This is a genomic window from Pseudomonas wadenswilerensis, from assembly GCF_900497695.1.
GTDB classification, from domain to species: Bacteria; Pseudomonadota; Gammaproteobacteria; order Pseudomonadales; family Pseudomonadaceae; genus Aquipseudomonas; species Aquipseudomonas wadenswilerensis.
Window position 1 is genome coordinate 285282 of sequence record NZ_UIDD01000010.1, and the last position, 229380, is coordinate 514661.

The window sequence follows — 229380 nt, forward strand, 5'->3', positions numbered from 1 at the left end:
GACCGTGGCGGCTCGGCAAACGGCAGTGGCGCAGGCGTCACGACCGCCTGGGCTGCGACCTGGGCATCACGGGCCTGCTCTTCACGTACCGCCGCCTGGAACTCGTCCGGCTCGACCGATACCGGCACTGCCTCATCGAGTTCTTCGGTGGCCTCCTGCAGCAAGCCATCGAGGTAGCTCTGCAGGGCCATTTGTGGCCGGCTGGCAAGCTGTTGAGGGCGATTCATCAGGCCACCTGCAAGGCAAGGTTCTGCGTCAGCAGGTGCTTGAGCAAGGCCCGGTAAGCCACCACGCCGCGGCTCTTGCCGTCGAATTGCGAGGGCGTCTGCCCGGCCCGGCTGGCATCACGCAGGCGCGTGTCGACCGGGATATAGCCTTGCCAGATATGTTCGGGGTAAGCGTCGCGCAGCACCCGCAAGGTGCCCATGGAGGCCTGGGTGCGGCGGTCGAACAGGGTCGGCACGATGTGATAGGGCAAGGCCTGCTTGCGCGAGCGGTTGACCATCGCCAGGGTGCTGACCATGCGCTCCAGGCCCTTGACCGCCAGGTACTCGGTCTGCACCGGGATCACCAGCTGCTGGCTGGCCGCCAGGGCATTGACCATCAGCACGCCGAGCAACGGCGGGCTGTCGATGATGGCGTAGTCGAAATCCTGCCACAGCTGCGCCAGAGACTTGGCGATCACCAGGCCCAGGCCACTCTGGCCCGGCGACTGGCGCTCGAGCACGGCCAGGGCGGTACTCGAGGGCAACAGCGAGATCTTCTCGTCGCTGGTCGGCAGCAGCAACTGCCCGGGCAAGCCTTCGGGCACCGTGCCCTTGTGCAGGAACAGGTCGTAGCAGCTGTGCTCCAGCGCATCGGGGTTATGCCCGAAATAGCTGGTCATCGACCCGTGCGGGTCGAGGTCGACGACAACCACGCGCTTGCCCGCCTCGGCCAGCAGGCCGGCCAGGGCGATGGACGTGGTGGTCTTGCCGACTCCACCTTTTTGATTGGCTACTGCCCAGACTCTCATTGCGTTGCTTCCTCCCGGTACGGCAGCCTGCCCTGCCGGGATCGGTTATAGGGTCGGTGACGGGGAATTGACGCGTTTGTCGCCCACCGTCGGTGCTACCGCAGCCGGTGCAGTTTGTGTGCCAGCCCGCTTCATGGCCGCATCCGGAGTGGCATTGGCGCTGCCAGTACCGGTCAGGCTGCGGCGTACTTCCAGGTTGCGCGAGATCACCAGCACCACCCGTCGGTTGCGCGCGCGACCTTCAGCGGTGTCATTGCCGGCGATCGGCTGAAACTCGCCATAGCCGACCGAGGCCATGCGCGCCGGATTCACCCCTTCCATCGCCAACAGGCGGACGATGCTCGCCGCCCGCGCCGACGACAGCTCCCAGTTGGTCGGGTACTGCGCCGTGCGGATCGGCAGGTCATCGGTAAAGCCTTCGACATGCACCGGGTTGGCGAACGGCCTGAGGATATTGGCCACCTTCTCGATGATGTTGAACGCCACATCGCTAGGCATGGCGTCGCCGCTGCCGAACAACAGCGAGGAATTGAGTTCGATCTCAACCCACAGCTCGTTGCCGCGCACAGTCATCTGGTCGGACTTGATCAGGTCGCCGAAGGCGTCGCGTACGTCATCGGTGATGGTCTTCAACGGGTCGCTGCTGGTTTGTGCCAGGCCTGCGTCGACCTGTTCACTGTCCTTGATCAACGGCTCGGCCGGCTTGACGCTGAGCGGGCGCTCGTCGCCGATGGGGATCGGCTTCATGCTCCGCTCGGGGTCGTTGAACACGCCGATCAGGGCCTGGGAAATGACCTTGTACTTGCCCTCGTTGATCGAGGAGATCGAATACATGACCACGAAGAAGGCGAACAGCAAGGTGATGAAGTCGGCGTAGGACACCAGCCAGCGTTCGTGGTTTTCATGCTCTTCGGGTTGTCGACGGCGCGCCATGTGTTACTCCATGAAGCCCTGAAGCTTCAACTCGATCGAGCGCGGGTTTTCGCCCTCGGCGATCGACAGCAAACCTTCCAGGAGCATTTCCCGGTAGCGCGATTGACGCAGGGCCAGGGCTTTGAGCTTGTTGGCGATCGGCAGCAGGATCAGGTTGGCACTGGCCACGCCATAGATCGTGGCGACGAACGCCACGGCAATGCCGCTACCCAATTGCGACGGATCGGCCAGGTTGCCCATCACGTGGATCAAGCCCATCACCGCACCGATGATACCGATGGTCGGCGCATAGCCGCCCATGCTCTCGAACACCTTGGCGGCCTGCACATCACGGCTTTCCTGGGTGTAGAAATCCACCTCGAGGATGCTGCGGATGGCTTCGGGTTCGGCGCCGTCGACCAGCAACTGCAGACCTTTGCGCGCATACGGGTCCGGCTCGGCATCGGCGACCCCTTCAAGGCCCAGCAGACCTTCCTTGCGCGCGGTCAGCGACCAGTTGACTACCCGGTCGATACCGCCGGCCAGGTCGATCCGTGGCGGGAAGAGGATCCAGCGCACGATCTGCAGCGCGCGCTTGAAGGCGCTCATGGGCGACTGCAGCAAAGCTGCCGCCAGGGTACCGCCAATTACGATCAGCGCCGCCGGGCCATTGAGCAGCGCCGACAGGTGACCGCCCTCGAGGTAGTTGCCGCCGACGATGGCGACAAACGCCAGGATGATCCCGATAAGGCTCAAGACATCCATCAGACGCAGGCCTCGACCAGGTGCTTGCCGATCTCGTCCAGGCCGTAGACGGCGTCGGCCAGGTTGGCTTTGACGATGGCCATGGGCATGCCGTAGATCACGCAGCTGGCTTCATCCTGGGCCCACACCGTGCTGCCACCCTGCTTGAGCAGGCGTGCGCCTTCCCGACCGTCGGCGCCCATGCCGGTGAGCACCACCGAGAGCACCTTGTCGCCATAGGACTTGGCCGCCGAGCCGAAAGTGATGTCCACGCACGGCTTGTAGTTCAGGCGCTCATCGCCCGGCAGGATCTTCACCGTGCCGCGGCCGTCGACCATCATCTGCTTGCCGCCAGGGGCCAGCAGGGCCAGGCCCGGGCGCAGCATGTCGCCGTCTTCGGCTTCCTTGACGCTGATCTTGCACAGTTTGTCGAGGCGCTCGGCAAAAGCCTTGGTGAACGCCGCCGGCATGTGCTGGATCAGCACGATCGGCGCCGGAAAGTTGGCCGGCAACTGGGTCAGGACCCGCTGCAGGGCAACCGGGCCGCCGGTGGAAGTGCCGATGGCGACCAGCTTGTACGGCTTGCGCTTGGGCGCAGGCGACGTGCTGGCTGCCGCTGCGCTGGTACGTACCGGGGCTGCGGCGCGCGGCGCGGGCGTGCTGCCCAGGCTGCTGACGCTTGGCTGCGCGGCCGGCGCCGGAGCCGGGGTTGGCGCCGGGCTTGCGTAGGCACTGAAACGACGGTTGCTACGGGAAATGGTATGGACCTTTTCGCACAGCAACTGCTTGACCTTCTCCGGGTTGCGCGAGATGTCTTCGAAGTTCTTCGGCAGGTAATCGACCGCACCGGCATCCAGGGCATCGAGGGTGACGCGCGCGCCTTCGTGAGTCAGCGAGGAGAACATCAGCACCGGGGTCGGGCAACGCTGCATGATGTGACGCACGGCGGTGATGCCATCCATCATGGGCATTTCGTAGTCCATGGTGATGACATCGGGCTTGAGCGACAGCGCTTGGTCGATCGCTTCCTTGCCGTTGGTCGCGGTACCGACGACCTGGATAGTCGGGTCCGCTGAAAGAATTTCCGAGACACGGCGGCGGAAGAAACCGGAATCATCCACCACCAGGACCTTGACTGCCATAAACACTCCATTAGGGGGCGCGGCGTAACGCCGCGCCACCAGAATCAAATACGCCGGGCGGCGTAACGCTTGAGCATGCTCGGTACGTCGAGGATCAGCGCAATGCGCCCGTCACCGGTGATGGTGGCGCCCGACATGCCCGGGGTGCCCTGGAGCATCTTGCCCAGCGGCTTGATGACCACTTCTTCCTGGCCTACCAGTTGATCGACGACGAAGCCGATCCGCTGGGTACCGACCGAAAGGATCACCACATGGCCTTCGCGCTGCTCTTCATGAGCGGCGGAGCTGACCAGCCAGCGCTTGAGGTAGAACAGCGGCAAGGCCTTGTCACGCACGATCACCACTTCCTGGCCGTCGACCACGTTGGTGCGCGACAGGTCGAGGTGGAAAATCTCGTTGACGTTGACCAGCGGGAAGGCGAACGCCTGGTTGCCAAGCATGACCATCAGGGTCGGCATGATCGCCAGGGTCAGTGGCACCTTGATGACGATCTTCGAGCCCAGGCCCTTGGTCGAGTAGATGTTGATCGAGCCGTTGAGCTGGGAAATCTTGGTTTTCACCACATCCATGCCCACGCCACGCCCGGACACATCGGAAATCTCGGTCTTGGTCGAGAAGCCCGGGGCGAAGATCAGGTTGTAGCACTCGGTCTCGCTCAGGCGATCGGCCGCGTCCTTGTCCATCACTCCGCGCTTGACCGCGATGGCGCGCAACACGTCGGCGTCCATGCCCTTGCCGTCATCGGAGATCGACAGCAGGATATGGTCGCCTTCCTGTTCGGCCGAGAGCACCACCTTGCCGCCACGGGACTTGCCCGAGGCCTCGCGCTCTTCCGGGGTCTCGACACCATGGTCGACGGCGTTGCGCACCAAGTGCACCAGCGGGTCGGCCAGGGCTTCGACCAGGTTCTTGTCGAGGTCGGTCTCTTCACCGACCAGCTCCAGGTTGATTTCTTTCTTCAGCTGCCGGGCCAGGTCGCGAACCAGGCGCGGGAAGCGCCCGAAGACCTTCTTGATCGGCTGCATGCGGGTTTTCATCACCGCGGTCTGCAGGTCGGCCGTCACCACGTCGAGGTTCGACACAGCCTTGGACATGGCCTCATCGCCACTGTTCAGGCCCAGGCGCACCAGGCGGTTACGTACCAGCACCAGCTCGCCGACCATGTTCATGATCTCGTCGAGACGTGCGGTATCGACCCGTACGGTGGTCTCGGTTTCGCTGGCCGGGTGCTTCTCGGCAGCCGGTGCGGCCTGGCGCGCAGGCGCCGCTGCCGCAGCCTTTGCCGCCGGGGCGGGCGCGACGGCAGGAGCAGCGGCCTTGGCGGCAGGTGCCGGCGCAGGCTTGACCGCAGCTTTGGCTGGCGCGGCGGTGGCGGCAGGCGCTGCAGTGACAACGGCATCCGGGACGAACTTGCCCTTGCCGTGCAGCTCGTCGAGCAGCGCTTCGAACTCGTGCTCGGAGATATGATCGCCGCCTGCCGCAGGCGCAACGGCCTCGGCAGGTGCACTCGCGGCGCCCGGCAGTGCATCGACGGCAAAGTTACCCTTGCCGTGCAACTGATCGAGCAGTGCTTCGAACTCATCGTCGGTGATGTCACCACTGACGTCACCGCCTGCGGCGGCTGCAACGGGCGCTTCAGCTGCGGCACCGAGGCTGTCGGCGGCGAACTGGCCCTTGCCGTGCAACTGGTCGAGCAGCGACTCGAACTCGGCGTCGGTGATTTCGTCACTGGCCGGCTCGGTCACCTGGGCCTCGGCTTCGGCCTTGACCGCATTGAGCGAATCGAGCAGCTGTTCGAATTCGGTATCGGTGATATCCGCTTCGGCCTCGGCCGCTGGCGTTTCAACCACCTCCGGTTCAGGTGCAGCAACCTCGTCTTCCCCGGCAGGCTCGGCCAGGCGCGACAGCGCCGCCAGCAGCTCAGGGGTGGCCGGGGTGATATCGGTGCGCTCGCGCACCTGGCCGAACATGCTGTTGACCGTGTCCAGGGCTTCCAGGACCACGTCCATCAGTTCGGCATCAACGCGCCGGGCACCCTTGCGCAGGATGTCGAACACGTTTTCGGCGATATGGCAGCACTCCACCAGCTCGTTGAGCTGGAGGAAGCCGGCGCCCCCTTTTACAGTGTGAAAACCGCGAAAAATTGCATTGAGCAAATCGGCATCATCCGGACGGCTTTCCAGCTCGACCAGTTGCTCGGACAGTTGCTCAAGAATTTCGCCGGCTTCTACCAGGAAATCCTGAAGGATTTCTTCATCGGCGCCGAAGCTCATTAAACGTGCTCCCTAAAAACCCAGACTGGACAGCAGATCGTCGACATCGTCCTGACCGGACACGACGTCTTCACGCTTATCGGCATGAATCTGCGGACCTTCACCCCGAGTCGGATGTTTTTCTTGATCTTTTTCAGCGCGCAGCTGCTGGTGGTCATGTTCGATACCGGCAAAGCGGTCGACCTGGCTTGCCATCAGCACGAGCTTGAGCAGATTGCTTTCTACTTCGGTAACCAGCGTCGTGACGCGCTTGATCACCTGGCCGGTCAGGTCTTGGTAGTCCTGAGCCAGAAGGATGTCATTGAGGTGCCCGGCGACCTTGCGGCTGCCCTCCTCGCTGCGTGTCAGGAAACTGTCGACACGCTTGGCCAGCTCACGGAATTCCGGTGCCGCCACTTCGCGGCGCATGAAACGCTGCCAGTCGACGCTCAACGCCTTGGCCTCGTCGCTCAATTCATTGAGTACCGGCGTGCTGGCTTCGACCAGGTCCATGGTGCGGTTGGCCGCGCCCTCGGTCAGCTTGACCACGTAGGACAGGCGTTCGGTGGCATCGGTAATCTGCGACACTTCCTCGGCCTGCGGCATGTGCGGGTCGATCTGGAAGCTGACGATCGCGCTGTGCAACTCGCGGGTGAGTTTGCCGACTTCCTGGTACAGGCCTAGGTCACGGGTCTGGTTCAGCTGATGGATCAGTTGCACCGCATCGCCGAACTTGCCTCGTTCCAGGCTGTCGACCAGTTCCTTGGCGTGTTTCTTGAGTGTCGACTCAAACTCGCCCAAGGATGATTGTGTTTGCTCCATAGCGCCCCCGTGGCGTACCTCAGCTATTGACGCGCTCGAAGATCTTTTCGATCTTTTCTTTCAGCACCTGGGCGGTAAATGGCTTGACCACGTAGCCGTTGACCCCGGCCTGGGCGGCTTCGATGATCTGCTCGCGCTTGGCTTCGGCAGTCACCATCAGCACCGGCAGGTGTTTCAGGCGCTCGTCGGCACGCACTTTGCGCAGCAGGTCGATACCGGACATGCCGGGCATGTTCCAGTCGGTCACCAAAAAGTCGAAATGACCGCTTTCAAGCATTGGCAGCGCGGTGTTGCCGTCGTCGGCTTCCTGGGTGTTGGTAAAGCCCAGATCACGCAACAGGTTCTTGATGATCCGCCGCATCGTCGAAAAGTCGTCCACGATGAGGATTTTCATGTCTTTGTTCAATTAGACCTCCAAGCAGTCTTTAACGCGTTCAGCGCGGAACGCGCATTCAATCAATTCGGCATTACATTTCACGACTGCATCGAACCGGTGTTCAACGCGCCCGCCATTCCCCCAGGCGACCACGCAAACGTGCCGCGCACTGGCTGTGCAACTGGCTGACACGCGACTCACTCACCCCCAGGACCTCACCGATCTCCTTGAGGTTGAGTTCTTCGTCGTAGTACAGCGCCAGGACCAGACGCTCGCGTTCCGGCAGGTTGGCGATGGCATCGGCCAAGGCTGCCTGAAAACGCTCGTCTTCCAGATCGCGCGAAGGCTCGAGCTGGGCACTGGCACCGTCCTCGTGCAGCCCTTCATGTTCGCCGTCCTGCAGCAGGTCGTCGAAACTGAACAGGCGGCTGCCCAGGGTGTCATTCAAAATCCCGTAATAATCATCGAGACTCAATTGAAGTTCGGCAGCAACCTCGTGATCTTTAGCGTCACGGCCGGTTTTTGCTTCAATTGCTCGAATCGCGTCACTGACCATGCGGGTATTGCGGTGTACCGAACGCGGCGCCCAGTCGCCCTTGCGCACTTCATCGAGCATGGCGCCGCGGATGCGGATACCGGCATAGGTCTCGAAGCTTGCACCCTTGCTCGCGTCGTACTTGTTGGAGACTTCGAGCAGGCCGATCATTCCGGCCTGGATCAGGTCCTCCACCTGCACACTGGCCGGCAAACGCGCCAGCAAGTGGTAGGCGATGCGCTTGACCAGCGGCGCGTAACGCTCGATCAACTCGTACTGGGCATCACGCGAGGCCTTGCTGTACATCCGATAACCGCTGGCGTTCATAGCACCGGACCCGCGCTCGTCGGTTGCACCAGGCGCTCGACAAAAAACTCCAGGTGACCCCGTGGGTTGGCAGGCAGCGGCCAGGTATCGACCTTCTGGGCAATGGCCTTGAATGCCAGCGCGCACTTGGAACGCGGAAAGGCTTCATAGACCGCTCGCTGCTTCTGCACCGCCTTGCGCACACATTCGTCGTAAGGCACCGCACCGACGTATTGTAAGGCGACATCGAGGAAGCGATCAGTGACCTTGGTCAACTTGGCGAACAAGTTGCGCCCTTCCTGAGGGCTCTGGGCCATGTTCGCCAGGACGCGGAAGCGGTTCATGCCGTAATCGCGGTTGAGCAACTTGATCAGCGCGTAGGCGTCGGTGATCGAGGTGGGCTCGTCGCACACCACCAGCAGCACTTCCTGGGCGGCGCGGACAAAACTGACTACCGAGTCACCGATACCCGCAGCGGTGTCGATCACCAGCACATCGAGGTTGTCGCCGATCTCGCTGAAAGCCTGGATCAGGCCGGCGTGCTGGGCTGGAGCCAGGTGCACCATGCTTTGCGTGCCCGAGGCCGCCGGCACGATGCGCACACCACCGGGGCCTTGCAGCAGCACATCGCGCAGCTCGCAACGGCCCTCGATGACGTCGGCCAGGGTGCGCTTGGGCGTCAGGCCCAGCAGCACGTCAACGTTGGCCAGGCCCAGATCGGCGTCCAGCAGCATGACCCGACGGCCAAGCTCAGCCAGCGCCAATGACAGGTTCACTGACACGTTAGTCTTGCCAACGCCACCTTTGCCGCCGGTCACGGCGATCACCTGTACGGGATGCATGCTACCCATGTTTGTTCTTTACCTTGTCTTACTTAGACCGAGGCCACATGACTGGGCTGCGCTTTCAACACCTGAAAAATGCCTGGCAGACCATTGATGTAGGTACTTTGCAACGTATTCAAGTTCACCTCAGCCCACGCGTTTGCCGGAGCTGTGGTAGAGATCAGCGAACATGTCGGCCATGGCCTCTTCGCTGGGCTCGTCCTGCACCTGCACGCTCACTGCGCGGCTGACCAACTGGTGCCGGCGCGGCAGATGCAGGTCGTCAGGAATGCGCGGGCCATCGGTAAGATAGGCCACCGGCAGTTCGTGACTGATTGCCAGGCTCAACACCTCGCCGAGGCTGGCGGTTTCATCTAGCTTGGTCAGGATGCAACCGGCCAGACCACAACGTTTGTAGCTGTGATAGGCGGCGGTGAGCACCTGCTTCTGGCTGGTGGTTGCCAGCACCAGGTAATTCTTGGCCTGAATCCCGCGCCCGGCAAGGGTTTCCAGTTGCATGCGCAGCGCCGGGTCGCTGGCCTGCAGGCCGGCGGTATCGATCAGCACCACGCGCTTGCGCAGCAGCGGGTCGAGGGCCTGGGCCAACGACTGGCCCGGGTCAACGTGAGTAACCGACACGTTGAGGATCCGCCCCAGGGTCTTGAGCTGCTCCTGGGCGCCGATACGGAAGCTGTCCATGCTCACCAGGGCCAGGTTCTGTGCGCCGTACTTGAGCACGTAGCGCGCGGCGAGCTTGGCCAGGGTGGTGGTCTTGCCCATGCCTGCCGGACCGACCATGGCAATGACACCGCCTTCTTCAATCGGTTCGATTTCCGGCACCTGAATCATGCGCGCAAGATGCGCCAGGAGCATGCGCCAGGCATGGCGTGGCTCTTCGATCTCGGTGGTCAGGTCAAGCAGCTCGCGGGCAATCGGACCGGACAGGCCGATGCGCTGCAGGCGGCGCCAGAGGTTGGCCTGCTGCGGCTTGTTGCCCTGCAGCTGGCTCCAGGCCAGCGAGCCGAGCTGGACTTCGAGCAGCTCACGCAGCCCCGACAGTTCCGAGCGCATCGAGTCGAACAGGCGCGGATCAATGGGTGCGGAGGCCGGCGCAGCAGTCGTCACCGGCGCTTCGACCTGCGGATCGACCAGCGGCTCGGAGGCAGTCAGCGGCAGGCCGGCAAACAGCTGGCGGTTGGCGTCTTCGCTGTCGCTGCGGCTGCTCAGTTCGGCCTGCGCGGTGACGATGCGCGACTGGGTCTTGCGCAGCTCGTCTTCGAGCTCGACATTCGGCACCCGCGGCGCCAGGGCGGACAGCTTGTAGTCCAGCGCAGCCGTCAGCTCGACACCACCAGCAATCCGGCGATTACCGATGATGGCGGCCTCGGCCCCCAGCTCATCGCGAACCAGCTTCATGGCCTGACGCATATCGGCGGCGAAAAAACGCTTAACTTGCATAACCCACTACCTCAGCCGTTCGGGCCCACTGTGGCGACGATGGTAACTTGCTTGTTGTCAGGTATTTCCTGATACGCCAAAACATGCAAATTCGGTACAGCCAGGCGACCGAAGCGCGACAGCATGGCTCGTACCGGTCCTGCGACCAGGAGGATCGCCGGCTGCCCTTGCATCTCCTGACGCTGGGCGGCTTCGATCAACGAACGCTGAAGCTTTTCGGCCATGCTCGGCTCAAGAAGAACACCGTCTTCCTGGCCTTGCCCAGCCCTTTGCAAACTATTGAGCAAAATCTGTTCCAATCTTGGCTCAAGGGTGATCACAGGCAGCTCGGACTCAACGCCGACAATGCTTTGCACGATGGCGCGACACAATCCGACGCGCACCACCGCCACCAGCGCGGCGGTATCTTGACTCTTGGCCGGGTTGTTGGCGATAGCCTCGGCAATGCTGCGAATATCACGCACCGGAACCTGTTCGGCGAGCAACGCCTGCAGGACCTTGAGCAGCCCCGACAAGGAAATGACGCCCGGCACCAGCTCCTCGGCAAGCTTGGGCGAGGCCTTGGCCAGCACCTGCAACAGTTGCTGCACTTCTTCGTGGCCGATCAGCTCGTGGCAATGCTTGTGCAGGATCTGGTTGAGGTGGGTCGCAACCACGGTACTGGCATCCACCACGGTGTAGCCCAGCGATTGTGCCTGGCTGCGCTGGTTGACGTCGACCCACACCGCCTCCAGGCCAAAGGCCGGGTCGCGGGCGGCAATGCCGCTGAGGGTACCGAACACCTGCCCAGGGTTGATCGCCAGCTCCCGGTCCGGGTAGATCTCCGCCTCAGCCAGGATCACCCCCATCAGGGTCAGGCGGTAGGCACTAGGCGCCAGGTCGAGGTTGTCGCGAATGTGCACCGTAGGCATGAGAAAGCCCAGATCCTGGGACAGCTTCTTGCGCACGCCCTTGATCCGCGCCAGCAACTGGCCGCCCTGGTTGCGATCCACCAGCGGAATCAGCCGGTAACCGACCTCAAGGCCGATCATGTCGATCGGGGTGACGTCATCCCAGCCCAGCTCCTTGGTTTCCATGGCGCGCTGCGGCGATGGCAGCAGGTCCTGCTGGCGCTGCACCTCTTCCAGGGCCTTGAGCTTGACCTGGTTCTGCTTGCGCCACACCAGATAAGCACCACCAGCGGCCAGCAGGCCGAGACTCAGGAAGGCAATGTGCGGCATCCCCGGCACCAGGCCCATGACGATCATCAGGCCCGCGGAGACCGCCAGGGCCTTGGGCGAGTCGAACATCTGCCGGTTGATCTGTTTGCCCATGTCCTCGGAGCCCGAGGCGCGGGTGACCATGATCGCGGCCGCCGTGGACAGCAACAACGATGGCAGCTGCGCCACCAAACCGTCACCGATGGTCAACAGGGCGTAGACCTTGCCGGCATCGGCAAAGGTCATGTTGTGCTGGAACATGCCGACGGCCATGCCGCCGATCAGGTTGATGAACAGGATCAGCAGGCCGGCGATGGCGTCACCGCGAACAAACTTGCTGGCACCGTCCATCGAACCGTAGAACTCGGCCTCCCCCGCCACTTCGGCACGGCGTGCCTTGGCCTGGGCCTGGTCGATCAGGCCGGCGTTGAGGTCGGCGTCAATGGCCATCTGCTTGCCGGGCATGGCGTCGAGGGTGAAGCGCGCGCTCACCTCGGAAATACGCCCGGCGCCCTTGGTCACCACCACGAAGTTGATGATCATCAGGATCGCGAAGACCACGATACCGACCACGTAGTTACCGCCGATCACCACCTCGCCGAAGGCCTGGATCACCTTACCGGCGGCCTCGTGGCCATCGTGACCGTGGAGCATCACCACCCGCGTGGAGGCGACGTTGAGCGCCAGGCGCAATAGCGTCGCCACCAGCAGGATGGTCGGAAACGCGGCGAAATCCAGCGGGCGCAGGGCGTAGACGCAGACCAGCAGGACCACGATCGACAAGGCGATGTTGAAGGTGAAAAACACGTCGAGCAAAAACGGCGGGATCGGCAACATCATCATTGCCAGCATCACCAGCAGCAACAGCGGCACACCCAGGTTACCCCGGCCTAGACCGACCAGGTTGCTACGGGCACTGTTGATTAACTGAGAGCGATCCACCGGTATTCCTCGTTAGCTCAAGCAAAACTTTGACGCCTTTGAGGCGCGCAGCGCTGCCTTTGCAAGAAGCTTTCCAACTTTGTTGAACGAGGTGGTTTGAGTGACTCGGGGCTGCTGCGCAGCCATCGCCGGCAAGGCCAGCTCCCACAATGAACCTGCGTAGACTTGGTCAGGAGTCGCGACGCAAATCCGGCGGGATCGGCAGGTCCTTGAGCGGCTCCGGCGGCTTGCCCTTGCCGGCGCGGTACTGGCGGATCTGGTAGACATAGGCCAGCACCTGGGCCACTGCCAGGTACAAGCCGGCGGGAATCTCTTCTTCAAGCTCGGTGGAGTAGTAGATCGAACGCGCCAGCGCGGGCGATTCAAGCACCTGGATCTTGTGCTCGTTGGCGATCTCGCGAATCTTCAGGGCGATAAAGTCGGCCCCCTTGGCCAGCAGCAGCGGTGCCGCACCCTTCTCCGGGTCGTATTTGAGCGCTACGGCATAGTGGGTCGGGTTGGTGATGATCACGTCCGCCTCGGGGATCGCCGCCATCATCCGCCGCTGCGAAGCCTCGCGCTGCAACTGGCGAATGCGCTGCTTGACCTCGGGCTTGCCCTCGGAATCCTTGTATTCGTCGCGCACTTCCTGCTTGGTCATCAACAGTTTCTTGTGCGCCTGCCAGAGCTGGATCGGCACGTCCACCGCCGCGATGATCAACAGCCCCGCCGCCATCCACAGCGCACTCCAGCCAACCACCTGGACGCTATGAATGATCGCCTGCTCCAGCGGCTCGTTGGCAATCGCCAGCAGATCATCGCGGTCAGCCGACAACACCGTCAGGGCGACGATCAGAATCATGAAGAACTTGGCCAGCGCCTTGAGCAGCTCGGACAAGGCGTTGACCGAGAACATCCGCTTGATCCCCGATAGCGGGTTCATGCGGCTGAACTTCGGTGCCAGCGAACTGCTGGAAAACAGGAACCCACCCAGCGACACCGGGCCGATGATTGCCGCGATCAGCAGCACCAGCAACACCGGCTGGGTAGCCAGCAGGGCCATCTTGCCGGAGGCCATGAGGAAAATACCCATGGACCGTTCATCGATGAGCACCTCGCGGGACAAGCTGAAATTGATGCGCATCAGCTCCATCAGGGTTTGCGCCAGGCCACCGCCAAACGCCAGCAGCGCACCCGCGCCCGCCAGGGTCACCGCGACCGTGTTGAGTTCCTTGGAACGCGCAATCTCGCCCTTCTCGCGCGCGTCCTTCTTGCGTTTCTCGGTGGGGTCTTCTGTTTTGTCCTGACCGCTTTCGCTCTCTGCCATGCTCAGCGCGCCCGTGCCAGTTCACGCAGCCACTGCAAGGCTTCGGAAGCCAGCGACTGATAGTGAGGGAGTATATCGGCCAGGGTGATCCAGAAGATCACCATCCCCAGCACCAGGGTCAGCGGAAAGCCGATGGAAAAGATGTTCAACTGCGGCGCCGCCCGGGTCATCACGCCAAAAGCAATGTTGACCACCAGCAGCGCGGCAATGGCCGGTAGCACCAGCAGCAGCGCCGCCCCCAGCACCCAACCCAGATGTCCGACCAGGTCCCAGAAATGATTGACCAGCAAGCCGCCACCCACCGGCAAGGTGGTAAAGCTCTCGGTCAGTACTTCGAAGACCACCAGGTGGCCGTTGATAGCGAGGAACAGCAAGGTCACCAACATGGTCAGGAACTGGCTGACCACCGCGACGTTGACGCCGTTGGTCGGGTCGACCATGGAGGCGAAGGCCATACCCATCTGGATCGCGACGATCTGCCCGGCAATGACGAAAATCTGGAAGAACAACTGCAGCGCCATGCCAAACAGGGCGCCGATGACGATCTGCTCGGCCACCAGCAACAGCGCCTTGAAGTCCAGCGCCTCGACCACCGGCATCGGCGGCAAGCCAGGGACGATCACCACGGTAATCGCCAGGGCGAAATACAGGCGAATGCGCGCCGGCACAAGGGTTGTACCAAAGATCGGCATGGTCATCAGCACAGCCGTGACGCGAAACAGCGGCAGGATGAAACTGGCCACCCAGGCACCGATCTGCGCATCGGTCAGCTCGAGCATCGCCGGATCAGCCAATCAGTTGCGGAATGCTGCCGTACAACGACAGGATGTATTCCATGAATTTCTGCACCAGCCACGGACCGACCACGATCAGGGTCACCAGCATCACCAGCAGGCGCGGCAGGAAGCTCAGGGTTTGTTCGTTGATCTGGGTGGCAGCCTGGAACATCGCCACGATCAGGCCCACCAGCAGGCTCGGCACCACCAGGATGGCAACCATCAGGGTGGTCAGCCAGAGCGCGTCACGGAACAGGTCGACAGCCACTTCAGGGGTCATGGACTACTTCTCCTCGCGGCGTCAGACGCCGCCGAAACTGCCGGCCAGGGTACCCATGATCAGCGCCCAGCCATCGACCAGGACGAACAGCATGATCTTGAACGGCAACGAGATGATCAGCGGCGAGAGCATCATCATACCCATGGCCATCAGCACACTGGCGACCACCAGGTCGATGATCAGGAACGGGATGAAGATCATGAAGCCGATCTGGAACGCGGTCTTGAGCTCGGAAGTGACGAAGGCCGGCACCAGAATGGTCAGTGGCGCCTGATCGGGGCTGGCGATATCCGTGCGCTTGGACAGGCGCATGAACAGGTCAAGGTCGCTCTCGCGGGTCTGCGCCAGCATGAAGTTCTTCAGCGGCGCCTGGGCCTTGCTGATCGCGTCCTGGGCGCTGAGCTTCTCAGCCAGGTACGGCTGCACGGCTTCCTGGTTGATCCGGTCGAACACCGGCGCCATGATGAACAGGGTCAAAAACAGCGCCATGCCGTTGAGAATCTGGTTCGACGGCGTCTGCTGCAGGCCCAGGGCCTGACGCAGAATGGAAAAAACGATGATGATGCGGGTAAAGCTGGTCATCAGCACGACAAATGCCGGGATGAAGCTCAACGCCGTCATGATCAGCAGGATCTGCAGGCTGACCGAGTACTCCTGCTGGCCGTCAGCCCCGCTGGACAGGGTGATCGCCGGGATCGACAGTGGATCGGCCGCCAAAGCCATAGGCGCCACCAGCATCAGCAGCAGCGCCAACATCATGCGCAACGCGCCCATTACGACCTTCCCTTCTGATCCTTGCCCATCAGCTCCATCAGGCGCTGGGCGAATTCTGGTGTTGCCTGACGCGCACTGGCGGGCACTTCAATCGGTTCGGCCATGACATGCAGGGCCTCGATGGTGCCCGGCGAATGACCGATGAGAATCTGCTCCTTGCCGACCTGTATCAGCAGCAGGCGATCTCGCGGCCCCAGTGAACGACTGCCGAGGATCTCGATGACCTGAGCACTGCCCGGTGCGGCGTTCTGCACCCGGCGCAGCAGCCAGGCAAGCAAAAAGATCAGCCCCAGCACCAACAGCAAGCCCAGTACCAGCTGGGTCAACTGCCCCGCCGCGCTGCCGCTTGCCGCAACCGGCGCCACGACTGCGGCAGCCGGTTGCGTCGTGGCCAGGGCGACGTCTACATACAGGCCACAGGCCAGGGCCAGGCTGTTGCGCAGGAGCCTGTTCACTCAGCGCAGCTTCTTGATACGTTCGCTTGGGCTGATCACGTCAGTCAGGCGGATGCCGAACTTTTCGTTGACCACAACCACTTCGCCATGGGCGATCAGGGTGCCGTTGACCAGCACATCGAGCGGCTCACCGGCCAGGCGGTCAAGCTCGATCACCGAGCCCTGGTTGAGCTGCAGCAGGTTGCGGATGTTGATTTCGGTGCTGCCCACTTCCATGGAAATGCTCACTGGAATATCCAGGATCACATCCAGGTTCGGACCATCGAGGGTGACCGGCTCGTTGCTGCGCGGCGAACTGCCGAACTCTTCCATGGCCAGGCGGTTGGGCGATGTATTGCCGGCATCGGCAGCCAGCAAGGCGTCGATATCGGACTGCCCGGCGTCGCCGGTTTCTTCCAGGGCCGCGGCCCACTCATCGGCCAGGGCCTGCTCCTCCGGGGAGGTGATATCGTTTTCGTTAGCCATTTTGTCCTCGACGGGCAATCAATTCGGAGTTGGAACCACGAGCGCCTCAGCGGCGCTCGATCGGATCGATAATCTGCAGGGCCAGGTTGCCCTTGTGCGAACCCAGCTTGGCCTTGAACGACGGCACGCCGTTGGCCCGCAGGATCAGCTCTTCCGGCAGCTCGACCGGAATCACGTCGCCCGGCTGCATGTGCAGGATGTCGCGCAGCTTCAACTGGCGACGGGCGACCGTGGCACTGAGCGGTACGCTGACGTCCAGCACGTCTTCACGCAGGGCCTTGATCCAGCGTTCGTCCTGGTCATCCAGGTCGGACTGGAAGCCCGCGTCAAGCATTTCGCGCACCGGCTCGATCATCGAGTACGGCATGGTCACGTGCAGGTCGCCGCCGCCACCATCGAGTTCGATGTGGAAGGTCGAGACCACCACCGCCTCGCTCGGCCCGACGATGTTGGCCATGGCCGGGTTGACCTCGGAGTTGATGTACTCGAAGTTGACCGGCATGATCGCCTGCCAGGCTTCCTTGAGGTCGACGAAGGCCTGGTCCAGTACCATGCGCACCACGCGCAGCTCGGTCGGGGTGAACTCGCGGCCTTCGATCTTGGCGTGACGTCCGTCGCCGCCAAAGAAGTTGTCCACCAGCTTGAACACCAGCTTGGCGTCGAGGATGAACAGCGAGGTACCGCGCAGCGGCTTGATCTTCACCAGGTTCAGGCTGGTAGGCACGTACAGCGAATGCACGTACTCACCGAACTTCATCACCTGCACGCCGCCGACCGCGACGTCGGCGGAGCGACGCAGCAGGTTGAACATGCTGATGCGGGTATAACGGGCGAACCGCTCGTTGATCATTTCCAGGGTCGGCATGCGTCCGCGGACGATCCGGTCCTGGCTGGTCAGGTCATAACTTTTGACACTGCCGGGTTCGGCATTGCTCTCGGTTTGCACCAGACCATCGTCGACGCCATGCAGCAAGGCATCGATTTCATCCTGGGACAGCAGGTCCTGCACGGCCATCTGGGGCTCCTACTGCAATACGAAATTGGTGAACAGCAACTGGTCGACGACCGGCTTGCCGACTTCCTTCTGCGCCACTTCCTGGACACTCGCGGTGGCCTTCTGACGTAGCATTTCCTGGCCGACCGGGCTGGCCAGGGTGTCGAAACCCTGCCCCGAGAACAGCATGACCAGGTTGTTGCGAATCACCGGCATATGCACCTTGAGGGCGTCCAGCGCTGCCTGGTCACGGCCTTGCATGGTGATGCTCACCTGCATGAAGCGCTGGCGGCCGTTCTGGTTGAAGTTGACCACGAAGGCCGGCGCCAGGGGCTCATAGATCGCCGCAGGCTTGAGGTTGGCCAGGGCCGGATCGACCGCTGGCTTGCCCTCGGACGCGTGCAGGAAGAACCAGGTGGCGCCAACCGACAGACCGATAGCCAGCAGCAATGCCAGCACCAACAGCAGGATCAGCTTGAGTTTGCCTTTAGCGGCGGGGTCTTTCTCTGCTTCGCTCTTCGCCATGCCAATAATCCGTCATTCATCGGAGATTTCAGTCACATGGCGAGGGTTGAGCAAGTGTTATGCCAACCTGGAAGGGCAAGGCTGCGCCTTGCATCGCCGGCAAGGCCAGCTCCCACAAAGACCGCAGCCAATCAGGCGTAGTAATCCACGGCGCTTGAGCCCACAACCGACTGCTGCTCGACCGACATTGCGCCTGGTGCGATTTCAGCGGATTCGCCAGACTCATTGCGCCGCGCGGCCACGCCGCTGAGCTTCGGCGTGTCCTGGGCACCCTGCTGCTGTCCGCCACGGGACTGGTCGGCGACGTTGACGTCCGGCTGCCCGAGGCCTTGCTGGGCAAACATCTCCTTGAGACGGTGGACCTGGTTTTCCAGCGCCTCGCGCACCCCGGCATGACCACTGACGAAGGTCACCTGTGCCTGCTGCTCGGGCGCCAGGTTGACGCGAATGTCCAGGCGCCCGAGCTCGGCCGGCTCAAGTTTGATATCCGCCGATTTCAGGTTCTGGCTGGACAGGTACATGACCCGGTTGACCAGACCCTCGGTCCAGCCGCTCTGGTTCATCGCCAACGGTTGATTGAGCGGCGCGGCCACCGGCACGGCATTGGCGGTCTTGGCCGTGGCCGCCTGGGTCAGGCTGCTCAGGCGCTCGGCAAAGTTGTCGACACGGGTATCGCTCGAAGCGCTCTTGAGATCCTTGAGACCATCATCGATCAGGCCGCTGAAGGCTTTTTCGCCCGGCTCGCCCTGTTCGGCATCGGCACCGGGCTTGTCCAGCAGGGCCGCCAGTGTATTGACGGCAGGCTGCGCCGTTGCCGCTTCAGGCTGGGCATTGCCGACCTTGCCTGCGGTATGGGCGGAGGTGGTGCCCTGGGCCTGGGCACTTTGCTCCAGGGCCAGGCGCAAGGCCGGCAGGTCAGCCAGCGGATCGGCCTCGGGATCGAACTCGGGCTCCTCGGCTATCGCCTGACCTGGCGTCGAAGCCACCTGCAATTGTGCAGCCGCAGCCTGGATCACCGGCGCCACGGCTTCAGCCTGGGCCTGAATCAACTGCGCCCCCGGCTGCGCATCGGTCACTTGCCCAGCCACCAGACTGGGGTCGAGCAAGGTCGGGTCAGACAACTGCGAAGGTTCGACCTCGGCGCTGTCCTGGTCTTCAGGCAAATTCTTGCCGCTGTCGGCAACCTTCGACTGGTCGGCGGCAGCGTTCTTGCCGCCAGTTGCACCAGCGGTGGTTTTCTCAGGCACAGGCGTGTCTTTGACGCCTACAGCCGTCTCACGAGACTGTTTGGCATACACATCGGAAAAGCCGGACGCCTTGTCGTTAGGGGCCTGCAGCGATTTATCCGGCACACCGGCAGCGGCGCGCGACGGCTTCGCCACGGCACTGGTTTGCAGCAGGGGGTTGGAGGCGACAGGCATGTAGGAGTCTCCGCTACAGAAGTCGTAAACGTGAATTAGCGAAGACTACGCAAAACTCGCGCCAGGTTTGAACTTATGCTCAACCAATCGACACCCGCTGGCGTTCGTCGCAATACAAGCCACGGACCGCGGCGTACTCGCGGTCGATCTGGTTGATCAAATCTTCGATTCCTTGCAGCGGCCCATGGTTGACCCGATCTTCGAGCTGCCGGCACAACTCGGCCAGCGCCACGGCGCCCATATTGCTGCTGCTGCCCTTGAAACTGTGCGCCGCATGCGCCAGCTCGTCGGCGTTCTTCGCCCCATGCAACTGGCTGAGGCGTATTTCGGAATCTGCAAGAAAGGTCTCGAGCAATTGCAGGTAGCCATCTTCCATGACCTCCTGCAAGTCGCTGAGCACCTTGCGATCGATGTGAATTTCGGACACTTGCTCACTCCTTGATCAAGTTGGATTATGCCAGAGCCTCCCAGGCGAACTCCACGCATGCGCGACGCCCCTCGTCGACCCATTCGGCACGCCGGCTCAACCGGCGTATGAGGTTCAGCCCGCGCCCGCACAACCCTTGCTCGGACACAGGCCTGGCGAGCACTTTACTCACATTGAAGCCCTTGCCGCTATCTTCGACCTCAATTATCAGACGCCCGCCCCGCGGCCCGGGTTCAACCCTCAGGTGCACGCGGATGAACCCCTCGCTCAGGGCCTGCAGACGCTCATTGCGCATCTGGTAATAACTTGCAAAGCTGCGCGCATCGCGCTTGAGCGCTGAGTCCAGGCCCAGCACCCCATGTTCCAGGGCATTGGAATACAGCTCGGTCAGCACACTGTGCAATGCCCCGCTCTGAGCCCGCAGACCATGAATCTCCTGCAGCAGCTGCAGCAAGTACGGTAACGGATTGAAACGCTTTAGCGTGTCGGCACGAAATTCAAATTGCAACGACCAGTCCAGCGGGCTCGACTGACCACTGTCAGAATAGATCACGGGAGGCGGCGACAACAGTTGCGGCTCGACCACCTCGATATCCAGCAGGCTGACGTCGTCTCGCGAGCGCCCGCGAAAACCCTCCAGCGCCTGCAGGACTTCTTCGAACAACAGCGCCGGCCGACGGTTGGCACCCAGAACCTGACGCAGGCGTTCGACGCCAAACAACTGCTCGTTGTCGTCACTGGTATCGACCACGCCATCGGACAGCAGAAACAGGCGCTCGCCCAGGGCCAGGGGCAGCACTTCGGTAGTGTCGTCGAAGCGCTCCGGCGTCAGGATTCCCAAGGGCAGGTGACGCGAAACCAGTGGCATGGGTTCGCCGCCACCGGCCGGCAACAGATAACCGTCGGGCATCCCACCATTCCAAACCTCTACCACCCGCCGCTGAAAGCTCAGGTTGAGCAACAGTGCACAACAGAACATGTCCACCGGCAGGATGCGCTTGAGCTTGGCATTCATCTCCCGCAAGGTTTCGGCCAGGCCGTAGCCCTTGGCGGTCATGCCGTAGAACACTTCAGCCAACGGCATGGCACCTACCGCAGCCGGCAGGCCGTGCCCGGTAAAGTCGCCGAGCAGTACGTGCATATCACCCGCCGGGGTGAAGGCCGCCAGCAGCAAGTCGCCGTTGAACAAGGCGTAGGGGGATTGCAGGTAGCGGATGTTCGGCGCACTCAGACAGCCGGCATGAGCCACCTGGTCGAACACCGCCTTGGCCACCCGCTGCTCGTTGAGCAGGTGATTGTGATGGCGGGCGATCTGGTCGCGCTGCTCAAGCACCGTGGCCTGCAAGCGGCGCAAACGGTCCATCGCCTTGATTTTGGCGGCGAGGATCACCGGGCTGTAGGGCTTTGCCAGAAAATCGTCGCCACCCGCCTCCAGGCAGCGCACCAGTGCCTGTTCTTCACTCAAGGATGTAAGAAAGATGATCGGCACCAGCGCCTCACCCGCCAGCGCCTTGATCTGCCGCGCCGCCTCGAAACCGTCCATCACCGGCATCAAGGCATCGAGCAGAACGATGTGCGGGCGCTGTTCGGCAAACAGGGTCACCGCCTGCTCGCCGTTTTCGGCGGTGAGCACTTGATGCCCCTGTTTACGCACGATAGTGGCGAGCAGCAAACGGTCTGCCGCGCCATCTTCGGCGATCAGTACAGTGAGCGCTTCGAAATCATGGGCTGGCTGGCTCAACTGATGTCGAACAGCTTTTCGAAGTTGGAGATGGCGAGGATCTTTCGCACATCGGAGCTGGTGTTGACCACGCGGATTTCCGAATCGTCACCCCCCACGTGATCGCGCAGCAGCAACAGCATGCCCAGGGCCGAACTGTCCAGATAGGTTGCGTCCTTGAGGTCGACAACCACTGACTCCGGCTTGCGCGGCTCGTCCTCGTAGGCGTGGCGAAATTCCTGATGCTTGCCGAAGTCAAAACGCCCTTTGACCTTTATCGTCAGCTTTTTCCCATCCGGGGATACTTCAGATACAACTGCCATGTCGATGATTCCTTCCATTGCGACGATTGCAGACACCTAGAAGGTTTAGCAGCCCCGCCCCCCACCGGCAAGCCCTGCCGATCAACGCACGGATCAGTAGCGGTCGTGGCGCGGCAGGCGCTGGGACAACTCGTCGAGCAGCTTCTGCTCGCGCTTGTCTTCAAGCATTCGCGCCTCGTCGATGTAACGCTGCACCAGCTTGCGCAAGCCTTCGACCCGGGCGTAGGCCTGTTGCCAGGTGCTCCGGGCGTTTTTCAGGTTGTTCTGGTGCCAGGCCAGGCTCTGGCGCTGCTGGGTCATGGCCGTTTCGAGCTGACCGAGAAAGCTCTGGTAGTTGACCAGCCAGCTACCGGACACGCCCTGCGCACCACGATTGATCCACTGCAACTGGTAGTCGGCGCGAAAGCGGTCGAGCTCGCCGAGCTTGGCCTGGGCCATGCTCACCTGCTGCTGGAACTGCCCAAGGCGCTGGGCGGCCTGGCGTTCGGCGTTCTCCGCCATCTCCACCACCGGCGCCAGACGCGCGGCACGGCTTGGCTGGGCCATGATCTATCAGCCGCCTGCCGCAGGCAGGGGGGCGAACACGCCAGCCAGGTGCTCGCGACTCTGCTGCATGCCGACGTTGTCGTTCAGACCCTGGCGCAGGAAATGCACCAGACGCGGCTGCAGGGTGATGGCCAGGTCAGTTTCGGCATCGCCACCGGCCACATAGGCGCCGACGCTGATCAGGTCGCGGCTCTGCGACAGGCGCGACCACAGCTGCTTGAACTGCTGCGCTTCGGTCATCTGCTCGGGGCTGACCACTTGCGGCATGACCCGGCTGATGGAAGCCTCGATGTCGATGGCCGGGTAATGCCCCTCCTCGGCCAGGCGCCGGGACAGCACGATGTGGCCGTCCAGCACACCCCGCGCCGAGTCGGCGATCGGGTCCTGTTGGTCGTCGCCCTCGGACAGCACGGTATAGAACGCGGTGATCGAGCCACCCCCGGCCTCGCCATTACCGGCGCGCTCCACCAGCTTGGGTAGCTTGGCGAACACCGACGGCGGATAACCCTTGGTGGCTGGCGGCTCGCCGATGGCCAGGGCAATTTCCCGCTGGGCCTGGGCGAAACGGGTCAGCGAATCCATCAGCAACAGGACGTTCTTGCCCTTGTCGCGGAAGTACTCGGCAATGCGCGTGCAGTACATCGCGGCGCGCAAGCGCATCAGCGGCGCATCGTCAGCGGGCGATGCCACTACCACCGAGCGCTTGAGCCCTTCTTCGCCAAGAATATGCTCGATGAACTCCTTGACCTCACGGCCCCGCTCACCGATCAGGCCGACGACAATGATGTCCGCTTCGGTGAAGCGGGTCATCATGCCCAACAGCACACTCTTGCCGACGCCGGTACCGGCGAACAGGCCCAGACGCTGGCCGCGGCCGACCGTCAACAAACCGTTGATGCTGCGAATACCCACATCCAGCGGCTGGCTGATCGGGTCGCGGTTGAGCGGGTTGATGGTCGGGCCGTCCATCGGCACCCAGTCCTCGGCCTTCATCCCGCCTTTGCCATCCAGGGCACGACCGGCGCCATCGAGCACCCGCCCGAGCATGCTCATGCCCATCGGCAGGCGGCCGCTGTCCGCCAGCGGCACCACGCGGGCACCGGGAGCGATGCCGGCCACGCTGCCGACCGGCATGAGGAACACCTTGCCGCCAGCAAAGCCCATGACTTCAGCCTCGACCCGCACCGGGTGATAGCTGTCGTCATTGATCACCACGCAACGGCTCCCGACCGCCGCGCGCAGGCCTTCGGCTTCGAGGGTCAGGCCGACCATGCGCAGCAGGCGGCCTTCTACCACCGGCTGGGAGGGTAAATTGACGGCATCGGCGTAAGCCCCCAGACGCTTGCCGAAGCTGGTTCGCTCAAGGCGCATCGGGGCTGTCCAGGTCGACCTGCAAGTCCGGCGCCGCCGGGTGCAGGCCTTGGTCGTGGAGCTGATCGAAGAGCTGCGTCATGGCCTTTTCGATACGGGTTTCCATGCTCGCGTCGATGCGGCTGTGATCGGTTTCGATGCGACAGCCGCCCGGCAGCAGGGCTTCGTCTTCGAGCAGCTTCCAGCGCTCTTCGTGACGCTCGCGCAGGGCCTTGACCAGCTCGAAGTCCTGCGGATTGATATGGATACGGATGTTCTCGGCGCCCATTGGCAGCAGCTTCAGGGCTTCACGCAGCACCTGGGCGATCTGGCTGGAATCGCTGCGCAGTTCGCGACCGATAACCTCGCGGGCGATATGCCCGACCAGGTGCACCACGGCTTTTTCGATCTGGCTGTCCTGCTCGGCGATAGGCTCGAGCAGATGCCCCATGAGCTGTTCGAGGCCGGCCAGCTTGGCGCTGAGGGCCTCTTCGGCTTCCTGGCGGACCTTGAGCTGGGTGCTGTGAAAGCCCTCGCGCTCGCCGGTGGCAAAACCTTCGTTGTAGGCTTCCTGGCGGATGCTTTCGAGTTCTTCGAGGGTCAGTGGCTGGACTTCTTCCAGCGGCACTTCTTCGATTTCGTCCTGAACCGCTTCGGGCTCGGGCTCGGGTTCCGGCTCAGGCTCGGGGTCGAAACTGGGCAATGCCCAGCGATCGAAGCCATCGACGTCGTTGGCGCGAATCAGCTCACTGAGGTGCTCGTTGGTTGACATGATTTCACGCACTCATAAAGCATCGCGGGGCAAGCCCGCTCCTACAGGACCTCTGTGGGAGCGGGCTTGCCCCGCGATAAGGTCTTAGATCATCTCTTCGCCGCCCTTGCCACCGAGGACGATTTCCCCGGCTTCGGCCATACGGCGGGCGATGGTGAGAATTTCCTTTTGCGCCGTCTCGACGTCGCTGACGCGCACCGGGCCCTTGGCTTCGAGGTCGTCGCGCAGCAGCTCGGAAGCACGCTTGGACATGTTCTTGAAGATCTTCTCCTTGACCTTCTCGTCGGCGCCCTTGAGCGACACCACCAGCACATCGGAAGAGACTTCGCGCAGCAGCGCCTGGATACCGCGGTCGTCGACGTCGGCCAGGTTGTTGAAGACGAACATCAGGTCTTCGATCTGCTCGGAGAGGTCGCCGTCGATGTCGCGGATCGCGTCCATCAGCTGGCCTTCGACGGAGCTATCGAGGAAGTTCATGATGTCCGCAGCCCGCTTGATGCCACCCAGGGTGGTGCGCGCGGCATTGGAGTTGCCCGAGAACTGCTTCTCGAGGATCTGGTTCAGTTCCTTGAGTGCGGCCGGTTGTACGGTGTTGAGCGACGAGACGCGCAGGATGATGTCCAGGCGCACCTTGTGGTCGAAGTTGCCCAGTACTTCACCGGCCTGGTCCGGGTCCAGGTAAGCCACGACGATGGCCTGGATCTGCGGGTGCTCGTAGCGGATGACGTCGGCCACCGCGCGCGGCTCCATCCACTTGAGGCTGTCCAGGCCGCTGGTGTTGCCACCGAGCAGGATGCGGTCGATCAGGCCGTTGGCCTTGTCCTCGCCCAGGGCCTGGGTAAGCATCTTGCGGATATAGCCGTCGGAGCCGACACCCAGGCTGGTCTGGTCGCCGACGATCTCGACGAACTCGCTCATCACCTGCTCGACCTGCTCGCGATGGACGTTGCCCATCTGCGCCATGGCCACGCCGACCCGCTGCACTTCCTTGGGCCCCATGTGCCGCAGTACCTGCGCGGCATCGGTTTCACCCAGTGACAGCAGCAAGATCGCTGCCTTGTCGACACGGGTCAGTTTGGCGGTAAGGGCTCGGTTATCACTCATCGGCGTTGATCCACTCTTTCACGACCTGGGCCACACGACCCGGGTCTTCGGCCACCAGGCTCTTGATTGCATTGAGCTGTGCGTCATAACCCTCGCTCGGGCTTGGCAGCAGAATGCTTTGCGGACCACCCAGGCTGACGCGGTCGTTGGCCAGTTCGCCATCCAGACCGAGCATGCCGCCCAGTTCCATGTCGCCATCGGCACCGGCGCCTTGCTTGCCATTGCCGGTGATGTTGTTGAGGACCGGACGCAGCACGCCGAACACCAGGACCAGGATGAACAGCACGCCCATGACCTGCTTGATGATGTCCCAGAACCACGGCTGCGAGTAGAACGGTATTTCGGTGATCACTTCACCACGGTCGGCAGCGAACGGCACGTTGATCACACTGACGCTGTCGCCACGGCTGGCATCGAAGCCCACCGCGTCCTGCACCAGACGGGTAAAGCGCGCCAGGTCTTCGGCGGCCCATGGCGTGCGGGCGGCATCGCCGGTGGCCGGGTCGACCTTGAGCTGGTCATCGACCACGACCGCCACCGACAGGCGGGTCAGACGACCTTGCTGCTGACGGGTATGGCTGATGGAGCGGTCCAGTTCGAAGTTCTTGGTCGATTGCTGACGCTTGTCGGCCGGGTACGGGGCAAGCATCGGCTGGCCGGTGGCCGGATCCATGATTTGCTGACCGTTGGCGTCGAGCAGCGGCTGGCCGGGCTGAATGGCGCTGGCAGCGGTTTGCGTGCCACCGGTGGTCTGCGGCGCCGAAGCCGGGCCGGGCGGCTGGTTGCTCAGGGCACCTGGCACGCCTTGCGGGCCCATGCTGCTGGAGCGTTGTTCGTTGACCGACTGCTCGCTGCGCAGCGCTGGCTGGTCCGGATTGAACTGCTCGGAGGTCGACTCAACGGCACTGAAGTCCAGGTCTGCAGAGACTTCAGCCTTGTAGCGGTCGTTGCCCAGTACCGGCTGGAGGATGTTGTGCACACGCTGGGTGAGCAGGCCTTCCATACGGCGGCTGTAGTCGAACTGCTTGCCGGCCATGGTCAGCTCGGAGTTCTCGACCTGATCGGAGAGCAGGTTGCCCTTCTGGTCGACCACGGTGACCTGGGACTTGTTCAGCTCCGGCACGCTGGTTGCCACCAGGTTGACGATGGCCATCACCTGACCGGCTTCCAGTGCACGGCCCGGGTACAGCTCGACCAGTACCGAGGCACTTGGCTTGCGCTCGTCGCGGACGAACACCGAGCTCTTCGGAATCGCCAGGTGCACCCGGGCACCCTTGACGTTGTTGAGGCTGGAGATGGTCCGCGCCAGCTCACCTTCCAGGCCACGACGGTAACGAGTGGCTTCCATGAACTGGCTGGTGCCCAGGCCCTGCTCCTTGTCGAGGATCTCGAAACCGACATTGCCATCGCTCGGCGCCACGCCGGCGGCTGCCAGCTTCAGGCGGGCACGGGAAATATCGTCGGCCTTGACCAGCAAGGCGCCGGAATTGGGTTCGACGTTGTAGGGGATGTCGGCAGCGGCCAGGGTCTCCATGACCTGCTTGGTGTCCATGCCGGCCAGGCTGCCATACAGCGGCCGGTAATCCGGTTGCTGCGACCACAGCACCACGGCAAAGCCGATGGCTACGCTCGCGGCCAGACCGACCAGCAGGCCGACCTGACGCAGCATGGGCATCTGCGAGATGTTTTCCAGGAACGACATGCCGAACAACGGCGGCTTGGGCGCTGCCCCGCTGCTTTTCGCGGGCACGTTATCGACGACTGCTTCGGCCATGACTCAATCTCGCCCTTATACCGGCATCTGCATGATGTCTTGATAGGCCTGCACCAGCTTGTTGCGCACCTGGGACAAGGCCTGGAACGACACAGTGGCTTTCTGCGAAGCGATCATCACGTCGGTGAGGTCAACGCCGCTTTTACCAATCTCGAAAGCGTTGGCCAGCTGCGAGGAAGCCTGCTGGGTGTCGCTGACCTTGTTGATGGCCTGCCCCAGCATGTCGGCAAAATTGCTCGAACCGAGCTCAGGCGCAGCGGCAGCCTTCGGCATCGACATGGCGTCCATTTGCATGGCCCGCATGTCCAACATCAATCGATTAAATTCAACACCTTGGCTCATGGACTTCTCTCTCCGACGGCCCGCATTTTTTTGACACTCACGCAGCGGATAGGCAGGACATAGCAACAAGAGTGCCAGCTCTGCCCGCGGCCCGAACAAAAACTCTAATTCAACACCCTGTCAGCTCGCGTACAGGCTAGCCTCGACGTCCATACCGGCATCGCGCATCTGCGCCAGCTTGTAACGCAGGGTGCGTGGGCTGATACCCAGGCGCTCGGCGGCTTCCTTGCGGCGGCCGCGTTCGGCACGCAGAGTGTCGATGATCATCTGGAATTCATGGCGGCGCATGTCATCACCCAGCCCGCCTGCGGCCTCGGCCTCGATCGGCGCAACTGCGGCGACCGGCGCTGCGGCGAATACCGGCAAGGCACCGGCAAGACAGAAATCCGCCGCTTCGATCACCCCGCCCTGCTGCAGGATCAAGGCGCGCTGGATGGCGTTGTCCAGCTCGCGCACGTTGCCCGGCCAGGCGTAACCCTGCAGACAGGCCTGAGCCTCAGGCGACAGGCGAACGGGGGCGTGCTTCATTTTATTGACGTGGCGCGCCAGCAAGCGTTCGGCCAGCGGCAGAATATCGGCGCTGCGTTCGCGCAGCGGCGCCCATGCCAGCGGGAACACCGACAGGCGATAGAACAGGTCTTCACGGAACCGCCCCGCCGCCACTTCACCGGCCAGGTCACGGTTGGTGGTGGCAACCACGCGAATGTCCAGGGCAATCGGCTTGCGCCCACCGACCCGCTCCACTTCACGTTCCTGCAGCACCCGCAGCAGCTTGGCCTGCAGACCCAGGGGCATTTCGGAAATCTCGTCGAGCAGCAAGGTGCCGCCATCGGCCTGCTCGAACTTGCCGGCCTGGGCAGCAATGGCCCCCGTAAACGAGCCCTTCTCGTGACCGAACAGCGTGGCCTCGAGCATGTTGTCCGGGATCGCCGCACAGTTGATCGCCACGAACGGCTGCTCGGCGCGCAGCGACTGCTGGTGAATGTAGCGCGCCAGCACCTCTTTGCCGGTGCCGGACTCGCCCGAGATCAGCACGGTCGAATCGCTTCGCGCCACCCGCGCAGCCAACTCCAGCAACTGCGCACTGGCAGGCTCGCGCGCCACCGGCCCCTCGCCTTCGCCAGCGCCGGCCACACCCAGGGCGTGACGCGCCACCAGTTCGAGCAGGGCCTTGGGCTCAAATGGCTTGACCAGGTAATCGGCCGCGCCCTGGCGCATGGCCTCGACCGCACGCTCGACGGCGGCATGCGCGGTCATCAGCAACACCGGCAGCTGCGGCTGGCGCGCGCGCAGCAGGGTCAGCAACTGATGGCCGTCCATACCCGGCATGTTCACATCGCTGACCACCAGGCTGAACGCCTCGCCAGCGACCACTTCCAGTGCTTCTTCGGCCGAACCCACGGCCTGATAGGCAAAGCCGCCCAGCTCCAGGGTATCGGCCAGTGCCTGCCTCAGGGCGCGGTCATCTTCGACCAGCAGCACCTTGATTGCTTTCATTACTCTGTCTCCGCCTGCTGCGCACCGATCAGCGGCAGGCTGATCCGTGCACAGGTGCCACGACCGGGTCGCGAACGTAATTGCAAACTGCCCTGGTGGGCCCTGGCCACCGCCTTGACCACCGCCAGGCCCAAGCCGGTACCGGTGGCCTTGGTGGTCAGGAACGGCTCGCCCAGGCGCGCCAGCAAGGCACTGTCGATACCGGTGCCGGCATCGCTGATGCACAGGTGCAGGACCTGCTCGCGCCGGTACAGGTGAACCTTGAGCCGCGCCGGCTCGCCACTGGCCTGCAGGGCGTTTTCGATCAGGTTGAGCATGGCGCCGACCAGGGTGTCGCGGTTGCACAGCAACTCGCCCAGGTGACTGTCGCACTGCCAGCGCACCGCATGCCCCTGAACATGGGTCTGCGCGGCCTGCTGCAGCGCCTGGAACAGGGCCTTGGGCGTCAGCCGGTCAGTCAACGGCAACTCGCCGCGGGCAAACACCAGCATGTCGCGCACCTGATGCTCCAGCTCGTGCAGGCGCTCCTTGAGGTTGCTGGCAAAGCGTTGCTGGGTTTCTACCGGCAGGCTCTGCTCGGCCAGGTGACTGGCATAGAGCATGGCCGCCGACAAGGGCGTGCGAATCTGGTGGGCCAGGGAGGCAACCATGCGCCCCAGCGAGGACAAGCGCTCGTGGCGGGCCAGCTGGTCCTGCAGGTGACGGGTTTCGGTCAGGTCATTAAGCAGTACCAACTGCCCGGGCTCGGCATCCAGCGAGCGCGTGGCAATCGACAGGCGCCGGCCATCACGCAGCGACACCTCGTGGCCGTCATCCTCGCGCGGAGCGAAGCTGCGAGCGATCACCTCACGCCACAGCTCACCCTCCAACGGCTCGCCAAGCAGGTCGCAGGCAGCGGGATTGGCCTCACGCACGCGGCCCTGGCCATCGATGACAATGACCCCGCCGGGCAACAGGTCAAGCAGGTTCTGCAGACGGTTGGCCAGGCGCTCCTTCTCGGCCAGCTCGGCCATGCGCTGGGCACTGACCACCGCCAGCTCGCCCTTGAGCTCGGTGACCCGGGCTTCGAGCAGGCTGTAGGACTCACTGAGCTGGGTGGACACCTGATCGAACATGGCAAAAGCCTGTTCAAGACCAAGGCGGCTTTCCTGCTCGGCGGCGTTTGGCCCCTTCGGCTCAGGGACACAGGAGATGGTAGCGACCTGGGGCATCGTGCTCTCTCGCGTGACTGACCGTCATAAAACGGTGTGGAGCCTGCGATATAGCAATAGCCGTGCCGGATAGTTTCGGAAGGACGCTTACTGGAGCTGCAGAGAACTGGCAAAGGCCGCCAGGACGGGCGTTACAGCCCTTTGAAAGATAGGGTTATTCGCCATGATGGGCCCATTGCGCTGCCCATCATGGCGACACAGGCGTCAATCCTCCGCCTGTTCATCCCCTTCGCGCCGGCTCATGCCGTACTTGCGCATCTTCTCCACCAGGGTGGTGCGGCGGATGCGCAGGCGCTCGGCGGCGCGAGCGACGATACCGTTGGCGTCATCCAGCGCCTGCTGGATCAACCCTTGCTCCAGACCACCGAGGTAGTCCTTGAGGTCGAGGCCTTCGGGCGGCAGCATGGCGTGGTTGGCGAAGTTCGGCGTATGGCCATTGATCGCCACGCGCTCTTCGAGGTCCGAGCGCAGGCTGTCGACCAGTTGCTCGTCTTCGTCATCGACGTAGCGGAATTTCTTCGGCAGCTCGGAAACGCCGATCACCCCATAGGGGTGCATGATCGCCATGCGCTCGACCAGGTTGGCCAGCTCGCGGACGTTACCCGGCCAGCCGTGACGGCACAGCGACATGATCGCGGCCGAGTTGAAGCGGATCGAACCGCGCTTCTCGTGCTCCATGCGCGAGATCAGCTCGTTCATCAGCAGCGGGATGTCCTCGACGCGCTCGCGCAGCGGGGCCATCTCGATGGGGAATACATTGAGGCGGTAGTACAGGTCTTCACGGAAAGTACCCACCTCGATCATGCTTTCGAGGTTCTTGTGGGTCGCGGCGATGATGCGCACATCGATGCTCTGGGTCTTGTTGCTGCCGACCCGCTCGAACGTGCGCTCCTGCAGCACGCGCAGCAACTTGACCTGCATCGGCAACGGCATGTCGCCGATTTCGTCGAGGAACAGGGTACCGCCATTGGCCAGCTCGAAACGCCCGGCGCGGCTGGTGATCGCCCCGGTAAAGGCGCCCTTCTCGTGGCCGAACAGCTCGCTTTCAAGCAGCTCGGCCGGAATGGCCCCGCAATTGACTGGCACAAACGGCGCTTCACGGCGCTTGGAGTGGTAGTGCAGGTTACGCGCCACCACCTCCTTGCCAGTGCCCGATTCGCCGAGGATCAGCACGCTGGCGTCGGTGTCGGCCACCTGCTGCATCATCTGCCGCACGTGCTGAATGGCGCGGCTGGTGCCGACCAGGCTGCGGAACAGGTTCGGTTCGCGCTGGCGTCCACGCTCGCGGGCCTGGTCGTACATCTCGCGATAGACCTGGGCACGGTGCAGCGAATCGAGCAACTTGCTGTAGCTCGGCGGCATCTCGAGGTTGGAGAGCACGCGACGGCGCAGGTCGTCCGGCAGCTCGGCAGAAGAAATTTCGCCCAAAAGCAGAACCGGAAGGAACTCATCCCACCCAGCCACTGTCTTAAGCAAGCCCATCAGACTTGCCGGAGCATTCACGGTCCCGATCAGGACACAGAGTACTTCACGACTGGATGACAACGACTCGACAACCTGCTGCCAGTCATGGCTCGAGCAGGGCAGATTTTCTTCGCCAAGAAAATTCAACACCACCGCCAGATCACGGCGGCGAGCGCTATCGTCATCGATCAGGAGAATTTTGGTTTCACGCCACATGCAATAACAACTTCCCTAGTCATCTCGGCGCCCTTGTAAGGGCAAGCTCGACATCATTCCGACTGAACGGTCAGTGTTCGGACGTCTGAAATTAGAAAACAGCCACTAGTTAAGTCAAAAAACCGTACATAGTCAAATTTATGGCGCACTGCTTTTTGGTTTTGCCCAGTTTCAGCTGAACAAATGGTATACCTTTGCCGCGTTTTTCGCTTGCCGGATCTGCGACATCTCATCGACTATTGTTTGACGCTCGCCACTTGCAACCTCAATTAATTCCCTGTAGACGCCCAGAAGCTCCTCGAGCTTGCTGCGCAGTGTCGCCTCGTCGACCGTCGCTTCGACCAGCACATCGTCCACGCACAGGCGGCAGCTGACGTCGAGTTCGCTGATCGCCTCCCAGTCACGGCTGGCCAAGGCACCCAGCAGTGCCTCGCGGGTTTGTTCGATACGTTCGAGCACGACACTCATTGCAATCTCCTAGGCATCGGTGAGCTGATCGCCGATCGCGTCCCAGCCTTCCTTGACGGTAATCAGCAGACGCGCCACCTCGTTGAGGATCTCCGGGTCATTCTGCACGTTCGCTTCGACCAGGCGCTTGCTCATGTACGAATACAGGTTATCCAGGTCGGTCAGCGAGTCAGCATGGTTTTCCAGGTCCAGGCCTTCGCGCAAACCGCCAACGATACCGATCGCCTTGCCTATCAGGATGCCGCGCTGGGCCACGTCGTTGCGCGCCATGGCGCCCTTGGCCTGGGCAATTCGATCAAGACCACCCTGCATCAACATCTGCACCAGACGGTGCGGGCTGGCCACGGAGGTCTGGGCCACGCCGTTGACTTTCTGGTACTGCCGAAGGGCCAACATCGGATTCATGCTCTACCTCGTCACCGCAAAAAAGGTTTCGTATACCGCTTGTATCGCCTGCGCGTCAAAAAACTTTAGCGCGGCCAGCAAAAAGCCCGGAGTCCCCTTACGGGTACTGCCGGGCTTCTGGCACATCGGTCGATCAGGAATTCTTTTGCTGCGCCTCGATCGAGGCGAACATCGAAACGATGTTCTTGCGTTCCGCCTCGAGCTTGCCGACCAGGGTATCCATGGCCACGTAGCGCTTGGTCAGGGATTCGGTCAGCGATTTGATGCGCCGATCAAGGGCCAGCTGCTGATCACTCAGATCCTTTTGCAGCCTGTCTAGGCCAGCCTTGCGGGAATCGAGGATACCGCCGGTCTGCAAGTACGGTTCGACAGCCTTTTTCATGTTCGCAAACACGCCATCGGTGCCGGTGAACAGCTCCTGCACGTCAGGACCGAGCTTTTTATCCTTCATCGCCGCGTCGTACTTGGCGGAGTTGAACTCCAGGGTACCGTCCTTGGCCGTGTTGATACCCAACTGACTGAGCGTGGTCAGGCGACCACTCCCCGACGGGGTAGACAGCTGCTTGCGCAGGTCGGACAGCAGCGAGCGGGTGGTCGGATCGTTGGTCAGCGGCCCGAGCACGGTCTTGCCGTCTGCGTCCTTGGACACCGACGTCAGGGCATTGGCAGCCTTGACCAGGGTATTGTAGGCGTCAACAAAAGCCTTGACCGACGTCTTCAGGCCTTCGGTATTTTCACCAACAGTAACCTTGATAGCCTTGGTCTTATCAGTTCCGGTGGCCTGGAGCAGCTCCAGACTCATACCACTGATCGCACCATCAACGGTGTTGCTCTTGCTAGTAACTGGCAGACCATCGATGGTCAGCTTGGCGCTCTGGGCAACGCCGTCGATATAACCGGCACCGTTACCCGCCATCGGGGCAGTGCCGTTGATCTTCAGCTCGGCAATGCCATCGACCGAGATATCGGTACCCTCACCGGTCTTGGTCGAACTGAACACCAGGCGCGAGCCGTCCTTACCGTTGACGATGTTGGCACTGATGCCTTTCTCGGCCAGCGAGGTATTAATGGAGTCGCGCACCGTCTGCAGAGTCGCACCCGGGCCAACCTTCACGGTATGGGTCACGCCATCCTGAGTGATGGTCAGGTCACCTTCAGGTATCGAGGTGCTGGCACCGCCGGTAAAGTTCTGACTGGCCACCTTGGACGAGGTGGCGAGATTTTCGACCAGGACCGAGTAGGTGCCGGGTACAGCAGTATTGTTCGAGGTCGCCTTGACCGTGGCGTCGCTACTGGAGGTCGCGGTATAGGCGTTGAAGGACGGAGCCTTCGGATCGTTGAGCTTTTTCATCGCTTCCTGGTACACAGAAAGCGCACTCTTGAGCGACGCTACCCCGGAAAGCATGGCCGTGTTGTTGGCGGTCTGGCGCTTGATCTGGTTCGCCTTGGGATCGGTATCCGCCTTGACGAGCACATCAACGATCTTGTTGATGTCTACCCCGGAACCCAGACCGATACTCGGTAAAATTGTACTCGCCATTGCTACTCCCTCATGGTTACGCGCCGCCCTAGCCTTGCCAGACTAGCGAACTTGCGGTTCAGCCGCCAACTTCAGGCCTTGGCATTGAACAGCAGGCTGTTTACATCGCTCAGACTGTGAGCGATCTTCAACGCCTCTTCCGAAGGAAGTTGGCGGATCAGCTCTCCGGTCTCACTGGCGATGACTTTTACTACAATTCGGCCGGATTCTTCATCCGTGGAAAACTCAAGGTTACGTCGCGATGATGCAAGGAACTTCTCGATATCCTTGACCGCGCTCTTCACCTTCTCTGCTTCGGACAGCCCCTTGTCGGCAGTATCCTTGGCCGGCGTGATGGCTTCAACAGCCGCTACGGGCTTCGCCGCAGGGCGTTCGGTGGTCGCTTCGACCGGCTTCACCGTCGGGTACGACAGGTTCAGCTTGACGCTCATATCCATGTCACCACCTCTCAATGCAAAAGGCGGAGGAGCGCCATAGATGCACTCCCCCGCCGACAACTACCAGGTGATTAGCCCAGCAGCTTCAGTACCGCCGACGGCAGTTGGTTGGCCTGGGCCAGAACCGAAGTCGAAGCTTGTTGCAGGGTTTGCTGCTTGGTCATCTGAGCAGTTTCAGCGGCGAAGTCGGTATCCTGTACGCGGCTACGAGCAGCTTCGGCGTTCTCGTTGATGTTTTGCAGGTTGTTGATGGTGCTGGTCATACGGTTTTGTACAGCACCCAGCGCAGCGCGGGAGTCACCGATGGTGCCGATGGCCTTGTCGATTGCAACCATGGCAGCCGAGAAGTTGGTTTCGGCAGTGGCGCTGTCGCTACCGGCGATGGTGATGGCGCTGGTGATACCCAGGTCGCTGGCCAGGAACTTGCCGCTCAGGTCGATCGTGATCTGGTTTTGGGAACCAGTGTTGGAACCAACCTGGAAGGTCATGACGCTAGCCGAACCGTCCAGCAGGTTCTTGCCGTTCAGCTGGGTGGACTGGGCGATACGAGTCAGTTCCGCACCCAACTGCTTGAACTCGCCGTCCAGCGAGACACGGTTGGTCGAGTCGTTCGAGTCGTTTCGCGACTGTTGAGCCAGTTCACGCATACGCTGCAGGATGTTGACCTGCTCTTGCATCGCGCCTTCAGCGGTCTGGGCGATCGAGATACCGTCGTTGGCGTTTTTGATTGCCATGGTCTGACCGCGGATTTGCGAGGTCATACGGGTAGCGATCTGCAGGCCGGCGGCGTCGTCTTTGGCGCTGTTGATTTTCAGGCCGGAGGACAGACGGCTCATCGAAGTGCTCAGAGCGTCGGAAGCGCGGTTCAGGTTCTTCTGAACGCCCAGGGAGGTAGTGTTGGTGTTAACGGTTAATGCCATGACGAATTCCTCGTGTTTGGGATACTGCGGCTTCCGGCCCTGGCATCCGCCGGGTGTGGCCTAGAGAACCTTCGTAATAGTTATCGTCGTCTGGCGCGGTTGCTTTAGGGCTTTTTAGAAATTTTTTAATGGCACCCTGCCACCCCAATGAAATCAAGGGTTTGACGCCAGAAAAACCACTTTCACACCAACGGCAGGCATAAAAAAAGCGCCACCGGTGCAACCGGCAGCGCTTTTTAAACGGCAAGGCTCTATCTCAATCCTTGCGTTCGATGATCGCCGACCCCCAGGACAGGCCAACACCAAAACCACTGAGGGCGACGCGCTTGTGCTGAGAACCGAGCACGTGTTTTTCCAGCAGCAGCGGAATGCTCGACGACACGGTATTACCGGTCTCGACCATGTCCTTGACGAACTTGTCCGGATCATCCTCGAAGCGCCGGGCGACTGCATCGACAATCGCCGCACTGCCCTGATGGATGCAGAACAGATCGATATCCGCCGGTGCCAATTGGCTTTCGCCCAACAGCTCGTGCAGGTGCGCCGGCACCTTGAGCAAGGCAAAGTTGAAGACCTGACGACCGTTCATGAAGAACACCCCGTCACTGACCTTCAGGTGCGCAGCGCCGCCACCGTCGGTACCGAACTTGGCCTTGCCCAATTGCCAGTGGGCGCCCTCGCCCATCCAGGTGACGGTAGCGGCATCACCGAACAGCATGGTGGTGTTGCGATCTTCCGGGTCGACGATCTTCGAGTAGGGGTCAGCGGTGATCAGCAGGCCGTTTTTCAGCCCCGCCGCTTCCATGAAGCCTTTCATGGCATACAGGCCATAGACATAGCCCGAGCAGCCCAGGGAAATATCGAAGGCCGCCACATGGGTCGGCAGGCCCAGCTTGTCCTGGACGATGGCGGCAGTGTGCGGCAAACCTTCTTCGTCGCCGTTCTGGGTAACGACGATCAGGGCGTCGATGGACTCAGGCACCAGGCTCGGATTGGCAGCGAACAGGGCCTTTACCGCCTCCACACACAGGTCGGAGGTTTCCTGGCCTGCATCCTTGCGCGGCAAAAAGGTCGAACCGATCTTGCCGAGAATGAATTCCTGGTCCTTGGCGAATTTCGCACCCTGGGCGTAGTTGTCAACGCCCTCGACAGGTACGTAACTCGCGATGCTTTTGATGCCAATCATTGTGGCTTCCCGATAGATATGCGGATTTTCACGGGCACTGGAACCTGGTAACCAAGGGTTTGCGAGCCTGCGCACACCCCGCCCGCCAGTACCGCCCGACGACTCAATAGATTAAAGATGCCCGTTTCGACTGCCAAGTCACTGTTGCACAAAGATTACCCACCACAAACGTCAGCCTTTGCTGTTTTGCGGGTATCAGGGATGGGCATTATCGGCTGGCCGACGCTGCGCAGGGAAAACTCAGGAGGGGTCAGCACTCATCGAGTGCACCAGCCACCGCGCTCCCTATCGACTCGGGCAGCGCGGCGGACACAGGTTCAGGACAGGATCAACCCGGTAGCCAGGCACTGCACCAACGCTGCTGATGCTCCTCGTCGAACATCCAGTACCGATGAACGGCATCCTTGAGTTCATCACCGCGGCGCTGGGTTGCTTCAATATTCGCCAGGTGCAGGCCGATTGCCTCGATCCAGTGCTCGTAACTGTTACTCACACGTGCCACCGGCAAATTGTCCTGCCCCTGGCCGATGTCGCTACAAATCACTGGCACAGCACAGGCGCCAAACTCCAATTGGCGCTGATTGCCTTTGCAAACGTTGAACAGACTCTGCTCCAGCGGCACCAGGGCAAGGTCCAGATTCAACCCCGCCAGCGTTTGCGGGTACTGCTGCACATCGACACCGTCATGGTACTCATGGACATAGGGCTGCAAGCTGCTCGGGCAGTAACCGAAGAAGACCCACTCGACATCTGCAGCCAAGGCCTTGATCACAGGCGCGATAACGTTCAGATCAGTTGCTTGCTCGCTGTTTCCGACCCAACCCAGGCGAGGCCGGGCACCCGTGCGCCGCCGCCCCTGGACATCGCGCCAGGCTTCGATCGGCAAGCGCGTCTCAACCACTCGGATATCCGCGTGCAGGCCGGCAAAAGCCTTCGCCAACGCCGTTGTCGGCACCACCAGGCGGTCCACATACCCCAGAGCCCGCTGCAGGTTATGGAAAATATCTTCGCCTATGCCCTTGCGCCTGGCGCTGCCCAGCGGCAGATCCGGCAGGTAGTCGCTCAGATCAAGAACCGTGAAGGCACGCGAGAATGCCTGAATCCGCCGCATGGCCTCCAGACGAGGCTCGTCGAGCCCACCCTGGAACACCACCACGTCCGCGGCCAGCCGCTCCAGCTCAACCAGTTGCGCCACCCCTGGCGACACCTGGCCATCGATGCAGCCAGCTGCCTTCAATGCATTGAAGGGACAAACCACCCGCGAATAACCCAGGTCGCCCTGATCAAGTGGATGAAGCGACAGTACCGGCACCTCACGCTGACCCTGCGGCGAATGCCACGTCGATTGCAGGCTGGCAACTTTGAAACCGCCAGCATGGGTCAGAGACAAATGTGGGTTGTAGGCTGGATCATGTCCTAGCACTGGTAACCAGCGGGCGTACAGGGCGTCTTCTTCCTCGACGCTGGCAGCAGCCAATGCTGGCCTATCGATCAACAGTTGCGCATGAGGCGTCCAGACGTTGAGAAAACCTGCCTGACGTAGGCGCAAACACAGATCGACATCCATCCAGCGCGCAAGCTCAGGCGCCTCGTCAAACCCACCCACCTCAACAAACAGGTCGCGGCGCAACATCAGACATTCGCCACTCAGCGCCGAATAGTCCTGGTCGACCATGAGCCGTTGCATGTAACCGGTATCGCTATGGGAGTACCCGGTAAAAGCCCGCCCCACCGGCCCACGCAAGCCCAGCACCAGGCCGGCGTGATGAATCTTGCCGTTCATCGTCAGCAGTTTGCCGCCCACGGCCGCGACTTCCGGACGCTGGGCGTGATTGAGCAACTGCTGCAACCAACCCTGGGCAATCGGCGCCGCCGCCGCATCCAGCCACAGTAGGTATTCGCCGCGCGCCAGCCGGCCTGCCTCATTGCGCAATAGCGCCGCAGACTGGCCTGGGGCAAAAGGCAGCACGCGCAACTGATCGCCGCCAATTTGCTCGATTCCCTGCAGCCATTGCCGCAGTTGCGGGTCGTCACTGCCCGCATTCAGCAGCAAGACCTCATAGGCGGGATAATCGGTGTATTGCAACAGCGCTTCGATACTGCGCTGGAACTGTTCCATGACACCGTCGAGCAGGATCACAATACTCACCATAGGCTGGCCAGCATGCCCATAGTCCAGCTGATAGTGGCCAGGAAGGTACGTATTGACTTGCGCCTGGCCGTAACCTCGGGCCTGGAGATGGCGGTTGATCACCTCGCGCTCACTGACAGAGTCGGCGAAGCACAAGGCTTCACAGACCAACAGCGGCTCACTGATATGCTCGATACCACTCAAGCCTCGTTGCTCGATCAGGCGCAGTTGGTATTCCAGTTCGAACGCTTCGCCACAACCGGTATCGAAGCCACCCTGCGCCAGAAACCCATTGCGCTGGAACAGCCAATGCGACGATACGCTGGCCGGCAGACTTAACAACAGGTCAAGGTTGAGGTCAGGTCGAAGCGAAATGCCAAGCGTCCCGTTACCCATGCGCATGGCTTCATCGGCATAGAAAGCAAGGCGGTCATCCGTCGCATTGGCAAGCGCCTGGGCCACCAGCAAAAAGCCGCCCGGAGTGAACTCGACACCCGCCTCGACCACCATGAACCAGTCAAAGGCACTGTCGGCCACCACCTGGTTGATGACAGCGCTGCGCTGTTCTGCCTGGCAAGGCAGATGGCGCACCGAAAGGCCCGGCACACCTGCCACAGACGCCGCGTCGCCGAGGGTCACCACCTGCAGGTTTGGATACAAGCAACGAGCTGGCGCGAGGCTCTCAAGGGTGCGCGTCAACGCCTGTTCAGCGTCTCCATTATCCAGGACCAGCACGCCCAGCCTCGGCGAGTGACCGTTTGCCAGGCGCGTCATCAACGCCGCGCGTTGCTGCTCATCCGGGCAGCGCTGCTCCAGCCAGACCTGCATGCCTTGCCTGTCGGCCAACGCCTGGCGCACCGCTGCGGCCTGGGTTTTTTCAATGAACACATCAAGTTGCTGCCAAAACTGCGCGGTTACAGCGGCATAACGCTGCAAGGCCCCCTTCACGCCAGCGCGAGCAACCGCCAGGGCATCGACCTGGTCAGACACGGCACAACCTTCCTTGCCGAAGAAGATCCCGTCGAGGAAGGTCTGGTCGATTCCGTACCCGGCCATAAAGATTACCGGGCACCCACACAGGACGGCAATGGAGCACGTCATCGACCACTCATAGCTGTAGAGCACCTCGGCACTGCGCAGAACCTCGGCCAACTCCCTCAGCGACAGCGGATTGGCCACACTTAGCAGGCGAATGCCCTCCGGCAGCGACGAATAGTCCACCTGATCCAGGGGATGGCGATTCTGATAGAGGTAATGCCCCTTTCGCTGCACGGTTTCATCAGGCGCACTGAACAGCGAGATGTCGATGATAGGAAAGCACAGCAGGTCGGTGACGCCGGCGCTCTTCTCAGCCGCAATCCGGGCGTCATAAAAGAACAGCAGGTCGCCCGGCTCTTCATCCATCATCCTGCCGGTCAAAAAACCTTCAACGTTCAGCACATAGCGTGCAACCACTTTGCCGTTGAGGGGGTTGCCGCTGGTCACTTCAGGGTAAACAATGATCGGCACTTTGCCGCTGGCGATATGACCTTCGGCGGTGGCCTGGTCGAGCAGCGGCGTTTTCAAATCGGGGTTAACGACTTTACCCCCAACGATGTACGCGTCCTGCCCGTTCTGATTCAAGACGTGACACAAATAGTGAAGAACGCAAACGCCTGAAGACGTCTCCCGGTAATCCGGCGCCGAAATGTAATAGGGATGCGCCGGCTTGGCATACATCAGTTGCAAACGGGACAGCGCTTGCTCAAGCCTAAACTGATCGACTCCCAGGGTATTCGACATCTTCCAACTCCAGTATTCATTAGAAACCCGACAGCCCAGAGCACGTTGAGCGGGCAACGGCGACGACCACCACGGCGAACTGTCAATAATCTGCCATCGCCGCCCTGTCGCGGCCTGCGCGCAAGGCTGCAGACACAGGGGTTTGGCCAATTGGCAGGCATAAAAAAGCCGGGCATTGCGCCCGGCTTTGCATTTTTCGCGCCAGTGACCCGTTAAGGCAACCACTCCAGCACAGCCTTGCCACCGACATTCGCCGCACGCGAAACGTCCACGCCATGCTGGGTATCGACAACGACACGGGTGCAGAACGCCGCTGGCCAGCGCTGAACCAGCTCCAGGCACTGTTCCCGCGCAGGCAATGGCACTTCGATGTTGAGCACTTGCGCCTGCGGTACGCAGATCGACAGCAAACCGGCTTGCGCAGCCTTCAGGCACAGGTCGACATCAGTACCGCCAGCGAGCTGCTCATCCAGTCCGGCACACTGCTCGAACAGGGCCTTGCCCACCATCAGGCAGTCAGCCGACACCGCCTGGCTACCTTTTACCGCTTCCAGCCCGGGCAACGTCACTTGCAAACGCGAAGCGCCCTGCCGGGCATTGCGTACCAGGCCGCTGCCCAGCAACTCGTAACCGGCATGACTGATGACGCCATCACGATCGAACATCTGGCAACCGACCACCCCCACTTCAGGGCGCTGAGCCTGGTTGAGCAAGGACTCGATCCAGGCTGGCGACACCACCTCGCTGCGGCTGGACATCAACACCAGGTACTGCCCCTGGGCCTGGGCGGCTGCCTGGTTGACCATCTGCGCCCGCACCGACGACTCACAGGCAAACAAGCGCACCCGCGATCCCAGCCCCTGGACAATGGCGAGGCCTGCGGCCACTGCCTCGGCATTGGCTGCCTCGCAGGTGACGATGACTTCGTAGCGGGCATAGCGAGTACGCTGAACCACGCTCGCCAGGCTGGCCTTGAGCTGCTCGAGATCGGAATCGGCGACCAGCACAATGCTCACTTGCGGTGTCTGTGGATGACGGAAATCAACCTGGAACGTACCGTCGGCACTTTCGTTGACCTGACCACGGTAACCCAGCACGTTCAAATGACGCTTGAGGGTGGTCAGGGCATCCGCAGCCATCGACTCCGACGCTTGCTGGCCGATCACCAGGTACTCGTCCAGGTGGGCCATGCCGCTGATACCCTTGGCTTCGACCAGGCGCAGGAGCAGATCGAATTCCAGCGCTTGCGCACAATCTTCACTGTAGCCGCCCAGGTCGACGATGGCCTGGCGACGCACCAGCCAATGCTGCGCCATCAGGTCAGGCCGGCTGCGCAGCAAATCCAGGTCGCAACCAGGACGTACGACACTGAGCAGGCGCCCGTCGCTGTCACGCTGGACTTCGTTGGCACAGATCGCATCGCACCCCTGGGCGCCGGGCAGCTCTACCTGCAGGCGCAGCAGGCCACCGTTAGCCAGCACGTCACCTGCCTGCAACATCAGCAGCCATTCACTCGAAAGCTGGCGCACCACCTGATTCAGGTGCGCGACCATGTTGGCCGGGGTGACCTTGATGAAGTGCAGGGCATCCCTGGCCGTGGTGATGGCCGGCAATTCGCCGGCCTTGAGCACGACAACCTTGAAGTTGCGCAAACCGCTGGCGACCAGGCTGTCGAAGGTATCCTGCAAACCTGCGTTATCGTCCTCCAGATCGATCACCACAAAGGCCATCTGCGGCGCCGGATTTTTACCCAGGTGGGCAAAAATTCGCTCGCGGGCGGCGCTGTCCGGGCTGGCGTCGGCGATTGCCGCAAGCACCTTGCCCGAAGGCGTGCTCGCCAGTTGCGCCTGGACACCCGTAACCGGCAGCAACTCGAGCTGCTCCAGCCAGATACCGAGGTCGTGGCGCAGCCCCTGATCCTGCTCACCGAGGCCTGCCAGCAGGAGCTGGCATACTTGCGGGTTGAACACACCCAGTGCAAATGCCTGCCAGTAGCGGGCCATGAGGCTCTCGGCGGTATCGTTGGGATGTTCGGCAAGCAATGCCTGTTGCCGTACCCAGGTCCCCTCCAGAGCATGGCTGTGGAGCTGGCCGGCGGGCCAGGCATGGACCATGAACTCGGCCGAACGCAGTTGACCGAACACGGTGCCGTTGTAGTAGGGCATTTCGACGAACTGGGTTGGCTCGAACGTCAGCTTCGGTTCGGACGACAGGCTGTCCCAGCGCGAAGTGAACAGCAATGGCGCCTCGCAACGCGAGTGGGTATTGCGCACGAAGGCATTGAGGACTTCGAACCCCTTGGCGTTGGCAAATACTGCTGCCTGCTCGCTGTCCCAGTGCTGGAGCTGGCGCACAGCCTGGCTCAGCAGTTCTTCGCAGGCCTGCGCGCAGAGGGTCCAGGGACGGTACTCGACCATTGCGCTGGTGTGCGCCAGCAGACGGGAAGCACCCTGGGCCAGCAGCCCGTAGGAAACCGCCACGCACCAGCTATCGAACGACAAGTCCGCTGGCACACTGCGCACCGCGGCTTTCAATACCTCGGTGCGCACCACGGCCCGCCACGCCTGCAGACCGTACTCGGCGTGCACGCCAATACGCCCCAGGGCGCTGCTGGCATGCAACTGCGCCTTTGGCGCGGAACCGATCCTGTAGTAAGTCACCTCGCCATTACCGGGCTGGTAACCCAGCGAGTAACCTTGCGCCATCAGGTAGTCTGCGTCGTCCCGCAAGGCTTGCACCGTTGCGGCGATGCCATCGGTCAGGAGGAAATCACACTCCAGGGTCAGCACCGCAAACGTGGTATCGACCTGCTCCAGGGTCTGCAGCACCTGCTCGGACCAGTCACCGACCGACGTTTGCGACGCCGGCGCTGCGAGTGTCTGCAGGTGTGCAAAGCGCGCCTGGTAATAGTGAGCGGCGCGCCCTGAATAGCCAGGCTCGTCCTGACCCAGCAAGACGACGGTGACGTCATCCAGCAGCGCCGCACAACCGATTGCTTGTTCGCCCATAGTGCACCTAGTTCTCATGTTTTCTGTCATGGCCAGGCAAAAATGCCGGCCACTGTTGTTAATCGGCCAACCAGGCGTTAGCCCAGTGCTGAAGCTTGTCGGGTGTCAGCATGAAGTCGCGCAACACCACTTCGCGCAGGGCATCGCCCTGGCGATAACTGGCCTGGGGATCGTCCAGATGCATGCGGATCGCCTCTAGCCAGGCCTGCGTCGAGTTGCCCGCCACCCGCGTGCAAGGCAGGTAGCCCTGGTAAGCCTTGGTATCGGCACACACCACCGGGAATCCGCACGCGCCATATTCGAGCAGGCGCAGGTTGCTCTTGCAGTCGTTGAACAGGTTGGATTCGAGCGGTGCCAGCGCCAGGTCGAGGTTCAGGCTCGCCAGCTTCTGCGGATAGAGCGACATGGCAATGCCCGTGTGGTACTCCTTGACGTAGGGCCTGAGCACCTCCGGGCACATGCCAAAGAACACCCAGTCGACCTCGTCGGCCAGCTCCCGGACCACCTCGGCCAGCAGCTCCAGGTCACCTTGATGGCTGGTGCCCCCGGCCCAGCCGACACGCGGCTTGAGGGTGGTTTGCCGATGACTCTTGAGGTCGCTCCACATGTGCATTGCCAGCATGTTCGGCACCACCCGGATATCGTCGTGCATGCTCGACAGCGCATCGGCCAGCGGCTGGGTCGACACCACCACGCGGTCGCACAGGGAAATGCCGCGGCTCACCAGTTCGCGCATGTTCTGCGGCATGTTACGGCTGTGCGCATTCTTTTTCGGCACGTCGATAATGTAGTCGTCGATCTCGTAGATTCGCCGCGCATTGGAAAAGGTTTTGACCCGCTCGATATCCCGAATGGTACTGGCCATATAACGGCACTGCAGGATGATCGAGTCCGGCTTGCAACGCTCCATTTCGATGGTGTTTGGCGTCGCGTAATCCAGTTGGCCCTGGATCCAGCCGGCCCGCTCCAGCTCGGTAAATGGCTGCACCACCCGGTAATGCCCAACCGCCGTGGTGTTGACCGGCAAAGCCAGCACATAGGGCAATGGCCGGCTGATGAACGGGTCCCAACCACTGCGCAAGCCCGGTTCCAGGTTGTAGCTGGACAGCTTCAGGCTAAGGTTGCGGTTGTAGGCCGGATCGTTGGCGACCAGGGGCAGCCAGCGCTGGTAGAAGGCGCGTTGGTCCCGCTCTATCGCCTTGGTGTCGACAACCTGCTCGACTGGCAGGCGCGCCACCATCGAAAACGGTGTCCAGACCACCAGGTAACCCTGCTCACGCGCACGCAGGCAGAAATCGGCGTCGAGCAATTCAACGCTGAATGCCTGGACATCCAGGCCACCCAGCGCATCGAACAGGTCGCGCCGCACCAGCAGGCAATGGGCGCTGACAGCGCTGAGGTTCTGCACCGCGAGCAAGCGGTTCATGTAACCACCGGCGTCGACCGGCTGACCGTAGAACGGGCTTCCCGCCAGGCCATGCACACCCAGCAGCAGCCCGGCATTGACCACCATGCCGACGCTGCTGCACATCTTCGGACCGACAATGCCGACTTCCGGACGCTGGCCCTGGCGCATCAATTCGCTCAGCCACTGGGCATCGAACATCAGGCAGCCAGGGTCGACGAGCAACAGATAGCTGCCTCGCGCCTGCTCGGCGGCCTGGTTGATCAGTTGCTGCCCGGCGCTGTCCTCGGCCTGGACAATGCGCAACTGATCGCTGCCCAGTTGCCGCATCGCAGCAAGCCAGGACTGCAGGTCCTGAGGCTCGTCACCCTTGATGGCGATCAGTACTTCATAGTTGCGGTAAGCGGTGTGTTCGAAAATCGATTCAACACAGCGCCGAAGCGCCTGCAGGTCTTGCCCGGCCACGATAATGATCGATACCGCGGGCGTATCAGCGTGCTGGTACAGCACCCGGGTCAACATGCTGTTCTGCGCCGATACCAGTTCGGCCTCGATACCCAGGCGCTGCAGGTGCGCCTGCAATACGCGGGGTGCCTGGGCCACGCAGGCCGGCTCCGACTGCCAGCTGGAATAGTTGTACTGACATTGCACCAGCAGTTCGGCGACGTGTTCGACCACCTGCAAGCCATGGCTTTCAACCATCCGCCAGAGCAGGTCCTGAGGCGCCAGTACATCATAGTCAGCCGTAAAGCCGCCCAGCTCCAGCAGCCGGGTACGCTCAAAGGCGAGCATCCGACCGACGTAGGGAAAACTGCGCATCAGGTCGAGGTTGAAGTCGGGCTTGAAGATTGGCTGGCCAACCTGCAGGTTATCGTCACTGCCTTCATCGGTGTACAGGCACAATCTGTTGGCGTGCAAGGCCAGGCGCTCGGCCATGATCACCAGGGCGTGGGGATGCAGGCGATCACCGGCGCGCAGGAGCAACACCCAGTCTGCCGAGTCGGCCCTGGCGATCCGCGCATTGAGCTGGTCAAAACCGTTGCCGCGCAGGGTGATGTGCTCGACACCGGCTTCGCTCCCAGGCTGCTCCCGAGTGCCAAGCACCCAGACCTGATGCGCCGCATAGGATTGGGCAGCCAGGCTGTCGAGTGTCGACTTCAGGGGCATTGCCTCGCCCTGCGGATCGAACACCACAGCAACGATGCGCGGCTGTCGTGGCCATTGTTCAATACGCTTGGGCAGCAGGCTGACCTGCGCGGGCGACAAGGTGCGACACTCAAGCCACTCGGCGTAGAGCTCGGTAAAGCTCAGGCTCCGGGTGCCGACTTGCTGCTGATAGTGGCCCATCTGCCCGGCGTACAAGCGGGTCAGCTCATATTCGTCCCACTCCAGCGCCTCGCCTGGCTGGAAATCCTCAAGCGGCACGTAGCGAATCCAGCCGGTAGCCGGCGGCGCTTCACCGGTATTGGCGGCGAGCATTTGAAGCAACCATTCGCTCTCGGTCTTGTGTGCCAGGGTCATGCCGGCCTGATGGCTCAGACGGCCGGCGTGAACCCGCTCGATACTGAGCATGTTGGACAGATAGACCAGGTGCCCGCGCCGCAACAGGCACATGTACAGCGCCATATCCAGGCGTGCAACGAACCCGGCGCCCTGCTGCACCAACGGCGGCAGGTATTGTTCCACCGGGGCCCGGCGCATGAGCATATGACTGATGCCGCCAAACAGGTTGGGAACCTTGCTGCTGACCGCATCAAGCATATCGCCACCATTGAGGATCGCGCTGCAGGGGGCGATTAGGCAGTTGTCCGGCCGCGGCGGCAAGAGTGTCTCGTCCGCCGCACAGATCAGCCGGTGATTGACCACCATGTTGACCTCGGGGCAATCGGCCATGATCCGCGACTGCTGCTCGATGCAGCCATCGATCAACCAGTCGTCGTCACAGAGAAACTTGATGAAGTCGCCCCGGGATTGCTCCAGGCATTGCAGCAGGTTGCCGGCAAACCCCAGGGTCGAGGGGTTGCGCGAATAGCGCAGCTCGCAGCTCGCTTGCCCGGCTCTCTCATCGAAAATGGCCTTGATCTCATCACCCTGGCTGTCGTCGCAAACGATGACCTCGAGGTTGGCATAACCCTGGGAGATGGCACTGAGCAGCGCGCGGCTGAAGAACTCGGGGTTGAAGGCAGGAATGGCGATGCTGACGAGGGGCTGTTCGATCATAGTGGTAGGCCTGGAGAGGATTCCGGGTGATGCCGACAGGGGCATCACCCGGTGATGTTGTGCGAAGATCTATCAGAGCCGATTGAATAGGCTCAGCGAGGAGATTTTGGTGAACGCCAATTGCGATGCTTGCAGCATGGTCTGTTGCAGGCTGAGGCGAGTCAGCACCTCGGCCGGGTCAGCGTCGCGAATCGAACTCTGGGTCTTGGTGTTGGCCATCTTCAGGCTTTCGTTGGTGTCGGCCTGGACATCCAGGGCGGCACCGCGGGCACCGATCGAGCTGATCGCCTCGGCGACCTTGTTGGCACCGCTTTCCAGGTTACCGATTGCCGATTGCAAGGCACCCTGATACTTCTGCCGTGATGCCAGATCCTTGTCCACCGGCAGCTCCAGTGCCTTGCGGAACTCGGAGATGGTATCGAGGATGTTCTGGGTCTGATGGTTATCGACCTTGACCGAAAACTGATCGCCAGCAGCTGGCGGTGCCGAGAAATCGAAATCGACACCGGCAATCTTGGCCTTGGTTGCCGGGGTACCGGTCAGCGTGCCAGTGGCAACCGGGCGCGCGTCTGGCCCCATGGGCTGGGCATAGACTTCATAGGCGGAAGCACTGGTGAACTTGATGACTGCGCCACCACCGGGGAAGGCGTTGTTGTAGGCCGTCGAGTCGCTGATACTGGCGCCCGTGATTTGCGACGACGAGGTATTGCCAGGGCTACGCGAACCGCTGACTTCATCTGGCTTGGAGCCGAGTGAAAAGGTATGGCCGGCGATCAGCGCATCAGCGTTTGGCTTGTCGGCGTCGCTCAGGTTGATATCGAGGGCCATCTCGACACCACGGAAGGTCACGCCACCCGGTTTGCTCGGATCGAACTTGCCCTCGCCGGTAGCCTCCAGAGTCACGTCGTTGTTGGCCGCATCGGTGATCTTGAACTGCGTGCTGCTGGTGAAGGTGATGGTGTACGGCTCACCGCCACGGAAGCGATCGTTGTACTGGGTGCTGCCCGAGACCTGGCCATTGGACAGGCTGACCCGGCCGTCATCCACTAACGGCGAAGTTAGCTTGGTCTGGCTGCGGCTGGTGTTCAGCGCCTGTTCGAACACACTGTAGCCACTCTCGTTGGAGGCCATGGTGAGCATGTCACCCACCTGAAGGCTCAGGGTACTCTGGTCGCCCTGGTAGGTGTAGGTCCCATCGGCGTTACGCACGTATGGCGGGGTGTCGCCACGCGAGCCGGAGAACAGGTACTTGCCGTTCTCGTCACGGCTGTTCATCAGGCTGTAGAGCTGCTCTTCGAGCTGGGTCAGCTCCTGGGCATCGGCCTTGCGGTCGGCGTCGGTGTAGCCACCGCTGCCGGCACTGATGGTCAGTTCCTTGACCCGCGCCAGGATATTGGTGATGCCGTTGAGGGTCGATTCGGAGGTACCCAGACTGTTGCGCACGTTGGTGATGTTGCCATCGTACTGGTCGATCAGGTTGCTCTGCTGCTGCAGTTGCAACAGGCGCGCAGCGCCCACCGGATCATCGGCGGCAGTACGTACGCGAATGTTATCGCTGGCCTGCTGACCGGTCTTCACCACATTGGAGAAGTTGCGCTGATAGTTCGCGGAGCTGGTTTCGTAGAACTGGGAAGTAGAAATACGCACGGTCTACCACTCCTTAAAGGGCGTTGATCAGCGTGGAGAAGATTTCCTGCGCCGCTTTGATGATTTGCGACGAGGCCGTGTAGTACTGCTGGAACTTGATCAGGTTGCCGGCCTCTTCATCGAGCTGCACGCCCGACAGCGAATCGCGCGAGGCCCTGGCCGACTCATGCAGAGCGCCGGTAGAGTCGACATCCATCTGCGCCTGGGCGGTCTTGCCGCCGACGTTTTCCACCAGCTTGCCGTAAGCGTCGGTCAGGCTGATGCCTTTGCCATTGGCGCCGACTTCGACGGTACCCTTGGTCTGCAGGTCGATCACCGCCTGGCCGTTGCGATTATTGTCCGAACCCGAGCCGGTCATGCCGACGGTGTAGCTGTCACCTTCCTTGGGCGCGCCCGACACGCTCATGTCGAAGGTGAAGGATTTCTGGTTGCCGTTGGCATCATTGATCGCTGCGCCGGTGGAGTCGACCATCGGCACCGAGAACTGCAGTTTGTTTTCCTGGCCCGGAATAATGGTGCCGGTACCCAGCGTGCCACCCTTGGCATCGAGCAGCTTGTAGGTTTGCGGGTTGACCTTTTCGTCACCGAACACCAGCTTGACCGGGGTCGAATACTTCAGGCCGTTCTGCAGGTCCAGGCGCTGGGCCGGATCGTAGATGTCCAGGGTCGACGTCAGGTTTGGCTGGCCGATGATCCCGGTGCCCTTGTTGCCGGCACCGCTGGTGGAAGTCAGCGGCGATGCCAGCGCCAGGCGCTTGGGATCGGTAAGGACGGTGTCCAGGTTGGTCGCGGCATTGCGCGTCGGGGTGATCTTGAAGGTGTCACCGGCCTTCACCGCACCGCCATTGAGGTTGAGGCTGAAACCGTCGATGACCGGCGCCGGATCGTCGTTGAGATCATAGGAACCGACCATGCTGCCTTCCGGCAGCTTCTTGACGCTGTAGCCGGTGGCACTGGTGAAGGTCACCTGGTAGTTGCTGGTGCTCAGCTTGCCGGTGTCCTTGATGGTCACATCGAGGTTGCCGGAGCCTGCGCTGTTGCCCGCCTGGGCGATGCTGCGCTGACTGATCAGCTCGGGGCTGTTGATGTTGTTGAACAGGGCCGCACCGAACTCGCCGTTCTTGTCGATGCCCTGGGCCAGCTGGCTGTTGATGCGATCGGCCATGACCAGGGCCACGCGCCCCAGCTCGTTCAGCGACGGGTCCAGGACTTCGCTGCGATAGCGCAGCAGGCCGCCGATCTCGCCGCCCTTGAGGCTGGAAGTGACGTCCATGGTGGTGCTGCCACGATTGAGCTGCACGACGAAACGGGTCGGGTCGGTCTTGCTCGGTGCAGTCTCCAGGTTGTTGGTGGTTTTACCCAACACCAGCGGCTGACCGTTTTCCAGGTAGATATCGAGGTTGCCTTCGCGCTCGACCACCTGGGTACCGACCAGCTCGGAGAGCTGACGCACTGCTTCGTTGCGTTGATCGAACAGGTCGTTCGGAGTGCCCTGCACCACCGCTACCCTGGAGATCTGATCGTTGTACTGGGCAATGGTTGCCGTCAGCTTGTTGACCTGGTCGGCCATCGAAGCGAGGTTGCCATTGATGTTGTTATTCTGCTCGTTGAGCTGGTTGGCGATGGTGTTGAAGCGCTTGCTCAGCGATTGCGCACTGGTCAGCAGCAACTGGCGCGACGCATCTTCATTAGGCTTGGCAGCAGAACTCTGCAAGGCACTGAAGAAGCTCTTCAAGGCGCCGGTGATGCCGGTATCGGCGCCCGACAGCATCTGGTCGATCGGCCCGACCTGCTTCAGGTACGAGGCGGCATCGCTGCTCAGCGAGGTGGTGGTACGCAGCTGGCTTTCAAGGTAGGCGTTGTACACCCGGCGCACATCGGAGAGGGTGGTGCCGGTACCGATGAAGACGTGGCCGACCTGCTGCGCGCCATTGGCCCGCTGCACGTTCTGCTGGCGCGAATAACCGGCAACATCGGCATTGGCAATGTTGTTACCCGTGGTGTGCAGGCCCGCCTGGTTGGCGTTGAGCCCCGACATCCCGATGTTGATCAAACTCGCCATGGTTCAAACCTTATAGTTTCGTTGTAGTGCCAATCGCTGCGTAGCTTTCGTACGATTTCATCTGTTTGGCGATCTGCGAAATCTTGCTCGCGTAATCCGGGTCGGTTGCGTAACCGGCTTTCTGCAGCTCGCGTACAAACTGTTCCGGTTTATCGGCAGCCTTGACCGCTTCTTTATAGCGCGCGTTGTTCTGTAGCAGGCTGACCAGATCATGGAAGCTGTCCTGGTAGGAATCGTAGGAGCGGAACGCCGCGGTCTCCTTGACGAACTGACCGTCACGGAACTCGCTGGTGATCGCTCGCGCCTGGCCGCCCTGCCAGTTGCCGGTGGCCTTGATGCCGAACAGGTTGTGGCTGCTGCTGCCATCGGCCTGACGCATGACCGACTTGCCCCAGCCGGTTTCCAGCGCCGCCTGGGCCACCAGGTAGCGCGGATCGATACCGATGCGCTTGGCGGCCTGCTCGGCCATCGGCAACATGGTGGCGACGAATTCATCGGAAGAACCGAACGCACGCTTGGCCGGTGCCAGCGGCGGCTGGGCCACGGCGCGACCATAGATGCGCATCGAGCCCGGCGCGGCAAAGCTCTGCGCCGACTGCCAGTCGCCTTTGACCACGGCATCGGTCATGGCCGTGGTGCGCTGCGGCAAGGCTGCGGTGTTGGTGGTGGCCGCAGCGGCGCCGGCCGACGGTACGATGCCGGCCAGCAGGCGATCGGTCAGCTTGCCCGGCAGGGCCAGGCGACGCGAGTTGAGCGCTGCCATATCGTTGCGGGTGACGGCGGTTTCTTCGCTGCGCACAGGCTCGGCCACCTTGGCCGCCCACAATGGACGCTGCTGGGTGTCCACCCGCGGGAACGGGCTGTTGTTGGTCGCGGCGCTGGCCTTCTGCTTGGACAACTGGCGCATCAGCACTTCCTGCAGACCGATACCGCCGCCCTCGCGGGACATGCTCACCGCCAGCTGCTGGTCGTACATCTGCTGGTACTGCTTGGTGGTCTCGGTATTGAGCGGGTTGTCCTTGGCCAGCACGTCGCTGGCCGAGCGCATCGACTTGAGCATCTCGTTGAGGAACAACGACTCGAATTCCTGGGCCACCTTGCGCAGGTTGGCGTCGCTGTCGCGATCGCCGACCTTCAGCGAGTTCAGACGATTGAGGTCGGTGTAAGCCCCGGTATCGGCGGCATTGAATGCGCTTTTCGGCATATCCATGGCCAGCCCCTCAGATCACGATCAGGTCGGCTTGCAAGGCGCCGGCCTGTTTCAGGGCTTCAAGGATCGCCATCAGGTCACCGGGTGCAGCACCCACCTGGTTTACCGCACGGACGATTTCATCCAGGGTGGTACCCGGGCCGAACTTGAACATCGGCTTGGCTTCCTGCTCGGCATTGACCCGCGAGCGCGGCACCACGGCGGTTTCACCATTGGAGAACGGCCCCGGCTGGCTGACGATCGGGTCTTCGGTGATGGTCACGGTCAGGCTGCCGTGAGTGACCGCCGCTGGCGACACCTTGACGTTCTGGCCGATGACGATAGTGCCGGTACGCGAGTTGATGATGACCTTGGCCACGGCCTGGCCCGGATCGATCTCGAGGTTCTCGAGGATCGACAGGTAGTCGACCCGCTGGCTTGGATCGAGCGGCGCAGTGACCCGCACCGACCCCCCATCCAGGGCCTGGGCTACACCCGGGCCGAGCAGTTCGTTGACCTTGTCGACGATGCGCTTGGCAGTGGTGAAGTCCGGGCGATTGAGGTTCAGGGTCAGGCTGTTGCCCTGGTTGAATCCGCTGGGTACGGCGCGCTCGACCGAGGCGCCGCCCGGAATACGACCGGCCGATGGCACGTTGACGGTGATCTTCGAACCGTCGCGGCCCTCGGCATCGAAACCGCCCACCACCAGGTTGCCCTGGGCGATGGCATAAACGTTGCCATCGATACCCTTGAGCGGTGTCATCAGCAGGCTGCCGCCGCGCAGGCTCTTGGAGTTACCGATCGACGAGACGGTGATGTCCACCACCTGACCCGGCTTGGCGAACGCCGGCAGGTCGGCATGCACCGACACCGCGGCAACGTTTTTCAGCTGCACGTTGCCCGACCCCGGCGGCACCTTGATGCCGAACTGCGAGAGCATGTTGTTGAAGGTCTGCAGGGTGAACGGCGTCTGGGTGGTCTGGTCACCCGTACCGTTGAGCCCCACCACCAGGCCGTAGCCGATCAGCTGGTTGGTGCGCACGCCGGAAATGCTGGCGATGTCCTTCAGACGCTCGGCCTGCACGGCGAACGCAGTGGACAGCAGAATCGTAGCGGCAATCAGCTGCTTGAAGTTGAACATGGTCATCCGAACCTAGAAAGGCCAAAGCGGGCTGATGAAGAACCGGTCGAGCCAACCCGGCTGGCTGGCATCGGCGAACGAGCCGGTACCCGAGTAGGTGATGCGTGCATCGGCGACACGGGTTGAAGGCACGGTGTTGTCGGTGGCGATGTCATCGGCACGGATCATCCCGGCGATACGCACCAGCTCATCGCCGGTGTTGAGGGTCAGCCACTTCTCGCCGCGCACGGCAATGATGCCGTTGGGCAGCACGTCGGCAACGGTGACGGTGATCGAGCCGGTCAGGGTGTTGCCCTGGGCCGCCTTGCTGTCACCCTTGGTTGAGCGGTCGCCGCTGTAGCCGGCGCTGAGGCTGAGGTCGCCATCACCGAACGGGTTGTTGGTGGTCACGCTGCTGCCGAACAACGAGGTCAGGCCGAGTTCGGCCTTGCTGTTCTTGGCGATCTGCGAGTTGGCGTTCTTGCTCGCCTGGGTGCGCTCGTTGAGGGTGATGGTGATGATGTCACCGACCCTGAAAGCCTTGCGATCGCTGTACAGGTTCTGGTCGAAACCGGCCTGGTAGATCGAGCCGTTGTTGGCCGCCGCCGGCAATGGCGTGCGCGGCAATACCGGCGCGTAGTAGGGATCGTTGGGCTTGGGCGTCGGCGCGACGCAACCGGCCAGCAAGGCGATCCCACTCAGGGCTAGTATGCAAAACAAACGACTCATGACTCTGACCTCACGGTGTAACAGGCGCCGTTCAAGCGACCTCGAAGACTTCACTTACAGGTTCTGGGTAACGTACGAGAGCATCTGGTCAGCGGTGGAAATGACCTTGGAGTTCATTTCGTAGGCACGCTGGGTGGTGATCATGTTGACCAGCTCTTCCACGGTGCTGACGTTGGAGTTCTCCAGGGTCTGCTGCTGTACCACGCCAAAACCGTTGAGGCCCGGGGTACCGATTTGCGGCGCGCCGCTGGCGGCGGTCTCCAGGAACAGGTTGCTGCCCATGGCCTGCAGGCCGGCCGGGTTGATGAAGTCGGCGGTCTGGATGTTGCCGATGATCTGCGCCGCCGGGTTGCCGGCAGTGGTGATCGACACGGTGCCGTCCTGGCCGACGGTGAACGTCTGCGCGTCTGGCGGCACGACGATCGCGGGCTCCAGGGCAAAACCGTTGGCGGTGACGATCTGGCCATCGGAGTTCAGGTGGAAGGTACCGTCACGGCTGTACGAAACAGTGCCATCAGGCTGCAGGATCTGGAAGAAACCACGACCGTTGACCGCCATGTCCAACGGGTTCTCGGTGGTCTGCAGGCTACCGGTACTGAAGTTCTTCTGGGTGCCGACGATGCGCACACCGGTACCCACTTGCAGGCCCGACGGCAGTTCGCTGTCCTGGGTCGACTGGGCACCTGGCTGACGCTTGATCTGATAGAGCAAGTCCTGGAACTCGGCGCGATCACGTTTGAAGCCGGTGGTCGAAACGTTGGCCAGGTTGTTGGAAATGGTGGTCAAGTTGGTGTCCTGGGCGGACAAACCGGTTTTACTGACCCAAAGAGCCGGAAGCATGCTGTTCTCCTCGCGCGCCTGTTTTACGGCGCTACGTCTGTGTTATTAGCCGATTTGCAAAACACGAGCCATGGCTTCGTCGCCTTCCTTGGCCGTGGTCATCATCTTGATGTGCAATTCGAATTGACGGGACAGCGCCAGCACCGAGGTCATTTCCTCGACCGCATTGACGTTGCTCGACTCCAGGAAACCGGAGACCACCTGGACGTTGGCATCGGCGACGGCAGGCTGGCCGTTCTTGGTGTGGATCAAGCCGTCCAGGCCCTTGGTCATGTTCTTCAGGTCCGGGTTGACCAGTTTGATCCGGTCGACCTCGGCCATGACCCGCGGGCCCTCGCCCATGGCGCGGATGCTGATGGTGCCGTCCTGGCCAACCTCGACCTTCTGCTCTGGCGGCACGGCAATCGGCCCGCCATTGCCCATCACCGGCATACCGTTGCCGGCCCGCAGCACACCCAGACCGTCAATGTTCAGGCTGGCGGTGCGCACATAGGCTTCACTGCCATCCGGGGCCTGCACGGCGATGAAGCCGTCGCCGCCGATGGCGATGTCCAGGTCACGGCCGGTTTCCTGCATCGAGCCCGGGCTGAAATCAGTGGCCGGGCGCTCGGTCATGGCATAGGCCCGCGCCGGAAAGCTGTCACCGAATACCGGCATCGAGCGCGCCTGCTCCAGGTCACGCTGAAAACCGCTGGTGGAAATGTTCGCCAGGTTGTTGGCATGGGCCTTCTGCGCCAGCGCGTTCTGGCTGGCGCCGGTCATGGCCACGTATAGCATCTTGTCCACAGTCATCCTCCGCTGCGCTGGCGAACACTTGCCGTCCGCCGCTGCTTTGCAGAGCCTGAAGCAAGTTTCAAACCAACTTTTGAAAAAGGCGGAAAACGCCCGAAAGACAAGGGGTTCAAGCGCGCGCGAGATCTCACGCAGAAGATGCGCCGTCGAAAATACGGCGCCGGTTTGCCGCTAGCGGCAAGCTCAGTGGTCGCGGCAAGCCGCGTTATTGAACGGACCGGCAAAACGCTTCCAGCCCTCGCCCGGCGCAAACTGTGCGCACACCAGGCGCCCGGTGACCTGGCTTTCCCAGCGATACCAGGGCGCGGCATCAGCCCAGGCCTGGCTCATCAACAGCACGGCGAACAGCGCCATCAGCAATCGTTGCAACATGATCGATACCTCTGAAATGCAAGACCCCTTCCGAGAAAGGGGTCCGCTCACACCGATTACCTCACACCCGCATCAGGTCATCTGAATGATGGTCTGCATGATGGTGCTCTGGGTCGAGATGGTCTTGGCGTTGGCCTGGTAGTTGCTCTGCGCCTTGATCAGCTCGACCAGCTCGTTGGTCAGGTTGACGTTGGAGTCTTCCAGCGAGTTGGAAGCGATAGCGCCCAGGGTGCCGGTCTTCGGCGCATCGATACCCGGAATACCCGACGCGTAGGTTTCGGTCCAGCGGGTGCCACCCATAGGTTGCAGGCCCTGCTCGTTGGCGAAGCTGGCGATGGCGACCTGGCCGATGGCGCGCGACTGCTGGTTGCTGAAGCTTGCGAACATCACGCCGCTGGAGTCGATGCTCAGGCTTGACAGAATCCCGGTAGCGTAACCGTCCTGGCTTTGCGACAGACGCGTGGTCGGGGTGTTGTACGAGGTGGTGTCGGTCATGTCGATGGCGATGCCGCCAGCGTTGGCGGCCGAACCGTTGCTACCCCAGACCGGAGGCTTGGCATTCGGATTGGTCACTTCGGCAGGGATCCAGCCGGTCAACTTGAAGACCTTGTTGACCACCTCGTAACCCGAGCCCGCGGCACCGGCAGTCATGGTCTTGACGCTACCGTCGGAGTTGAACTCGATGGTGCCTTCCAGCGCCTTTGGTGGCTCTTCGGCCGGGTTCAGAGGGTTGCGGCCATCGATCAGGGTGTACGACTTCCAGGTATTGGTCCCGGTCTTGACGTAGTACTGATCCATGACGTGCTCATTACCCTGGCTGTCGTAGATCTTGGTGGCGAAGGTCTTGTTCCAGCTGTTTTCGTCAGTCGGGCTGAAAGTGGTGGCCGCCGGGATGATCTTGTCCGACGAGTTCAGGTTCAACCCCTGGTCGATCGAAGTGGTGCTCTTGGGCGCCAGCGCCGAGGTATCGATCTTCAGGTCGGTCAGCACGCCGTTGATGATCTTGCCGTTTTCATCGACACCGTAGCCGCGCAGGCGCAGGCCGTCAGCAGTGACGACGTAGTTGTCCTTGTTGGTCTGGAAGGCACCGGCGCGGGTGTAGCTGAGCGAGCCGTTGTCGCTCAGCACGAAGAAGCCCTGACCCTGGATGCCCATATCCAGCACGTTGCCGGTGTTGTTGATTTCACCGTTCTTGAACTGCTGCGATACCGCTGCCAGGCGCACACCGTTACCGATGTTGCTGGTGCCAACGCCCAGCTTGTTGGCCGAGTAGACGTCGGCGAATTCCGCGCGCGACGATTTGAAACCGGTGGTGGCGACGTTGGCGATGTTGTTGCCGGTCACGTCCAGTTGCTTGTTGGCTGCATAGAGACCGCTAAGGCCGATATTGAATGACATCTTTCACTCCTTGTGCCGCGTTAGCCGGCTCTATATACCGATGGTTTGGACTTTGGACAGGGCGATGCTGCCCAGGCCGGCAAGATTGAGCATCATCTCGCCGCCAGTCTGACTGATGGTGACGCTGCTGACGGTGGCCGGCAGCATGGTGTACATGTCCAGCTGCTTGCCATCGACGGTGGTCTTGGCGGCAAAGGTGTAGGTACCCGGATCGACCTTCTCGCCCTTGTCGTTGGTACCGTCCCAGACGAAAGAGGCATTGCCGGCCTTCTGCGCCCCCATGTCGATGGTCTTGACCAACTTGCCATCCTTGTCGGTAATGGTGACGGTGGCATTGCTGACCGCCTGCGGAACCACCACCGAACCGTTGAGGCTCTTGGTGGTATCGACCACGGCCTTGTCGGTCTGGGCAACCACCGAGCGACCGACCAGCGACGAGGCCTGCAGTGCCTGCGAAGACTTGTAGTTGCCGGAAATCGCGGTCACCGACTCGTTCAGCGAGGTGATGCCTTCCAGGCTGCTGAACTGCGCCAACTGGGCCACGAACTCGCTGTTGTCCTGCGGATCGAGCGGGTTCTGGTGCTGCATCTGGGTCACCAGCAACTGCAGGAACGCGTCCTTGCCAAGCGCCTGCTTGTTGGCGCCGGTCTTGCTGTTGGTGGCCGAGGCGATACCGGCGGCACTGTTGGCACTGGTTTCGCTGTTCTTCTTGCCCGACGCCTTGATGACGTCGTTCAGGCTTACGCCGGCTGTTGGATCGTTAACGCTTGCCATTGGCTTCGTCCCTTATCACTGACCCAGGGTCAGGACCTTCTGCATCATGGTTTTGGCCGTGTTCATCAGCTCGGCATTGGTCTGGAACGAGCGGCTGGCGGAGATCATGTCAGCCATCTCTTCCACCACGTTGACGTTCGGGTAGTAGACGTAGCCGTCCTTGTTCGCTGCCGGATGGTTCGGCTCGTAGCGCGCCTCGAGATTGCTCTGATCCTCGACCACGCCGAGCACCTGCACGCCTTGGCCGGCAGCATCCTGGTCCTGGAACAGCGACTGGCTGACACCGGCCTGGGCCTGCTGGAAGGTGGTGGCAAATACCGGGTGACGGGCACGGTAGGTCTGGTCGATGCTCGACGAGACGGTCTCGGCGTTGGCGATGTTCGAAGCGACGGTGTTCAGACGCGTGGTCTGGGCGCTCATGCCGCTACCGGCAATGTTGAAGACACTGGCGAGGGACATGACTTACTCTCCGCGCAGGGCCGATATCAGCCCTTTGAATTTACTGTTGAGCAGCGTGAAGCTGGCCTGGAAGCCCACGGCGTTTTCCGCGTAGCTCGACTGTTCGAGCTGGGCATCGACGGTGTTCTGATCGATCGACGGCTGCATCGGCGTGCGGTACTGCAAGGACTCGTCGCCCATGCTCAGGCCTTCGGCCTCGATGTGCCGGGCGTTGGTACGATCCAGCGCGAAATGACCCTTGCTGGTCTGCTCGGCCTGGGCCGCCAGAACCGAAGCGAAGTCCATGTCGCGCGCCTTGTAGTTGGGCGTATCGGCGTTGGCGATGTTGTTGGCCAGCACCTCGGCACGCTGGGCGCGAAAGCCCAATGCCTTTTCGTGGATGCCGAGCGCTTTGTCGAAGCTGATGCTCATGTCGGGGAAACCTTCGAAGGTTTTTCGTTGACTGAGCTAGAGCAAGAGCCATGCCAAAAAACAAAACCCCGTAAATACGGGGCTTTGAGGAGTTTGCCGGTGGCGGCAATGCCAGAAAAGCGGCAAAGGATTTCCGCCGGGTGTCAGCAAAGCGGCAATCGCTGGCACTGCGACACTAGCGAACCTTACCCAAGCACGAACCACTTGTTTAATATCGGCAGCACTGCAAACGCCTCTCAAGGAAGAAACGCGTGCCACGCTCACTGCTCAACCGATCCGTCCTGGCGCTGGCTGTCACCAGCGCCCTGCCCGCCCAGGCACAGACCCTAGCACTGGCGGAACAAGGCTTTACCGCGACCCGCCTGACCAGCACTGAAAACCTCGAGCTGACCGGTGCAGTCCATACGACAGGGCCCGGCATGACAGGCGTGAACCTGAGCGGCGGCAATCTCCAGGGCAACCTGATAAACCAGAGCAGCATCCAGGTTATCGGCCCTGACACAGTAGCCATGCGCCTGGCAGGCGATGGCAACGCGCCCCTGCAACTCGACAGATTCATCAACCAGGGCACCCTGGACGCCAGCGGCGAGGGTGCAACCGGCCTACTGATCGATGGCGTAGCGTTTCATCAAGACAATCAGATCATCAACAATGGCACCATCCGCGCCACCCAGACCGCCATTGCAATAGTCGATGCAAGCGTCAACGTAGCAACGGACGACCCGGTCTGGGGCCCCGACCGGGACCGGCAACCCTTGACCCTCATCAACACCGGCAGCCTGTTTGCGACCGGCAATGCCATCGATGCGAGCGCAACGGATCGACAGGTCAATGTCACGCTGAATGATCAAAGCAGCGTGCGCGGCAACCTCAAAGGCCTGAGCAACATCCAGGTACTGGGTGATGTGCGCGTTGATGGCAGCCTCATCGAGGTCAACAAACCAGGACTCTTCGGAGCAAAGGGTTGGCTATCTGTCGGCTCGGGCTTTCTCGAGCGCACCGGCAACCTGCAACTGCAATCAGCCCATACCACCCTTGACGGCAACCTGGCCATCAACCAGGGCTCATCACTCAGTTTGACCCTGAGCAGCACTACCCGGCCGGATACCCCGATACTGGACGTCAGTGAAACCGCCGCCTTCGGCGCCAACAGCCAGATCAGCCTCACGGCCACCGGCAGCGACTTCAGCGCCCAGGGCAGCCGCTATATTCTGCTGCGCGCCGACCAGTTGAGCATTGCCAACAACACCCTGGACGTTGTCAGCAGTTCCGCCCTGCTGAGCGTCGACAGTTACAGTTTCGACGAGCACAGCATCCAGGCAACGGTCACCGGCAAAGGCCAGGACGCGATCGACCAGATGTTGCTGCGCCAAGGCGCCACCAGCAACACACGCGCAGCACTCAACGCTTTTACCAGCGACCGAGTGCTGGCAACTCTCGAGGCCAGCAACCCGTTACTGCAGGCATTCGCCAACAGCGACGAGCGCGAACTGGCCCAACTGGCCAGCCAACTGCCCCCAGAGATCAATGGCGGCGCCACCCAGGCAGCAATGACCAGCCAGCGCCTGAACAGCGAGGCAGCCAACCGGCGCAGCGCTCAACTGCGCGAGCAGGACTCACAGCCATCCGGGCTATGGATACAAGGCCTGTACAACGATGCCGCACAAAGCCGCCGTGACAGCATCCAGGGTTACAACGCCTACAGCCGAGGCATTGCCATTGGTGCCGACACCAGGATCAACGAGCAACTGACAGCCGGCCTGACCTACAGCTACATCACCACCACCTTGAACGGCAGCAATCGCAACGCCAGCGAAGTCGACAGCCAAGCTTTCACCCTGTACGGCGGCTTCACCCAGGACAACTACTTTGTCGACGCCAGCCTGACCTATGGCCTGAACAGCAACCAGAGCAAGCGAGACATCGCCGGCAGCCGCGCCAAAGCCGATTACGACAGCGACCTGCTGGGCTTGAACCTGACAGCTGGCTACACCTACCGCATTACTCCGCACGTGCTGGTCGAGCCGCGCCTGGCGGCCCGTTACAGCCTGGTCACGCTCGACAGCTATCGCGAGAAAGGGTCCGCCGCGGCACTGAAGGTCGACGACCAACGATACGAAGCCATCGAACTGGGTGCCGGCCTGCGCGCCGCCAGCCGCCACGCAGTCGGCAGCGGAACACTCGAACCCCACGCCCGCCTGATGGCCTACCATGATTTCGCCGCTGACCAGGCACGCACCACATCCAGCTTCGCACTGGGCAGCAGCACCTTTGCCAGTCATGGCGCAGCTGTCGCCCGGGACAGCTACGAAGCTGGCATCGGCGTTGACTACCACCTTGGCGCAGCCAGCCTGGGACTCGATTACGACTACTACGGCAAGTCCGGCTTCGACGCCAATTTGCTATCAGCCACCCTGCGCTATCAATTCTGACCTGCAGACACAAACAAGGCCGGCACCCAATGATGGCGATGCCGGCCTTGCTGCATGCATGAACCGTCGCTTACTTGGCCTGGTAAATGATCCCCGGGCTGCACTGGACCATCTGGTAATGATCCGGCAAACCGTTGAGCGCTTCGGACGCGCCCAGGAACAGGTATCCGCCCGGCTTGAGCGTGCCGTGAATGCGCAGCAGGATGTCCTTCTTGACCTGGGCCGAGAAGTAGATCAGCACGTTGCGGCAGAACACGATGTCGAACTTGCCCAGGCTCGCATAGCTGTCGAGCAGGTTGAACGAGCGGAACTCGACACGGCTGCGAATCGGCGCCTTGACCGCCCAGCGCCCCGGCGCCTTGACGTCGAAGTAACGTTGCAGGCGCTCCTGGGACAGGCCGCGGGCAATCGCCAGGCTGTCGTATTCGCCGGTCTTGCAGTTGTTCAGCATCGAGCCGGACAGGTCGGTGGCAACGATCTGCGCACCCATCTTCAACTGGCCAATGTTGCTGCGCTCGAACTCGTCGATAGCCATGGAGATCGAGTACGGCTCCTGCCCCGACGAGCAGGCCGCCGACCAGATGCGCAGGCGCTGCCCGGGGTTGGCCTTGATCTGCTCGGGCAACACCTTGTTCTTCAGCACCTCGAATGGATAGGTGTCGCGAAACCAGAGGGTCTCGTTGGTGGTCATGGCATCGACCACCTGCTCGCGCAAACCACTGCGCGGCTGGCTCTGGATACGCTGCACCAGTTCGCCCAGGGACTTGATGCCCTGCTGCTCCATCAGCTTGTTGAGACGGCTGGAGACCAGGTATTGCTTATTTTCGCCCAGCAGGATGCCACAGGCTTTTTCCAGGAAGACCCGGAACTGTTCGAAATCCAAATTACCCGTAGACAATGATGCCGCCTCTTAAATCGTATGTACCGCCAGGAGCGAACGCCCCTGGCCGTTAGTGCGTGGCCTTGATCCGATCAACAACGCGCTGGGCGAGGTCGTCCGGGCGGAACTTGGCCAGGAAGTCATCGGCACCGACCTTCTTGACCATCGCCTGGTTGAACACCCCGGAAAGCGAAGTATGCAGGATGATGTGCAACTTTTGCATGCGCGGGTCGCTGCGGATCTCGGCCGTCAGGGTGTAGCCGTCCATCTCCGGCATCTCGATGTCGGAGATCATCATCAGGAACTCTTCTTCCGGCCGTTTGCCCTCGTCGACCAGCTTGCGCAGGTAGTCGAGCGCCTGACGGCCGTCGTTGAGCGCCACCACCTCGACGCCGACGGTCTGCAGGCAACGGCTGACCTGCTTGCGCGCCACCGACGAGTCATCGACTGTCAGCACCCGCAGCATCACCGCCTTGTCCTGTACCTCGGCATCCACCACACCGGCGGAAATCGCCTCGGAGGTCGGTGCCACTTCGGCGAGGATTTTCTCCACGTCGATGATCTCGACCATCTTGTTGTCGACCCGGGTCACCGCCGTCAGGTAGTGATCGCGCCCGGTGCCCTTGGGTGGCGGATGGATCTCCTCCCAGTTCATGTTGACGATGCGCTCCACCGAATGCACCAAAAACCCCTGGGTCTTGGTGTTGTACTCGGTGATGATGACGAAACTCTTGCTGGTTTCTTCACTCAGACCGGGCATTCCGGTCGCCATCGCCAGATCGAGGATCGGGATGGTTGCCCCACGAATATTCGCGACACCGCGCACGACGGGGCTGGACTTGGGCATTATGGTCAGGTTCGGGCATTGCAGCACTTCCCGCACCTTGAACACGTTGATGCCATAGAGCTGCTCGCCATTGAGACGGAACAACAGCAGCTCCAGGCGGTTCTGCCCTACCAGTTGCGTGCGCTGGTTCACCGAATCCATTACACCAGCCATGCCAGACTCCTTCACCAAACGCTTCGAGCTTCGTACCCAGTCGGCACGCGCTTTGCTTTTTTTAATCGTATGAACATGAAAACGACATTTTTCCGACGCCTGACCCGCCACCTGCCCGGCTTCCTTGCTGCGCTGTGCCTTCTGGCCCCTGGCGCTCGAACTCTGGCTGACGCTTTCACCTTGCCTGAACAGCTTATCGGTGTCACCCAGGGGTTTCTTGAATTCACCGTAGAAGATTACCTGGCCACCAGCCAGACCGAAGGCCGCTACGAGATCCAGGTCAACAACCTCGATCCGCGCCTGCGCATGCCGCTGTGCGACCAGCAGTTGGGCGCCGCGCTGGAGAGCCCGGCGCAGCCGATGGGCCGCGTCACCGTGCGGGTTCGTTGCGACGGCAGTTCACCGTGGACGGTGTTCGTGCCCGCCCAGGTACGTCTGTTTCGCAATGTGGTGACCGTGGTTCGCCCGCTCAAGCGCGACAGCATCGTCGGCGAACAGGACGTGGCCCTGCGTGAACGCGACGTGGGCATGCTCAACCAGGGTTTTCTCGGCAGCCTCGACCAGGCGGTAGGGCTCAAGGTTATCCGACCAACGGTCATGGATCAGGTCCTTACCCCCCAGCATCTGGAACAGGCCGAGGTGGTGCGCAAGGGTGACCAGGTGGTGATAACCGCCCGCAGCGGCAGCCTGGCCGTGCGCATGCCCGGCGAAGCGTTGAGCAAGGGCGGCCTGAGCGAACAGATCCGGGTACGCAACCTCAACTCCAAGCGGGTGGTCAAGGCCAGGGTCACCGGGCCGGGCCAGGTGGAAGTGGCCATGTAGGTACTTGAATCAACAACAATGCTGGCGATCAGGAACTGCTTTTCCTAAACTGTGTCCCATTGGATGCCCCGAACCGGCCGCGCACGCCATTGAGCATTTGCGCCTAAAGTTTCTTTCGGGTCGGCCGAAAACAAGGCAAGCGTCCAAATACCCAGAGGTTTTCTGATCATGGTCATCGACTTCAGTCGTTTGAATAACTCCCCGTCCGTTGCGGGCGGCGTGCGTACCGGCAGCAGCCAGGAAAGCACCGCCAGCACCGCTTCGGCCAAGGCTGGCAGCGTCGTTGAGAACAGCGCCAGCGGGGAAACCGTACACCTCAGCCACGAGGCCCAGCAGTTGCAAAAGGTCAGCGACAAGCTGCGCGACCAGCCGATTGTCAACAGCGCCCGGGTGGCCGAGTTGAAACAGGCTATCGCCGACGGCAGCTACCAGGTCGACAGCAACCGCGTCGCCAGCAAACTGCTTAATTTCGAAGCCCAGCGCTAGCCCCCGGCGCGCTGACTTCAGGACGCTTGAACCAAAGAGCCAGCCATGCACGACACTACTCTGCTGCAACTGATCGAAAACGATATTGCTCCAGCGCAAGAACTGCTCGAATTACTGCAGACCGAGAATGTAGCCCTGCACGGCCGCGACATGCCGCTGCTGGAAAACATTCTGGCGCGCAAGCAGTCGCTGGTGATCCTCCTCGATCAGCATGGCCGCCAGCGTAGTGAGCTGCTTGCAGGCCTGGGCCTGTCCCAGGACCGCGAGGGCGTCGCCCAACTGACCAGCGAGTCATCCTTCGGCGAGTTGCTGTTGCAGCAACTGGATGTACTGGGCCAACTGCTGGCTGACTGCCAGGCAGTCAACGAGCGCAATGGCCGCTCGATCCAGCTCCAGCAAAGCACCACCGCCAACCAGATCAGAATCCTCATGGGCGGCGAAGCGCCGTCGCTCTACGACAGCCGTGGGGCCACCTCTCCCCTCGCCAAGCCACGGGCGCTGAGCCAGGCTTGATTCCCCTGTATCAAGGCACGGAACATACTGGCAAAATGCCGTAACTTGCGTGTGACGATTTTGCCTGGAGAATGATTAACCGTGTTCAATGAAGCAGAAGCTCCGCAGCCTCCGAAGGTGCTCACCACCCCTTTGGAAATTGCCGCCAACTTGCGGTCGCTGCTAGAGAGCCATGACCCGCTGATCATCACCTTCCACGAACGCAGCCAGCGCTTTCAAAGCTATGTCGTTGAAGTCGACCGCGAAGGCAACCGCCTGGCCCTTGATGAAATGATCCCTCGCGACGGCGAACGCTACCTGCAAAATGGCGAACCGTTTCGCGTTGAAGGCTTTCATGATGGCGTGCGCATTGCCTGGGAGTGCAACACCCCGCTGAGCATCGTCGAAGCCGACGGCCATCGCTGCTACCGCGGCACCCTGCCGACCGAGGTCGCCTACCATCAGCGCCGCAATGCGTTTCGCGCGGCGCTGAAGCTTACCCAACTGGTGGATGTGGCACTCGACGGCGACAAGCTCAAGGGCAATGGCACCTTGCGCGGCAAGCTGCTGGATATTTCCGCCACTGGCTGCAAGTTGCGCTTTGAAGGCAATGTCGAAGAGCGCCTGCAACTGGGCCAGGTCTACGAAAAGTTCGCCACCGGCGCACCACTGGGGTTGTCCCAGGTCGAGGTCGAGCTGCGCCATCTGCATTTCGAAGAGCGTATCAATGCCACTTTTGCCGGCGTACGCTTTCACAACCTCAACGGGCAGATGCAGCGCAAGGTAGAAACCTTTGTGTATCAGCTGCAGCGTGAAGCGCGGCGGTTCGATAAAGACGATTACTGAGTCGCAACCCATCGCTGGCAACGCCAGCTCCCACAGGTGCGCTGCATACGTGGGAGCCGGCCTTGCCGGCGATGGGCCGCAACGCGGCCCCGACCACTCCATCACACCTGCGTCGGTTTGACCTCTTCAGCCACAACCTCAGCTTCAGCCCCCTCCTCCGCCTCGGTATCCTCGGCTGCCACCGGCGTCTGCATCTGATCCTGCACCACCTGCTCGTCAACCCGTGGGTCCAGTGCTGCCGACAAGGGCGAGCCTGCCGCCGGCATTGCCACGTGATGCAGCGGCGCATCGTCGACCTGGTGCAAACCGGTAACCGCTTTCGGCCGAATCCGCCAGACCAGCACCAGAGCAAAAAATACGAAGAAGGCATAGAGCATCTGGTTGCCCAGCAGCTTCATCATCACCCCGGCCACCAATGGCCCGATGCTCGCCCCCACGCCATAGGTCACCAGCAGCATTGCCGTCAGCGAAACCCGTCGCTCGCCCTCGACGTGGTCGTTGGAAAACGCCACCGCCAGCGGGTACAAACAGAACTGCAGCAGCGACACCGCAAAGCCCGCGACAAACAGCACCTCCAACGGCACGGCCGGCATGATCGCCAGCGGCAAGGCGACAATCGCCAGGCCCACCGCAACGCTGCGAATCAGCACCGCGCGGTCGTAGCGGTCCGACAACCAACCCAGCGGCCACTGCACCAGCAGCCCGGCGAAAATGCAGCACCCCATGAACAGACCCACCTGCTCGGTACTCAGCCCCTGCTTGGCCGCATACAAAGGCGCCAGGCCATAGAAGGAACCGACAATGAGCCCGGCACCGAGCACCGTACTCAGCGACTGCGGCACACGCTTGATAAAGAAGCGCGGCTCCATCGGCGCAGGTCTGAGCGGCGCCGGGTGAATCCGGCGAGTGAGCGCCACCGGCACCAGGCACAGGGCAAAGCACATGGCCACCAGCATCAGCAATTCAAGACCCAGTTGCGGATGCACCACCAGGATCAACTGACCGAGCACCAGGCCCAGGTACGAAGCGATCATGTAGCCGCTGAACACCGCGCCCCGCTGCTTGGCATCGGCCTGCTCGTTGAGCCAGCTTTCAATGACCATGTATTGGCACATCATGCCGAGACCAACGATGATCCGCAGCACCACCCAGGCCGGCAGCCAGCTGACCAGGCCATGGCCGAGCACCGCCGCGCCGACGATCCCGGCGCAGGTGGCATAGGCACGGATATGCCCGACCCGGGCAATCAGCCGGTGGCCGATCTTGCCGCCCAGGGCCAGGCCGAAATAGTTGGCGGCCATCAGCGCACCGACCCAGAGGCTGTCGACGTGGTCGGCCGCCAGGCGCAAGGCCAGGTAGGTACTCAACAAGCCGGAGCCGATCAACATCATCAGCGCAGCGAAATACAGCGCGCGAAAAGACTTCCAGATCTGTCGCATCAGCGTCCCGAACGGCTCCTTGAGCTGGTGGAAAAACTGCTTGAAAGCATAAGTGAAAAAAACCGTGTTGCAGGCGGCTGGCATAAAAAAACAGGTGGCAGACGCTTATCGAAGAATGTCTGCTACCTGCTTTTGAATTGTCCGAGCACTGCGTCAAAAACGCCTCGCGGGTTACGCCTGAGCTGCCAGTACGCGACGCTCCCACGGGGTGATCTCATCGAAGAAACTGGTCAACTCCAGGGTCTTGGTGGCGATGTAACCTTCGATGAACTCCTTGCCGAACAGTTCCCGCGCCAGCTCGCTACGCTTCAGACGCTCCAATGCCGCATGCAAGGTACATGGCAGGCTCAAATGATCCGGCACCGCGAATTCGCCCTGGATTGCTGGCGCCGGTGCAAGCTGCTGTTCGATACCGTACAGGCCGGCCGCCAGGCTTGCGGCAATCGCCAGGTACGGGTTGGTATCAGCGCCTGGCAGACGGTTCTCGACCCGTCGCGCCACGGGTGAGCTGGCCGGAATACGCAAGCCGGCCGCGCGGTTGTCTTCGGACCAGCAGGCATTGTTGGGCGAGGCGTAGGGGTGGCAGAGGCGCTGGTAGGAGTTCACGTTCGGCGCGAACAGGGCAGTGAAATCCGCCATGCAGGCCTGCTGGCCGCCGATGAAGTGATAGAAGGTCGGCGTCGGCTTGCCCTCGGCATCGCTGAAGACATTACGCCCGCCATCCACCTCCACCACGCTCTGATGAATGTGCATGGAGCTACCCGGCGTGTGCGCCAACGGCTTGGCCATGCACACCACGGTCAGGCCATGCTTGAGCGCAACTTCCTTGAGCAGGTGCTTGAACAGCAGGGTCTGGTCGGCCAGCAGCAGCGGGTCGCCGTGCAGCAGGTTGATCTCGAACTGGCTGACGCCCATCTCGTGCATGAAAGTATCGCGCGGCAGACCCAGGGCGGCCATGCAGCGATAGACCTCAGCGAAGAACGGACGCAGGCCATTGTTGGAGCTGACGCTGAACGCCGAATGGCCCTCTTCACGACGACCGTCCTTGCCCAGCGGCGGCAGGAACGGCTGGTTGGGATCGCTGTTGGGGGCGAAGACAAAGAACTCAAGCTCGGTCGCCACCACCGGCGCCAGGCCACGGGCGGCGTAACGAGCGATTACCGCCTTGAGCAGGCCGCGACTGGACAGTCCAGAGCTTTCGCCGTTGAGCTCGACCGCATCGCAAATCGCCAGGGCCCGCGGCTCATCACTCCAGGGCAGGCGATAGATGTGCTGCGGGTCGGCCACCAGCGCCAGGTCGCCATCGTCGCTGCCATAGAAGCGCGCCGCCGGGTAACCGCCCATGATGCATTGCAGCAGGACGCCGCGGGCCATCTGCAGGCGGCGGCCTTCGAGAAAGCCTTCAGCGGTCATCACCTTGCCCCGCGGCACTCCATTGAGGTCCGGGGTAATGCACTCGATCTCATCAATGCCCGTCAATCGCTCGGCGAGTGAGTTTTGGCCATTGGTCGTCATGACTCTATCCTTGTTGTTTTCGCATGCCGGGAACGGCGACGGTTACAACATAGGCACCGGGCGTTCGAAATTTCAAGCGCCAAACGGACGATGTGAACGTAATTTTCTACACAGCCTAGCCTGGCAGGGTCAGGCCATTGGCCGGCAGCGGCAGCGCGGTTTTATAGCGCACCTGTTTCAGGGCAAAACTCGAACGGATATTGGCCACCCCCGGCAAGCGCGTCAGGTAGTCGAGAAAGCGCTCCAGGGCCTGGATGCTCGGCAGCAATACGCGCAACAAGTAATCAGGGTCGCCGGTCATCAGGTAACACTCCATGACCTCCGGGCGCTCGGCAATTTCCTCCTCGAAACGATGCAGAGATTGCTCGACCTGCTTCTCCAGGCTGACATGGATGAACACATTCACATCCAGGCCCAGCACCTCCGGCGCCAGCAAGGTCACCTGCTGGCGAATCACCCCGAGTTCTTCCATGGCCTTGACCCGGTTGAAGCAAGGTGTCGGCGAGAGGTTCACCGAGCGCGCCAGCTCGGCGTTGGTGATCCGGGCATTTTCCTGGAGGCTGTTGAGAATGCCGATATCCGTACGATCCAGTTTACGCATGAGAGAAAATCACCTGTTTTTTGTCTTTATAAGGAATGTTTATCCGCAAGCCGAAGCAAAGGCAACGAACTTGAGAAAAATATTCTTCAGGCGCCGGAATATCATGTAGGACAAGACTGACTCCATGGTCACAAGCCGGGTGTCAGTAGCGACCGCTTCAAAGCTCAACAAAAACACAAGACAGAGCGAGCGTAAAAAAGCATGAACGAGTACGCCCCCCTGCGTTTGCATGTGCCCGAGCCTACAGGCCGGCCAGGCTGCCAGACCGATTTTTCCTACCTGCGTCTGAACGATGCCGGTCAGGTCCGTAAACCTCCCGTCGATGTAGAAGCCGCCGATACCGCGGACATCTCCTATAGCCTGATCCGGGTGCTGGATGACAAGGGTAATGCCCTGGGCCCCTGGGCCGAGGACGTCAGCCCCGAGATCCTGCGCCAGGGCATGCGCACCATGCTCAAGACCCGGTTGTTTGACAGCCGCATGGTGGTTGCCCAGCGGCAGAAGAAGATGTCGTTCTACATGCAGAGCCTGGGTGAAGAAGCCATCGGCAGCGGCCAGGCCATGGCCCTGAACCGCAGCGACATGTGCTTCCCCACCTATCGCCAGCAAAGCATCCTCATGGCCCGCGACGTGTCGCTGGTGGAGATGATCTGCCAACTGCTGTCCAACGAGCGCGATCCGCTCAAGGGCCGCCAGCTGCCAATCATGTATTCGGTGCGCGAAGCCGGCTTCTTCACCATCAGCGGCAACCTGGCGACCCAGTTCGTCCAGGCGGTCGGCTGGGCCATGGCCTCGGCCATCAAGGGCGATACCAAGATCGCCTCGGCCTGGATCGGTGACGGTGCCACTGCCGAATCGGACTTCCACACCGCGTTGACCTTCGCCCACGTCTACCGTGCGCCGGTAATCCTCAACGTGGTCAACAACCAGTGGGCGATCTCCACCTTCCAGGCCATCGCCGGTGGTGAATCGACCACCTTCGCCGGTCGTGGCGTGGGTTGCGGCATCGCCTCCCTGCGCGTCGACGGCAACGACTTCATCGCCGTGTACGCGGCCTCCCGCTGGGCCGCCGAACGCGCCCGCCTGGGCCTCGGCCCGACCCTGATCGAATGGGTCACCTACCGTGCCGGCCCACACTCGACGTCGGACGATCCGTCCAAGTACCGTCCGGCCGACGACTGGAGTCACTTCCCCCTGGGCGACCCGATCGCCCGCCTCAAACAGCACCTGATCGCCATCGGTCACTGGTCCGAAGAAGAGCACCAGGCGGTCAGCGCCGAGCTCGAGGCCGAGATCATCAAGGCGCAGAAAGAAGCCGAGCAGTACGGCACCCTGGCTGGCGGCCAGATGCCGAGCCCGGCCTCGATGTTCGAGGATGTCTACAAGGAGATGCCGGAGCACCTGCGCCGGCAGCGCCAGGAACTGGGGATCTGACATGAACGATCACAACACTTCAATCCAGTTGGAAACCGCTATGGCGACCACCACCATGACCATGATCCAGGCCCTGCGCTCGGCCATGGACATCATGCTAGAGCGCGATGACAACGTCGTGGTGTATGGCCAGGACGTCGGCTACTTCGGTGGCGTGTTCCGTTGCACCGAAGGCCTGCAGACCAAGTACGGCAAGTCGCGGGTATTCGATGCGCCAATCTCCGAAAGCGGCATCGTCGGAACCGCCGTGGGCATGGGTGCCTATGGCCTGCGCCCGGTGGTGGAAATCCAGTTCGCCGACTACTTCTACCCGGCCTCCGACCAGATCGTCTCGGAAATGGCCCGCCTGCGTTATCGCTCGGCCGGCGAGTTCGTCGCCCCGCTGACCCTGCGCATGCCCTGCGGTGGCGGTATCTACGGCGGCCAGACCCACAGCCAGAGCCCTGAAGCGATGTTCACCCAGGTCTGTGGCCTGCGTACCGTGATGCCTTCCAACCCTTACGACGCCAAAGGCCTGCTGATCGCCTCGATCGAAAACGACGACCCGGTGATCTTCCTTGAGCCCAAGCGCCTGTACAACGGCCCGTTCGACGGCCACCACGACCGCCCGGTAACCCCGTGGTCGAAACACCCGGCCAGCGCCGTACCGGACGGCTACTACACCGTGCCGCTGGACAAGGCGGCGATTACCCGCCCGGGCAAGGACGTCACCGTGCTGACCTATGGCACCACCGTCTATGTCTCGCAGGTGGCCGCTGAAGAAACCGGCGTCGACGCCGAGGTCATCGACCTGCGCAGCCTCTGGCCGCTGGACCTGGAAACCATCGTCGAGTCGGTGAAAAAGACCGGCCGTTGCGTGGTGGTCCATGAAGCCACGCGCACCTGCGGCTTCGGTGCCGAGCTGATCGCGCTGGTCCAGGAACACTGCTTCCATCACCTCGAAGCTCCGATCGAACGCGTCACCGGTTGGGACACCCCCTACCCGCACGCACAGGAGTGGGCGTATTTCCCCGGCCCTTCGCGAGTGGGCGCGGCATTGAAACGGGTCATGGAGGTCTGAATGGGCACGCACGTCATCAAGATGCCGGATATCGGTGAAGGCATCGCACAAGTTGAACTGGTGGAATGGTTCGTCAAGGTCGGCGATACCGTCACTGAAGACCAGGTCGTGGCCGATGTCATGACCGACAAGGCCACCGTCGAAATCCCTTCGCCGGTCAGCGGCAAGGTCCTGGCCCTGGGCGGCCAGCCCGGTGAAGTCATGGCGGTGGGCAGCGAACTGATCCGCATCGAAGTCGAAGGCGCCGGCAACGTAGGAGCGGGCTTGCCCCGCGAAGAGGCCAGTGCAGTCGCTGCACCTGCCCCTGAACCAGCAGCAAAACCTGCTGCACCAGCACCCGTTGCTGCACCCGCAGCCTCCACCCACCAGCCCGCCGCCATCGTTCCGCGCGAAGCCCACGAACGCCCACTGGCCTCGCCTGCCGTGCGCAAGCGTGCCCTGGATGCCGGCATCGAGCTGCGTTACGTACATGGCAGCGGCCCGGCCGGACGCATCCTGCACGACGACCTCGACGCCTTCCTGGCCCAGCCAACCACCAGCAGCCAAAGTGCCCCTGGCGGTTACGCCAAGCGCAACGACAGCGAGCAGATCCCGGTGATCGGCCTGCGCCGCAAGATTGCCCAGCGCATGCAGGATGCCAAGCGCCGCGTCGCCCACTTCAGCTACGTCGAGGAAATCGACGTCACCGCCGTGGAAGAGCTGCGCCAGCACCTGAACAAGAAGTGGGGCGACAGCCGTGGCAAGCTGACCCTGTTGCCATTCCTGGTGCGCGCCATGGTCGTCGCCCTGCGCGAGTTCCCGCAGATCAACGCCACCTACGACGACGAAGCCCAGGTCATCACCCGCCACGGCGCGGTGCATGTCGGCATCGCCACCCAGGGCGACAATGGCCTGATGGTACCGGTACTGCGCCACGCCGAAGCCGGCAGCCTGTGGAGCAACGCCGGCGAGATCGTGCGCCTGGCCAACGCCGCCCGCGGCAACAAGGCCAGCCGTGAAGAACTGTCGGGCTCGACCATCACCCTGACCAGCCTCGGCGCCCTCGGCGGCATCGTCTCCACCCCGGTAGTCAACACCCCGGAAGTGGCGATTGTCGGGGTCAACCGCATGGTTGAACGGCCGATGGTCATCAATGGCCAGATCGTCATTCGCAAGATGATGAACCTCTCCAGCTCGTTCGATCACCGCGTGGTCGATGGCATGGACGCGGCACTCTTCATCCAGGCCATCCGCGGCCTGCTCGAACAACCTGCCAGCCTGTTTGTGGAGTGACCATGCAACAGACGCTCAACACTACCCTGCTGATCATCGGCGGCGGCCCCGGCGGTTATGTCGCGGCCATTCGCGCCGGCCAACTGGGCATTCCCACGGTGCTGGTCGAAGGCCAGGCCCTGGGTGGCACTTGCCTGAACATCGGCTGCATTCCGTCCAAGGCGCTGATCCACGTCGCCGAACAGTTCCACCAGACCCAGCTGCACAGCCAGCAGTCGAGCCTGGGCATCAAGGTCTCGCCACCGAGCCTGGACATCACCCAGAGCGTGGCCTGGAAAGACGGCATCGTCGATCGCCTGACCAGCGGCGTCGCGGCCCTGCTGAAAAAACACGGGGTCAAGGTGATCCACGGCTGGGCGAAGATTCTCGATGGCAAGCACGTCGAAGTCGACGGCCAGCGCATCCAGTGCGAGCACCTGCTGCTGGCCACCGGCTCAAGCAGCGTCGAACTGCCGATGCTGCCGCTGGGTGGCCCGATCATTTCCTCCACCGAGGCCCTGGCGCCGAAAACCCTGCCCAAGCACCTGACCGTGGTTGGCGGCGGCTACATCGGCCTGGAGCTGGGCATCGCCTACCGTAAGCTTGGCGTCGAGGTCAGCGTGGTCGAAGCCCGCGAGCGCATCCTGCCAACCTACGACAGTGAACTGACCGCACCGGTGGCCGAGTCGATCAAGAAGCTGGGGATCAAGCTCTACCTCAAGCACAGCGTCGAAGGTTTCGATGCCGACAAGCAGGCGTTGCAGGTACGTGATCCTGAGGGTGAACTGCTGCAACTGAGCACTGACCAGGTACTGGTCGCGGTCGGGCGCAAGCCGCGCACCCAGGGCTTCAACCTGGAAAGCCTGGCGCTGAAGATGAACGGTTCGGCGGTTGCCATCGACGACCAATGCAAGACCAGCATGCTCAACGTCTGGGCCATCGGCGATATCAGCGGAGAACCGATGCTCGCCCACCGGGCCATGGCCCAGGGTGAAATGGTTGCCGAACTTGTTGCCGGCAAGTCGCGGCGCTTCGAGCCGGCCGCCATTGCCGCGGTGTGTTTCACCGACCCGGAACTGGTGGTGGTTGGCAAGACCCCGGAACAGGTCGAGCAGGATGGCCTGGACTGTATCGTTGCACAGTTCCCGTTCGCCGCCAACGGCCGAGCCATGACCCTGGAATCGAAAAGCGGTTTCGTGCGCGTGGTCGCCCGTCGCGACAATCACCTGATCCTCGGCTGGCAGGCGGTCGGCGTTGGCGTCTCGGAGCTGTCCACCGCCTTTGCCCAGTCACTGGAAATGGGCGCGTGCCTGGAAGATGTGGCGGGAACCATCCACGCTCACCCAACCCTGGGTGAGGCGGTACAGGAAGCGGCACTGCGCGCCCTGGGGCACGCCCTGCATCTGTAGACACTGAAGCGGCTGAGGCCGATTTGACCCGCTGCTCCGTGCAGCGGGTCCTTTTTCATTCACCGATTTCATCCTTGCCGGCCGCCTTGGCCCGGTACAGCGCCTGGTCCGCCCGGCACAGCAGCTGCGCCTGCCCTTCACCTTCCAGCCACTCGACCACGCCATAGCTCATGGTCAGCAACCGCTCGCCCACCGGCGGCGCCTGCTCCAGCGCCTGGCGAATCTGCCGCGCCAGCTGCAGCGCCTCTTGCCGCTGCGTGCCCGGCAGCACCGCAACGAACTCATCACCGCCCCACCGCGCCAGCAGGTCATCGCTGCGCAGGCAGACCTTGATCCGCTCCACCGAGGCGATCAGCGCCTGATCACCCTGGGCATGGCCGTACTGGTCGTTGATCGGCTTGAAGTCGTCGATATCCATGATGATCAGCGCCAGCGGCTGGCGAAAGCGCCGCGCCCGCTCGCACTCCTGCTGCAGGACCTTTTCCAGGCGGTAACGGTTGGCCACCAGGGTCAGGGCATCGCGCTCGGCCAGGTCGCGGTTCTCATCGAGCTGGCGCTGCAGTTGCTGATTGACCCAGGACAGCTCGCGGGTGCGCTCGGCGATCTGCGCTTCCAGGCTCAGGTTCTTTTCCTCCAGCCGATCAACCAGGCGCCTGGCGTCATCGATATTGCGGTGGGCACCGAGCATCCGCGCCACCGAACCATCCTCGTTGCGCGCAATTATGTGGCCGCTGTCCTCGATCCACAGGTAGCTGCCGTCCCGGCAACGACAGCGGTACTGGATGCGGTACCGCCCGGCGCGATCAGTGAGGTAATCCTCGAAATGCGCCATCACCCGCGGATAGTCCTCGGGGTGGATCACCCCTTCCCAGGTCAGCACCGTATTGTCGAGGGAATGGCTCGGGTAGCCGAGCATCCTGTACCACCCGGGATTGCGGTAGACGTAACCGGTGTTGGCATTCCAGTCCCAGATCCCGTCGCTGATCAACTCCAGCAGGGTTTGCAACTGCTCTTCCCTGAAGTCGGCCAGCGGGGCCTTCAATGGTGGTGTATCTGACGTTTGAGTCATGGACGATCTCCCTTGTCCAGGCAACTACGCCCCAGCCGGATGTTGGTGCTGCCGGTTTGAATTGATTTGCCGCTGACGGCAAGGGTTTTCCTCTTCGGGGCAAAGCATGCTCCGATTCCCTACCCGCCGTACAGCGCCACCCCCTGAATATACTAGCTCGTGGACCTGTCAGCAGAGCTGGCACAAGACTTGCCATTGATCGATGGTCAACTTGCATCCATCAAGGAGAGTGATCAGGTGAGTAGCATCAATGCCGTCGGCGCCCAGCCGCTGACCATCAACCCGACCCGTGGCGTGGCCGAGGCGGCCGCCGCCGAACAGGCCCAGTTCCGCCCGCCGGTGCCCACCAGCAGTGCCAATCGGCAGCAGCACAGCCATGGCAATAGCTCGCAGCAAAGTGCCGAAGACGCCCGCGAGGAAGCTTTCGCCAAGCTCAAGGTACAGCTGCAGAACCCGGATGTGGACATGCGTGAGCGGGCCAGCATCGGCACCAGCGAATCCGGCAAGAGCGCCACTCAGGCGTTTCGCGAGTACATGGCCCTGAGCCCGGCGGAGAAGATCAAGCTCAAGCTGCTCAACGAACTGGGCATCAGCCAGGAAGAGTTCGAGGCGTTGCCACCTGCCGAGAAGGACAAGATCGAACGCAAGATCGCCGAGCAGATGAAAAAGCAGACCGAGCTGGAGTCGCTGGCCAGCCTCAACTCCCAGCTGCAAGGGCCGGCAATCTCAGCCAAGCTGGTGGCCAATCTGACTGCGACCCAAGGTGGCAGCGATGACAATAAGGATCAAGACCTGGCATCCGCCTCTGCTCTGACCCAATCGGCGAATGCCTGAACCTCGGGGCGCTGCAAGGCTTCTTGTCGGCACACCAGGTAGTAGGCGAAACGCGCAGGCCAGGGTTTGTCGAGGGCCAGTTGCAGCCTGCCGCTGGCCAGGTCTTCCGCAGCGTGGGTGTCCTGTACCAGCGCTATGCCCTGGCCTGCAGCCGCTGCACGCAACAGCAGCAGGTCATCCTCGAAACTCGCACCGCGTGCTGCCCGCGGCTCATCGGCCACGCCATGAGCCTGTAGCCAAAGCATCCAGTCGGCGCGATCGGCATCGTGCAGCAACGGATACTTGAGACAATCGGCGGGGCGCTTCAAGGCCGGCCCTTGCGCCAGCAACTGCGGGCTGGCCACCGGCAACAGGACCGGTGCCAGTAAACGAATCGACGCCAGCCCCGGGTACTGGCCGAGCCCATGGCGCAGGGCGACGTCGATACGCTCACGTTGAAAATCCACCAGCTTGGCCGAGGCCTCGACGCGCACTTCGATCTGCGGGTGCAAGGCATTGAAACGGCCCAGGCGCGGTACCAGCCAGGAGGCTGCGAAAGACGGCACGGTGCTGATGGTCAGGGTCTTGCCCGGCGCCAGTTGCTCCAGCAATGCCAGCGATGCCTCGATCTGATCGAAGCCCTTGAGCAGCCCCGGATACACCCGCGCGCCGGCTTCGCTCAGGTGCACGCCATGGCGGCCACGCACGAACAACACCACGCCCATGCGCGCCTCGAGCAGGCGCACCTGCTGGCTGACCGCCCCCGGCGTTACCCCCATGCGCTCGGCGGCCGCCTTGAGGCTGCCCAGACGTGCCGCTTCAGTGAAGGCCCGCAATGCCAACAACGGTAGAACCGCGCCCATTTCTACCCTCTCCATGGTTTAGAAAATCTATCGCCTAAACGCAGAATTGATCGTTTTTCAATCAGCCAAGGCCTGCCTAGCATAGCCCTTCTCTGAACACTCCTGAAGAGAAGGCCCATGCCGTTGATTCTTTATAGCGATAGCTCACCTAATGGCTTCAAGATCACCATCGCCCTGGAAGAACTAGGGCTGCCCTACACCCTCAAGCACGTGCAGATCGACCGTGGCGAGCATCGCCAGGCTGACTTTCTCAAGCTCAACCCCCATGGACGCATCCCGGTACTGGTCGATCCCGAGTCCGATATCACCCTCTTCGAGTCTGCGGCGATCCTGCTGTACCTGGCCGAAAAGAGCGCACGCCTGCTGCCGGATCCCCCCAGCGAACGCTGGGCGGCCATTACCTGGTTGCAGTTTCACGCAGCGAGCATGGGGCCGATTCTGGGTCAGCGCGTGCATTTCGAACTGTTCGCCCAGCAGCCCTGCCCCGAGGCCATCGCCCGCTACCGGCGCCTGAGCGAAGAACTGTTCAGCACCCTCGACCAACGCCTGGCCGACCGGCCCTGGCTGGCGGGCAGCAGCTATTCGATCGCTGACATCGCCACCTTCGGCTGGACCCATATCGCCCGGGTTATCGACTTCGATTTCAGCCAGTACCGGCATCTGAGCGCCTGGCATGAGCGCGTCAGTCAGCGCCCTGCCGTCCAGCGCGGCATCCGCCTGCCAGCACCTGCCACTGGCCCCTGAAGCGCAACAAGGAATTTGCCGATGAACCCGACATTAACGGGCGCCAGCGCCCATGCCTTCGCCCATCACCCCGGCTATCGACGCATGTTCGCCGCCGACCACCTGACCCTGGGTATCTTCCTGCCGCTGCGCTTCTACCGCGGCGACATGGCGGTGCTCAATGGTCAGGCCGCGCTGGTCAGCGAGATCGACCGCCTGGGCTTTGCCGCCGTCTGGGTGCGTGATGTGCCGTTGTACGATCCGCACTTTGGCGATGCCGGCCAGCTGTTCGATCCTTTCGCCTACCTCAGCTACCTGGCCGCGCACACCCGGCGCATCGCCCTGGCCACGGGCAGCGCGATCTTCGCCTTGCGTCATCCGATCGACCTGGCCAAGGCCGCCACTACCATCGACCAGTTGTCAGGCGGGCGCCTGGTCATGGGTATCGCCTCCGGGGACCGCCCGATTGAGTTTCCCGCCTATGGCCTGGAGCACAGCGAGCGTGGCGAGCGCTTTGCCGAGGCAGTGCGTTATTTTCGCCAACTGCTGCAGGTTGGCGACCATCCGATTCAATCAGCACTGGGCCACCTTAGTGGCGCTCAACTGCTGCCCAAGCCCGTCAGCGGAGCCATCCCACTGCTGGTGACCGGCAGTTCGCGCCAGTCCCTGCAGTGGCTGGGCGAGCACGCCGATGGCTGGCTGACCTTTCCTGAGGCGACCGAGAACATTCTCGGCCCTCGGCGCCTGGCCGAAAAAATCCGCGCCTGGCGCGACCACATTCCCGGTGGCGGCTTTCGTCCGCACGTGACCAACGAGTGGATCGACCTGAACGCCAACCCCGACTTTCCACGCACGGCCATGCAAGGCGGCTACGTGCTGAGGACCGGGCGCAAGGGGCTGATTGATCTGCTCGGGGAATGGCAGGATGCCGGGGTCAATCATGCGGCGCTGGGCATACAGTTTTGCCAGCGGCCGGCAGACGAAGTGATTCAGGAGCTGGCAGAAGAAGTGCTACCGCTGTTTGCGTCCCATGAAGGGCCGTTGCCGTTGCGGCAAGACTGGTAGGCCCCAGGCCGCTGTTCACGCAGCAGCGGCCTGGCACCACAAATCATCGACTTCTTGAAATCACTGCACTCATGTATTGATTCAAATCGCGAAAATCCTGAACCCTCCAGGCGTACGGCGATAGCTTTACGCCATTCTCTCGCAATGTTCTCGGAATCAGGTCGCCATTGGGGCGAAGTATTACCGATGAGACAATAACGCCCGGATAATCAGCCAATCGTTTTTTGAAAGCGGCGGTTGTAAGGTCCGGGGTAGGAGGGTTGCTTTTGTTAGCCAACGGCCCTGTACCCTTGAGATCTGCGCCGTGACACATGACGCACCTCTGTAAATAGAGATTTTTCCCGTTATCCGCAAAGGACAGTGATGGTTGAATTAGCGATAAAACCCCTAGGGAAGCAATGAATAATCTTTTCATTTTTCATGCAGCCTTAATGAAAAAACCCCTCCAGATGATTCTGAAAGGGGCTTTATTTATTCCTTCCGCTGCCACGCTGCCGTCACAGAGAAACGCAGTCAGACAGATGGCCAGAAAGGCCCGAATTCATTGGTGTCCCAGGGCAGGTTCGAACTGCCAACCTTCCCCTTAGGAGGGGGATGCTCTATCCAATTGAGCTACTGAGACGCAGAGCCGGCAACGAGCGTCGCGCGGCAGGGACGGCGTGCATGTTAACCAGCAGGCCGGCATTTGTCATGTCATCCGTGGGGCTTTTTGCCTGTGGGCTTTTTAGCGGATCGTGCAATCTGCAATGAGGCAGTCAGCCATCATTGCAGATTGCACGGAAAATCACGCGAAAAACCAACGTAAGCGACTGATTTTAAAGGGTAAAAACCGATAAAAAGCCTGGCATGCAGTGTGCTTTATCTATTTCATGAAAAGTGGCTAGGGCTCAGCCCTCACCTTTGCGGAGTATGCCCATGAACAGCACCCTGCTTCTGCTCAACGCCCTGGCTCTGGCCGTTCTGGTTGGCCTGGTCGTGCAACCCGACGGCATTGCCGTGCCTGCGCAGGCCCATGCCGTGCCGGCGATGAAGGCGCAACTGGCGGTGTTTGGCACCCAGGCCGCGCAAGTACAAAGCGCACCCCAAGTCAGCAACGAACGGCTGGTGTTCTAGGCTTCAGCTCGCGCCAAGCAGGCCTTGCTCGCGCAGCAGCCCAAGCAAGCGCTGGACCGCATCGGTCAAGGACGTGGAGTTGTCCAGCACTTGCACTTCACCCTCCTCTACCCTCACCTGCTGTGCCCGCGCCAGACGCTGCTCGATGTCTTGAGCGGTTTCCCGGTTACGATCCAGCAAGCGCTGGCGCAATACCTGATGATCAACCCGCAGCAGCACCGGTAACAGGTCCGGGTAGCGTTCACGTGCCTGCTGCAAATGCGCGCGCGAGCCATTGACCAGCACCGCCTGCCCTTCAGCCAGCCAGGCATCGATTTGCACCGGTATGCCATAGGCCAGGCCATTGGCCTGCCACTGCAGGGCAAAGGCGCCCTCGGCGCACAGGCGTTCGAACTGTTCAGGGGATACACCGATGGCATCTTCGCCCTTGGCCTCGGCCGAACGGGTGATCACGCGCCGGGCGATGTGCACGTTCAGGCGCTGCAGTTCAGGGCGCGCCGCATCGATGAGGGAATCTTTTCCGGCACCTGAGGGTCCCATCAGGTACACCAGACGACCCGGGTTCACTGTACGCCGCGTCGCGCTTGCGTCATGCTGCATAGCCACTATGCTCAATGGTAAGAAAGCACGCGCATTCTAGACGCTTTCCAAGGCCTTTTCTGCCTGTTGCATGCCGTTGCCGACGAAGGTCTGCAGCAGCGGAAAAAGAGAAAATGAAAACTTTTCAAACCAGTGCTCATTTCTGATAATTGGTACTGGCAAAACGCCTTTATCCGGTTCAATATTTGTCACAGAATTGACGCCAAGGAACCGGCGATAATGAGGCATGATTCACGCCTCATTCACAATTCAGGTTGAACATTTTGACGCCGGGATGGTCGTAGTGACATCGTGCGGCCAATTTCGAGAACCGCTTCCCCCTGAACCAAAAACCGGTCAATTATATGCGCCCAATGAAACAGGCTATTTACTCAAGCCGCACCGCTGACAAATTCGTCGTCCGCCTCCCCGACGGAATGCGTGAGCGCATTGCCGAGGTAGCGCGCAACCACCACCGCAGCATGAACTCGGAAATCATCGCTCGCCTGGAGCAGAGCCTTATTCAGGAAGGTGCACTGGGTGAAGAACTGAGCATGCGTCTGGACAGCCCGGAACTGTCCCTGCACGAACGCGAACTGTTGCAACGTTTCCGCCAGCTTTCCCATCGCCAGCAGAATGCGCTGGTGTCGTTGATTGCCCATGACGCCGAGATGGCAGCTGACGCTTCCTGATTTCGTGGCACAATCACTCAAGGCCAATGCTCACGCATTGGCCTTTTTTATTACCTCGATCAAACCCGTTTGCTGCGCGACAGTAGCCAGAGCAGATAGAAACCGCCGAGCAAACCCGTACTCAGGCCGATGGGCAGATTGAGATTCAACGCCAGGCGCTGGCTGAGCAGGTCGGCCACCAGCAACAGCACCGCGCCCATCAACGCTGCCGGCACCAACGGCACTTCAGGCGCACCGGTCAAACGCCTGGCCAGCTGTGGAGCAGCCAGGGCGATAAAGGCGATAGGCCCGGCAGCTGCAGTGGCAATCGCGGTCAACGCCACGGCAGCCAACACCATGATCAGCCTTGTGCGCTCCGGCGCGATACCGAGCTGACTGGCCGTGTCATCGCCCATTTCCAGCAGGTCGATGTGTCGCGCATGACCAATAACCACCGGCACAATGGCAATGAAACCTAACGCTGCCGGCAGTACGTGGGACCAGGTGCGGGTATTGAGCGAACCGGCCAGCCAGATTTGCGCCGACATGGCCCGGTCGAGGTCGCCCATGACCAGCAGCACTGTATTCAGGCCCGAGAGCATGGCGCCGACACCAATCCCCACCAGCACCAGCCGATAGCCACCGGTGCTACGCCCGCGCATCGACAGCACGAACACCAGCAAGGCCGTGCCCACTCCTGCGAGCACCGCCGCCAGCGAGGTTCCCAGGGGGCCAGCATCGAACAGGATGATCTGCACAATGGCGCCGCTGGCAGCCCCGGTGGTAAAGCCGATGACATCCGGAGAACCGAGGGCGTTGCGCGAGATCGACTGGAAGATCGAACCGGCCATGCCCAGCGCGCCGCCCACCAGCAGCGCAGTCAGCACCCGCGGCAAGCGAACCCGCTGAATCACCCGGTCGGCGGTCGGATTGTCGCCTCCCCCGAGCAAACTCTCGAACACCTGGCCAGGTGTCAACGGCAACGATCCCACGCCCAGCAAGAGGATCGCCAGGCCCACGGCTATCAGCGCCAGCACTGCACAGACCACGGCAACCCGTGGCCGCCAGCGCAGTGAATAGTTACCCAGGCGCAGCACCGCCCCCGTCATGACCGGCTCATCCGGAACTTGCGCACGATGACAATGAAGAACGGCCCACCGATCAACAAGGCAATGATCCCGGCGGCGACCTCCGCTGGCGCAGCGACAACACGGCCGATTACATCGGCGCCCAGCAGCAGGATCGCGGCAATCAGCCCGGCATAGGGCACTATCCAGCGGTAGTCCGGCCCCACCACCCGCCGGGCTAGATGCGGTGCGACCAGGCCGACGAAGCCGATCGGCCCGGCAGCCGCGGTTGCCGCCCCGGCCAGCAGCATCACTGCCAGGCAAGCCAGCAACCAGGTAGCGCGAAGATTGACGCCCAGGGCCTGGCCAAGATCCGTGCCCAGGGCCATGGCATTGAGGTTGCCGACGATAGCGATGGCCAGCGCCAGCCCGACAGCGGCGACCAACGCGAGCACGCCAAGGGTCTGGAAGCTGCTGCCTTCAACCGAGCCGGCCGACCATCTGCGAAAGCTGTCGAACACCTCAAGCGGGGCGTTGAGCAGGAGGATGCCGGTGATCGACGCCAGCATCACCGACAACCCCGCCCCGGCCAGCACCAGGCGCACCGGGTTGGTACCGGTTTCGTGAGCCTGGCCAAGAATGAACACGGCAAGCGCGGCCAGCCCGGCACCCGCAAAGGCGAAGCCGACATACTCGACAATGCTCACCAGCTTGAACAGGGTCACGCCGATGATGACCGCCAGCGCAGCACCTGCGTTGATGCCAAGCAGCCCGGGTTCGGCCAGCGGATTACGTGTCACCGCCTGCATCAGCGCCCCGGCCACGCCCAGGGCCAGGCCCGCCAGAATGGCTACCAGGGTGCGGGGAACACGCAGTTCTCGAATCACCAGATGCTGATTGTTCTGTGGGTCATACGACCAGAAGGCATCGGCGATTTCGCCAAGACCGATGGCGCGTGAACCGATCAGCAGGCTGCAGACGGCGACCAGCCCAAGCACGCCCAGGCCAGTCAGCAGCCCCGAGGAGCGCATGCGCCGGTGCCGGTTGAAAGCCACGGTGCGCAACGCTGCAATCGCCATGGCTCAGCGCAGATGCCGGGCGACGGTATCGATCATCTGCCGGCCAGAGTAGTAGTCGACACGGAACGAGGTCGGCCCCAAGGCGTAGACTTTGTTCTGCGTCACCGCGGGCAGGTTGGCCAGTAACGGGTCGGCAAGAAACGCCTGTACATCAGCGTCGGTGGCGCCGAGCAGAAACACGCTTTCACCGGTGATCGCCGCCGAAAGGTTTTCGCGGGAGATGAACTCGAAGTCCACGGCGCGGGTGACCTCGCCACTCAGGGCCGGTGGCAGGCTTGCGACCTTGACCCCCAGCGCAGTGAACAACCGGGCCTGCGGGCTGGAAGCGCGGCCGACGGAATAGCTGCCACCGATGTTGTAACCGACGATGCTTACACCGCCTTTGGGCGGATTGATCGAGGCCGCGGTGAGTGCGGCGTAATCGTCAAAGTCCTTGATCGCTGCCTGTGCTTGCGCCTCCAGGCCTGCGGCCTTTCCCAGAGTGGTGGCAATCTCTTGCCAGCTCTGGTTCGAGTAATTGACCACCAGGGTCGGTATGCCCTGGGCCTCCAGCTCGGCCTGGTGCTGGACCACGCTGTCGGCACCGGTGGCGGCGAGCACCAGCAGGTCCGGATTGACGCCGAGCACCGCCTCGATATCGAACACCAGGTTGGGGTACAGCACCTCGACCTGGCGCGCATCGGCGACGCTCGCCCACTGGCTGAAAAAGCCCTTGCTGTCGGTCATCCGGCTCGGGGTGGTGGCAGCAGTGGCCACCAGCGGTGCCTTCATGGCCAGCAGGATGCCGGTGACACTCGGCGAGGTCGAGGCAATCCGCAGCGGCTTGGACTGCCCGGCCGCGACAGCGGTTGCCGGACGCAGCCCGACGGCGGTACAGGCGAGCAGGATCAGCGCCGCAACAGCCAGCGTTGGCGCAAATGTGAGCTTTTTCATCGGCGATCTTTCTTCGGCTACAAGTGAGGCAGGAAGGGTTCGACAGCGGGTGCTTGCCCGCCTAAACGTGGATGCGATGCAATCTCATTCCATATTGCAGAATTAATTCTGCACATGCAATACTCGCCGCCGAGCTGCCAGCCAGGAAAGGCCACCCATGACGCATCGCCTGCATGCTGACACCGTGACGCTGTGTTACGACCAGCGCACCATCTCCAGCGACCTGTCCATCGCCATCCCCGATGGCTCCTTCAGCGTGATTGTCGGGCCCAATGCCTGTGGTAAATCCACCCTGCTGCGCGCCTTGTCGCGGCTGCTTGTTCCCGCCCAAGGCCGAGTGGTGCTTGACGGTAAAACCATCACCGAGCTTCCCGCCAAGGAGGTCGCCCGACGCCTCGGCCTGCTGCCGCAAAGCGCCACGGCACCGGAAGGCATCACGGTTGCCGACCTGGTGGCACGCGGGCGATTCCCTCACCAATCATTCTTGCGCCAATGGTCCGCGGCCGATGAACAGGCGGTCAACTCTGCCATGGCCGCAACCCAGGTCAGCGAGCTGGCGGAGCGGGTGCTGGATGAACTCTCTGGCGGCCAGCGTCAGCGGGTATGGATTGCCATGGTGCTGGCGCAGGACACACCGATCCTGCTGCTCGATGAGCCCACCACCTTCCTCGACATCGCCCACCAGATCGAACTGCTCGAACTGCTCAGCGATCTCAACCGCCAGGGTCGGACCATCGTTGCGGTACTGCACGACCTCAACCAGGCCTGCCGCTACGCTTCACACCTGATTGCCATGCGCGGCGGCGCGGTGCTGGCCCAGGGCGAGCCTGGCGCAATATTCACCGAAGCGCTGGTAGAGGAGGTATTCGGCCTGGCCTCGGTGATCATTGCCGACCCGGTCACCGGCACCCCGCTGGTGGTACCCAAGGGACGCCAGATGCAGATTCAACCGCGCTGATCGAAAATCCGCCCACCCGTGGCCTGGTTGACCAGGCCGGCTTCACGGTGCAAGGCGTCGCGATCCTCTGCTGATTTGAGCTGGCCAAGGTCAGTGACCGTGGTCATCACGCAGACAATTTCCTGCTGGGCGTCGAACACCGGCGCCGCCTGGCCGGTAACATTCGACAGCAAATGGCTGGTCAGCTCGGCCCAGCGGCCGCTACGCACCTCATCGAGCAGCGCCTTGCTCGGCGGCGTGCCGCGAAAATGCGCCGGCTGCTGCTTGCGCGCGGCATCGATCACCGCCTTGGGCAGGAAGGCCTGGAACACCAGGCCGCAGGCGGTATTGTCAATCGGCAGGATATCGCCCAATGCCAGCGGGTTGATCGAGAAATAGGCACTGCGGTACCAACGCACCAGTGTCGGCCCGCGGTCGGTCCAGATCGCCACCCCGCCGCTGGCGGCATGCTGCTGGGCCAGGGACTTCATGTGCTGGGCGGCGATGTCTACCGCGTCGACACGCTTCAAGGCGCTGATGCCAATGTTCAAGGCGGCCGGCCCCAGGTCGTACAGGCCGCTGGCCGGGTCCTGCTTGGCCAGGCCTTCCTTGACCAGGCTCTGCAGATAGCGGTGGGCGGTCGAGCCGCCGGTAGCGGTGCGCCGAGCGACCTCCCCCAGCGCCAACTCACTCTCGGCATTGGCCAGGACCTGGAGAAAACGCACCGCGATCGACACCGACTGAATAGTGCCGGAGCGCTTTTCCGGGGCTGCTTGCGCTTCTTCGTCCAGGGCGGTCATCTCATTGTTCAATTGTTCGCTCTCCTCGCCGGCGCACACGGTCGCGCTTGTTGGCGGCCATGATACCGATTCCATGAACCTGTACCTATTCCCATTTTGCGGAATGAATTCTTTATTGAGGAACGCAATGGCACCATGCTACCCTCGAACAGGAAAGAGGATCATTCTCATTTGGGGGCATCTTGAAGGCACATCCACACCGCACACTGCGCCAAGGCTTTAGTGTGTTGACACTCTCGACATTGCTGGCATCGCCTTACGCCTTTGGACAATCCGTCGTCACTACCCACAAGCAGAGCGTTGTTTTCGAGCCGATCATCGTCACCGGCGAAAAGCTCGAACGCGACCTGAAAGACACGGCCTCTTCCGTATCGATCAAGACCGCCAAGGAGATCGACAAGGAAAAGAGCGGCAGCGCGTCGGTGTCGGAAGTGCTCAATGATGTACCCAACGTGATCTACACCGACTCGGTGGGCGCGCCGATCATTCGCGGCCAGGACACCCAGGGCCCGAACAATGGCCAGAACGTGTTCTGGGGTGGCACCGTGCCGCGGGCGACGATCAACCTCGACGGCCATTACCTGAACTACAACGAGATGTTCTTCGGTGCCACCTCGGTCTGGGACGTGGACAGCATCGAAGTGTTCCGTGGTCCACAGACCACCTCGCAAGGGGCCAACGCCATTGCCGGTGCGATCATCGTCAACACCAAGGATCCGACCTTCACTCCGCAGGCGGCCTACCAGACCGAGATCGGCAGCTACGATGCCAAGCGCAGCTCGGTTGCCATTTCCGGCCCGCTGATGGGCAATGAACTGGCCGGACGCCTGGCGGTGGACTACTCGGCGCGCGACACTTTCATCGACTACGACAATCCGAAATTCCAACCCGGCAAGACCGACCAGAATTTCCGTGCCGTCAATGCCCGGGCCAAGCTGCTGTGGGTGCCTGAGTCACTGCCGGGGCTTGAGGCCAAATACACCTTCTCGCACAACGATAGCAATCGCCCGACCCAGGAAGCGGCCTCGGCGCCCTTTCACAAGCTCGACCACGACACCACCACCATGCCCAGCTGGGAGCAAGACACCAACACCAGCGTGCTGGATGTCAGCTATGACTTCGACAACGGCATCAAGCTGTTCAACCAGGCGCAGTATTCGCTGTCCAACGTGCAGCGGGTAACCGGCGTTGCCGGTGAAGGCGATGCCGATATCAAGCAGAAGAACGCCTCCAACGAATCGCGTATTACCTTTGGCGACGCGCTTGATACCGTCAGCGGCATGGGCGGCATCTACTATGCCCACACCAAGACCGACGAAACCCTGAACCTGCGCGGACTGTCGGCCTTCGATGACACCAAGGAAAACCTCGGCATCTTCGGCGAGCTGAACTATCGCCTGAGTGACCGCTGGACCCTGAGCACCGGCCTGCGCTATCAGCAGGATCACATCGAGCGCCAGGGCAATTCAGTGCTTGCGCCCACGGCACTGGACTACGGGAAAACCTTCTCCGCCCTACTGCCCAAGGTCTCGCTGGCCTTCGCCGCGACGCCGGACTGGACCGTCGGCGCCCTGGTCAGCCGCGGTTACAACCCTGGCGGTGTGTCACTCAACCTGACCACCCGGCAGTGGGCATACTTCAAGGAAGAGTCGATCTGGAACTATGAGCTGTTCAGCCGCGCCAACCTGCTCGACGACCGCCTGATCCTCAGTAGCAACCTGTTCTACATGGACTTCAAGGACGCCCAGTACAACATCCCGGTGGTGATCTCCCCGGGCGTCGCCCAGTCCTACACCATCAACGCGGAAAAGGCCCATGCCTATGGCCTGGAGCTGAGCGCCGACTACCGCGTCCTCGATAACCTGACCCTCAAGGCCAGCGCCGGTACCTTACGTACACGCATCGACAAGATCTCCAGCAACGCCGACTACCAGGCCAACGAGTTTGCCCGGTCGCCCGGTTACACCTTGAGCTTCGGCCCAAGCTGGGACATCACCGACAAGCTCAACTTCAACGTCCAGGTCCGTCACCTGGATGGCTATTACTCCGACACCGCCAACACCTCGTCCTACTCGGTCAAGCCCTACACCCTCACCGATGCGCGGATGAGTTATCAGTTCAACAAGCAGGTGCAGCTGTACGGCTACGTCAAGAACGTATTCGACGACCGCTCCCCCACCTACATGCAGCAGAACCGTGGCATTGGCGGCACCGAGGCGAGCATGACCCTGCCACGCATGGTTGGCGTCGGCGTCAAGGGCGCGTTCTGAGCCGGTCTATAGATAACGAGGAGAACAGCAAGGATGAGTACCCCCAAGCGCCTGCACATTGGCCTGTCACTGGCGCCTACCTGGCTGAGCGGCGATGGCTGGCGTCGTGACAACAGCAACATCGAAGGCATCTTCACCGCCGAGTTTGCGATCAATCTGGCCAAGCGCGCCGAAGCTGCGCACCTGGACTTTGTCTTTCGCCCCGATGTACATGCCCTGGTGCCGGAGATGTTGGAAAGCGGCTCCGGGTTCGCCAGCCTGGACCCAAGCATTCTGTTGGCTGCGGTTGCCCAGCACACATCCAGGATCGGCCTGGTCTCGACCGTATCGACCACCTTTTTGCCGCCTTATGTGGTCGCCCGTCAGTTGCAGTCATTGAACTGGATCAGCAAGGGCCGGGTTGGCTGGAACATCGTCACCGCGCTGCAAGGCCATGAGAACTTCGGCCTGACGGCGATGCCCAGTGCCGATGAACGTTATGAGCGGGCTGCGGAGTTCACCCGGGTAGTGCACCAACTGTGGGAAAGCTTCCCCAGCAATGCGCTGAAACTGGATCGCAGCACTGGCCGCTATGCCGACGCCTCACAGGTTCGCCCCATCGACCACGCCGGCACTCACCTGAAGGTCAAGGGTCCGCTCAACCTGCCGATGTACGCCAACACGCGAATCCCGTTGGTGCAAGCCGGCGCCTCGGACTCGGGTCGTGACTTTGCCGCTGCGGTTGCCGACCTGGTGTTTGCACCGACACCGGATATCGAAGCCGCGCTCGACCTGCGCCGCGATCTGTCCCGTCGCGCGGAAAAACACGGCCGCTGCCCCGCCGACATTCGTCTACTGCCCGACCTGAGCCTGTACCTGGCCGACACCCGCGAGCAGGCCCGCGAGCTGTTCATGCAAACCCACGCGCGCATCGACAAGCCGCGCAAGTTTGCCTCGATCAAGGAGATGATCGGGATCGACCTCAGTGAATGGCCAGAGGACCGGCCGATCACCCGCGATGACCTGCCGCCACCCGCAAGCAATCCCAACAGCCGCACCCACACCAATCTGCTGCGGCGCCTGGTCGAACGTGAATCGCTGCGGGTCAGTGAGTTGTTGCTGCGTCCGGAGGTGATCTCCGCTGCGCACTGGCAAGTGATCGGTACGGTGGACGATGCGCTCGAGAGTATCGTCGAGTGGGCTGCGGCCGGGGCAATCGATGGCTTTATCGCAGCGCCCGGTGGCTCGGTGGAGTCGGTGCATCTGTTTCTTGAGCAGGTGATGCCGCGCCTGGTGCAGGCCGGGTTGTTCCGCGAGGGCTATAGCGGCTCGACCTTTATCGAACACCTCACAGAGCAATAAACGCCAGGCAAAAAAAAACACCCCTCGCGAGGGGTGTTTTTTTGTCCGATGGCCGCTCAGAGTAGGAAGATAGTGGCAAGGCCCAGGAAGATGAAAAAGCCCCCACTGTCGGTCACGGCCGTGATCATCACGCTGGAGCCCATCGCCGGATCGCGGCCCAGGCGTACCAGGGTCATGGGGATCAACACCCCCATCAGCGCCGCCAGCAACAGGTTGAGGGTCATGGCGCCGGTCATCACCACGCCGAGCGACCAGCTGTCATACAGCAGGAAGGCAACCACACCGATCACCCCACCCCAGATCAGGCCGTTGATCAACGACACCGCCAGCTCCTTGCGCATCAACCGCGAGGTGTTGCCGGGGCTGACCTGGTCCAGGGCCATGGCGCGCACGATCATGGTGATGGTCTGGTTACCGGAGTTGCCGCCGATACCGGCAACGATCGGCATCAGCGCCGCCAGTGCCACCAGCTTTTCAATCGAGCCTTCGAACAGGCCGATAACCCGCGAGGCGACGAAGGCGGTGATCAGGTTGATCGCCAGCCACGCCCAGCGGTTACGCAGCGAGCGCCAGACCGAGGCGAAGATGTCTTCTTCTTCGCGCAGACCGGCCATGCTCAGCACTTCGCTTTCGCTCTCTTCACGGATCAGGTCGACCATCTCGTCGATGGTCAGACGGCCGATCAGACGATCGCTCTTGTCCACCACCGGGGCGGAAATCAGGTCGTAACGCTCGAACGCCTGAGCGGCATCGTAGGCGTCTTCGTCCGGATGGAAGCTCACCGGGTCGCTGGCCATGACCTCGGCGACTTTCTTCTCCGGGTCGTTGACCAGTAAACGCTTGATCGGCAGCACGCCCTTGAGGATGCCGTCGTAATCGACCACGAAGAGTTTGTCGGTGTGGCCTGGCAGCTCCTTGAGACGGCGCAGGTAGCGCAAGACCACTTCGAGGCTGACGTCTTCGCGGATGGTGACCATCTCGAAGTCCATCAGCGCACCGACCTGATCCTCGTCGTAGCTCAGGGCCGAACGGACACGTTCGCGCTGCTGGGCATCGAGGCTTTCCATCAGCTCGTGGACAACGTCACGGGGCAGCTCTGGCGCCAGGTCGGCCAGTTCGTCGGCGTCCATTTCCTTGGCGGCGGCGAGCAGCTCGTGATCGTCCATGTCGGCGATCAGGGTCTCACGGACCGAGTCGGACACTTCCAGGAGGATGTCACCGTCGCGCTCGGCCTTGACCAGTTGCCAGACGGTCAGACGATCGTCCAGCGGCAGGGCTTCGAGGATGTAGGCAACGTCAGCGGAGTGCAGGTCGTCGAGCTTGCGTTGCAGCTCGACCAGGTTCTGGCGGTGAACGAGGTTTTCTACCAGGTCATGGTGATGACCTTCCTGACGGTGGGTCAGGTCTTCGACCACGCGTTGACGCTGCAACAGTTCGACCACCTGGGCCAGGCGATCCTGCAGGCTCTCTTGCGTCTTTTTTACTTCGATTTCAGTCATAGGCGAACTCCACTCCCAGCAGCGGAGCACGCCGGGAGGATCAATCAGTCAATTCTTGATTGGCAAAACTTGCTATTGAGTAACTACTGGGTAAGTCCATGGTGGTATTCCACAAGCCCCGGCGGGGCTGACGGGCGCAATCATACACCGCTTGAGCTGTCTGGGTGCTGAAAAAATCGCGGCTATAACAATCGTTTGCGAGACATACTTGTGACAACGTATGCAGGCAACAGTGCGACGGCGGCAGCGCGAAAAAAAACACATCGGGGTCGGCAAAAAATAGCGCGGGGCAGGCACGGCAACGATGACAGTGTAGTCATCACGCCTTACCGGAAGATGAATGCCGGAAAGCAAAAAGCCCGCCTTGGCAGGCGGGCTTTCTGTTGTATGGTGCACTCAGGAGGATTCGAACCTCCGACCGCTCGGTTCGTAGCCGAGTACTCTATCCAGCTGAGCTATGAGTGCAAGTTGGCGCTTGATGGACCAGATCACCTCTGGTTACAGCTAAAGCAACTTTCAAACTGAAAACTGCTTTGATGTATGGTGCACTCAGGAGGATTCGAACCTCCGACCGCTCGGTTCGTAGCCGAGTACTCTATCCAGCTGAGCTATGAGTGCAGGGTTGGCGCTTGATGGACCAGATCACCTCTGGTTGCAGCTGAAGCAGCATTCAAGTTGAAAACTGCTTCGTCGTATGGTGCACTCAGGAGGATTCGAACCTCCGACCGCTCGGTTCGTAGCCGAGTACTCTATCCAGCTGAGCTATGAGTGCATTTGTTACCGCGCATTATAGGCCGCTAAATCTTTTTAGCCAACCACTTTTTCGTTTAATTTCAACGACTTAGGCGATTCAGGCAGATTACAGCGTCCTACATGAATAATGGCGGAGAAGGGGGGATTCGAACCCCCGATACCCTTGTGAGGTATACTCCCTTAGCAGGGGAGCGCCTTCGGCCACTCGGCCACCTCTCCGCAACACGGGGCGTATAATAACCAGACCCTTCCCCGTTTGCAAACTCTTTTTTGAAAAAAACTCGATAAAAATTAATGGGTTGGTTCTTCGTCCTTCTCTTTCTTGATCCGCAGGTAGATTTCCTCACGGTGGACGGCCACTTCTTTAGGGGCGTTTACCCCTATCCGCACTTGGTTTCCTTTGACGCCGAGCACGGTCACGGTGATTTCGCCGTCGCCAATGATCAGGCTCTCGGCGCACCGACGAGTCAGAATCAACATAGCTTTCTCCTCACGCAATTCAGTTCAGGGATAACAGTCTGCAAAAAAAAGGGCTTCAGCCTACAACCCGTGACGGCTGCTGACCTACGCCTAAGTATTGACTAGCGCGAGCAAAAGCACAGATTTCTCACACCAGCCAGAAAAACGAAGGGCGCGGCCAAGCCGCGCCCCCAGAGGCAGCCGCCTTACTCGCCCTGTCGGGCCGGGGCGTCCAGCTCGAAAGCGGTGTGCAGGGCGCGCACCGCCAGTTCCAGGTACTTCTCTTCTATTACCACCGAGACCTTGATCTCGGAGGTGGAGATCATCTGGATGTTGATGCTCTCCTTGGCCAGCGCTTCGAACATGCGGCTGGCGACACCGGCGTGGGAACGCATGCCGACGCCGACGATCGAGACCTTGGCGATGTTGGTGTCACCGACCACTTCGCGGGCGTTGAGCTCGACGGCGGTCTTGTCCAGGACCTTGTGGGCCTTGTCGTAGTCGTTGCGGTGCACGGTGAAGGTGAAGTCGGTGGTGTTATCGTGCGAAACGTTCTGCACGATCATGTCGACTTCGATGTTCGCGGCACTGATAGGGCCGAGGATCTTGAAAGCAACGCCCGGGGTATCCGGTACGCCGCGGATGGTCAGCTTGGCTTCATCGCGGTTGAAGGCGATGCCGGAAATGATCGGCTGTTCCATGGATTCCTCTTCATCAATGGTAATGAGGGTACCCGGACCCTCCTGGAAGCTGTGCAGCACGCGCAGCGGGACGTTGTACTTGCCGGCAAACTCGACGGCGCGGATCTGCAGCACCTTGGAACCGAGGCTGGCCATTTCCAGCATCTCTTCGAAGGTGATCTTGTCCAGGCGCTGGGCCTGGGCCACCACGCGCGGGTCGGTGGTGTAGACACCATCGACATCGGTGTAGATCTGGCACTCGTCAGCCTTCAGCGCTGCCGCCAGGGCCACGCCGGTGGTGTCGGAGCCACCACGACCGAGGGTGGTGATGTTGCCGTGCTCGTCGACACCCTGGAAACCTGCGACCACGACCACGCGGCCAGCCTTGAGGTCGCCGCGAATCTTCTGGTCGTCGATCTGCAGGATGCGCGCCTTGTTGTGCGCGCTGTCGGTGAGGATCCGCACCTGGTTACCTGTGTAGGACACCGCCGGAATACCACGCTTGATCAGGGCCATGGCCAGCAAGGCGATGGTCACCTGCTCGCCAGTGGAGACGATCACATCCAGTTCACGCGGAACCGGCTGATCGCTGATCTTCTTGGCCAGGTCGATCAGGCGATTGGTTTCGCCACTCATCGCCGACAGTACAACCACCAGGTCATCGCCGGCTTCACGGAACTTCTTGACCTTGTCGGCAACCTGTTCGATTCGCTCGACTGTGCCGACCGAGGTACCGCCAAATTTCTGTACGATCAACGCCATTTCAAAGCCGCCTCAGCCCATGAAGGGCACCCAATAAACATTCAAACGACGCCATGGCCCACCACTAGACGGCGGGCCGATGTACGCCTTAAACGCCCTGCTCCACGAATGGCACGGTCAGGGCCAGCGCGCTGTCCAGCGCTGCGGTGTCTACGCCACCACCTTGCGCCATGTCCGGACGACCACCGCCCTTGCCACCCACCGCGGCAGCGGCTTGCTTCATCAAATCACCGGCTTTGAGTTGGCCAGTCAGGTCTTTGGTCACACCGGCAACCAGTACGACCTTTTCCTCATGGACACTGCCGAGCAGGATCACTGCGCGGCCGAGTTTGTTCTTCAGTTGATCGACCAGCGCCAGCAGCGCCTTGCCATCCTGGCCATCGAGACGTGCGGCCAGGACCTTGACGCCCTTGACCTCGACGGCTGCGTTGGACAGGTCGTCGCCAGCAGCGCTGGCGGCCTTGGCCTGCAGTTGCTCCAGCTGTTTTTCCAGCTGGCGGTTGCGCTCGAGCACGGCCGAGAGCTTGTCGATCAGGTTGTCGCGACTGCCCTTGACCAGTTGCGCGGCTTCCTTGAGCTGCTCTTCGGCAGCGTTCAGGTACGCCAGTGCGGCAGCGCCGGTGACCGCTTCGATCCGGCGTACGCCGGAGGCCACGCCACCTTCGCTGATGATCTTGAGCAGGCCGATATCACCGGTACGCTTGGCGTGGATACCGCCGCACAGTTCGACGGAGAAATCGCCGCCCATGCTCAGCACCCGCACGCTGTCGCCATACTTCTCGCCGAACAGCGCCATGGCGCCCTTCTGCTTGGCGGTTTCGATATCGGTCTCTTCGGTTTGCACCTCGGAGTTCTTGCGCACTTCGCGGTTGACGATGTCTTCCAGGGCCTTGAGCTGCTCTGGCTTGACCGCCTCGAAGTGACTGAAGTCGAAGCGCAGGCGCTGGCTATCGACCAGCGAGCCCTTCTGTTGTACGTGATCGCCCAGCACCTGGCGCAGCGCCGCGTGCAGCAGGTGGGTGGCGGAGTGGTTCAGCGAGGTGGCGTGCTGAACATCGGCATCGACCCGGGTCTGCACCTGAGCACCGACGGTCAGGGTGCCGCTGGCCACCACACCGTGGTGCAGGAAGGCGCCGCCGGTCTTGGTGGTGTCGCGCACATCGAAGCGCACGTTGCCCGCCTGCAGGTAGCCGGTGTCACCAACCTGGCCGCCGGACTCGGCGTAGAACGGCGTACGGTCGAGGATGACCACACCCTCCTCGCCTTCACCCAGCTGCTCGACGACCTTGCCGTCCTTATAAAGAGCAACGATGCTGGCACTGCCTTCGGTGGCGTTGTAGCCGGTGAACTCGGTCGCCACGTCGACCTTGACCAGGGTGTTGTAGTCCAGGCCGAAGGCGCTGGCGGAGCGGGCACGCTCACGCTGGGCTTCCATCTCGCGCTCGAAGCCTGCTTCGTCGATGGTCAGCTCGCGTTCGCGGGCGATGTCGGCGGTCAGGTCCATCGGGAAACCGTAGGTGTCGTACAGCTTGAACACCACGTCACCCGGCACTACGGTGCCCTTGAGATCGGCCAGGTCCTGCTCGAGGATTTTCAGGCCCTGCTCCAGGGTCTTGGCGAACTGCTCTTCTTCAGCCTTGAGCACGCGCTCGATGTTGGAATGCTGTTGCTGGAGCTCGGGGAAGGCTTCGCCCATCTCGGCCACCAGGGCGGCGACGATCTTGTAGAAGAAGCTGCCAGTGGCGCCCAGCTTGTTACCGTGGCGGCAAGCGCGACGGATGATGCGGCGCAGCACGTAGCCGCGGCCTTCGTTGGACGGCAGCACGCCGTCGGCAATCAGGAAGCTGCAGGAACGGATGTGGTCGGACACCACTTTGAGCGACGACTGCTCTTCGTTGGCGCAGCCAATGGCGGCGGCCGAAGCGCTGAGCAGGTTGCGGAACAGGTCGATCTCGTAGTTCGAGTGCACATGCTGCATGACCGCACTGATGCGCTCCAGGCCCATGCCGGTATCCACCGACGGTGCTGGCAGCGGGTGCAGCACGCCATCGGCGGTGCGGTTGAACTGCATGAAGACGTTGTTCCAGATCTCGATGTAGCGATCGCCGTCTTCTTCCGGCGAGCCGGGTGGGCCGCCCCAGATGTCTGCGCCGTGATCGTAGAAGATCTCGGTGCACGGGCCGCACGGGCCGGTATCACCCATGGTCCAGAAGTTGTCGGAGGCGTATGGTGCGCCCTTGTTGTCGCCGATGCGCACCATGCGCTCGGCCGGTACGCCGATTTCCTTGGTCCAGATGTCGTATGCCTCATCGTCGCTGGCATAGACGGTAACCCAGAGTTTCTCTTCCGGCAGGTTCAGCACCTTGGTCAGGAAGGTCCAGGCGTAGGTGATGGCGTCTTTCTTGAAATAGTCACCGAAGCTGAAGTTACCCAGCATTTCGAAGAAGGTGTGGTGACGGGCGGTGTAGCCGACGTTTTCCAGGTCGCTGTTCTTGCCACCGGCGCGCACGCACTTCTGGCTGCTGGTCGCGCGGGTGTAGGCGCGCTTTTCCTGGCCAAGGAAGCAGTCCTTGAACTGGTTCATCCCCGCGTTGGTGAACAACAGGGTCGGGTCGTTGCCCGGGATCAAGGAGCTGGAGGCAACTCGGGTGTGTCCCTGCTCTTCGAAGAAGCGAAGGAAGGCTTCACGGATTTCTGCGCTTTTCATAGGTTCTTCCACGGAAACGGCGGCCTTAAGGCAAATGCTTGCGTCAAATTGACGAAACGACGGCAAAGGGCCGCATTATATCGGGCCTTAGGCTTGGGTGCAGTGTGTTTATGCTATAGAAACCGTCAATTGGACGGCCTGCAACGACAACGTCAGCGAAAAACCGCTCGCGACCACTCCGCCCGACCTCTCTGGGCCTGATTTGATCTGGTGACACGATATTACTGGGGCCGCACAAAGCAATTGGCAAGGTTTCCCGGATGAAATGTCGTTGATCCGGAAAAAATCGTTAGCAGCCTATACGTTTACCTGACATCTGTGCTAATAATTCCTCGCCGTTTACAACCGACGGTAACGTTCTCAGGGCGGGGTGCGATTCCCCACCGGCGGTAATTGCGCGCAATGCGCATAGCCCGCGAGCGCTTGCAGGCCTGCCTGCAAGGTCAGCAGACCCGGTGTGATTCCGGGGCCGACGGTCATAGTCCGGATAAAGAGAGAACGGGAGAGGTGCATCCGCGCCTGTCGTTGTGCAGTTGCATGGCGAAATCCCCTTCGATCCAGCGCCCTGTTTCTCATCCAAACAGGAGTCCGTTTCAATGCAACCTACCGCAATCGATAGCAAGAACCCTTCCCACGAGCGCATCGCCTTCATCCAGGCCTGCTGGCACAAGGATATTGTCGACCAGGCTCGCAAGGCATTCGTCGAAGAGATGGGTAAACAAGGCTATCAGGCGAGCGATATCGATTTCTTTGAAGTCGGCGGCGCTTTCGAGATCCCTCTGCACGCCAAGCTGCTGGCCCGTGGTGGTCGCTACGCCGGCATCGTCGCCGCCGGCCTGGTGGTCGATGGCGGCCTGTACCGCCATGAGTTCGTCGCCCAGTCGGTGATCAGCGGCCTGATGCAGGTGCAACTGGAAACCGAGGTGCCGGTGTTCTCGGCAGTGCTGACCCCGCACCACTTCCATGCCGGTGACGAGCATCAGAACTTCTACTTCGAACATTTCCTGGTCAAGGGGGCCGAGGCGGCGAAGACCTGCGCCGATACCCTGCACAAGCTGCGCGCCCTGCGTCGCAATGAAGTGCCGCAAAAAATGGCCGGCTGAATAACCCTGTAGGAGCGGGCTTGTCCCGCGATGCGATGCAGCAGGTAGATCGCAATCGCGGGGCAAGCCCGCTCCCACCCAATCAGCCTAGCTGTTCGGGGTTGGCGGGAACGATCAGAATCCCCGCCCGCAAACCATTCTTGACCTTCGGGTTGGGGAAGATGATGCGCGCGCCCTGCTCCTCGACGATCCAGCGGGTGTCGGCGATATCCTCGGCCAGCAGGTAGCCGGGTTCGAGCTCCGAGAAGTTCTCTATATCCGCAGGCAGGTTCAGGCGAAAATGCTCGCTGTGCTTGATGATCTCACGAGCCACGCTGAATAGCTGCAGGCCATCCAGGGCTTGAGGCTCTTCAGGCTCGGTGCCTTCGATGATCTGCTTGAGACGGGTCTCCAGGCGCTCGACATTGACCTGGCCGTTCTCCCCGAACGGCCGCGCCTTGCCCAGCTCCAGGGTGAAGGCTTCAGCCTCCAATTGCTCATAGGTGTAGGCGGTGAAGGTGATCGACACCTTGCTTTGCAGCAGCACCGCCTCCATGCCGGCCGCACTCAGGCGCGCCAGTTCGCGACGCGAATGCTGGCGACCTTCCTTGTACGGATAGAGGGCGAACTGCTCGATCTTCGAACCACGAATGGCGGTGTGCAGGTCGTAATGCAGGCGGGTGCGCTCGGGGACGCTGAAAAAAGTCGCCGCCAGGCGCTCCAGCTCACAGGCACGCAGGGCCTCGGCACCACTGGACTGATCGTGGCGGCCATTGAACAAGCGGTTGACGTCCTGCTCGATGTAACGCTCGCCGCGGCGGATCGCCTCAGGGTTGCCGAACAGGAACAGAATACGCGCACGCGGCTTGAGATCGCCGCGGGCAATGTCGTGCAGCAGCCGATCGAGCAACTCGATCGGTGCGGTTTCGTTGCCATGGATGCCCGCCGACAGCAGCAGGTCCTGGCCATTGTCACGAGCCTCGGGCGGGCGCACTTCGAGGGCGCCCTCGCCGAGCCAGCGCATGCGTACGCCGTCGACAGTCAGCTGGGTCTTCTCTGCCGGTTCGCGACCGGCCAGGGTCAGTTCAAGCAGTTTGCCGAGGGCGAGCATGGGCTATTCCTTAGTGATGGTGGCCGCAGTCGGGACCATGGACGTGTTCTTCATCGTCGCCGGCATCGGCCGGTTCCATTTCCAGCTGCAGGCTGACCAGGTTGGTGGCCAGCGGACGCAGCAGCAAGTTGGCATACTCGGCATCGTCTTCTTCGACGTCGACGCCGATCAGCAGCTGACCACGGCCATCCTGCTGAATCCATACCTCCTTGCCTTGCCAGACCACCGCAAAGCGGGTGCAGGAAGTTTCCAGCTGGGTGCCATCGTCATCTTCAAGGATCAGCTGCAGGGCGTCGGACATAGTCGAATTCTCTCTCAAGGTTGAAGTTGGAACGGATAGACCGAACCCAGTTTGAGGATCTGGGTCAGTTCATCCAGGGCCGTACGACATTCCAGCAACAACTGCGGATCGGCCAGGTCGGTTTCGCTCAGGCGATCACGGTAGTGCTTGTCAACCCATTGGGTCAGGGTGTCGTACAGCGGTGCGGTCATGATAACGCCTGGATTGACCGCCGCCAGTTCCGTTTCATTCAATGCCACGCGCAAGCGCAGGCACGCCGGCCCGCCACCGTTCTGCATGCTCTGCTTGAGGTCGAAGACCTTGACCTCGCTGACCGGTCCGCCAGAGCCGGTCAGTGACGACAGATACGCCCAGACCCGCTCATTGTTGTGGCACTCTTCCGGCACGATCAGCAGCATCGAACCATCGGCGCGAGACAGCAACTGGCTGTTGAACAGGTACGAACGCACGGCGTCCTCTACCGTGACAGCCGAGCGCGGTACGCAGATCGCCTTGAAGTTACCGCCTCGTTTAGCCAGTTTAGCCTGCAGTTGGCCAAGTATCGCCTCGGTCTCGAGGAAGGCATCTTCGTGGTAGAACAGCACTTCGCCGTTACCCACCGCGATCACATCGTTGTGGAACACGCCCTGGTCGATCACCGCCGGGTTCTGCTGGGCGTAGACCACGCCCTCCTCGCTCAGGCCGTGCAGGCGGGCGACGGCTTGCGAAGCTTCGAGGGTCTGGCGCGCCGGGTATTTCTGCGGCGCCGGATAGCGGGTGTCGAAGGCGCTGCGCCCGTAGACGAAGAATTCAACACCGGCCTCGCCGTAGCTGCGGCAGAAACGGGTATGGTTGGCTGCACCTTCATCACCGAACTGCGCCACGGCCGGCAAGGCGGCGTGGTGGGCAAAGTGCTGCTGGTTGGCGAACATCGCGCCCAGCACACGGCTGGTAGTCGGGTGCTCGATACTGCGGTGATATTTGCAGTTGAGGTTGGCAGCCGTGAAGTGCACGCGACCGTCCGCCGTGTCGGCACTCGGGCTGACGGTGGCGGCATTGGCCACCCACATGCTCGATGCCGAGCAGCTGGCGACCAGCAACGGCATGGCGTCCTTGGCGGCACGCTCGATCACTTGCGCATCGGTGCCGGCAAAACCCAGGCGGCGCAGCGCGGCCACGTCCGGACGCTCCTGCGGGGCCAGTACGCCCTGCTGGAAACCCATCTCCATCAACGCTTTCATCTTCGCCAGGCCCTGACGCGCCGCTTCCCGCGGGTTGGACGCCTGCTGGCTGTTGCTTTGCGAAGCAACGTTGCCGTACGACAGCCCGCCGTAGTTGTGCGTCGGTCCGACCAGACCATCAAAATTCACTTCAAACGATTTCATCGGCAAGGCTCCGTGGACCTTTTGTTATAGGGAGACGCCTGGCGTCAGTGTGGCAGGCAGGGTCAGGCTGGCGGTCTCCAGCGAGGCTACCGGGTAAGCACAGTAATCCGCCGCGTAGTAGGCGCTGGCGCGGTGGTTGCCGCTGGCACCCACTCCACCGAATGGTGCGCTGCTGGCGGCGCCGGTCAGTTGTTTGTTCCAGTTGACGATGCCGGCGCGGCTTTGCAGCCAGAAGTACTGGTAGCGCGCGTGGGAATCGGACAACAGGCCGGCTGCCAGGCCGTACTGGGTGTTGTTGGCCTCACTGATGGCCGCATCGAAATCGCTGTAGCGAATCACCTGCAGCAGCGGGCCGAAGAACTCTTCGTCAGGGCGATCGGCTACCGCGCTGACATCGATGATGCCCGGGGTCAGCAAGGCGGCCGTGGCCTGCGGCTGGGTCATTTGCAGCAGCGCGATACCACCGTTGCCCAGCAGTTGCGCCTGGGCATCGAGCAGTGCCTTGGCGGCGCCCAGGGAGATCACCGAACCCATGAACGGCGCCGGCTGCTGATCGAAAGCGCCGACCGAGATGTTCTTGCTCACCTCGACCAGGCGCTTGAGCAGCGCATCGCCCCAGGCGCCTTGCGGCACCAGCAGGCGGCGTGCACAGGTGCAGCGCTGGCCGGCGGAAATGAACGCCGACTGGATGATGGTGTACACCGCGGCGTCCAGGTCCTTGACCTCGTCGACCACCAGCGGGTTGTTGCCGCCCATCTCCAGGGCCAGGATCTTCTCCGGACGGCCGGCGAACTGCTGGTGCAGCAGGTTGCCGGTGCGGCTGGAGCCGGTGAAGAACAAACCGTCGATGCCCGGGTTGGCAGCCAGGGCCACGCCAGTTTCGCGGGCGCCCTGGACCAGGTTGAGCACGCCTGCCGGCAGGCCGGCCTCGATCCAGCACTTGACCGTCAGCTCGGCGACTTTCGGGGTCAGCTCGCTGGGCTTGAACACCACGGTGTTACCGGCCAGCAGCGCCGGGACGATATGACCGTTGGGCAGGTGACCGGGGAAGTTGTACGGGCCGAACACCGCGACCACGCCATGGGGCTTGTGGCGCAGTACGGCGGTGGCATCGGCCAGCGGGCCGCTCTTTTCACCGGTGCGCTCGCGGTAGCTCTGTACCGAAATCGCCACCTTGTTGACCATGCTGGTCACTTCGGTCGTGGCTTCCCACAGCGGCTTGCCGGTTTCTTCACCGATGCAGCGCGCCAGTTCATCGGCATTGGCCTTGAGCGCGGCGGCAAAGGCTTCGAGCACACTGATGCGCGCCTCCAGCGACTGCAGCGCCCAGCCGGCAAAGGCCTGACGCGCGGCCTTGACGGCGCTGTCAACCTGCTCGGCGCTGGCGCCCTGGCCTTGCCAGACAACCTGCTGGCTAACCGGATCGAGCGATTGCAGCGCTTCGCCCTGCCCTGCCTGCCAGCTGCCGGCGATAAAGTGAGTCGTCATTATTTGGCCTCCCGGGCAGCGGACAGTGGTACGGCACGCACCTGGTCACCGGCGCTCAGGCGCAGGCGTTTGGCGGTCTGTGGGTCGACCACCAGGGTGCCGGCGGCAAAGCGCGCAGGTGCGGCGGTGATGCGGCAGTCTTCGCGCTTGCGGTTGTGAATGATGAACGGGGTCGCGTCGTCGCCCGGGGTACCGACGGCCAGTACCAGCGCCTCGCTGTCGTGCACTGCGCGGATCTTGGCGGTTTCGCACTCCACCGCAGGGCCCGCGTCGAAGATGTCGACATAGCCCTGGTAGCTGAAACCTTCGCTTTTGAGCATTGCCAGCGCCGGCTCAGTGTCGGTGTGCACCCGGCCGATGACGTTGCGCGCCGCTTCCGAGAGGAAGCAGGTGTACAGCGGGAACTTGGGCATCAGCTCGGCAATAAAAGCCTTGTTGCCGACGCCGGTCAGGTAATCGGCCTGGCTGAATTCCATCTTGAAGAAGTGCCGGCCCAGGCTTTCCCAGAACGGCGAACGGCCCTGTTCGTCGGACATGCCGCGCATTTCAGCGATGATCTTGTTGCCGAACAGCTCCGGGAACTCGGCGATGAACAGCAGGCGCGCCTTGGCCAGCAAGCGGCCATTGAGGCCACTGCGGTGGTCGCCACGCAAGAACAGTGAGCACAGCTCGGAGTTGCCGGTCAGGTCGTTGGCCAGGAACAGGGTGGGGATTTCCCGATAGATGTTCAGTTCCTGGGAAGCGCTGACGGTCAGGCCGACCCGGTAGTTGTACCAGGGCTCACGCAGGCCGACCGCACCGGCGATGGCGGAGATACCCACCACTACGCCCTCGTCGTTTTCCAGCACGAACAGGTAATCGGCATCACCGCGTTCGGCTTCGCCACGGAAAGTCTTCTCGGCCCAGCCGACCCGGTGTGCCAGGCGCTCTTCGTTGGCCGGCAAGGTGGTCAGGCCGGTGCCGGTGCTGCGCGCCAGCTCGATCAGCGCGGGTAAATCGCTGCTGCGTACGGGACGAACGATCATGCTATCTCCTCGGGCGGCGGCCTTGGGCCTGCCGCAAAACTCGACCTGGGTGCTCGGTTATCGAACCGCAGGGATCAAACCGCGACCAGACGGACGCTGGCGCCTTCACCGACGCCCAGGGCTTCGGCGGCTTCAAGACTCAGGCTGACCGGCTTGCCGGGTGCCCAGTCGAGCTCCAGCAGCACCGCGCGGTAATCCTGCAACTGGCCGTTGCTGACCAGGTACGGGCGCCCACCCTTGCTGGCGGCATCGTCCAGCTTGACCGGCATCACCCGGCTCTGGGCAATCGAACGGATACCGGAAACCCGCGCATGCAGGGTCGGGCCGCCGTCGAAAATGTCGATGTAGTGATCGGTCTCGAAGCCTTCGCGCATCAGGATGTCGAAGGTGATCTGCGCCCGCGGGTGCACCTGGCCCATGGCCTCCTGCGCGGCATCCGGCAGCAAGGGCACGTAGATCGGGTAATGGGGCATCAGCTCGGCCAGGAAGGTCCGGCTCTTCAGGCCGCACAGGCGCTCGGCCTCGGCGTAGTTGAGGTCGAAGAAGTTGCGACCGATGGCATCCCAGAACGGCGAATCGCCATGCTCGTCGCTATAGCCGACGATCTCGGTGACCACCGACTCGGCGAAGCGTTCCGGGTGGGCGGCCATGAACAGCAGGCGACCACGGGAGTTGAGCTCGGCCCAGCCGCTGCCGACCAGTTCCGGCAGCACGTAGAAGCTGGTCAGCAGGCTGTTGCCGGTCAGGTCGTGGCATTGCGACAGGACGTGAATCTTGTTGTGAATCTTCAGCTCCCGGGACGCATGCACGAAGGTCTCGTTGCGAAAGCTGTAGAACGGTTCGGAATAGCCCGCTGAGGCGACGATGGCCGAACAGCCGACCAGCTTGCCGGTGCTGCTGTCTTCAAGGACGAAGAAATAGCTCTCTTCACCGTTGAAGCTGACCTCGGCAGCGAAGGACGTTTCCGAAGCGGCAATCTTGTCGCTCAGGCGACCGGCATCATCCGGCAAGGACGTGACACCAATGGGGCTGTCTGCGGCAAGACGCTGTACTTCACCCAGATCAGCCATTTGCGCGGGGCGCATCACCAGCATGGTGTCACTCCTTTCGGGAAAACAGGCCGACATCCGCCGGCTCAAAGAAAAACAGCAGGCGCCCGCAGGCACCTGCTCTGGAATTCGGTTTCACCGGCCCGGCAGGGCCGATGAAAGGACTTCAGGCTTGAATCAGGCCTGAGTCAGTTTTGCTGCAGCGCGCTCGAAACGGTCCAGGCCTTCATCGATATCGGCATCCTCGACCACCAGGCTCGGGGCGAAACGCACCACATCCGGGCCGGCTTGCAGCACCATCAGGCCTTCTTTCTCGGCGGCGTTGAAGACATCCTTGGCCTTGCCTTTCCAGGCCTCGGACAGCACGCAACCGATCAGCAGGCCAACCCCACGTACCTGGGTGAACAAGCCGTATTTCTCGCCGATCTGCTCCAGGCGTGCCTTGAACTTCTGGTGCTTGGCCTTGACGCCGGCCAGCACTTCAGGGGTGTTGACCACATCCAGCACCGCGCTGGCGACGGCACAGGCCAGCGGGTTGCCGCCGTAGGTGGTGCCGTGGGTGCCGACGGCCAGGTGCTTGGCCAGGTCTTCGGTGGTCAGCATGGCGCCGATCGGGAAACCGCCGCCCAGGCTCTTGGCACTGGAGAGGATGTCCGGAGTCACGCCGTAGTGCTGGTAGGCAAACAACGAGCCGGTACGGCCAACGCCGGTCTGCACTTCGTCGAAGATCAGCAGCGCGTTGTGCTTGTCGCACAGCTCGCGGGCGCCTTGCAGGTAGGCAACGTCAGCCGGGACCACACCGCTCTCGCCCTGGATCGGCTCGATGACCACGGCGCAGGTCTTGTCGGAAATCTGCGCCTTCAACGCGTCCAGGTCGTTGTACGGCACGTGGCTGATACCCGTGATTTTCGGCCCGAAACCGTCAGAGTACTTCGGCTGGCCGCCGACGCTGACGGTGAACAGGGTGCGACCGTGGAAGCTGTTAACGGTGGCGATGATCTCGTGCTTCTCGGGGCCGAAACGGTCGTGGGCGACACGCCGGGCCAGTTTGAACGCCGCCTCGTTGGCTTCGGCGCCGGAGTTGCAGAAGAACGCACGGTCGGCGAAGGTCGCATCGACCAGCTTGTGCGCCAGGCGCAGGGCCGGCTCGTTGGTGAACACGTTGGACACGTGCCACAGCTTATTGGCCTGCTCGGTCAGGGCGCCAACCAGCGCCGGATGGGCATGGCCAAGGACGTTAACGGCGATGCCGCCGGCGAAATCGATCAGCTCGCGGCCCGCCTGATCCCAGACGCGGGAGCCCGCTCCACGGACGGGAATGAAAGCCGCCGGTGCATAATTGGGGACCATCACCTGGTCGAAATCGGCGCGTTGCACCGGAGCTTGCTCAACGGACATCGGAGTCTCCTGAAGAGGAACGCCTGCCTGGAACTGGCGAGCGATGGGGGGATTGTAAGGACAGATCGGCGCCTGACCTTGCCGCCAAGCGACAACTTCTTATAGCGCCAAACCCTGTTTTACCAAGGCTTACGGCAATGCGACAAATAGGGTCGCAAAGGCGCAGTTTAAACGCTGCGGGTGTGGTGGGGACACAACTGTATTCGGGCTGCTGCGCAGCCATCGCCGGCAAGGCCGGCTCCCACAAGGGGCTCTGCATACACAAGAACTGTGGGAGCCGGCGTTGCCGGCGATAGCATCGGCTATCAGCCGCGCTCCGCGGGCACCGACGACAGTTCGAACGGGCTGCTGCTACGTCGCTGGTTACGATCTTCGCGCGGCGTTGCGCCAAAGAAGTTGCGGTAGGCGCTGGAGAAATGCGGCCCGGAAGAAAACCCGCAGGACAGCCCGATCTGGATGATCGACTTGCTGGTCTGCATCAGCATCTGCCGCGCCTTGTTCAGGCGCAGTTCCAGGTAGTACTGGCTCGGCACGCGATTGAGGTACTGCTTGAAGATCCGCTCCAGCTGACGGCGCGATACGCACACATGCTGGGCGATCTCGTCGGTGGTCAGCGGCTCCTCGATGTTGGCTTCCATCAGCAGCACGGCCTGGGTCAGCTTCGGATGGCTCGAACCCAGGCGGTTCTGCAACGGAATGCGCTGGCGCTCGCCGCCTTCGCGAATTCGCTCGACCACCAGCTCTTCAGACACCGCACCGGCAAGCTCGGCACCATGATCGCGAGCCAGCACCGCCAGCAGCAGGTCGATTACCGACATGCCGCCGCACGCCGTCAAACGGTCGCGATCCCAATCGAACAAGTGGCTGGTGGCAATGACCTTGGGGAAGCGTTCAGCGAAATCATCCTGCCAGCGCCAGTGCACCGCAGCCCGATAACCATCGAGCAGGCCCAACTGCGCCAACGGGTAAACCCCCGCCGACAGGCCGCCGACCACGCAACCGGCACGTACCAGCTGCTTGAGTGCGCTGGCCAGGCTCGACGCCACGGCCTGGGGCGGCTCGTCAGCCAGCAAAAACAGCTTCTGGCAGCCTTCGAGCTTGCCGGCCCACGGCTCGCCCGGCAGGCGCCAGGCACCTTCGCCAGGTGCTTCGGCCTGCAGGAACGACAGCTCGTAGACCACTTCCGGATGGACCTTCTGGGCAACCCGCAACACCTCTTCCGCCAGCGCCAGGGTCAGGGCCTTGGTGCTGGGCCAGATGAGAAAACCGATTCGCTGGGTGGTCATGGGGTGCGGTCCGAAACCTGAAAAAGGTCAAGAAGTTAGAGCCTGGTCATGCTGCGCGTACGATGCAGCATGACCCATTTTGGTGCAAAACGGCAATCTTACTTCAGGCTGCCCGAAAGGAACTGTTGCAGACGCTCCGATTGCGGGTTGACCAGCACTTCGCGTGGGTTGCCGCTCTCTTCCACCAGGCCCTTGTGCAGGAACACCAGCTGGTTCGACACCTCGCGGGCAAAGCCCATTTCGTGGGTGACCACGACCATGGTCCGGCCTTCCTGGGCCAGCGACTGCATGACCTTGAGCACATCACCGACCAGCTCCGGGTCGAGCGCCGAGGTCGGCTCGTCGAACAGCATCACTTCCGGCTCCATGGCCAGCGCCCGGGCAATTGCCACGCGCTGCTGCTCACCACCGGACATATGCCCAGGATAGGCGTCCTTGCGGTGGGCGACACCGACTTTGGCCAGGTAGTGCTCGGCTTTTTCCAGGGCGTCTTTTTTCGACATGCCCAGCACGTGCACCGGCGCTTCGATGATGTTTTCCAGCGCGGTCATGTGCGACCACAGGTTGAAGTGCTGGAACACCATCGACAGGCGCGAACGCATGCGCTGCAGCTGCTTGGGATCGGCGGCCTTGAGCGCGCCGTCCTTGTTGGCCACCAGCTTGAGCTCTTCGTTGTTGAGCAGGATCTTGCCCGCGTGCGGCTGCTCGAGCAGGTTGATGCAGCGCAGGAAAGTACTTTTGCCCGAACCGCTGGAGCCGATGATGCTGATCACGTCGCCTGCCTTGGCCGCCAGGGACACGCCCTTGAGCACTTCGTGACTGCCGTAGCGTTTATGCAGATCTTGGACTTCGAGTTTGTACATGCTGTCGATTCTCACAAAGCAGTCAGTCTTGAGCTAACGCTCAGGGCGAAAAAGTGGGCGCAGGCCTCAGTGCTTGCGCGGCGCCAGGTAGCCGAGCCAGCGACGCTCGGCCAGCTTGAACAGGCGCACCAGAATGAAGGTCAGGCACAGGTAGAACACGCCAGCCGTGATATAGGCCTCGAACGGCAGGTAGTACTGGGCGTTGACCGTGCGCGCTGCACCGGTGATGTCGATCAGGGTCACGATCGACGCCAGGCTGGTGGTCTGCAGCATCATGATCACTTCGTTGCTGTACTGCGGCAGCGCCCGGCGCAGGGCCGACGGCAAGAGGATGCGGCGGTACATCTTGACCCGCGACATGCCCATGGCCTTGGCCGCCTCGATCTCGCCGTGCGGCGTGGCCTTGAGGCTGCCGGCGATGATTTCGGCGGTATAGGCACTGGTGTTGATGGCAAAGGCCAGGCAGGCACAGAAGGTCGCACTGGACAGCCACGGCCAGAGAAAGCTTTCACGTACCGCTTCGAACTGGGCCAGCCCGTAGTAGATCAGGAACAGCTGCACCAGCATCGGTGTGCCACGGATCACGTAGGTGTAGAGCCAGGCGCTCATGTTCACCAGCGGCTGCTTGGAAACGCGCATAAGGCCCAGCGGGATCGCCGCCAGCAAACCGAACAGCAGCGACAGCGCCAGCAGCTTGAGGGTGGTCAGCAGGCCGTTCAGGTACAGCGGCAGCGCTTCCCAGATGACGTTGTAGTCGAAAATCATAGATCAGCCGCCTTTACGCCTACCGAGTAGCGCTTCTCGAGGTAACGCAGGGCCAGCAGCGAAACACTGGTGATCACCAGGTACAGCGCCGCTACCGCCAGGAAGAAGGTGAAAGGCTCGCGAGTGGCATCGGCCGCCTGCTTGGCCTTGAACATCATGTCCTGCAGGCCGACCACCGAAATCAGTGCGGTAGCCTTGGTCAGGACCAGCCAGTTGTTGGTGAAGCCAGGAATCGCCAGGCGAATCATCTGCGGCACCAGCACCCGGAAGAAAATCTGCAGGTTGCTCATGCCATAGGCCATGCCGGCTTCGGCCTGCCCCTTGGGAATGGCCATGAACGCACCACGGAAGGTTTCCGACAGATAGGCACCAAAGATGAAACCGAGGGTGCCGATACCCGCCATCAGCGGATTGAGGTCGATATAGTCGTCAAAGCCCAGCAACGGCGCGACGCGATTGAGCAGATCCTGGCCGCCGTAGAAGATCAGCAGGATCAGTACCAGATCGGGAATCCCGCGGATCACGGTGGAATACAGATCGCCGAGCCAGGCCAGCCAGCGCACTGGCGACAAACGCAGCGCCACACCGATCAGACCGAGCACGATGGCCAGGGCCATGGACGACAAGGCGAGCTGTAGCGTCAGCCACGCTCCGTCGAGGATGACTGCCCCGTAGCCTTTCAACATGATGAGGTCCTCGACCTTAGGGATGAAAAAATGGTGCAAACCTCAGAGTCTCTGCTGCTTGCACCATTGAACAGGTGAAACGTCGACGATTTACTTGGCTTCTGGGCCGTAGATGTCGAAGTTGAAGTACTTGTCCTGAATCTGCTTGTACTTGCCGTTGGCACGGATGCCGGCGATGGCCGCGTTGATTTTGTCTTTCAGCGCGTCGCCTTTGCGTACAGCGATACCAATGCCGTCACCGAAGTACTTGGCGTCGGTGAACGATGGGCCAACGAAGGCGAAGCCTTTACCGGCGTCAGTCTTCAGGAAACCGTCTTCCAACAGCGTAGCATCGGCGACGGTGCCATCCAGACGGCCAGCGGCGACGTCCAGGTAGATTTCATTCTGGGTGCCGTAAGGAACGATGGTGGCGCCTTGCGCACCCAGCACTTCCTTGGCAAAGCGGTCGTGGATCGAGCCACGCTGCACGCCGATCTTCTTGCCCTTCAGTTCAGTCAGGCCTTCGCTGACGGCAGTACCTTCCTTCATCACCAGGCGCGCCGGGGTCAGGTAGTACTTGCCGGTGAAGTCCACGGACTTCTTGCGGTCTTCGGTGATCGACATGGAGGACAGGATGGCGTCGATCTTGCGCACCTTGAGTGCCGGGATCAGGCCGTCGAATTCCTGCTCGACCCACACGCACTTGACCTTCATCTCTTCGCACAGGGCGTTGCCGATGTCGTAGTCGAAGCCGACGATGCTGCCGTCCGGCGCCTTCGATGCAAACGGTGGGTAGGCGGCTTCGATCCCGATTTTCAACGGTTTCTCATCAGCCAGCGCTGCCAGGGAAAACACGGACAGCGCCAGGGCGCCAAGCAGTGCGAGTTTCTTCATCTGGAACTCCATCGGTAAAGGGCAATACAAGGCAGGGTTGAGGACTGCCCGATATGCGAATGGGTACAACGCGAGCTGCGCAGGGTCGGCATTGAAGTAGACGCGGCGAGCGAGTGATCGGCATTTTAACGACAGCTCCGAAGCCGATATTTCTTCAATGCGACAACTAGTTACAGAAGCGCAGGAACACGGGGCCGGAGATATTGACAGCTTTCACGGAATATGCAAAAGCAAAAGACAAATAACCAATCAATGAAGCAATAAGCGGGCCTATTATTGGCAAAGCCTTCTAATCCGGCAAGCGTAGCGTTTCAGCAGGCCGCAAAGCCGCAAAAAAATGCTCCGAAAAGGCACTTGGGCGTTTCGCTTTGCCCCGCTTTTGTGCGAAAGCGGTGACAGAAGGGTTACCGATGATTGTCGAAGTAACAGAATGCACAAAGCCCCGCCGGCAGATGCCGGACGGGGCATTTGAGTAACACATGAGGGCCTCATCGCTGGCAAGCCAGCTCCCACAGTGGAAACATCACCCTGTGGGAGCCGGACTTGCCGGCGATAGGCTGCGAAGCAGCTTCAGACTCAGGCCGAAGCCTTGCTCATGTCCTTGTGGGTATCGATCAGGTGCTGCACCACACCCGGATCCGCCAGGGTCGAGATATCACCCAGGCCGTCGTACTCGGCCGTGGCGATCTTGCGCAGGATGCGGCGCATGATCTTGCCCGAGCGGGTTTTCGGCAGCCCCGGCGCCCACTGGATGACATCCGGCGAGGCAATCGGACCGATCTCCTTGCGCACCCAGTTCTTCAGCTCCAGGCGCAGTTGCTCGGTCGGTTCGACGCCACCGTTGAGGGTGACGTAGACATAGATACCCTGCCCCTTGATGTCATGCGGCACGCCAACCACTGCGGCCTCGGCGACTTTCGGGTGGGCGACCATGGCGCTTTCGATCTCGGCGGTGCCCATGCGGTGGCCGGAGACGTTGAGCACGTCGTCGACGCGGCCGGTGATCCAGTAGTAGCCGTCTTCGTCGCGACGGGCACCGTCACCGGTGAAGTACATGCCGCGGAAGGTCTTGAAGTAGGTGTCGACGAAGCGGTCATGATCGCCATACAGCGAACGCGACTGGCCCGGCCAGGAATCGAGGATCACCAGGTTGCCTTCGGCAGCGCCTTCGATCAGGTTGCCGAGGTTGTCCACCAGTGCCGGTACCACGCCAAAGAACGGACGGGTCGCCGAGCCCGGCTTGAGCGCGGTAGCGCCCGGCAGCGGGCTGATCAGCACGCCGCCGGTCTCGGTCTGCCACCAGGTATCGACGATCGGGCAACGCTCCTTGCCGACGGTGTGGTAGTACCAGTTCCAGGCTTCCGGGTTGATCGGCTCGCCCACCGAACCCAGCAGACGCAGGCTGGAGCCGTCGGCACCGGCAACCGCGGCCTGACCTTCGGCCATCATCGCGCGAATGGCGGTCGGCGCGGTGTAGAGGATGTTGACCTTGTGCTTGTCGATGATCTTCGACACGCGGGTAATGTCCGGATAGTTCGGCACGCCTTCGAACAACACGGTGGTCGCACCGTTGGCCAGCGGGCCGTAGACGATGTAGCTGTGGCCGGTGACCCAGCCGACGTCGGCGGTGCACCAGTAGACTTCGCCCGGACGGTAGTCGAACACCCGCTCGTGGGTCAGTGCGGCATACACCATGTAGCCGCCAGTGGTGTGCAGCACGCCCTTGGGCTTGCCGGTGGAACCGGAGGTGTAGAGGATGAACAGCGCTTCTTCGGCACCCATTTCCTTCGGCGCGCAGTGGCTGGAAGCAACCTTCATCAGGTCTTCGTACCAGATGTCGCGGTGCTGGTGCCAGGCGATGTCGCCACCGGTGCGCTTGCAGACGATGATCTTCTGCACGCTGCTGGTTTCCGGGTTGGTCAGGGCCAGGTCGACATTGGCTTTCAGCGCAGTGCGGCGACCGCCACGCAGGCCTTCGTCGGCGGTGATGACGATCTTCGACTTGCAGTCGATGATGCGCCCGGCCAGCGCCTCAGGCGAGAAGCCGCCGAATACCACCGAGTGGATCGCACCGATACGGGCGCAGGCCAGCATGGCGACCACGGCCTCGGGGATCATCGGCATATAGATGGTGACCACGTCACCCCGGTGCACATCCTGGCCGCGCAGGGCGTTGGCGAACTTGCACACTTGCTCGTGCAGTTCACGGTAGGTGATGTTGCGGTGTTCGGAAGGGTCGTCGCCTTCCCAGATGATCGCGATTTGATCGCCGCGCTCGGCCAGATGACGGTCCAGGCAGTTGTAGGAAACGTTCAGAGTGCCGTCAGCAAACCATTTGATGTCGACATGGTGGTCGTCAAAGGAGGTCTGCTTGACCTTGGTGAAAGGCTTGATCCAGTCGAGGCGTTGAGCCTGCTCGCGCCAGAAGCCGTCCGGGTTGATCACCGACTGCTGGTACATGGCCTTGTAGGTCGCCTCGTCGGTCAACGTGTTGGCCGCAACCTCGGGACGAACGGGATACAGGGGAGCCGCACTCATCTTTGTTACCTCGGTGTAATAGTTGTTTTTGTATGACCTCGTTGTAACTGTACCAGACTGCGCCGGCCATTCGACGTTGGTAGTAACGCCCTCGTCTTTTCTCCCTGCAACCAGCGACGAAGGCTCAAGGCCGGGCCTGCACGGTGGAAAAATAAAAAAATCCGGCAGCCTGCCAGGCGATTGTTACAGTTTCTGCCAACAGTGTTTATCAAAACCGTGGCTGTTTAAGCCCAGGCCGCACTCCTAGAATTCACCTCGCCAGCAACGGCACCACGATTAACTTTCTTGTAGCCCCCCACGAAGGGAAGTTAATCGGCAAATAATCGTGATAGTTGATGATGTTGTACACGCGGCGCCACAAGCGCTGCGTGCCCCCTTACGACCTTAGACAGGTAAAAATGAAGATGAAAGCTTTACTGGTATTGGCACTGGGTAGTCTTTGCAGCGTGGCCATGGCCGAGGAAGTTGCAAATGGCGGCGCCGAGCAGATTCCGGTTGAACAGTACAGTTACTCGCAGCACCTGGACATCGCCAAGGTTATTTCCATGAGCGAAGTCCCGAATGTCTGCGAAGTGGTCCCGGCGCGCATGACCTACGAAGACTCCCAGGGCAAGCGCCACATTCTCGAGTACCGGGTGATGGGTAACGGTTGCTCGAACGGTTGATCCAACGGATTGACCGCCTGCAGCGCCTCGGTTGTTAACGAACGAGGCGCGCTGCACTCATTTAACGTCATGCCTGCAACTAACGACCTGCCTCTATTACCCATGCATTATTAACGACGGATTAATTAATCCGACTTGCCAACACCATGTTCACGCAACTTGTTGGCAATTGTTGTATGGGAAACACCCAAGCGTTTACCCAGTGCCCGGCTGCTGGGAAATTCGCTCATCAATCGTTCCAGTACTGCCTTCTCGAAACGCCCGACAATTTGCCCCAGGTCGCCCTCAAGGGAAAACTCGCCCAGCGGTTGCCGGCCGCCGTATTCCGGCAAGCGGATATGCTCGCTCTTGACCACCCCGCCGTCGCACAACGAAACCGCCTGGAACAACACGTTCTCCAGTTGCCGCACGTTGCCCGGCCAGTGGTACTGGCTCAGGCGTTCCATTGCTGCAGGTGCAAGCTTGGGCAGTGGGCAACCGATCTGCCGGCTGGCCTGGTCGAGAAAGTGTTCGACCAGCGGCGGCAGGCCGTCCAGGCATTCGCGCAACGGCGGAATGTGCAGCGACAGCACGTTAAGGCGGTGGTAGAGGTCCTGACGGAACTCGCCACGGGCGCACAACTCGGACAGATCGACCTGGGTTGCGCAGATCACCCGCACATCCAGGTACACCTCTTCGTCGCTGCCTACACGACGGAAACAGCCGTCCTGCAGGAAGCGCAGCAGTTTCACCTGCAAGCGCGGACTCATCTCACCGACGCCATCCAGGAACAGGGTGCCGCCCGCCGTCAGCTCCAGCAGCCCAAGCTTGCCCTCTGCCCGCGCGCCTTCAAACGCCCCTGGGCCGTAACCGAACAATTCGGTCTCGGCCATGGACTCGGGCAAACCGGCACAGTTGAGCGCCATCAGCGGCGCCTGGCCACGAGGGCTGGCCAGGTGACAGGCACGGGCCAGCAGCTCTTTGCCGGTGCCGGTTTCACCCTCGATCAGCAGCGGTGCATCCAGCGGCGCCATGCGCCGCGCCTCGCGCACCACCGCCGCCATGACCCGCGAGCTCTGGAAGATACTGTCGAAACCGCGCAACTCCTGCTTGCGCACGTTATAGATGCGTTCGCCGATGCGGTCAGCGCGGTGCAGGGTCAATACCGCGCCAGCCAGGGCCTCGCTGTCGTCATGCTCGGACTGCAGCGGCGCGATATCGGCGAGGAACACATCGCCCTTGACCTTGACCCGCAGGCCGTTGATCCGCGACTTGTTGGCGCGCACCAGCTCCGGCAGGTCGAAATCCTCGGCATAACGCGACAGCGGAATGCCCGGCACCTCGTCGACCCGCACCCCGAGCAATTGCGCCGCCGCACGGTTGGCGGCAACGATGGAGCCGCCCATATCGATCGACAGCACCGGGAAATCCAGGGCACCGAGCAGGGCATTGAGCTCCATGTGCCGACGTTCACTGGGCATCAAGCCTACGCGCTTGACGCCGAAAACCCCGGCAATCGATTCGAATTTGGGCCGCAGGGCCTGGAACTGCAGGTTGATCAGGTTCGGGCAGTGCAGGTAGATGGCATTGCCATGCTCGCCACCGACCTCGCCGCGGGCGACGTTGATGCCGTACTCGACCAGCAGGTTGAGAATGTCGCGCAGGATGCCGATGCGGTTTTGGCAATGCACTTTAATACGCATGAAATGTCCTACAAGAAGGTCTGGTACGCGGCACGTCGGGCATTTTTTTACAGCGACCGAAGAATAGTCGTAAAGATTATGTGACAGATAGCTGAGGTTTCAAGGGTTAAAGCCCCCGTTTTTTCTGGATGCTGGCTATTTCGTAAAGTTATCGTTACAAAATCCAGGCCGAAATCATCGCAAATCCGCCGCCAGGCCGCTGCAAACAGCACAATTGAGGGTTATCACTAGGGGTAATGGCTTGATCACATAACAAGAATGGCCCTCAGCAGGAGAGCAGTATGAAACAGACGCAATACGTGGCTCGCGAGCCCGATGCGCAGGGTTTTATCGACTACCCGCAGCAGGAACATGCGGTGTGGAACACCCTGATTACCCGTCAATTGAAGGTGATCGAAGGCCGCGCGTGCCAGGAATACCTGGACGGCATCGAACAGCTGGGCCTGCCTCACGACCGTATCCCGCAGCTGGGCGAAATCAACAAAGTGTTGGGCGCCACCACCGGTTGGCAAGTTGCCCGCGTACCCGCACTGATCCCCTTCCAGACCTTTTTCGAACTGCTGGCCAGCAAACGCTTTCCGGTGGCGACGTTCATTCGCACCGAACAAGAGCTCGATTACCTGCAGGAACCGGACATTTTCCACGAAATTTTCGGCCACTGCCCGCTGCTGACCAACCCCTGGTTCGCTGAGTTCACCCACACCTATGGCAAGCTCGGCCTGCAGGCCACCAAGGAAGAGCGCGTGTACCTCGCCCGCCTCTACTGGATGACCATCGAGTTTGGCCTCGTCGACACCCCGCAGGGCCGCAAGATCTACGGCGGCGGTATCCTTTCTTCGCCCAAAGAGACCGTCTACAGCCTGTCCGACGAGCCCGAGCACCAGGTTTTCGACCCGATGGAAGCGATGCGCACGCCGTATCGCATCGATATCCTGCAACCGCTGTACTTCGCCCTGCCCAACCTCAAGCGCCTGTTCGACCTGGCCCACGAAGACATCATGGGCATGGTTCACACGGCGATGAAGATGGGCCTGCACGCACCGAAATTTCCACCCAAGGTCGCCGCCTGAGCGACCTTGCAAACCAATAACAAACACTTGCGGAAAACCTTATGAACGCCTTGAACCAAGCCCACTGCGAAGCCTGCCGTGCCGATGCTCCACAGGTCAGCGACGAAGAACTGCCGGTACTGATCAAGCAGATCCCGGATTGGAACATCGAAGTCCGTGACGGCATCATGCAGCTGGAAAAAGTCTTCCTGTTCAAAAACTTCAAGCATGCCCTGGCCTTCACCAACGCCGTTGGCGAAATTTCCGAAGCCGAAGGTCATCACCCAGGCCTGCTGACCGAATGGGGCAAGGTCACCGTGACCTGGTGGAGCCACTCGATCAAGGGCCTGCACCGTAACGACTTCATCATGGCCGCGCGTACCGACGAGGTCGCCAGCACCGCCGAAGGCCGCAAGTAATGCACTTCGGCGCCATCGGGCGCGTACCCGGCGATCCGATCCTCGGGCTGATGGAGGCATATGCCAAGGACAGCAACCCGAACAAGTTCGACCTCGGTGTCGGCGTGTTCAAGGATGCCCAGGGCCTGACGCCGATTCCGGCCGCGGTCAAGCAGGCCGAACAGCGCCTGCTTGAGCAGCAGGCCAGCAAGAGCTACGTCGGCGGTCATGGCGATGCGGCCTTTGGCCGGCTGATCGGCGAACTGGTCCTGGGCAGTGATTCGTCGCTGTTCAGCAACCAGCGCGCCGGCGCTACCCAGACCCCGGGCGGTACCGGTGCCCTGCGCCTGGCAGCGGAGTTCATCGAGCACTGCCTGCCTGGCCGCGGTATCTGGCTGAGCGACCCGACCTGGCCGATCCACGAAACCATCTTCGCCGGCGCCGGCCTCAAGGTCAGCCACTATCCCTACGTCGGTGCGGACAACCGCCTGAATGTCGCCGGGATGCTCGCTGCCCTGGAAGCCGCGCCAACAGGCGATGTGGTATTGCTGCACGCCTGCTGCCATAACCCGACCGGTTTCGACCTGAGCCAGGATGACTGGCGCGCCGTGCTGGACGTGGTGCGCCGTCGCGAGTTGCTGCCGTTGATCGACTTTGCCTACCAGGGCTTTGGCGATGGCCTGGAAGAAGACGCCTGGGCGGTACGGCTGTTCGCCGCCGAACTGCCCGAGCTGCTGATTACCAGCTCTTGCTCGAAGAACTTCGGCCTCTATCGTGACCGCACCGGCGCCCTGCTGGTGTGCAGCCATGATGCCGAAAAGCTGGTGGATGTGCGCAGCCAGCTGGCCTTGCTGGCGCGCAACCTGTGGTCGACGCCACCGGACCATGGCGCGGCGGTAGTGGCGCAGATTCTTGGCGACGCCGACCTCAAGCGCCTGTGGGTCGAAGAAGTCGAGGCCATGCGCCAGCGCATCGCCGAGCTGCGCGTCGGGCTGGTCGAGGCCCTGGCACCCCATGGCCTGAGCGAACGTTTCGCGCACATTGCCGAACAACGCGGGATGTTCTCCTACACCGGCTTGTCGCCGGAGCAGGTCAAGCAACTGCGTGAGCGCCACAGCGTGTACATGGTCGGCACTGGCCGGGCGAACATCGCCGGCGCCGATGCGGCACGCCTTGAAGCACTGGCTGCGGCGATCGCCGACGTCTGTCGTTAAAAGCATCGCCGGCAAGGCCGGCTCCCACACGGGATCTGCATATACCAAACCCTGTGGGAGCTGGCCTTGCCAGCGATGGGCTGCGAAGCAGCCCCGAAGATCCCCCGCTCTTCAACACCAATCAGCAGGAAAATTCATACTGTCATTCAGACTCCTGTATCCTGCACGGGCTTTCACAAGCCCATGCGCGCCTTGCGCAGCCTTTCCACACACTTGCGAGGAACGACGAGATGCATGAAATCCCGAATCTTCCCTTCCCAAGCCTGAACCCAGAAGAGCAGACTCCTGCCACTCACAGCGCCGAACCAGCCCAGGCTGACTACGACGGCGACGAAACTTCCAGCGCCGACCAGGAATAATCGCGCAACGATCAGACTGTGTGAAAACGGCTGATGCAGGGACCACCCCGTCAACACGTTTTCACACCGTCAAGAATTCCTCCATTACGAAAGCCCCCTCATGCCCGACTCACCGCGCTCCCTTGCGGTCACCCTGCAAGTCGTCTCCATCGTCCTGTTTACCTTCATCGGCTACCTGAACATCGGCATCCCCCTGGCCGTGCTGCCCGGCTACGTGCATAACGACCTGGGATTCGGCACCGTGGTCGCGGGCCTGGTGATCAGCGTGCAGTACCTGGCCACCCTGCTCAGCCGCCCCTACGCCAGCCGCATCATCGATAATCTGGGCAGCAAGCGCGCCGTGCTCTACGGCCTGGCCGGTTGTGGCTTGAGCGGCGTGTTCATGCTGATTTCAGCGTGGCTGCAACATGCGCCATGGCTGAGCCTGGCCAGCCTGTTGGTCGGCCGCCTGGTGCTGGGCAGCGCCGAAAGCCTGGTTGGCTCGGGCTCGATCGGTTGGGGCATTGGCCGGGTGGGCGCGCAACACACCGCCAAGGTGATCTCCTGGAACGGCATCGCCAGCTATGGCGCCTTGGCCATCGGCGCACCGCTGGGCGTGGTGCTGGTGCAGCAGTTCGGCCTGTGGAGCATGGGCGCCAGCATTTTGCTGCTGTGCGTGCTGGGCCTGGCCCTGGCCTGGCCGAAAACCGCCGCCCCTGTGGTTGCCGGTGAACGCCTGCCGTTTCTGCACGTGCTCGGCCGGGTATTCGGCCATGGCTCGGGGCTGGCCCTGGGCTCGATCGGCTTCGGCACCATCGCCACCTTCATCACCCTGTACTACGCCAGCCACAGCTGGAACAACGCCGCCCTGTGCCTGAGCCTGTTCGGCGCCTGTTTCATTGGCGCCCGGCTGCTGTTCGGCAACCTGATCAACCGTATCGGTGGTTATCGGGTCGCCATCGCCTGCCTGTCGGTGGAAACCCTCGGCCTGCTGTTGCTGTGGCAGGCGCCGAGTGCCGAGCTGGCCCTGGCCGGTGCGGCGCTGAGCGGCTTTGGGTTCTCGCTGGTGTTTCCGGCCCTGGGGGTCGAAGCGGTCAATCTGGTCTCCGCCTCCAATCGCGGCGCGGCCGTGGGCGCCTATTCGCTGTTCATCGACCTGTCGCTGGGCATCACCGGGCCACTGGCCGGGGCGATTGCCGCCGGATTCGGCTTCGCTTCGATCTTTGTCTTTGCTGCCGGCGCGTCGTTCTGCGGCCTGTTACTGAGCCTGTATCTGTACCGCCAGGCCCGCCTGCAACCAACGCGGCACCTGTCTCAATAATCGATCTTGCCGCGCCCGGCCTTGATGGCCCCGCGCTTGCTCTTGGTGTCCAGGCGCCGGGTCTTGGAACCCAGGGTCGGCCGGGTCGGGCGTCGCGCCTTCTCGACCTTGATGGCTGAGAGGATCAGTTCGCGCAGGCGCTCCAGGGCATCGGCACGATTCTGTTCCTGGGTTCGATACTGCTGGGCCTTGATGATGATCACCCCGTCACGGGTAATGCGACTGTCGCTCAGGGCCAGCAGGCGTTCCTTGTAGAACGCCGGCAACGATGAGGCCTGGGTGTCAAAACGCAGGTGCACGGCACTGGAGACCTTGTTGACGTTCTGGCCGCCGGCGCCTTGGGCGCGGATGGCGGTCAACTCGATCTCGTCGTCCGGTATCTGCACCGCGTTGGATAACTGCAACATCGTAAATCCTTTAAAAGCAATGAGGCCGGTTGCTCAACGGCGTTCACGAGCGCCCCCCCTCCGCCCCCTGGCACAGTACCTCAGCCACCCGGTGCACGCAGCCCTGATCAACTGGGGACAATTGGCGAAACAAAATCAGTAGCTCGTTTTCGACTTCGCTCAAGGCTTGCACCGATGAAGCGTCACTTTCCGTGTTGAATGCGCAGGTTTTATGCTCCGACATGATCACCCTTCCCTAACGAGACTGAATGCATCGACGTTACGAGCAATTCCCTGCGGACCCACCAGGACCGTTCCGAGCGTTTCGTAGGAAAATTGAGATAATAGCTATGCGCCACTACCTTTCGCGTCGTGCATGGCCCCGACAATTCTATGCACAACTTCTTGGTCGGCGATAGCCAATGATCGGTATTGAGCCAGCAATCGCTGTTCCGGCTCGTTCAACGAAGCGCCACCATCAATCGTGCGCACCCCCGTAATCACGTATCGCACATCGACACCTGCGCCTGCTACCGCCGCCAGGTAAGCGGCGTCCGGGTTGCGCTCGCCTTTTTCATAACTGCCCTGGGTATTGCGGTTGACCCCGCCAAGCTGGGCGAAATCATCCTGACGCAAGCCCAGACGGGTACGCTCCTGGCGCAATCGCTCTCCGCTCTCTGCCGATTTCGGTGCAGTATTTGCACAATTTTTCAATCAAAACCCCTTTACACGAACATTTTTTTGGGCATAACCGGCATCCGAACAACACAGACGGCCTTGCCGAGCACTATGCTCCCGCTGTTTACCCTGGGCAAGGCCAAGCAAAGCACATAAAACCAAACATTCGCACGCTCTATCGTCTAACAAAAACGTGTGAAAAATCGTCACGGATGACACAGGATCAGGGATTCGTCCCTGGTAACTGGCAGAGCAAGCTTGCCTTGCGCTGCCTGAAGAGCCATCCGCTGCCGATTCCTGCATAAGACCAACAACGGCACGGAGGTTCATTCATTTTCAAAGGACCGAACAATGAACACCAAACGTTTGTGCACCCTGACCGCACTGCTGACCTTTGTCAGTGCTGGCGCACATGCCAGCAGTACTGACGTCAACATCAGCGGCACCATCACCCCGGCAGCCTGCACGCCGTCGCTTTCCGGAAGCGGCCAGGTCGATTTCGGCAATATTTCCATGCCAGAACTCCCTCCCCAACCCGTCATTCCCGATCACTCGATCCTGCCGCCGCGCAACCTGACCTTCACCGTCGTTTGCGACCGTCCAACCCGTTTCGCCCTGGTAGCCACCGGCAATCGCCGCGATAGCGCCTCGATGCCAGCGCCCAGGGCTTTCGGTCTGGGCACCACCACCAGCGGCGAGGCCCTGGGCTTTTACAGCGCGGTGTGGGCGGACAGTGACGCGACCCTCGACAGCCTGCCAGCCGACACCCTCTATTCCGAAGACAAAGGCAGCACCTGGACTCGTATGCCCGGTGGCGGCTTCGAGCACCTGGGCGACAAGCCCGACTCACGCCTGGGCTTTGCCCGGCGCGGCCAGAGCAGCCCGTCAGCCGCCGAGCAGTTGAACCTGCGCCTGGAGGTTACAGGCTGGCTGCGCAACGACATGACACATCTGGACGAAGAGCTGCTGGATGGGCACATGGTCATCGAGCTGCAGTACCTCTAGCCGGTCACAGAACGCAAACGCGTAGCGGTCCTTCACCGACCGCATAAAAGATCCCGCCGAACGCCCGAAACTTTTCCCTGCCATTGGCCAGGGAGCGGTCAACTGCGCTCGCGAAACGGGACACCTCGCAGTACCCAACACCAACATTTAAAAGGAAAACCGTTGTGAAAAACTCCGTCTTGTCCCTTGCTGTGCTGATGTCCCTGGCAACGGCCAACGCTATGGCTGCCACCACTGACCTGACCGTGACCGGGATCATCACCCCGGCCGCCTGCACGCCGACCTTGAGCAATGGCGGCTTGGTCGAATACGGCAGCCTCGCCTTGACCGACCTCGAAGACACCCCCAGCCAGTACAACCTGCCGGCGAAGTCCTTGAACTTCGCCATTGAATGCAGCGCACCGACCACCTTCGCCTTGATCGCCAACGACAACCGCCGCGACAGCAGCCCCGCCAGCCCGTGGCTGTTCGGGCTTGGCAAGCACCAGGATCAGTCGATCGGGCAATACGGCATGAGCTGGCAGTACGAAAGCACCGTGGTCGACGGCGCACAAGGCCTCAACCTGGTATCCGAGGATGGCGGCAACAGCTGGACCAACGTCATCAACGGCGGTCTTTTCGACGCCGGGCGAGCGCCAAATACGCTCACAGGATTCTCCAGCGGCACTAACCTGGGCCCGACGCCAGCAACCAGTGTCAACGTAACCATGGATGTGCGCGGCAGTATCAACAAAGGCCTGACCCTGAACGGCGCCATGGAGCTGGACGGCAGCGCGACCATCGAAGTCATCTACCTCTAACACCCGCCGCTGAGACAAGAGCCCGCCGAACGCCATCCCCTCCCTGCTGCCCGTTACCTGGGGGGGGGATGACCGTATTCGCGATACGGGCCACCAGCAACCGCCAACACCAGAAGGAAAGCGTTGTGAAAAAGTCTGCACTGTCCCTTGCGGTGCTTGTGAGCCTGGCGTCTGCCACGGCCATGGCCGCGACCACAGACCTGACCGTAACCGGCAACATTACGCCATCGGCGTGTGCCCCGACATTCGCCAACGGCGGTGTGGTTGATTATGGCTCCCTCGCGGTAACCGAGCTTGAAGAGATCTCTTACGGCTACCTGCTGCCTGCAAAGTCGCTAAACCTCTCCATTGAGTGCAACACCCCGGCGACCTTTGCCCTCATCGCCAGTGACAACCGCCGAGACAGCGGCGACGCTCCCGGGGGAGTGTTCGGTCTTGGCAAGCATCAGGACCAGAACATTGGTGGATACCGGCTCAGATGGAATAGCGAAGATGTCCTGATCGATGGGGCGCAAGGCACGACCGTGGAGTCAATGGACGCCGGCAACTCCTGGAAGATTGTCTCGACCGGCATGGTTGAAGAATCAGGGTACTGGCCGCAGTTTCGACTGGGCTTCTCCACGGGTGTCGAGCCCAGGCCTTCAGCAGCGAGCAGCGTGAGCGTCGTCATGAACATTCATGGTCATGTCAAAAAGGAGCTGCCTTTCAGCGACCGCGTAGAGCTGGACGGCAGTACGACCGTTGAGCTGGTCTATCTCTAGTCGCTCACTCCAGGGGTCGTGAACAAGGATTCTCGCGACCCGGTCCTACTCCACGGCCAGCGCACTCCCCCGCTTCGAGCTTGCCGGATGCAACTCGAGGGGAGCGGCGCTCGGCACCGCACAAGAACCTTACAACCATGACTATTGCGTGCAAATCCTTTGCCGGCAGCCTGCTGCCTGCGATTCTCATCTGCACCCTACCTCTGATACAGGCACACGCCGACGGTATGGTGCCCCGGACTTCGGTGGTGATCGTTGAAGAAGCCCGCGCCAACGGCAGCGACTTCGTGGTCACCAACACCGACCCCCATGCCGCCCTGCTGGCGGTATTTATCGAAAACCCGAGTGAAGACACCGACAACCTGCTGGTGGTGCAGCCCACGGTGGCCCGGGTGGAGGCAGGCAAAGAGCAGCAGGTGATCTTCCACTACGTGGGTAACGAGCCGCTGCAGACCCAACGCCTGCGCCGGGTGATCTTCGAAGGCATCCGCGAAACCGCGCCGGGTGACCCCGGGGCTATGCGGGTCAACTTCGGCGTGCGCCAGAACCTGCCGGTGATCCTTCACCCCAAGGGCCTGGCGCGCAACAGCGAACCCTGGAAAGGCCTGGCCTGGCGCATCGACGGCAAACAGCTGCGGGTGGAGAACAACACGCCCTACGTGGTGCGCCTGGCCCAGGAACTGAAACTGCTGCCCGGCCAGCACGCCCTGGACCTTGGCCGCACCTACGTGCTGGCCAACGAAACCATCACCCTCGACTTGCCTGATGCCGCCGCCGCGGCCAACACCGTGCGCTTTCAACCGGCCACGGTCTATGGCTTTGCGGTCGATCCCTATGAGGCAAGCATCCTGTGAAGGTCATCGTTGATGCCATTGGCAAACCCCGTCCGCGCGAGCAATTGATACTGGGGTTGTGTCTCACCCTGCTGGGCCTTGAGACTTTCAAGCCGGCGCGCGCGGCCAATGAACCCACCCCGCCGGAGCACAGCGTGTTCGACCAGGAGGTACTGCGCCAGCGCGGTATCGACCCTAAACTTGCCGCTCTGTTCGGCCGGCAAACGCGCTTCCCGCCTGGGCGCCAGCAGGTCAGCCTGAGCGTCAACGGCCGCGACAAGGGCACCACCCAGGCGCGTTTCGGCGAAGATGGCAGCCTGTGCGTCGATGACGCCTTGCTGGCCTTCGCAGGGCTGCGCCAACCCGCCGAATGGTCCACCACCCTGGATGAACAGGACATGCCCACCGACCCGGACTGCCGGGCCCTGGGCACGGCCTTCCCCCAGGCCCAGGTCGAATTGCAACCCGGTCAGCACCAAGTGCGGTTGTTCGTGCCGGACCAGGCGCTGCGGGACGAACGACAATGGTCCGATGGCTACAGCCAGGGCGGTGTCGCCGGGTTGTTGAACTATGACATCTTCGGCTCGTTCAACCGCTATGACGGTGAATCCAGCCGTTATGCCGCAGCCAACACCGAAGTGGGGGTGAACCTGGACAACTGGATCCTGCGCAGCCGCCAGGTGCACAGCCGCTTCGACGGCAAGGTGCGCAGCGAGATGCTCGACACCTATGTGCAACGCAGCTTCGCCCAGCAGCGCAGCCTGTTCCAGGCCGGCGAGATCAGCCTGGTCAACCCGGTGCTCAACGGGGCGCAGATCATCGGTGCGCAGGTCACTCCCGAGTACGGCCTGCTATCACAGTTGGACACCGCCAGCGTACAAGGCATCGCCAACAGCCAGGCGCGGGTCGAGGTGCACCAGAACGGCGCCTTGCTGTACAGCACGGTGGTGCAGCCCGGGCCCTTCACCCTCACTAACATACCGCGCATTACCTCGCGCTCGGACCTGGAAGTAACGGTGATCGAGACCAATGGCGAGCAACGGCGCTTTCGCGTGCCGGCCAGCCTGGCGGCCAGCGCCCGCCCGCAAAGCGGTTACAGTGTCGGCGCCGGCGTGGTGCGCAGTCATGGTCATGGCACGGACGACCCGGCGGTGGTGAGCCTGGGCCAGACCGGCGCCCTGGGTAATACCTCAAGCTTGAGCAGCGGCCTGATCCTCGCCCAGGGCTATCGCAGCTTGGGCGCCAGCCTCGGCACGGCGCTCACGCCACGGGTCAGCGCTGAAGTCTTTGCCATCGGCACACACGCCAGCAGCCTTGATCAACAAGGTGCGCAACTGGGCGGCCAGCTCAACTGGCAACTGCACGAACAATGGAGCAGCCTGGTGGCCGGCAACCACCGCAGCCGCGGCTACCGCGAATTGCTCGACAACACCTACCGCGACAACGATCAGCTCATCTCCAGCTACCGCGACCAGTTCAGCACCAGCCTGCGCTGGGCCAGCCACACCCTGGGCAGCCTCAATCTGGGTTACACGCAAACCACTTATTACGAGCACGACAGCAGCCAGCGGCTGTTCCTGTCCTGGGGCAACAGCTACAACGGTGTAACGCTCTCGGCGACGGTGGAAAAAGCCCTCGGAAGCAACGATGGCTACAACGACGACGCCCTGTACTTCAGCGCCAGCCTCCCGCTGGATGGTCGTCGGCGCCTGCGCAGCAGCGTGCGCCATAACGACACCAGCACCACCAGTACCGTTGCCTACAACGAACAGGTCAACGACAGCTTTGGCTACCGCCTGGGTGCCGAGCACCGTTCGGGCGATTCCAGCACCCTGGCCAGCGCCGGTCTTTCCGCGTTACCGCGCTACACCCAACTGGACCTGAACTACAGCGGCGATGGCGATAACACCAACTACAACCTGGGCCTGCGCGGCGGTATCGCGGTACATGGCGCCGGGATCACACCCTCGCCCTACCCGATCCGCGACACCTTCGCGATCCTCTCGGTCACCGACACTTCCGGGGTCAAGGCCAGCACGCCCAGCGGGCCGGTGTGGACCGATTACGCCGGCAATGCGGTAATCGCCTCGCTGGCCGCCTATGGCAAAAGCCCGGTCGAGGTAGACAGCCAGAGCCTGCCGACCCACATCAATGTCGACCAGGGTGCCGGTGTGCTGCACGCCAGTCGCGGGGCAGTGCCGCGCCTGAGTTTCCGGGCCTGGAGTACCCGACGGGTACTGCTGACCTTGCTCGACGACAGCGGCCAGCCCTTGGCCAGTGGCGCTTCGGTGTTCGACGACCGCGGGCGCTTCATCAACCTGGTGCAACCGGGCGGACTGGTGTTCATCGACAACAGCGCCGACATCGGTCACCTGATCGTCAGCGACCACCAGGCCCGCGAGTGCCGCGTGACCCTTGACCCCGACACTGTCGCCGTCAGCGACAGCTACTACACCCAGGTCCAACGCACCTGCAGTTGAAGCCCTTTCGCGACGACATGACGCCAGACGGCAGCCACACGTTGTGTCGTCCTTCCACACACCGCTCTGGTGAGGACGCGTCAAATCATGAACACCCGGCAAAATTCCCAGCTTGTATTGCTTCTTCTCTTCAGCCTGCCGCTGACTGCCATTGCCGGCGAATGCCGACTGCACGTCACTCCGGCGCCGCTGGACTATGGCACCCTCGACCGAACCCGCCTGCAACCCGGCAGCCCGGGCCTGGCGCTACTGGAGAAAACCGCCCAATTGACCTTGAGCTGCAGCGAACCCACCGACCTGAGCCTGTTCTACACAGCCAATGCCCTGGATACCGAGCGCTTCGAACTGGCCGCTGGCGGTCACTACCGAATGCGTGCCGAGGATGCCTTTGTCGACGGCGAGCGAGTCGACCTGGCCCGGATCGAGCAGGCCGGCGCGCTACCGGGCCCGGCCAGTGGCTCGCTGGGCTGGCAACCGCGTAGTGGCATTGTCCCCGTCCGCGCCGGCAAGGCGGTGCAAGGCCGCAGCCTGAGCCTGAACCTGGTATTCGAAGCCGAACTGTCCGCCAAGGCCTTTGAAGTGCGCGAGTCGACCGCGTTCCGTACAACCGGGCAGTTCGTTGCTCCGCTACCCGGCAGCCATGCAGAACTTGCCTTGCAATGGCAGATCCAGCCAGCGGCCTGCACGCCGATGCTGTCCCAGGGCGGGGTGGTGAATTACGGCAAGATCAGCATGCAGACCCTGAACAGCGACAAACGCACGCGTCTGCCCACGCGCCAGCTGAACCTGTCGATCCAGTGCGACAGCCCGGCGCGCTATGCCCTGCTGATGCAGGACAACCGCGATGGCAGCGCCGTGGTCGACTCCCTTAACTTCTATGGTTTGGGCCGTGATGCCAGCGAGAACAAGATCGGCCTGTATGAGGTGCAGATCGACCCGCTGCACATCAGCGCCGACCAGTTGCCGGCGGTGTACGTCACCCAGTCGACCCGCGGCACGGGCTGGAGCACCGCGGGCAGTACCAGCAAACCGCTGACCACCACCACCCTGCTCGGCTTCAACGATGTCGAGAACAACATTAGCGGCCCGATCGCCATCCGCCACCTGAGCACGCCGATCAACATCATGCCGGTGATCGCTGCCACCGACGAGCTGGACAACCGCCAGGACATCCACCTCGACGGCTCGGCCACGATCGAGATCATCTACCTGTAAACAAAAACGCCCCGCAGAGCGGGGCGTTTTTTTCAACCGGGTGAATCAGCGTTTAAGCGATGCCGGGGTTGCCGCGGCCGCCGCTTTGCTGCGGTTGGTTTTCAGGCTGTAGCACACGCCCATCACCAGCAGCCAGACCGGAATCGCATAGACCGAAATCTGGATGCCCGGGATCTGCAGCATGATGCCCAGGATCAGCACCACGAAGGCCAGGCAGATGTAGTTGCCATAGGGGTACCACAGGGCCTTGAACAGTGGGGTCTGGCCGGTCTTGTTCAGGTGCTGGCGGAACTTCAGGTGCGAGTAGCTGATCATTGCCCAGTTGATCACCAGGGCGGCAACCACCAGCGACATCAGCAGTTCCAGCGCATGCTGCGGGATGAAGTAGTTGAGCAGCACCGCAACCAGGGTCACCGCAGCCGAAGCCATGATCGAACGCACCGGCACGCCGCGCTTGTCGATCTTCGCCAGGCCCGCCGGGGCATCGCCCTGCTCGGCCATGCCGTAGAGCATGCGCGCGTTGCAATAGGTACCGCTGTTGTACACTGACAGCGCCGCGGTCAGGACCACGAAGTTGAGGATGTGTGCGGCAACATCACTGCCCAGCAGCGAGAAAACCTGCACGAACGGGCTGGCGCCATAGGTACCACCGGCCGCATCGAGGCTGGTGACCAGGCTGTCCCATGGGGTCAGCGACAGCAGCACCACCAGGGCACCGATGTAGAAAATCAGGATACGGTAGATCACCTGATTGATCGCTTTGGGGATCACGGTCTTCGGTTTTTCGGCTTCGGCTGCGGTGAAACCGAGCATTTCCAGGCCGCCGAAAGAGAACATGATGATCGCCAGGGCCATCACCAGGCCGCTGACGCCATTGGGGAAGAAGCCGCCGTGTTCCCACAGGTTGCTCACCGAAGCCTGCGGGCCGCCGCTACCGCTGGCCAGCATCCAGCTGCCCAGGGCGATCATGCCGACGATGGCCAGGACCTTGATGATCGCGAACCAGAACTCGGCCTCGCCGAACACTTTGACGTTGGCCAGGTTGATCGCGTTGATCAGGATGAAGAAGGCAGCCGCCGAGGCCCAGGTCGGGATCTCCGGCCACCAGTAGTGCACGTACTTGCCGACCGCGGTGAGTTCCGACATACCCACCAGGATGTACAGCATCCAGCAGTTCCAGCCCGACAGGAAGCCAGCGAAACCGCCCCAGTATTTGTGCGCGAAGTGACTGAAGGAACCGGCCACCGGCTCTTCGACGATCATCTCGCCGAGCTGGCGCATGATCATGAAGGCGATGAAGCCACAGATCGCATAGCCGAGGATCATCGACGGGCCCGCCGACTTCATCACCCCGGCCGAACCCAGGAACAGCCCGGTACCGATTGCACCGCCCAGGGCGATCAACTGGATATGGCGATTTTTCAGGCCGCGTTTCAGCTCGCCTGAATGTGTGTTTTGTCCACTCATGAACGAAGTCACCTGCTTGTTTTTATCTGTGACGGAATCGGACCCACCGCGCTCGTGGCGCAGCGGAATTAACAAGGTGATTACCTTGAAGATCTTGGACAACTGCTGCCCATCCAGGGCAAAAGCCGTGGGCGAATCAGCCGGGTGTCAGCAAGAGTGCGCGGTACGCATTGGGGTCACAGTTAAAACGCGGCGCATTGTATACCCCTACAGACGCGCAGGGGTCAACACGTTGCGTAACTGTCTGACGACAAAACGCACCGGTCCTGAGGAAGGGTTCTAGCCTGGGGGGGTAATTGGCGTACATGGCGCCTCCATTTGTTCTTATTGAATGCCCGGCTCTCCGGCCCGGCTTTGCACACGGCAATGGCGCCTATCTCACCGTTCCCAGGGCTTGCGAACAAGCCGTTGACGGGCACGTAAAGCGCCCTGGCCCGGGCGTTCCGGCAAGTTCTGTTTACAGCGGGGAAAATCTGCACCGAAGGCCCGCTTATCGGCCAGTATTTGTAACGATTTATTTACAAGGTGGTTTAAAAACTTGCCACACCTTACGGAAGTGTCTGTAAGACAAGGAAATTCGGGCAAAAAAAAGCCAACCCGAAGGTTGGCTCCTACCCCACCCGACTTACGGGCGCGGCTTGTTGCGGGTGCTGCCCGGACGCTTGGGCGCCGGCTTGCCGCGCTTGTTCATGTCGCTCGGGCGCTCGGCCACGGTGCTGCCACGGCCGCTGTCCTTGCGTGGGGCCTCGCCACGCGGTTGACGGGCTGGACGCTCGTCGCCACGCGGCTGACGAACCGGACGCTCGGCTTCACCCCGGGGCTGGCGCGCAGGGCGCTCGCCGGTAGCAGCGCCATCCTGAGCCGGACGCAGGTTACGCACGCGCTCACCACGGCCCAAAGGACGGGTGGACTTGCGCTGCAGGCGCTCGAGCTTGTCCTTGCTCTTGTGGTTCAGTGCCGGCATGGCCACCGGGGTCAGGCCCACTTCGGCGGCGAGGATGTCGACTTCCTGCTGGCTCATTTCGCGCCAGCGGCCCATCGGCAGGTCGGAATTGAGGAACACCGGACCGAAACGCACGCGCTTCAGGCGGCTGACCACCAGGCCCTGGGATTCCCACAGGCGGCGTACTTCACGGTTGCGGCCTTCCATCACCACGCAGTGGTACCAATGGTTGAAGCCTTCACCGCCAGGGGCTTCCTGGATATCGGTGAAACGCGCCGGGCCGTCTTCGAGCACGACACCGGCCTTGAGGCGGGCAATCATGTCTTCGTCGACTTCACCACGCACGCGCACTGCGTACTCACGGTCCATTTCGTAGGACGGGTGCATCAGGCGGTTGGCCAGCTCACCGTCGGTGGTGAACATCAGCAGGCCGGTGGTGTTGATGTCGAGGCGGCCGATATTGATCCAGCGGCCTTCTTTCGGCCGTGGCAGGCGGTCGAACACGGTCGGACGGCCTTCCGGGTCGTCACGGGTGCAGATCTCGCCGTCGGGCTTGTTGTACATGATCACCCGGCGCACGGTTTCAGCGGCTTCTTCGCGCTTGATCACGCGGCCGTCGACCGAGATCGCATCGTGCAGGTCGACACGCTGGCCAAGACTGGCATTGACGCCATTGACCTTGATCCGGCCCTGGCTGATCCAGGCCTCGACGTCACGGCGCGAACCCACACCGATACGGGCGAGAACTTTTTGCAGTTTCTCGCCTGATGGCGGCAATGGCTGGGTTTCTTGCAGGTCTTTTTCACTCATGCTGGGCACCTCCCGGTGTATTTACAAAAATCTGGTATGGCGGACAAGCGCCAAAAAGGGTCGCGAATCATACGCTGATCGCGGCGTGAACGCACCTGAGACTAGCCGAAATTGTAAAAGTTGCCGGCGCTTCGCGCCCAGCGGCTGAAGTTACTCGCGCGGCATTTGCGGTTCGGTTTCCAGTGGTTCGGCGTCGAGGTCGACAGGCGCCTCGTCGATCAGGTCATCGAAATCGGTCTTCAGCCCTTCTTCCATGGCGTCCAGCTCGGTCAGCAAGCTGCGGAAGCTGGTTTCTTCCTGGGGCTCTTCCGGCTCGGCGCTGGCATCGGCCAGGGCCTGCAAATGCGCTGGCACCGGCGCGTCGTCCAGCTCCAGAAGCGGTTCGGGTTCCGGCTCCATCTCGCGCAGTTCGGCCAGTGGCGGCAGCTCGTCGAGATTCTTCAGGTTGAAGTGGTCGAGAAAAGCCTTGGTGGTAGCGAACATTGCCGGTTTGCCGGGCACTTCACGGTAACCGACGATACGGATCCACTCGCGCTCGAGCAGGGTCTTGATGATGTTGGTGTTGACCGCCACACCGCGCACATCTTCGATCTCGCCGCGGGTGATGGGCTGGCGGTAGGCGATCAGCGCCATGGTCTCCAGCAGTGCCCGGGAGTAGCGCTGCGGGCGCTCTTCCCACAGCCGGCCGACCCAGGGCGCGTAGTCCTCGCGAATCTGCAAACGGAAACCCGAGGCCACTTCCTTGAGCTCGAAGGCGCGGCCGGTGCAGGACTTGCGCAGCACCTCCAGAGCCTTCTTGAACACCGCAGGCTCCGGGCGCTCGGCTTCCTCGAACAGCTCGTACAGGCGCTCGAGGGATTGCGGTTTACCCGAGGCCAGCAAAAAAGCCTCGAGCAGGGGCGCCAGGTCGCGCGGTTCATTCAGGTTCATGGGCTTGCTCAGTTGTTACTCGGCGCGGGCGCGGACATGGATCGGCGCAAAAGGCTCATTTTGCACCAGTTCGATCAAGGATTCCTTGACCAGTTCGAGAATCGCCATGAAAGTCACCACCACCCCGAGCTTGCCTTCCTCGGCCGTGAACAGTTCGACGAAGGGCACGAAGCCGCCCCCCTTGAGGCGCTCGAGCACTTCGCTCATGCGTTCGCGGGTCGACAGCGCCTCACGGCTGACCTGGTGGCTTTCGAACAGATCACCGCGGCGCAGTACTTCGGCCATCGACACCAGCAGCTCTTCCAGGCTGACCTCGGGCACCAGCTTGCGCGCCTTCGCCTGCGGCGCGTCCAGGCGCGGCACGATCACCTCGCGGCCGACCCGGCTGAGACCATCGATGCCTTCGGCGGCAGCCTTGAAGCGTTCGTATTCCTGCAGACGGCGAATCAGCTCGGCGCGCGGGTCGGCTTCCTCTTCCTCGACCTCGACGGAGCGCGGCAGCAGCATCCGCGACTTGATCTCGGCAAGCATCGCCGCCATCACCAGGTACTCGGCGGCCAGTTCCAGACGCACGGTCTTCATCAGTTCGACGTAGCCCATGTACTGGCGGGTGATTTCCGCTACCGGGATGTCGAGGATATCGACGTTCTGCTTGCGGATCAGGTACAGCAGCAGGTCCAGCGGGCCTTCGAAAGCCTCGAGGAACACTTCCAGGGCATCCGGCGGAATGTACAGGTCCACCGGCATCTCGGTCATGGCTTCGCCATACACCAGTACCAGCGGCAGTTCCTGCTGGGCGCCTGCTTGCGGGTCGATGCTCGGTTCGGTGGTGGTGGCCTGGCTCACGCTTCGACCATGAACGGCGCAGGGTCGCCGCAACCGACGCGGATCACTTCCGGTTCATCGCCGGCCAGGTTGATCACGGTCGAGGCCTTGAGGTCACCAAAGCCGCCATCGATGATCAGGTCGACGTGATGTTCCAGGGCCTGGCGGATCTCGTAGGGGTCGGTCATCGGCTCGTCTTCGCCGGGCATGATCAGGCTGACGCTCATCAGCGGCTCGCCGAGTTCTTCGAGCAGGGCCAGGGCAATCGGGTTGGACGGCACGCGCAGGCCGATGGTGCGGCGCTTTTCGTGCAGCAGCAGGCGCGGCACTTCGCGGGTGGCGTTGAGGATGAAGGTATACGGCCCTGGCACATGGGCCTTGAGCAGGCGGAAGGTAGCCGTGTCGATCTTGGCGAACAGGCCCATCTGCGACAGGTCGCAACAGATCAGGGTGAAGTTGTGGTTCTTGTCCAGCTGGCGCAGGCGGCGAACCCGTTCAATGGCGTTCTTGTCGCCGATCTGGCAACCCATGGCGTAGGAGGAGTCTGTTGGATAGACCACCACGCCGCCCTTGCGAATGATTTCGACGGCCTGTTTGATCAGGCGCGGTTGCGGGTTTTCCGCATGAATCTGGAAAAACTGACTCACGTTCTCTTCCTGTTCAGACTGCCGCGATAGGCTGCTCATGTTTGAATCGGCGCCACAGTGGTGGCAGGTCCTCTGGCAATGGCCGGTAGACACCGATCTCGCCCCAGGTGCCAGGGCCATGGAAATCACTGCCGGCACTGGCCAGCAGACCGAATTCACGGGCCAGGATCGACAGGGTGCCTACCTGTTCAGCCGGCATCATGCCGTTGACCACTTCCAGTGCCTGCCCGCCTGCTTGAATATAGTCGGCAATCAGCCGGCGGCGCTTGCTGCGGGTTAAATCGTAGTGCATCGGGTGGGCCAGGCTGACCCAGGCATCGGACTCGCGCAGGGTCTCGACGGTCTCTTCCAGCGTCGGCCAGTGCAGTTTCACATCACCCAGCTTGCCGGCCCCCAGCCACTTGCGAAACGCCTCGGCGCGGTCTTTTACGTAGCCTGCGCGCACCAGGTACTCGGCAAAATGCGGGCGCGCCGGGGCATTGCCGCTGTCGCCCAACTCCTGCTGAATGGCCCGGGCGCCGTCGAGCGCACCTTTCATGCCTTTGAGCGCCAACCGTCGGTCGATTTCTTCCGAGCGCAGCCAGCGGCCACGGTGCAGCGACTCGACGGCGGCCTGTAAAGGCGTGGCGTCGAGGGGGAAGTTGTAACCCAGTATGTGGATGGTCGCCCCGCCCCAGGTGCACGACAGCTCGATGCCGCTGACCCACTGCATGTCCAGGGCCTGGGTGGCAGCGCGGGCTTCGAGCTGGCCTTCGAGGGTGTCGTGGTCGGTCAGCGAGAGCATCCGCACGCCGTGCTCATGGGCCCGGGCGACCAGGACCGTTGGCGACAAGGCGCCGTCGGAGGCCGTACTGTGGCAGTGCAGATCAACATTCATAGGTGGCGCTTTCGCTGTCATTGATGTTTGTTATTATGCCGTCACATCCTGCTTCTGGCTGCCACTGTGAAACAATTCATCGATTTCATCCCGCTGCTCCTGTTCTTCATCGTCTACAAGCTCGAACCGCGCGCTGTCGAATTCGCCGGGCACAACTTCGAGCTCGGTGGCATCTACAGCGCCACGGCGATGCTGATCATCAGCTCGCTGGTGGTCTACGGCGCCCTGTTCCTTCGTCAGCGCAAGCTGGAGAAAGGCCAGTGGCTGACCCTGGTCGCCTGCCTGGTGTTCGGTGGCCTGACCCTGGCCTTCCACAGTGAAACCTTCCTCAAATGGAAGGCGCCGGTGGTCAACTGGCTGTTCGCCCTGGCCTTCACCGGCAGCCACTTCATCGGTGACCGGGTGCTGATCAAGCGCATCATGGGTCACGCCCTGGCCCTGCCGGAGCCAGTATGGACGCGCCTGAACATCGCCTGGATCGGCTTTTTCCTGTTCTGCGGCGCGGCCAACCTGTTCGTCGCCTTCACCTTCCAGAGCATCTGGGTCGACTTCAAGGTATTCGGCAGCCTGGGCATGACCGTGCTGTTCCTGGTGGCCCAGGGCGTCTACCTGTCCCGTCACCTGCACGACAGCGACCCCACCACCCCGCCTTCCACTCCCAAGCACGAGGAATGACATGCTTTACGCCATCATTGCCACAGACGTAGCCGATTCGCTGGAAAAACGCCTGGCCGCACGCCCGGCGCATATCGAGCGCCTGCTGCAGCTCAAGGAACAAGGCCGCGTGGTCCTGGCCGGCCCGCACCCGGCCATCGACAGCAACGACCCGGGCGCCGCAGGCTTTAGCGGCAGCCTGATCGTCGCCGAATTCGATTCGCTGAGCGCCGCCCAGGCCTGGGCCGACGCCGACCCGTATATTGCCGCCGGCGTCTACGCCAACGTCATCGTCAAGCCGTTCAAGCAAGTCCTGCCGTAATGCCCAAGGGCGGTGGCCGAGCCGGCGCACCGCCCTTTGCAGCTTTCTCTTCGCAATTGCTCATTATTCTCGCCCGATGGCCGACAACCTCCTGAACCATCCAATGGAATCAGGAGTTCCGATGCGTCAAGGTCCGTTGTCCCTGCTGCTGTGCCTGTTGCTGCTGACCCCATTGGCCCAGGCCGAAGAGCCCGCCAGCTCCAGCACCCCGCTGTCGCTCAGTGCCGGCAGCCAGATCACCGAGCTGCAACAGCGCCTGAAGGAAAGCGAGCGCCTGCGTGAAACCCTGGTCCAGCAACTGCACAACGCCGACAGCGAACGCGAAAGCGCTCAGCTCACCCGCCTGCGCCAGGAAAACCAGCGCCTGAAACTGGCGCTCAAGGAATTGCAGGCCAGCGCTGCGCCGAAACTCATCACCGACCAGCAACAATGGTTTTTGATTGGTGGCGCAGTTGCCCTGTTTGCGGCACTCTGCGGTATCTTTGCCAGTGGCGGACACAGAAAGCGTCGGCAATGGTTGAATTGAGTGAGTCATGAGCGAGCTGTTACTGATTGATGATGACCAGGAACTCTGCGAGCTGCTCGGCAGCTGGCTGACCCAGGAAGGTTTCGTGGTACGCGCCTGCCACGATGGTCATAGCGCCCGTAAAGCGCTGGCCGAACAGGCGCCGGCCGCTGTCGTGCTGGACGTGATGCTGCCCGATGGCAGCGGCCTGGAGCTGCTCAAGCAACTGCGCAGCGAACACGCCGAACTGCCAGTGCTGATGCTTTCGGCCCGTGGCGAGCCGCTGGACCGGATTCTCGGCCTGGAGCTGGGCGCTGACGATTACCTGGCCAAACCCTGCGATCCGCGCGAACTCACCGCCCGCCTGCGCGCCGTGCTGCGCCGCAGCCACCCCAATGCGACGCCCAGCCAGGTGGAAATCGGCGACCTGTGCTTCAGCCCGGCCCGTGGCGTGGTCAGCATCGACGAGCACGAACTGACCCTGACCCTCTCCGAAAGCCGCATCCTCGAAGCGCTGCTGCGCCAGCCCGGCGAGCCGCTGGACAAGCAGGAACTGGCGCAGCTCGCCCTGGGCCGCAAGCTGACCCTGTACGACCGCAGCCTGGACATGCATGTCAGCAACCTGCGCAAGAAAATCGGCCCGCACGCCGATGGCCGCCCGCGCATCGTCGCCCTGCGCAGCCGCGGTTACTACTACAGCCTGTAATGTCAGCGCGGCGCGCCGGCATCTTTACCCAAGCTTTACCCTTGCCTGACCGCCGCTGACCTTGATCTCCCTAGACTGGGCACATCCGGTAACGACCGGCCTCAGAAAGGAGAGTCACCATGCGCAAGACCCTTATCGCCCTGATGTTCGCTGCCGCCCTGCCCACCGTCGCCATGGCCATGCCAGATGCCGGCGGCCCGCGTCACGGCGAGCACCACCGCGGTGGAGCGCCTTTCGCCCAGCTGGACCTGAGCCGTGAACAGCGCCAGCAGATCGGCACGCTGATGGGCGAGCAGATGAAAAGCCGCCACGAAATCACCCAGCGCTACCTGGAAAAGCTCCCGGCCGCTGACCAGAAGGCTCTGAAAGACGAGCTCAAAGCCAAGAAAGACAAAACCCAGGCCGAAATTCGCGCCCTGCTCAAACCTGAACAGCAAAAGCAGTTTGACGAGATGACGAAGAAGCAGGACGAGCGCCGCGCCGAATGGGCCGAGTTCAAAGCCTGGAAAGCTGAAAAAGCCAACAAGGCCCAGTAAGCTGTCAGCCACCCGCCCGGCCTGCCCCAGCAGGCCGGGCTTTTTCCGTTAGAGGTGCCTCTTTTGCGTTCATTGTTCTGGCGCGTCCTGGCCAGTTTCTGGCTGGCCATCGCCCTGGTTGCCGGGCTGTCGATCCTGCTCGGCCACATGTTGAACCAGGACGCCTGGATTCTCAGCCGCCACCCGGGACTCAACACCCTGGCCAAGAACTGGACCCAGCGCTATGAGCAGCAAGGGCCGGAATATGCCCAGCACTACCTGGAACACCGCAAGCGCCGCTACAACATCGATGTGCAGGTGCTCAACGACAGTGGCGATGCGGTGGTTCCCGGCACCTTCCCGCGCCGCGCAGCCGCCTTCGAGGCGCGCCGCCACAATGATGACCGGCGCCTGCCATGGCGACGGCTGACCGAGGAATACACCAGCCCCGACAGCGGTGAGACCTACCTGCTGATCTATCGCATCCCGCACCCGGAGCTGGACGCCTGGCACCGTGACAGCTTGCTCTGGCCGTTGAGTGCCTTGGGGATCGCCCTGGTGGTGCTGACCCTGTTCAGCCTGTTGGTGACGCTGTCGATCACCCGCCCGCTGAGCCGCCTGCGCGGCGCCGTGCATGACCTGGGGCAGACCACCTACCAGCAGAACAGCCTGGCGCGCCTGGCCAACCGCCGTGACGAGTTCGGCGTGCTGGCCAACGATTTCAACCGCATGGGTGCACGGCTGCAGAGCCTGATCGGCAGCCAGCGCCAGCTGTTACGCGACGTTTCCCACGAACTGCGCTCGCCCCTTGCGCGCCTGCGCGTCGCCCTGGCCCTGGCTGAACGTGCCGAACCCGAGCAGCGCCAGGCCCTGTGGCCACGCCTTACCCGTGAATGCGACCGCCTGGAAGCGCTGATCAGCGAGATTCTGGTGCTGGCGCGGGTCGATGCCGAGCAGGCGCGGGCCGAGCCGGTGGACCTCGATGCGCTATTGGCCTCCGTGCACAAGGACGCGCAATTGGGCGCGCCGGAGCAGGACATCCAGCTGCAGCATGAAACCGGGCTCAACCTGCAAGGCTGGCCGACGCTACTGGAACGGGCGCTGGATAACCTGTTGCGCAACGCCGTGCGTTTCAATCCGGTTGGGCAACCGATTGAAATTACCGGGGTACGGGATATCGACAAGATAGTGCTGAGCGTGCGTGACCACGGGCCGGGAGTGGCCGCGGAGCACTTGGCGCAACTGGGTGAGCCGTTCTACCGTGCGCCCGGGCAAAGCGCCGCCGGCCACGGCCTGGGCCTGGCCATTGCGCGCAAGGCGGCGGAGCGCCACGGCGGCAACCTGAGCCTGGGCAATCACCCGGAAGGCGGGTTTGTGGCCAGGCTGGAATTGCCGCTAGTCGGGCCGGGCAAGGCTTGAGAATGCCGGGGCTGCTGCGCAGCCCATCGCTGGCAAAGCCAGCTCCCACAGGTCCGGTGCACACAGGTCCACTATGGAAGCCGGCCTTGCCGGCGATAGGGGCGGCACAGCCCCTGCAAAAACTTACCCCCAGGCGCTGACGAAGTCAGCCGTCGCCAGCACTGGCGCCGTGCGCGGCTCATGCTGCGGGGTACCCAGGTACAGGAAGGCGATGATCTCTTCGTTATCCGCCAGCCCCAGCCCCTTGGCCACATGCTTGCTGTACGACAGCTCACCGGTGCGCCACACCGCGCCGATGCCCTGGGCATGGGCTGCCAGCAGAATACCGTGGGCGGCACAACCGGCCGCCAGACGCTGCTCGGATGCCGGCACCTTGAAATGATCCTGCAGGCGCGCTACCACAACCACCAGCAACGGCGCCCGCAATGGCATGGCCCGGGCCTTGTCCAGCGCCGCCTCACTTGCCTCACCGTTGAGCGTTACCGCTTCGGCGAGCAGTTCGCCAAGCTTCGTCCGCGCCTCGCCTTCTACCGTCAAAAAGCGCCAGGGCCGCAACTGGCCGTGGTCCGGCGCCCGCAGCGCGGCCTGGAACAGCGCCTCGCGTTGTGCGGCATTGGGTGCCGGCTCCATCAGGCGTGGGACCGAAACACGGTTGAGCAATGCGTCGAGAGCCTCCATTGGCTACCCCTTGTGAATAAATGTCGGGCTATTCTAGCGTTTACTTAAAGGGGGCCATAGGTAGAATGGCGCCCTTCCGTTTCGAGTCAGAGCAGATCACATGGCGTTGCCGACCTTAAGGATCATTGGTTTCATCATCGGCATCTTCCTGATCACCCTGGCGATCAGCATGGTTGTGCCCATGGCCACCCTGGTGATCTTCGACCGCACGGGCGACCTGCCGTCGTTTCTCTGGGCCAGCATGATCACCTTTATTGCAGGCCTTGCCCTGGTCATTCAGGGCCGCCCCGAGCATGTGCACCTGCGCCCGCGCGACATGTACCTGCTGACGGTCAGCAGCTGGCTGGTGGTGTGCATTTTCGCCGCCCTGCCGTTTTTGCTGACCCAGCACATCAGCTACACCGACGCCTTTTTCGAAAGCATGTCCGGCATCACCGCCACCGGCGCCACCGTGCTTAGCGGCCTGGACAACATGTCACCGGGCATCCTGATGTGGCGCTCGCTGCTGCACTGGCTCGGCGGTATCGGCTTTATCGCCATGGCCGTGGCGATCCTGCCACTGCTGCGTATCGGTGGCATGCGCCTGTTCCAGACCGAATCCTCGGACCGCTCGGAAAAGGTCATGCCGCGCTCGCACATGGTCGCCAAGTCGATCGTGCTGGTGTACATCGGCATCACCACCCTGGGCGCCCTGGCCTTCTGGCTGGCCGGCATGAACCCCTTCGATGCGATCAACCACGCCATGTCGGCGATCTCCACCGGCGGTTTCTCCACCTCCGACCAGTCCCTGGCCAAGTGGGACATGCCGGCGGTGCACTGGGTCGCGGTGGTGGTGATGATTCTCGGCAGTATGCCGTTCGCCCTGTACGTGGCGACCATTCGTGGCAATCGCAAGGCATTGATCAAGGATCAGCAGGTTCAGGGTTTGCTGGCAATGCTGGTAGCGACCTGGCTGGTACTGGGCACCTGGTATTGGGCCACCACCAACCTGCACTGGCTCGACGCCCTGCGTCACGTGGCCCTGAACGTGACCTCGGTGGTCACCACCACTGGCTTTGCCCTGGGCGACTACAGCCTGTGGGGCAATTTCTCGCTGATGCTGTTCTTTTACCTGGGCTTCGTTGGCGGTTGTTCGGGCTCGACCGCCGGCGGCATCAAGATCTTCCGCTTCCAGGTCGCCTACATCCTGCTCAAGGCCAACTTGAATCAGCTGATCCACCCACGGGCGGTGATCAAGCAGAAATACAACGGCCACCGTCTCGATGAAGAGATCGTGCGTTCGATCCTGACCTTCTCGTTCTTCTTCGCCATCACCATCTGTGTCATCGCCCTGGCCCTGTCGCTGCTGGGTGTGGACTGGATGACCGCGCTGACCGGCGCCGCCAGTACCGTGTCCGGAGTGGGCCCGGGACTGGGCGAAACCATCGGCCCGGCCGGCAACTTCGCCACCCTGCCGGATGCGGCGAAGTGGATCCTGGCGTTCGGCATGCTGCTCGGCCGTCTGGAGATCATTACGGTGCTGGTGCTGTGTATGCCTGCGTTCTGGCGTCACTGACCGACTCGTTCTCTACCGGGGCCGCCGCGGCCCCGCTCAAACGCGCCCGGTACTCGCCCGGGGTGATATCGAACCAGCGGCGAAACGCCCTGAAGAAGTTGCTCGGGTCGGCGAACCCCAGAAGATAGGCGGCTTCCAGCAGGGTCATGCTGGCTTGCGCCAGGTACTGCTCGGCAAGCTCGCGGCGGGTATCGTCCAACAGCGTCTGAAAGCTCGTGCCCTCCTCCTGCAATCGCCGCTGCAAGGTGCGCTGGGACAGGTGCAAGGCCTGGGCGATGGTTTCGCGCTTGGGCTCGCCCTGGGGCAAGACCCGGCACAGCACCTGGCGTGCGCGGTGGGTGACCCGGCTTTCCGAGAAGCGCGCCAGGTATTCGCCGGCAAAACGGTCGTGCAGTACAGCCATGGCTTCGTTGGCAGTCGGCAGCAGTGCCTCCATGTCGGCACGTTCGAACACCAGCGCATCGTAGGGCGCGCTGAATACCAGCGGGGCATGGAATGCCGTCTTGTAAGGGGTCAGGTCCCTGGGCTGCGGCCCCTGGATCAGCACCCGCCGCGGCTGTATCACCCGCCCGCTGAGCCAGCTGCACAGCGACAGGGCGCAGGCCAGCGAGGCTTCGGCGCTGTGTCGGGTGGGCGGCAGGTGATCGCCATGAACGGTAAGAACCAGCGCATAGCCGTCGGGCTCCAGACGGAAACTAAGGTCGGAGCTTTCGGCGATGATCCGCTGATAACGCACCAGCCGCTCGAAACCCTCGGCCAGGGTGCGGCTCGACATCAACGCATAGCCGACCACATGAAAGGATGCCGGGCGCACCACCCGCGCCATGTTCAGGCCGATCGCCTGGTTGCCGGAGAGCTCGACCGCCAATTGCCAGAGGCGGGTCATCGAATCCTGGGTAAAACGTGCGTCGGGGTCATCGAGCGCGGCGAAATCCAGGCCGAGCTGCTTGAACATGGCACGGCAATCGAGCCCTTCCAGTTCGAGTGCCTTGACGATCCCTGATGCCCAGCTTGCTGAAGTGGTTCTTTCGCTCATGGCTGGCTTCTTTTCTTACCGACAAGCCGCTCCTGCGGCGAACTCAAAGGATACTCAATTGGCGCCTATTGCCACTGCTCTGTAGTGTTACTCACTCTAGACTCAGATCAGGCTCCACGCCGTGTATCTTCGTCAGATCGACCAGACCCTGGAGCAGTGTCGTGAACAGCCCTCAGCAATTTCGCAGTTTTGCCGAGTTCTACCCCTACTACCTGGGCGAGCACAGCAACCCCACCTGCCGTCGCCTGCACTTTGTCGGTACCAGCCTGGTCATCGCCCTGCTCGCCTTTGCCCTGGGCAGCGGCAACTGGCTTTTGCTGCTGGCCTTGCCCTTTGCCGGTTACGGCTTTGCCTGGGTCGGCCACTTCTTCTTCGAGAAAAACCGCCCGGCCACCTTCAAGCACCCGCTGTACAGCCTGATCGGCGACTTTGCCATGTACCGCGACATGCTGCGCGGCAAGGTCAGCTTCTGATTTCGGCCCGCAAGGTCAGAAACCCGTCCCGCGCGGCCACTGCCCCGACCGATGGTGGGGGTAGAGTGCCCTGAAACACCGCGCTTCGGAGTGCCGATGAATCAGCAGGCCCGTTTTATCCACATGCAGGACGGTACCGAGCAGGACTGGGCAATCATCGCCGATGATTTCAGGGCCTATACCAGCCAGCTGGCCAATCGCATCCTCGCGCACCTGCGCCTGCTCGACGGCGACTTTGGCGGCTTTCCCATCGACCGCCTGAGCCACTCCCTGCAAACCGCGACCCGCGCCTGGCGCGACGGGCGCGATGAGGAATATGTAGTCTGCGCACTGCTGCACGACATCGGCGACACCCTCGGTAGCTACAACCATCCGGACATCGCCGCCGCCATCCTCAAGCCCTTCATCAGCCCGGAAAACCTGTGGATGGTGGAAAAACACGGGGTCTTCCAGGGTTACTACTTTTTCCACCACCTGGGCATGGACCGGCACCTGCGCGAACAATTCCAGGACCATCCGCAGTACCAGCAAACCATCGAGTTCTGCGCCCGCTACGATGCGGCGGCGTTCGATCCGGGCTACGACAGCCAGCCCTTGAGCTTCTTCGAACCGATGCTGCAGCGCCTGTTCGCCCAGCCCCGGCAGTCGATCTACAAGGCCGCGCTACAACAACCCGCCGCCACTGCCTGAATCAACCAGCTCTTCGAGCCCGGCCAGGCGCCGGGCGGCTTCGGCTTGCGCGTCCGCCAGACGATAGAGTTCGATAGTGCCATCCCAGTGCTCGATCAGCGCCGTGCACGACTCGACCCAATCGCCGCAGTTGAGGTAATCCACCTCGCCGACCTTGCGGATCTCGGCATGGTGGATATGCCCGCAGACCACGCCGTGAAAACCGCGCTTGACGCATTCATGGGCGATGGCCTCCTCGAAGTCGCTGATGAAGCTGACCGCGGTCTTGACCTTGTGCTTGAGGTACGCCGACAACGACCAGTAACCATAGCCATAGCGCGCACGCCAGTGGTTGAGCCAGCGGTTGAGGGTCAGGGTGAACTCGTAGGCCGAATCGCCCAGAAACGCCAGCCAGCGGTGATAGCGGGTGATCACGTCGAACTGGTCGCCATGAATCACCAGCAGGCGCCGGCCATCGGCGGTCAGGTGCTCGGCCTGGTCGACCAGCTGGATGTTGCCCAGCACCAGTTTGGAATAGCGGCGCAGGAACTCGTCATGGTTGCCGGTGACGTAGATGACTTCGGTGCCGCGCTTGCTCATGGTCAGCAGACGGCGGATCACGTTGGTGTGCGCCTGGGGCCAGTACATGCCGCCACGCAGTTTCCAGCCATCGATGATGTCGCCGACCAGGTAGATGCGGTCCGCCTGGTAGCCCTTGAGGAACTGCGACAGGTGCTCGGCCTGGCAATCCCGGGTACCCAGGTGCACGTCCGATATCCACAAGGTGCGTACGCGCTGTTTGCGCGAGGGTCTGGCAAGCTCGGCACGGGTCATCGGCAGGCTCCGGGAAGGTTTGCGCCAGCTTGCCAACCGGCGGTGAATCGACCGTGACCGCCAGGTGTCGATCTGATGACATGCCCGGCCCGCCTCTCAGCCTGTACACTGCGGCGATTGCCGGAGGACCTTTCGATGAGCAGCGGCTCGATACTTTCCCTGCGCCATTATCGTCACGACCTGATCGCCCATAGCCACGAACACCCGCAACTGGTGTTCGGCCTGCGCGGGCGCCTGGAATTCGAGGTCGAAGGCCGCGGCGCGCGGCTTGACCGCCAGGCACTGATGGTGGTCCCGGCCGGCCGCCACCACACCTGCGGCAGTGCTGCCGGCAGCGACTGCCTGGTGCTGGATATCCCCACCGACAATTGGCTGAGCCAGTGTCTGGGCGGGCACCTGGACGCCAGCCAGCGCCTGCTGGAGCGGGCCGGGCCATTGAACCTGGACCATCGCCAGCAGCAACTGGTCGACTGGCTGGCGGCCAGCCCGATCAACGATCCGCTGATTGCCCAGCAAGGTGCGGTATTGCTGCTGGCCAGCCTGAGCAGTGACGCATCGCGGGCGGCGACAACAAGGTCACTGCCCTACGCGCGCTTCGACGCCCATATCGAGCAGAACGCCGCCTACCCGCTGCAGGTGGCCGACCTGGCGCGCCTGGCCGGGCTGTCCAGCGCGCGCCTGCATGCGCGGTTCATGGCCGAATGCGGGGTCACGCCCATGGAATATGTGCGTCAGCGCCGCCTGCTGCGTGCACGGCAACTGCTGCGCGATACCTGCTTGCCGATCGGCGAGATTGCCTGCCAGGTCGGCTACAGCTCGCAAAGCGCCTTTGCCGCCGCCATGCTCAAGGCCTTTGGCCGCTCCCCCGGCGCCCTGCGGCGCGACTCTGCAGACAATTGACGCGAGGACCGCGACAGACAGCGCCAGCGCCCGGCTCGTAAACTGGCGCCGCTGCCCTGGCCTACCACAAGGATCTCCATGAATCACCGCACTGCCCTCGGCGCCCTGCACATCGGCGCACTGTTCTTCGGTCTCACCGGCGTGTTCGGCAAGTTGGCCAGCGCCGCGCCTGCAATCATCGTCTTCGGCCGGGCCGCCTTTGCCGTGCTGGCCTTGGCCCTATTCGCAGGATTTGCGCGTAAGGCCTGGCAGCCCCTGCAGGCTCAAGACTGGCGCCGTCTGCTGCTCGGCGGGGTGTTGCTGGCCGGGCACTGGGTAAGTTTCTTCATCGCCGTGAAAGTCGCCGGTGTCGCCATCGCCACCCTGGGTTTTGCCAGCTTCCCGGCCTTTACCGTGATCCTCGAAGGGTTGCTGTTTCGCGAGCGCATCCGCAGCAACGAGATCGTTCTGGTGCTGCTGGTGAGCATCGGCCTGGTGCTGGTAACCCCGGACTTCGACCTGGCCAGCCAGGCCACCGGCGGGCTGCTCTGGGCGTTGCTCTCGGGCCTGCTGTTTTCGCTGCTGTCATTGACCAACCGCGCCGGCTCCGGGCGGATTCCGGCGGTGCAGGCAGCCTTGTGCCAGAACGCCGTGGTCGCCTTGTGCCTGTTGCCGGCGGCGGCGCCAGCGCTGGGCGCCGTCAGCGCCATGGACTGGCTGTGGATCGGCCTGCTCGGCGTATTCTGCACAGGTGTGGCGCACAGCCTGTTCGTCGCCAGCCTGGCGGTGATCAAGGCGCGCACCGCCGCAGTGGTCTTTGCCCTGGAGCCGGTCTACGGCATTGCCATGGCCTGGCTGATTTTTGCCGAAACCCCGACCCTGCGCATGCTCCTGGGCGGCGTCCTGATCATCCTCGCCATCGTCATTTCCAGCCGTCTGGCGGCCGGCAGCCAGATCAGCAAGACCGCGGCCGTAGAAGGCTGAGGGTCAGGGCCGGTCGTTGTGGCCGAGGTCGCGCTGCGGGTCGATCTGGTCGCGCACGCGCTGCTTGAGCACCTTGGCTTCCGGGAAGCCGCCATCGGCCTTGCGCTCCCAGATCTGCACGCCATCACAGGTAATGCGGAAGGTGCCGCCGGTGGCGGGCTCAAGGGCCACCCGGGCCAGGTCGTCGCTGAAGGTGCTCAGCAGTTCCTGGGCCAGCCAGGCGGCACGCAGCAGCCACTGGCACTGGGTGCAGTAGGTAATGACAATTTCCGGTTTAGGCGCGGACATACACTGAAGGTCTCCTGACAGGTGGGCACGCTTATACTAGCGGTCTTTAGCCTTCGCTCCGAGAGCCATGATGCACCGCCTGCTGTTATCCCTGCTGCTGATGTTCGTTTCCTTCCCGCTGCTGGCAGCCGAAGCGCCCCGACCGAAAGTCGGCCTGGTGCTCTCCGGCGGTGCTGCCCGCGGCCTGGCCCATATCGGCGTGCTCAAGGCCCTGGAGGAACAGGGCATCAAGGTCGATGCGATTGCCGGCACCAGCATGGGCGCGGTGGTCGGCGGCCTGTACGCCTCCGGCTACAAGATCGACGAGCTGGAGAAACTCGCCCTGAACATCGACTGGCAGCAGGCGCTGTCCGACGCGCCGCCGCGCAAGGACGTGCCGTTCCGGCGTAAACAGGACGACCGCGACTTCCTCGTCAAACAGAAACTCAGCTTTCGCGACGACGGCAGCCTGGGCCTGCCGCTGGGGGTGATCCAGGGCCAGAACCTGGCGCTGCTGCTGGAAAGCATGCTCGCCCACACCAGCGACACCCGCGACTTCGACAAGCTGCCGATCCCCTTCCGCGCCGTCGCCACCGACATCGCCAGCGGCGAAAAAGTGGTATTTCGCCGTGGCCACCTGCCCCAGGTGATTCGCGCCAGTATGTCGATCCCGGCGGTGTTCGCTCCGGTCGAGCTGGATGGCCGGCTGCTGGTCGATGGCGGCATGGTCGACAACATCCCCCTGGATGTCGCGCGCGAGATGGGCGTGGACGTGGCGATCGTCGTCGATATCGGTACCCCGCTACGCAGCCGCAAGCAACTGGCGACCGTGGTCGATGTGCTCAACCAGTCAATCACTCTCATGACCCGGCGTAACTCCGAGGAGCAACTGGCGGCCCTGCACCGCGACGACATCCTCATCCAGCCCCCCCTGTCGAGCTTCGGCGTCACCGATTTCGGCCGGGCCCAGGACATGATCGACGCCGGTTACCGAGCCGCGCGCGCCCTGGACGCGCGCCTGGCAGTGCTCAAGCGCCCGCAAGCCAGCGACGGCGAACTGCTGGCCGCGCGCTCGCCCAGCCAGCGCACCCCGGTGATCACCGCGATCCGTATCGAGAACGACTCGAAGGTCAGTGACGACGTGATCCGCTACTACATTCGCCAACCCATCGGCGAACCACTGGAGCTGGACCGCCTGCAGACCGACATGGGTACCCTTTATGGCCTGGACTACTTCGATCGCGTGCAATACCGGGTGGTACACAAAGGTGCTGACAACACCCTGGTGATCAACGCGCGCGGCCGTCGAGGCGGTACCGACTACCTGCGTCTGGGCCTGAACCTGTCGGACGACATGCGCGGCGACAGCGCCTTCAACATCGGCGCCAGCTACCGGGTCAATGGCATCAATACGCTCGGGGCCGAATGGCTGACCCGGGCGCAGATCGGCGATCAGCAGGAGCTTTACAGCGAGTTCTACCAGCCGCTGGATGCCGGCTCGCGCTACTTCATTGCCCCCTACCTGAACCTGGGCTCGCAGAATATCGAGGCAACCCTGGACGATGACCCGGTCGCCGAATACCGCCTGGAGCGGTATGGTTTCGGTCTTAACCTCGGACGACAGATCGGCAACAGCGGCGAGGTGCGCTTCGGCGTCGGCCAGGCCTGGGGCAAGGCCGATGTCCGGATCGGCGATCAGGACCTGCCAAGATTCAGCTTCAGCGAAGGCTTCTACGAGCTCAAGTACTCGTTCGACACCCTTGACAACGTCTACTTCCCCCACAGTGGCGAGGACATCAACCTGGTGCTGCGCCAGTACGACGAGGGTCTGGGATCCGACCAGCGCTACCGGCAATGGGCATTCAAGCTGGACAAGGCCATGAGCAGCGGCCCCAACACCTGGGTGCTGGGCGGCCAGTACGGACGTACGCTGGATGACGCCGAGGTGGTGACCTCAAGCTTCGTGCTCGGCGGCGCCCGGCAGCTGTCGGGCTTTCGCCAGGACTCGGTGTCCGGGCAGAACGTCAGCCTGATGCGCATGGTCTACTACCGTCGCCTGACCCCGCGCGCCTACTTGCCATTGGACTTCCCGCTGTACCTCGGTGGCTCGCTGGAGCGCGGCCGGGCCTGGAACAACGACAACGAGTTCGACAGTGGCTACATCAATGCAGCCAGCATCTTCGTCGGTTTCGAGACGCCCCTGGGGCCGCTGAACTTCAGCTACGGGGCCAACAGCGAGAATCAGAAGGCGTTGTACCTCAATCTAGGTCACACCTTCTGAGGGTGATCAGGACTTTTCCAGGTTGGCGAGGATCCGCGCGTGGACACGCATGCACACGCGCAACTCCTCTTCATCGACACCGACAAACAGCTCGGCGCGCAAGGCATTGGCAATGGTTTCGATCTGGTCGATCAGCGGCTTGGCCGGCGGGCAGAGAAGAATTTTTTTCGCCCGGCGGTCTTCAAGCACCGCCTGCCGGCGAACCAGGCCCTGGGTTTCCAGGCTGTCGAGCAGACGGGCCAGGGTCGGGCCTTCGACGCCGACGCTCTGGGCCAGTTCGCGCTGGGTTGGCGCCTCGTCGAAACGGGCCAGGTGCAGCAGCACCAGCCAGCGGGCCTGAGACAGGTTCAGACCGGCCAGGCGGCGATCCAGTTCGGCACGCCAGCCGCGGGACATGTGTGCCAGCTGCATCCCGAATTTGTGTTGGTCGGTCAACGGCATAGAGAAACTCATTATCAGAACTAATTATTAGTCAGCTAACCATGACCTTGAGCCACAGGCAAGGCTCATACAGCTGCCGGTGGCTCGATAATCGTTATAAATGATGACAAAGCCGGATTTACATCTCGAATTCGGCGGCCAGTGCCGCGCGCACGCAATACAGCACCCCTTCAGGTACTCGCCCGCCAAACTGTTCGGCAATGGCCGACACCGGCGGCAACTCGCCTTCGCCATCGAGGAAGGCATCCTGTATCTCGCCCAACAGGTCTTCCGGCAGGTCCAGGGCCTGGTCCAGCGACAGCTCCTGGCGGCCAATGGCTTCGGCGAGCAGGCTGTAGACGTTCTTTTCGCTGCAGTTCAACTGCCCGGCGATCTGCATCGGGGTCATGCCGGCCCGGGCCAGGCTGACCAGTTCGTGACGCAGGTCGGTGACGATTTTCGGCGCCTCGACACCGCCGCCCAGCACTTCGAGGAAAGCGTCGCCGTAACGCTCCAGCTTGCGCGCACCCACGCCGCTGACCCGGCCCATCTCGCTGAGGCTGGTGGGCTGGCTGCGCAGCATCTCCAGCAAGGTCGAGTCGGGGAAGATCACATAAGGCGGTACGCCGTGCTCTTCGGCCAGCTTGCGGCGCAGCGCGCGCAGGGCTTCCCACTGCTCGCGCTCGTCGCCACGCACCAGCTGGCTGGCCGGGCTGCCGCCACTGCTGCTGCCACCCTTGCTGCTGGTTTGTGGCTTGAGGTCCTTGCGCAGCTCGAGGCTGATTTCACCGCGCAGCAACGGCCGGCAGGTGTCGGACAGGCGCAGGCCACCGTAGCCTTCGAGGTCGATGTCGGCCAGACCGCGTGCCACCAGCTGGCGGAACAGCGAGCGCCAGTCGTGCTCGGAACGGTCCTTGCCAACGCCATACACGGCCAGCTTCTCGTGGCCGAAGTTACGGATTTTTTCGTTATCGCGACCGAGCAATACGTCCACCAGGTGACCGACGCCATAGCGTTGACCGGTACGGTACACCGCCGACAGCGCCTGGCGCGCAGGCTCGGTGGCATCCCAGGTCTGCACGCCATCGATGCAGTTGTCGCAGTGGCCACACGGCTGCGGCAGCTCTTCATCGAAGTAGTTGAGCAGGATCTGGCGACGGCAGCGGGTTTCTTCACACAGGGCAAGCATGGCGTCGAGCTTGTGTTGCTCGATGCGCTTGTGACGCTCGTCACCCTCGGAGTTCTGCAGCATCTGCTTGAGCATCACCATGTCCTGCAGGCCGTAGGCCATCCAGGCGTCGGCGGGCAGGCCGTCACGACCGGCACGGCCGGTTTCCTGGTAGTAGGCCTCGAGCGACTTGGGCAGGTCCAGGTGGGCGACGAAGCGCACGTTGGGTTTGTCGATGCCCATGCCGAATGCGATGGTGGCAACCATGATCAGGCCTTCCTCGTTGAGGAAGCGCCGCTGGTTGGACGCCCGGGTCTCGGCAGGCAGGCCGGCGTGATAAGGCAAGGCCGGGAAGCCCTGCTCGCAGAGGTAGGCCGCTACGTCGTCGACCTTCTTGCGCGACAGGCAGTAGACGATACCGGCGTTGCCGCGCCGCTCGCCGAGGAACGCCAGCAACTGCTTGCGCGGCTGCTCCTTGGGCACGATGCGGTAGAAAATGTTCGGCCGGTCGAAACTCGACAGGAAGCGCTCGGCGTTCTGCAGGTGCAGGCGGGTGACGATCTCTTCACGGGTGCGCATGTCCGCGGTGGCGGTCAGGGCGATGCGCGGCACATTGGGGAACAGTTCGGCCAGTTGCCCCAGTTGCAGGTACTCGGGGCGGAAGTCATGGCCCCACTGCGACACACAGTGGGCTTCATCGATGGCGAACAGGGCGATGTCGAGGGTACGCAAAAAGTCGAGCATGCGCGGCTGCACCAGGCGTTCAGGGGCCAGGTAGAGCATCTTCACTTCGCCCCGGCGGATACGCCCGGCCAGTTCGCGCTGCTGCTCGGCGCTGAGGGTGGAGTTCAGCGAGGCTGCGGCGACGCCCAGCTCGTCGAGGGTCGCCACCTGATCATCCATCAGCGCGATCAAAGGCGACACCACCACCGCCAGGCCCGGGCGCAGCAGGGCCGGGACCTGGAAGCAGAGGGACTTGCCGCCGCCGGTGGGCATCAGTACCAGCGCATCGCCACCCTTGGCCACGCACTCGATGATCGCACCCTGGCGTCCCCGAAAGCTGTCGTAACCGAAGATGTCCTTGAGGACGCGCTGAGCCTGTTCGAGCATAAAAACTCCAAAAATCGCAGAACCATCCTGGGCACAGGCTGGACGAAAAACCCGCCTGCCACACTCAAAAATGCGTAAGCGGTTTTTACCCGCCCCCGTTATTGCGAGGGTCGCGGGATAAAAATCGGGCATTATACCGGAGCCTGCGCCCGCGCAGGATGCTCTGCGATAGACGTCTTCCTTTGCCTCGTTTGCGCTGCAAGGTGCTAGAATTCAGTATCGTTTATTCCCAAGGTAGCCCCGTAATGTCCTTCGCCGAGCAATTGACCCGCCTGCAAGCCTTCCTCGACGCCGACGAGCTGCACGAAGAGGCGCTGGACTACGTTGCCGCCCACGGCTACATGACCGCGCTGTCGATCTGTGCCGAGTCGGTTCCGGACCGCGAATGGATCGACGCCCTGTTCGCCGAAGAGCCGCATTACAAGGACGACGCCGAGCGCGAAGCCATCGAAGGCACCCTGCTCGCCCTCAAGGCCCACATCGCCCGCCAGCTGGCCAGCGACGAAGAGTTCGAGCTGCCATGCGACCTCGACCTGGGTGACGAGCCGGACGACTCCGACCTGCGCGGCTGGTGCATCGGCTTCATGGAGGGCGTGTTCCTGCGCGAAGAGGCCTGGTTCGAATCGGCTGAAGAAGAAGTCAGCGAGATGCTCCTGCCGATCATGGTCGGTTCCGGCCTGTTTGATGAGCAGCCTGAGTTCGCCGACATCGCCAGCGATGCCAACCTGATGGACGACATGATTGTGCAGATCCCGGAAGCGCTCACCGCGCTGTACCTGCTGCTGCACGCTCCGGACGAGAAGCCAGCCCTGCTCAAACCTCGCCACCACTGAGTCGGCGTCAATGCGCTACCTGCTGCTGGCCACCGGCTGGCTCAGCGTTGCGCTGGGGGTGATCGGGATCTTCCTGCCGGTACTGCCCACCACCCCGTTCCTGCTGCTGGCCGCTGCGTGCTTTGCGCGCAGCTCGCCGCGCTTTCACCACTGGCTGGTCAACCACCCGCGGCTCGGGCCGTGGATTCGTGACTACCTCAGCGGCGAAGGCATTCCCCTCAAAGGCAAACTCTACGCCATCGCCCTGATGTGGCTGAGCATTGGCCTGTCCTGCTACCTGGTGCCGCTGATCTGGGCGCGTGGCTTCATGCTCACCAGCGCGGTGCTGGTGAGCATTTACATCTTGCGGCAGAAGACCCTGCGGCGCCCGTCCTGAGACAGCCCCCACAGATCTTTGTGGGAGCTGGCTTGCCAGCGATGAGGCCATTGCAGTCAGCACATCAGGTACTGGCTGAATTGCGACCGCTGCGCGCTCGATCGCTGGCAAGCCAGCTCCCACAGGCCTACACCGTCAGACGGTATCCACCTTCAACGAATGATCATTGAGCATGCCGTTGATGATCGTCGCCGTGTCCTGCCCCGCCGCAACCACCCCGCCCGCCCCTGCCGTCACGCCGTAGTGCTGGGCCAGGTTTACCCCTGCCAGGTCGATGGTCTGGGTCGGAGCCGCCCCCGCTACCGAACTGACCTCGATGGTCGACACCACGCTGGCGCCACTGCCGGTGACCTTGAAGTGCAGGTAGTCATCCAGCGACGCTGTCGTCGTATTCTCACCCTGCAGCAGTTGCGACAGGTCCAGATGATCGGTGCCAGGCGTAAAGTCAGTGACCACGTCATGGCCGGTGTTGCCCTGCTGATACAAAAAGGTATCGCTGCCGGTGCCGCCGGTCAGCGTGTTGTTGCCCGGCCCGCCGATCAGTACATCGTCGCCGCCGCCACCGATCAGGGTGTCGTTGCCCAGGCCGCCGTGGAGCAGGTTGGCATTGCCGTTGCCGGTCAGGGTGTCGTTGTAGTCAGTACCGATCAGGTTCTCGATCGCCACCAGGGTGTCGGTGCCCGCGCCACCGGTATTCTGTCCACCGGCAGTATTGAGGTTGACCGTCACGGCGCTGGCGGCACCGCTATAACTGGCGGTGTCGATACCTGCGCCACCGTCGAGCAGGTCATCGCCGGCACCACCGATCAGCTGGTCATTGCCGTCACCACCGTAAAGGAAGTCGTTGCCATCCCCACCGATCAGGACGTCATTACCGGCACCGGCATTGAGGGTGTCATTACCGGCGCCTGCCAGCAGGGTATCGTCGCCGCCGGTACCGGTGAGGGTGTTGCCCTCCTGATACGTGATGTCGACATTGCCAGTGCTGCTGCCGCCATGCCCGTCGCTGAGGGTATAGGTGCCGTTGTAGGTCTCGTTTTGCGCGTTGGAATAGTCGACTGTCATGGTCAACGCATAGTTTTCAGCGTTGTTGACGTTGCTGCCCGACGTGTTGGTCAGGTTGACCAGGTGAATGCTGTAGACACCATCATGACTGGCGGTAAAGGTGTTTCCGTCAGCGATGGTCTGATAGCTGCCGTTCTCATCCTTCCACTCCATCAGGATGTTGCCCGTCGGCCGGTCGTGATCCAGCTTGAGGGTCTCACCTTTTTTCAAGGTGACCGTCAGCACGTCCTCGTCGTTGGCATTGTTCGCGGTCACGTTGCCCAGGTAGCCGTTGACGATCAGCGCGGCAGTCATGGCGTTGGCCGGGCCTCTGAAAGCGCTGCGCGGCAGGTCCCGGAGCTGGTTGGCAGCCGAGTTGCCGGTACTGCTGAAGTTGACCTGCGGCGGTGTTGCGCTGCCCACCGTGAAGCCGGCGCCTTTGGCTGCCCAGCCGGTTTCGAAGGTGGTCGTCGAAGCCACACTGAGTCGGTCATTGTTGGCATCGCTGTCATTGGCCAGCAGTGCCGCGGCCGGTACCACGATGCTGCTGGAGAGGATGTTGCTGATGATGTGATCGGCGCCCGCTACCGGCGCGGTGTTGGTGTAGACCTTCACCACCAGGTTGGCGCTGCTCAGGTCGCCGTCGTTGTCGCTGGCAGTGAAACCGATGTTTTCCGTCCTGGTGCTGCCAGTGTCCTTCGGCGGTGTGTAGGTAAATTCACCGGTATCCATGTCGACCAGCAAGGTGCCACCGAGCACGGTCTTGATGTTGAAGGTGTTGGTCACCGTATCGAAGCTGCCACGGTCGGTTCCACTGGCGGTATAGCTGCCTTGGCCATTATTGGCCTTGGGATCGTAAGTGTAGGTGGTGCCGTCGACCAGCAGCGACTTGATGAAGCCGCCGTCGGCGCCGAGGATTCCGCCACTCAACAGGCTGCCGGTGATCGGCGCACCCTGCACTGTGCCGGACAACACCGAGTTGAGCTGGCTGAGGTCGGTGACCACGGTAGCATTGGTGTCGGTGTGGGTACTGCCATCGTAGGACAATGGATTGAGGTTTTCGGCATTGACGCCGCCGCCCAGGCCAATGGCATAGGATTTGACGCCATTGTTGTCGAGGAAAGTCTCCCAGGCGGCTTCCCGAGGCGCGGTAATGGAATGCCCCGAAGTCGGAGCACCGTCGGAGAAGAAGTACACGATGTTCTGCGCCCCGGCTATCTTGCCACCGGTGGTGTAGGCCGATTGCGCCGTATCGATCGCCGAGTCGTAATAGGTCGAGCCGTTCGCGCTCAGGCCGTTGACGATTGTCTTGGCCTGGTCGACGGTCACCCAGACTGCCGATTGCTGGTCGGCACCGCTGGAGAAGGTCACCAGTTGCACCTTCACATCGCCCATCTCGTCGTACTTGTCGAGCAATGCGTTGATCGCCTGCTTGGCCAGTTGCAGGCGGGTCAGCCCCGGTACGCCGGAAGCTTCGTTCATACTGCCGGACACGTCGATGATCAGCAGCAGGTTGGAATCCACCTGCCCCGGCGTCACCGAACGTTCGGCCCCGACCACGCTTGGCACGTCGTCAATGATGTTCACATCAAGGGTGGCATTGGCTGAACTGCCATCCTTGTCAGTGGCAACAACCGTGATCGCCTCATTCAGGCTGTTGGTGCCATTGGCGTTGGGATGGTTTTCGTTGTCGAGCAAAGTGTAGCTGTACGTCACCACACCGGTCGCCGGGTTGTAGCCGGTGATGGTGATGGCATTGCCCAATGGCGTGGTGCCGCTTTGCGGGAAGCCATTGACCACACCGCCACTGACGACGCTGACACCGCCGACGGTCAGGCTTTGCAGGCCGTCAGGGGCGGTTACGGTGAAACTGCCGGTCTGGGTCAGGGCCGGTGAATTCGGGCTGCTGCCGTCGCTGAGGTGCTTCTCGTAAACGGTCAGCTCACCACCGTTGATGTTGAGGCCGTCAATGGTCACCGGGTTATCAAGGTTGCTGACATTGAGCTTCAGTGTCGCGGTGCTGGTGTCACCATCGGCATCGCGCAAGGTGTAGGTAAAGTTTTCGACCCCAGTGCCGCCACCGGGCAGGTTGATGAAATCCGGATCGTTGGCGTTCAGGGTGTAGGTGTAGGACCCATCGGCAGCCAGCACCAGCGTGCCGTAGGTACCGACGAAGGTTCCACCGGTAATCGGCCCGCTTACGCGGTCGGCACCTTGAACGTCATTGGTCAGCACATTACCGGTCAGGGTCAGTTGCGTTTCGCTGGCAGTGACCGCGTTGGTGTCGTTAACCGCCTTCGGTACATCGTCGACGATGTTCACATCGATCGAACCGCTTGCCGTGCTGCCATCGGTATCGGTGGCCGTGACGGTAAAGCTCTCGCTCAGGCTGTTTGTATCGTTGGCCGTAGGGTGATTCTCGTTGTCGAGCAAGGTGTAGGTGTAAGTCACCACACCCGTCGCCGGGTTGTAACCGGTAATGGTCAGGGTATTGCCCAGCGCCGTGGTCGCCGATTGCGGGAAGGTATTGGCAACGCCCCCGGTAATCACATTGATGCCCTGGACGGTCAGGGTCTGCAGGCCGTCGGGCGCGGTCACGGTGAAGGTGCCGGTCTGGGTCAGGGCCGGATTGCTCGGGCTGCTGCCATCGCCGAGGTTCTTCTCGTAGACCGTCAGCTCGCCACCGTTGACGTTAAGGCCGTTGAGGGTCACCGGATCGTTGAGGTTGCTGACGTTCAGCACCAGGTTGGCGGTGCTGGTGTCCCCGTCGGCATCCTTCAGGGTGTAGGTGAAAGTCTCGATGCCGTTACCGCCACCGTGCAGGTTCTTGAAGTCCGGATTGTTGGCGTTGAGTGTGTAGGTGTAGGAGCCATCGGCGGCCAGCACCAGCGTGCCGTAGGTGCCAGCGAAGGTACCAGCAGTAATCGGCCCGGCTGGAATGCGGTCTGCACCCTGCACGTCGTTGGTCAATACATTGCCGGTGAGGGTCAGCTGGTTCTCGGTGGCAGTGACGGCGTTGGTATCGCCCGCTGCGGCCGGGATGTCGTCGACGATATTGACGTCGATAGAGCCGCTGGCGGTGTTGCCATCGGTGTCAGTGGCGGTCACCGTGAAGCTTTCACTCAGGCTGTTGGTGTCATTGGCGCTCGGGTGCGCTTCATTGTCGAGCAAGGTGTAGCTGTAGCTGACGACTCCGGTGGCCGGATTGTAGCCGGTAATGGTCAGCGTGTTGCCCAGGGCCGTGGTTGCCGATTGCGGGAAGGTATTGGCAACGCCCCCGGTAATCACACTGATGCCCTGGACAGTCAGGGTCTGCAGGCCGTCGGGCGCGGTCACGGTGAAGCTGCCGGACTGGGTCAGGGCCGACGTGTTCGGGCTGCTGCCGTCGCCGAGGTTCTTCTCGTAGACCGTCAGCTCGCCACCGTTGACGTTCAGGCCATCAAGGGTCACCGGATCGTTGAGGTTGCTGACGTTCAGCACCAGGTTGGCGGTGGACACATCGCCGTCGGCATCGGTCAGCGTGTAGGCAAAGGTCTCGACGCCGTTACCGCCACCCTGCAGGTTGAAGAAGTCCGGATCGTTGGTGTTGAGCGTATAGGTGTAGGAACCGTCGGCGGCCAGCACCAAGGTGCCGTAGGTGCCGACGAAGGTGCCGGCGGTGATCGGCCCGGTCGCCACACGGTCTGCGCCCTGCACATCATTGGTCAGCACGTTGCCGGTCAGGGTCAGTTGGTTCTCTGTGGCAGTGACCGCGTTGGTATCGCCCGCTGCGGTCGGGATGTCGTCGACGATATTGACGTCGATGGCGCCACTGGCGGTACTGCCATCGGTGTCGGTCACGCTGACCGTGAAGCTCTCACCGAGACTGTTGATGCCATTGGCTGCGGCATGGGTTTCGTTGTCCACCAGGGTGTAGCTGTAGCTGACCACGCCGGTTGCCGGGTTGTAACCGGTAATGGTCAGCGTGTTGCCCAGGGCCGTGGTCGCCGACTGCGGGAAGCCGCTGGCCACGCCGCCACTGACCACGGTGATGCCGCCGACGGTGAGCGTTTGCACGCCGTCGAGTGCGGTCACGGTGAAGCTGCCGGTCTGGGTCAGGGCCGGCGCATCCGGGCTGCTGCCGTCGCCGAGGTTCTTCTCGTAAACGGTGAGTTCGCCGCCCTCGACATTCAGGCCATCGAGGGTCACCGGATCATTGAGGTTGCTGACGTTCAGCACCAGGTTGGCGGTGGACACATCGCCGTCGGCATCGGTCAGCGTGTAGGCAAAGGTCTCGACGCCGTTACCGCCACCCTGCAGGTTGAAGAAGTCCGGATCATTGGTGTTGAGCGTATAGGTGTAGGAACCATCGGCCGCCAGCACCAGGGTGCCGTAGGTGCCGACGAAGGTGCCGGCGGTGATCGGCCCGGTCGCCACACGGTCTGCGCCCTGCACATCATTGGTCAGCACGTTGCCGGTCAGGGTCAGTTGGTTCTCTGTGGCAGTGACCGCGTTGGTATCGCCCGCTGCGGTCGGGATGTCGTCGACGATATTGACGTCGATGGCGCCACTGGCGGTACTGCCATCGGTGTCGGTCACGCTGACCGTGAAGCTCTCACCGAGACTGTTGATGCCATTGGCTGCGGCATGGGTTTCGTTGTCCACCAGGGTGTAGCTGTAGCTGACCACGCCGGTTGCCGGGTTGTAACCGGTAGTGGTCAGCGTGTTGCCCAGGGCCGTGGTCGCCGACTGCGGGAAGCCGCTGGCCACGCCGCCACTGACCACGGTGATGCCGCCGACGGTGAGCGTTTGCACGCCGTCGAGTGCGGTCACGGTGAAGCTGCCGGTCTGGGTCAGGGCCGGCGCATCCGGGCTGCTGCCGTCGCCGAGGTTCTTCTCGTAAACGGTGAGTTCGCCGCCCTCGACATTCAGGCCATCGAGGGTCACCGGATCATTGAGGTTGCTGACGTTCAGCACCAGGTTGGCGGTGGACGCATCGCCGTCGGCATCGGTCAGCGTGTAGGCAAAGGTCTCGACGCCGTTACCGCCACCCTGCAGGTTGAAGAAGTCCGGATCATTGGTGTTGAGCGTATAGGTGTAGGAACCATCGGCGGCCAGCACCAGGGTGCCGTAGGTGCCGACGAAGGTGCCGGCGGTGATTGGTCCGGTCGGTACACGGTCTGCGCCCTGCACATCATTGGTCAGCACGTTGCCGGTCAGGGTCAGCTGATTTTCCGTGGCAGTCACCGCATTGGTATCGCCGGCCGCCGTCGGTACATCGTCGAGGATGGAAACATCGATGCTCATGCTCGCACTGCTGCCATCGCTGTCGGTGGCAACAACGTTGAAACTCTCGCCAAGGGTGTTGCTGCCATTGGCAGTGGCATGCGCCTCGCTGGCGTTCAAGGTGTAGCTGTAAGTCACCTCACCCGTAGCCGGGTTGTAGCCGCTGATGGTCAGGGTATTGCCCAGTGCGGTCGTGACCGATTGCGGGAAGCCATTGACCACCCCTGCACTGATCACATTGATGCCGCCAACCGTCAGCGCCTGCAGACCATCAGCCGCGGTCACGGTAAAAGTGCCGCTCTGGGTCAGCGCCGCCGCGTCGGGGCTGCTGCCGTCCGCCAGGTTTTTCTCGAACAGCACCAGCTCGCCGCCGTTGATGCTCAGCCCGTTGAGCTCCACCGGATCATTGAGGTTGCTGACGTTCAACACCAGGTTGGCGCTGGAATCATCGCCATCGGCATCAGTCAGGGTGTAGGTAAAGGTCTCGATGCCATTCCCACCGCCATGCAGGTTGATGAAGTCCGGATCGGCAGTGTTGAGCGTATAGGTGTAGGAACCATCGGCCGCCAGCACCAGCGTGCCGTAGGTGCCAACGAAGGTGCCGGCAGTGATCGGCCCGCTCGGTACCCGGTCTGCGCCCTGCACATCGTTGGTCAGCACGTTGCCGGTAAGGGTCAGCTGGTTTTCCGTGGCGGTGACGGCATTGGTATCGGCCATCGCCTGCGGCACATCGTCAATCACGGAGATATCCAGCGAACCACTGGCTACGTCGCCATCGGTGTCACTGACCAGTACCGCGATGCTTTCGCCAAGCCCATTGGCGCCAGCGCCGCCTGGGTGGTTTTCGGCTCCGCTCAAGGAGTAGCTGTAGCTGACCACGCCGCTGCCAGCATCGTAGCCGGTGATGGTCAGCACATTACCCAGGCCGGTGGTGATCGACTGGCCAACGCCAGTCACCGCTCCAGCAGTAACAATGTTGATGCCACCGACATTGAGGTTGAACACCCCATCAGGTGCCTGCACCGTGAAACTGCCACCCCGGGTCAGGGCCGCCGGATCACTGGCCGAACCCTGGGCCAGATTGGCCTCGTTCAACGACAACTCGCCACCCTCGATATCAAGCCCCTGGAGGTTGACCGGGTTGTCGACCGCAGGCAGCGGCGGTGCATCGTCATTGTTGTTGATCAGGCCGACGTCCAGCTCCGGCAACTCGGGAAAACCGTTGAAGCCTGCAGTGGGAAAGCCAATCTGCGGATCTACCCGCCCGGCCACCTCATCGAGAATGACGAAGGTATGCCCGCCGCCCAGTGCACCCGGCGCACCGCCAGTGCCCGGCCCCGCCGCAGTCGGGTCGGCTTCCTGGGTCGGGTCGGCGCCGGCGGCGATGGCTTGCTGGAGTTTCTCGACATCAGTCAGTTGTGCCTGGCTGGGAGTCGTCGACTCCGACGTCTCGACATGAGGCGCTTGGTTCGCCAGCAGCTCAGGGGTCAGGGTCAGGCTGCTACCGCGGCCGAGGGTAAGTTCGGCACCGTTTTGCAGGTGGACGGCGACAGCGCCCGCAAGGCCTGTGTCCAGCTGCTCGCCGGCATACACCTTATCGCCTTCGACCAGAGGCCGGCGGCTGCCATCGCTGCCCACAGCGAAGACTTCGCCCACTACCTTGCTGACGATACCGATTAACTTAGCCATGAGCGCACTCCTCCACTGCAAATCGGTTGATTGCAACAAGCGTGCGCTGAACTATCGCGTGCCCAACCCGACGGGATTACCCCGGGCCAGCGCTGAAAACAGCCTGCCAGTACGCCGTGATTTCAATGAAATCAACAACTTCGCCTGTCAGTGCTGCGGTGAAAGTGGTTGAACGAAGTGGCCTTGTGACATATGCCAAAAAATTGTCGCCAAATTTCGCCCCGCCTCCATCCCCTCCGCTACATCCATGCCCTCTGCTGCAAAAACACGGGAACTTTCTCTGACGCCCGAAAAATGCCCTCTAGCGCTATTCCACGGGCTGCCTGATATGAACAATGTCGCGGATTTCTTAGACCGCATAAGTTTTTTTTCGCATAACTCTTATGAAAAAATCTTCTTAGCTGCGCGCGTAAATGTTCTTAGCTCTGTTGTTACAAGCCTGATACGGTTTGACCTCAGGTTTTCGTCACTTTTTTGACGAACCGCAGGACCATTATTAGAAATCAGGGAGAAGTAACCCATGCGCGTTTTGACCCCCATCACCAGCGCAATTCTGTTGGCCATGGCATGTACCAATGCCCAGGCGATGTCACTTAATGAGGCTGTGCAAAACGCCGTGGATCAACATCCGGAAATTGGAGCCAGCAAGAACAGCCGGCTGTCGGCCGATGAAGATGTGAAGTTCGCCAGAGGCGGTTACTACCCCAGAGTCGACCTGGTGGCCGGCTATGGGCGCCAGCGCTCCGACAACACCAACACCCGTGGCACCAATGTCGACGGCACGCGCGACCATAATAAAGAGACATTGACCTACACCCAGTCCGACCTGCGCCTGCGGCAGATGCTCTTCGACGGCTTCAACACCGCCAACGAAGTCGGCCGTACGGAAGCGGTGGTGAACTCGCGCGCCTACTACACCCAGGCCACCGCCCAGTCCGTCGCCCTGAGCGCCATCGAGGTTTACCTCGAGGTGCTCAAACGCCGTGAGCTGGTGACCCTGGCCAAGAACAACCTGCAAGCGCACCTGCGGGTCAACGACCAGATCGGCCTGCGTAGCGAGCGTGGCGTCGGCAGCATCGCCGACCGCGACCAGTCCACTGCCCGCCGCGCCTTGGCGGAAAACAACCTGTACACCGCCGAGGTCGACCTGGCCGATGCCGAGGCCAGGTTCTATAGCGTCGTCGGTCGCCCGGCCGATGAGCTGGAAACCCCGGTGACCATCAAGGGCGAAGTGCCTGGCGACCTGGGGGCTGCGCGCCAGAACATGCTCGACAACAACCCCTACCTGAAATCCGCCCAGGCCGATGTCAATGCGGCCGAGCAGCAATACGAAGTGGCCAAGTCGCCGTTCTATCCGCGTCTGGACGCGGTGCTGGCCACCGGTGCCAACAACAACACCGCAGGCCAGGTCGGCCATGACAACAACGACTGGCAGGCCGGTGTCGAGCTCAACTACAACCTGTTCCGTGGTGGCAGCGACAAGGCCCGCCTGCAGTCCGATGCGCACAAGATCAACCAGGCCATGGACATCCGCAACAACGCTCTGCGCCAGCTTACCGAGGACCTGTCGCTGTCGTGGAACGCCATGAACAACGCCCGCGTGCAACTGCCGGCGGCCCGCGAATACGCCGAGACCTCCACCCGCGTGCGCGCGGCCTACCAAGACCAGTTCGGCCTCGGCCAGCGCACCCTGCTCGACCTGCTCGACAGTGAAAACGAGCTGTACAACGCCAACCGCCGCTACACCGAAGTGCGCTACACCGAAGAGTTCTCCATGTACCGGGTCCTGGCCAACATGGGTGAATTGTTGAGCAAGCAGCGCATCTCGTTGCCCCCCGAAGCGATCGCCAAGAGCGAAGTGAAGAGCGAGGCGCGCTTGCCCGATATGCGCTAATCCCCTCCACCCGCTGCAGGAGTAGGCGACCTTGACCAGCATGCAACCTGCGAGCTCGGCATTAGATCCGCGCCAGAGTTTCGATGACCCGTTACTCGATGGCTTGCTGATCCTCTGCAAGCTGCATGGTTGCACTGTCAGTCGCGCCGGTCTGAGTGCCGGCCTGCCCCTGCCCGAGCAACGCCTGAGCCTTGAGCTGCTGCCCCGGGCAGCAGCACGGGCCGGGCTGCAGGCGCGGGTTCTACGGCGTGAATTGGGGTCAATCTCGGCGCTCAACCTGCCAGTGCTGGTGCTGCTCAAGGACGGTCGCTGCGCAGTGCTGCGCCGTTGGGGCGAAGATGGCCGGGCGTTGATCCTGCCCTGCGAAGCCGAAGGCGGCGAGCAGTGGGTCAGCCGCGAAGAACTGCTTGAAGCCTACGCCGGTGAAGCCCTGTTCGCCCGCCCCCGCCACGAACTGGAAGACCTGCGGGCCCCGCTGATGCCGCGGGTCAACGCCTGGTTCCGCGACACCCTCAAACTCTCGCGCTGGCTGTACAGCGACGCCATCCTCGCCAGCCTGCTGATCAACCTGCTGGGGCTGATGGTGCCGTTGTTCGTCATGCAGACCTACGACCGGGTGGTGCCCAACCAGGCCACCTCGACGCTCTGGGTGCTGAGTGCCGGCCTGTTGATCGGCACCCTGTTCGAATTGACCCTGCGCGTAGTCCGCGCCCACCTGCTCGACCAGGCCGGAAAAAAGACCGACCTGATTCTCTCTGCCACCCTGTTCGAACGCATCACCGGCATGTCGATGAAAGCCCGCCCGGCCACGGTCGGCGGCTTTGCCCAGAGCATTCATGACTTCCAGGGCCTGCGTGAATTCCTCACCGCGGTGACCCTGACCAGCGTCATCGACCTGCCCTTCGTGGTGTTGATGCTGGCAGTGATCGGCCTGCTCGGCGGCTGGCTGGTGGTGATCCCGCTGATCGCCTTTCCGCTGACCATTGTCTTCGCCCTGTTCATCCAGATACGCCTGCGCGACACCGTGCAAAAAAGCCTGGCCCTTGGCGCCGTGCGCCAGGCCTTGCTGATCGAAACCCTCGGCGGCCTGGAGACCCTCAAGGCCTGCAGCGCTGAAAGCGAGCGCCAGTACCAGTGGGAAAGTACCCACGGCGCCCTCACCCGCCTCGACGCCCACGCCCGCAACCTTTCGGCCGTGGCCACCAACGGCACGTTGTTCATCCAGCAGTTCTGCGGCATGGCCACCATCGTTGCCGGGGTTTACAGCATCATCGCCGGCAACCTCAGCGTCGGCGCCCTGGTCGCCAGCTATATGCTCGGCAGCCGGGTATTGGCACCGCTGGGGCAGATCGCCGGGCTGATTACCCGCTACCAGCAGGCACAACTGACCATGCGCAGCACCGATGCGCTGATGGCCCTGCCCCAGGAACGCCAGGCCGGCCAGCAGCCGCTGGAACGCACCCAGTTGCACGGCGCCCTCGACGTCAGCCATGTGAGCTTTCGCTACACCGGACAGAACGCTGCCGCCCTCAATGACATCAGCTTCAGCGTCAAGCCGGGCGAACGTATCGGCATCATCGGCCGCAGCGGTTCCGGCAAGAGCACCCTGGCGCGCCTGCTGATGGGTTTCTATGCCCCGGACGAAGGGCAGATCCTGCTCGACAATCTCGACCTGCGCCAACTGGACATCGCCGACTTGCGTCACCAACTGGGCTACGTCGCCCATGACTTGCCGCTGCTGGCGGGCAGTTTGCGCGACAACCTGACCCTTGGCGCGCGCTATGTGAGTGATGCGCGGATGCTCGAAGTCGCCGAGCTGACCGGCGTCAGCGAGCTGGCCCGGCAACATCCGCAAGGCTTCGACCGCCCGGTGGGCGAGCGTGGCCAACTGCTCTCCGGCGGCCAGCGCCAGGCCGTGCTGCTGGCCCGGGCGATGCTGCTCGAACCGCCGATCATGATCCTCGACGAACCCACCAGCCACATGGACAACAGCAGCGAAGACCAACTGCGCCAGCGCCTGCATGGCTGGGTCCAGGGCAAGACCCTGCTGCTGGTCACCCACCGCACCTCGATGCTCAGCCTGGTCGACCGGCTGCTGGTGCTGGACAACGGCAGGATCGTTGCCGACGGACCGAAGGAAGCGGTCATCGATGCACTGCGCAAAGGCCGCGTTGGCGCGGCACTCTAGGGGGTCCATCCATGTCCGTAAGCCAAGGCCTGCGCAGTTACTTCCAGAGTTTCGGCAAGACCGCCGAACACGAGTTCATGCCCGATGTGGCCGGCGCCACGCTGCAGGACTCGCCGCGCCTGTCACGCATTACCGTATGGCTGGCTGCAGCTTTGTTACTGGTAGCGCTGCTCTGGGCCAAGTTCGCCGTGCTCGATGAAGTGACCATGGGCGAAGGCAAGGCCATTCCGTCGAGCAAGGTCCAGGTGATCCAGAACCTGGAAGGCGGCATCGTTACCGAGATCTTCGTGCGCGAAGGGCAGATGGTGAACAAGGGCGATACCCTGCTGCGCCTGGACGACACCCGGTTTCAGTCCAACAAGGGCGAGAGCGAGGCCGACCGTTTTGCCCTCACGGCCCAGGTCGAGCGCTTGTCAGCCGAAGCCGAAGGCCGGCCGTTCCAGCTCTCCGAAGAAGTGCGCAGCAAGGCGCCGCAGGTGGCTGAAGACGAGCTGTCGCTGTACCAGTCACGCCAGCGTCGCCTGACCAGCGAGAAGCAGACCCTCAACGAACAACTGCGGCAGAAGACCCAGGAACTGGCCGAGTTCCGCTCCAAGGTCGAGCAATACCGCTCTGCCCTGGCCCTGTTGCAGCAGGAGCTGAACATGTCGACGCCGCTGGTCGGCACCGGGGCGATTTCACCGGTGGAGATCCTGCGTCTCAAGCGCAGCGCCGTCGAAGCCCGCGGCTCGCTCAACGCCACCAGCCTGGCGATCCCCCGGGCCGAAGCGGCGGTAGCGGAGATCAAGAGCAAGATCGAAGAGTCCGAAGCCGGGTTTCGTTCGGAAGCTGCCAAGGAGCTCAACGAAAAACGCACCGACCTGTCGAAGATCACTGCCTCGAGCATCGCCATCGATGACCGGGTGACCCGCACCACGGTGGTTTCGCCGGTTCACGGGATCATCAAGCTGCTCAAGGTCAACACCATCGGCGGCGTGGTCCAGCCCGGCAGCGACCTGCTGGAGATCGTGCCGCTGGAAGACAACCTGCTGATCGAGGCCAAGGTGCGGCCGCAAGATGTCGCCTTCCTGCACCCCGGGCAGTCGGCGATGGTCAAGTTCAGCGCCTACGACTACACCATCTATGGCGGCCTGAAGGCCAAGCTCGAACTGATCAGCGCCGACACCGTCACCGACGACAAGGGCAATGCCTTTTACCTGATCCAGGTGCGTACCGACCGCAACCATCTGGGGGGTGACAACAAGCCGTTGTTGATCATTCCGGGCATGACCGCGACGGTGGATATCATCACCGGGCACAAGAGCGTGCTCGACTACCTGCTCAAGCCGGTGCTCAAGGCACGTACCGAGGCGATGCGCGAACGCTGAAGCGTTCGAGGGCTGCTGTACGCAGCCCATCGCCGGCAAAGCCGGCTCCCACAGAATTGCCGCCTGCAGATCCAATGTGGGAGCTGGCCTTGCCAGCGATCGAGCGTTCGGGAGCTGCTGAGCGCAGCCCATCACCGGCAAGGCCGGCTCCCACAGAATTGCCGCCTGCAGATCCAATGTGGGAGCTGGCCTTGCCAGCGATCGAGCGTTCGGGAGCTGCTGAGCGCAGCCCATCGCCGGCAAGGCCGGCTCCCACAGAATTGCCGCCTGCAGATCCAATGTGGGAGCTGGCCTTGCCAGCGATCAAGCGTTCGGGAGCTGCTGAGCGCAGCCCATCGCCGGCAAGGCCGGCTCCCACAGAATTGCCGCCTGCAGATCCAATGTGGGAGCTGGCCTTGCCAGCGATCGAGCGCGAAGCGCTCGCAGTGGCTCAACGTAGATGATTACGCTCGTACGTCTCGCGCCCCATCGCCGCGATCTGCCCCTCGATCAGTGCCTCGAACGGCTTTAAAAGCGCATCAAAGTTCTGCGGCGCCTCCAGCACGTTCAACGCCTGCACCACCGCCTCCAGGGTCGACAACGCGCCCGGCTGCGGCGCCTTGCGCAGGCGATAGCGCGAAGGCTGGACCTGGGCCAGGGTCACCCGCGGCAATGCGCCCAGCAACGGATTCAAATGCAGCAATTTGCTCGCTTTACGCCAGGTACCATCAGGCACCACCAGTTGCCACGGTCGATCATCCTGGTCATCACCATAAGCGACCAAGGGCTGCGCCTCATCCCCCGGAAACAGCAAGACGCTGCGATACCCCGGCGCCTCAAGCAGCTCAGCCAGATCCTCGAACACTTCCCCCACCTGCAACTGCGCATTGCGCAAGCCAAGCGCTGCCAGCTTCGCGGTATTGAGGGCATGGCGCACTTCACTGGGGTGCTGCAGCAACAGCACACGGGTGCGGCTGTCGAGCGACGGGATCAACGGGCAAAGGCAATGAGCTTGTGGGCGCAAACAGCGCTCGCAGTGGATTCTGGACATCGGGTTCTCCTGAGCGGGCAAAGTGTGCCACAGCAGTCCCGAAAAAAGCCCACTTCCCTGTGGGAGAGACGATAAAGCTTCAGCGGTTGAAGCGCTCTGCCAGACCGTACAGATAGTCGGCCATGCGTTCGAGGTCCTGGCTGATCTCCGCGCCCTGCTTGGCCTGCCCGGCGCTGTGATCGCAGAGCTGGGCAATGCGGGTGATCTGCTGGTTGATGTCCTCGGCGACATGGCTCTGCTGCTCCGAGGCGGTCGCCATTTGCTGGCTCATGCCGGTGATGCGGCTGACCGCCTGGGTAATCCCCACCAACGCCGACTGCACCGCCTCGACGCTGTGCACACTGTCGCGAGAGATTTGCTCGCCCTTGCTGGCACTGGACACCGCCCGCTCGGCTCCGGCGCGCAACGAGGCGATGATCTGGTGGATCTCCTCGGTCGAAGTGCGGGTACGCTGGGCCAGCGAGCGCACCTCATCGGCGACCACGGCAAAGCCCCGGCCCTGCTCACCGGCCCGCGCCGCTTCAATCGCCGCATTGAGCGCGAGCAGGTTGGTCTGCTCGGCAATCGAGGTGATGACATCGACCACGCTGCCGATCGACTGGGTCTGGTCCGCCAGGGCATTGACCGCCTGGCCGATGTCGCTGACCGCCTCGGCCATGCTGCCCATGGCGCGCAGGCTTTGCTGCGCCAGGTCGCTGCCCTGCTGGGCCAGATGATCAGCGTCGGAAGCCGCCGTGGCGGTGCTCTGCACGTTGTGGGTAACTTCCTGGATGGTCGCTGCCATTTGCGCAATGGCCGTGGCCGACTGGTCGGTTTCGCTGCGCTGGCGATCGAGCAGTTGCGCCTGGGCGCCCGACAAGTCGGAAGACTGCGCGGCACGCGCCTTCACGCTCACGCCGGCATCCACCAGGCGGGTCAGCGCGGTTTGCAGGCGCGCTTCTTCACTGAGGATTGCCAGGTCCAGCTGGCCCTGCAGGCCACTGTTGTCGCTATAGGTCAGGGCCACCAAGGGGCTGGTGAAGGCTTTCGGGTGTTCGTCCAGGGTACGACGGATCACCCGGTTGTGCCGCGCTTCGATCAGGTACCAGGCGCTGAGCAAACTGGCCATCAATACGCCCAGGGCAGCGTATTGCGGCAGCCATAGGTAACTGATGGCAGAAAGAACAGCGGCGCCCACCAGCGGCCAGCCCTGTTCCAGGGCGGCCCCCAGCCGCGCCGCCAGCGGAACCGGGCCACGACCCTGGCGCAGTCGTGCATACAGGGCCGTGGCCCGGCGGATCTGCTCGCGGGTCGGAACCGAACGCACTGACTCATAGCCGCTGATCCGGCCGTTCTCGTAAATCGCCGTGACGTAGGCGCTGACCCAATAGAAATCGCCATTCTTTGAACGATTTTTCACCACGCCCATCCAGGGTTTGCCCTGTTTGATGGTTTCCCACATATGACCGAACACTGAGGGAGGCATGTCCGGATGACGCACCAGATTGTGTGGCTGACCGAGCAATTCTTCGTAGGTAAAACCGCTGATGGCGACAAAGGCGTCGTTGCAATAGGTGATGCGGCTGTTGAGGTCTGTCGTGGAAATCAGCCGCTGTTCGCTCGGAAAGACTCTTTCATGCTCAGTGACGGGCAAATTCATGCGCATCTGGGCGATCCCTGCTTAGGAAATGATGGGAAATTTCATCAAGCCAATACAGGTTTAGCAGAGCGATTACGGGGTTGCGGCCGATATTTTCAGGATTTTTTGCAGCCGCGACTAAATTTTTCAGTGGCCGTTTCGTTCAGGCAGGAGTGAGTTGCGCCTTGAGCAAGTCGCGGAAGGTCTGGATCAAGGGTTCGCGGCTGCGGCCACGGCGAATTATCATGGAAAACGGCGCCTGATAGCCGAAGGTCGCCGGCGATAGCACCCGTAAATCCCCCTTGTCGACCCAAGCCTGGGCATAGTGTTCCGGCAGGTAGCCAATGTAGGCGCCCGACAACACCAGGATCAGTTGCGCCTCCATGCTTTCCACTGTCGCCGCGCTGTGCTTGAAGCCGTGGCGGGCAAGCTCCGCCTGGCTCCAGTAGCCACGACCGACCATGCGCTGCTGGGTAATCACCTGCTCGGGAATGCGCCGCTCGTTGAACAGCGGGTGGCGGTTGCTGCAGTAAAGCCAATGCTGTTCACGGTACAACGGCTGGTACACCAGCCCGCTCATACGTGTGGAAAAGGCGCCGATGGCCAGGTCCAGACGGTTGTCCTGCACCCCCAGCTGCAGCTCGTAGGGGCTGGATACCGACAAGTGCAAATGCACTGCCGGGTGTTCCTGGCTGTAGGCACCGATCGCCTCGGCCAGGGGTAGGGCCCGATCACCCACGGTGGAGTCGATCACCCCCAGGTTGAGGGTGCCGCGCAATTCGCCCTTGAGCGCCGCCGCGTATTGCTCGAAGCCGTCCATTTCCGCCAGCAGGCGCAAGGTCTCCTGATGGAACAGTTCGCCCTTGCTGGTCAGGCTGAAGCCGCCGCGGCCGCGATGGCAGAGGACGATGCCCAGCGCCGCCTCCAGCTGGCTCATGTAGGTACTGATGGCCGAGGTCGACAGGTTCAGCTCGCGCTGGGCATTGGCAAACCCCTGATGACGCACGACGCTGACGAAGATGCGCAGGAGTTTCAGGTCAGGCAAGGCAGAGGCCATTTGATCGCGGTCCGCAGGGCAACAGGTGGCCGGATTCTAACGCCATCCCCGGCATTAGTTCAGAAAAACCTGAACTAAGTATTTGCCTGTAGCGATTCTTTTCACCCACTACCTTTTGCAGACTCTGCCGCAATGCACCTGCTTGCCGGCATTTCAGGGTTTGTCCCAGGCCAGCCAGACAGGTTCCAACAACTACAACAATCGAATCGATGAGGCCCGACCGTGGACAAGATTCTGCACCAACCACTGGGCGGCAACGAAATGCCGCGCTTCGGCGGCATCGCCACCATGCTCCGTCTCCCTCACCTGCCTAGCGCCGAAGGCCTGGATGCCGCGTTCATCGGTATTCCCCTGGACATCGGTACTTCGCTGCGCTCCGGCACCCGCTTCGGCCCACGGCAGATCCGCGCTGAATCGGTGATGATCCGCCCGTACAACATGGCCACTGGCGCTGCGCCCTTCGATTCGTTGTCGATTGCCGATATCGGCGACGTGGCGATCAACACCTTCAACCTGCTCGACGCCGTGCGGATCATTGAAGAAGCCTACGACGAGATCCTCGAACACAATGTCATCCCCATGACCATGGGTGGTGACCACACCATCACCCTGCCGATCCTGCGGGCGATCCACAAGAAGCACGGCAAGGTCGGGCTGGTGCACATCGATGCCCACGCCGACGTCAACGATCACATGTTCGGCGAGAAGATCGCCCACGGCACCACCTTCCGCCGCGCCGTCGAAGAAGGCCTGCTGGATTGCGACCGTGTGGTGCAGATCGGCCTGCGCGCCCAGGGCTACACCGCTGAAGACTTCAACTGGAGCCGCAAGCAGGGCTTTCGTGTGGTCCAGGCCGAAGAGTGCTGGCACAAATCGCTGGAGCCGTTGATGGCCGAAGTGCGCGAGAAAGTCGGCGGCGGCCCGGTGTACCTGAGCTTCGACATCGACGGTATCGACCCGGCCTGGGCACCCGGCACCGGCACCCCGGAAATCGGCGGCCTGACCACCATCCAGGCGATGGAAATCATCCGCGGTTGCCAGGGCCTGGACCTGATCGGCTGCGACCTGGTGGAAGTCTCGCCACCTTACGACACCACCGGCAACACCTCGCTGCTGGGTGCCAACCTGCTGTACGAAATGCTCTGTGCACTGCCGGGCGTGGTTCGCCGCTAACGGTTGTACACCAGGAGTTGCAACAGGGCAGGAGCCATGACAGTCGGGCCGCAACGACGGCCCACTGAGTAGACGAATGACCTGGCGTCAGGCTTGCCTGGCGCCGGGGTCGATCTCACCATAATAAAGATAATTGGAGACACCCATGGCCTTGGACATATTCGTTGTTCTGATCTATGCGGCCGGCATGCTCGCGCTCGGCTGGTTCGGCATGCGCCGGGCAAAAACCCATGAAGATTACCTGGTAGCCGGGCGCAACCTCGGCCCAAGCCTGTACATGGGCACCATGGCCGCCACGGTACTGGGCGGCGCGTCTACCGTCGGCACCGTTCGCCTGGGCTATGTCCACGGGATTTCCGGTTTCTGGCTGTGCGCGGCACTGGGCCTGGGCATCATCGCCCTGAACCTGTTCCTGGCCAAGCCGCTGCTGCGCCTGAAGATTTTCACCGTCACCCAGGTGCTGGAAAAACGCTACAACCCCATGGCCCGCCAGGCCAGTGCAGTGATCATGCTTGCCTACGCGCTGATGATCGCGGTGACTTCGACCCTGGCTATCGGCACCGTCCTGCAAGTGCTGTTCGACCTGCCGTTCTGGGGCGCGATCCTGCTCGGTGGTGGCGTGGTAGTGGTCTATTCGACCATCGGCGGCATGTGGTCGCTGACCCTGACCGACATCGTCCAGTTCGTGATCAAGACCGTCGGCCTGATGTTCGTCCTGCTGCCCATCTGCCTGTACAAGGTCGGTGGCTGGGATCAACTGGTGGCCAAGCTGCCGGCGAGTAACTTCAGCCTGACCACCATCGGCTGGGACACCATCATCACCTACTTCCTGATCTACTTCTTCGGCATCCTGATCGGCCAGGACATCTGGCAACGGGTGTTCACCGCCCGTGACGAGAAGGTCGCCAAGTACGCTGGCACCACCGCAGGTGTCTACTGCGTGATCTACGGCCTGGTGTGCGCGCTGATCGGCATGGCCGCGCATGTCCTCCTGCCGGACCTGGACAACGCCAACAACGCCTTTGCCGCGATCGTCAAATCCGCCCTGCCTGATGGCATCCGCGGCCTGGTGATTGCCGCTGCGCTGGCCGCGATGATGTCGACCGCCAGTGCCGGCCTGCTGGCAGCCTCCACCGTTCTGACCGAAGACCTGCTGCCGAAGCTGCGCGGCGGCAAGCAGTCGAGCCTGGGCATCAACCGCCTGTTCACCCTGCTGACCGGCATTGCCGTACTGGGCATCGCCCTGGTGGTAACCGATGTCATCAGCGCCCTGACCCTGGCTTACAACCTGCTGGTGGGCGGCATGTTGATTCCGCTGATCGGCGCCATCTACTGGAAACGCGCCACCACTGCGGCGGCGATCACCAGCATGACCTTGGGCTTTGTCACTGCCCTGGCGTTCATGATCAAGGATGGGATGGATGCCAACACGCCGATCTACTACAGCCTGGCGATCGGCCTGGTGAGCTTTGTGGTAATCAGCCTGATGTCGCGCCGCCCGGTAGGCGCCGTCAACCTGGCCTGACAGGCAGGTGCACCACGGCCGTCGCATCAGCAATGATGCGGCGGCCAATGTGTTTTAGCGACGTTGCTGGCGCTTGCGCTGTTCTTCGTCGGTAGGGATCGGCACCGGCTGCAGCGGTGGCGGGATCAGGCCCAGGGCAGCGGCCAGGTCGTGGAGCCAGTTGAACAGATGGTTTCTCATAACTCCCCCTTACGGGTCAGCCTGCACGGCGAATAAATCCTGCGATGCTTCATACAGATCATAGCCCGATGTCTTACATTGCGCATGTCGAAAACATACGACCAAAGCCGAGTTTGATCTTGATCAAGCACTGACCGCCAGTTCCGTCGCCTGTGCAACTGTTTCCCCTTGTTGCAAATCGATCCAGGCGCTCAAGTTTGCCCCGCGCATGCCCTTGCGCCACATCAACCAGGTGGTGGCCTGATCGAACGGCGCCTGCAGGCGATGCACCGCCACCCGCTCCCTGCCCGGCAGGCTGTCGAGCCCGCTTTTAGCCTTTTTTACGGAAATAGGCCGTAGTCGCGCGCACAACACAGACCAAGTGTCGCCGAAAATGCGCCCGTTCTGCATGCGTGTGGTCGACTAGCCGAGCAGGCTGCGCAAGCGCCGGCGCACCCACTGCTCAGCGCTGACCAGCGTTACCCCAAGCAGCACCATGACGGCCCCGAGTACGAAGTTCAGGCTCAACGGCTCGCCGAGCAGCAGTACGCCGAAGGTCACCCCGAACAAGGGTGTGATAAAGGAGAACACTGCAAGGTTCGAGGCCAGGTAGCGACGCAGCAGCCAGAACCAGGTCAGGTAGCTGAAGAACGACACGATCAGGCCCTGGAACAGCAGGCTGCCAATCGACAGCGGGGTGAACTGCACGTGGGTGACCTGGCCACTGGCAACGGCAATCAACAGCAAGCCGACGAAGCCGACCGCCAGTTGGTAGAACAATGTCAAGGTTGCCGGTGCCTCAGACAACCGCGAAGCACGCACCACTACCGTCGTCGCCCCCCAGGCCAGGCCCGCCAATACGCCAAAGGCATCGCCCAACAGCATGCGCCCGTCCAGTTGCTCCAACGAAACGCCGCCGGCAAAGGCAAAGGCAATGCCGCAGAACGCCAGCAGGATACCCAGCCATTGCAGAGGCCTGAGCCGCTCGCTTGGCAGCATGAAGTGCAGGCCCAGGGCCGTGAACACTGGTGCCGTGTAGAGGAATACCGACATGTGCGCGGCCGAGGTCAGCTTCAGGCCTTCGGCAATGAACAGAAACTCCAGGCCGAACAGCGCGCCGGCCAGCAGGCCACCGCGCCAGGTGCTGGCCACCTGATCCCAACCGCCGCGAAAACACATCAGCAGCCCGACCAGAACCGCCGCCATGCCTGAACGCATGGCCTGCTGCATCACCGGCGCGATATCCGGCGCGGCCCACTTGATCATCACCTGCTGGATGCCCCAGATCAGGCACAGCACCAGCATCACTTGCAGGGCGAAGGCATCGGTATTGCGGCGGGTGGCGCTCATCGGGCGCCCCCGGTATCAGGCAACGACATGGCAGGTTCTCGGCAGAAGTGGATCCAGTGCCGATTATCAGCGGCGGCAGGCGCTCAATGCCAGTCTTGTGTTGCCTGCGTCAGGCAATCTGTGCCTTGGAAGCCACCTGATCGAAGGTAGCCTCGTCCAGCGGATCGTCCTGCTCATCCAGTACCTGACGCGGGTGATCGTTGCCCGGAATGCTGCTGTCCAGCAGGCTCAGCAGCCGCGAGCCACGCTCGGTGAGGACAAAATTCTCACCGTTGCCGCCCTCATCTTCCGGGCGTGAAGCAAAGTAACCGCGCTCGAACAGTATCTTTTCGTACTCACAGGCCAGCGTTTTCAGATGATCGAGATCGCCAGGTGCCGCACCTTCAGCCGCAAGCTGGGCAGCATGCTGCTCGGCATAGGGTCTGGGGGTGAAACTGTGTCCGGCGCTGTTCTGCGCTTCATGCAACAGGCGTTCGATCAGGTCCCAGTCGTAGGTGGTCATCGGCATAGCCTCAATCAGGGGTCGGTAAGATTGTGACCGGTGCGCGAGGCTGCGGTTCGACTGAACTTTCGCGGCCCGGCCAGGCTCAACCGCAAGACTTCACCCTGATTGCACAGGAGCCTGCCCATGAAGACCCTGATGAACATTGCCGCCGCCGCCAGCCTGTTGCTGGCCTTGCCCAGCTGGGCCTGCACGCTGGAAGAAGCGACGGAGAAACGCGAAGAACTGGCCAAGGAAGTGAGCAAGCTTACCGAGCAGAATCCGCAGAAGGCCAAGGAGATCAACGATGAGTTGCAAGGCATGAAGCTTGAGAGTGCCAGCAAGGACTTGCCGGACAAGTGCCAGCTGATCGACAAGCGGTTGCAGGAGCTGAAGGCAGCGGAGAAAAAGACCTGAAATCGGGGTGAAGCTATCGCTGGCAAGCCAGCTCCCACAAGGTCTGTAGAAAACCTGTGGGAGCCGGCCTTGCCGGCGATGAGGCCGGCGCTTACTCCGCAGCCGGCGCCGGCTTGCGGCGCTTGAGCGGTGCCAGGCCATCGGCGCTGGCCAGTGGGGCATTAGGCTTCGGCTTGGCGGTCGGCTTGCGCTTGGCAACGACCTTCTTGTCGCCTTTCTTGTCAGCCTTTTTCTTCTTCACACCGGCAGCCTTGCCCGAGGCCTTGACCTTCTTCGGCCCGGTATAGGTGCCTTTGACTTCCTTGATCACCCGGCGCTCGAAGCTCTGCTTCAGGTAGCGCTCGATGCTCGACATCAGGTTCCAGTCGCCGTGGCAGATCAGCGACACCGCCAGGCCTTCGTTACCGGCACGGCCGGTACGGCCAATACGGTGTACGTACTCGTCGCCGCTGCGCGGCATATCGAAGTTGATCACCAGATCCAGGCCGTCGACGTCCAGGCCGCGCGCGGCGACGTCGGTGGCAACCAGAATCTTGGCGCCGCCCTGTTTCAGGCGCTCGATGGCCAGCTTGCGGTCTTTCTGATCCTTGTCACCGTGCAGGACGAACGCTTTGTAGTCCTTGGCCACCAGATGACCGTAGATGCGGTCAGCCATCACCCGGGTGTTGGTGAAGATGATCGCTTTGTCGTAGGTCTCGTTTTCCAGCAGCCACTGGATGATCTGCTCTTTGTGCTGGTTGTGGTCGGCAGTGATGATCTGCTGGCGGGTACCTTCGGCCAGCTGGCTGACACTGTTGAGCATCAGGTGCTCAGGGGTTTTCAGCACCTTGCCGATCATGTCGCGCAGGCCGGCACCGCCAGTGGTGGCGGAGAACAGCATGGTTTGCTCGCGGTTCGGGCACTCGTTGCACAGACGCTCGACGTCTTCGGCAAAGCCCATGTCGAGCATGCGGTCGGCTTCGTCGAGAACGATCACCTGGACATGCTCCAGGTGCAGGTTGCCGGCATTGAGTTGCTCGAGCAGGCGGCCCGGGGTGCCGATCAGCACGTCCGGCACCTTGCGCAGCATCGCGGCCTGTTCCTTGAAGTCTTCACCACCAGTGATCAGGCCAGCCTTGATGAAGGTGAACTGGGAGAAACGCTCGACTTCCTTGAGGGTCTGCTGCGCCAGCTCGCGGGTCGGCAGCAGCACCAGGGCACGAATCTCGACGCGCTTCTGCTTGAGGTCCACCAGGCGGTTGAGCATCGGCAGGACGAAGGCTGCGGTCTTGCCGCTACCGGTTTGCGCCGTCACCCGCAGGTCACGCCCTTGCAACGCCAAAGGGATGGCCGCTGCCTGCACCGGCGTCGGCTCGACAAATTTCAGCTCGGCCACGGCTTTGAGCAGGCGTTCGTGCAGGGCGAATTGGGAAAACACGGGTGTACCTCGGGCATGTGCAAAAAATTCAGTTGCATAGGGTAACGTTTTCCGGCGTCGGAGCCGAATTTCTTTTGGCAACTTCTTGCCGATCCGCGCTCTAATGGCCTTGTTTTCGACTTGCGGACCCTCTACGACACCGTTATGGACATTCAACAGCTGTGGCAAAACACCCTGGACCTCTGGGGCACCCTCGATCAACACCCGATACTGCACGCCGGTATCGGCCTGGGCGTATTGCTGGTGATCGCCCTGCTGCTCGGCCGTGTGGCGCGCTTTCTGGTGCTGCACGCCGCCCGCCTGCTCGGCCGCCAGCCAGCCCTGCACTGGGTCAATGACCTGCGCGAGAACAAGGTATTCCAGCGCCTGGCCCAGACCACCCCGTCGCTGGTGGTGCAGTTCGGCCTGAAGCTGGTGCCGGAGCTGAGCGCCACCAGCCAGCATTTCCTCGGCAACGTTGCCCTGGCCTTCACCATCCTGTTCCTGACCCTGGCCCTGAGTGCCCTGCTCGACGCCCTGCTGGACATCTACGCACGCACCGAACATGCCCGCACCCGCTCGATCAAGGGCTATGTGCAGTTGGCCAAGATGGTCCTGTTCGTGTTCGGCGCCATCGTCATCGTCGCCACTCTGATCGACCGCTCGCCGCTGTTGCTGCTCTCAGGTCTCGGTGCCATGTCGGCAGTCATCCTGTTGGTCTACAAGGACACCCTGCTGTCGTTCGTCGCCAGCGTGCAGCTGACCAGCAACGACATGCTGCGGGTCGGCGACTGGATCGAGATGCCCCAGGTCGGCGCCGATGGCGATGTGGTGGACATTACCCTGCACACGGTCAAGGTGCAGAATTTCGACAAGACCATCGTCTCCATCCCCACCTGGCGCTTGATGTCCGAGTCGTTCAAGAACTGGCGCGGCATGCAGCAATCGGGCGGGCGGCGGATCAAGCGCAGCCTGTTCATCGATGCCGGCGGCGTGCGCTTCCTGCGCTCCGATGAGGAGCAGCGCCTGAGCGAAGTACGCCTGCTGACCGACTACATTGCCCGCAAGCGCAGTGAGCTCAGAGCCTGGAACGAGGCCCAGGGCAATGTCGCCGAACTGTCCGCCAACCGTCGCCGGATGACCAACATCGGCACCTTCCGTGCCTATGCCCTGGCTTATCTGAAAAGCCACCCGGAGATCCAGCCGAACATGACCTGCATGGTCCGCCAGATGCAGACCACCGCCCAGGGCGTGCCGCTGGAAATCTACTGCTTCACGCGCACCACGGCGTGGGCCGACTACGAGCGGATCCAGGGCGACATCTTCGACTACCTGCTGGCGGTGATGCCGGAGTTCGGCCTGAGCCTGTACCAGCAGCCGAGTGGCAACGACCTGCGTGCCGGCCTGTTACCCTCGACCTTGCCCAGCCAGCAGCGGGCGCTGAGTGCCGAGACGACTGAGCCATAGCGACGCCAGGATCACCGCCCCGCCGATGAACAACCGGCCCAGCGGCTCGTGCTGGTTCCAGATCAGCAGGTTGAGCAGCAAACCGACCGGCACGTGCAGGTTGTTCATCACCGCCAGGGTGCCGCCTGAAACCAGGCAGGCGCCCTTGTTCCACCAGTATAATCCCAGCGCCGTCGGGCACAGGCCCAGAAACAGCAGCACCAGCCATTGCACGTCGGTGCTCGGCAGGTGCTGGGTGTTGCCGAACAGCAGGAAGGCCGGCAGCACCACCAGCAAGGCGCCCAGGTAGAAATAGCCGAACCGCCGGTAATGCGGCAGGTCGCTGGGGTTGCGCGCGATCAGGTGGCGGTACAGTACCTGCCCGGCGGCATAGGTGAAGTTGGCCAGTTGCAGCAGCAAAAAGCCGATGAAGAAGTCCGGGCTGATGCTGTCGAAGCGAATCACCGCCGCACCGGCAACCGCCACCAGCGCCGCCACCAGCGCCCAGGGGTTGAAGCGCCGGTTCAGGGCATCTTCGATCAGGGTCACGTGCAAGGGCGTGAGGATAGTGAACAGCAGCACCTCCGGCACGGTCAGCACACGAAAGCTCAAGTACAGGCAGACATAGGTGATGCCGTATTGCAGCGCACCGATCAGCAGCATCGAACGCATGAAGCGTGGTTCGACCTGACGCCAGCGGGTCAGCGGCAGGAACACCAGCCCGGCCAGCAGCACCCGCGCCAGCACTGCGAAATAGCTGTCGACATGCCCCGCCAGGTACTCGCCGATCAGGCTGAAGGAAAACGCCTGGATCAGCGCGACGATCAATAAATAGCCCATGTTGGCCCCTTGCTGTGGAGGCGGCGACCTTAGCGGTTAGCAGCACACCCGGCAACTGCTGAAGCCCCTGCGGACCTGTGGGAGCTGGCTTGCCTGCGATCGAGCGCGAAGCGGTCGCAATCCAGACGCCGCCTGATGTGTTGGTGGTACTGGCCTCATCGCGGGTCACGTCGAGTCGTCGCACCGCCGCTCCCACAGACAGTTGCTCGCACAGCAATCACCATAAAAAAGCCCGGTCATGCGCAAGGCAGTGACCGGGCAGGTACACCCAAAGGAGCAACAGGTGTCAGGCGGGAAAATTCATTGCCGGCTCATGCCACCGCGGCGAGCTGCGCCTTGGCCTGGTTCAGGCCCTTCTCGTGGAAATCACCGCCCATGTTCAGGCCTTCGGCGTGGATGAAGGTCACGTCATGGATACCGATAAAGGCCATGACCTGGCGCAGGTAGGGTTCCTGGTGATCGCTGCTGGCGCCGGCATGGATGCCACCGCGGGCAGTGAGGATGTAGGCGCGCTTGCCGGTCAGCAGGCCCTGCGGCCCGGTTTCGGTGTACTTGAAGGTGATGCCGGCGCGCAGTACATGGTCCAGCCAGGCCTTGAGGGTGCTGGGGATGGTGAAGTTGTACATCGGCGCAGCCAGGACCAGTACATCGGCCGCCAGCACTTCATCGGTCAACTCGTTGGAGCGGGCCAGGGCCTGCAGCTCTTCGGCATTGCGCTGGGCTTCGGGCTTCATCCAGCCACCGAGCAGGTTGCCATCCAGGTGCGGCACCGGGTTGACGGCCAGGTCGCGCAGGGTGACCTGGTCGGCCGGGTGGGCGGCTTGCCACTGGCTGACGAAGTCACGGGTCAGTTGCCGGGAGATCGAGTCCTGCTGGCGGGCGCTGCTTTCGATGACGAGTACACGGGACATGGGGCTTGCCTCCATCGGCGAGTTCGGTAAGTCGATGGAGGCAAGATTAATGATTGACCTATCGATAAAAAAGCGTAAAAACTGGGTCCAATCTATCAGTTAAATTGTTTTATTGCGGTTTGCAGCTCAAGGCAATGCGCAGCTTGATGATTTCCCGGTTGAACTTGGCGGTGGCATCGACGCTTTTTTTCGCCGGCACCAGCACACGGCGCACCCGAGGCGCTTCCGGGCCGTTGCGGAAAGTCACCTTGCACTGCGCATCGACGTCGCCATAGTTATTGACGGTGATCGAACCGATATCACGGTCGGTGTCGTAGGTGGTGTAGTCGACCTTGACGCCGTCGATGTCCTTTTCCACGTCGATGGGATAGGCCAGGGCCGTGAGCGGAAGCAGGGCCAGCAATACAGCACAACATTTCTTCATACGACGCTCTCCATGAAAGAGCGCCAGCTTAGGACAACAGGAGCCGAAGATGAAAGCGCCGCGCGTAACCCTGGATCAGTGGCGGACCCTGCAGGCGGTGGTCGACCACGGTGGTTTTGCCCAGGCCGCGGAGGCCCTGCACCGCTCGCAATCCTCGGTGAGCTATACCGTGGCACGCATGCAGGACCAGCTCGGCGTACCGCTGCTGCGCATCGACGGGCGCAAGGCGGTACTCACCGAGGCCGGCAACGTGCTGCTGCGCCGCTCGCGGCAACTGGTCAAGCAGGCCAGCCAGCTTGAAGACCTGGCCCACCATATGGAACAGGGCTGGGAAGCCGAAGTGCGCCTGGTGGTCGATGCCGCCTACCCCAACGCCCGCCTGGTCCGCGCCTTGAGTGCGTTCATGCCGCAAAGCCGTGGCTGCCGGGTGCGCCTGCGTGAAGAGGTACTGTCCGGGGTCGAGGAAGTCCTGCATGAAGGCGTCGCCGACCTTGCCATCAGCGGCTTCAATATTTCCGGCTACCTGGGCACGGAGCTCAGTTCGGTCGAGTTCGTTGCCGTTGCCCACCCCGAACACAGCCTGCACCGCCTGGGTCGGGAGCTGAACTTCCAGGACCTGGAAAGCCAGTTGCAGGTGGTGATCCGCGACTCCGGCCGCGCGCAGCCCCGCGATGTCGGCTGGCTGGGCGCCGAACAGCGCTGGACCGTCGGCAGCCTGGCCACCGCCGCCACCTTCGTCAGCAGCGGTCTGGGCTTTGCCTGGTTGCCGCGCCACCTGATCGAACGCGAGCTGCGTGAAGGCCTGCTCAAGCCGTTACCGCTCGATCAGGGTGGCAGTCGCCACCCACTGTTCTACCTTTACTCGAACAAGGATAAACCCCTGGGCCCGGCGACGCAGATCCTCGTCGAGTTGCTGCGCAACTTCGACACCGCACCGCTGGATGTGCCCTTCGCCGCGCCCGCCCAAGCCTGACAGGAATCACGCCGATGGCCTACTTCGAACATGAAGGTTGCTCGCTGCACTACGAGGAATACGGCCAGGGCGAGCCGCTGGTGCTGCTGCACGGCCTGGGCTCCAGCTGCCTGGACTGGGAGATGCAGGTGCCGACGCTTGCCCACCACTACCGGGTGATCCTCATGGACTTCCGTGGCCACGGCCGCTCCGACAAACCGCGCGAGCGCTACAGCATCGCCAGCTTCAGCGCCGACCTGCTGGCCCTGCTCGAGCAGTTGCAGACCGGCCCGGTGCACCTGGTCGGCCTGTCCATGGGCGGCATGATCGGTTTCCAGTTTGCCGTCGATCACCCCGAGTGGCTGCGCAGCCTGTGCATCGTCAACAGCGCCCCGGAGGTCAAGCGCCGCAGCCGCAGCGACTGGATCTGGTGGGCCAAGCGCTGGGCCCTGGCCCGGGTGTTGAGCCTCGAAACCATCGGCAAGGGCCTGGCCGAGCGGTTGTTCCCCAAGCCGCAGCAGGCCGATTTGCGGCGCAAGATGGCCGAGCGCTGGGCCAAGAACGACAAACGCGCGTACCTGGCCAGTTTCGACGCCATTGTCGGCTGGGGCGTGGCGGAACGCCTGGGGCAGATTCGCTGTCCTACCCTGGTCATCAGCGCCGACCAGGATTACACCCCGGTACAACTTAAAGAGCGCTACGTTGCCCTGATTCCACAGGCACGGCTGGCGGTCATCGAAGATTCCCGGCACGCTACGCCCCTGGATCAACCTCACGTATTCAATCAGACGCTGCTGCAGTTCCTGGCGGCGTCCACCACCTCTCAAGGATCATTGAGCCCATGCTGAAAAAACTCCTGCTCGCCACCTGTTCAGTCGTCTTCGCCACCAGCCTGATGGCCGCCGAAAAAGCGCCTCATGTACTGCTGGATACCAGCTTCGGCCAGATCGAAATCGAACTGAACGAAACCAAGGCGCCGATCAGCAGCAAGAACTTCCTGCAATATGTGGACAGCGGCTTCTACAACAACACCGTCTTTCACCGGGTGATCCCGGGCTTCATGGTCCAGGGCGGTGGTTTCACCGAGCAGATGGTGCAAAAACCCACCAAGGACCCGATCCGCAACGAAGCCAGCAATGGCCTGCAGAACGTCCGTGGCACCCTGTCGATGGCGCGCACCTCCGACCCGAACTCGGCCACCAGCCAGTTCTTCATCAACGTCGCCGACAATGCCTTCCTCGACCCGGGCCGCGACCGTGGATACGCGGTGTTCGGCAAGGTCGTCAAAGGCATGGAAGTGGTCGACCAGATCGTCAACTCGCCAACCACAATGAAAAAAGGCATGCGCGATGTGCCGGTCGACCCGGTGTTCATCAAGTCGGCCAAACGTATCGACTGACCTTGGGCTTCACAGGGACGTGAACCAGGCCCGAGGGTCGAACTGAACAGGAGTTACCGTTTTCATGCTGTTTCGCCGCTTCGAAAAGCTCATCGACATCTTCCGTGAGGCGCCTACTGCGGCGCCGCCCACCACGGTATGGCCGTTCTATGTGTACTACCTGCGCCAGGTCTGGCCGAGTTTTGCCGCGCTGCTGGTGATCGGATTCATCGGCGCATTGATCGAAGTGGCCCTTTTCAGTTACTTGAGCCGGATCATCGACCTGGCTCAAGGCACCCCTTCGCCTGATTTCTTCAGCGATCACGCTGCCGAACTGCTGTGGATGCTGGTGGTGGCGCTGATTCTGCGCCCGGTGTTTCTCGGCCTGCACGACCTTCTCGTACACCAGACCATCAGCCCGGGGATGACCAGCATGATCCGCTGGCAGAACCATACCTTCGTGCTCAAGCAGAGCCTGAACTTCTTCCAGAGCGATTTTGCCGGGCGCATCGCCCAGCGCATCATGCAGACCGGCAACTCGCTGCGCGACTCGGCGGTGCAGGCGGTGGACGCGCTGTGGCACGTGCTGATCTATGCAATCAGCTCGCTGGTGCTGTTTGCCGAGGCCGACTGGCGGCTGATGCTGCCGCTGATTACCTGGATTGCCTGCTACATCGGCGCACTTTGCTACTTCGTGCCACGGGTCAAGGCCCGGGCAGTCATCTCCTCCGATGCCCGCTCCAAGCTCATGGGCCGCATCGTCGATGGATACACCAACATCGCCACCCTGAAACTCTTCGCCCACACCGACTTCGAGCAACAGTACGCCCGCGAAGCGATCAGCGAACAGACCGAAAAAACCCAACTGGCCGCCCGCGTGGTCACCAGCATGGACGTGGTCATCACCAGCCTCAACGGCCTGCTGATCGTCAGCACCACGGGCCTGGCGCTGTGGCTGTGGACCCAGTCGCTGATCACGGTCGGCGCCATCGCCCTGGCCACCGGCCTGGTGATCCGCATCGTCAACATGTCCGGCTGGATCATGTGGGTGGTCAACGGCATCTTCGAGAACATCGGCATGGTCCAGGACGGTCTGCAGACCATCGCCCAGCCGGTGAGCGTCACCGACTCGCCGAGCGCACCCAAGCTCAAGGTCGATCGCGGCGGGGTGAAGTTCGACAACGTCAGTTTTCACTATGGCAAGGGCAGCCGCATCATCGACAGCCTGAACCTGGACATCCGCCCTGGCGAGAAGATCGGCCTGATTGGCCCGTCCGGCGCGGGCAAGTCGACCTTGGTCAACCTGCTGCTGCGCCTCTACGACCTGGAAAGCGGGCGCATCCTCATCGATGGCCAGGACATCGCCCAGGTGACCCAGGCCAGCCTGCGTGCGCAGATCGGCATGATCACCCAGGACACCTCGCTGCTGCACCGCTCGATTCGCGAAAACCTGCTGTATGGCCGGCCCGACGCCACTGAAGAAGAGCTGTGGGAAGCCGTACGCCGGGCGCGTGCCGACGAGTTCATCCCGCAACTGTCCGATGCCCAGGGCCGTACCGGCTTCGATGCCCATGTGGGTGAGCGTGGGGTCAAGCTCTCCGGCGGCCAGCGTCAACGCATCGCCATTGCCCGGGTGCTGCTCAAGAATGCGCCGATCCTGATCATGGACGAGGCGACTTCAGCATTGGACTCGGAAGTTGAAGCAGCAATCCAGGAGAGCCTGGAAACCCTGATGCAAGGCAAGACCGTGATCGCCATTGCCCACCGGCTGTCGACCATTGCCCGCATGGACCGCCTGGTGGTGCTGGAGAAAGGCCGGATTGCCGAAATGGGCAGCCATTCGGAGTTGCTCACGCATCAAGGGCTGTATGCACGGTTGTGGCATCACCAGACCGGGGGGTTTGTCGGGATCGACTGAACACCGTGGTGTCTTCATCGCTGGCAAGCCCGCTCCCACACAGGACCAGTGTGGGAGCGGGCTTGCCCCGCGATGACGCCCTCAACCTTGCCGATAAGGCAAAGCCAAACGCGCTTCCCCGGCATACGCCAACACCCCTGCCCGCTCCTGCTCCAGGAACTCCTCCACCGCCCGGCGCAAGCCCGGGTGCAGCAGGTAATGCCAGGAGCGGGTGATCACCGGTTCAAACCCGCGAATCAACTTGTGCTCACCTTGCGCCCCGGCATCGAAACGCTGCAGGCCTTCGGCAATCGCCAGGTCCATGCCCTGGTAGAAACAGGTCTCGAAGTGCAGCCGGTCGAATTCGTCCAGGCACCCCCAGTAACGGCCATACAGGCTGCCACCACCGATCAGGCTGAAGGCCATGGCGACATCACGGCCGCCCTGACGAGCCATCACCACACGAATCGCAGCGGGCATGCGCTCAGCCAGCAGGCTGAAAAACTCCCGGGTCAGGTAAGGCGCGCGACGGCGTACGGCATAGGTATTGGCATAACAGGCAAAGACGAAATCCCACTGTGCCTCGCTCAGTTCATCCGCGCGCAACCAATAAAACTCGATGCCCTGCCCCGCCACCTGTTCGCGCTCCTTGCGCATCTGCTTGCGCTTGCGTGAGCTCAAGGTGTCGAGAAAATCCTGGAAGTCGCGGTAGCCCTGGTTACGCCAATGAAACTGGCATCCCAGGCGCTCCATCCAGCCTTCGCGCTCGCGCATCAGCGCATCCGCCTGCGCATCGGTGAAGTTGATGTGGGCGCCGGACATCCCCTGTTCGAACAGCTCGTCGGTCAGTTGATCCACCAGCTCGGCCGCCGCCTGCGGGTCGCCAAGCAAGCGCGGGCCGGTCACCGGCGAGAACGGCACGGCGCAGAGCAGCTTGGGGTAATAGGCAATGCCTGCCCGCTCACAGGCATCGGCCCAGCCGTGGTCGAATACGTACTCGCCGAATGAATGGGTTTTCACATAGGCGGGCAAGGCGGCGCGCAACTGCCCGGCGCTGTCGGTCAGCAACTGGTGCGCCGGGCTCCAGCCGGTGTTGCGGCTGACGCTGCCGCTGTCCTCCAGACTGGACAGAAACGCGTGGCGCAGGAACGGTTGTTCGTCCGGCACCAGGGCATCCCAGGTGGCAGGCGTGAGTTCGGCGAGGTGTTGCAGGATGAGCTTGGGCATTGACGCAGTCTGCCTCGTCGCGCAGGCGAAAAAAAGCCCCGCGCAAGCGGGGCTGAAGATCTAACGGATGAGGAGCGGTGTTGCTTAGAACACGTACTGCGCGCGCATTACGAAACCGTCGCCGCTGTCGTCGCCGGCGGCGTTCTGGGCATTGTCGACCTTGGCCTTGACGTACACGCCGCTGAGCTTGATCGACTCGTTGGCGTACCAGTTCAGGCCGACGTTGTGGACCTTGCCTTCGATATCGCTGACGTTGGCAAACGCGCCGTTGTCGTCATCGACGCTCAGGTGGTCATAGCGGTAGAACACTTCCCAGGCACCGATCTGCTTGTTCGACGGCTTGATGCTGTCGAACTTGCCGAGCTTGTAACCACGGGCCTCACCGGTGATGGTGTAGGCCAGCTGGCCGTAGTAGCCGTCAGCCTTGATGTCGGAGAACGCGGCGCTGTCGGCTTCGACCTCACGCTTGATGTATTCGCCCTGTACCGAGAACGGGCCCATGGCCCAGGCCGCTTCCAGGCCCCAGGCCTGGTCGGTGTCGTAGGCACCGGCCGGGGTGTTGTTCTGGCCACCCAGGGTCAGGCGGTTGCCATTGGTACCGGCATCCTGACCACCGTCGGTGCTCACCCCGCGCATGCCCAGACGGCTGCGGATACGACCATCGAAAGCGGTGTCGGAAAGGTCACGCTGGGCGTAGTTGATACCGAAGTGCAGGACGTTGCCGGCTTCGTGCATCGGCGCGAAGACGCCGCGCAGGTTGAACTGCTTGGTGCTGTCGCCGTCCTTGTCCTGGTTGGTGGCGTCCTTGGCAAAGGCACCGACCGAACCATACAGCGAATCGCCGGCGTTACCCGACGCCTGGATACCCAGGCCGCCGTTGTGCGAGTTGGTCCAGTCGACCAGGTCGTAGGCAGCGGTACGTTCCTGCGCCGTCACCCACTTGGAGCTGGTGGCTTTTTCCAGACCGAATTCAGGGTCGAAACGACCGAACTTGATCGACACCGGCTTGAAGCCGTTGTAGGCCAGCGACGCTTCGTCGAAGTAGCCGTCTTCGGAACGGTTGTCACCACCGGAGTTGTGCGAGAAGTCGTAGGCGATCTGGTAGGCCCAGTCGGTGTACATCACGCCGCCCAGTTCCAGGTAGGCGCGGCGGAAGTAACCGGCGTCGGCGGTGTTGCCGTTGTTGGTGTAGAAACCGTCGAAACGGCTGTAGTCAGCCTGGATCCGACCGCCCAGCTTGAAGCTGAATTCCTTGTCGGTGGTAGCGACCTCGAGGCCACCCTTGGTCTTGACTACGATATCGGCGCCGTCGGTGGTCACGGTACCCGCAAAAGCCTGGGCGGTAACGGCCATGGCCAAGGCGCTGGCTACGAAACCTGCGAAGTGCTTACGGATCATCGAAGAAGCTCCCCTACTTTATGGTCTTGATAATGTTGAAAAAACACGCGGCTCAGGCCACTTGTGCTGGGGAGGAATCTTGGCGGGGGTGTATGTCAGATCAGTGGCTTTTAGATAAATGTTTTGTGACAGGGGAACTTTTTTACTTCGAAAGGAAATAAGCCGGAAAGCTCCGTTGCAGAGCCTCCCAAGCGTGATTCAGGAGTTTTTCAGTTCACGGGCCAGACGCTCGGCCAGGGCATCGCTGTCGACCACCGGTTCTTCCGGCAAGGCCCGTACCGTGGCCTGGGCCATGCGCATCTGCTTGAGAAAGCGGCGGCAATGGCGACAGAACATCAGGTGCTGGCGGACCATCAGACGCTCGCCCAGGGTCAGTTGCTCATCGAGATAGTCGCTGGAGCGGGCGACGAGTTCCTTGCAGCTCAGCATTGGCCGGTTTCCTCGAAATGTTCCAGGGTGGCGAAGACCTTCAGGCGCGCCCGATGCAGCAGCACGCGGACATTGGAGAGGGAAATCTCGAGAAGATTACAGATCTGCTCCAGCTCCAGGCCCTGTCGCTCGCGCAGCACCAGCACACTGCGTTGCAGCTGCGACAGGCTCAGCAGGGTGTGCTCCAGGCATTCACGCATCTGCTCACGACTGAGCATGGCCTCTGGCGTGTCTTCATGCCAGGCCGAAGGCCCTTGCAACCAGTGGCCGTCGGTGGCGAAGCGCTCGTCACCGATCGTGCCATGGGGGCCTGGCAGGTCATCCAGGAGCACTTCGCGACGGTTCTGTTTGTAGCGGGTCTTGGCTGCGTTGGCGGTAATGGTAAGCAACCAGGTCTTGAGGCTCGAGCGCTGCTCGAATCCCTTGAGGTTACGTACCACCGCCAGCCAGGCGTCCTGTACCGCTTCGTCGGCATGCCGGCTGCCGACAATCGCGTAGGCGACGGCGCGCATGGCGCCCTGATAGGTGTCGACCAGTTCCTTGAACGCTTGTTGCTCACCCTTGAGCAGCCGCTCCAGCAAGCGGGCTTGTTGTTCGCCAGTCATCGCCATCCATCCATCGTTCTGCGGGTAGAGTCCGATTAGGCGGATTTGTTACAGCTAAAGCCATCAGCCAAGTGTCCCAGCACAGTAGGACACTTCGTAAGCAACTGAAGCTCAACGCTTGCGCAGGATCACGCTACCGATCGAATAACCGGCGCCGAACGAGCTGAGCACGCCCAAGGCACCCTGTGGCAAGTCATCCTGATGCTTGTGCAAGGCGATCACCGAGCCGGCCGAACTGGTGTTAGCGTAGCTGTCGAGGATCACCGGTGCCTCTTCTTCCAGCGCATCACGGCCGAGCAGTTTCTTGACGATCAAGTGGTTCATGCTCAGGTTGGCCTGGTGCAGCCAGAAGCGCTTGACGTCGCTGACGTTGAGGTTGTTCTCGGCCAGGTGCTGGCCGATCAGCTCGGCAACCATCGGGCAGACCTCGCGGAACACCTTGCGGCCTTCCTGGACGAACAACTTGTCGGGGGCGCCGATGCCCTCTTCGGCAGCACGGTTGAGGAAGCCGAAGTTGTTGCGGATGTTGTTCGAGAACTGGGTCAGCAGTTTGGTGCTGACAATGTCGAACTGGTGTTTGGAGGTGGCCAGGTCGGCGCGCTCCACCAGTACGGCCGTCGCTGCATCACCAAAGATGAAATGGCTGTCGCGGTCACGGAAGTTCAGGTGGCCGGTACAGATTTCCGGGCTGATCACCAGCACCGCGCGGGCCTGGCCCAGTTGCACGCTGTTGCAGGCGGTCTGGATGCCGAAGGTGGCCGACGAGCAGGCCACGTTCATGTCGAAACCAAAGCCGTTGATGCCCAGGGCCTGTTGCACTTCGATGGCAATGGCCGGGTACGGGCGCTGCAGATTGGAGCAGGCAACGATGACCGCATCGACGTCTGCGGCTGTGCGGCCGGCGCGTTGCAGGGCCTGCTCGGCGGCAGCCACGGCCATCTGGCAGAGGATCGACGGTTCGTCATTGGAGCGCTCTGGCAGGCGCGGCTTCATGCGCTGCGGGTCGAGGATGCCGTCCTTGTCCATGACGAAGCGGCTTTTGATGCCCGAGGCCTTTTCAATGAAGGCGGCGCTGGACTCGGCCAGGGCCTGGACCTCACCGCGCTCGATGGCGGCGGCGTTGTCGCGGTTGAACTGCTGCACGTAGGCGTTGAAGGATTCCACCAGCTCTTCGTTGGAAATGCTGTTGGCCGGGGTGTACAGGCCGGTGCCGCTGATGACGACGTTATGCACGGTCGTTCCTCTGTTCGGGGCCATTGCCAGCCCGGCAACGGCCTGTTCGGTCGGTTTGAATTGGTACCAAAGTACCAACTTTGACTGGCAATGACCCTGGCTTGCCGGGCCACTGCGCAGTGCTGCATGCGTGAGCCGCGCAGGCCCGGCAGGTAATTCCGGGGTGCGCGGCGTATATCAGCCAAGTGTGCCACAACTGCGGGGGTTTAGGCTTCCACCTGACTCCACTGCTTGCTCAGTCGTTTGTCGGAAACCGGCACCTTGGTGCCCAACTGCTGGGCGAACAACGACACCCGGTACTCCTCCAGCCACCAGCGGTACAGCTGCAACTGCTCGTCGCGCTTGCCTTCCTGGGCGTGCTTGTCGAGGCGGGTCTGGTACTGGCTCCAGAGGTTGCCCAGTTCACTGCTCCAGACCCGGTCCTTCTGCACCTGGGCGCCGAGTTTCTCCAGGCGCAGCTCGATCGCCTTGAGGTAGCGCGGCAGCTCCTTGAGCCAGAGCCCCGGGGTTTCGCGGACAAAGCCCGGGTAGACCAGGTTGCCCAGCTGCTGCTTGATGTCGTTGAGGGCCACGGCCTGGGCCAGGTCGATCTTGCCCTTGAAGCGCTTTTGCAGGCCGTGCCAGAGCTTGAGGATTTCCAGGGTCAGGCGCGCCAGGCGTTCGGCGTGCTCGGCCCAGCTACCGCGTTTGCGCTCGGCTAGCGAGGCCAGGCCTGCGCCATCACGCGGCAGGGTGCTTTCGCCTTCAAGGATGCAGCTGTCCAGGCTGGCCAGCAGGATATCTTCGACCAGCGCCTCGACCCGGCCCAGTTCACGGTACAACAGGCCCAGCTCGGTCAGCCCCGGCAGCTTGCCACGCAGGAACTTGGCCGGCTCCGCCAGTTGCTGCAGCAACAGGCGCTGCAAGGCGCGGCGGTGCTGGAATTCGGCTTCGGCCTGGGTCGAGAAACGCCCTTCCTTGACCGTGCCGTTTTCTTCCACCAAGGCCGGATAGACCGTCATCGACAGCCCGGCAAACTTCTGCTGCGCGGTCTCGGCCACCTGGGTGAAGGCCTTGGCCTGCACCGGTTGCTGGCTTTGTGCGGTCTGCGGTACCGCCAGAGCGGCCTGGCTGGCAGCGGCAAAGCGTGCAGTCAGCTCAGCCAGGTCGCGGCCTTCGCCGAGGAACTTGCCCTGGCCATCGACCACTTCCAGGTTCATTTTCAGATGGCTGTCGACCTGCGCGGCGGCTTCGGCCCAGGCTTCATCGCTGACCCGCGCACCGGTCATGCGCAGCAGCTCGCGGCCCAGCGCCTGGGGCAACGAACCTTCGCCGAAGCTCATGCGTTGCAGCGCGGCCTTGACGAAGTCCGGCACCGGCACGAAGTTCTTGCGCAGAGCCTTGGGCAGGTTGCGCACCAGGGCGATGCACTTGGCTTCGAGCAGGCCCGGCACCAGCCACTCCAGGCGCTCGCCCGGCAGGCTTGGCAAGAGTGGCGCCGGCACCCGCACGGTGACGCCGTCGCGCGGATGGTTAGGCTCGAAGTGGTAGCTCAGGGCCAGGCTCAGGTCGCCCAGGCGCAGGGTGTCCGGGTACTGCGCGGCGGTGACTTCACTGGCTTCGCGGGCCAGCACGTCTTCCTCGCGCATGATCAGCAACTGCGGGTCTTTCTGGCTGGTGACCCGGTACCAGCTGTCGAAGGTTGCGGTCTGGTGGATCTCCGCCGGCAAGCGCGCTTCATAGAAGCCGTACAGGGTTTCTTCATCGGCGAGGATGTCGCGCCGACGGGCCTTGGCTTCCAGCTCGTCGAGTTGCTCCAGCAAGCGCCGGTTGGCGGTCAGGCATTTGGCTTTGGACTGGATCTCGCCACCCACCAGTGCCTCGCGGATAAACAGCTCGCGGGACATCACCGGGTCGACCGGGCCGTAATGCACTGGCCGCCGGCCGACCACGATCAGGCCATAGAGGGTGACCTGCTCGAAGGCCACCACCTGGCCGCGCTTCTTTTCCCAGTGCGGTTCGAAATGGTTCTTCTTGATCAGGTGCCCGGCCAGCGGCTCGATCCAGTCCGAATCGATCTTGGCCACCATGCGCGCATAGAGCTTGGTGGTTTCCACCAGCTCGGCGGTCATCAGCCACTGTGGACGCTTCTTGCCCAGGCCGGACGACGGGTGCACCCAGAAGCGCCGTTGACGGGCGCCGAGGTAGTCACCATCTTCGGTCTTCTGGCCGATCTGGCTGAGCAGGCCGGAAAGAATCGCCTTGTGCAGGCGCGGGTAGTCAGCAGGCTCTTTATTGATGCTCAGCTGCAGGTCGCGGCAGATCAGGCTCAACTGACGGTGAGCATCGCGCCACTCACGCAAACGCAGGTAGTTGAGGAAGTTCTTCCGGCACCAGTTGCGCAGCGGGCTGGCGGTCAGGGCCTGGCGTTGCTCTTCGAACCCACGCCACAAATTGACCAGCGCGGCGAAATCGGAGTCGACGTCCTTCCATTGCGCATGGGCCTGGTCGGCCGCTTGCTGGCGCTCCGGCGGACGCTCGCGCGGGTCTTGTACCGACAGCGCACTGGCGACGATCAACAGCTCGTTGAGGCTGCCCTGCTTGGCGCCTTCAAGGAGCATGCGGCCCAGCCGCGGGTCGACCGGCAAGCGCGCCAGTTGCCGGCCCAGGGGGGTCAGCTGGTTCTCGCGGTTGACCGCCGAGAGCTCCTGCAACAGATTGAAGCCGTCGCTGATGGCCTTGCCATCCGGCGGCTCGATGAACGGGAACGCGTCGATCTCGCCCAGGCGCAGGTGCAGCATCTGCAGGATGACCGCAGCAAGGTTGGTACGGAGGATTTCCGGGTCGGTAAAGGCCGGCCGCGCGTTGAAATCCTCTTCGCTGTACAGGCGCACGCAGATGCCCGGCTCGACCCGCCCGCAGCGGCCCTTGCGCTGGTTGGCGCTGGCCTGGGACACCGCTTCGATCGGCAGGCGCTGGACCTTGGCCCGGTAGCTGTAGCGGCTGATGCGTGCGGTGCCGCTGTCGATCACATAGCGAATGCCCGGCACCGTCAGCGAGGTTTCGGCGACGTTGGTGGCCAGCACCACACGCCGCCCGGGATGGGACTGGAAGATCTTTTGCTGCTCGGCCGGCGACAGGCGCGCGTACAACGGCAGGATCTCGGTGTGGCGCAACTGGGCCTTGCGCAGCATCTCGGCGGCGTCGCGAATCTCGCGCTCGCCCGGCAGGAACACCAGCACGTCGCCCGGGCCCTTGCCCTGGCTGCGCTCGAAGGCGGCGATCTCGTCGAGGGTGGCGAGGATTGCCTGGTCAACGGTGAGGTCGTCCTCGACGCGGTTGCCCTCCTCGTCCTGCTCACTGGTTAACGGCCGATACCAGGTTTCCACCGGATAGGTGCGGCCCGACACTTCGATGATCGGCGCATCGTTGAAGTGCTTGGAGAAGCGCTCAAGGTCGATGGTCGCGGAAGTGATGATGACCTTGAGATCAGGGCGGCGTGGCAGCAGGGTCTTCAGATAGCCGAGCAGAAAGTCGATGTTCAGGCTGCGCTCGTGGGCTTCGTCGACAATGATGGTGTCGTAGCGCTCAAGAAAACGGTCGTGCTGGGTTTCGGCCAGGAGGATGCCGTCGGTCATCAGCTTGACCAGGGTGTTGGCGTCGCTCTGGTCTTCAAAGCGCACCTGGTAGCCGACCAGCGCCCCCAGTGGCGTGCCGAGCTCTTCGGCGACCCGGGTGGCGACGCTGCGGGCGGCAATCCGCCGTGGCTGGGTATGGGCGATCAGGCCGTGCTGGCCGCGGCCCAGTTCCAGGCAGATCTTCGGCAATTGGGTGGTTTTGCCCGAGCCGGTTTCGCCGGCAATGATCAACACCTGATGCTCGGCCAGGACCTTTTTGATCTCGTCACGCTTGGCCGCAATCGGCAGGCTGTCATCGTAACGGATGCTCGGCACGCTGGCCTTGCGCGCAGTGACCTGGGCGCAGGAGGCCTGCACCTTGTCGACCCACTGCGCAAGCTTCGCCTCATCCGGGCGCTTGCGCAGCTCGTGCAGCTGCCGGCGCAGGCGGTGACGCTCGGAAATCATGGCGTGGTCGAGGTTTTTCAGCAGTTGATCAATCGCGTGGTCAGTCATGGGGGCTTTTTAGTCGTGCAGGTGAGCCTGCTTTTGCATGATCGGCTTTTCAAGGGCTGCGATTGTCGCAGATTTGCCGACGCTCGGCACGGTTGCGGGCTGGCGAGCCATTGTTTAGCCGGGACTTACCTGAAGTTGTACAAAGGCTGATTTAATGAACCTTCCCCGGCATGGGAGTATCCAGGCATGACTTCGTCTCCCGGCTTGCCCCGTCCGCTGCTGCGCCCTTCGTTCCCGAAGGTGCGGGCATGCTGCGGGGAAAATCCGCTGGTGCACATCATTCTCGCCTTCTGGGCCTTGTGGCACTGCCGCCATGCCCGCCCACCGGACGCCCGCCTCGCCCTGCACTGAACCGTGCGGCCAGCTTCTGGCCGACCTTCCTTGTCGAAGACTGCCGCCTGACCGGCTAGGCAGTCCTGTGCGCCTGACGGCGCGAGCGAGAGCACCATGCAATTTGCCCCCATCGAGCAGGCCCGAACGTTCCTGGCCGCCAACCCCGATATCGAGATGATCGAGCTGTTCATCCTCGACGCCAATGGCGTGCCGCGCGGCAAGCTGCTGCACCGCGAAGAGCTGCTGGCGGTGTACGAAAGCGGTCGGCCATTGCCCAGCACCATCCTCGGCCTGACCCTGAACGGCGACGATGTGGAAAACTCCGGGCTGGTCTGGGATGTCGGCGATATCGACTGCCGCGCCTACCCGCTGGAAAACAGCCTGGTGCGCCTGCCCTGGCGGCAGATCCCCACGGCGGCGCTGCAGGTCAGCATGCACCCCAGCGAAGGCCTGCCGGCAAGCATTGCCGACCCGCGCCACCTGCTGGTCAAGGTCATCGATGCACTGAAGGCCGAAGGTTACTACCCGGTAATGGCCTGCGAGCTTGAGTTCTACCTGCTCGACCAGAAGCGCGACAGCCATGGTCGGCCGCAACCGGCGCTCGACAGCGACGGCGGCCGGCCGCGGGGCACCCAGGTCTATGGCCTGCGCGAGCTGGAACAGATCGAACCGTTTCTCGCCGACCTCTATGCCGCTTGCAAAGCCCAGGGCATTCCGGCGCGCACGGCGATTTCCGAATATGCCCCGGGCCAGGTGGAAATCACCCTGGAACATGGCGATGCGCTGCTGGCCATGGACCAGGCGGTGCGCTACAAGCGCCTGGTCAAGGGCGTGGCGCACAAGCACGGGATGCAGGCCTGCTTCATGGCCAAGCCGTTCGATCACCTGGCGGGCACCGGCATGCACATGCACGTGAGCCTGGCCGATGCCCAGGGCAACAACCTCTACGCCAGTGAAGACAAGGCCGGCACGCCGCTGCTGCGCCAGTCGGTGGCCGGCATGCTCAAGCTGCTGCTCGATTCGCTGCTGCTGTTCTGCCCCAATGCCAACTCCTACCGACGCTTCCAGGCCAACAGCTATGCGCCGCTGGCACCGACCTGGGGGGTCGACAACCGTACCGTCAGCCTGCGAGTGCCAGGCGGCCCGGCCAACAGCCGACACATCGAGCACCGCATCTGCGGCGCCGACGCCAACCCGTACCTGGCTGCCGCAGCCATCCTTGCCAGCCTGCATCACGGCATCCGCCAACAGCTCGACCCGGGCGCGCCGGTCGAGGGCAATGGCTACGCCCAGGCCACCGAACTGCTGCCCACCGACTGGCTGACTTCGCTCACCGCCCTGGAGCGCTCAAGCTGGGCCCGCGAGGCCTTCGGCGCCGAATTCCTCGATGTTTATCTGGCGGTCAAGCGTGCCGAGTACCGCCAGTTCATGGCCGAGGTCGGCGAACAGGACTGGCGCTGGTACCTGACCCAGGCCTGACTCTTTATTTTTGCGCCAAGGATTTTTTGTCATGACTGCAGCCGTGAATGCCGGCCCTGCCCAGCGCAGTGCCTCCTACTACACCGCAAGCCTCAACGACGCCACCCAGTATCCGACCCTCAAGGGCACGGTGAAGGTCGATGTGGCAATCATCGGCGGTGGCTTTACCGGGGTCGCCAGCGCCGTGGAGCTGGCCGAACGCGGCCTGAAGGTCGCCATTGTCGAAACCAATCGCATCGGCTGGGGCGCCAGCGGGCGCAACGGCGGCCAGGTCACCGGCAGCCTCTCGGGCGATGAAGCGATGCGCAAGCAGATGCGCGACAAGCTCGGGGACGAGGTCGATGACTTCATCTGGCACCTGCGCTGGCGCGGCCACCAGATCATCGAGCAAAGGGTTGAACGCTACGGCATCGACTGCGACCTCAAGCGCGGCCACCTGCACGCGGCGATGAAAGCTTCGCACATGGGCGAACTACGCGCCTTCGCCGCCGAGGCCGAGCGCCGTGGCATGGCTGATCAGGTCGAGCTGCTCGACCAGAGCGCCATGCGCGAACACCTGCAAAGCCCGCTGTACCTCGGCGCCCTGAAGAACCGCCGCAACCTGCACCTGCACCCGCTCAACCTGTGCCTCGGTGAAGCCCGTGCCGCGCACAGCCTGGGCGCACTGATCTTCGAAAACTCCGAGGTGCTGGACATCGTTCATGGCGATCAGCCGGCGCTGGTGACTGCCCACGGGCGGGTCGAGGCCAAGCAGATCCTGCTGGCCGGCGACGTCTATCACAAACTGGAAAAGCGCCAGCTCAAGGGCAAGATCTTCCCGGCCATGGGCGGCATCGTCACCACCGCACCACTGGGTGACTTGGCCGCGCAGATCAACCCCCACGACCTGGCGGTGTACGACTGCCGCTTCGTCCTCGACTACTACCGGCTGACCGCCGATGGCCGCCTGCTGTTCGGCGGTGGTGCCAACTATTCCGGGCGCGATTCACGGGATATCGCCGGTGAACTGCGCCCGTGCATCGAGCGCACGTTTCCGGTGCTCAAGGGCGTGCCGATCGAGTTCCAGTGGAGTTGCGCGATGGGTATCGTGGTCAACCGCATCCCGCAACTGGGCAAGCTTTCGGATAACGTCTGGTACTGCCAGGGTTATTCCGGGCACGGCATCGCCACCAGCCATATCATGGGCGAAATCATGGCCGAAGCACTGACCGGGACACTGGAGAAATTCGATACCTTTGCCGGCTGCAAACACATCAAGGTGCCGATGGGCGATGTGCTGGGCAATCCGTTGCTGGCGGCGGGGATGTGGTATTACCAGATGCTCGAAAAATTGCGCTGAAACCATCGCTGGCAAGCCAGCTCCCACAAGGTCTAATTACACCGTACCTGTGGGAGCTGGCTTGCCAGCGATCGAGCGCGAAGCGTTCGCCTGAAACTCAGGCGATCTTCTTCAGGCCCAGCTTCTTCAGCTCTTCATCACGCAGTTCACGGCGCAGGATCTTGCCAACGTTGGTGGTCGGCAGCGCATCGCGGAACTCGACGAAGCGCGGTACCTTGTAGCCGGTGACATTGGCACGCATGTGCTCCATCACCTGCTCCTTGGTCACCGTCATGCCCGGCTTGACCACGATGAAGATCTTGATCACTTCACCGGACTTCTCGTCCGGCACGCCGATGGCTGCGCACTGCAGCACGCCCGGCAAGGCCGCCAGCACATCTTCGAGTTCGTTCGGATAGACGTTGAAACCGGAGACCAGGATCATGTCCTTCTTGCGATCGACGATGCGCATGTAGCCGTCGGTCTGGATCAGGGCGATGTCACCGGTCTTCAGCCAGCCATCGCTGTCGAGGATCTCGTTGGTGGCGTCTTCACGCTGCCAGTAGCCCTTCATCACCTGCGGCCCTTTCACGCACAACTCGCCGATTTCGCCCAGGGCCAGTTCGACACCGGCGTCGTCGATGATCTTGCACAGGGTCGAGGGCATCGGAATACCGATGGTGCCGATCTGGTTCTGCTCGGCCGGGTTGACCGCTGCCACCGGGCTGGTTTCGGTCATGCCGTAACCTTCGCAGATGGCGCATCCGGTCACTGCCTTCCAGCGCTCGGCGACACTCATCTGCAGCGCCATACCGCCCGACAGGGTGATCTTCAGGCCGGAGAAATCCAGCTTGCGGAAATTCTCGTTGTTGCACAGGGCGACGAACAAGGTGTTCAAACCGACAAAGCCGCTGAACTTCCACTTGCCCAGTTCCTTGACCATCGCCGGCAAGTCGCGCGGGTTGCTGATCAGGATGTTGTGGCTGCCGATCAGCATCATCGCCATGCAGTGAAAGGTGAACGCGTAGATGTGGTACAGCGGCAGAGGGGTGATCAGGATCTCGCAACCTTCGTTGAGGTTCGAGCCCATCAGCGCCCGGCATTGCAGCATGTTGGCCACCAGGTTGCGGTGGGTCAGCATTGCGCCCTTGGCCACCCCGGTAGTACCGCCGGTGTACTGCAACACGGCGACGTCGTTACTGTCCGGATTGGCTTCCTGAACAGCCTTGCCACGACCTTTGCTCAACACATCGTTGAACTTGACCGCCTTGGGCAGGTTGTACGCCGGAACCATTTTCTTCACGTACTTGATCACGCTGTTGATCAACAAGCGTTTAACCGGTGGCAACAAGTCGGCCACTTCGGTGACAATAACGTGTTTGACCTGGGTCTTGGGCACCACCTTCTCGGCCAGGTGCGCCATGTTCGCCAGGCAGACCAGCGCCTTGGCGCCGGAATCGTTGAACTGGTGTTCCAATTCCCGCGCGGTATACAACGGGTTGGTGTTGACCACGATCAGGCCCGCACGCAGGGCACCGAAGACGGCAACGGGGTATTGCAGAACGTTGGGCAGCTGCACGGCAATACGATCACCCGGCTGCAGGTCGGTATGCTGTTGCAGGTAAGCGGCAAAGGCCCCCGACAACTCATACAACTCGCCGTATGTAATGGTTTTGCCCAGGTTGCTAAAGGCCGGTTTATCGGCAAAGCGCTGGCAAGACTGCTTCAATACCGCCTGAATATTCGGATACTCATCAGGATTGATTTGCGAGGCAATCCCGGCTGGGTACTTATCCTTCCAAAAATTTTCGATCATGGAAGCCCACTCCTCCAGCAGCAGCGAATTCTTCACCGCAGTCGATGCGATTATTATTGATATAAGATTACGGTTTATTGCAAACCTGATAATCCGAAGCGGGCCGAGAGTAGCAGCTTTGCCAAGGGCCGCCTAGAGCTAAAGTAGCCCGAACAGTCACGGAAATGACTCTTGATTATGTCGTAGTCATTTTTAGAGTAAAAATTCTAAAGCACACTGTTGGAGCGGGCTTGCCCCGCGATAGCGCCCTGTCTGGCACGGCACATCGCGGGGCAAGCCCGCGCCCACAGTGACTCAGCGCCGCCGTCAGGCTATATCCCGAAGCTCCCTGCGCAAAATCTTGCCCACCGCCGTCATCGGCAACGAGTCCCTCAACACAATGTGCTTGGGCACCTTGTAGCCGGTGAAGTTGGCCTTGCAATAAGCCTTCAGCTCTTCAAGGCTCACCCCACCCTCGCGCGGCACCACGAACAGCTTCACCGCCTCGCCCGAACGCTCATCAGGGACGCCGATCACCGCGCAACTGGCCACTTGCGGATGGCTCATCACCACCTCTTCGATCTCGTTCGGATACACATTGAAACCCGAGACGATGATCATGTCCTTCTTGCGGTCGACGATACGGGTAAAGCCATCCGGGTCGATCACGGCAATATCGCCAGTCTTGAACCAGCCTTCGCTGTCCAGCGCCTCGGCGGTCGCCTCGGGGTGCTGCCAGTAGCCCTTCATTACCTGCGGGCCCTTGATACACAGCTCGCCGCGCTCTCCAAAGGGTTGCTCCTCCCCCTCATCGTCAATGACCTTGAACGCCGTGCCCGGCACCGGAATGCCCACGGTCCCCAGGCGCGCCAGCTGGCCATAAGGGTTGGTACTGGCCACCGGCGAGGTCTCGGTCAGGCCGTAGCCTTCGACAATGCGGCAACCGGTGATGCTCTCCCAACGCTCGGCGGTGGCGCTGACCAGTGCGGTACCACCGGAATTGGTCACTTTCAGCGCCGAGAAGTCGAGGTTCTTGAACTCGGGGTGGTTCATCAACGCCACGAACAGGGTGTTAAGCCCCAGCAGTGCAGAGAACTTCCACTTTTTCAGCTCCTTGACGAAGCCGGGGATGTCCCGCGGGTTGGTGATCAGCACGTTGTGGTTGCCGGTGACCATCATGCACATGCAGTTCGCGGTGAAGGCATAGATATGGTAGAGCGGCAGCGGTGCGATCATCACCTCCTGCCCCTCCTTGATCAGGCGCTGGCCATCGGGCCCATGCTGGGAGAAACACGCCAGCACCTGGAGCATGTTGGCCACCAGGTTACCGTGGGTCAGCATCGCGCCCTTGGCCAGGCCCGTGGTGCCGCCGGTGTACTGCAACACGGCGATGTCGTCGAGGCTCAGCGATACCGGCTTGAGCGACTGGCCACGGCCCTGGGCCAGGGCGCTCTTGAATGGCACAGCCTGTGGCAGGCGGTAGTCCGGAACCATCTTCTTGACCTTGCTGACGATGGTATTGACCAGCCAGCCCTTGGCCGTCGGCAGCATGTCGCCCATCTTCGCTTCGATGAGGAATTCGATGCCGGTGTCCGGCAGCACTTCCTGCACCAGCTTGCCGAACATGTTCAGGTACACCAGCGCCCTGGCGCCGGAGTCCTTGAACTGGTGGCGCATCTCGCGGGCGGTGTACAGCGGGTTGGTGTTGACCACGATCAGCCCGGCGCGCATGGCGCCGAATACGGCGATGGGGTACTGCAGCACGTTGGGCATCTGTACCGCGATGCGGTCGCCCGGCACCAGGTCGGTGTGCTGCTGCAGGTAAGCGGCGAAGGCCGCGGAATAGCGTTCGAGTTCGGCGTAGCTCAGGGTCACCCCGAGGTTGCTGAACGCCGGGCGGTCAGCAAACTTCTTGCAGGAGCGTTCGAACACTTCGACCACTGACTTGTAAGCGTTTATGTCAATTTGCGAAGGAACGCCTGCCGGGCGCTTGTCATTCCAGAAATCAGCTTGCATTTATTCTTGTCCTCATACCTGAGCCGTTCCGGCCCCCTTGCCTGCTTGGCGAAGAAGGTGCTCTGCCGACGTTAGCAGGTATGTCGCAGGTGGCAAATACGCCAAGCGCTGTCATTAACATTGTGAATCTTATTGCTGATGACCCTGCGATTGTGTGCCTGGGTTATACACTGTGCTGACTCACCGACTTGCGTGCACAAGGACCCGCCATGCACCACGACGCGTTCTGGCTTCCGGCCAGCGATCACTGCAGCCTCTACGTTTATCAATGGCTGCCGGCCACGCCGATCAAGGCGGTGGTGCTGCTGGCCCACGGCATGGCCGAGCATGCCGGGCGCTATCAACGCCTGGGCGAGGCGCTCAGCAAGGCCGGCTATGCCCTGTTCGCCCATGACCAGCGCGGCCATGGGCGCACCGCCGAACTTGGCACTTTAGGCCTGTTCGCCCGACACAATGGCTGGAACAGCGTAGTCAACGATCTGGGCCCGCTCAGCCAGCACATCGGCCAGCAGTTTCCGGGCACACCGGTATTCCTGTTTGGCCACAGCATGGGCAGCTACATCGCCCAGGCTTACCTGATGCACCATGGCGCCAGCCTGCAAGGCGCGATTCTCAGCGGCTCGAACTTCCAACCCCCTGCCCTGTACCGAACGGCTTGCCTGCTTGCCCGCTTCGAAGCCTGGCGCCAGGGTCCGCTGGGGCACAGCGCGCTGATCGAGTGGTTGTCGTTCGGCTCGTTCAACAAGGCCTTCAAGCCCAACCGCACCGCCTTCGACTGGCTCAGCCGCGACAACGACGAAGTCGACAAGTATGCTGCCGATCCGTTGTGCGGCTTTCGCTGCAGCAACCGTTTGTGGATCGACCTGCTGATGGGCCTGGAGCAAATCAGCCAGCCGCGTAACCTGGCGCAGATCGATCCGAACCTGCCGATCCTGGTGATGGGCGGTGAATGTGATCCGGTCAGTGCCGGCAAGCGTCTCAAGGATCTGGCGGGTGCCTTGCGCCTGGCCGGCAATCAGCATGTGCAGCTGCAGCTCTACCCCCAGGCGCGGCATGAGCTGCTCAACGAAACCAACCGTGACGAGGTCACGGCCGCCATCATCGACTGGCTGGACCAGGCCCTGGCCATTGGCCGCCCCGCCCGCAGCGAATGACGACCGCCCCGCACGATAGAAGGAAAGCCAAGCGATGACCCAGGTCACCAACACCCCGTACGAAGCCCTCGAAGTCGGCCAGACCGCCAGCTTCAGCAAGACCGTCGAAGAACGTGACATCCAGCTGTTCGCTGCAATGTCCGGTGACCATAACCCGGTGCACCTGGATGCCGAGTTCGCGGCCAAGAGCATGTTCAAGGAGCGCATCGCCCACGGCATGTTCAGTGGCGCGCTGATCAGCGCCGCGGTGGCCTGCGAACTGCCTGGACCGGGCACCATCTACCTGGGCCAGACCATGAGCTTCCAGAAGCCGGTCAAGTTCGGCGACACCCTGACCGTGCGCCTGGAAATCCTCGAGAAACTGCCGAAGTTCAAGGTGCGCATCGCCACCCGCGTATTCAACCAGAACGACGAGCTGGTGGTTGACGGCGAGGCCGAGATTCTCGCCCCGCGCAAGCAACAGACGGTCGAGCTGGTCAGCCCGCCGCCGATCACCATCGGCTGAGTGTCACAACTCGCTCAGGCGGCGCTCGATAAAGCGCCGCTCGGGGCCCTGACGGGTCAGTTCGAGAGCTCTGCAATAGGCCTCGCGGGCTTGACCCAGCAGGCCTAGCTGGCGGCACAGTTCAGCGCGGGCCGAATGGGCCAGGTGGTAGTCCTGCAACTGACCGCGGGCCAGAATCGCCTCCACCGCCGCCAACCCCGCCTGGGCGCCATCGCGCCGGGCCAGGGCAGCGGCGCGGTTGAGTTCGACCACCGGCGACGGCCAGCGCTGCCACAGTACATCGTACAGACCGACGATCTCTGCCCAGTCCGTGTCCTCGGCACTGGCCGCTTGCGCATGCACGGCGGCAATCGCTGCCTGCAAGCTATAGACGCCAAACTGCTGGCTACGCAGGGCCTGCTGCACCAGCTGGCAGCCTTCGGCAATCAGTTCACGGTTCCACAGCCTGCGGTCCTGCTCATCCAGCAGCACAAGCTCGCCCTGGGCATCGCTGCGCGCCTGCTGCCGCGAAGCCTGCAGGAGCATCAGCGCCAGCAGGCCGAGCACTTCCGGATCGGGCAGCAATTGCTGGAGCAAACGCCCAAGGCGGATCGCTTCATCGCTCAGGTCGTGGCGCATCAGGCTCTCCCCCGAAGACGCCGAGTAGCCTTCGTTGAACACCAGGTAGATCACCCGCAACACGCTATCAAGACGCTCCGGCAGTTCGGCCAGAGACGGCACCTGATAGGGAATTCGCGCATCGCGGATCTTGGCTTTGGCGCGGACGATGCGCTGGGCGATGGTCGCCGGGCTCTGCAAAAACGCGCGGGCGATTTCTTCGGTGGTCAGGTCACAGACTTCGCGCAAGGTCAGCGGCACCTGGGCATCGGCGGCCAGCGCCGGGTGACAGCAGGTGAAGATCAGGCGCAGGCGGTCGTCCTCCAGCTCTTCGTCATTCACCTGAGCCTCCTCGAGCGACTCCAGCGCCTGCACCAACTGCGCCTGGGAGCGGTCGAAACGCGCACGCCGGCGCAGGCTGTCGATCGCCTTGAAGCGCCCGGTGGACACCAGCCAGGCCCTGGGGCTGGCAGGAATACCGTCACGCTGCCAGCGTTCGACGGCAATGAAAAATGCTTCGTGCATGGCCTCTTCAGCCAGGTCGAAGTCGCCCAGCAGGCGAATCAGTGTCGCCAGGATGCGCCGCGACTCCTGGCGATAGACCGTCTCCAGTTGTGCCCGTACCGTAGCAAGCGTGGCCATCAGTCGGGCATCTGCGTAGTCACCAGCGCCACCAGGCGATCCAGGCTCTCACCCCAGCCACGGTGAAAGCCCATCTCTTCGTGGGCCTGGCAATCGGCGGCACTCCAGTGCCAGGCGCGGGCGGTGTACTGGGTCTTGCCGTGAATGTCGTCGAAGGTCACGACAACGGTCATGAAAGCCTTGTTCGACGGGACCCAACCCGGGCCGAAAGCATCGGTAAAGACGATCCGCGCCGGCGGCACGATCTCCAGAAACACCCCCTGATTCGGATACTCGCTGCCGTCAGGTGCACGCATCACAGTACGAAACAAGCCGCCCACCCACAGCTGCATTTCGCATTCCGGCGTAGTCATGCCGTTGGGGCCCCACCACCGGGCAAGCAGTTGCGGCTCGGTCCAGGCGCGAAACACCTTGGTCCGCGGCGCGTCGATCAGACGCGTCAACGACAGCTCATGCTGCGCCTTGGGCTGCTCGGGGTGTAGAAGGCTCATCGTGTTGTTCTCCTTGGTTTCAGGGTTGCAACTCGCGGATTGGCCGCACCTCGACACTGCCGACCCGCGCAGCGGGAATGCCGCGGGCAATGTTCAAGGCCTCGTTCAAGTCCCGCGCATCAACCAGATAGAAGCCGGCCAGTTGCTCCTTGGTTTCGGCGAAAGGGCCGTCGGTCAGGCTCATCTGCCCGCCGCGCACACGCACGGTGGTTGCGGTCTGCACCGGTTTGAGCGCCTCCGCGGCGAGCATTCGGCCGCTGCCCTGGATCGATTCGGCGTAGGCCATGCACTCGGCGTCGGCCGGGCTTTCGGGCAAGCTATGCAGCAGACTTTCGTCACAGTAGACCAGGCACAGGTATTTCATCGTCGTCTCCACAGCTGGGGATACTATGGCGGTAGATCACACCGCCTTAGAAAGCGCGATTCGGCATAACTCTCGGGGTTCTAAGCTCAAGGCTTGAGCGAGAACAGCGCGGCACCTGATTCCATGTCGAACGGCGCTGACCAGTGCTCATGAATCACCTTCCATTGCCCGTCGATCCGCTGGTAGCCCACGGTCGCGCGCATGTAGCAGCCTTGATCCTCACCCCCTTCGCTGCTGGCCGGGCCACAGCGATTGAGCCAGTGGGCCAAAGCCAGTTCCGGGGTGGCCTGGATCTGCAATTGCTCGATTTCGAAGATCATTTCGCCGGGGCAGTGATCCATGCAGGCCTGCCAGTGGGCGCGATAGGCGGCCTTGCCTTGGAACTGCAATTGCTGGATCGCATCAAAAGCGCGAATGTTCTCGGCGTAAGGCGCGGTAATGGCCTCGACATCCCGCGAGCGTACTGCGGGAAGCCATTGTTCGATGAGTTGGCGGATTTCGTTCTCGGCGGCGCTGTTCATGGTCGTGTCCTCTGCGCGATCAGGCGCCGAACAACTCGGCGCGTTCACAGATGGTCGAATGGCAGCGGCTGAAATCGACAGACTGGGGAAACTGATTGCGAGCCTCAGAAACCCAACCCAAGGATCACATACGCGAAGAACCAGAAAAGACTGACGGTGGTCCTCCAGCGGGTAATCGGGCCAAAGCGCCTGGCTTGTTGTGCAGCGCTACAGCGTTCGATCATTTGTCTTCCAAAGGTAACCAGATTTCCATCACGCTGTGGCTGTCGTTGGGGTTGAAGTCCCGGCCATAACGCTCGAACTCAGGCGCGTTGGCCACGGTTTCGCCGGACACCGGCACCCAGTCCTGCCAGATTGCCTGAAAGGTAGCCTTGAGATTGTCGAGGCTACCGTGGTGCTCAAACACCGCATAACGCCGGGCCTTGAGCTCGACATGCCGAAACTCTGCAGGCAGCGGCTCAGTGCCCTGCACTTCAACCCCGGCGATATAGTCGAAATTGCCTTTGCCATCACCGTTGCAGCACACCCCGTAGGCTTCCTCGCCCACCTGCCCGGGTACCCGGCCAATGTGCTGCTCGAAGCGGTGCCACAGGGTGGGGATTTGCTGGAGGGTGGCCTGGCCATAGCGCTTACCAAGTCCGGCAACCGTGAAGGTACGACCATCTTCGAAACGCGCGGGTTTGATCGGGGGAGTCTGCAGAGTCATGTCCTTTGCCTCGTTCGCCAGGGTAATGGGCACAGCGCATCCGTACCCACCGCTAGAGTAGCGGCAATTGCCCATTCTCGTAATCTGCTTGAGGTTCTGCCCCGGACGAAAAGAGCCCCTTGCGGAGCTCTTGGCCTTATTGCGGAAGAAAACTGTCGCCGGAGCGTTTGGCGCGTTTGGCGGCGTGTTTTTCTTTGGCGGTTTTCAGTGGTTTTTTCTTCGTCATCTTTTTCGCATCAAGACCTTTCATCGAAGATCCTCCTGCCTGACGGCACCTGCGCACCGGTGTCTCGAATCATTATAGACCCGGGGTGGCCGCAGGCACGGCGAGGATGAACTCGCGGTAACCGGAAAGAACCACGTAGCCGGCGAAATAACAGAAGATGCCCGCCGACAGCAGGTACGACCAGGTCAGCAAGCGGTCACCCAACAACCGCCCGCCATGGCTGGCAATGCCGCACAACGACAGGCACCAGATCAGCCCGGCGGCAAAGAAGCCGGAGAGAAACAGCCCGGCTTCGAACAGGCTGCCGCCACCGGAACGGGAAATCAGCACCCCGCCGACCGCGGCAAACCAGAGAATGGCGCTGGGTGACGACATGGCCAGGAAGATCCCGCGCATGAACTCGCGCCAGCCCGATTCCACGACCACCTCGCCACGGGTCTCCAGGTGGGTGTTGCCGCGCAGCGCCGCCAGCAGCATCTTGATGGCAAACCACACCAGCAACACCGACCCGCCCAGCCACAGCACCCAGCGTACCGTTTCAAATTGCAGCAACACGGTCATCCCCGCCAACGCCGCAATGGCATACAGCAGATCACCGACACAGGTGCCCAGCCCCAGCCAGAAGCCCTGCAGGAACCCCCGCTGCATGGCCAGGGTGATCATGGCGATATTGGCAATGCCGATATCCAGGCACAACGACAAACTCAGCAGAAATCCATTTGAAAAAGGCATCGACGTTCCGTAACCGCTGTTGAGGGCAGGCGCTATTTAAACGGTTTTTCGCCGGGCTGTATTGGAAGAAATTGCCTTTATTCAGGCTTGTGCTGCACGCTCAAAAACTTCATCGGCCCATTGGTTGAGGCTCTTGCCTGCCGACTGAGCTGCGATGGTCGCCGCGGCGTGGACTTCTGGCCTGATACGCAGCATGACCTTGCCGGAAGCGGGTTTTTCCGGCTTGACCCCACGCTCGGCGCAATCGGCCAGGTAGTCATCCAGCGCCAGGTGAAACGCCTCGTGCAACTGCCTGACGGCGCTGGCGTGGAAGCTGATGATGTCACGCACACCCAGGACACGACCGACGAAAATATCGTCCCGTGGGTCGTATTCGACTCGGGCGGTGTAGCCCTTGTAGCTCATAGTGTTCATGGTTGAACTCCTGCCCGTAGAAGAAACTCGCGGGCTTCTTCCACCTGATATCGCTTGGCCTCTTTGCCCGGGTGCGGCCGGTGACAGCGCCAAAGCTGATCACCCAGGATCAACTTGACCCTGGAGCCCTCACGTTCCTGCACTTGCCCGCCCAGGTACAGCACTAGCGCCTCGATGTCGGTAAACACCAGGCTGGCGCTGGTCGGTGTGCGGAAGATGCTGTCGAGGATCGTTCGATATCGATTGTTCATCGGAAAATGCTATCAAAATAAGATAGCACTTTTTCCAATGCTTCAATTCAGGATTTTTCAATCACCCGCCAATACCTGCGCATACCGCTGCCGATCAATATTCGCCCCGCTGAGAATCACCGCCACCTTGCACCCCTGCTGGCGCTCTCGCTCCTGGATCAGCGCGGCAAGCCCGGCGGCGCCTGCGCCTTCAGCGGTGTTGTGGGTGTCTTCGTGGTAGATGCGCATCGCCTGGGCAATTTCCTCATCGCTGACGCGCACGATGCGCGCGGCGTGCTGGCGGATGATTTCGAAGGCTTCGGGCAACGGCATACGGCAGGCCATGCCGTCGGCGAAGGTGTTGGCCGTGGCGGTGGTGACGATGCGGCCCTGCTCCAGGCTCTGGGCAAAAGCGTCCGCGGCGCTGGACACCACGCCGACGATCTCGGTGCGCAGGCCAAGCAGGTTGCGCGCCTGGATCAGGCCGCATATGCCCGAGCCCATGCCGATCGGTACGTAGACGCAATCCAGCTCGTGTACCGCTTCCAGCAGCTCCAGCGCATAGGTGGCGACGCCGCGGATCAACTCGGGGTGAAACGGCGGGACGCTCTCGTAGCCGTGCAGCTGGGCCAGGCGCGCGGCCTCTTCGCGGGACTGGTCAAAGTCGGCGCCGTGCTCGATCAACTGGGCGCCAAGGGCACGCATCGCCGCGTTCTTCTCCTGTGAGTTGCCTTCGGGAACCACGATGATGATCGGCAGCCCGGCATTGCGTGCGGCCAGCGCCATGCTCTGGCCGTGGTTGCCACGGGTCGCGGTGACTAGGCCGCGAACCGTCGGCTTTTGCGCCAGCAACCACTGCACATACATCAGCCCGCCGCGCACCTTGAAGGCGCCGGTCGGTGCATGGTTTTCATGTTTGACCCAGACCTCGCAGCCCAGCCGTTGCGCCAGGCGCGGCCAGGCATATTGCGGGGTGGCGGGTACGCTGGCATGAACCAGGCGGGCAGCATCGCGCAGGGCAGGCAGATCGAACATGAAGCACCTCGGCAGGATCGGATTTGACCTGATCCTAGTCGCCGCGCATTGTATGGGTAAATTCTTATATTGCATGGCCAACAATAAATGTGGACCCCTGCCCTCACCGAGGATGCCCAGCCGCGCTACCTGGCCCTGGTCGACGCTATTGCCGCCGCCATCGAGCGCGGCGAGCTGAAAGTCGGCGAACGTCTGCCGCCACAACGGCGCCTGGCCTGGAACCTGGGGCTGAACCCCAGCACCACTCAGCAGGCCTACCGCGAGGCGGCGGCACGGCACCTGGTCTCGGGCGAAGTCGGGCGTGGCACCTATGTGCTGGCCGGCAGCAAGGAGGCTACGCTGTTTCGCCTCAAGCAGCGCGACGTGCAATCAAGCCTGATCGACCTGTCGACCAATGTGCCCGTGATCGACCCGGCCAACCGCGACAGCGAAACGACCTTGCAGGCGTTGTTGCAGGACGGTCAGGCGGGCTGCCTGGACCATTACCTGAGCGCCGAAGAGTTGCTGCGCGGCCGTGTGCACGGCGCCGCCTGGCTGGCCAATCGCGGCCTGCAACTGAACGACCGGCAACTGCTGCTGTGCGGCGGCGCCCAGCAGGGCTTGTTCACGACCTTGCTGTCACTGTGCCAACCGGGCGAAGCAGTGCTGGTCGAAGCTCTCACGGCCCCCGGCATCAAGGCCGCCTGCCGGCAATTGCGCCTGCCGCTGCATGGCATCGCCCTGGACGATCAGGGCATTGTTGCCGATGATCTGGATCGGGTCGCCCGTGCCACCGGCGCGCGCGTCATGGTGCTGACCCCGAGCCTGCACAACCCTACCGGTGCATGCATGAGCAGCGCTCGCCAGCAGGCGATTGCCGAGGTGGTCGAGCGGCATGACCTGCTGGTGATCGAAGACGATGTCTACGGTGCGCTGACCGACCAGCCACCGCTGTGGCGGTTGCTCGGGCGGCGCGGCCTGTTGATCAGCAGCCTGTCGAAAACCGTCGGCGCCGGCCTGCGCCTGGGCTGGATCGTGGCTGACCCGGCGTTACTGGCGCAGGTCGATCCCCATGCCCAGGCCACTCACTGGCAGGTGTCGCCGCTGAACCTGCAGATTGCCTGTCGCTGGATTGCCGATAGCACGGCGCAAAGGCGTCTGGCCTGGCAGCGCGAGGAAGTCCGCCAACGCTGGCGCCTGGCCTGCAGGATTCTGGGCAGCTACCTGGTCAACAGCAGCCAGCCTGCCCCACACATCTGGGTCAAGGCCGGGCACAGCGCCGCACGCTTGACCGAGGCTTGCCGGGCCAATGGCGTGGCGGTGGTGCCAGCCGAGGTGTTCGCGGTAAAACAGCATGACCTGGCAGCGATCCGCATCAGCCTGTCGGCGGCTGCCAGCCGGGCCGAACTCAAGCAGGCATTGGAGCACGTGGCAAAGGCACTGGAGGCCTGATGAGCAAGCACGCTTTCTATACCGAGGCGCAAACCTACCTCGCCGCGATGGACCCGCAGTGGGCCGCACACATCGAGGCGGTGGGCCCTTGCCTGCATCAACCCAAACCCACCCGTGACCCGTATCAGGCACTGGTGCGGGCCATTGCCTACCAGCAACTGCATGCCAAGGCGGGCGATGCGATTCTCGGACGCTTTCTGGCGCTCTACCCGGGGTGCGGGTTTCCCAGCCCCGAGCAGGTGCTGGCGACCACCCCGGAGCAATTGCGCGGCTGCGGATTCTCGGCGAGCAAACTGGCAACCATCCAGGGTATCGCCAAGGCACGTGTCGAAGGGCGGGTGCCAGACTACCAACAGGCCTCGGTACTGGAAGATGAAGCGCTGGTCGAGCGCCTGATCAACCTGCGTGGCGTAGGCCGCTGGACCGTCGAGATGCTGCTGATCTATACCCTGGAACGCATGGACATCCTGCCGGCCGACGACTTCGGTGTGCGCGAGGGCTACCGCCGCTTGCAAGGCCTGGAGACGCAGCCGACGCGCCGGCAAATGATCGACCTGGGCAAGCGCTGGAGCCCCTACCGGACCGTTGCCGCCTGGTACCTCTGGCGCGTACCGGCCAAGCGAGTTTGAACGCAAGACCCGGAGTTATTCCTGTAGCCCGAACCCGTAGCCTGAACCCATCGATCACCGCCAGGAGCAAACCGTCATGAGTACAGGCAAACCACGGATCAGCGAATCCGACCCGCGCTGGCAGGCCATCCTGGCCCGCGACCCGGCTGCGGACCAGGCCTTCGTCTATGCCGTGCGTACCACGGGCGTCTACTGCCGGCCGAGCAGCACCTCGCGCCTGCCGCGCATCGACAACGTCGAATTCTTCGACACTGCCGAACTGGCCGAAGCCGCCGGCTACCGGCCGAGCAAGCGCCGCGGCGCCAACCAGACCGATGTCGCCGAACAGCACCGGGCCCAGGTCACCCGCGCCTGCACCTTGATCGAAAGCGCCGACCCGGCGCCCAGCCTGAACCAGCTGGCTGAACAGCTGAAGATGAGCCCGTTCCACTTTCACCGGGTGTTCAAAGCCGTGACCGGGCTGACGCCCAAGGCCTATGCCACGGCCCACCGTGCGCGCAAGGTACGCACTCAACTGCAGCAGTCGGCAACGGTCACCGACGCCTTGTACGAGGCCGGGTTCAACTCCAACAGCCGCTTCTACGAATCGAGCAATGCACGCCTGGGCATGACCCCGGGCGCCTATCGTGACGGCGGTGCCAATACCGACATCCGCTTTGCCATCGGCCAGTGCACGTTGGGGGCAATTCTGGTGGCGCAGAGTGAACGGGGGATTTGCGCAATCCTGCTCGGTGACGATCCGCAGGCGCTGCTCAATGACCTGCAGGACAAATTCCCCAAGGCCAACCTGATCGGCGGCGACGAAGGCTTCGAAAGCCTGATTGCCAGGGTCGTGGGCTTTATCGAGGTGCCGGGCATCGGCCTGGATTTGCCACTGGACCTGCGCGGCACAGCGTTCCAGGAGCGGGTCTGGCAGGCTTTGCGGGCGATCCCGGCCGGCAGCACTGCCAGCTATGCCGAGATCGCCCAGCGGATTGGCTCCCCCAGGGCTGTGCGCGCCGTGGCCCAGGCCTGCGCGGCCAACGCCCTGGCTGTGGCCATCCCGTGTCACCGGGTGGTGCGCAGCGATGGCAACCTCTCGGGCTACCGCTGGGGCGTGGAGCGCAAGCGTGAGCTACTGGCGCGCGAGAGCCAGTGAGGCGGGTTACTGGAAGTTGACGTCGAAGGCCTGGTAGAAGGCGTTGCCGGTATCAGCGACCAGCCACAGCAGGACGATGACGTGATGGCCGCGCTTGTTGCCGGGTAGCTTGACCTCGTGTTCGACCTTGGCCTTAAGCTTGTCCTTATGATCGAAATACGGCGTATACGGATAGAGGTCGTCGGCAAACGGCGCCGTCTCGAGCTGGGCACGACTGATGCGTTTGTTCACATCCCATCCATCTTTGGTAATAAACCAGCGATAGCCACGGGTGGTGTGCGGGGCCGTGTATTCCCACTTCACATGAAAGGTCTGGCCTGGCGTGACATTCAACAACGGCCAGGTAAAGGGCGAGCCCAGTTTGGCGGACATTTCGGCATTGGTGTAATTGACGACGTCGCGAGCATCCTCTTTGCCGCCACTTAGAATATATCCATCCGCCGGTGGCACGACACTGGCGACATCCGACTGGAAGGGCGCGGGTACCGGCCCACCCACCAGGCTGGGGAAGTTTTTACCGCCTTCCATTTCGTTGACTTGCCAGTTGCCGAGCAATCCCAGTTCGACAGTCTTGGAACCACGGCTGGCCGGTGAAATGACCCGACCGTGACGCAGATTCTTTTCAGGGCTGTTCATTGCATTCACTCCTTGTGAGATAGAAAAACCTGTCCACCCTGGACACGATTCACCCTAGCTCAAGCCCTGCAATGCGCAACCCAGAGGCGCCAAACGGTATCAACCGTTGCTGCAGCCGTCGCCCATGGCGCGGTATGCGATGGTGTGGCGCTGACCCTGATGGTCTTCGTAGGTCATGGTTGCCGGTACCACTTCACAGACATTGGGAATGGTCGACAAACTGATGACTTTGGCAATATCCAGGTTAGTGCTGTAGTCATACTGCTCAACAACAGGTTGCGCAGCAGCACTATTGATTTCATCCGCCAGGGCGAACGACGACATGGCAACCAGGGCAAGTGCAAATAAACTTTTCATGATAATAGGCCTGCAAAGCAATCAAACTAATCGATTGACTTCATTTGCCAATAAGGGCGCGGAGAAGTTGTTATATCAAGCAATGGGACATAACACGAAGTACCGACCCCACTACAACTTATTCCGTGGGATGTGGTTAGTTTACAAGGTACTTCGGGCGGTTAAATCGCGAAGCCGGACATTCACTGTTACCGCCTGTGCAACAATAAGCCCGACACAACGCCCTCGACACTTTTCGCCTTCCCGTGTAAAAGCCCGGGGTAGAGCCTTTGCCAGATCAAACCAGTGACCTTGTTACGCTATTGCCCGCTGCCCGCCGCCGAGCGGCCCCTGCTGAATAAATTCTACCGAAACCAGGGTTCGCCCATGCGCGCGGCTGCCCAGGGCCAGCTTTGGGTAGCCAGGGCCGATGAGATCGTCGCTGCCTTGTGCCTGAGCCAAGTACCAGGCGGCCATTGGCTGACCGGGTTGTTCGTCGCGCCCGCCTGGCGCGGCCAACGGGTCGCCCGCCAGCTGATCGAAGCGGCCGCGAGCGAGTTGCAAGGGGACATCTGGTTGTTTTGCCATCCGGCTCTGGTGGGCTTCTACGAGCGGCTGGCGTTCAGCACCAGCGACGCCCTGCCCGCCACTCTGGCCGAGCGCCTGGCCCGCTACCAGCGCAGCAAGCCCCTGTTGGCGATGACGCGGATTCAGTCGTCGCTGGCCGGGTCCAGCCCGGGGAACAGCACCTCGGTATAACCGAAGCGGCTGAAATCGTGGATGCGCGAGGGGTAAAGGCGGCCGATCAGGTGATCGCACTCATGCTGCACCACCCGGGCATGAAAACCTTCGGCGTTGCGCACTATCGGCTGCCCCTGCGGATCGATGCCTTCGTAACGGATCCGCTGGTAGCGCGGCACCACACCACGCAGCCCCGGCACCGACAGGCAGCCTTCCCAGCCGTCCTCGACCTCGGTGCCCAAGGGTGTGATCAGCGGATTGAGCAGAATGGTGCGCGGCACCGCCTCGGCATCCGGGTAGCGCTCGCTGCGCTCGAAACCGAAGATCACCAGTTGCAGGTCGATACCGATCTGCGGCGCGGCCAGGCCAACACCGCCGACATGCTCCATGGTTTCGAACATGTCGGCGATCAGTCGCTCAAGCCCGGTGCTGCCGATCATGTGCTTCGGCACAGGCGGGGCGATGCGCAGCAAGCGCTCATCGCCCATTTTCAGGATGTCATGAATCATGCTGGCTTCGACTCAGGGGTTCGCTGGCAGGCGTGGTTTCATGATCGAGTGAATGATCGCGGCCAAGCCCGGAAACATGCTTTTTATCATGCTCGTGGGCGACACCATCAAAGTCTTTTTCGCCGGGGTCCTTGCCTTCCTCGGACATATGCTCGATCACCGCATTCATCTCCGCGCCCAGCAACAACACCGCAGCGGAGATATAGAAGTACAACAGCAGGACAATGATCGCCCCGATGCTGCCGTACATGGCGTTGTAGTCGGCGAAAGTCTTGACGTAATAACCGAAGCCCAAGGACGCGATGATCCACACCACTACCGCCAGCACCGAACCGGGGGTAATGAAGCGAAACTTCTGCTTAACGTCGGGCATCACGTAATAGATCAGGGCCACCGCGACCATCATCAGAATGATGATTGCCGGCCAGCGCAGCACGGTCCACAAGGTGACGATGAACTCCTGCATGCCGATCTGCGAGGCAATCCACTCCATCACCTGCGGCCCCAGCACCATCAGTGCGGCAGCCGCCAGGAGCATGCCGGCAATGCCGACGGTGTAGATCACCGACAACGGGATACGCTTCCACACCGGGCGCCCTTCGACCACGTCGTAGGCGGCGTTCATCGCGCTCATCATCAGCCGCACACCGGCTGACGCGGTCCACAGGGCGATGACGATACCCACCGAGAGCAAACCGCCCTTGGATTGCTGCAACTGGTCGATCACCGGGTTGACCTGCTCCAGCGCCTGGGGCGGCAATACCAGTTCAGACTGCAGGCGCAGCCAGGAGAAGAAATCCGGCAAATGCAGGAAGCCGATCAGGGCGATCAGGAACAGCAGGAAGGGAAACAGCGAAAACAGCATCTGGTAAGCCAGCGCCGAGGCGTAGGTGGACATCTCGTCATCGAGAAACTCCTTGACTGTGCGCACCAGCACACGGTGCAACGGCAAGCCGCGCAGGTCGGGGAAAATCATAGCGTCTCCTTTCGCCGCTCGAGGGTCATGGGCAAAGTTCCTCAAACACTTATCAGACAGGTTCGACCTGAAGTCTAATCGACGATCGCCTCACAGTTGCGACTGATTGCTGCAGATAGCACAACGGCCACCCGAGGATGGCCGTCGTCCTACCCTGCACACAGGTTCAAGGCTTCTTCATGGCGTCCTTGACCTTGCCAACCGCTTGCTGAGCTTCGCCCTTGAGTTCCTGGGCCTTGCCCTCGGCGCGCAGCTTGTCGTTGTCGGTCACCTTGCCAACACCTTGCTTGACGTTGCCAACAGCCTCGTTGGCCATACCTTTTACTTTGTCTTTAGTGCCACTCATGGGAGTTCTCCTGAAGGGGAAATAACACGCGGTCAGAGTCGACAGTCTGTGGACCCATGGCCTGTTGCGAGAGTTTCAATTATTTGCCCGCTGGCAAAACAGCGGGCGAATATCGCCCCGATTCGCTCAAGCAAGCCGCTGAATCGCAAAGGCTTATCCTAGAATCGACAGCCACGCTGCAGGCTTTTTGCGCCTGCGCTATAACAACAACAGCCGACTGCGGAAACCTTTGCCCATGCGCGTCACGCCCCTGCTGGCAGCCCTTTTGCTGCCTCTGTCCGCCATTGCCGCCGCACCGGCAACGGCCCTGACCACGCTGGTGGTCGATCGATACGCCGATGACCAACAGCCCGGCAGCCTGCGTTGGGCGATCGAGCGCAACAACGAAAAGCCCGGCCAGTACCGGATCGAAATCCGCCCGGTAGGCAAGCCCCCGTACCTGATCAAGCCAGCCTCGCCGCTGCCGCCGATCCAGGGCCCGGTAAGCATCGAAGGCACGGCCTGGGCCCGCGACGGCCAGTTCATCGCCATCGACGGCTCGGCCTACATCATCGGCGACGGCACCCAGGCCTGCCCCGGCGCCGTACCCGGCCAGTTCGGCACCAATGTACGCACCACCACCGGCCCCGGGCTGGTGCTGCGTGACACCCAGGGCGTGCACATTTCCGGCCTGGAAGTGCGTAATTTCTGCATCGGCATCCTGCTCAACCGCGCCAGCAACAACGTCATCGAAGACAACCGCATCGTCGCCAACAAGGGCGGTGCCGGGATCATGCTCACCGGCGACGATGGCCAGGGCAACCCGACCGCGACCACCACCAATAACAACAAGGTGCTGCGCAACCAGCTGATCGATAATGGCGATGGCCTGGAACTGACCCGCGGCGCGGCGTTCAACCTGGTGGCTGACAACCTGTTCCGCTCCACCGAGGCCAACCCGGAACCGTCCCAGGGCATCGAAATACTCTGGGGCAACGACAACAGCGTGGTGCGCAATCGTTTCGAGAACTACTCGGACGGCTTGCAGATCAACTGGGGCCAGCGCAATTACCTGGCCGCCAACACCTTTACCGGCAACTCGATCGGGGTCAGCGTCAGCGGCGCCGGTAATATCCTTGACGGCAACCTGATCCATGGCAACCGCATCGGCGTGGCCCTGCGCCCGGAGCCAACCACCACCAGCAACCGCCTGAGCGCCAACCGCATCTGGGACAACGGCAAGGACATCCGTCGCTGCCAAGCCGGTGGCTCGTGCATTGCCGAGCAGCGCACCGGGGCCATCGTCTTTGGCGTACCGGCGCTTGAGCATGCGATCTATGAGGGCTCACGGGGGATTGGCGTCGATCAGTCGGCGAACAACCGGGCGATCATCTGCGACGCCAAGGCGCCCGTAGAAGGCTGCCAGCCGTTGCCCAACCGTAACCAGCCAGCACCGCAGCTCACTGAACTCAAGGACGGTCGCTTGAGCGGTACGGTCCATGCTGAGCCTCACAGCCTGCTGCGTGTTGAAGTATTCGCCAATGGGCAAGCCGCTGGCCGCGAAGCCGAGCAGTACCTGGGCGAAGTGATGGTGCCGACTGACGCACGCGGCGAGGGGCACTTCGACTATCGGCTGGAACAGGCGCAGCGGTTCGGCGCCTTTACCGCGACGGTGACACGCACCGATGGTGCCACCTCACCGCTGAGCCAGCCGTTGTCGCCAGCAACGGCCAGCGCCAACCGCTAAGCCCCGTTGCGGGGTCAGTGTTTCCTGGCATCGCATTGGGCGCGCAGATCGCGGTTGTCGATGCTGCCGCAACTGCTGCCTTTCATGGCGTTGCAGTAGGCGCGCTGATCCCGGTCGTCGATCGAGCCACAGCTGCCACCCTGGGTTTCGGCATTGCAGGCGGCACGCAGGTCGCGGTTGTCGATACTCCCGCAACTCCCGCCTTTCTTGGCATTGCAGTAGGCGCGCTGGTCACGGTCATCGATGGAGCCACAGCTGCCGCCCTGGGTTTCGGCATTACAGGCGGCACGCAGGTCGCGGTTATCGATACTCCCGCACGAGCCCCCTTCGCGGGCATAACAGTAGGCACGTTGATCGCGGTCATCGATACTGCCGCACCCTGCATAGGCATAGCCACTGAGCATCAACAACAGGGCAATCACTACTTTCATTTGCGTTCTTCCTTGGGTTGCCAGGGAGGCGCCTGGCGCTGGTCGATCAATTGGCTGGCGCACCATTGCGCGCCATCATATTGATATCAAAGCAGGAAATAAGTTCCGCGCACGCCTGCGCTTGCCACGGCGGCTTTATGTTTCAAGTTAATCCCAGCACAATAAGCGACCTTTCAAGCGTCACCCGTAGGAACCTGCATGAAACTCGACAAACCCACCGCCATTGCCCGCCGCAACCAGGAACTGGAAAGACCCGTGCTCAACAGCGACAACACCCTGTTTGCCGTGCTCGACACCAAGCGCAGCCTGTGGTGGTTCGATGTGCCGGTGAAGCTGCTGCGCAAGGGCCAGCCCGACTGGGTCAACCTGCTGCTGCACACCCCGGAAACCGACGAGCTGCAGCATTTGAAGGTGCCGGTGAACTACCTGCAGGCGCATCAGGAAAAAATGGAAGTGCGCCACCCGGGCAAGCGCCGCTCGACCATCAGCCTGGCGCTGAGTGCCGATCGCGATTCGCTGCTCAAAGACCTGCGCCCAGGCGGTGAAAACCTGAATTTCGCAGGCTTCAAGCAGGTCTGATCAGGCCAGTTCGATGCGGTCGGCGTGGATGACGATGCGGCCATCCTTGTACAAGGCACCGATGGCTTTCTTGAAGTTGCCCTTGCTGACCCCGAACAGATCGCTGATCAGCTGCGGATCGCTCTTGTCGCTGACCGGCAGCACGCCGTTGGCGTCCTTGAGCTTGGCGAGGATCTTGTCGTGCAGGCTGTTGGCCAGGTCCTGGCCGATGGGCTGCAGGCTCAGGGCAATCTTGCCGTCGCTGCGCAGCTCCTTGATGTAGCCCTTCTCCTGCTTGCCCGAACGCAGGAACTTGAACACTTCGTTCTTGTGAATCAGGCCCCAGTGCTTGTTGTTGATGATCGCCTTGAAACCCATCGGGGTTTCTTCGGCCACCAGCAAGTCGACTTCCTGGCCGACCTTGTAGGTCGCCGGCACCTTGTCCAGGTAACGGTCCAGGCGCGCGGTGGCGGTGATGCGGCGGGTACGCTTGTCGAGATAAGCGTGCACCACGCAGTACTCACCGGCCTTCATCTGGCGCTTTTCTTCGGAGTACGGCATCAACAGGTCTTTGGGCAGGCCCCAGTCGAGGAAGATGCCGATGCTGTTGATCTCTTTGACCTTGAGGCTGGCGAACTCGCCGACCTGCAACTTGGTCTTTTCCGTGGTGGCGATCAGCTTGTCTTCGCTGTCGAGGTAGACAAAGACGTTCAGCCAGTCTTCGACCTCGGTGGGCGTGTCCTTGGGGATGTAACGGTTAGGCAGGAGGATTTCGCCGTCCGCCCCGCCGTCCAGGTACAGACCGAAGTCTGTGTGCTTGACCACTTGCAAAGTGTTGTAACGCCCAACTAAAGCCATTTCCGGAAATCCTCGTTGCGAGCGGGGCATTCTACACCTGAAGCGGCGATTGCGCCCGGTTGCCAATGACGGCCTGTCAGCAAAATGAACCGTGCGGGCCTGGCCTGTTCTATAAAGACAAGCAAGCCTTTGCAAGGATTCGCTCATGTACGCCAGCCTGTCCAAGTACCTGCGCACCGTTCTGTTGCTGGTGATATCGGCCATGCTGGTGGTCGCCTGCAACCGTATCGACCTGGCCTACCGCAACCTCGACATGCTGGTGCCCTGGTCGCTGAACGACTACCTGAGCATGAACCGCCAGCAGAAGACCTGGCTCAATGATCGGCTCAAACAGCAACTGGCCTGGCATTGTCGTACGCAGTTGCCCGGTTACCTGACCTGGATCGACGAAATCCAGACGATGGTCGCCAACAATGCGGTAACCGACCAGCAACTGCAGGTGCGCACCCAGCAAGCCCGGCAAGCGATTGCCAAGGTCGCCGACCAGATCACCCCCTCGGCCGCCGAGCTGTTGCGCAGCATGGACGACGATCAGGTGCGGGAAATGCGCGAGGCGTTTGCCGAAGACATCCGCGAACGTCAGGCCAAGTACGTCAATACGCCGTTGGCGCGGCAGATCGAACGCCGCGCAGAGCGCATGGAAAAGCGCCTGAGCACCTGGCTGGGCGAGCTCAGCCCGCAACAGAAGTTGCGGATCATGACCTGGTCCCAGGGCCTGGGCGAGCAGAATCGCCAGTGGATTGCCAACCGTGCCCATTGGCAGGCGCAGTTCAGCGCGGCGATGGACCAGCGCCACAGCGACACCTTCGAGCCACGCCTGGAAATCCTCCTGAAGAAACGCGATAGCCTGTGGACCCCGGAGTACCGGAGAGCCTTCCAGCGTACCGAGCAGGAGGCGCGGCGGTTGCTGGTGGATGTGATGGCGCAGAGCAGCGAGCAGCAGCGCCAGTACATGGGGCAGAAGCTTGGGCAGGTGCGGCAGAGTTTCAGCGAGTTGAAGTGCTTGAAGGGGTGACCCCCTGAAATCATCTCATAACCCCTGTGGGAGCTGGCTTGCCAGCGATGAGGCCAGTACAGCCTGCACTGCAGGCGGCGCCTGGAATACGAGCGCTTCGCGCTCGATCGCTGGCAAGCCAGCTCCCACAGTGTTCAGCTCTCCCGGCACTTGCGCCGGTACGGGAACACATCGATCACCTTGCCGCCGCGGATCGCCGCCTGCAGGCTCTTCCAGTAATCGGCGTCGTACAACTCGCCATGCAGCTGGCTGAACAAGCGGCGCTGGCCACTGTCGGCAAACAGAAACGGCGGAAACTCCTCGGGGAACACATCCAGCGGCCCGATCGAATACCAGGGCTCGGAGGCCATTTCATCCTCGGGGAAACGCGGCGGCGGGATGTAGCGGAAGTTGACCTCGGTGAGAAAGCAGATCTCGTCGTAGTCGTAGAACACCACCCGCCCGTGGCGGGTAACGCCAAAATTCTTCAGCAGCATGTCACCCGGGAAGATATTCGCCGCCGCCAGTTGCTTGATGGCCAGGCCATAATCCTCCAGGGCTTCGCGTACCTGGGCGCCGTTGGCGTTTTCCAGGTAAAGGTTGAGCGGGGTCATGCGCCGCTCGGTCCAGCAGTGGCGGATCAGTACGGTGTCGCCGTGCACTTCGACGGTGGACGGCGCCACTTCCAGCAGTTCGGCCAGGCACTCGGGCTCGAACTTGCTCAAGGGGAAGCGAAAGTCGGAGAACTCCTGGGTGTCGGCCATGCGCCCGACGCGGTCGACGCTTTTCACCAAGCGGTACTTTTCGATCACCGTGGCGCGGTCGACACTCTTGGACGGCGAGAAGCGGTCCTTGATGATCTTGAACACGGTATTGAAGCCCGGCAGGGTGAACACGCTCATGACCATGCCGCGCACGCCGGGCGCCATGATGAAACGGTCATCGGTGCCGGCCAGGTGGTTGATCAGGGCCCGGTAGAACTCCGACTTGCCGTGTTTGTAGAAGCCAATCGAGGTATACAGCTCGGCAATGTGCTTGCCCGGCAAGATGCGTTTGAGAAAACCGACGAACTCGGCCGGCACCGGCACATCGACCATGAAGTAGGAACGAGTGAAGGAGAAGATGATCGACACCTCGGCCTCGTCGGTGATCAGCGCATCGATCTCGATACCGTGGCCTTCGCGGTGCAATAGCGGGATCACCAGCGGCCATTGCTCGTCCTGGGTGTACAGGCGCCCGACCAGGTAGGCGCCCTTGTTGCGGTACAGCACCGGGGAAAACAGCTCGATGGCCAGGGCCGGGTCCTTGCACACCCAGTCCGGCAGGTTTTCCCGCAGCTGCGCGTCAAGGCGCGCCAGGTCGCCGGCAAGGTCCGAATACAGCACATCGAAGCGGTAGTCGGTAAAAATCTGCGCCAGCAGGGCGCTCAAGCCGTTTTGCGGCCGGTAGGTGCGCGTTTGCGCTGCCCGTTCGTGGCTGCGCAATGATGGCCGGGTGGTATGGATGAACATGCAACCATCGCTGATCAGGTCATGGCTGAACAGGCTGCAGAAGATCGAGTTGTACCAGGTCTCCGACAGTTCGTCGTCCAGGCGCGGGTCGATCAGGCCTATATAGGCGCTCTTGACCAGCGGCCACAGCGAGACATCGAGCAGCACCTCGTCCTCGAAACCCTGACGCAGCCAGCCACTGACCTCACTGACCTTTTCCTCATAGAGGTTGATGCGCGCCGCCGAGGCGCTTTGGGTCTGTTGCCACTGGGCCTGCTCGAAACGCTCGCGGGCGCCATCGGTGATCTGCCGGAAATGTTCGCGGTAATCGTCGAAGCCATCGAGGATCATCCGGGCAATATCGGCGGCCGGCCATTGCTGGGGCATACGTCAGACCTCTGCGGGAATGTCAAAGCCTGAGCTTAGCCAGTCGCCACGGGCAGGGAAAGCCTGTTGGCGCGGGTGTATCGGCCAAACTCGCCGAGCGCGCAATTCAAGCGCAAGAAAGGGAGAGAGCATGGCCCGGTTTGTAACGTAAACTCGCGCCCTGCCCCCAAAGGACCCGGAGAGCCCATGAGCCCCATCGCCATTTCCCGCCTGTTGATACTCGCTGCTGTCTGGGGGGCGAGCTTCCTGTTCATGCGCATCATTGCGCCGGTGCTCGGCACCCTGCCCACGGCGTTTTTCCGCGTCTCCATCGCCTGCCTCGGCCTGCTGGTGATTCTTGCCCTGCTGCGGGTGCGCTGGGACTTCAATGGCAAGCTCAAGGCCTGCCTGGTGCTGGGCATGATCAACTCGGGGATACCGGCCACCCTTTATTCAGTGGCGGCCCAGGTGCTGCCAGCCGGTTACTCGGCGATCTTCAATGCCACCACGCCGTTGATGGGTGTGCTGATTGGCGCGCTGCTCTTCCGCGAGCCGATGACCCTGGCCAAGCTCGGCGGCATCTTTCTCGGCTTGTTCGGGGTTGGCATTCTCAGTGGTGCAGGCCCGGTGGCGTTCGACGCCAAGCTGCTGCAAGGCGCCCTCTCGTGCCTGGCGGCGACCGCTTGCTACGGCCTGGCCGGTTTTCTCGCCCGGCGCTGGCTCGACCAGCAAGGCGGCCTCGACAGCCGGCTGTCGGCGCTGGGCAGCATGATGGGCGCGACCTTGCTGCTGTTGCCGTTGTTCGGCTACAGCGTGCTGACCCAGCCGCCGGCAAGCTGGGGTGGCTGGCAGGTATGGGCGTCGTTGCTGGGGCTGGGGCTGGTGTGTACCGCCTTTGCCTACATCCTTTATTTCCGCCTGATCAGCGAGATCGGCCCGGTCAAATCCAGCACCGTGACCTTCATGATCCCGGCCTTCGGTGTGCTGTGGGGCGCCTGGCTGCTGGATGAGCCGCTGTCGATGGCGCACCTGTATGGCGGGCTGTTGATTGCCGTGGCGTTGTGGCTGGTGCTCAAGCCGGCTCGCGCCTGACGGGTCCCGTGGGAGCCGGCCTTGCCGGCGATGAGGCCGGTACAGTCAGCACCCTCAACCGCTGACTGAATTGCGACCGCTGCGCGCTCGATCGCCGGCAAGGCCAGCTCCCACCCTGCAGATGTTCTGGTTTCACCCATGAAACCAGCCTTTCACTTCCGTTACCGAAAAAAGCCTCTTTTCCTTGCACCAGCAATTGCCACGCGCAGTTGTTGTGCAATTTCGTGCCATATAGAAAACCTTGTTTCATATATAAAACAAACAGGTTTTTGCCTTAATCCAATAACTCTCTAATAAATAAGCACTTTTTAAATAAAACAGGGCCAATACACATTTGGCATTGTTCATGCACTAAACGGCGTATCACCTATAAAACAGACCAGAGAGCTTCCCCAATGGCTGTGAAAGAGATGTACGCAATCCCCTCTCAATGGAATACGCCGAACTCCAAGGAAGACCTGGAGCCGACCGAAATCGAATTTCGTAACGTCGGTAAATGTTTCCCGGCCAAGGGCAAGGCCGAGGCGCCCTTTGCCATTCGCGAGGTGAACTTCAAGATCCGCCGCGGCGAGGTGGTGTCGATCATCGGCCCATCCGGTTGCGGCAAGAGCACCATCCTCAATATGGGCTCCGGCCTGTACCGCCCTAGCGAAGGCGAAGTCTTCGTCGGCGGCGAGGCGGTGGTCGGGCCGGTGCGCAAGGTGGCCTTCATGTTGCAGAAAGACCTGCTGATGCCCTGGCGCAGTATCCGCCGCAACGTCGAGCTGGGCCTGGAAATCCAGGGCATGCCCGCCGCCAAGCGCCAGCCGATTGCCGAAGATCTGCTCAATCGCTGCCACCTGCAAGGCTTTGCCGACCACTACCCGTTCCAGCTGTCGGGTGGCATGCGCCAGCGCGCCGCCCTGGCCCGGACCCTCGCCATCGACCCGCAGGTGCTGTTCCTCGACGAGCCATTCTCGGCCCTCGATGCGCAGACCAAGATGATCCTGCAACAGGACCTGGCGCGGATGTTGTTCGAAGAGAAGAAAACCGCGCTGTTCATCACTCACGACCTGGTCGAGGCGATTGCCATGTCCGACCGCCTGCTGGTCATGAGCGCCCGCCCCGGCACCATCATCGAAGAAATCACCGTCGACCTGCCGTTCCGTGACAACCCGCTGGAGCGCCGCAAGCTGCCGGAAATCGGCCCGCTGGCCGGGCGCCTGATGGAACTGCTGAAAGTCGGCGAAGACACCGAACTGCATTGATCAACGGCCACCGGCCCATCAACCGATTCAGGAGTACGCATGTTCAAGTCCCTGCAACGCCTGGCACAGACTTCGGTCATCGCCCTGGGCCTTGGCCTGGCGCTCACTGCCCAGGCAGAGCCGACCAAGGTCACCTACCTGCTGCCCGCGCCGCCCAACTCGCCGGCCTTCGCGCCGTGGATCATCGCCAAGGAAAAGGGCTACTACCGTGCCAGGGACCTGGACCTGACCTTCATCGCCGCCAAGGGCGGGGTCGATGTCGCCAAGCAGATCGGTGCCGGCAACGCCATGCTTGGCGGCGCCATCGGTGATACCCCGATCGTGGTCCGCGCCAACGGTATTCCGGTGCGGGCGGTGGCGGTGCTCGGTGCCGGCGGGGTGACCATGATCGCCACCAACGCAAGCGAGAACATCCAGTCGATCAAGGACCTCAAGGGCAAGACCCTGACCGTGATGTCCTACTCCGACACCACCTACTACGCCCTGCTCGCCTCGCTGCGCAAGGCCGGCCTGAGCAAGACCGATGTCGACATCCAGGCCGCCGGCCCGTCGGGCGTGTGGCAGCTGTTCTCGGCCAACAAGGCCCAGGCCATGGCCGGCGTACCGGACTGGGTGGTCAATGCCGAAGAAGCCGGGGTGGAAATCAACCTGATCCCGCAAAACCAGATCTTCGAGAGCATGGCCCAGGCAATCCTCGCCTCGGACGACGCCATCAACAACCAGCCGCAAGTGGTCGGCGGCGTGGTCCAGGCCACCCTGCAGGGCATGCGCGACATCATCCAGGACCCGAAAGCCGCCGCCGCCACCTTCGCCAAGGCGGTCCCGGCCTACGCCGGCAAGGAAGCGGCGCTGGAGAAAACCTTCCGCCTGTATGTCGAGCACGTCTACGCCAACCAGAGCGTGCTCGGGCGCATCGACCCGGCGCGCCTGGACGCGGTACGCAAGTTCTATGTCAGCGAAGGCATCGTCGCCAAGGAACCCAAGCTCGACGAGCTCTACAGCAACCGGTTCATCGAAACCACCACGGCCGCGCAATAAGCCTGGATGCACAACAAGGTATTAGCCCGATGAGAAACCTCAACACCTCCGTGCTCGGCAGCGTCGCCCTGCTGATCCTGTTCCTGCTGCTCTGGCAGTGGGGCCCCGGCCTGCTCGGCATGCCCGAGTTCGTCATGCCGCAACTGAGCCGCGTGGCCCAGGAAAGCCTGGTCATGTGGCAGTCCAGCGGCCTGCTGCAACACACCCTGATCACCGCCTTCGAGATCATCGTCGGCTTTGGCCTCGGCGCCCTGCTGGGCGTGGCCATCGGTGTGTCGCTGGGCCTTTCGCCGTCGGCCGAAGCCATGCTCTCGCCGTACATCCTGGCCCTGCAGATCGCCCCGAAGGTCGCCTTCGCGCCGCTGTTCGTGATGTGGCTGGGCTACACCATCTACCCGAAGATCCTCATCGCCATCCTCATCGTGTTCTTCCCGGTGATGATCAACGTGCTCTCGGCGATCCGCACGGTTGACCCGGACATGATCAACCTGGTGCGCACCATGAACGCCAGCCGCTGGCAGATCTTCCGCCTGGTGGAGTTCCCTTCGGCCATGGCCGCGCTGTTCTCCGGCCTGCGCATCGCGTCGACCCTGGCGGTGATCGGCGTCACCGTCGGTGAGCTGGTCGGCGGCAACCAGGGCCTGGGCTTCCTCTTGGTCGACGCTGAAGGCCAGGGCAACACCGCCGGGGTCTTCGTCGCCATCGTCATGCTCACCCTGATCGGCGTGCTGGCTTACGGCGCGGTGGTCTGGGCCGAGAAACGCGTCCTGCACTACCTGCCCAAAGCCATGCTGAGTACCCAATGATGAGCCCATTCAACTCCATGCTCGAAGGCCGCCGCGTGCTGGTCACCGGGGGCGCCCGCGGCCTGGGCTATGCCTTCGCCCAGGCCATCGGCCAGGCCGGCGCCCGGGTGGTGATCGCCGACATTCTCGAAGAGCGCGTGCTGCAGGCGGCCTGCGAGCTGCGCGAACAAGGCTTGCAGGTGACCGGCGTGACGCTCGACCTGGGCAGCCCGGAATCGATCAATGCCTGCGTCGCCGAGGCCGTTGCCGCACTGGGCGGCCTCGACGGCCTGGTCAACAACGCCTCGATCACCAACTCCGGCGGCAAGACCTGCGAGCAACTGGACATCGACACCTGGGACCAGGTCATGCAGGTCAACGTCCGTGGCACCTGGCTGATGACCCGCGCCTGCCTGCCGGCCCTGCGTGTCAGCGGCAAGGGTGCGGTGATCAACCTGGCCTCCGACACCCCGCTGTGGGGCGCGCCGAACCTGCTGGCGTATGTCGCCAGCAAGGGCGCGATCATCGCCATGACCCGCAGCCTGGCCCGGGAACTTGGCACTGACAACATCACCGTCAATGCCATCGCCCCCGGCCTGGTGCTGGTGGAAGCCACGGCCTATGTGCCCGAGGCGCGCCACCGCCTGTACACCGAACAACGGGCGATCCAACGCCCGCAACTGCCAGAAGACGTCAGCGGCGCCGTGCTGTTCGCCCTGTCCGACCTGTCGCGCTTCATCACTGGACAAACCCTGCCGGTCAACGGCGGGTTCGTCATGCCTTGACCAAGGAGAAACCCATGACCGACCTATCCGTACACAACAACGCTGCAAAGACCTGGGAACAACCCGCAGGCTCGGACCTGGCTGGCTGGATGCAGACCCGCATCGCCCGCTATGAAACCCGCAAGTACGACTGGGATGCGCTGAAGTTCCAGGCCGACTACGACCCCAAGTTCCGCCGCGCGCAAATGCGTTACGTCGGCACCGGGGGCACCGGGGTCAACAGCGACATGAACACCATCCCGTCGGAGAACTTCACCTTCTCGACCATGGTCATCCCGGCCGGCCATGAAGGCCCGCCGCATATCCATACCGACGTCGAGGAAGTGTTCTTCGTGTTGCGCGGCAAGCTCAAGGTGATCATCGAGAAAGACGGCGAGCGCTTCGAAACCGTGCTCACCGACCGCGACCTGATTTCGGTACCGCCGGGCGTGTACCGCGAAGAGATCAACATCGGCGATGAAGACGCGCTGATGTGCGTGATGCTCGGCGCGAAAAAGCCGGTCACCCCGACCTACCCGCCAGCGCACCCGCTGGCCTCGATCAAGCGCGGTTAAGCCCATGTTGCACGCCACCGATCACGCGCTCGCCGCCCTTGAGGCCCAGTTGCAGCAGCGCTTTCCCCAGCGCCTGGTGCCACTGGCCGGCGGCGCCCAGGCGATCCGCGAAGCCGGGCACGGGCCTGCCATCGTGCTGCTGCATGGCATTGGCTCGGGCGCTGCGTCCTGGCTGCAGGTGGCGCTGCAACTGAGCCCCCACGCCCGGGTGATTGCCTGGGATGCACCGGGCTATGGCGACTCAAGCCCGCTGGCCGCCCCTGCACCGCAAGCGGCGGACTATGCCCGGCGCCTGCTGCAATTGCTCGACGCGCTGCACATCGACGACTGCGTGCTGGTCGGCCATTCCCTGGGCGCTCTCAGCGCCGCGGCGTTGACCCATCGGCAGCCGCAACGGGTGCGCCGCCTGGTGCTGATCAGCCCGGCCCGCGGCTATGGCGACCCGGCCCGGGCCGAGCAGGCCCGGCAGGTGCGCAGCCAGCGCCTGCACAACCTCGAACAGCTGGGCATCAGCCAGATGGCCCGCCAGCGCAGCGCCCACATGCTCTCGCCAACGGCCAGCAGCGATGCCCGCGCCTGGGTGCAATGGAACATGGCGCGCCTGCTGCCCCAGGGTTATCGCCAGGCCATCGAGCTGCTGTGCGGCGATGACCTGCTGCGCTACGCCGCCCTGGCCGTGCCCTGCGACGTTTACTGCGGCGCCGCCGACAGCATCACCCGCCCTGAGGACTGCCAGGCCCTGGCCAAGGCCCTGGGCGCCAGTTTTGCGCTGATTGCCGAGGCCGGCCACGCCAGCCCCATCGAACAACCCGACGCGGTGGCAGGGCGCCTGGCCCTGGCCCTCGAAGACTCCCTGACAGGTACTGCGCTATGAATGATTCGGATCTGTTGAAAGACAACCAGGACAAGTACATCGTCCCCGGCCTTGAGCGCGGCCTGTTGCTGCTCTGTGAATTCAGCCGGCAAAACCGCACCCTCACCGCACCGGAACTGGCGCGGCGTCTGGAGCTGCCGCGCTCGACCATCTTCCGCCTGCTGACCACCCTGGAAACCATGGGCTTCGTCACCCGCAGCGGCAACGAGTACCGCCTGGGCATGTCGGTACTGCGCCTGGGCTTCGAATACCTGGCCTCGCTGGAACTGACCGAGCTCGGTCAGCCGCTGCTGGCGCGGCTGTGCGATCACCTTAATTACCCGAGCAACCTGGTGGTGCGTGACGGTCGCTCGATCGTCTACGTGGCCAAGGTTTCGCCACCGTCGGTGTTCTCCAGCGCCGTCAACGTCGGCACCCGCCTGCCGGCCCACGCCACCGTGCTGGGACGCATCCTGCTCGAAGACCTGAGCCTGGCCGAGCTGCGCGAGCTGTACCCGGAAGAACATCTGGAACAGCACTCGCCGTGCACGCCGAAAACCGTGCTGGAGCTGTTCGACCTGGTGCAAAGCGACCGTCAGCGCGGCTATGTCAGCGGCGAAGGTTTCTTCGAGTCGTCGATCTCGACCATCGCCGCCCCGGTGCGCGATCACAGTGGCCGGGTGGTTGCCGCGATGGGCGTGACCATTCCCACCGTGCAGGTTGGTCACATCAATTTTGACGGCTTACTCGGCCATGTCCGTGGCAGTGCCGACGAGCTGTCGCGCCTGCTCAACTACACCCCGCACGCAGGCTCCAGCCGCGTCACCGCGCTGATGAGGGACTGACATGAGCAACCTCTATCAACTGCAAGGGCGCACCGCCATCGTCACCGGCGGCTCCTCCGGGATTGGCCTGGCTTGCGTCGAGCAACTGCTCGAAGCCGGCGCCGCGGTGGCCTTCTGCGGCCGTGATCAACAGCGCCTGGACAGTGCCGAAGCACGGCTGCGCGAGCGCTTCCCCGAGGCGCGTTTGCTGGCCCAGGTCTGCGACGTGCTCGACAGCCAGTCGGTGCAGGCCTTCGCCGCCGCCAGCCTGGCCGCGCTGGGCCCGGCCCAGGTGCTGATCAACAACGCCGGGCAAGGCCGGGTCTCGACCTTCGCCGACACCACCGACGAAGCCTGGAGCGAAGAGCTGCAACTGAAATTCTTCTCGGTGATCTACCCGGTGCGCGCCTTCCTCCCCCAACTGCAAGGCCAGGCCGGTGCCTCGATCGTCTGCGTCAACTCGCTGCTGGCCAGCCAGCCGGAGCCGCACATGGTCGCCACCTCGGCGGCCCGTGCCGGGCTGAAGAACCTGGTGCGCTCGATGGCCACCGAGTTCGCCGAACAAGGCATCCGGGTCAACGGCATCCTCATCGGCCTGGTCGAGTCCGGCCAGTGGCGCCGGCGCTTTGAGGCCCGCGAAGAGCGCGGCCTCGACTGGTCGCAATGGACCGCACAACTGGCACAACGCAAACACATTCCCCTGGGTCGCCTGGGGCTGCCCAAAGAGGCTGCCCAAGCAATCCTGTTCCTGGCTTCGCCCCTGTCGGCTTACACCACTGGCAGCCATATCGATGTTTCTGGAGGCCTGTCCCGCCATGCGTAATGAAAACACTGTCACCGTTGGCGCTGCCATCACCGCGTTCCTCGAACAATGCGAGGTCAAGGCCGCCTTCGGCGTGATCTCGATCCACAACATGCCGATCCTCGATGCCTTCGCCGTGCGCGGCAACATCCGCTTCGTCATGGCCCGCGGTGAAGCCGGGGCGACCAACATGGCCGATGCCTATGCCCGCACCACCGGTGGCCTGGGCGTGTGCCTGACCTCCACCGGCACCGCTGCGGGCAACGCTGCCGGTGCGCTGGTCGAAGCACTGACCGCCGGCACGCCGCTGCTGCACATCACCGGGCAGATCGAAACGCCGTACCTGGACCAGGACTTTGCCTACATCCACGAAGCCCGCGACCAGCTGACCATGCTCAAGGCCGTGTCCAAGGCGGCCTTTCGCGTGCGCAGTGTCGAGACCGCGCTGAGCACCCTCAAGCTCGCCGTGCAGACCGCCCTCACCGCACCGACCGGCCCGGTCAGCGTCGAGATCCCGATCGATATCCAGTCGACCTTCATCCCGATGCCGACCGACCTGTCGCCGCTGCCGATCCCGGTTGCCGTGCCGGCGCCTGAAGCCCTGGACCTGGTCGCCGAACGCCTGGCCAGCGCCACCCGCCCGCTGCTCTGGCTCGGCGGCGGCGCCCGCCACGCCGGCGCGCAGGTCAAGCGCCTGCTGGACATGGGTGTCGGCGTAATCACCTCGACCCAGGGTCGCGGCGTGGTCAACGAAGACGACGAGCGCTGCCTCGGCGCCTTCTCGCAGAACAAGCTGGTCGAAGGCTTCCTGCAAAGCTGCGATGCGCTGGTGGTAGCCGGTTCGCGCCTGCGCAGCAACGAGACCTTCAAATACGCCCTGAAGCTGCCGCGCACCACCCTGCGCATCGACGCCAACCCGGC

The 229380-nt window shown here is 62.3% G+C and carries 212 protein-coding genes, 5 tRNA genes, 3 pseudogenes and 1 riboswitch (2 of these 221 running past the window's edge); of the genes and pseudogenes, 77 read left to right on the forward strand and 143 right to left on the reverse strand.

Annotated elements, in window-relative coordinates; translation table 11 throughout:
• The 54 genes from CCOS864_RS20140 to flgB all read right to left on the reverse strand — a co-directional run.
• On the reverse strand, positions 1-227 hold the 5' end (the start) of the coding sequence (locus CCOS864_RS20140) for a CheW domain-containing protein (RefSeq protein WP_115088061.1). Its footprint begins 643 nt before the window's first position; the window shows 227 of its 870 coding nt (coding positions 1-227); it begins with the start codon at positions 225-227; its stop codon lies off the left edge, out of view.
• On the reverse strand, positions 227-1015 hold the full coding sequence (locus CCOS864_RS20145) for a ParA family protein (protein ID WP_010225035.1): 789 nt from the start codon (positions 1013-1015) through the stop codon (positions 227-229). Before CCOS864_RS20145 ends, CCOS864_RS20140 begins: the two co-directional genes overlap by 1 nt.
• Before the next feature lie 45 nt (positions 1016-1060).
• Positions 1061-1948 carry a flagellar motor protein MotD gene (motD, locus tag CCOS864_RS20150; RefSeq protein WP_115088062.1) on the reverse strand — a complete coding sequence of 296 codons (888 nt, stop codon included), beginning with the start codon at positions 1946-1948 and terminating at the stop codon, positions 1061-1063.
• Positions 1949-1951: 3 nt separating this feature from the next.
• Positions 1952-2692 carry a flagellar motor protein gene (locus tag CCOS864_RS20155; RefSeq protein WP_115088063.1) on the reverse strand — a complete coding sequence of 247 codons (741 nt, stop codon included), beginning with the start codon at positions 2690-2692 and terminating at the stop codon, positions 1952-1954.
• Positions 2692-3813: a protein-glutamate methylesterase/protein-glutamine glutaminase gene (locus CCOS864_RS20160; protein WP_115088064.1), complete on the reverse strand. Its 1122-nt coding sequence runs from the start codon at positions 3811-3813 to the stop codon at positions 2692-2694. Before CCOS864_RS20160 ends, CCOS864_RS20155 begins: the two co-directional genes overlap by 1 nt.
• Before the next feature lie 44 nt (positions 3814-3857).
• Positions 3858-6086, reverse strand: a complete 2229-nt coding sequence (locus CCOS864_RS20165; RefSeq protein ID WP_115088065.1) for a chemotaxis protein CheA — start codon at positions 6084-6086, stop codon at positions 3858-3860.
• Positions 6087-6098: 12 nt separating this feature from the next.
• On the reverse strand, positions 6099-6887 hold the full coding sequence (locus tag CCOS864_RS20170; protein WP_010225027.1) for a protein phosphatase CheZ: 789 nt from the start codon (positions 6885-6887) through the stop codon (positions 6099-6101).
• 19 nt (positions 6888-6906) lie between these two features.
• The gene (locus CCOS864_RS20175) at positions 6907-7281 is read right to left on the reverse strand and encodes a chemotaxis response regulator CheY (protein ID WP_036990294.1); all 375 of its coding nucleotides are present in this window, start codon (positions 7279-7281) and stop codon (positions 6907-6909) included.
• Positions 7282-7384: 103 nt separating this feature from the next.
• Entirely contained in the window at positions 7385-8125 is a 741-nt protein-coding gene (fliA, locus tag CCOS864_RS20180) for an RNA polymerase sigma factor FliA (RefSeq protein ID WP_115088066.1), read from the reverse strand.
• The gene (fleN, locus tag CCOS864_RS20185) at positions 8122-8955 is read right to left on the reverse strand and encodes a flagellar synthesis regulator FleN (RefSeq protein WP_038613333.1); all 834 of its coding nucleotides are present in this window, start codon (positions 8953-8955) and stop codon (positions 8122-8124) included. Before fleN ends, fliA begins: the two co-directional genes overlap by 4 nt.
• A gap of 120 nt (positions 8956-9075) precedes the next feature.
• Entirely contained in the window at positions 9076-10386 is a 1311-nt protein-coding gene (gene flhF / locus CCOS864_RS20190; protein WP_115088067.1) for a flagellar biosynthesis GTPase FlhF, read from the reverse strand.
• Positions 10387-10397: 11 nt separating this feature from the next.
• Positions 10398-12527, reverse strand: a complete 2130-nt coding sequence (gene flhA, locus CCOS864_RS20195) for a flagellar biosynthesis protein FlhA (RefSeq protein ID WP_115088068.1) — start codon at positions 12525-12527, stop codon at positions 10398-10400.
• 169 nt (positions 12528-12696) lie between these two features.
• Positions 12697-13833: a flagellar biosynthesis protein FlhB gene (gene flhB, locus CCOS864_RS20200; RefSeq protein WP_115088069.1), complete on the reverse strand. Its 1137-nt coding sequence runs from the start codon at positions 13831-13833 to the stop codon at positions 12697-12699.
• A gap of 2 nt (positions 13834-13835) precedes the next feature.
• Positions 13836-14612 carry a flagellar biosynthetic protein FliR gene (gene fliR / locus CCOS864_RS20205; RefSeq protein WP_115088070.1) on the reverse strand — a complete coding sequence of 259 codons (777 nt, stop codon included), beginning with the start codon at positions 14610-14612 and terminating at the stop codon, positions 13836-13838.
• Positions 14613-14619: 7 nt separating this feature from the next.
• Positions 14620-14889 (reverse strand): flagellar biosynthesis protein FliQ, encoded by a 270-nt coding sequence (fliQ, locus tag CCOS864_RS20210; protein ID WP_038996371.1) that lies wholly within the window; start codon positions 14887-14889, stop codon positions 14620-14622.
• 21 nt (positions 14890-14910) lie between these two features.
• Positions 14911-15663 (reverse strand): flagellar type III secretion system pore protein FliP, encoded by a 753-nt coding sequence (gene fliP / locus CCOS864_RS20215; protein WP_115088071.1) that lies wholly within the window; start codon positions 15661-15663, stop codon positions 14911-14913.
• Positions 15663-16118 (reverse strand): flagellar biosynthetic protein FliO, encoded by a 456-nt coding sequence (fliO, locus tag CCOS864_RS20220; RefSeq protein WP_115088072.1) that lies wholly within the window; start codon positions 16116-16118, stop codon positions 15663-15665. The genes fliP and fliO overlap by 1 nt, the downstream gene beginning before the upstream one ends.
• Positions 16119-16583, reverse strand: coding sequence for a flagellar motor switch protein FliN (gene fliN / locus CCOS864_RS20225; protein ID WP_010225007.1), 465 nt, complete (start codon positions 16581-16583; stop codon positions 16119-16121). It lies immediately after the preceding gene.
• A gap of 46 nt (positions 16584-16629) precedes the next feature.
• Positions 16630-17598: a flagellar motor switch protein FliM gene (gene fliM, locus CCOS864_RS20230; protein ID WP_010225006.1), complete on the reverse strand. Its 969-nt coding sequence runs from the start codon at positions 17596-17598 to the stop codon at positions 16630-16632.
• Positions 17599-17607: 9 nt separating this feature from the next.
• Positions 17608-18102, reverse strand: a complete 495-nt coding sequence (gene fliL, locus CCOS864_RS20235) for a flagellar basal body-associated protein FliL (RefSeq protein WP_115088073.1) — start codon at positions 18100-18102, stop codon at positions 17608-17610.
• Between the two features lie 131 nt (positions 18103-18233).
• Positions 18234-19523: a flagellar hook-length control protein FliK gene (locus CCOS864_RS20240; protein WP_115088074.1), complete on the reverse strand. Its 1290-nt coding sequence runs from the start codon at positions 19521-19523 to the stop codon at positions 18234-18236.
• A gap of 79 nt (positions 19524-19602) precedes the next feature.
• Positions 19603-19950 carry an Hpt domain-containing protein gene (locus CCOS864_RS20245; RefSeq protein WP_115088075.1) on the reverse strand — a complete coding sequence of 116 codons (348 nt, stop codon included), beginning with the start codon at positions 19948-19950 and terminating at the stop codon, positions 19603-19605.
• 25 nt (positions 19951-19975) lie between these two features.
• Entirely contained in the window at positions 19976-21691 is a 1716-nt protein-coding gene (locus CCOS864_RS20250) for an ATP-binding SpoIIE family protein phosphatase (protein ID WP_115088076.1), read from the reverse strand.
• Positions 21688-21993 (reverse strand): STAS domain-containing protein, encoded by a 306-nt coding sequence (locus tag CCOS864_RS20255; protein ID WP_115088077.1) that lies wholly within the window; start codon positions 21991-21993, stop codon positions 21688-21690. Before CCOS864_RS20255 ends, CCOS864_RS20250 begins: the two co-directional genes overlap by 4 nt.
• A gap of 93 nt (positions 21994-22086) precedes the next feature.
• Complete coding sequence (fliJ, locus tag CCOS864_RS20260; RefSeq protein WP_115088078.1) at positions 22087-22539, reverse strand: flagellar export protein FliJ; 453 nt, start codon at positions 22537-22539, stop codon at positions 22087-22089.
• Between the two features lie 6 nt (positions 22540-22545).
• Positions 22546-23910: a flagellar protein export ATPase FliI gene (fliI, locus tag CCOS864_RS20265; RefSeq protein ID WP_093385605.1), complete on the reverse strand. Its 1365-nt coding sequence runs from the start codon at positions 23908-23910 to the stop codon at positions 22546-22548.
• Positions 23900-24661 carry a flagellar assembly protein FliH gene (gene fliH / locus CCOS864_RS20270; protein ID WP_115088502.1) on the reverse strand — a complete coding sequence of 254 codons (762 nt, stop codon included), beginning with the start codon at positions 24659-24661 and terminating at the stop codon, positions 23900-23902. The genes fliI and fliH overlap by 11 nt, the downstream gene beginning before the upstream one ends.
• Positions 24662-24745: 84 nt before the next feature.
• The gene (fliG, locus tag CCOS864_RS20275; protein ID WP_045189054.1) at positions 24746-25765 is read right to left on the reverse strand and encodes a flagellar motor switch protein FliG; all 1020 of its coding nucleotides are present in this window, start codon (positions 25763-25765) and stop codon (positions 24746-24748) included.
• Positions 25758-27539 (reverse strand): flagellar basal-body MS-ring/collar protein FliF, encoded by a 1782-nt coding sequence (gene fliF, locus CCOS864_RS20280; RefSeq protein ID WP_115088079.1) that lies wholly within the window; start codon positions 27537-27539, stop codon positions 25758-25760. Before fliF ends, fliG begins: the two co-directional genes overlap by 8 nt.
• Positions 27540-27554: 15 nt before the next feature.
• Positions 27555-27881, reverse strand: a complete 327-nt coding sequence (gene fliE / locus CCOS864_RS20285; protein WP_115088080.1) for a flagellar hook-basal body complex protein FliE — start codon at positions 27879-27881, stop codon at positions 27555-27557.
• A gap of 120 nt (positions 27882-28001) precedes the next feature.
• The gene (locus CCOS864_RS20290; RefSeq protein WP_115088081.1) at positions 28002-29378 is read right to left on the reverse strand and encodes a sigma-54-dependent transcriptional regulator; all 1377 of its coding nucleotides are present in this window, start codon (positions 29376-29378) and stop codon (positions 28002-28004) included.
• Positions 29378-30589, reverse strand: coding sequence for a sensor histidine kinase (locus CCOS864_RS20295; protein ID WP_115088082.1), 1212 nt, complete (start codon positions 30587-30589; stop codon positions 29378-29380). Before CCOS864_RS20295 ends, CCOS864_RS20290 begins: the two co-directional genes overlap by 1 nt.
• Positions 30590-30793: 204 nt before the next feature.
• Positions 30794-32269 (reverse strand): transcriptional regulator FleQ, encoded by a 1476-nt coding sequence (gene fleQ, locus CCOS864_RS20300; protein ID WP_115088083.1) that lies wholly within the window; start codon positions 32267-32269, stop codon positions 30794-30796.
• 171 nt (positions 32270-32440) lie between these two features.
• A complete protein-coding gene (fliT, locus tag CCOS864_RS20305) occupies positions 32441-32737 on the reverse strand; it encodes a flagellar protein FliT (protein ID WP_115088084.1) in 297 nt (98 codons plus the stop codon).
• 9 nt (positions 32738-32746) lie between these two features.
• Positions 32747-33142: a flagellar export chaperone FliS gene (gene fliS / locus CCOS864_RS20310; RefSeq protein ID WP_115088085.1), complete on the reverse strand. Its 396-nt coding sequence runs from the start codon at positions 33140-33142 to the stop codon at positions 32747-32749.
• Positions 33143-33275: 133 nt separating this feature from the next.
• Positions 33276-34682, reverse strand: a complete 1407-nt coding sequence (gene fliD, locus CCOS864_RS20315) for a flagellar filament capping protein FliD (RefSeq protein WP_115088086.1) — start codon at positions 34680-34682, stop codon at positions 33276-33278.
• 71 nt (positions 34683-34753) lie between these two features.
• Entirely contained in the window at positions 34754-35119 is a 366-nt protein-coding gene (locus tag CCOS864_RS20320; protein ID WP_115088087.1) for a flagellar protein FlaG, read from the reverse strand.
• 71 nt (positions 35120-35190) lie between these two features.
• Positions 35191-36039 carry a flagellin domain-containing protein gene (locus CCOS864_RS20325; RefSeq protein ID WP_115088088.1) on the reverse strand — a complete coding sequence of 283 codons (849 nt, stop codon included), beginning with the start codon at positions 36037-36039 and terminating at the stop codon, positions 35191-35193.
• A gap of 256 nt (positions 36040-36295) precedes the next feature.
• On the reverse strand, positions 36296-37225 hold the full coding sequence (locus CCOS864_RS20330) for a ketoacyl-ACP synthase III (RefSeq protein WP_115088089.1): 930 nt from the start codon (positions 37223-37225) through the stop codon (positions 36296-36298).
• 328 nt (positions 37226-37553) lie between these two features.
• Positions 37554-41138: a glycosyltransferase family 2 protein gene (locus CCOS864_RS20335; RefSeq protein WP_115088090.1), complete on the reverse strand. Its 3585-nt coding sequence runs from the start codon at positions 41136-41138 to the stop codon at positions 37554-37556.
• 212 nt (positions 41139-41350) lie between these two features.
• Positions 41351-44146, reverse strand: coding sequence for a glycosyltransferase (locus CCOS864_RS20340; protein ID WP_167458914.1), 2796 nt, complete (start codon positions 44144-44146; stop codon positions 41351-41353).
• 58 nt (positions 44147-44204) lie between these two features.
• Positions 44205-47771: a glycosyltransferase gene (locus CCOS864_RS20345; RefSeq protein ID WP_115088092.1), complete on the reverse strand. Its 3567-nt coding sequence runs from the start codon at positions 47769-47771 to the stop codon at positions 44205-44207.
• 72 nt (positions 47772-47843) lie between these two features.
• A complete protein-coding gene (locus CCOS864_RS20350) occupies positions 47844-49418 on the reverse strand; it encodes a flagellar hook-associated protein 3 (RefSeq protein ID WP_115088093.1) in 1575 nt (524 codons plus the stop codon).
• 13 nt (positions 49419-49431) lie between these two features.
• The gene (flgK, locus tag CCOS864_RS20355; protein WP_115088094.1) at positions 49432-51480 is read right to left on the reverse strand and encodes a flagellar hook-associated protein FlgK; all 2049 of its coding nucleotides are present in this window, start codon (positions 51478-51480) and stop codon (positions 49432-49434) included.
• Between the two features lie 10 nt (positions 51481-51490).
• Positions 51491-52690 carry a flagellar assembly peptidoglycan hydrolase FlgJ gene (gene flgJ, locus CCOS864_RS20360; RefSeq protein ID WP_115088095.1) on the reverse strand — a complete coding sequence of 400 codons (1200 nt, stop codon included), beginning with the start codon at positions 52688-52690 and terminating at the stop codon, positions 51491-51493.
• Positions 52691-52700: 10 nt separating this feature from the next.
• Entirely contained in the window at positions 52701-53810 is a 1110-nt protein-coding gene (locus CCOS864_RS20365; RefSeq protein WP_010224970.1) for a flagellar basal body P-ring protein FlgI, read from the reverse strand.
• A 12-nt stretch (positions 53811-53822) separates the two neighbouring features.
• Complete coding sequence (gene flgH / locus CCOS864_RS20370; protein WP_115088096.1) at positions 53823-54518, reverse strand: flagellar basal body L-ring protein FlgH; 696 nt, start codon at positions 54516-54518, stop codon at positions 53823-53825.
• A gap of 54 nt (positions 54519-54572) precedes the next feature.
• Entirely contained in the window at positions 54573-55358 is a 786-nt protein-coding gene (gene flgG / locus CCOS864_RS20375) for a flagellar basal-body rod protein FlgG (protein WP_115088097.1), read from the reverse strand.
• Positions 55359-55403: 45 nt separating this feature from the next.
• Positions 55404-56144, reverse strand: a complete 741-nt coding sequence (locus CCOS864_RS20380; protein ID WP_115088098.1) for a flagellar basal body rod protein FlgF — start codon at positions 56142-56144, stop codon at positions 55404-55406.
• A 189-nt stretch (positions 56145-56333) separates the two neighbouring features.
• Positions 56334-56522, reverse strand: coding sequence for a hypothetical protein (locus tag CCOS864_RS20385; RefSeq protein ID WP_415842460.1), 189 nt, complete (start codon positions 56520-56522; stop codon positions 56334-56336).
• Between the two features lie 72 nt (positions 56523-56594).
• A complete protein-coding gene (gene flgE, locus CCOS864_RS20390) occupies positions 56595-57920 on the reverse strand; it encodes a flagellar hook protein FlgE (RefSeq protein WP_115088099.1) in 1326 nt (441 codons plus the stop codon).
• 30 nt (positions 57921-57950) lie between these two features.
• Positions 57951-58694 (reverse strand): flagellar hook assembly protein FlgD, encoded by a 744-nt coding sequence (gene flgD / locus CCOS864_RS20395; protein WP_115088100.1) that lies wholly within the window; start codon positions 58692-58694, stop codon positions 57951-57953.
• A 15-nt stretch (positions 58695-58709) separates the two neighbouring features.
• A complete protein-coding gene (gene flgC / locus CCOS864_RS20400) occupies positions 58710-59153 on the reverse strand; it encodes a flagellar basal body rod protein FlgC (protein ID WP_010224960.1) in 444 nt (147 codons plus the stop codon).
• A 3-nt stretch (positions 59154-59156) separates the two neighbouring features.
• Positions 59157-59564, reverse strand: a complete 408-nt coding sequence (gene flgB / locus CCOS864_RS20405) for a flagellar basal body rod protein FlgB (protein ID WP_115088101.1) — start codon at positions 59562-59564, stop codon at positions 59157-59159.
• 251 nt (positions 59565-59815) lie between these two features.
• Between flgB and CCOS864_RS20410 the strand changes: the two genes are divergently transcribed.
• The gene (locus CCOS864_RS20410; protein WP_115088102.1) at positions 59816-61996 is read left to right on the forward strand and encodes an autotransporter family protein; all 2181 of its coding nucleotides are present in this window, start codon (positions 59816-59818) and stop codon (positions 61994-61996) included.
• A gap of 70 nt (positions 61997-62066) precedes the next feature.
• Here the strand turns inward: CCOS864_RS20410 and cheR are convergent, their stop codons facing one another.
• Positions 62067-62894, reverse strand: coding sequence for a protein-glutamate O-methyltransferase CheR (gene cheR / locus CCOS864_RS20415; protein ID WP_115088103.1), 828 nt, complete (start codon positions 62892-62894; stop codon positions 62067-62069).
• 52 nt (positions 62895-62946) lie between these two features.
• Positions 62947-63876: a chemotaxis protein CheV gene (locus tag CCOS864_RS20420; RefSeq protein WP_115088104.1), complete on the reverse strand. Its 930-nt coding sequence runs from the start codon at positions 63874-63876 to the stop codon at positions 62947-62949.
• Between the two features lie 69 nt (positions 63877-63945).
• On the opposite strand from CCOS864_RS20420, the gene flgA reads away from it, so the two are divergent.
• The 4 genes from flgA (at position 63946) to CCOS864_RS20440 (ending at position 66522) form a co-directional block, all read left to right on the forward strand.
• Positions 63946-64698, forward strand: a complete 753-nt coding sequence (gene flgA, locus CCOS864_RS20425) for a flagellar basal body P-ring formation chaperone FlgA (RefSeq protein ID WP_115088105.1) — start codon at positions 63946-63948, stop codon at positions 64696-64698.
• Positions 64699-64866: 168 nt separating this feature from the next.
• Positions 64867-65184 (forward strand): flagellar biosynthesis anti-sigma factor FlgM, encoded by a 318-nt coding sequence (gene flgM, locus CCOS864_RS20430; protein WP_115088106.1) that lies wholly within the window; start codon positions 64867-64869, stop codon positions 65182-65184.
• Positions 65185-65229: 45 nt separating this feature from the next.
• Positions 65230-65697, forward strand: coding sequence for a flagella synthesis protein FlgN (locus tag CCOS864_RS20435; RefSeq protein WP_115088107.1), 468 nt, complete (start codon positions 65230-65232; stop codon positions 65695-65697).
• Between the two features lie 81 nt (positions 65698-65778).
• Positions 65779-66522 carry a flagellar brake protein gene (locus tag CCOS864_RS20440; RefSeq protein WP_115088108.1) on the forward strand — a complete coding sequence of 248 codons (744 nt, stop codon included), beginning with the start codon at positions 65779-65781 and terminating at the stop codon, positions 66520-66522.
• A 101-nt stretch (positions 66523-66623) separates the two neighbouring features.
• On the opposite strand, the gene CCOS864_RS20445 is transcribed toward CCOS864_RS20440, so the two are convergent.
• The 3 genes from CCOS864_RS20445 to bkdR all read right to left on the reverse strand — a co-directional run bounded on the left by CCOS864_RS20445 (position 66624) and on the right by bkdR (position 70077).
• Positions 66624-67961, reverse strand: a complete 1338-nt coding sequence (locus CCOS864_RS20445) for an MFS transporter (RefSeq protein ID WP_115088504.1) — start codon at positions 67959-67961, stop codon at positions 66624-66626.
• A 171-nt stretch (positions 67962-68132) separates the two neighbouring features.
• Positions 68133-69374, reverse strand: coding sequence for a glutamine synthetase family protein (locus CCOS864_RS20450; RefSeq protein ID WP_208644391.1), 1242 nt, complete (start codon positions 69372-69374; stop codon positions 68133-68135).
• Between the two features lie 217 nt (positions 69375-69591).
• A complete protein-coding gene (gene bkdR, locus CCOS864_RS20455) occupies positions 69592-70077 on the reverse strand; it encodes a Bkd operon transcriptional regulator BkdR (RefSeq protein ID WP_045189126.1) in 486 nt (161 codons plus the stop codon).
• A 201-nt stretch (positions 70078-70278) separates the two neighbouring features.
• On the opposite strand from bkdR, the gene CCOS864_RS20460 reads away from it, so the two are divergent.
• Genes CCOS864_RS20460 through lpdA form a run of 4 tightly spaced genes read left to right on the forward strand, consistent with a single transcriptional unit; the run spans position 70279 to position 75231 of the window.
• Positions 70279-71511 (forward strand): 3-methyl-2-oxobutanoate dehydrogenase (2-methylpropanoyl-transferring) subunit alpha, encoded by a 1233-nt coding sequence (locus tag CCOS864_RS20460; protein WP_115088110.1) that lies wholly within the window; start codon positions 70279-70281, stop codon positions 71509-71511.
• Position 71512: 1 nt separating this feature from the next.
• The gene (locus CCOS864_RS20465; protein WP_038996423.1) at positions 71513-72571 is read left to right on the forward strand and encodes an alpha-ketoacid dehydrogenase subunit beta; all 1059 of its coding nucleotides are present in this window, start codon (positions 71513-71515) and stop codon (positions 72569-72571) included.
• Positions 72572-73843 carry a dihydrolipoamide acetyltransferase family protein gene (locus CCOS864_RS20470; protein ID WP_115088111.1) on the forward strand — a complete coding sequence of 424 codons (1272 nt, stop codon included), beginning with the start codon at positions 72572-72574 and terminating at the stop codon, positions 73841-73843.
• A 2-nt stretch (positions 73844-73845) separates the two neighbouring features.
• Positions 73846-75231 (forward strand): dihydrolipoyl dehydrogenase, encoded by a 1386-nt coding sequence (gene lpdA, locus CCOS864_RS20475; protein WP_115088112.1) that lies wholly within the window; start codon positions 73846-73848, stop codon positions 75229-75231.
• A 55-nt stretch (positions 75232-75286) separates the two neighbouring features.
• On the opposite strand, the gene CCOS864_RS20480 is transcribed toward lpdA, so the two are convergent.
• Positions 75287-76300: a sensor domain-containing diguanylate cyclase gene (locus CCOS864_RS20480; RefSeq protein ID WP_115088113.1), complete on the reverse strand. Its 1014-nt coding sequence runs from the start codon at positions 76298-76300 to the stop codon at positions 75287-75289.
• A gap of 237 nt (positions 76301-76537) precedes the next feature.
• Between CCOS864_RS20480 and CCOS864_RS20485 the strand changes: the two genes are divergently transcribed.
• Complete coding sequence (locus tag CCOS864_RS20485) at positions 76538-77134, forward strand: hypothetical protein (protein ID WP_148708567.1); 597 nt, start codon at positions 76538-76540, stop codon at positions 77132-77134.
• On the opposite strand, the gene CCOS864_RS20490 is transcribed toward CCOS864_RS20485, so the two are convergent.
• Complete coding sequence (locus CCOS864_RS20490) at positions 77086-77976, reverse strand: LysR substrate-binding domain-containing protein (RefSeq protein WP_115088115.1); 891 nt, start codon at positions 77974-77976, stop codon at positions 77086-77088. The genes CCOS864_RS20485 and CCOS864_RS20490 overlap by 49 nt on opposite strands.
• Positions 77977-78093: 117 nt before the next feature.
• Here CCOS864_RS20490 and CCOS864_RS20495 point away from each other — a divergent pair, with 117 nt between their 5' ends.
• Both CCOS864_RS20495 and CCOS864_RS20500 read left to right on the forward strand, forming a co-directional pair.
• Positions 78094-78720 carry a glutathione S-transferase family protein gene (locus CCOS864_RS20495; RefSeq protein WP_115088116.1) on the forward strand — a complete coding sequence of 209 codons (627 nt, stop codon included), beginning with the start codon at positions 78094-78096 and terminating at the stop codon, positions 78718-78720.
• Between the two features lie 21 nt (positions 78721-78741).
• A complete protein-coding gene (locus CCOS864_RS20500) occupies positions 78742-79764 on the forward strand; it encodes an LLM class oxidoreductase (RefSeq protein WP_115088117.1) in 1023 nt (340 codons plus the stop codon).
• A gap of 43 nt (positions 79765-79807) precedes the next feature.
• On the opposite strand, the gene CCOS864_RS20505 is transcribed toward CCOS864_RS20500, so the two are convergent.
• Complete coding sequence (locus CCOS864_RS20505; protein WP_115088118.1) at positions 79808-80179, reverse strand: c-type cytochrome; 372 nt, start codon at positions 80177-80179, stop codon at positions 79808-79810.
• A gap of 130 nt (positions 80180-80309) precedes the next feature.
• Positions 80310-80386 (reverse strand) — tRNA-Arg (locus CCOS864_RS20510).
• A 293-nt stretch (positions 80387-80679) separates the two neighbouring features.
• Here CCOS864_RS20510 and CCOS864_RS20515 point away from each other — a divergent pair.
• Entirely contained in the window at positions 80680-80877 is a 198-nt protein-coding gene (locus tag CCOS864_RS20515) for a hypothetical protein (protein ID WP_115088119.1), read from the forward strand.
• A 3-nt stretch (positions 80878-80880) separates the two neighbouring features.
• Here the strand turns inward: CCOS864_RS20515 and phnN are convergent, their stop codons facing one another.
• Both phnN and CCOS864_RS20525 read right to left on the reverse strand, forming a co-directional pair.
• Positions 80881-81477, reverse strand: coding sequence for a phosphonate metabolism protein/1,5-bisphosphokinase (PRPP-forming) PhnN (gene phnN / locus CCOS864_RS20520; protein ID WP_115088120.1), 597 nt, complete (start codon positions 81475-81477; stop codon positions 80881-80883).
• 36 nt (positions 81478-81513) lie between these two features.
• Positions 81514-81705 (reverse strand): hypothetical protein, encoded by a 192-nt coding sequence (locus tag CCOS864_RS20525; RefSeq protein ID WP_115088121.1) that lies wholly within the window; start codon positions 81703-81705, stop codon positions 81514-81516.
• Positions 81706-81821: 116 nt separating this feature from the next.
• On the opposite strand from CCOS864_RS20525, the gene CCOS864_RS20530 reads away from it, so the two are divergent.
• The gene (locus tag CCOS864_RS20530) at positions 81822-82148 is read left to right on the forward strand and encodes an Arc family DNA-binding protein (RefSeq protein WP_010226671.1); all 327 of its coding nucleotides are present in this window, start codon (positions 81822-81824) and stop codon (positions 82146-82148) included.
• A 59-nt stretch (positions 82149-82207) separates the two neighbouring features.
• Here CCOS864_RS20530 and CCOS864_RS20535 read toward each other — a convergent pair whose 3' ends face one another.
• The 3 genes from CCOS864_RS20535 to fepB are packed head-to-tail and all read right to left on the reverse strand — an operon-like array spanning position 82208 to position 85206.
• Positions 82208-83236: a FecCD family ABC transporter permease gene (locus tag CCOS864_RS20535; protein ID WP_115088122.1), complete on the reverse strand. Its 1029-nt coding sequence runs from the start codon at positions 83234-83236 to the stop codon at positions 82208-82210.
• The gene (locus CCOS864_RS20540; protein ID WP_233673962.1) at positions 83233-84273 is read right to left on the reverse strand and encodes a FecCD family ABC transporter permease; all 1041 of its coding nucleotides are present in this window, start codon (positions 84271-84273) and stop codon (positions 83233-83235) included. The genes CCOS864_RS20535 and CCOS864_RS20540 overlap by 4 nt, the downstream gene beginning before the upstream one ends.
• A 3-nt stretch (positions 84274-84276) precedes the next feature.
• Entirely contained in the window at positions 84277-85206 is a 930-nt protein-coding gene (gene fepB, locus CCOS864_RS20545) for a Fe2+-enterobactin ABC transporter substrate-binding protein (RefSeq protein WP_115088123.1), read from the reverse strand.
• A gap of 157 nt (positions 85207-85363) precedes the next feature.
• On the opposite strand from fepB, the gene CCOS864_RS20550 reads away from it, so the two are divergent.
• On the forward strand, positions 85364-86164 hold the full coding sequence (locus tag CCOS864_RS20550; RefSeq protein WP_115088124.1) for an ABC transporter ATP-binding protein: 801 nt from the start codon (positions 85364-85366) through the stop codon (positions 86162-86164).
• Here CCOS864_RS20550 and CCOS864_RS20555 read toward each other — a convergent pair.
• Complete coding sequence (locus CCOS864_RS20555; protein WP_115088506.1) at positions 86152-86943, reverse strand: IclR family transcriptional regulator; 792 nt, start codon at positions 86941-86943, stop codon at positions 86152-86154. The genes CCOS864_RS20550 and CCOS864_RS20555 overlap by 13 nt on opposite strands.
• Positions 86944-87125: 182 nt before the next feature.
• Here CCOS864_RS20555 and CCOS864_RS20560 point away from each other — a divergent pair, with 182 nt between their 5' ends.
• Both CCOS864_RS20560 and CCOS864_RS20565 read left to right on the forward strand, forming a co-directional pair.
• The gene (locus tag CCOS864_RS20560) at positions 87126-89213 is read left to right on the forward strand and encodes a TonB-dependent receptor (protein WP_115088125.1); all 2088 of its coding nucleotides are present in this window, start codon (positions 87126-87128) and stop codon (positions 89211-89213) included.
• A gap of 33 nt (positions 89214-89246) precedes the next feature.
• On the forward strand, positions 89247-90554 hold the full coding sequence (locus CCOS864_RS20565) for an NtaA/DmoA family FMN-dependent monooxygenase (RefSeq protein WP_115088126.1): 1308 nt from the start codon (positions 89247-89249) through the stop codon (positions 90552-90554).
• 56 nt (positions 90555-90610) lie between these two features.
• Here the strand turns inward: CCOS864_RS20565 and mgtE are convergent, their stop codons facing one another.
• The 8 genes from mgtE to alaS form a co-directional block, all read right to left on the reverse strand.
• A complete protein-coding gene (gene mgtE, locus CCOS864_RS20570; protein WP_115088127.1) occupies positions 90611-92053 on the reverse strand; it encodes a magnesium transporter in 1443 nt (480 codons plus the stop codon).
• Between the two features lie 388 nt (positions 92054-92441).
• Positions 92442-92518, reverse strand: a tRNA-Arg gene (locus CCOS864_RS20575).
• A gap of 76 nt (positions 92519-92594) precedes the next feature.
• Positions 92595-92671: transfer RNA gene (locus CCOS864_RS20580), tRNA-Arg, on the reverse strand.
• Between the two features lie 77 nt (positions 92672-92748).
• Positions 92749-92825: transfer RNA gene (locus CCOS864_RS20585), tRNA-Arg, on the reverse strand.
• 109 nt (positions 92826-92934) lie between these two features.
• Positions 92935-93025 (reverse strand) — tRNA-Ser (locus CCOS864_RS20590).
• A 72-nt stretch (positions 93026-93097) separates the two neighbouring features.
• Entirely contained in the window at positions 93098-93286 is a 189-nt protein-coding gene (gene csrA / locus CCOS864_RS20595) for a carbon storage regulator CsrA (protein ID WP_010226667.1), read from the reverse strand.
• 185 nt (positions 93287-93471) lie between these two features.
• A complete protein-coding gene (locus tag CCOS864_RS20600) occupies positions 93472-94707 on the reverse strand; it encodes an aspartate kinase (RefSeq protein ID WP_115088128.1) in 1236 nt (411 codons plus the stop codon).
• A gap of 88 nt (positions 94708-94795) precedes the next feature.
• Positions 94796-97414 carry an alanine--tRNA ligase gene (gene alaS / locus CCOS864_RS20605; RefSeq protein ID WP_115088129.1) on the reverse strand — a complete coding sequence of 873 codons (2619 nt, stop codon included), beginning with the start codon at positions 97412-97414 and terminating at the stop codon, positions 94796-94798.
• 352 nt (positions 97415-97766) lie between these two features.
• A riboswitch (FMN riboswitch) is annotated at positions 97767-97918 on the forward strand.
• Positions 97919-98010: 92 nt separating this feature from the next.
• Between alaS and CCOS864_RS20610 the strand changes: the two genes are divergently transcribed.
• Positions 98011-98517 (forward strand): 6,7-dimethyl-8-ribityllumazine synthase, encoded by a 507-nt coding sequence (locus tag CCOS864_RS20610; RefSeq protein WP_115088130.1) that lies wholly within the window; start codon positions 98011-98013, stop codon positions 98515-98517.
• An 82-nt stretch (positions 98518-98599) separates the two neighbouring features.
• Here the strand turns inward: CCOS864_RS20610 and astE are convergent, their stop codons facing one another.
• The 13 genes from astE to acs form a co-directional block, all read right to left on the reverse strand.
• The gene (gene astE, locus CCOS864_RS20615) at positions 98600-99607 is read right to left on the reverse strand and encodes a succinylglutamate desuccinylase (protein ID WP_115088131.1); all 1008 of its coding nucleotides are present in this window, start codon (positions 99605-99607) and stop codon (positions 98600-98602) included.
• A 10-nt stretch (positions 99608-99617) separates the two neighbouring features.
• On the reverse strand, positions 99618-99908 hold the full coding sequence (locus CCOS864_RS20620) for a topoisomerase II (RefSeq protein ID WP_115088132.1): 291 nt from the start codon (positions 99906-99908) through the stop codon (positions 99618-99620).
• Between the two features lie 14 nt (positions 99909-99922).
• The gene (astB, locus tag CCOS864_RS20625) at positions 99923-101272 is read right to left on the reverse strand and encodes an N-succinylarginine dihydrolase (RefSeq protein ID WP_115088133.1); all 1350 of its coding nucleotides are present in this window, start codon (positions 101270-101272) and stop codon (positions 99923-99925) included.
• Positions 101273-101296: 24 nt separating this feature from the next.
• Positions 101297-102763 carry a succinylglutamate-semialdehyde dehydrogenase gene (astD, locus tag CCOS864_RS20630; RefSeq protein ID WP_166675710.1) on the reverse strand — a complete coding sequence of 489 codons (1467 nt, stop codon included), beginning with the start codon at positions 102761-102763 and terminating at the stop codon, positions 101297-101299.
• Positions 102760-103785: an arginine N-succinyltransferase gene (gene astA, locus CCOS864_RS20635; protein ID WP_115088135.1), complete on the reverse strand. Its 1026-nt coding sequence runs from the start codon at positions 103783-103785 to the stop codon at positions 102760-102762. Before astA ends, astD begins: the two co-directional genes overlap by 4 nt.
• 74 nt (positions 103786-103859) lie before the next feature.
• Positions 103860-104879, reverse strand: a complete 1020-nt coding sequence (gene aruF, locus CCOS864_RS20640; protein ID WP_115088136.1) for an arginine/ornithine succinyltransferase subunit alpha — start codon at positions 104877-104879, stop codon at positions 103860-103862.
• 132 nt (positions 104880-105011) lie between these two features.
• A complete protein-coding gene (locus CCOS864_RS20645) occupies positions 105012-106232 on the reverse strand; it encodes an aspartate aminotransferase family protein (protein ID WP_115088137.1) in 1221 nt (406 codons plus the stop codon).
• Between the two features lie 305 nt (positions 106233-106537).
• Positions 106538-107518, reverse strand: a complete 981-nt coding sequence (gene argR / locus CCOS864_RS20650) for a transcriptional regulator ArgR (RefSeq protein ID WP_010226652.1) — start codon at positions 107516-107518, stop codon at positions 106538-106540.
• Positions 107519-107616: 98 nt separating this feature from the next.
• On the reverse strand, positions 107617-108381 hold the full coding sequence (locus tag CCOS864_RS20655; RefSeq protein ID WP_010226650.1) for an ABC transporter ATP-binding protein: 765 nt from the start codon (positions 108379-108381) through the stop codon (positions 107617-107619).
• A gap of 66 nt (positions 108382-108447) precedes the next feature.
• Positions 108448-109146, reverse strand: a complete 699-nt coding sequence (locus tag CCOS864_RS20660) for an ABC transporter permease (RefSeq protein ID WP_038996454.1) — start codon at positions 109144-109146, stop codon at positions 108448-108450.
• The gene (locus tag CCOS864_RS20665; RefSeq protein WP_010226646.1) at positions 109143-109832 is read right to left on the reverse strand and encodes an ABC transporter permease; all 690 of its coding nucleotides are present in this window, start codon (positions 109830-109832) and stop codon (positions 109143-109145) included. Before CCOS864_RS20665 ends, CCOS864_RS20660 begins: the two co-directional genes overlap by 4 nt.
• A gap of 90 nt (positions 109833-109922) precedes the next feature.
• Complete coding sequence (locus CCOS864_RS20670; protein ID WP_115088138.1) at positions 109923-110705, reverse strand: ABC transporter substrate-binding protein; 783 nt, start codon at positions 110703-110705, stop codon at positions 109923-109925.
• Between the two features lie 576 nt (positions 110706-111281).
• Positions 111282-113243 (reverse strand): acetate--CoA ligase, encoded by a 1962-nt coding sequence (gene acs, locus CCOS864_RS20675; protein WP_038996456.1) that lies wholly within the window; start codon positions 113241-113243, stop codon positions 111282-111284.
• 404 nt (positions 113244-113647) lie between these two features.
• On the opposite strand from acs, the gene CCOS864_RS20680 reads away from it, so the two are divergent.
• Positions 113648-113908 (forward strand): DUF2790 domain-containing protein, encoded by a 261-nt coding sequence (locus CCOS864_RS20680; protein ID WP_115088139.1) that lies wholly within the window; start codon positions 113648-113650, stop codon positions 113906-113908.
• A 125-nt stretch (positions 113909-114033) separates the two neighbouring features.
• On the opposite strand, the gene CCOS864_RS20685 is transcribed toward CCOS864_RS20680, so the two are convergent.
• A complete protein-coding gene (locus tag CCOS864_RS20685) occupies positions 114034-115590 on the reverse strand; it encodes a sigma-54-dependent transcriptional regulator (protein WP_115088140.1) in 1557 nt (518 codons plus the stop codon).
• A gap of 281 nt (positions 115591-115871) precedes the next feature.
• On the opposite strand from CCOS864_RS20685, the gene phhA reads away from it, so the two are divergent.
• The 5 genes from phhA (at position 115872) to CCOS864_RS20705 (ending at position 119910) form a co-directional block, all read left to right on the forward strand.
• Entirely contained in the window at positions 115872-116660 is a 789-nt protein-coding gene (gene phhA / locus CCOS864_RS20690) for a phenylalanine 4-monooxygenase (RefSeq protein WP_115088141.1), read from the forward strand.
• Positions 116661-116701: 41 nt separating this feature from the next.
• Positions 116702-117058, forward strand: a complete 357-nt coding sequence (locus CCOS864_RS20695; protein WP_036994257.1) for a 4a-hydroxytetrahydrobiopterin dehydratase — start codon at positions 116702-116704, stop codon at positions 117056-117058.
• On the forward strand, positions 117058-118251 hold the full coding sequence (locus CCOS864_RS20700; protein ID WP_115088142.1) for an amino acid aminotransferase: 1194 nt from the start codon (positions 117058-117060) through the stop codon (positions 118249-118251). Before CCOS864_RS20695 ends, CCOS864_RS20700 begins: the two co-directional genes overlap by 1 nt.
• A gap of 230 nt (positions 118252-118481) precedes the next feature.
• The gene (locus CCOS864_RS28610) at positions 118482-118610 is read left to right on the forward strand and encodes a hypothetical protein (RefSeq protein ID WP_258578902.1); all 129 of its coding nucleotides are present in this window, start codon (positions 118482-118484) and stop codon (positions 118608-118610) included.
• Positions 118611-118710: 100 nt separating this feature from the next.
• Positions 118711-119910, forward strand: a complete 1200-nt coding sequence (locus CCOS864_RS20705; protein WP_115088143.1) for an MFS transporter — start codon at positions 118711-118713, stop codon at positions 119908-119910.
• Here the strand turns inward: CCOS864_RS20705 and arfB are convergent.
• A complete protein-coding gene (arfB, locus tag CCOS864_RS20710; protein WP_115088144.1) occupies positions 119904-120317 on the reverse strand; it encodes an alternative ribosome rescue aminoacyl-tRNA hydrolase ArfB in 414 nt (137 codons plus the stop codon). The genes CCOS864_RS20705 and arfB overlap by 7 nt on opposite strands.
• Positions 120318-120644: 327 nt before the next feature.
• Positions 120645-120959: a helix-turn-helix domain-containing protein gene (locus CCOS864_RS20720; RefSeq protein ID WP_115088146.1), complete on the reverse strand. Its 315-nt coding sequence runs from the start codon at positions 120957-120959 to the stop codon at positions 120645-120647.
• Positions 120960-121325: 366 nt separating this feature from the next.
• Between CCOS864_RS20720 and CCOS864_RS20725 the strand changes: the two genes are divergently transcribed.
• The 6 genes from CCOS864_RS20725 (at position 121326) to CCOS864_RS20750 (ending at position 128068) form a co-directional block, all read left to right on the forward strand.
• Positions 121326-121979: a DUF1120 domain-containing protein gene (locus CCOS864_RS20725; protein WP_115088147.1), complete on the forward strand. Its 654-nt coding sequence runs from the start codon at positions 121326-121328 to the stop codon at positions 121977-121979.
• Between the two features lie 164 nt (positions 121980-122143).
• Entirely contained in the window at positions 122144-122779 is a 636-nt protein-coding gene (locus CCOS864_RS20730) for a DUF1120 domain-containing protein (protein ID WP_115088148.1), read from the forward strand.
• 68 nt (positions 122780-122847) lie between these two features.
• The gene (locus CCOS864_RS20735) at positions 122848-123540 is read left to right on the forward strand and encodes a DUF1120 domain-containing protein (protein ID WP_244211940.1); all 693 of its coding nucleotides are present in this window, start codon (positions 122848-122850) and stop codon (positions 123538-123540) included.
• 137 nt (positions 123541-123677) lie between these two features.
• On the forward strand, positions 123678-124394 hold the full coding sequence (locus CCOS864_RS20740; protein ID WP_115088150.1) for a fimbria/pilus chaperone family protein: 717 nt from the start codon (positions 123678-123680) through the stop codon (positions 124392-124394).
• On the forward strand, positions 124391-126853 hold the full coding sequence (locus tag CCOS864_RS20745) for a fimbria/pilus outer membrane usher protein (RefSeq protein WP_115088151.1): 2463 nt from the start codon (positions 124391-124393) through the stop codon (positions 126851-126853). Before CCOS864_RS20740 ends, CCOS864_RS20745 begins: the two co-directional genes overlap by 4 nt.
• Positions 126854-126940: 87 nt before the next feature.
• Positions 126941-128068, forward strand: a complete 1128-nt coding sequence (locus tag CCOS864_RS20750; protein ID WP_115088152.1) for a DUF1120 domain-containing protein — start codon at positions 126941-126943, stop codon at positions 128066-128068.
• Positions 128069-128113: 45 nt separating this feature from the next.
• Here CCOS864_RS20750 and CCOS864_RS20755 read toward each other — a convergent pair whose 3' ends face one another.
• The 6 genes from CCOS864_RS20755 to CCOS864_RS20780 form a co-directional block, all read right to left on the reverse strand.
• Complete coding sequence (locus CCOS864_RS20755) at positions 128114-129535, reverse strand: amino acid permease (RefSeq protein ID WP_115088507.1); 1422 nt, start codon at positions 129533-129535, stop codon at positions 128114-128116.
• A 625-nt stretch (positions 129536-130160) separates the two neighbouring features.
• Positions 130161-131288 (reverse strand): 23S rRNA pseudouridine(2605) synthase RluB, encoded by a 1128-nt coding sequence (gene rluB / locus CCOS864_RS20760; RefSeq protein ID WP_115088153.1) that lies wholly within the window; start codon positions 131286-131288, stop codon positions 130161-130163.
• A 150-nt stretch (positions 131289-131438) separates the two neighbouring features.
• Positions 131439-132218, reverse strand: a complete 780-nt coding sequence (gene scpB, locus CCOS864_RS20765; RefSeq protein WP_115088154.1) for an SMC-Scp complex subunit ScpB — start codon at positions 132216-132218, stop codon at positions 131439-131441.
• A gap of 15 nt (positions 132219-132233) precedes the next feature.
• Complete coding sequence (locus tag CCOS864_RS20770) at positions 132234-132932, reverse strand: segregation and condensation protein A (RefSeq protein WP_166675712.1); 699 nt, start codon at positions 132930-132932, stop codon at positions 132234-132236.
• Positions 132933-133060: 128 nt separating this feature from the next.
• Positions 133061-133690: an L-threonylcarbamoyladenylate synthase gene (locus tag CCOS864_RS20775; RefSeq protein WP_115088156.1), complete on the reverse strand. Its 630-nt coding sequence runs from the start codon at positions 133688-133690 to the stop codon at positions 133061-133063.
• 13 nt (positions 133691-133703) lie between these two features.
• The gene (locus CCOS864_RS20780; protein WP_115088157.1) at positions 133704-134567 is read right to left on the reverse strand and encodes a PHP domain-containing protein; all 864 of its coding nucleotides are present in this window, start codon (positions 134565-134567) and stop codon (positions 133704-133706) included.
• A gap of 66 nt (positions 134568-134633) precedes the next feature.
• On the opposite strand from CCOS864_RS20780, the gene CCOS864_RS20785 reads away from it, so the two are divergent.
• From CCOS864_RS20785 to CCOS864_RS20810, 6 genes are all read left to right on the forward strand, one after another.
• Positions 134634-135242, forward strand: coding sequence for a septation protein A (locus CCOS864_RS20785; RefSeq protein ID WP_205125916.1), 609 nt, complete (start codon positions 134634-134636; stop codon positions 135240-135242).
• Between the two features lies 1 nt (position 135243).
• On the forward strand, positions 135244-135543 hold the full coding sequence (locus tag CCOS864_RS20790) for a YciI family protein (protein ID WP_115088159.1): 300 nt from the start codon (positions 135244-135246) through the stop codon (positions 135541-135543).
• 121 nt (positions 135544-135664) lie between these two features.
• Entirely contained in the window at positions 135665-136069 is a 405-nt protein-coding gene (locus tag CCOS864_RS20795) for an SH3 domain-containing protein (RefSeq protein ID WP_115088160.1), read from the forward strand.
• Positions 136070-136076: 7 nt separating this feature from the next.
• Positions 136077-136754, forward strand: coding sequence for a response regulator transcription factor (locus tag CCOS864_RS20800; RefSeq protein ID WP_115088161.1), 678 nt, complete (start codon positions 136077-136079; stop codon positions 136752-136754).
• 119 nt (positions 136755-136873) lie between these two features.
• Positions 136874-137290: a Spy/CpxP family protein refolding chaperone gene (locus CCOS864_RS20805; protein WP_115088162.1), complete on the forward strand. Its 417-nt coding sequence runs from the start codon at positions 136874-136876 to the stop codon at positions 137288-137290.
• Between the two features lie 63 nt (positions 137291-137353).
• Positions 137354-138688, forward strand: a complete 1335-nt coding sequence (locus CCOS864_RS20810) for a sensor histidine kinase (RefSeq protein ID WP_115088163.1) — start codon at positions 137354-137356, stop codon at positions 138686-138688.
• Positions 138689-138811: 123 nt separating this feature from the next.
• Here the strand turns inward: CCOS864_RS20810 and CCOS864_RS20815 are convergent, their stop codons facing one another.
• Positions 138812-139366, reverse strand: a complete 555-nt coding sequence (locus tag CCOS864_RS20815) for an NAD(P)H nitroreductase (RefSeq protein WP_115088164.1) — start codon at positions 139364-139366, stop codon at positions 138812-138814.
• A gap of 100 nt (positions 139367-139466) precedes the next feature.
• Between CCOS864_RS20815 and CCOS864_RS20820 the strand changes: the two genes are divergently transcribed.
• Positions 139467-140921: a TrkH family potassium uptake protein gene (locus CCOS864_RS20820; protein WP_115088165.1), complete on the forward strand. Its 1455-nt coding sequence runs from the start codon at positions 139467-139469 to the stop codon at positions 140919-140921.
• On the opposite strand, the gene CCOS864_RS20825 is transcribed toward CCOS864_RS20820, so the two are convergent.
• The gene (locus CCOS864_RS20825) at positions 140878-141957 is read right to left on the reverse strand and encodes an AraC family transcriptional regulator (protein ID WP_115088166.1); all 1080 of its coding nucleotides are present in this window, start codon (positions 141955-141957) and stop codon (positions 140878-140880) included. The genes CCOS864_RS20820 and CCOS864_RS20825 overlap by 44 nt on opposite strands.
• Before the next feature lie 161 nt (positions 141958-142118).
• Here CCOS864_RS20825 and CCOS864_RS20830 point away from each other — a divergent pair, with 161 nt between their 5' ends.
• Together CCOS864_RS20830 and CCOS864_RS20835 are read left to right on the forward strand one after the other, a co-directional pair.
• Positions 142119-142430 carry an Mpo1-like protein gene (locus tag CCOS864_RS20830; RefSeq protein ID WP_115088167.1) on the forward strand — a complete coding sequence of 104 codons (312 nt, stop codon included), beginning with the start codon at positions 142119-142121 and terminating at the stop codon, positions 142428-142430.
• 96 nt (positions 142431-142526) lie between these two features.
• Positions 142527-143120 (forward strand): HD domain-containing protein, encoded by a 594-nt coding sequence (locus CCOS864_RS20835; protein WP_115088168.1) that lies wholly within the window; start codon positions 142527-142529, stop codon positions 143118-143120.
• Here CCOS864_RS20835 and CCOS864_RS20840 read toward each other — a convergent pair.
• On the reverse strand, positions 143094-143933 hold the full coding sequence (locus tag CCOS864_RS20840) for a UDP-2,3-diacylglucosamine diphosphatase (protein ID WP_115088169.1): 840 nt from the start codon (positions 143931-143933) through the stop codon (positions 143094-143096). The two genes, CCOS864_RS20835 and CCOS864_RS20840, sit on opposite strands and share 27 nt — an antisense overlap.
• Before the next feature lie 135 nt (positions 143934-144068).
• On the opposite strand from CCOS864_RS20840, the gene CCOS864_RS20845 reads away from it, so the two are divergent.
• Together CCOS864_RS20845 and CCOS864_RS20850 are read left to right on the forward strand one after the other, a co-directional pair.
• Complete coding sequence (locus CCOS864_RS20845) at positions 144069-144833, forward strand: AraC family transcriptional regulator (RefSeq protein ID WP_115088170.1); 765 nt, start codon at positions 144069-144071, stop codon at positions 144831-144833.
• Positions 144834-144911: 78 nt separating this feature from the next.
• Entirely contained in the window at positions 144912-145796 is an 885-nt protein-coding gene (locus CCOS864_RS20850; RefSeq protein ID WP_115088171.1) for a DMT family transporter, read from the forward strand.
• Positions 145797-145799: 3 nt separating this feature from the next.
• Here the strand turns inward: CCOS864_RS20850 and CCOS864_RS20855 are convergent, their stop codons facing one another.
• The gene (locus CCOS864_RS20855) at positions 145800-146084 is read right to left on the reverse strand and encodes an Rdx family protein (RefSeq protein ID WP_038996489.1); all 285 of its coding nucleotides are present in this window, start codon (positions 146082-146084) and stop codon (positions 145800-145802) included.
• A gap of 70 nt (positions 146085-146154) precedes the next feature.
• On the opposite strand from CCOS864_RS20855, the gene CCOS864_RS20860 reads away from it, so the two are divergent.
• Positions 146155-148344 (forward strand): patatin-like phospholipase family protein, encoded by a 2190-nt coding sequence (locus CCOS864_RS20860; RefSeq protein ID WP_115088172.1) that lies wholly within the window; start codon positions 146155-146157, stop codon positions 148342-148344.
• 6 nt (positions 148345-148350) lie between these two features.
• On the opposite strand, the gene CCOS864_RS20865 is transcribed toward CCOS864_RS20860, so the two are convergent.
• Together CCOS864_RS20865 and recQ are read right to left on the reverse strand one after the other, a co-directional pair.
• Positions 148351-148785 (reverse strand): MarR family transcriptional regulator, encoded by a 435-nt coding sequence (locus CCOS864_RS20865; RefSeq protein WP_115088173.1) that lies wholly within the window; start codon positions 148783-148785, stop codon positions 148351-148353.
• Between the two features lie 118 nt (positions 148786-148903).
• Entirely contained in the window at positions 148904-151042 is a 2139-nt protein-coding gene (gene recQ / locus CCOS864_RS20870; protein ID WP_115088174.1) for a DNA helicase RecQ, read from the reverse strand.
• Between the two features lie 245 nt (positions 151043-151287).
• Here recQ and CCOS864_RS20875 point away from each other — a divergent pair, with 245 nt between their 5' ends.
• Entirely contained in the window at positions 151288-151875 is a 588-nt protein-coding gene (locus tag CCOS864_RS20875) for a UPF0149 family protein (protein ID WP_115088175.1), read from the forward strand.
• Positions 151876-151885: 10 nt separating this feature from the next.
• On the forward strand, positions 151886-152251 hold the full coding sequence (locus CCOS864_RS20880) for a YbaN family protein (protein ID WP_115088176.1): 366 nt from the start codon (positions 151886-151888) through the stop codon (positions 152249-152251).
• Positions 152252-152386: 135 nt separating this feature from the next.
• On the opposite strand, the gene CCOS864_RS20885 is transcribed toward CCOS864_RS20880, so the two are convergent.
• On the reverse strand, positions 152387-160249 hold the full coding sequence (locus CCOS864_RS20885; protein WP_115088177.1) for a retention module-containing protein: 7863 nt from the start codon (positions 160247-160249) through the stop codon (positions 152387-152389).
• A 520-nt stretch (positions 160250-160769) separates the two neighbouring features.
• Between CCOS864_RS20885 and CCOS864_RS20890 the strand changes: the two genes are divergently transcribed.
• Genes CCOS864_RS20890 through CCOS864_RS20900 form a run of 3 tightly spaced genes read left to right on the forward strand, consistent with a single transcriptional unit; the run spans position 160770 to position 165698 of the window.
• The gene (locus tag CCOS864_RS20890; RefSeq protein WP_115088178.1) at positions 160770-162143 is read left to right on the forward strand and encodes a TolC family outer membrane protein; all 1374 of its coding nucleotides are present in this window, start codon (positions 160770-160772) and stop codon (positions 162141-162143) included.
• A 40-nt stretch (positions 162144-162183) separates the two neighbouring features.
• Positions 162184-164331, forward strand: coding sequence for a type I secretion system permease/ATPase (locus CCOS864_RS20895; RefSeq protein WP_267954066.1), 2148 nt, complete (start codon positions 162184-162186; stop codon positions 164329-164331).
• Positions 164332-164342: 11 nt separating this feature from the next.
• Positions 164343-165698 (forward strand): HlyD family type I secretion periplasmic adaptor subunit, encoded by a 1356-nt coding sequence (locus tag CCOS864_RS20900; protein ID WP_115088180.1) that lies wholly within the window; start codon positions 164343-164345, stop codon positions 165696-165698.
• 430 nt (positions 165699-166128) lie between these two features.
• Here CCOS864_RS20900 and CCOS864_RS20905 read toward each other — a convergent pair whose 3' ends face one another.
• From CCOS864_RS20905 to CCOS864_RS20915, 4 genes and pseudogenes are all read right to left on the reverse strand, one after another.
• Positions 166129-166728: a tRNA-uridine aminocarboxypropyltransferase gene (locus tag CCOS864_RS20905; RefSeq protein WP_115088181.1), complete on the reverse strand. Its 600-nt coding sequence runs from the start codon at positions 166726-166728 to the stop codon at positions 166129-166131.
• 79 nt (positions 166729-166807) lie between these two features.
• Positions 166808-167782, reverse strand: a pseudogene (locus CCOS864_RS28800) (methyl-accepting chemotaxis protein); the annotation flags it as partial.
• Positions 167783-168061: 279 nt separating this feature from the next.
• Positions 168062-168373 (reverse strand): annotated as a pseudogene (locus tag CCOS864_RS28805) (PAS domain-containing protein); the annotation flags it as partial.
• 136 nt (positions 168374-168509) lie between these two features.
• Positions 168510-169403 (reverse strand): LysR family transcriptional regulator, encoded by an 894-nt coding sequence (locus tag CCOS864_RS20915; protein ID WP_115088183.1) that lies wholly within the window; start codon positions 169401-169403, stop codon positions 168510-168512.
• Positions 169404-169625: 222 nt separating this feature from the next.
• Here CCOS864_RS20915 and speB point away from each other — a divergent pair, with 222 nt between their 5' ends.
• On the forward strand, positions 169626-170576 hold the full coding sequence (gene speB / locus CCOS864_RS20920) for an agmatinase (RefSeq protein WP_115088184.1): 951 nt from the start codon (positions 169626-169628) through the stop codon (positions 170574-170576).
• A gap of 145 nt (positions 170577-170721) precedes the next feature.
• Entirely contained in the window at positions 170722-172101 is a 1380-nt protein-coding gene (locus tag CCOS864_RS20925) for a sodium:solute symporter family protein (protein WP_115088185.1), read from the forward strand.
• A 54-nt stretch (positions 172102-172155) separates the two neighbouring features.
• Here the strand turns inward: CCOS864_RS20925 and CCOS864_RS28615 are convergent, their stop codons facing one another.
• From CCOS864_RS28615 to CCOS864_RS20940, 4 genes and pseudogenes are all read right to left on the reverse strand, one after another.
• A complete protein-coding gene (locus CCOS864_RS28615; RefSeq protein WP_258578890.1) occupies positions 172156-172281 on the reverse strand; it encodes a PA1414 family protein in 126 nt (41 codons plus the stop codon).
• 123 nt (positions 172282-172404) lie between these two features.
• Positions 172405-172596: pseudogene (locus CCOS864_RS20930) on the reverse strand (LysR family transcriptional regulator); the annotation flags it as partial.
• A gap of 87 nt (positions 172597-172683) precedes the next feature.
• The gene (locus CCOS864_RS20935; protein WP_115088186.1) at positions 172684-173610 is read right to left on the reverse strand and encodes a DMT family transporter; all 927 of its coding nucleotides are present in this window, start codon (positions 173608-173610) and stop codon (positions 172684-172686) included.
• A gap of 109 nt (positions 173611-173719) precedes the next feature.
• The gene (locus CCOS864_RS20940; protein WP_115088187.1) at positions 173720-174112 is read right to left on the reverse strand and encodes a transcriptional regulator; all 393 of its coding nucleotides are present in this window, start codon (positions 174110-174112) and stop codon (positions 173720-173722) included.
• A 126-nt stretch (positions 174113-174238) separates the two neighbouring features.
• On the opposite strand from CCOS864_RS20940, the gene CCOS864_RS20945 reads away from it, so the two are divergent.
• Positions 174239-174508: a hypothetical protein gene (locus CCOS864_RS20945; protein WP_115088188.1), complete on the forward strand. Its 270-nt coding sequence runs from the start codon at positions 174239-174241 to the stop codon at positions 174506-174508.
• 91 nt (positions 174509-174599) lie between these two features.
• Here CCOS864_RS20945 and CCOS864_RS20950 read toward each other — a convergent pair whose 3' ends face one another.
• Positions 174600-175925 carry a DEAD/DEAH box helicase gene (locus tag CCOS864_RS20950; protein ID WP_115088189.1) on the reverse strand — a complete coding sequence of 442 codons (1326 nt, stop codon included), beginning with the start codon at positions 175923-175925 and terminating at the stop codon, positions 174600-174602.
• A 144-nt stretch (positions 175926-176069) separates the two neighbouring features.
• Between CCOS864_RS20950 and CCOS864_RS20955 the strand changes: the two genes are divergently transcribed.
• Positions 176070-177371: a mechanosensitive ion channel family protein gene (locus tag CCOS864_RS20955; RefSeq protein WP_115088190.1), complete on the forward strand. Its 1302-nt coding sequence runs from the start codon at positions 176070-176072 to the stop codon at positions 177369-177371.
• On the opposite strand, the gene CCOS864_RS20960 is transcribed toward CCOS864_RS20955, so the two are convergent.
• The 3 genes from CCOS864_RS20960 to CCOS864_RS20970 form a co-directional block, all read right to left on the reverse strand.
• Complete coding sequence (locus tag CCOS864_RS20960) at positions 177312-178190, reverse strand: carboxylate/amino acid/amine transporter (protein WP_038996515.1); 879 nt, start codon at positions 178188-178190, stop codon at positions 177312-177314. The genes CCOS864_RS20955 and CCOS864_RS20960 overlap by 60 nt on opposite strands.
• 311 nt (positions 178191-178501) lie before the next feature.
• Positions 178502-179101 (reverse strand): FMN-dependent NADH-azoreductase, encoded by a 600-nt coding sequence (locus CCOS864_RS20965; RefSeq protein ID WP_010223065.1) that lies wholly within the window; start codon positions 179099-179101, stop codon positions 178502-178504.
• Between the two features lie 109 nt (positions 179102-179210).
• Positions 179211-179525: a 3-phosphoglycerate kinase gene (locus tag CCOS864_RS20970; RefSeq protein ID WP_115088191.1), complete on the reverse strand. Its 315-nt coding sequence runs from the start codon at positions 179523-179525 to the stop codon at positions 179211-179213.
• A gap of 49 nt (positions 179526-179574) precedes the next feature.
• Between CCOS864_RS20970 and CCOS864_RS20975 the strand changes: the two genes are divergently transcribed.
• The 4 genes from CCOS864_RS20975 to CCOS864_RS20990 all read left to right on the forward strand — a co-directional run bounded on the left by CCOS864_RS20975 (position 179575) and on the right by CCOS864_RS20990 (position 183773).
• A complete protein-coding gene (locus CCOS864_RS20975) occupies positions 179575-180498 on the forward strand; it encodes a PA3225 family LysR-type transcriptional regulator (protein ID WP_038996518.1) in 924 nt (307 codons plus the stop codon).
• 14 nt (positions 180499-180512) lie between these two features.
• Positions 180513-181325 (forward strand): alpha/beta fold hydrolase, encoded by an 813-nt coding sequence (locus CCOS864_RS20980; protein WP_115088192.1) that lies wholly within the window; start codon positions 180513-180515, stop codon positions 181323-181325.
• Positions 181319-181876, forward strand: a complete 558-nt coding sequence (locus tag CCOS864_RS20985) for a peptidylprolyl isomerase (protein ID WP_115088193.1) — start codon at positions 181319-181321, stop codon at positions 181874-181876. Before CCOS864_RS20980 ends, CCOS864_RS20985 begins: the two co-directional genes overlap by 7 nt.
• A gap of 64 nt (positions 181877-181940) precedes the next feature.
• A complete protein-coding gene (locus tag CCOS864_RS20990; RefSeq protein WP_115088194.1) occupies positions 181941-183773 on the forward strand; it encodes an ABC transporter ATP-binding protein in 1833 nt (610 codons plus the stop codon).
• Between the two features lie 81 nt (positions 183774-183854).
• On the opposite strand, the gene CCOS864_RS20995 is transcribed toward CCOS864_RS20990, so the two are convergent.
• The 6 genes from CCOS864_RS20995 to hrpA form a co-directional block, all read right to left on the reverse strand.
• Entirely contained in the window at positions 183855-184979 is a 1125-nt protein-coding gene (locus CCOS864_RS20995; protein WP_115088195.1) for a GNAT family N-acetyltransferase, read from the reverse strand.
• An 84-nt stretch (positions 184980-185063) separates the two neighbouring features.
• Positions 185064-186377 (reverse strand): OprO/OprP family phosphate-selective porin, encoded by a 1314-nt coding sequence (locus CCOS864_RS21000; protein WP_115088196.1) that lies wholly within the window; start codon positions 186375-186377, stop codon positions 185064-185066.
• A 198-nt stretch (positions 186378-186575) separates the two neighbouring features.
• Positions 186576-186806, reverse strand: coding sequence for an anti-sigma factor family protein (locus CCOS864_RS21005; protein WP_115088197.1), 231 nt, complete (start codon positions 186804-186806; stop codon positions 186576-186578).
• A complete protein-coding gene (locus CCOS864_RS21010; protein ID WP_115088198.1) occupies positions 186800-187411 on the reverse strand; it encodes an RNA polymerase sigma factor in 612 nt (203 codons plus the stop codon). The genes CCOS864_RS21005 and CCOS864_RS21010 overlap by 7 nt, the downstream gene beginning before the upstream one ends.
• A gap of 111 nt (positions 187412-187522) precedes the next feature.
• Positions 187523-188644, reverse strand: a complete 1122-nt coding sequence (locus CCOS864_RS21015) for a beta-ketoacyl-ACP synthase III (protein WP_115088199.1) — start codon at positions 188642-188644, stop codon at positions 187523-187525.
• A gap of 206 nt (positions 188645-188850) precedes the next feature.
• Positions 188851-192756 carry an ATP-dependent RNA helicase HrpA gene (hrpA, locus tag CCOS864_RS21020; protein ID WP_115088200.1) on the reverse strand — a complete coding sequence of 1302 codons (3906 nt, stop codon included), beginning with the start codon at positions 192754-192756 and terminating at the stop codon, positions 188851-188853.
• 186 nt (positions 192757-192942) lie between these two features.
• Here hrpA and CCOS864_RS28275 point away from each other — a divergent pair, with 186 nt between their 5' ends.
• From CCOS864_RS28275 to CCOS864_RS21030, 3 genes are all read left to right on the forward strand, one after another.
• Positions 192943-193107, forward strand: a complete 165-nt coding sequence (locus CCOS864_RS28275; protein WP_166675713.1) for a hypothetical protein — start codon at positions 192943-192945, stop codon at positions 193105-193107.
• A gap of 96 nt (positions 193108-193203) precedes the next feature.
• Positions 193204-194568, forward strand: coding sequence for a glutamine synthetase family protein (locus CCOS864_RS21025; protein WP_115088201.1), 1365 nt, complete (start codon positions 193204-193206; stop codon positions 194566-194568).
• A gap of 31 nt (positions 194569-194599) precedes the next feature.
• Positions 194600-195907 (forward strand): NAD(P)/FAD-dependent oxidoreductase, encoded by a 1308-nt coding sequence (locus tag CCOS864_RS21030; RefSeq protein ID WP_115088202.1) that lies wholly within the window; start codon positions 194600-194602, stop codon positions 195905-195907.
• A 97-nt stretch (positions 195908-196004) separates the two neighbouring features.
• Here the strand turns inward: CCOS864_RS21030 and fadD1 are convergent, their stop codons facing one another.
• The gene (fadD1, locus tag CCOS864_RS21035; protein WP_115088203.1) at positions 196005-197702 is read right to left on the reverse strand and encodes a long-chain-fatty-acid--CoA ligase FadD1; all 1698 of its coding nucleotides are present in this window, start codon (positions 197700-197702) and stop codon (positions 196005-196007) included.
• Positions 197703-198008: 306 nt separating this feature from the next.
• Positions 198009-199697: a long-chain-fatty-acid--CoA ligase FadD2 gene (fadD2, locus tag CCOS864_RS21040; protein WP_115088204.1), complete on the reverse strand. Its 1689-nt coding sequence runs from the start codon at positions 199695-199697 to the stop codon at positions 198009-198011.
• Between the two features lie 209 nt (positions 199698-199906).
• Between fadD2 and CCOS864_RS21045 the strand changes: the two genes are divergently transcribed.
• Positions 199907-200851 (forward strand): alpha/beta hydrolase, encoded by a 945-nt coding sequence (locus CCOS864_RS21045; RefSeq protein WP_115088205.1) that lies wholly within the window; start codon positions 199907-199909, stop codon positions 200849-200851.
• 34 nt (positions 200852-200885) lie between these two features.
• On the forward strand, positions 200886-201356 hold the full coding sequence (locus CCOS864_RS21050) for a MaoC family dehydratase (protein ID WP_045187560.1): 471 nt from the start codon (positions 200886-200888) through the stop codon (positions 201354-201356).
• Positions 201357-201359: 3 nt separating this feature from the next.
• Here CCOS864_RS21050 and CCOS864_RS21055 read toward each other — a convergent pair whose 3' ends face one another.
• The 9 genes from CCOS864_RS21055 to CCOS864_RS21095 all read right to left on the reverse strand — a co-directional run bounded on the left by CCOS864_RS21055 (position 201360) and on the right by CCOS864_RS21095 (position 207314).
• On the reverse strand, positions 201360-202595 hold the full coding sequence (locus CCOS864_RS21055) for an RNA polymerase sigma factor (protein ID WP_115088206.1): 1236 nt from the start codon (positions 202593-202595) through the stop codon (positions 201360-201362).
• Entirely contained in the window at positions 202595-203086 is a 492-nt protein-coding gene (locus tag CCOS864_RS21060; protein ID WP_115088207.1) for an SRPBCC family protein, read from the reverse strand. The genes CCOS864_RS21055 and CCOS864_RS21060 overlap by 1 nt, the downstream gene beginning before the upstream one ends.
• Positions 203087-203105: 19 nt before the next feature.
• Positions 203106-203450 carry a YciI family protein gene (locus CCOS864_RS21065; RefSeq protein ID WP_115088208.1) on the reverse strand — a complete coding sequence of 115 codons (345 nt, stop codon included), beginning with the start codon at positions 203448-203450 and terminating at the stop codon, positions 203106-203108.
• Between the two features lie 86 nt (positions 203451-203536).
• Positions 203537-203971, reverse strand: coding sequence for a YybH family protein (locus tag CCOS864_RS21070; protein WP_115088209.1), 435 nt, complete (start codon positions 203969-203971; stop codon positions 203537-203539).
• A gap of 220 nt (positions 203972-204191) precedes the next feature.
• Entirely contained in the window at positions 204192-204677 is a 486-nt protein-coding gene (locus CCOS864_RS21075; protein ID WP_115088508.1) for a GyrI-like domain-containing protein, read from the reverse strand.
• A gap of 298 nt (positions 204678-204975) precedes the next feature.
• The gene (locus CCOS864_RS21080; protein WP_115088210.1) at positions 204976-205635 is read right to left on the reverse strand and encodes a LysE family translocator; all 660 of its coding nucleotides are present in this window, start codon (positions 205633-205635) and stop codon (positions 204976-204978) included.
• An 81-nt stretch (positions 205636-205716) separates the two neighbouring features.
• A complete protein-coding gene (locus CCOS864_RS21085; protein WP_010223090.1) occupies positions 205717-206049 on the reverse strand; it encodes a type II toxin-antitoxin system HicB family antitoxin in 333 nt (110 codons plus the stop codon).
• Entirely contained in the window at positions 206046-206300 is a 255-nt protein-coding gene (locus tag CCOS864_RS21090; RefSeq protein ID WP_115088211.1) for a type II toxin-antitoxin system HicA family toxin, read from the reverse strand. The genes CCOS864_RS21085 and CCOS864_RS21090 overlap by 4 nt, the downstream gene beginning before the upstream one ends.
• Before the next feature lie 57 nt (positions 206301-206357).
• Positions 206358-207314 (reverse strand): threonine dehydratase, encoded by a 957-nt coding sequence (locus CCOS864_RS21095; protein WP_115088212.1) that lies wholly within the window; start codon positions 207312-207314, stop codon positions 206358-206360.
• A gap of 87 nt (positions 207315-207401) precedes the next feature.
• On the opposite strand from CCOS864_RS21095, the gene CCOS864_RS21100 reads away from it, so the two are divergent.
• The 3 genes from CCOS864_RS21100 (at position 207402) to ada (ending at position 210512) form a co-directional block, all read left to right on the forward strand.
• Entirely contained in the window at positions 207402-208745 is a 1344-nt protein-coding gene (locus tag CCOS864_RS21100; RefSeq protein ID WP_115088213.1) for an aminotransferase-like domain-containing protein, read from the forward strand.
• On the forward strand, positions 208745-209374 hold the full coding sequence (locus CCOS864_RS21105) for a DNA-3-methyladenine glycosylase family protein (protein WP_115088214.1): 630 nt from the start codon (positions 208745-208747) through the stop codon (positions 209372-209374). The genes CCOS864_RS21100 and CCOS864_RS21105 overlap by 1 nt, the downstream gene beginning before the upstream one ends.
• Positions 209375-209450: 76 nt before the next feature.
• Positions 209451-210512 carry a bifunctional DNA-binding transcriptional regulator/O6-methylguanine-DNA methyltransferase Ada gene (gene ada, locus CCOS864_RS21110; protein WP_115088215.1) on the forward strand — a complete coding sequence of 354 codons (1062 nt, stop codon included), beginning with the start codon at positions 209451-209453 and terminating at the stop codon, positions 210510-210512.
• A gap of 6 nt (positions 210513-210518) precedes the next feature.
• On the opposite strand, the gene CCOS864_RS21115 is transcribed toward ada, so the two are convergent.
• Both CCOS864_RS21115 and CCOS864_RS21120 read right to left on the reverse strand, forming a co-directional pair.
• The gene (locus CCOS864_RS21115) at positions 210519-211148 is read right to left on the reverse strand and encodes a lytic polysaccharide monooxygenase auxiliary activity family 9 protein (protein ID WP_115088216.1); all 630 of its coding nucleotides are present in this window, start codon (positions 211146-211148) and stop codon (positions 210519-210521) included.
• A gap of 99 nt (positions 211149-211247) precedes the next feature.
• The gene (locus tag CCOS864_RS21120) at positions 211248-211505 is read right to left on the reverse strand and encodes a DUF2790 domain-containing protein (RefSeq protein ID WP_115088217.1); all 258 of its coding nucleotides are present in this window, start codon (positions 211503-211505) and stop codon (positions 211248-211250) included.
• A gap of 366 nt (positions 211506-211871) precedes the next feature.
• On the opposite strand from CCOS864_RS21120, the gene CCOS864_RS21125 reads away from it, so the two are divergent.
• Entirely contained in the window at positions 211872-212243 is a 372-nt protein-coding gene (locus CCOS864_RS21125; RefSeq protein WP_115088509.1) for a GNAT family N-acetyltransferase, read from the forward strand.
• Here CCOS864_RS21125 and def read toward each other — a convergent pair.
• From def to CCOS864_RS21140, 3 genes are all read right to left on the reverse strand, one after another.
• Positions 212195-212734 (reverse strand): peptide deformylase, encoded by a 540-nt coding sequence (gene def, locus CCOS864_RS21130; RefSeq protein WP_115088218.1) that lies wholly within the window; start codon positions 212732-212734, stop codon positions 212195-212197. The genes CCOS864_RS21125 and def overlap by 49 nt on opposite strands.
• Entirely contained in the window at positions 212724-213710 is a 987-nt protein-coding gene (locus CCOS864_RS21135) for a YihY/virulence factor BrkB family protein (protein ID WP_038996548.1), read from the reverse strand. The genes def and CCOS864_RS21135 overlap by 11 nt, the downstream gene beginning before the upstream one ends.
• Before the next feature lie 166 nt (positions 213711-213876).
• Positions 213877-214056 carry a CsbD family protein gene (locus CCOS864_RS21140; protein WP_115088219.1) on the reverse strand — a complete coding sequence of 60 codons (180 nt, stop codon included), beginning with the start codon at positions 214054-214056 and terminating at the stop codon, positions 213877-213879.
• A 235-nt stretch (positions 214057-214291) separates the two neighbouring features.
• Between CCOS864_RS21140 and CCOS864_RS21145 the strand changes: the two genes are divergently transcribed.
• Positions 214292-215782, forward strand: a complete 1491-nt coding sequence (locus CCOS864_RS21145; RefSeq protein WP_115088220.1) for a right-handed parallel beta-helix repeat-containing protein — start codon at positions 214292-214294, stop codon at positions 215780-215782.
• Positions 215783-215796: 14 nt separating this feature from the next.
• On the opposite strand, the gene CCOS864_RS21150 is transcribed toward CCOS864_RS21145, so the two are convergent.
• On the reverse strand, positions 215797-216213 hold the full coding sequence (locus tag CCOS864_RS21150) for a hypothetical protein (protein WP_115088221.1): 417 nt from the start codon (positions 216211-216213) through the stop codon (positions 215797-215799).
• Positions 216214-216411: 198 nt separating this feature from the next.
• Here CCOS864_RS21150 and CCOS864_RS21155 point away from each other — a divergent pair, with 198 nt between their 5' ends.
• Positions 216412-216792: a hypothetical protein gene (locus CCOS864_RS21155; protein WP_115088222.1), complete on the forward strand. Its 381-nt coding sequence runs from the start codon at positions 216412-216414 to the stop codon at positions 216790-216792.
• Here the strand turns inward: CCOS864_RS21155 and CCOS864_RS21160 are convergent, their stop codons facing one another.
• A complete protein-coding gene (locus CCOS864_RS21160) occupies positions 216793-217629 on the reverse strand; it encodes a CvfB family protein (protein ID WP_115088223.1) in 837 nt (278 codons plus the stop codon).
• Positions 217630-217774: 145 nt separating this feature from the next.
• On the opposite strand from CCOS864_RS21160, the gene CCOS864_RS21165 reads away from it, so the two are divergent.
• Positions 217775-218644, forward strand: coding sequence for a DUF6279 family lipoprotein (locus tag CCOS864_RS21165; protein ID WP_115088224.1), 870 nt, complete (start codon positions 217775-217777; stop codon positions 218642-218644).
• Positions 218645-218778: 134 nt separating this feature from the next.
• Here CCOS864_RS21165 and aceK read toward each other — a convergent pair whose 3' ends face one another.
• Positions 218779-220500, reverse strand: a complete 1722-nt coding sequence (gene aceK, locus CCOS864_RS21170; protein WP_115088225.1) for a bifunctional isocitrate dehydrogenase kinase/phosphatase — start codon at positions 220498-220500, stop codon at positions 218779-218781.
• Positions 220501-220686: 186 nt separating this feature from the next.
• On the opposite strand from aceK, the gene CCOS864_RS21175 reads away from it, so the two are divergent.
• The 10 genes from CCOS864_RS21175 to CCOS864_RS21220 all read left to right on the forward strand — a co-directional run.
• Positions 220687-221571 (forward strand): DMT family transporter, encoded by an 885-nt coding sequence (locus CCOS864_RS21175; RefSeq protein ID WP_115088226.1) that lies wholly within the window; start codon positions 220687-220689, stop codon positions 221569-221571.
• Between the two features lie 410 nt (positions 221572-221981).
• Positions 221982-222818 carry an ABC transporter ATP-binding protein gene (locus tag CCOS864_RS21180; protein WP_233673390.1) on the forward strand — a complete coding sequence of 279 codons (837 nt, stop codon included), beginning with the start codon at positions 221982-221984 and terminating at the stop codon, positions 222816-222818.
• 39 nt (positions 222819-222857) lie between these two features.
• Positions 222858-223856: an ABC transporter substrate-binding protein gene (locus CCOS864_RS21185; protein ID WP_115088228.1), complete on the forward strand. Its 999-nt coding sequence runs from the start codon at positions 222858-222860 to the stop codon at positions 223854-223856.
• A 29-nt stretch (positions 223857-223885) separates the two neighbouring features.
• Entirely contained in the window at positions 223886-224662 is a 777-nt protein-coding gene (locus tag CCOS864_RS21190; protein WP_045193442.1) for an ABC transporter permease, read from the forward strand.
• A complete protein-coding gene (locus tag CCOS864_RS21195) occupies positions 224662-225426 on the forward strand; it encodes an SDR family oxidoreductase (RefSeq protein ID WP_115088510.1) in 765 nt (254 codons plus the stop codon). Before CCOS864_RS21190 ends, CCOS864_RS21195 begins: the two co-directional genes overlap by 1 nt.
• Positions 225427-225440: 14 nt before the next feature.
• Positions 225441-225980: a cupin domain-containing protein gene (locus CCOS864_RS21200; RefSeq protein WP_115088229.1), complete on the forward strand. Its 540-nt coding sequence runs from the start codon at positions 225441-225443 to the stop codon at positions 225978-225980.
• A gap of 4 nt (positions 225981-225984) precedes the next feature.
• The gene (locus CCOS864_RS21205) at positions 225985-226854 is read left to right on the forward strand and encodes an alpha/beta fold hydrolase (protein WP_115088230.1); all 870 of its coding nucleotides are present in this window, start codon (positions 225985-225987) and stop codon (positions 226852-226854) included.
• Entirely contained in the window at positions 226851-227678 is an 828-nt protein-coding gene (locus CCOS864_RS21210; protein ID WP_115088231.1) for an IclR family transcriptional regulator, read from the forward strand. The genes CCOS864_RS21205 and CCOS864_RS21210 overlap by 4 nt, the downstream gene beginning before the upstream one ends.
• Position 227679: 1 nt before the next feature.
• Positions 227680-228480, forward strand: coding sequence for an SDR family oxidoreductase (locus CCOS864_RS21215; RefSeq protein ID WP_115088232.1), 801 nt, complete (start codon positions 227680-227682; stop codon positions 228478-228480).
• Positions 228473-229380 carry the 5' portion of a thiamine pyrophosphate-binding protein gene (locus tag CCOS864_RS21220; RefSeq protein WP_115088233.1) on the forward strand. 775 nt of this gene lie beyond the right edge of the window, so 908 of the gene's 1683 nt are visible here — the first part of the coding sequence; it begins with the start codon at positions 228473-228475; its stop codon lies beyond the right edge, outside the window. The genes CCOS864_RS21215 and CCOS864_RS21220 overlap by 8 nt, the downstream gene beginning before the upstream one ends.

Coding starts and splice junctions, on each gene's coding strand:
- CCOS864_RS20970 (WP_115088191.1), bottom strand. CDS start 179,525: ATGAAGAAATGTTGTGCTGTATTGCTGGCCCTGCTTCCGCTCACGGCC.
- CCOS864_RS20555 (WP_115088506.1), bottom strand. CDS start 86,943: ATGACCGCCCTGGACGAAGAAGCGCAAGCAGCCCCGGAAAAGCGCTCC.
- CCOS864_RS20470 (WP_115088111.1), top strand. CDS start 72,572: ATGGGCACGCACGTCATCAAGATGCCGGATATCGGTGAAGGCATCGCA.
- CCOS864_RS20600 (WP_115088128.1), bottom strand. CDS start 94,707: ATGGCGTTGATCGTACAGAAATTTGGCGGTACCTCGGTCGGCACAGTC.
- ada (WP_115088215.1), top strand. CDS start 209,451: ATGAGTACAGGCAAACCACGGATCAGCGAATCCGACCCGCGCTGGCAG.
- CCOS864_RS21180 (WP_233673390.1), top strand. CDS start 221,982: ATGTACGCAATCCCCTCTCAATGGAATACGCCGAACTCCAAGGAAGAC.
- CCOS864_RS20915 (WP_115088183.1), bottom strand. CDS start 169,403: ATGGCCTCTGCCTTGCCTGACCTGAAACTCCTGCGCATCTTCGTCAGC.
- CCOS864_RS20800 (WP_115088161.1), top strand. CDS start 136,077: ATGAGCGAGCTGTTACTGATTGATGATGACCAGGAACTCTGCGAGCTG.
- CCOS864_RS20995 (WP_115088195.1), bottom strand. CDS start 184,979: ATGCCCAAGCTCATCCTGCAACACCTCGCCGAACTCACGCCTGCCACC.
- CCOS864_RS20735 (WP_244211940.1), top strand. CDS start 122,848: ATGACCGTATTCGCGATACGGGCCACCAGCAACCGCCAACACCAGAAG.
- CCOS864_RS21085 (WP_010223090.1), bottom strand. CDS start 206,049: ATGAACACTATGAGCTACAAGGGCTACACCGCCCGAGTCGAATACGAC.
- CCOS864_RS20740 (WP_115088150.1), top strand. CDS start 123,678: ATGACTATTGCGTGCAAATCCTTTGCCGGCAGCCTGCTGCCTGCGATT.
- def (WP_115088218.1), bottom strand. CDS start 212,734: ATGATTCATGACATCCTGAAAATGGGCGATGAGCGCTTGCTGCGCATC.
- CCOS864_RS20445 (WP_115088504.1), bottom strand. CDS start 67,961: ATGCGACAGATCTGGAAGTCTTTTCGCGCGCTGTATTTCGCTGCGCTG.
- CCOS864_RS20885 (WP_115088177.1), bottom strand. CDS start 160,249: ATGGCTAAGTTAATCGGTATCGTCAGCAAGGTAGTGGGCGAAGTCTTC.
- CCOS864_RS20165 (WP_115088065.1), bottom strand. CDS start 6,086: ATGAGCTTCGGCGCCGATGAAGAAATCCTTCAGGATTTCCTGGTAGAA.
- CCOS864_RS20960 (WP_038996515.1), bottom strand. CDS start 178,190: ATGGGCTATTTATTGATCGTCGCGCTGATCCAGGCGTTTTCCTTCAGC.
- scpB (WP_115088154.1), bottom strand. CDS start 132,218: ATGAACCTGAATGAACCGCGCGACCTGGCGCCCCTGCTCGAGGCTTTT.
- CCOS864_RS20905 (WP_115088181.1), bottom strand. CDS start 166,728: ATGTCCAGAATCCACTGCGAGCGCTGTTTGCGCCCACAAGCTCATTGC.
- CCOS864_RS21200 (WP_115088229.1), top strand. CDS start 225,441: ATGACCGACCTATCCGTACACAACAACGCTGCAAAGACCTGGGAACAA.
- recQ (WP_115088174.1), bottom strand. CDS start 151,042: ATGCTCGAACAGGCTCAGCGCGTCCTCAAGGACATCTTCGGTTACGAC.
- CCOS864_RS21010 (WP_115088198.1), bottom strand. CDS start 187,411: ATGACTGGCGAACAACAAGCCCGCTTGCTGGAGCGGCTGCTCAAGGGT.
- CCOS864_RS20295 (WP_115088082.1), bottom strand. CDS start 30,589: ATGCCCCAGGTCGCTACCATCTCCTGTGTCCCTGAGCCGAAGGGGCCA.
- CCOS864_RS20660 (WP_038996454.1), bottom strand. CDS start 109,146: ATGATTTTCGACTACAACGTCATCTGGGAAGCGCTGCCGCTGTACCTG.
- fepB (WP_115088123.1), bottom strand. CDS start 85,206: ATGAAAAAGCTCACATTTGCGCCAACGCTGGCTGTTGCGGCGCTGATC.
- CCOS864_RS20465 (WP_038996423.1), top strand. CDS start 71,513: ATGAACGATCACAACACTTCAATCCAGTTGGAAACCGCTATGGCGACC.
- CCOS864_RS28610 (WP_258578902.1), top strand. CDS start 118,482: ATGCATGAAATCCCGAATCTTCCCTTCCCAAGCCTGAACCCAGAAGAG.
- CCOS864_RS20620 (WP_115088132.1), bottom strand. CDS start 99,908: ATGTCCGACGCCCTGCAGCTGATCCTTGAAGATGACGATGGCACCCAG.
- flgM (WP_115088106.1), top strand. CDS start 64,867: ATGGTCATCGACTTCAGTCGTTTGAATAACTCCCCGTCCGTTGCGGGC.
- CCOS864_RS20855 (WP_038996489.1), bottom strand. CDS start 146,084: ATGTCCGCGCCTAAACCGGAAATTGTCATTACCTACTGCACCCAGTGC.
- fliQ (WP_038996371.1), bottom strand. CDS start 14,889: ATGACCCCTGAAGTGGCTGTCGACCTGTTCCGTGACGCGCTCTGGCTG.
- CCOS864_RS20825 (WP_115088166.1), bottom strand. CDS start 141,957: ATGAGCGAAAGAACCACTTCAGCAAGCTGGGCATCAGGGATCGTCAAG.
- CCOS864_RS20155 (WP_115088063.1), bottom strand. CDS start 2,692: ATGGATGTCTTGAGCCTTATCGGGATCATCCTGGCGTTTGTCGCCATC.
- CCOS864_RS21095 (WP_115088212.1), bottom strand. CDS start 207,314: ATGTTCGATCTGCCTGCCCTGCGCGATGCTGCCCGCCTGGTTCATGCC.
- flgK (WP_115088094.1), bottom strand. CDS start 51,480: ATGGCGAGTTTGATCAACATCGGGATGTCGGGGCTCAACGCCAACCAG.
- CCOS864_RS20750 (WP_115088152.1), top strand. CDS start 126,941: ATGAACACCCGGCAAAATTCCCAGCTTGTATTGCTTCTTCTCTTCAGC.
- CCOS864_RS21105 (WP_115088214.1), top strand. CDS start 208,745: ATGAGCAAGCACGCTTTCTATACCGAGGCGCAAACCTACCTCGCCGCG.
- CCOS864_RS20790 (WP_115088159.1), top strand. CDS start 135,244: ATGCTTTACGCCATCATTGCCACAGACGTAGCCGATTCGCTGGAAAAA.
- flgJ (WP_115088095.1), bottom strand. CDS start 52,690: ATGGATATGCCGAAAAGCGCATTCAATGCCGCCGATACCGGGGCTTAC.
- CCOS864_RS21125 (WP_115088509.1), top strand. CDS start 211,872: ATGCGCGCGGCTGCCCAGGGCCAGCTTTGGGTAGCCAGGGCCGATGAG.
- CCOS864_RS21155 (WP_115088222.1), top strand. CDS start 216,412: ATGAAACTCGACAAACCCACCGCCATTGCCCGCCGCAACCAGGAACTG.
- fliP (WP_115088071.1), bottom strand. CDS start 15,663: ATGGGCGCGTTGCGCATGATGTTGGCGCTGCTGCTGATGCTGGTGGCG.
- CCOS864_RS21175 (WP_115088226.1), top strand. CDS start 220,687: ATGAGCCCCATCGCCATTTCCCGCCTGTTGATACTCGCTGCTGTCTGG.
- CCOS864_RS20980 (WP_115088192.1), top strand. CDS start 180,513: ATGGCCTACTTCGAACATGAAGGTTGCTCGCTGCACTACGAGGAATAC.
- CCOS864_RS21055 (WP_115088206.1), bottom strand. CDS start 202,595: ATGGCCACGCTTGCTACGGTACGGGCACAACTGGAGACGGTCTATCGC.
- CCOS864_RS20875 (WP_115088175.1), top strand. CDS start 151,288: ATGTCCTTCGCCGAGCAATTGACCCGCCTGCAAGCCTTCCTCGACGCC.
- CCOS864_RS20840 (WP_115088169.1), bottom strand. CDS start 143,933: ATGACCCGTGCCGAGCTTGCCAGACCCTCGCGCAAACAGCGCGTACGC.
- fliH (WP_115088502.1), bottom strand. CDS start 24,661: ATGTCAACCAACGAGCACCTCAGTGAGCTGATTCGCGCCAACGACGTC.
- CCOS864_RS21195 (WP_115088510.1), top strand. CDS start 224,662: ATGAGCCCATTCAACTCCATGCTCGAAGGCCGCCGCGTGCTGGTCACC.
- lpdA (WP_115088112.1), top strand. CDS start 73,846: ATGCAACAGACGCTCAACACTACCCTGCTGATCATCGGCGGCGGCCCC.
- mgtE (WP_115088127.1), bottom strand. CDS start 92,053: ATGACTGAAATCGAAGTAAAAAAGACGCAAGAGAGCCTGCAGGATCGC.
- CCOS864_RS21185 (WP_115088228.1), top strand. CDS start 222,858: ATGTTCAAGTCCCTGCAACGCCTGGCACAGACTTCGGTCATCGCCCTG.
- CCOS864_RS20460 (WP_115088110.1), top strand. CDS start 70,279: ATGAACGAGTACGCCCCCCTGCGTTTGCATGTGCCCGAGCCTACAGGC.
- CCOS864_RS20895 (WP_267954066.1), top strand. CDS start 162,184: ATGCAACCTGCGAGCTCGGCATTAGATCCGCGCCAGAGTTTCGATGAC.
- motD (WP_115088062.1), bottom strand. CDS start 1,948: ATGGCGCGCCGTCGACAACCCGAAGAGCATGAAAACCACGAACGCTGG.
- CCOS864_RS20535 (WP_115088122.1), bottom strand. CDS start 83,236: ATGACGGGGGCGGTGCTGCGCCTGGGTAACTATTCACTGCGCTGGCGG.
- CCOS864_RS20145 (WP_010225035.1), bottom strand. CDS start 1,015: ATGAGAGTCTGGGCAGTAGCCAATCAAAAAGGTGGAGTCGGCAAGACC.
- bkdR (WP_045189126.1), bottom strand. CDS start 70,077: ATGCGTAAACTGGATCGTACGGATATCGGCATTCTCAACAGCCTCCAG.
- CCOS864_RS28275 (WP_166675713.1), top strand. CDS start 192,943: ATGACTTCGTCTCCCGGCTTGCCCCGTCCGCTGCTGCGCCCTTCGTTC.
- fliI (WP_093385605.1), bottom strand. CDS start 23,910: ATGCGCCTTGAGCGAACCAGCTTCGGCAAGCGTCTGGGGGCTTACGCC.
- CCOS864_RS20505 (WP_115088118.1), bottom strand. CDS start 80,179: ATGAAAAGATTATTCATTGCTTCCCTAGGGGTTTTATCGCTAATTCAA.
- CCOS864_RS21115 (WP_115088216.1), bottom strand. CDS start 211,148: ATGAACAGCCCTGAAAAGAATCTGCGTCACGGTCGGGTCATTTCACCG.
- CCOS864_RS20385 (WP_415842460.1), bottom strand. CDS start 56,522: ATGTTGCAACGATTGCTGATGGCGCTGTTCGCCGTGCTGTTGATGAGC.
- CCOS864_RS20500 (WP_115088117.1), top strand. CDS start 78,742: ATGAACCCGACATTAACGGGCGCCAGCGCCCATGCCTTCGCCCATCAC.
- rluB (WP_115088153.1), bottom strand. CDS start 131,288: ATGAGTGAAAAAGACCTGCAAGAAACCCAGCCATTGCCGCCATCAGGC.
- flgH (WP_115088096.1), bottom strand. CDS start 54,518: ATGAGTCGTTTGTTTTGCATACTAGCCCTGAGTGGGATCGCCTTGCTG.
- CCOS864_RS20670 (WP_115088138.1), bottom strand. CDS start 110,705: ATGAAGAAACTCGCACTGCTTGGCGCCCTGGCGCTGTCCGTGTTTTCC.
- fadD1 (WP_115088203.1), bottom strand. CDS start 197,702: ATGATCGAAAATTTTTGGAAGGATAAGTACCCAGCCGGGATTGCCTCG.
- CCOS864_RS20925 (WP_115088185.1), top strand. CDS start 170,722: ATGGCCTTGGACATATTCGTTGTTCTGATCTATGCGGCCGGCATGCTC.
- CCOS864_RS20255 (WP_115088077.1), bottom strand. CDS start 21,993: ATGGCAGTTGTATCTGAAGTATCCCCGGATGGGAAAAAGCTGACGATA.
- fliG (WP_045189054.1), bottom strand. CDS start 25,765: ATGAGTGATAACCGAGCCCTTACCGCCAAACTGACCCGTGTCGACAAG.
- CCOS864_RS21075 (WP_115088508.1), bottom strand. CDS start 204,677: ATGACTCTGCAGACTCCCCCGATCAAACCCGCGCGTTTCGAAGATGGT.
- flhF (WP_115088067.1), bottom strand. CDS start 10,386: ATGCAAGTTAAGCGTTTTTTCGCCGCCGATATGCGTCAGGCCATGAAG.
- CCOS864_RS20850 (WP_115088171.1), top strand. CDS start 144,912: ATGAATCACCGCACTGCCCTCGGCGCCCTGCACATCGGCGCACTGTTC.
- CCOS864_RS20700 (WP_115088142.1), top strand. CDS start 117,058: ATGCACTTCGGCGCCATCGGGCGCGTACCCGGCGATCCGATCCTCGGG.
- CCOS864_RS20420 (WP_115088104.1), bottom strand. CDS start 63,876: ATGGCTGGTGTAATGGATTCGGTGAACCAGCGCACGCAACTGGTAGGG.
- CCOS864_RS20330 (WP_115088089.1), bottom strand. CDS start 37,225: ATGATTGGCATCAAAAGCATCGCGAGTTACGTACCTGTCGAGGGCGTT.
- CCOS864_RS20530 (WP_010226671.1), top strand. CDS start 81,822: ATGCGCCCAATGAAACAGGCTATTTACTCAAGCCGCACCGCTGACAAA.
- CCOS864_RS20845 (WP_115088170.1), top strand. CDS start 144,069: ATGAGCAGCGGCTCGATACTTTCCCTGCGCCATTATCGTCACGACCTG.
- CCOS864_RS21135 (WP_038996548.1), bottom strand. CDS start 213,710: ATGATTTTCCCCGACCTGCGCGGCTTGCCGTTGCACCGTGTGCTGGTG.
- CCOS864_RS20290 (WP_115088081.1), bottom strand. CDS start 29,378: ATGAAAGCAATCAAGGTGCTGCTGGTCGAAGATGACCGCGCCCTGAGG.
- CCOS864_RS20835 (WP_115088168.1), top strand. CDS start 142,527: ATGAATCAGCAGGCCCGTTTTATCCACATGCAGGACGGTACCGAGCAG.
- fleQ (WP_115088083.1), bottom strand. CDS start 32,269: ATGTGGCGTGAAACCAAAATTCTCCTGATCGATGACGATAGCGCTCGC.
- fliN (WP_010225007.1), bottom strand. CDS start 16,583: ATGGCTAACGAAAACGATATCACCTCCCCGGAGGAGCAGGCCCTGGCC.
- CCOS864_RS21060 (WP_115088207.1), bottom strand. CDS start 203,086: ATGAGCCTTCTACACCCCGAGCAGCCCAAGGCGCAGCATGAGCTGTCG.
- fliE (WP_115088080.1), bottom strand. CDS start 27,881: ATGAGCCAAGGTGTTGAATTTAATCGATTGATGTTGGACATGCGGGCC.
- CCOS864_RS20685 (WP_115088140.1), bottom strand. CDS start 115,590: ATGCGTATTAAAGTGCATTGCCAAAACCGCATCGGCATCCTGCGCGAC.
- CCOS864_RS21000 (WP_115088196.1), bottom strand. CDS start 186,377: ATGATCCGTAAGCACTTCGCAGGTTTCGTAGCCAGCGCCTTGGCCATG.
- fleN (WP_038613333.1), bottom strand. CDS start 8,955: ATGGGTAGCATGCATCCCGTACAGGTGATCGCCGTGACCGGCGGCAAA.
- CCOS864_RS28615 (WP_258578890.1), bottom strand. CDS start 172,281: ATGAGAAACCATCTGTTCAACTGGCTCCACGACCTGGCCGCTGCCCTG.
- CCOS864_RS20820 (WP_115088165.1), top strand. CDS start 139,467: ATGGCGTTGCCGACCTTAAGGATCATTGGTTTCATCATCGGCATCTTC.
- fliA (WP_115088066.1), bottom strand. CDS start 8,125: ATGAACGCCAGCGGTTATCGGATGTACAGCAAGGCCTCGCGTGATGCC.
- CCOS864_RS21030 (WP_115088202.1), top strand. CDS start 194,600: ATGACTGCAGCCGTGAATGCCGGCCCTGCCCAGCGCAGTGCCTCCTAC.
- CCOS864_RS20540 (WP_233673962.1), bottom strand. CDS start 84,273: ATGGCGATTGCAGCGTTGCGCACCGTGGCTTTCAACCGGCACCGGCGC.
- fliD (WP_115088086.1), bottom strand. CDS start 34,682: ATGGCGAGTACAATTTTACCGAGTATCGGTCTGGGTTCCGGGGTAGAC.
- CCOS864_RS21145 (WP_115088220.1), top strand. CDS start 214,292: ATGCGCGTCACGCCCCTGCTGGCAGCCCTTTTGCTGCCTCTGTCCGCC.
- CCOS864_RS20990 (WP_115088194.1), top strand. CDS start 181,941: ATGCTGTTTCGCCGCTTCGAAAAGCTCATCGACATCTTCCGTGAGGCG.
- CCOS864_RS20325 (WP_115088088.1), bottom strand. CDS start 36,039: ATGGCATTAACCGTTAACACCAACACTACCTCCCTGGGCGTTCAGAAG.
- CCOS864_RS20160 (WP_115088064.1), bottom strand. CDS start 3,813: ATGGCAGTCAAGGTCCTGGTGGTGGATGATTCCGGTTTCTTCCGCCGC.
- fliL (WP_115088073.1), bottom strand. CDS start 18,102: ATGGCGAAGAGCGAAGCAGAGAAAGACCCCGCCGCTAAAGGCAAACTC.
- CCOS864_RS21120 (WP_115088217.1), bottom strand. CDS start 211,505: ATGAAAAGTTTATTTGCACTTGCCCTGGTTGCCATGTCGTCGTTCGCC.
- CCOS864_RS21045 (WP_115088205.1), top strand. CDS start 199,907: ATGCACCACGACGCGTTCTGGCTTCCGGCCAGCGATCACTGCAGCCTC.
- CCOS864_RS20175 (WP_036990294.1), bottom strand. CDS start 7,281: ATGAAAATCCTCATCGTGGACGACTTTTCGACGATGCGGCGGATCATC.
- argR (WP_010226652.1), bottom strand. CDS start 107,518: ATGACCACCCAGCGAATCGGTTTTCTCATCTGGCCCAGCACCAAGGCC.
- flgC (WP_010224960.1), bottom strand. CDS start 59,153: ATGTCCCTCGCCAGTGTCTTCAACATTGCCGGTAGCGGCATGAGCGCC.
- CCOS864_RS20880 (WP_115088176.1), top strand. CDS start 151,886: ATGCGCTACCTGCTGCTGGCCACCGGCTGGCTCAGCGTTGCGCTGGGG.
- flgG (WP_115088097.1), bottom strand. CDS start 55,358: ATGCTTCCGGCTCTTTGGGTCAGTAAAACCGGTTTGTCCGCCCAGGAC.
- CCOS864_RS20705 (WP_115088143.1), top strand. CDS start 118,711: ATGCCCGACTCACCGCGCTCCCTTGCGGTCACCCTGCAAGTCGTCTCC.
- aruF (WP_115088136.1), bottom strand. CDS start 104,879: ATGCTGGTGATGCGCCCCGCGCAAATGGCTGATCTGGGTGAAGTACAG.
- CCOS864_RS20170 (WP_010225027.1), bottom strand. CDS start 6,887: ATGGAGCAAACACAATCATCCTTGGGCGAGTTTGAGTCGACACTCAAG.
- flhB (WP_115088069.1), bottom strand. CDS start 13,833: ATGGCAGAGAGCGAAAGCGGTCAGGACAAAACAGAAGACCCCACCGAG.
- CCOS864_RS20805 (WP_115088162.1), top strand. CDS start 136,874: ATGCGCAAGACCCTTATCGCCCTGATGTTCGCTGCCGCCCTGCCCACC.
- CCOS864_RS20935 (WP_115088186.1), bottom strand. CDS start 173,610: ATGAGCGCCACCCGCCGCAATACCGATGCCTTCGCCCTGCAAGTGATG.
- CCOS864_RS21090 (WP_115088211.1), bottom strand. CDS start 206,300: ATGAACAATCGATATCGAACGATCCTCGACAGCATCTTCCGCACACCG.
- fliT (WP_115088084.1), bottom strand. CDS start 32,737: ATGAGTGTCGTGCTCGAACGTATCGAACAAACCCGCGAGGCACTGCTG.
- CCOS864_RS20435 (WP_115088107.1), top strand. CDS start 65,230: ATGCACGACACTACTCTGCTGCAACTGATCGAAAACGATATTGCTCCA.
- phhA (WP_115088141.1), top strand. CDS start 115,872: ATGAAACAGACGCAATACGTGGCTCGCGAGCCCGATGCGCAGGGTTTT.
- fliS (WP_115088085.1), bottom strand. CDS start 33,142: ATGAATCCGATGTTGGCCCTTCGGCAGTACCAGAAAGTCAACGGCGTG.
- fliM (WP_010225006.1), bottom strand. CDS start 17,598: ATGGCCGTGCAGGACCTGCTGTCCCAGGATGAAATCGATGCCTTGCTG.
- astB (WP_115088133.1), bottom strand. CDS start 101,272: ATGAAATCGTTTGAAGTGAATTTTGATGGTCTGGTCGGACCGACGCAC.
- CCOS864_RS20865 (WP_115088173.1), bottom strand. CDS start 148,785: ATGCCGTTGACCGACCAACACAAATTCGGGATGCAGCTGGCACACATG.
- flgE (WP_115088099.1), bottom strand. CDS start 57,920: ATGTCATTCAATATCGGCCTTAGCGGTCTCTATGCAGCCAACAAGCAA.
- csrA (WP_010226667.1), bottom strand. CDS start 93,286: ATGTTGATTCTGACTCGTCGGTGCGCCGAGAGCCTGATCATTGGCGAC.
- CCOS864_RS21100 (WP_115088213.1), top strand. CDS start 207,402: ATGTGGACCCCTGCCCTCACCGAGGATGCCCAGCCGCGCTACCTGGCC.
- CCOS864_RS21160 (WP_115088223.1), bottom strand. CDS start 217,629: ATGGCTTTAGTTGGGCGTTACAACACTTTGCAAGTGGTCAAGCACACA.
- fliF (WP_115088079.1), bottom strand. CDS start 27,539: ATGGCCGAAGCAGTCGTCGATAACGTGCCCGCGAAAAGCAGCGGGGCA.
- arfB (WP_115088144.1), bottom strand. CDS start 120,317: ATGTTGCAGTTATCCAACGCGGTGCAGATACCGGACGACGAGATCGAG.
- CCOS864_RS20490 (WP_115088115.1), bottom strand. CDS start 77,976: ATGGGCGCGGTTCTACCGTTGTTGGCATTGCGGGCCTTCACTGAAGCG.
- CCOS864_RS21205 (WP_115088230.1), top strand. CDS start 225,985: ATGTTGCACGCCACCGATCACGCGCTCGCCGCCCTTGAGGCCCAGTTG.
- CCOS864_RS20795 (WP_115088160.1), top strand. CDS start 135,665: ATGCGTCAAGGTCCGTTGTCCCTGCTGCTGTGCCTGTTGCTGCTGACC.
- CCOS864_RS20515 (WP_115088119.1), top strand. CDS start 80,680: ATGAACAGCACCCTGCTTCTGCTCAACGCCCTGGCTCTGGCCGTTCTG.
- flgD (WP_115088100.1), bottom strand. CDS start 58,694: ATGGCAAGCGTTAACGATCCAACAGCCGGCGTAAGCCTGAACGACGTC.
- CCOS864_RS21210 (WP_115088231.1), top strand. CDS start 226,851: ATGAATGATTCGGATCTGTTGAAAGACAACCAGGACAAGTACATCGTC.
- CCOS864_RS21165 (WP_115088224.1), top strand. CDS start 217,775: ATGTACGCCAGCCTGTCCAAGTACCTGCGCACCGTTCTGTTGCTGGTG.
- CCOS864_RS21005 (WP_115088197.1), bottom strand. CDS start 186,806: ATGCTGAGCTGCAAGGAACTCGTCGCCCGCTCCAGCGACTATCTCGAT.
- CCOS864_RS20565 (WP_115088126.1), top strand. CDS start 89,247: ATGAGTACCCCCAAGCGCCTGCACATTGGCCTGTCACTGGCGCCTACC.
- flgB (WP_115088101.1), bottom strand. CDS start 59,564: ATGAGCATCAGCTTCGACAAAGCGCTCGGCATCCACGAAAAGGCATTG.
- CCOS864_RS20695 (WP_036994257.1), top strand. CDS start 116,702: ATGAACGCCTTGAACCAAGCCCACTGCGAAGCCTGCCGTGCCGATGCT.
- CCOS864_RS20345 (WP_115088092.1), bottom strand. CDS start 47,771: ATGATCGAACAGCCCCTCGTCAGCATCGCCATTCCTGCCTTCAACCCC.
- CCOS864_RS20755 (WP_115088507.1), bottom strand. CDS start 129,535: ATGAGTGGACAAAACACACATTCAGGCGAGCTGAAACGCGGCCTGAAA.
- CCOS864_RS21070 (WP_115088209.1), bottom strand. CDS start 203,971: ATGAACAGCGCCGCCGAGAACGAAATCCGCCAACTCATCGAACAATGG.
- CCOS864_RS20725 (WP_115088147.1), top strand. CDS start 121,326: ATGAACACCAAACGTTTGTGCACCCTGACCGCACTGCTGACCTTTGTC.
- CCOS864_RS20495 (WP_115088116.1), top strand. CDS start 78,094: ATGCCGTTGATTCTTTATAGCGATAGCTCACCTAATGGCTTCAAGATC.
- fadD2 (WP_115088204.1), bottom strand. CDS start 199,697: ATGCAAGCTGATTTCTGGAATGACAAGCGCCCGGCAGGCGTTCCTTCG.
- CCOS864_RS21150 (WP_115088221.1), bottom strand. CDS start 216,213: ATGAAAGTAGTGATTGCCCTGTTGTTGATGCTCAGTGGCTATGCCTAT.
- CCOS864_RS20365 (WP_010224970.1), bottom strand. CDS start 53,810: ATGTTCAACTTCAAGCAGCTGATTGCCGCTACGATTCTGCTGTCCACT.
- CCOS864_RS21080 (WP_115088210.1), bottom strand. CDS start 205,635: ATGCCTTTTTCAAATGGATTTCTGCTGAGTTTGTCGTTGTGCCTGGAT.
- CCOS864_RS20340 (WP_167458914.1), bottom strand. CDS start 44,146: ATGGGCGAACAAGCAATCGGTTGTGCGGCGCTGCTGGATGACGTCACC.
- CCOS864_RS20680 (WP_115088139.1), top strand. CDS start 113,648: ATGAAAGCTTTACTGGTATTGGCACTGGGTAGTCTTTGCAGCGTGGCC.
- hrpA (WP_115088200.1), bottom strand. CDS start 192,756: ATGACTGACCACGCGATTGATCAACTGCTGAAAAACCTCGACCACGCC.
- CCOS864_RS20550 (WP_115088124.1), top strand. CDS start 85,364: ATGACGCATCGCCTGCATGCTGACACCGTGACGCTGTGTTACGACCAG.
- CCOS864_RS20655 (WP_010226650.1), bottom strand. CDS start 108,381: ATGTACAAACTCGAAGTCCAAGATCTGCATAAACGCTACGGCAGTCAC.
- CCOS864_RS21140 (WP_115088219.1), bottom strand. CDS start 214,056: ATGAGTGGCACTAAAGACAAAGTAAAAGGTATGGCCAACGAGGCTGTT.
- CCOS864_RS20945 (WP_115088188.1), top strand. CDS start 174,239: ATGAAGACCCTGATGAACATTGCCGCCGCCGCCAGCCTGTTGCTGGCC.
- CCOS864_RS20815 (WP_115088164.1), bottom strand. CDS start 139,366: ATGGAGGCTCTCGACGCATTGCTCAACCGTGTTTCGGTCCCACGCCTG.
- CCOS864_RS21065 (WP_115088208.1), bottom strand. CDS start 203,450: ATGAAATACCTGTGCCTGGTCTACTGTGACGAAAGTCTGCTGCATAGC.
- CCOS864_RS20665 (WP_010226646.1), bottom strand. CDS start 109,832: ATGTTGAAAGGCTACGGGGCAGTCATCCTCGACGGAGCGTGGCTGACG.
- CCOS864_RS20480 (WP_115088113.1), bottom strand. CDS start 76,300: ATGACTCAAACGTCAGATACACCACCATTGAAGGCCCCGCTGGCCGAC.
- CCOS864_RS20240 (WP_115088074.1), bottom strand. CDS start 19,523: ATGCCTGTCGCCTCCAACCCCCTGCTGCAAACCAGTGCCGTGGCGAAG.
- CCOS864_RS21050 (WP_045187560.1), top strand. CDS start 200,886: ATGACCCAGGTCACCAACACCCCGTACGAAGCCCTCGAAGTCGGCCAG.
- CCOS864_RS20320 (WP_115088087.1), bottom strand. CDS start 35,119: ATGGATATGAGCGTCAAGCTGAACCTGTCGTACCCGACGGTGAAGCCG.
- CCOS864_RS20525 (WP_115088121.1), bottom strand. CDS start 81,705: ATGCCTCATTATCGCCGGTTCCTTGGCGTCAATTCTGTGACAAATATT.
- CCOS864_RS20450 (WP_208644391.1), bottom strand. CDS start 69,374: ATGACCGCTGAAGGCTTTCTCGAAGGCCGCCGCCTGCAGATGGCCCGC.
- alaS (WP_115088129.1), bottom strand. CDS start 97,414: ATGAAAAGCGCAGAAATCCGTGAAGCCTTCCTTCGCTTCTTCGAAGAG.
- astA (WP_115088135.1), bottom strand. CDS start 103,785: ATGATCGTTCGTCCCGTACGCAGCAGCGATTTACCCGCGCTGATCGAG.
- CCOS864_RS21215 (WP_115088232.1), top strand. CDS start 227,680: ATGAGCAACCTCTATCAACTGCAAGGGCGCACCGCCATCGTCACCGGC.
- CCOS864_RS20940 (WP_115088187.1), bottom strand. CDS start 174,112: ATGACCACCTACGACTGGGACCTGATCGAACGCCTGTTGCATGAAGCG.
- CCOS864_RS20985 (WP_115088193.1), top strand. CDS start 181,319: ATGCTGAAAAAACTCCTGCTCGCCACCTGTTCAGTCGTCTTCGCCACC.
- aceK (WP_115088225.1), bottom strand. CDS start 220,500: ATGCCCCAGCAATGGCCGGCCGCCGATATTGCCCGGATGATCCTCGAT.
- CCOS864_RS20610 (WP_115088130.1), top strand. CDS start 98,011: ATGCAACCTACCGCAATCGATAGCAAGAACCCTTCCCACGAGCGCATC.
- fliJ (WP_115088078.1), bottom strand. CDS start 22,539: ATGGCCCAGCCAAGCCGTGCCGCGCGTCTGGCGCCGGTGGTGGAGATG.
- CCOS864_RS20975 (WP_038996518.1), top strand. CDS start 179,575: ATGAAAGCGCCGCGCGTAACCCTGGATCAGTGGCGGACCCTGCAGGCG.
- CCOS864_RS21190 (WP_045193442.1), top strand. CDS start 223,886: ATGAGAAACCTCAACACCTCCGTGCTCGGCAGCGTCGCCCTGCTGATC.
- CCOS864_RS20780 (WP_115088157.1), bottom strand. CDS start 134,567: ATGAATGTTGATCTGCACTGCCACAGTACGGCCTCCGACGGCGCCTTG.
- astE (WP_115088131.1), bottom strand. CDS start 99,607: ATGCTCGCCCTCGGCAAACTGCTTGAACTGACCCTGGCCGGTCGCGAA.
- CCOS864_RS20860 (WP_115088172.1), top strand. CDS start 146,155: ATGCACCGCCTGCTGTTATCCCTGCTGCTGATGTTCGTTTCCTTCCCG.
- CCOS864_RS21025 (WP_115088201.1), top strand. CDS start 193,204: ATGCAATTTGCCCCCATCGAGCAGGCCCGAACGTTCCTGGCCGCCAAC.
- fliR (WP_115088070.1), bottom strand. CDS start 14,612: ATGCTCGAGCTGACCGATGCGCAGATCGGTGCCTGGGTGGCCAGTTTC.
- CCOS864_RS20955 (WP_115088190.1), top strand. CDS start 176,070: ATGGACATTCAACAGCTGTGGCAAAACACCCTGGACCTCTGGGGCACC.
- CCOS864_RS20890 (WP_115088178.1), top strand. CDS start 160,770: ATGCGCGTTTTGACCCCCATCACCAGCGCAATTCTGTTGGCCATGGCA.
- flgA (WP_115088105.1), top strand. CDS start 63,946: ATGAACATGAAAACGACATTTTTCCGACGCCTGACCCGCCACCTGCCC.
- CCOS864_RS20335 (WP_115088090.1), bottom strand. CDS start 41,138: ATGTCGAATACCCTGGGAGTCGATCAGTTTAGGCTTGAGCAAGCGCTG.
- CCOS864_RS20965 (WP_010223065.1), bottom strand. CDS start 179,101: ATGTCCCGTGTACTCGTCATCGAAAGCAGCGCCCGCCAGCAGGACTCG.
- phnN (WP_115088120.1), bottom strand. CDS start 81,477: ATGCAGCATGACGCAAGCGCGACGCGGCGTACAGTGAACCCGGGTCGT.
- CCOS864_RS20900 (WP_115088180.1), top strand. CDS start 164,343: ATGTCCGTAAGCCAAGGCCTGCGCAGTTACTTCCAGAGTTTCGGCAAG.
- acs (WP_038996456.1), bottom strand. CDS start 113,243: ATGAGTGCGGCTCCCCTGTATCCCGTTCGTCCCGAGGTTGCGGCCAAC.
- CCOS864_RS20645 (WP_115088137.1), bottom strand. CDS start 106,232: ATGTCCGTTGAGCAAGCTCCGGTGCAACGCGCCGATTTCGACCAGGTG.